This is a genomic window from Actinoplanes sp. NPDC051405, assembly GCF_055586185.1.
The window spans coordinates 361,443-585,756 of sequence record NZ_JBVJIR010000002.1 but is presented as its reverse complement, the minus strand read 5'-3'; the positions used below and the strand labels follow the sequence as shown (position 1 = coordinate 585,756).

Sequence of the window (224,314 nt, the reverse complement as noted above, 5' to 3'; positions counted from 1 at the left end):
TCGCGAACGCCGACGCCTTGACCGCCTGCTTCGCCGAGAAGAAGCACTGGAACTTCTGGCGCCCGGTGACCGCGGTCCAGCTGGCCGACACCGACGGCAACCCGGCCACCACGGCCGACCCGGCCTGGACGCCGCTGGTGGTGACGCCGCCGTTCCCGGACCACACCTCCGGGCACACCTGCTCGACCTCGGCGGTCATGCTGGCGCTGCGCACCTTCTTCGGCCGCGACGACCTGGCGTTCAGCGCCTACAGCGCCGACTCGGGCACCACACGGTCGTTCAGCAGCTTCTCGCAGGCCCTGGCGGAGGTGGTGGAGGCGCGGATCTGGGCGGGCGTGCACTTCCGCAGCGCGGACGTGCAGGGAGCCCAGCTCGGCGCGCGGGTGGCCCGCGACGTCCTGACCCGCGAGTTCCGCCCCCGCCGCTAGTCCGGCGCCGAGGGTCATGCGAAGAGCATGCCCTCCACGGTGGCCGTCACCGGTCCCCGGCGCAGGGTGCCGTCGTTCAGCGGGGTGCAGCGGATGCCGCCCTTCTTGCGCAACGCCCGCCACGCTCCCGGGCCGATCGTGGTGTCCAGCCACGCGCACGGGTTGGCCCGGCGGCGTACCCGCAGCGCCACCGGGCCGTCGCCGGAGTCCAGAATCAGCACCGCGCCGACCAGGTCCTCGACCGCGATGCCGCGGACCAGGATGTTGCGGCGGACCTGGACCAGGTCGACGCCCGCGGGCAGCGACTCGGCCGCGATGACGGTGATGCTCGCGTCGCGGTGCGCCTGCTTGCCGAAGTAGCGGTCGCCGACAATGCCCAGGCCGGCCCGGATGCGGACCTCGTCCACGAGCTCGCCGGCGGGCGCGGGCGACGGGCCGTCCGCCGGGCGTCCCTCGAAGCGATGAACGGGGGAGGCGAGCAGCTGGACGATCTCCGGCGGGGTCGGCACCCCGGAAGCTTAGGACGTCCGATCGGTCGGAAACCTCATGGCGGCGGCGCGAGCCGCCCGCGCTCAGTGCGCCATGACCGGCTCGGCGTCCGGGTCCGGCACCTGCCGGCGCGGCAGCGACCGGGCGATGCGCGAGCGGCTCTTCACCGCCTCCGGGCAGCGGCCCGATTTCACCCGGATCCGCGAGGAGCTGGTGCCGCTCGCCGACGAGCTGGTCGCCCGGGCGCAACGCGACGGCCATCTGCGCGCCGATCTCAAGGGCACCGTCCCTGACCCCGTACCCCGGGATGGTTTTCTCTCATTCGCGGGCACGGATGGTCGATGGGTCAGGCATGCTCCGTCGCCTGGTCTCCGCTCTCGGCGCCGCCGTGATGGCCGGCGCCCTCGCCGTCGCGCCGGCGACGCCGGCCGCGGCCGCGACGACGCCGTGCCTGCCGACCGCTCCGAGCCCGGCCTGCCTGGTGTGGACCGGCAAAGTCATACGCGTCAACGACGGCGACACCCTGTCGGTGGACGTGGCCGGCGACGGCACCACCACACCGCGCTCGATCCGCCTCATCAACGCGCAGGCGATGGAACAGACCGTCTACTCCGCCGTGGTGCAACGCCGCCGCGGTGAGTGCCACAGCCTCGCCGCCACCGCCCGCTTGGAGCAGCTCGTGAAGGCCGGCGGGGGAGTGGTCCGCCTGACCGCCCAGCAGGCCTCCAGCAGCAGCCGGTCCCGTCCGCTGCGCAGCGTCGCCGTGCGGATCAACGGCAGCTGGCACGACCTCGGCCTGGACCTGATGCGCCGCGGACTGGCGCTGTGGCAGCCGTTCGGCGCCGAGTGGGCGTGGAACTCACGCTACCGGCTGGCGCAGGCCCAGGCGGCCCGCGACGGAATCAACCTCTTCGACACCGACGCGTGCGGGAGCGGACCGGCCCAGACCAGCCCGCTCAGCGTGGTGGTCAACTACGACGCCGACGGCACCGACGACCGCAACCTCAACGGCGAATGGGTCCGGGTGGAGAACGGGTCGGCCGCGCCGGTCCCGGTCGCGGGCTGGTGGGTACGCGACTCGGCCCTGCGCCGCTACACCTTCCCGGCGGGCACGGTCCTGCCCGCGCGGGGCGCGGTCTACGTCCACGTCGGATCCGGTACGCCCACAGCAACGCACAAGTACTGGGGCCAGGCGGCCCCCGTCTTCGACAACCCGACCTCCGACCAGCAGGCCCACGGCGACGGCGCCTACCTCTTCGACCCGCGCGGCGACCTGCGGGCGTGGATGCAGTACCCGTGCGTACTGTCCTGCCCTGTGACACCGACCCGCCGCTGACCCGCTCGGCCGCCCGGCCTGCTCGGCCTGCTGGCTCGCCCGGCCGGTCCGCTGGTCAGCGGCGCTCGAACAGGACCAGGTTGGCCTTGGTGGCGCGCCAGACGCCCGCCACCCTGTATCGGCTGGTGAGCACGGGACCGACAGCGCCGGCACCCGACAGCGGAGCCTCAGCGGTCAGCTGCCGGCCGGCCGGTTGCCAGCGGAACAGCCACACCCGCCGCGCCGAGCCGAGGCACGCCACCTGATCGGCGCACTGCACGGCGTCCAGCTCGCCCACCTCGGCCGCCGGGGTGCGCAGCAGCACGTCCCGGGGCTTCTCCCGGCCGCGCAGCTGATAGTCGATGCCCGCGCGCAGCGACCAGGTGCCCGAGGTGCCGTACACGATCACGTCGCCGGGCTGCTGGTGCTGCTCCAGCTGGCGTGCCACGGTGCGGAAGTCCGGGCCCATGTGGCTGGTCTGGGTGCGCAGCCGCTGCTGGGCCGGCGCACCGACCGCGGCCAGCAGCACGAGAGCCGCGACGGCCCGCAGCGGCACGACCCGCAACGAGACGGCCGCGCAGAGGCAGACCGCCGGGACGACGACGAGCACGTAGCGCGGGACCCACAGCGACGAGGTGACGAACGAGACGGCCATCAGCACCGCCGGTGGCGCGACCGCCAGCACGGCGAACTCGCGCAGCAGGCGGGAGTCGCGGTGCCGGGCCACCAGGGCCAGACCGATCAGCAGCAGGCCGACAGCCGCGGCCCCGAAGATGTCTCCCGGCGCGTCGAGCACCTGGCGCACGGTCATCGGCGGCAGCCAGTCGAGCTGCGAGCCGCGCTGGGTGAGCCCGAGATAGACGAACGGCAGCACGGGCAGCACGGCGACGGCGGTCACCACGAACCAGCGCACCGGCCGGACCGCGGCCGGGTCCCGGCGGGCCCGGCTCACCACCGCGTACGCGTGCCCGATCAGCACCAGCAGCGCCAGGATGTGCGAGAGGCCGAGCAGCGTGACGGTGACGCCGTACCCGATCCAGCGCGCCCACGACGGCTGCCGCAGCGCGCGGTGCAGCAGCAGGGTCGCGAGGGTGGCGAAGAGGAAGGCCAGGCCGTACGCCCGGGCGTCCTGGGCGTACCGGGAGAGCTGGGGCACGGTGACCAGCAGCAGCCCGGCGAGCAGGCCGGTCGCCGGGCCGAACAGCCGGCGGCCCAGCTCGGCCGAGATGCCCACGCCGAGCGCCACCGCGAGCAGCGACGGCGCGCGCAGCCAGAACTCCGAGTCGCCGAAGACACCCGTCCAGAAGTGCATGAACAGGTAGTACGGGGAGATCACGCCGTCGAAGTGCCGGGCCAGGTCGACGATCTGGGCGGGGGTGCGCTGGCTGGCCAGCCAGGTCGCGTTCTCGTCCCAGCCGACGGCGGGCCGGCGCAGGCCGATGCGGCCGATGACCAGCATGAGCAGCGCGGGGAGCACGGCCGGACCCCAGACGAGCAGCGGTCGCGGGATCCGGATGCGGGCACCGGGCACCCGCGCGACGTCGTCGCCGTCCTCCCGGGGTGGTGCCCCGGGAGCGGCGTCCGTGGTCGCCGGTGCCACCAGGGTCACGTCACTCCTCGTCCGCGGAGACGGAATCGAGCCGGATCGAACTGCCCCGGATCGATCTGTCACTGTAGAGGGCACGACGACCGGCGGCGAAGTGTGCACCTGGTCACTTTCCGGGCGTTCGGCCATCGGACTCAGACGACCGAGAACTTCTCCGGCAGACCGGCCCGGCCGGTGAGGGCGCGCAGCACCAGCTCGCCGTCGCCGACCGCGGCGGCGACCCGGGCGGCCAGCGCGACGGCCTCGGCCACGGCGTCCGGCGGCGCGTCGAAGGTCACCCCGGTGGCGGCGGCGATGTCGGTGCCGTGCACGACCAGCTCGAAGGTGCGCGTGGGCAGCCAGTCCCGGACCCGCATGCCGCCGGCCGGCGTGGTCACCACGTCGTCGTCGTGGGCGGCGGCCAGCGCCGCGGTGGCCTGCCCGGCGAGCTCGCTGACCCGGGTGGCCCCGTCGTCGCCGAGCCATGCCCCGGTCTCTCGGGCGTCGGCCGTCGAGGCTGCCGTCGCCGCCGCGTACAGCTCCGGCGGCGCGGACCGGGCGAACGCCCAGTAGTCCTCCGGTGCGTGCAGCGTCACCACGCCGCCGGTGACGGTGAGCACCGGCGGCACCTGCCGCAGGGCAGAGCCGACCGTGTGGCCGACCACCTCGCGCAGACTCCAGTCACCGGTGCCGGGGCCGTCCCAGCGGTCGGCCGGCAGCCGGGACACGAGGTCGGCGAAGGAGACGGCGGCGGCCCGGTAGTTGCGGCGATAATCCATGGCCCTCACTCAGTCGTGGCGGGCAGGCCGAAGACGTGACTGAGGCCGGTCACCTGGATCGCCTTGCGGACCGGTTGCGACGGGTTGGTCAGGGTCAGCGACACCCCGTTGCTCGCCGCGGTGTTGCGCGCGCTCACCAGCGCACCCAGCGCGTACGAGTCGATGAAGGTGACCTCGCTGACGTCCACGTTCAGATACCGGCACTCACCGCTCGCGGCGGCGGCCGCCAGGCTGTCGCGGACCGCGTCCGCGCGGTCCAGGTCCATCTCCCCGGCGAGGGCGGCGACCACCAGACCATCGGCGTCCACCTGCTGATACGTGACCACGGCGTCGTTCGGCATTCACCACACGATAGTCGCCGTTACAAGATTGTCGATCCGAGGACCGCCCGTTCGTGTAACCGGTGCAGGCCCGCGCCGGGCGGGCCCGGAGGAAGGAGAACACCATGGGCGAGATCGTGGTCGTCGAGCAGCTGAGCCTGGACGGCGTCATGCAGGCACCGGGCAGTCCGGACGAGGACACCAGGGGCGATTTCCGGTACGGCGGCTGGGCCCGTCCCTACGCCGATCACGTCGCGGCCGCCACCATGGGCAAGGGGATGGGCGAGGACGGCGCGATGCTGTTCGGGCGGCGGACCTACGTCAGCTTCCACGGGTTCTGGGCCGGGCAGACCGACGGCAACCCGTACACCGAGGTGCTCAACCGTAAGACCAAGTACGTGGTCTCGCGCACCCTGACCGAGCCGCTGCCGTGGCAGAGCTCGGTGCTGGTGACCGGCGAGGTCGCCGACGCCGTGGCCAAGCTCAAGACCGAGGTCGACGGGGCCCTGGTGGTGCTGGGCAGCGGCATGCTCGTCCGGGCCCTGGCCGCCGCCGGCCTCGTCGACGAGTACGTCCTGTCGATCCACCCGCTCGCCCTGGGCGCCGGGACGAAGCTGTTCGGTGAGGGGGCCGCGGCGCACCGGGCGATGACCCTGGCCGACACCGTGACCACCACCACCGGGGTGATCATCGCCCGCTACCGCCCGGCGGTCACCGGGTAGGCCGGCCGTAGGTCTCCAGCAGCCGCAGCCAGATCTCGCTGACCGTGGGGTACGCCGGCACCGCGTGCCACAGCCGGGCCAGCGGCACCTCACCGACAACCGCGATCGTCGCCGACTGCAGCAGCTCGGCGACGTCCGGTCCGGCGAAGGTCACGCCGAGCACCACCTCGCGCTGCTCGTCGACCACCATCCGCGCGGTGCCGGCGTACCCGTCCGCGTGCAGGCTCGCCCCGGCGACCCGGCCGATCTCGTAGTCGACCACGCGGACCTGGTACCCGGCATCGCGCGCGGCCGCCGCGGTGAGCCCGACCGAGGCCACCTGCGGGTCGGTGAAGACGACCTGGGGGACCGCGCGGTGGTCGGCGGTCGCGACGTGGGTGCCCCACGGCGCGTCCGAGACGGGGCCGCCCGCCGCCCGGGCCGCGATGACGTCGCCGGCCGCCCGGGCCTGGTACTTGCCCTGGTGGGTGAGCAGCGCGCGGTGCGTCACGTCGCCGGCGGCGTAGAGCCAGTCGGACCCGGGCACCCGCATGGTGTCGTCGGTGGTGATCCAGTCACCCGGCGTGAGCCCCACGGTCTCCAGACCGATCCCACCGGTACGCGGTGTGCGCCCGGCCGCCACCAGCACCTCTTCGGCGGTGATCGTGGCGCCGTCGCCGGTCCGGATCTCGACACCGTCAGCGGTCCGGGTGACCCGCGTGGTGGCGGTGTCCAGCAGGACTGTGGCGCCCCGCTCGCGCAACGCCGCGGCGACGAGCTCACCGGCGAACGGCTCCATGCCACCCAGCAGGCCGCTGCGGGCGATCACGGTCACCTTGGCGCCGAAGCCCGCGTACGCCGTGGCCATCTCCGTCGCGACCACCCCGCCGCCGATGATCGCCAGGCTGCCCGGCACCTTGCGGGCGCTGGTCGCCTCCCGGCTGGTCCAGGGTCGCGCCGCGCGCAGCCCGTCGATGTCCGGCACAGCCGCGTCGGTGCCGGTGGCGACCGCGACGGCGTGGCGGGCGGTGAGCACGGTGGTGCCGCCGCCGGCCGCGGTGACCGTGACCTCGCGGACGCCGGTCAATGCGCCGTGACCGCGGATCAGGGAGATGCCCGCGCCCTCGACCCACTCCACCTGACCGGCGTCGGACCAGTCGTTGGTGAAGGAGTCGCGCCGGGCGAGCACCGCCGGCACGTCCAGGGCGCCGGTCACGGCCTGGGACGCCCCACCGACCTGCCGGGCGGCGCGAACCGCCTCCGCCGGGCGCAGCAGTGCTTTGGACGGCATGCAGGCCCAGTACGAGCACTCGCCGCCGACGAGCTCGTGTTCGACCAGGACGGCGGTCAGCCCGCCCCGCACGGCGCGGTCGGCGATGTTCTCCCCGACCGGACCGGCGCCCAGCACGATGACGTCGTAGGCGTTCTCGGTGCTCTGTGTCATGCGCTCTGCGTACCACTCGGGCCGGAGCGGCGCGGGCCCGGGGGCGGATCCGTACCCCGCGGGTTCGATGATCGTGCAGAAGGTTGCGCATCTTCCATGGACACTGCACGGTTGTATGCACGTGCAGCGGGGCACAAAGGTGAGCAGGGAGGAGACAATGACTTCGACGGATCAGGACTCCCGCAGTGCTCCCACGGCCCTGCGCATCCAGCTCGGCGTGCGGCTGCGGCGCCTGCGTCAGGCGCGGGGGATCTCGCGCGAGGCGGCGGGCTGGGAGATCCGCGGGTCGGAGTCGAAGATCAGCCGGATGGAGCTCGGCCGCGTCCCCTTCAAGGAACGCGACGTGGCTGACCTGCTCACCCTGTACGGCGTCGGCGAGCCGGAGAGCAGTGCGCTGCTGAGCCTGGCCCGGCGCGCGAGCGCCCCGGCCTGGTGGCGGCAGTTCGGCGAGGTCGTGCCACCGTGGTACCTGTCCTATCTGGGCCTGGAGGAGGCGGCTTCGCTGATCCGGGCGTACGAGGCGCACTACGTGCCGGGTCTGTTGCAGACCGCCGACTATGCCCGGGCCGTGCTGCGGCGCGAGCACGCGACCGCGCCGGCCGCGGAGATCGAGCGGCGCGTCGAGCTGCGGTGCAGCCGGCAGCGGGTGCTCACCCGGCCGGACCCGCCGCAGTTCTGGGCCGTGCTCGACGAGGCGGTGCTGCGGCGTGAGATCGGCGGCCGCGACGTCATGCGGGCCCAGGTGCGGGCCCTGCTGGAGGCGGCCCGGCGGCCGAACGTACGGCTGCAGATCGTGCCGTTCCATCAGGGAGCCGCCGGGCCGGCCGACTTCCCGTTCGCCATCATGCGGTTCTCGGAGCCGGAGCTGCCCGACGTGGTCTACGTCGAGCAGCTGACCGGGGCAATCTATCTGGACAAGCCCGGCGATGTGGAGCATTACCTGATCGCGATGGAGCGGGCCTGTCTCGAGGCTGAGCCTCCGGAGCGCACGGCCGCCATCCTTGGCGACGCGCTGCATCAGATCGCGCGCTGACAGTCACGCCGACACGCCGGGCATCGTCCGAACGGCGGTGCAGCCCGGCGGATCTTCCACTTTTGGTCCAGTGTGCATATGCACGTGCATCTGGCCTTGCGTCGGTCCGCGCATATGACGATGCTTGGGCACGTGCACGGTTACCGGACGAGGAGTGAAGTCATGGACGCCAATCGCGGCCCGAACCGGCCGGTGAGCCACTTCGCGGAGACGGACTACTGCTTCGGCACCGGCTCCCTGGATCTGCGTGTCGAACGCGTCGACTGGAACAGGCCGATCCAGCGCGACGGCGAGAACTGGTACGAGGTCGAGGGCGTCGAGTTCACTCCGGACGGCCGCGAGATCGGCCGCCGGCAGGCCCTGATCCGGGGCCGCCGGCTGTCCGCCCTGCCGCGCAACACCCGATCCTGAGCCTGCGTCAGCTGCCCGCGTTGATGGACGACGTGGCCAGCGCGCCGTTCGTCAGGCCCCAGCGCTGCAGCAGCTCGGTGTAGCGACCGGAGCGGATGAGCGAGTCCAGCGCGGCGCGCAGCGCGTCCCGCAGCCCGGTGTTGTCCTTGGCCACGGCCAGTCCCATCAGGCCCGGCTCGTACTGCACGGTCGAGGCGAGCTGGTAGTACGAGCGGGTCCGGGCGTCGGTGGCGAGGTGGGCGGCCGGCGGATAGTCGTTCAGGATGGCGACCGCCCGCCCGGTGCGGACCTGCAGCAGGGCGTCCGCATTGGTCTTGAAGTTCTTGATGATGATCTTGTTCGCCCCGCAGCTGGGCTGGGAGCGGCGCAGCAGGTCGGCCTGCACGGTGGACTTCTCCACCGCCACGACCTGGCCGCACAGGTCCTTGAGATCCGAGATGCCGCGCGGGTTGCCCCGCTGCACGACGATCGCGGTGCCGGCGGAGAAGTAGTCGACGAAGTCCACCAGCTTCTCGCGTTCCGTGGTGTCGGTCATCGAGGAGAGCACGCCGTCGTAGGTGCCCTTGACGGTCTCGTCGATGGCCGAGCTGAAGTCGGCCGCCACCATCTCCACCCGGATCCCGGTGATCGAGCCGAGCGCCGCGGCCAGATCCGCGTCGAAGCCGATGATCGTGCGGCCGTCGGGCGCGTAGGACTCCATCGGCGCGTAGCTGGGGTCGGTGGCCAGCTGGATGCTGCCGCGATCGCGCACAGCGTCCGGCAGCATGGCGCGGATCTGCTCGTCCACGGCGACTTCGCCGGTCGCCATGGCGTCCGTGCCGGCGGAGGCCGAACCGCAGCCGCCGGCGGCCAGGGTCAGCGCGATGCCGGCGGCGGCCAGGCGGGCGCGGCGGCGGGTGGTGTGCTTCATCGGAGACCTCCGGTGCTCAGTGGTGCAGGTTCGGCGGGCGTGGCTTCGGCAACCGTGGTGAGTTCGGCGCGGGCGTGCCGGCCGCTGCCACGCGGGTTGAGGTAGAGGTCGAGCAGGTGCGGCCAGGCCGTGGGCCGGGCGAAGAGGTAGCCCTGGGCGTCGTCGCAGCCGGCGTCCGCGAGCCAGTCGCTCACCGCCGGTGTCTCCACGCCCTCGGCCGTGACCCGCAGGCCGAGCCCGTGGGCCAGAGCGATCACCGAGCGGACGATCGCCTGGTTCGGCCCGTCGGTGTCCAGGTCGGTGACGAAGCTGCGGTCGATCTTGACCTCGGCGACCGGCACGGACCGCAGCTGCGACAGGCTCGTGTAACCGATGCCGAAGTCGTCGACCGAGACCCCGATGCCGAGCGCGGTCAGCTCGACGACCGCGTCGGCGGCCGTCGCGGCGTCCCCGGCCAGCGCGGTCTCGGTGACCTCCAGCAGCAGCCGCCCGGCCGGCGTGCCGTGCTCGGCCAGCAACGCCGCCACGAGCCGCGGGAAACCGGGGGCCTCGAGGTTGCGGGCGGAGACGTTGACGGCCACCGGCCACTGCTGGCCGAGCGCCGTCCACCCGGCCTGGTCCTCCAGGGCCCGGCGCAGCACCCAGGCGGTCAGCGGCTCGATGAGCCCGGACTGTTCGGCCGCGGGCAGGAACTCGGCCGGCGACAGCAGCCCACGCCGCGGGTGCTGCCAGCGCACCAGGGCCTCCAGGCCGTTGATCCCGTCGTCGGCCAGGCGCACCTTGGGCTGGTAGTGCAGGACGAGCTCGTCGCGCTCCAGCGCGTGGCGCAGCTCGGTCTGCACCATCAGCCAGTGCGCGGGCTGCGCGACCTGGGTGCGGTCGTACAGGACGATGTCGGTGGTGCCGCGCTTGCCCTGGTACATCGCGGCGTCGGCGTGCTGGAGCAGTTCCTCGACGTCGGTGCCGTGCTCCGGGTACAACGCCACGCCGAAGCTGGCCTCGATGCGCAGTGCGACCCCGTCGAGCAGGGTCTCCTGCACGAGCTCGCCGCGGGCCGTCTCGAGCAGGTCCAGCACCGCGTCGCGGGGGAGCGCCGGCAGGATCAGACCGAACTCGTCGCCGCCCAGCCGGGCGACGGTGCCGGTGCCGCCGAGCGCGCCGGACAGCCGGGACGCGACCACTCTGAGCAACTCGTCCCCGGCGTGGTGACCCAGCGTGTCGTTGACCTCCTTGAAGCGGTTGAGGTCGACCAGCACGATGGCGCCGCCGGGGCCGTCGGCGGCGACGGTTTCCCGGGCGCGCGAGCGGAAGGCGGCGCGGTTGGGCAGGCCGGTCAGCGCGTCGTGCAGCGCCTCGTGCTCCTGCCGGGAGGCGTAGCGGCGCAGCGACCGCGAGGTGGACCACGCGATGAGGGCGAGCACCAGGTACAACCCGGCCAGGGCCGAGCCGAGCCGCCAGTAGGTGACGTACATCTGCCGGTGCAGGTGCGCGGCGATCGCGTCGTACGGCAGGTAGAGCTCCAGCACGCCCACCGCCTGCCCGGAGGCACCGACGATGACCGGCTGGAGCACCCGGATGACCATGCCGGAGCTGCGCCGGGAGTCGGCGACCACCGCGACGTCGGTACGGCCCGCGGCCGCCTCGCGGAAGGCCGGGGCGGACACCGGGATGCCGCCGGCGGTGGAGCCGTCGTCGGAGAAGGCGACCTGCCCGGCGAAGCTGCGCAGCCGCATGCTGAGCACCGAGCCGTGGAAGATCGCGAGGTCGGTGGCCTCCTGCAGGCGCTGCCGCTGGTCCGTGGTGAGCCCGGCCGCGAGGTCGGCGCCGTCCAGGGCGGGGGCGACGGCCATCTCCTCGATGACCGAGGCCTGGGCGCGGCCCTGGTCCGCGCTCTGCCGGGCGGCGTCGTCGCGGTAACCCTGCACGAGCAGGACGCCCAGCAGGCCGACGAGCACCAGGCTGGCGGCGGCATAGGCGAGGAACACGCGCGAACCCGCGCTGGTGCCCCGGCCGTTCCCGCTCCGCCTCATGGTCCCTCTATCGACCCCGGCGGGGTCGACTGAAGCGTTGGAGAGCCGGCGGGACTGTCGTAACGACGCGGAAACATTGACGCGCTGCAGGATGCATTCTACGTTGTGAGGCAGGTCACTTGACCGCACAGATTTTCCGTCCGCGCTGCCCCCAGCGCGCGTTCCGCACCGCCGGCCGCGCCGCGATGACGCACGCACTGCAGGGTGTGCGCCCGCCGCCGGCACCGGCACCTCGTACGCAGCCGTACCCCGGGAGGCATGATGTCCGCTTCCGAATCCCAGCCCACCCCACGGTCCGTCGACGCCGTCGTCGTCGGGGCCGGTTTCTCCGGCATGTACCTGTTGCACCAGCTCCGCGAGCAGGGCCTGTCCGTCGTCGTCTTCGAGGCCGGCACCGACGTCGGCGGCACCTGGTACTGGAACCGCTATCCCGGTGCCCGGGTCGACGTGGAGAGCCTCGCCTACTCGTACTCCTTCTCCCCGGACCTGGAGCAGGAGTACCAGTGGGAGGAGCGTTACCCGACCCAGCCCGAGATCCTCAAGTACGCCCGGCACGTCGCCGACCGCTTCGACCTGCGCCGCGACATCGTCTTCCGGACCCGGGTGACCGCCGCGACCTGGGACGAGGACGCCGGCACCTGGCTCGTACGCACCGAGCACGGCGACGCCGTCAGCGCCCGGTTCTTCGTGATGGCCACCGGCTGCCTGTCCGCGTCCAAGATGCCGGAGATCCCCGGGCTGGAGACGTTCAAGGGCGCGACCTACCACACCGCGCACTGGCCGCACGAGGGCGTGGACTTCACCGGCAAGCGGGTCGCGCTCATCGGCACCGGCTCCTCGGGGGTGCAGTCGATCCCGGTCATCGCCGAGCAGGCCGCGGACCTGACCGTCTTCCAGCGCACCCCGGCGTACTCGCTGCCGGCGCGCAACCGGCCGCTGCGGCCGGAGGAGATCGCCGAGCGCAAGGCCGGCTACCGGGCGTACCGGCAGGCGCAGCGCGAGTCCGCCGCCGGTATCCCGGTCACCGTGCCGACGAAGTCCGCGCTGGAGGTCTCCGACGCGGAACGCGACGCGATCTACGAGGCGGCCTGGGAGAGCGGCAGCCTGGTGAACCTGCTCTCCACCTTCACCGATCTGGCGACCGACCAGGCGGCCAACGACACGGCGAAACGGTGGATCCACCGCAAGATCCACGAGCTCGTCAAGGACCCGGAGGTCGCCGACGACCTGTGCCCGGACTACCCGGTCGGCACCAAGCGGCCGTGCCTGGACACCGGCTACTACGAGACCTACAACCGTCCCGACGTGCACCTGGTCAACCTGCGGCGCACCCCGCTGGTGGAGATCACCGAGAAGGGCGTACGGACCGCCGAGCGGGAGTACGAGGCCGACATCATCGTCTACGCCACCGGCTTCGACGCGATGACGGGCGCGCTGACCAACGTCGACATCCGCGGCCGCGACGGCGTCTCGCTCAAGGAGACCTGGCAGGCCGGGCCGCGGACGTACCTGGGTATCGGGTCGGCCGGCTTCCCGAACATGTTCATGATCACCGGACCGGGCAGCCCGTCGGTGCTGTCCAACATGGTGGTCTCGATCGAGCAGCACGTCGACTGGGTGGCCGGGGTCATCCGGCACCTGGACACCGAGGGCCTGCGCACCATCGAGGCCACCCCGCAGGCCCAGGACGACTGGGTCGCGCACGTCAACGAGATCGCCGGCTACACGCTCTACCCCAAGGCGAACTCCTGGTACATGGGCGCCAACGTGCCCGGCAAGCCGCGTGTGTTCATGCCGTACGCCGGTGGGGTGGGCGCGTACCGCAAGCGTTGCGACGAGGTCGCCGCGAAGGGTTACGAGGGTTTCGCCCTCACCGTCTGACGATCCGCGAAGGAGAGCACCCATGTCCCGACGTCATCTGATCGACCCTGAGGCCGCCGTACCGCTGGAGGGTCTGCTCGAGGCCCTGCCCGGTGGTTTCAACGCCATCCCGGACATCGTCCAGCGCCGCGCCACCGTCGAGGCGATGCTCGGCGCCATCGAGGTGCCGGAGAACCCGAACGTGGTCAAGGAGGACCGGACGGTGCCCGGGCCGGTCGGCGACCCCGACATCACCGTACGGATCTACCGGCCGCGCGACGCCACCGGCACCCTGCCCGGCATCTACTTCATCCACGGCGGCGGGATGATCCTCGGCACCATCGCCGGTGAGGACCCGACCGCCACCCTGCTCTGCGACGAGGTCGGCGCGGTCGTGGTCTCGGTCGAGTACCGGCTGGCCCCGGAGAACCCGCACCCCGCCCCGGCCGAGGACTGCTACGCCGGTCTGGTGTGGACCGCGGCGCACGCGGACGAGCTCGGTATCGACCCCGACCGGCTGGCCCTCTACGGCGGTAGTGCCGGCGGTGGCCTGGTCATCGCCACCGCGCTGATGGCCCGCGACCGGGGTGGCCCGGCGCTGCGGTTCATGATGCCGATCTACCCGATGATCGACGACCGTAACGAGACGGCGTCCAGCCACGAGATCACCGACATCGGCATCTGGGACCGGGCCGGCAACATCGAGGCCTGGGCCTGGTACCTGGGCGGCAAGGAGGCCGACCAGTACGCCGCCCCGGCCCGCGCGGAGGACCTCACCGGGCTGCCACCGGCCTTCATCGATGTCGGCACGGTGGACATGTTCCGGGACGAGGACATCGCCTTCGCCCAACGGCTCATGGCGGCCGGGGTGCCCACCGAGCTGCACGTGCACCCGGGGAGCTATCACGCGGCCGAGACCTTCGCGGCTGATGCGGCGCTCTCCCGGCGTACGTGGGCACTGCGGACGGACGCGTTGCGCCGAGCCCTGGCCTGATCCTCCTCGGCGGACGGCGCTGAATCGTGGTGGATTTTCCTAAAAGGTGCGAAACACCTCAAAGGGGCCGCTAGCTTGATCTCAGTACCTGTCCGCAAGAGAAGGGTTCGTCATGAAACTGGTTCGAGGCTTCGCGTTGATCGTGGGAGTGGCCACCGCCGCCCTGGCGTTCTCGGCCCCCGCGAGCGCGCACGGCTACGACGACGACTACGACTACAACCACCACAACAAGGGTCACCACGGCAGTCAGCACAGCAGTGGCAACGTCGGACTGCTGAACGGCAACCAGGCGTACTTCCCGGTGCACATCCCGCTGAACGTCTGCGGCAACAGCATCGCGATCCTCGGCCTCGCGAACAGCAACGCCGGCTGCGTCAACAACTGATCACCCGACCCGGGTAGGTGCCGGCCGTCGCCCACGGACGGCACCTACCACCTCGGGCCCAGCCGGCTCAGCCCCGGCCCACCCGCAACGTGCCGACCCCGGCCACGGCGTCCAGGTCGATCCGGTTCTTGCTGTCGGCCCAGTGCGGCGACAGGAACGAGGCGCCCCGGGCGACCCCGTCGTCGGTGCGCCCGTCCAGCTTCACCTGACCGGCGCCGCCGCGAGCCCGTACCCGTACCGGCACGCCCTGGTCCGTGGAGACCTCGAAGCGGTTCACCCCGCCGGACAACCGGATCGGCAGCGTGCCGTCAGGCCGCGGCAGCGTCAGATCGATCCGCGCCGCGTCGCCGGCGAAGTCCACCGCGTCCACCTTGGCCTCGCCGAGATCGAAGACCCCGGCCTTGATCCCGCCGGTGATCCGCATGCTCCACCGCACGTCGGCGTTGAGCAGCACGGTGACCGCCGCGTCGGGTCGCTTGGCCTTCTCGTCCAGGAACAGCCGCACGCCCTTGGTGTTCACCTGCGCGCGTGGCACCACGCTGCCGTCCTGCGGCGTGGTGATCCGGTACAGGTCGCCGCCGATGTCCCCGGTCCGCAGGTCGATCACCGCGGTGTTGCTGACCAGTTCGAACGCGGCTTCGGCGCGGCCCCGCGCGGGCGCGGAGATCACGTTGGCCGGTGCCGGCGCCGAGGACGGCGGGTCCGTCTGCGGCTCGATCGTCTGCGGCTCGATGGGCTGCGGCGGTGCGGTCGCCGGCGGTGGTGCCTCGGTATCGGGCTGCGGGGCCTGGGCGGCCCGGGGTGAGTCCTGGCCGACGAGGACGAATCCGGCGAAGCCGGCCCCGGCCACGAGTACGGTGGCCAGCGCGACGACCGCCGGCAAGGACCGCTTCGACCTGCGGAGCGGGGCGAACGTGAGGTGGTTGGTGCTGGTCCGGGGCCCGGTGCTGTCGCCTTCGCGGGTGCCGGATCGCAGCAGTGCGTCGACCGCCGCTTCCGTGGGTTCGTCGGTGTAGTGGTCGGCGGGCGGGCCGATGCGGTGCGGCGCGTCGGGCCAGTAGTCCGAGATCGACGGCAGCGTGGGCGGCGTCGGGTCGGCGGGACGCCGGTACGGGGCGTACGGATCTGCCGGTACGGGGTTGTCCACTGCGCGTTGCTCCCTCGAGGGCGAGCACCGCCGGCCGCGGGTTCGCCGCGGGCGTCGGCGCGTGGTGATTCCCTCGTGACTACGGATGGGAGTGCGGTTCGGATCGATCACGGACGGTGAACCGGGGATTGCCTCTTGCCACGGGCCGCTTTTGCCCCGAATATTGCTGCTGCACCCGCCCCCGCGCGGCGTCCCGCACCATGTGCCCAGTGAACGGATCCGGATGTCGCCAGAGGACGGCCCGCTCGATGAGTGGGTACCACCGCCCCAGCACTTCGCCCCGCCCCCGCCCACGTCGGCGAGCGTCCCGATGGCCGCCGTCACGGCGCCTGCGCCGCACCGGGCCACGGCACCGGGTCGGATGCGTACGGTCGTGGTCGCCGCCGCCGTGATCACCCTGCTCGCCGCGGTCGGACTGGCCGTCACGTCCCGCGACGAGAAGCGCCCCGGACCACTCTTCGTCGCCCTGCCGACCGTGCCGCCGGTGACTGTCGAGCCGAGCGCGCCGTCGCCGGCCGCCTCGCCGGAGGACCGCCCCGCACCACCGGCGACCAGCCGGGTCCGCGATGTGGTGCCGCCGCCTCGCACCCCGGCCGGCAGCCCGGTCCGGACGACATCGGCCGCGCCGACCGTGGCCCTGCCGGTGGTGGGCCGGGAACTCGGGCTGGAGCCGGTGGGGGAGCCCGGCCGGCGGGTCCGGCACCGCAACTTCGTGGCCCGCATCGACCCGGTCGGACCGGGCAGCCGCGACCTGGACCGGGCCGACTCCCGCTTCACGGCGCGTGCGGGCCGGGGTGACGCTGCCTGCCTGTCGTTCGAGTCGTTCAACTACCCGGGCTATTTCCTGCGTTCGCGGGAGTCGGCGCTGCGGCTGGAACGGGCGGACGGCAGCCGCGGGTACGACGCCGAGGCGACGTTCTGCGCGGTGCCGGCGGGGAACGGCGGGTTCGTGCTGCGCGGCCGGAGTGCCCCGGATCGCTACGTGACAGAGAGTAACGCGGTGTTGTCACTGAATCGGGTGACGCCGGCCGCGGCGAAGGCTTTCGTCACCCGACCGCCCCTCTGAGCCGCGCGGCCAGCCGGCGGCTCGGCGGCCTGGCGGCGGCTCGGCGGCGGCTTGGCGGCCTGGCGGCGGCCGCGGCGGCGTGCGCGGCCTGCGGCCGGGTCAGGCTGAGCCGCGCCAGACGATCGGGGTCGGGAGCAGCACGTTGCCCGGTGCCGGCTCCTCGCCGCGGAGCTGCCGCAGCACCAGATCCGCCGCGTTCCGTCCGATCTCCCGCGCCGGCTGGTGCACCGTCGACAGTGGTGGCTGCGTGCGCGACGCCCAGGAGCTGTCGTCGAAACCGACCACCCCGATGTCCGCCGGCGCGCTACGACCCGCGTCGCGCAGCACCTCCAGCGCCCCCGCCGCCAGGGCGTCCGAGGCCGCGAAGAGCCCGTCGATGCGAGGCTCGCGGGCCAGCAGCTCTCGCATGCCCTTGACCCCGGATGCGTAGTCGTACAGCGGCACCTCCGCGACCAGGCGCGGGTCGAAGCGGTCACCCAGCGCCGCCCGGAAGCCGGTCAGGCGGTCGGCCCCGGAGTCGCGGTCCAGCGCCGCCGCGATCATCGCGATGTGCCGGCGGCCGGTGGCGGCCAGCCGTTCGGTGATCGCGCGGGCCGAGCCGACGTTGTCGATGCCCACGTACGGGATGCTGTCGTGCAGGTCCGGCGGGTGGCCCACGAAGGTCGCGGGCAGGCGGAGCTCCGCGATGACCCGGGTGATCGGGTCGTGGCTGCGGGCCGAGACGATGATCGCCCCGTCGACGAAGCCGCCGCTGAGGTAGCGGGCCACCCGTTCGGTGTCGCGGGCCGAGTCGACGACCAGGTTGACCATCTGGTGGTCGGCGACCGAGAGGACCTCGTTGGCCCCCAGCATGATGGCGCCGATGTTGGGGTCGTCGAGCAGCAGCGAGTGCGGTTCCAGAGCCAGGAAGCCGACCGCCTGGGAGCGGCGCATCACCAAGTTGCGGGCGGCGGTGTTGGGCACGTAGCCGACCTCGGCGATCGCGGCCTCGATGGCGGCGCGGGCCTCGGCCGAGACATAGCCGCCGTTCAGGACGCGGCTGACCGTGCCACGCGAGATCCCGGCCGCCGCGGCGACGTCGTGGACCGTGGCGCGTCTGGGCTTGCTCGGCGGGGCCACGTCAGCAGTGTAGGGCCGGACTATTGACCTGGTCCGCGGGCCGTGCCTAGTGTGTGCACGTTCACACATCCGACACGGTCCCGTTTCCGCGGCGCAATGTGTGCACGTGCACAGACGTGGCGTGGGAAGGAGATCCGATGGCGGGCATCAGCCTCGGTTGCGACTACAACTTCGAGCAGTGGTCGCCGGAGGTGTGGGCCGAGGACGTCGCGCTGATGCGTACGGCGGGCGTCGACCTCGTGGCCGTCAACATCTTCGGCTGGGCGAGCATCGAGCCCCGGCCCGGCGAGTACGACTTCAGCACCCTCGACACCATCATCGCCCTGTTGCACGACAACGGGATCCGCATCAACCTCGGCACCGGTACCTCGTCACCGCCGCCCTGGCTCACCACCCGGCACCCGGAGATCCTGCCCGTGGTCGCCGACGGCACGACCCGCCACCCGGGCGGCCGGCAGGCCTGGTGCCCCAGCTCGCCGGTGTTCCGCGAGCACGCCCTGGCCCTGGTCGAGCAGGTCGCCCGCCGGTACGGCGACCACCCGGCGATCGCCCTCTGGCACGTCTCCAACGAGCTGGGCTGCCACAACGCGCTCTGCTACGACGAGCCCAGCGCCGCGGCGTTCCGGGCCTGGCTGGTCCGCCGCTACGGCAGCATCGACGCCCTCAACCAGGCCTGGGGCACCTCGTTCTGGAGCCAGCGCTACGCCGGCTTCGCCGAGGTCCAGCCGCCGCGGCTCGCGCTGTCGCTGCGCAACCCCGGTCAGCTCGTGGACTTCCAGCGGTTCAGTTCCGACGCGCTGCTCGACCACTACCGGGCCGAGGCGGCCGTGCTGCGCCGGCACAGCGGCGCGCCGGTCACCACCAACTTCATGGTCACCGCGCACATCCGCGCGCTCGACTACTGGAGCTGGGCGCCGGAGATGGACGTCGTCGCCAACGACCACTACCTCGACCACCGTCTCGGCGACCCGGACGCGGAGCTGTCCTTCGCGGCCGACCTCACCCGGGGGCTGGCCGGCGGACGGCCCTGGATGCTCATGGAGCAGTCCACCGGCGCGGTCAACTGGCAGCCGTACAACCTGGCCAAGGTGCCCGGGCAGATGCTGCGCAACTCGCTGACCCACGTGGCCCGCGGCGCCGACTCGGTCTGCTTCTTCCAGTGGCGGGCCTCGGCCCAGGGTGCGGAGAAGTTCCACTCGGCGCTGGTGCCGCACGCCGGCACCGACACGGCCGGCTGGCGCGAGGTGCTGGAGCTGTCCGCGACGCTGGACGCGCTCGCCGAGGTGGCCGGCACGACGGTGCGGGCCGAGGTGGCGATCCTGTTCAGCTGGGAGTCCTGGTGGGCCACCGACACCGAGGCCCGCCCGTCGCAGGACGTGCGGTACCTCGACCAGGTGCACGCGGCCTACCGGGCGGTGCGCCGGCTCGGCGTGACCGCCGACGTGGTGGCTCCCGGTACGGACCTCAGCCGGTACCGCCTGGTCATCGTGCCGTGCCTGCACATGGTCTCGGACGAGGACGCCGCCGCGATCAACACGTACGTGGCCGATGGCGGGCACGCGATGGTGACGTTCTACAGCGGCATCGTCGACCTCGCCGACCGGGTCCGGCTCGGCGGCTACCCGGGCGCGTTCCGGGAGATGCTCGGCGTCGTCGCCGAGGAGTTCTTCCCACTGCTGCCCGGCCACCAGGTCGCCCTCACCGGGGGAGCGACCGCCACGCTCTGGACCGAGCACCTGCGGGCCACCACCGCCGAGATCGTCGACAGCTACGCCGACGGGCCGCTGCCGGGCGTCCCGGCGGTCACCCGCAACAGCTACGGCCAGGGCACTTCCTGGTACGTGGCCACCGCGCTGGACGACGACGGCCTGCGGGATCTCCTGCGCGCCGCCGTCCGGGGGGCCGGGGTCCGGGCCACCGGTCCGGAGAGCGACGGCTCCGTCGAGGTGGTCCGCCGCACCGGCGGCGACCGCAGTTACGTCTTCGTCATCAACCACGGCCGGCAGGACATCGAGCACACCGTCACCGGACGCGACCTGGTCACCGGGGAGGCCGTACCCGGGTTGCTCAAGGTCGGTGCCGGTGCCGTCCGTGTCGTCAGAGAGGAACCGGTCGGATGACCGTGACCGAAAACCGGATCGCCGGGGCTGCTCCGCCCGCGGCCGGGCTTGCGCGCCCGCGCCGCTCCCGGCACACCCGGGCAGTGTTGTTCTTCGTGGTGCCCTTCGGGGTCCTGTTCGTCCTCTTCTACCTGGTGCCCATCGGGTACGCGATCGTGCAGTCGCTCTACAAGCTGGAGCGCACCGGCACCTTCGGCCCGGCCCGCGAGGTCTTCGGCGGGCTCGCGCAGTACGAGCGGGTCTTCGCCGACGGCCCGTTCTGGGCGTCGGTCGGCCGGGTGCTGCTGTTCGGTGCCGTCCAGGTGCCGGTGATGCTGGGCCTGGCGCTGCTGCTGGCCCTGCTGCTCGACTCCGGCCTGGTCAAGGGCCGGCGCTTCTTCCGGCTCGCGTTCTTCGTGCCGTACGCGGTGCCCGGGGTGGTCGCCGCGATCATGTGGGGCTACCTGTACTCGCCCAACCTGTCGCCTTTCACCGCGCTCACCAGCAACGTCGACCTCCTCAGCGCCGACCTCGTGCTGTGGGCCATGGCCAACGTCGTGACCTGGGTGTACGTCGGCTACAACATGCTGATCATCTACTCGTCGCTGCTGTCGATCCCCACCGAGATCTACGAGGCGGCGCGCATCGACGGGGCGGGGCAGTTCCGGATCGCCTGGTCGGTGAAGATCCCGCTGGTGCTGCCGGCCATCGTGCTGACCACCGTCTTCTCGATCATCGGCACGTTGCAGCTGATCGCCGAGCCGCAGGTGTTCCGCAGCTTCAGTTCCGCGGTGTCGAGCACCTACACGCCGAACCTCACTGTCTACTCCACCTCGTCGATCCCGAACTTCAACCTGGCGGCGGCGTTCTCCGTGGTGCTGGCGCTGGCCACGTTCGCGCTCTCGTTCACCTTCCTCAAGGCCACCCAGCGCCGGAGCGAGCGGTGAGCGCCCCCGGTCTGAAGGTCCGCGAGAGCCTGCTCTCCCGGACCGCGGCGATGATCGTCATGGGGGTCTGCACCGTCTACTTCCTGGTGCCGATCTGGTGGCTGCTCGTGGGTTCGTCCAAGAGCCGGGAGCAGATCACCGGCACCAACCCGCTGTGGTTCGCCGACTTCGACCTCGGCGCGAACGTCCGCGAACTGCTCGCCTACGGCGACGGGGTGTTCCTGCGCTGGATGGTCAACAGCCTGCTCTACACCGGCGGTGCCGCGCTGCTGGGCACTCTGCTCGCCGCGATGTGCGGCTACGCCATCGCCAAGTACCGCTTCCCCGGCCGCGAGACGCTGTTCAACGTCGTCCTGGGCGGTGTGCTCGTGCCGGCCAGTGCCCTGGCTCTGCCGCTGTTCCTGATCTTCAGCAAGGTCGAGGCGACGAACACCTTCTGGTCGGTGTTCCTGCCCAGCGTGGTCAACCCGTTCGGGGTCTACCTGGCCCGGATCTACGCGACCGCCAGTGTGCCCGAGGAACTGCTCGAGGCCGCCCGGCTCGACGGCTCCGGTGAGGTCCGCAGTTTCTTCACCGTGTCGGTCCGGCTGATGTTCCCGGCCCTGGTGACGATCTTCCTCTTCCAGTTCGTGGCCGTCTGGAACAACTTCCTGCTGCCGCTGGTGATGCTCAGCGACGAACGGCTCTTCCCGGTGACGCTCGGCCTCTACTCCTGGAACAGCCAGGTGAGCGCCATCCCGGAACTGCGCGGCCTGGTGATCGTCGGCGCGCTGCTCTCGATCATGCCCCTGGTGGTCGCCTTCCTCTTCCTCCAACGCTACTGGCGCAGCGGTATCGGCGCCGGAGCAGTCAAGTGATCCGCCTCCATCCCGTCCATCACAAAGGAAATGCCATGCGCGCATCCCTCCGGTCGGCCGGCGTGCTGCTGACCTCCGCCTTGCTGCTGGCCGCCTGCTCGTCCGGCGGCGGTGACGACTCCGGCACGGACACCGCCGCGGCGTCGTGCCAGCCGTCGTCGGGCCCGGTCACCCTCACCTACACCTCGTGGATCCCCAACCTCGAAGAGGTCGTCAAGGTCTGGAACGCCAAGAACCCCGACATCCAGGTGAAGGTGCAGACCGGCCCGAACGGCAACGGCGGCACCTACCAGAACTTCTTCAACCAGCTCAAGGCCGGCAACGCCCCCGACCTCGGACACATCGAGTACGACGCGCTGCCCAGCTTCCGGGTGCAGGACGGCCTGGCCGACCTCGGCGGCTGCGACATCGTGGCGAAGGCCAAGGACCAGTTCGTGGACTGGACCTGGAACCAGGTCACCTTCGGCGAGCAGGGCAAGGTGTTCGGCATCCCGCAGGACTCCGGCCCGATGGCCATGTTCTACCGCGCGGACCTGTTCGCCGAGGCCGGCATCGAACCGCCGGCCACATGGGACGAGTACGCCGCGGCTGCCGAGAAGGTCAAGGCCGCCGGTGGCTACATCACCAACTTCTCGCAGAGCGACATCAACCAGTTCGCCGGGCTCGCGTGGCAGGCCGGCGGCCGCTGGTTCGGCAACGACGGCAACCAGTGGACGGTCACGCTGGACGACCCGAACACCAAGAAGGTCGCCGACTACTGGCAGGGCCTGATCGACAAGAAGCTGGTCTCGGCGGTGCCGCCGTGGACCCCGGAGTGGGACAACGCCTACAACACCGACAAGGCCTGGACCTGGGTTTCCGCGGTCTGGGGAGCAAACTCCATCGCCACCGGCGCGCCGAAGACCGCGGGCAAGTGGAAGGTCGCCCCGATGCCGCAGTGGGCCGCCGGGGACAAGAAGGCCGGCAACTGGGGCGGTTCGTCCACCGCGGTCTTCAAGGGTTCCGAGCACCCGTACGAGGCGGCGCAGTTCGCGTTGTGGCTGAACACCTCCGAGGAGGCGCTGACGCTGCTCAACGAGAAGGCGCAGCTGTACCCGGCCACCAAGGCGGGTGCCTCGCTGCCGGCGCTGAAGAAGGGCGTCAAGTTCTACGGCGACCAGCCCATCTACGACGTCTTCGCCGAGGCCTCCGGCCAGGTCACCCCGGACTTCACCTGGGGACCGACGATGACCGCCACGTACGCCAACGCCTCCGACGGGTTCAAGGCCGCGGTCTCCGGCAAGGGCACCCTGAACGACGCGCTCACCGCCGCGCAGGCGTCCACGATCCAGACCCTCAAGTCGCAGGCGATCCCGGTCAAGGAGTGACCTGCTGATCATCCATCTGCGGGCCGCGGGCACCAGCTTCGCGCTGGACGCCCTCGGCCCGCAGGCTGCTGCCGGTCAGTACTTGAAGTGGCTGACCAGGGACTGCAGATGGTGGGCCATGCTGCTGAGCTCGACGACGGCCTGCCGGGACTGCCCGATGCCCTCGGTGCTGACCTGGGTGGCGTCGGCCAGCCCGGTGATGTTCGTGGCGATGTCACCCGCACCGGCGGCCGCGGCCGCGACACTGCGGCTCATCTCCTCGGTGGTCGCGGTCTGCTCCTCGACCGCGCTGGCGATCGTGGCCTGGTAGTCGTTGATCTCCGCGATGACCGAGCTGATCTCGCCGATCGCGGTCACCGCGCCGGTGGTGTCCGTCTGGATGGCCTGGACCCGGCGGGAGATGTCCTCGGTCGCGCGGGCCGTCTCCTGGGCCAGGTCCTTGACCTCGGAGGCGACCACGGCGAAGCCCTTGCCCATCTCCCCGGCCCGGGCGGCCTCGATGGTGGCGTTCAGCGCGAGCAGGTTGGTCTGCTCGGCGATCGCCGTGATGACCTTGATGACGTTGCCGATCTCGGCCGAGGACTCGCCCAGCTTGCCGACCTGGGCGGTGGTGGCCTCCGCGACGGATACGGCCTTGCCGGCCACCTCGGCCGCGGCGGTGGCGTTCTGCGCGATCTCGCGGATCGACTGGCCCATCTCCTGGGTGCCCTTGGCGACGCTCGACACGTTCTCGGAGACGCCGGCCGCGGCCCGGGACACCGTGTGCGCCTGGCCGGCCGACCGTTCGGCCGAGTTGGCGATGGTGGTCGAGGTCGCGGACATCTCCTCGGCGGCCGCGGCGACCGAGTCGGCGGAACCGGCGACCGACGAGACCACCCGGCGCATGTTGGCCTGGGCCTGGTCCAGGGCCTGGGCCATCTGCCCGACCTCGTCCTTGCCGGTGACGTCCGCGCCGACGGTGAGGTCGCCGTCGGCCATGGCGCGCAGCGCGGTCCGGACCCGCTGCAACGGCTGGGTGATCGACTGCACCACCACGTACGCGAGCAGGCAGACGACCAGCGCGGCCAGCGCGACCGCGATCCACAGGATGCGCTCGGCCCGTTCCCGGCTCGCGGCGGCGGACCGCTGCGAACGGTCGACGGTGTCGAGGAACAGCGCCCGCTCGTTGGCCAGCACGGCGCTGATCAGGTAGTTGTCGACCCCGATCTGCTCCCAGGAGAGGCGGGCGGCACCCTGGTCGACCCCGGCGCCGGCCACGAAGCGGGTCAACGTGGCGGTGTAGTCGGCGGCGACCGTCTTGATGCGTTCCACGGCGGCGGCCAGCCCACCGGGCAGTGACACCGCCTCCAGCTTGGTCACCAGCGCGTTCGTGGCATCGACCTGCTCCTTGAGCAGTGCGGCCTGGGCCTTGGCGTCGGCCCGGATGACCGACTGCAGGCCGTTGACCTTGAGCTCGCTGGCCGCCCGGTCGAGCTGCAGCACCAGGGCGCTGGCCGTGGTCAGCGTCTCCAGCCGGTCGGCGGTCCGCTCGGCGTTGCGGTCGTTGACCACCGTCACCACCAGGCAGCCGGCCAGGGCCACCAGGCTCGCGGCGACCAGCACGGTCAGCTTGACCCGGACGGAAAGATCCAGGAACCACCGGGTGGCGGGAACGCGGGTCATCGACGACTCTCCTCGCGGGTGCGGCGGCATCAGGCGGTGACCTCGGCGGCGGTGTAGTAACCGCTGTCGACCAGGACGCGCCGGTAGTTGGACTTGTCGACGTTGACCGGCTGCAGCAGGAACGTGGGGATGACCTTGACCCCGTTGTTGTACTGCTCGGTGTCGTTGACCTCCGGGCGCCCGCCGGTGAGCAGCGAGTTGGTCATCTGCACCGTTACCTTGGCCAGCTCCCGGGTGTCCTTGTAGACAGTCTCGGTCTGCTTGCCGGTGGCGATCAGCTTCACGGAGTCGAGCTCGGCGTCCTGCCCCGTGATGACCGGCACCTTCTTCGCGCCGCCGTACCCCGCGGCCCCGAGCGCGTCGAGAATGCCCCGGCTCAGCCCGTCGTACGGCGAGAGCACGGCATCGACCCGCGCGGACCGGTAGTGCTCGCCGAGCAGCCGGGCCATCCGCTTCTTGGCGACCGCACCGTCCCAGCGCAGCGTGGCGACCTTGGCGAAAGCAGTCTCGCCGCTGCGCACCACCAGCCGGCCGGAGTCGATCTGTGGTCGCAGCACACTCATGGCGCCGTTGAAGAAGAACGTGGCGTTGTTGTCGTCCGCGGACCCGGCGAACAGCTCGACGTTGAACGGCCCCTTGCCCTTGAGCCCGTCGAGGATCGCGGTGCCCTGCAGCACCCCGACCTTGAAGTTGTCGAAGGTCGCGTAGTAGCTGAGGTCGGCGCTGTCCCGGATCAGCCGGTCGTAGGCGATCACCGGGATCTTCGCGGCCGCGGCCCGCCCGAGCACATCCTTGAGCGCGGTGCCGTCGATGGCGGCGATGACCAGTGCCTTGTCACCCCGCGCGACCATCGCCTCCAGCTGGGCGACCTGGGCCTTGACGTCGTCGTCGGCGTACTGCACGTCGGGCCGGTAGCCGAGCAGCGTGAACTGGCGCGCGAGGTTGTCCCCGTCGGCGATCCACCGCTCACTCTTCTTGGTCGGCATGGCGATACCGACACTGCCCCGGTCCGGCGCGGCGGCGATGTCGTCCCCGTCGTCCCCTCCGCACCCGGAAACCGCCAGCACCAGCAGCACGGCGACGAGCGCCCGTCTCCCCAGCATCAACCGGCCCTCTCGGTGCGACAAATCAGTCCGACGCGAAACACGAGAAGCCTATGCCCGGCAATCCCCCGATAAGTGGTATTTCCCGGAAACGCCGACGTGGCACCGGATCGCTACCGTGACCCATCGACACGGGTCGACACGGGGGTGGCCATGAACGCCGAAGCGTGGGACAACGATCCCATCCTGGAACCGGGTGCGGCCCTGGACCGGCTGGCAGCCTGGAAGGACCGGATCGACCAGCTCGCCACGGACACCAGGGCGATGAGCGCGCAGCTCGACCGGCTCCGGGTCACCGCCACCGACGACAGCGGGACGGTCGAGGTGACCGTCGACGCCCAGGGTGCGCTGGTGGATCTGCGGCTGAACCGGGGGATCCAGCAGCTGGAGCCGGAACGGGTCGCCGAAGCGATCATGACCACGGTCCGGCAGGCCAAGGGCCGGATCGCCGGCCGGGCCCAGGAGATCGTCGCGGAAACCATCGGCACGGAATCGCCGGCCGCCCGGGCGATCGCCGCCCAGATCGGCGAACGGCTGAGCACGCCGTGACCGACGAGCTCACCGTCGACGCGGCCCAGCTCCGCCGGCACATCGCCCACCTCGAAGCGGTGCGGTCCCGGTTCGAGGCGGTCAGGTCCGCCAGCGCCGCTATCGCCCAGGACGGCGCGGCCTACGGCCTGCTCTGCGGCTGGCTGCCGCCGGTGCTGGAAGGACGCCACCAGCGGCAGGACGGCCTGGTCGCGTACGTGGCGGAGAACCTCGCGCTGGCCGCCGACGCGCTCGCCGAGGTCGCCGCGGCCTACGAGGACACCGACGCGTCCGCCGCTGAGACGGTCCGCAAGGCCGCCGAACGGCCGGGACGATGAGCGACCACTCGCTGATCGCCGATGTGTCCTCGACCCGTCAGCCGTGGACCGGGATGTCGCTGGCGGAGAACGTCGAAGGCCTGGTCGCCGCGATCCGCAGCGACGGCTGGGTCGACGACCTGCTGGCCGGCGCGGCGTTCGGGACCGAGGTGGTGGCCACCGCGATCGACCCGTTCAGCGCGCTGCTCGCCACCGGCCTGGGCTGGGCGATGGAATACTTCGAGCCGCTGCAGGACATGCTCGACCAGCTCGCCGGCATGCCGGACGTGGTCGCCGCGCACGCCGCCACCTGGGACAACATCGCGGCCGAGCTCAGCGACACGGCGGCGGAGCTCAGCTCGTACCTCAAGGGCGACCTGCCCGACTGGAACGGCCGGGCCGCCACCGCGTACGCGGGCATGATGGGCCACAACGTGGCCGCCATCGGCGGACTGAGCGCGGTGGCCGCCGCGATGGCGGCGGCGACCGAAGCTGCCGGCAACCTGGTCCGCCTCACCCGCGACATCGTCCGGGACCTGATCGCCGATCTGGTGGCCCGGGTCATCGTGTGGGCGGCCGAAGCCATCTTCGTGGTGACCATCCCGGTGATCGCCGCCCAGATCACCGCCGCGGTGGTCAAATGGGCCGGCCGCATCCTCAGCTACACGACGGCGCTGGTGACCAGCCTGACCAACCTGACCCGCCTGGTGCAGGGGTAGGCGGGACGGCGTGGCGCGCGGGGGAAGGAACGGGGACGGCGATGACGGTTCGCCGCCGGGTGGGCGGCCGGGGCGTCGGCATGGGGGCGGGAACGAGAGCATCGCCGCGGCTCAGGAGACGGTCTCGGCGGAGGCGCAGTTGGGCCGCCCGAGCGGCGGCACCGGTCGGGGCCCGGGATCGGGAACGGGGCCGCGCGATCCGATCACGTCCCCGTCCGGCAGCCCGGGTGGCACCCCGCAGGGAGAGCCGACGCGCATCCGGCCGAACGAGGACGACGAAGTGCGCCGTTCCTTGGAACGGGAGAACTCGGGCGCCGTGATCCTGGCCGACCGGGGCCACCAGATCCAGCAGAATCCCACTGCCGACGAGGTGGCCCGGGCCCGGCAGGACACCGGCGACTCGGGCCGGCTCACGTCGAAACCCGATTACCTGCTCGAGGGCCGCGTCTTCGACTGCTACTCGCCGTCGCAGCACAAGGGCGTGCGCGGAATCTGGAGCGAGGTCGAGACGAAGATCAAGGATGAGCAGACACAGCGCGTGGTGGTGAACCTGGAAGACTGGCGGGGCAACGTCGCCGACCTCCGGCGGCAGTTCCAGGACTGGCCGATCGAGAACCTCAAAGAGGTCAAGGTCATCACGCCCGAGGGAGACATTGTCCAGATCACCCCGAACCCGGAAGACGGCTGAGAGCGTGAAACATGGCGACTGAATACCGGCTGACCCTGGCCGGGACCACGCCCCCGGTGCTGATCGCGCAGCGGGCGCTGCCCGGGCAGGACGAGCGGCCGACCGGAACGCCGCAGTTGCTGGCGGCGGACCTCTCTGAGCGGTACGGGTTCGAGGTCACCGTCCGGGCCGGGCAGAACGGCTACTTCGACGCCGAAACGGACACCGGCATGTGGGAGTGGGAGCCCGCCGCGTACGTCGCGGTGACGTTCCGCCTGGACAAGGACGCCGACCCCGACCGCGCGGTGGGCGCCATGATGCTGATCGTCCGGCGGCTGCTGCAGACCGGCCCGGAGGACGCGGCCTTCGTCCTGAACGGCAACTGGCTGCTGATGTCCCGCTTCGGTGGCGTGCTGGTCAAGCACCGCCGCGACAAGTGGTGGAAGACCTACGCGGCGGCCGAGGATCTGATCGAGGAGCGCGGATCTAGCGCTTACCGGCCAGCTTCCGATAGTCGGCCCACGGGATGACCGGCCGCGCCAATCCACGCCGGTCCAGGTAGCGCTTGGTCGCGGCCCGGCAGCTCTGCACCGTCCGCACCATGTCACGCGGCCCCCGCCCGACCGGCTCGATCACCCTCTCCGGTGCCAGTACCCACCCCACCCCGGTACGCGCCAATCGCCCCCGGACCACAGCATTGTGCAGCCCAGCCAGCTTCTCGTCGTGCCGGTGCACCAGCAGGCTCGCCGGCCCCGCCGTCGCCCCCGCGTCCTCGTCCAGCGCCACCCCGTACCCGTCCGCCGTGCTGGTGATCGTGGTTCGGCGCAGCACCGGCGCCCCCTCGCTGTCCGTCGCGGCCAGCACCGCGGTGCCGTACCCCTTCAGCGCGTGAGCGCCCAGCAGCGGGCCGTCGGTGATGCCCGGCCCGGCCGCCGGGCGGGGTGCCGTCGTGATCTGCGTCGGTGTCACCGTGATCAGCAGCCGCATGAAGTACCAGTCGGTGAACCGGCGGGCCGCCACGTTCAAATAGGCGCGCGCTCCCGGCTGCCGTTCGAACAGCAACTCCCACAGCCGGCCGAGTTCGCCCTCCGGGACCGTGTGGATCTTTTCCGGGCAGGTTGCCGTGCCGCGGATCAGGATCTGCGGCGGGTCCGTCAGGCCGCTGCCGGTCGGGTCCGAGAGCAGCAGCGCCACCCGGCCGTCGCGGCGTACGTTCAGTGCCTTCTGCGGGAAGGCCAGTGACGTGGTCACCAGCAGGGTGCCGTCGTCGCCGCGCAGGACGGCGGTGGGCCAGGCGATCGGGGTGCCGCCGGGGGTCAGGGTGGCGAACTCGGCCGTCCGGTACGCGTCGACGGTGCGGGCCAGGGCGTGGTCGCTGCGCAACATGGCGGTGATCGTACTGATCGTGTCCACTCGTCCCGTTGCTTCCGTGAACGCCCCTCTAAAAGCCGCATATGCCGCGCGCCCCGCGTTTTCCGGACCGCCTTGCCCCCTTAAACGGATTGTCTCGGCCATATCCGTGCCATCCAGGCCTAGCGGCAGAAGGTGTTCTTGTCGATGATGGCTACGTGACAGGCCGCCATCGACGACGTTTGCGACTCCGCGCGGGTACAGCCGTGCTCACCATCCTGGCTGTGGTGGCGGTGGTGGCGGGCGCGCGGATCGCCGTGGGCCAGTTCGGGGGCGGGGAGTGCAGCGGTCAGGTGCGGTTGTCCGTGTCCGCCGCGCCGGAGATCGCCGCCGCCGTGCAGCAGTCCGCGGCGAGCTGGGTCGCCGGTCAGGCTGACGTCGAGGGGACCTGTGTGGTCGTCGACGTCCGCGCCGCGGATCCGGCCGATGTCGCCGCCGTGATCGGCGCGCAGCAGAAGGTCTCGCTCACCGGTGCCGGGGCGCCGCGGGCCGGCGTGACCCCGCCGGACGTCTGGATCGCCGACTCGCGCACCTGGTTGCAGCGGCTGCGTGCGGCCGCGCCGCGGTTCGCCTTCACCGAGGAGGGCTCGCTCGCGATGAGCCCCGTGGTCATGGCGATGCCGGAGCCGGTCGCCAAGGGCCTCGGCTGGCCGGGCAAGAAGCTCAGCTACGCCGATCTGGTCGGGCAGATCACCACCAGTACCAACTTCCGGGCCGGCACGGTCGACCCGGCCCGGGACGCCGCCGCGCTGTCCGGCCTGCTCGTGCTGAGCAGCACCGCGACGACGCTGGACCAGCGCCGCCCGGGCACCTCCAACGGCCTGCTCCGCGCGCTGGCGACCGACACCTCGGTGCTGCGTGACGACCTGATGGCCCAGCTGCCCCAGGGCGACGACGAGGGTTCGCTGGCCGGTGGGCTGGGACTGGCTGCCATGTCGGAGAGTGACGTCGTCACGTACAACGCCGGTAAGCCGCCGGTCGACCTGACCGCGCTGTATCTCGAACCGGCGGCGGCGCCGCTGGACTATCCGTTCACGGTCATGCCGGAGCTGGACCAGTCCCGGGCCGAGGCCGCGCACCAGCTCTACGAGACCCTGAGCAAGAGCTCCGGCTTCCGCGACGCTCTCGCCGTGGCGGGCCTGCGCCTGCCGGACGGCAGCACCCCGGGCGGTTTCGTCAGCCCGGACGGCGCGCCCAAGCGGATCGGCCCGTCCCCGGCGCCCGGCAGCGGTGAGGCCGCGGCGTCGACCATCGACGGCGCGACCATCGACCGCGCGCTGGCCGGCTGGTCGGCCGTGGTGGCGCCGGCCCGGATACTGGCCATCGTGGATGCCTCGGACAGCATGCGTACCCCGGTGCCCACCGCCCGCAACGCCAGCCGGATGCAGGTGACCCTCGCGGCCGCCCGCGGCGGCCTGGGTCTGTTCAGCGACGACTGGCAGGTCGGGCTCTGGCTGTTCGCCGCCGGTGCGGGCCCCGGCAACCACCGTGAGCTGGAGCCGATCGGACCGCTGACCGACAACCGCGACGACGTCGCCGCGGCGCTGAGTGGCATCAAGCCCGCCGGCGGCGACGCCGGGCTCTACCGCACGATCCTCGACGGCTACCGCGAGGTGCAGAACGGCTGGCAGGCCGGCCGGGTCAACTCCGTGCTGGTGATGACCGACGGCGCCGACCCGGGGCAGAAGGCCGGCGACATCAAGCTCGAGCAGTTGCTCACCCAGCTGGACGAGGCGAAGAGTGCGGACAAGCCGGTCCAGGTCATCGTGGTCGGGGTCGGCGACGCGGTGGACGAGGCGCCGCTGGAGCGGATCACCCAGGTGACCGGCGGGGGTGTCTTCGTCGCCGAGGACCCGGCCCAGATCGGCGCGGTCTTTCTCCAGGCCCTCTCGCTGCGCACCGCCACCACCCGCTGAGTCGACTTTGCACGGACGCACCGGCGGGCCCGGTGCGGACGGGCGCTGTCGGACATCCGTACGCGTGCGGGGTTCACCCGGCGGGAGCCGGCCGCTAGGTTGGCCGGATGCGACGGACGAGATCGATCTTTGTCGGTGCCCTGCTCGCTCCCGTGGCCGCGCTGAGCCTGCTGCTGAGCACCGGCGGCGCCGCGACCGCGATCGCCAACGGCGAGCCTGTGCCGGACGGCAAGTACCGGTTCTCGGTCAAGCTGACCATGACCGGCATCCCCACCGCGAGCGGCGGACGTCGCAACAGCGCCTGCTCCGGTGCCCTCATCGCGCCGCAATGGGTGATCACCGCCGGGCACTGCTTCCGGGACGCCAACAACGTGCGGGTCAACTACCCGGTCGCCGACCTGACCACCGCGACGGTGGGCCGCACGGACCTGACCGGCACCGGCGGCCATGAGCTCAAGGTCGTCGCGGTGATCCAGTCACCGACCGCGGACGTCTCGCTGGCCCGGCTGGAGAAGCCGGTCCGCGACGTGCGGCCGCTGCGCATCGGGCACCGGGCCCCGGAGATCGGCGCCGTCGTCCGGGTCACCGGCTACGGCTCCACCACGAGCGTGAGCCCGGCGCCGGTGACCCGGCTCCGGACCGGGCAGATGACGGTGGTCTCGCTGAGCGATTCGGTGACCGGCCTGCAGGGGTACGCCCCCCAGCCCGACACCACACCGTGCCCGTACGACTCCGGGGCCCCGTTCTTCCTGGAGCGTGGCAAGGCCCGCCCGGTGCTGGTCTCGGTGGTCAGCAACGGCCCGAGCTGCCCGCACACCGCGGTGGAGAACAGCGCCCGGACCGACAACATCGCCGGCTGGATCCGCGCGAGCATCCGCTCGGGCGGCGCCTCCTGACGACGTCCCGCGCGGCGGGGTGGATCGGGCGCCGGCGCCGCGAGGTTCTGCGATACCGTTTGGCGGTCGGCCGCCGCGTCGCCCGGGTCGGTGCCGATCCACGCGGCCGCCGTCAGCTCAGGGAGTCACGATGTCCGAGTCGAACGCCGATTCAGCCTTCAGTCCTGCAAAGGGTGGCGGCGGGGTGGTCGGACGGGAGGAAGCCACCACCGGCGAGTCCGCCGAGCAGGAGCCCGAGGTGGAGGTCTTCGCCAACCGGGCCGAGCGCCGGGCCAAGGGCAAGAAGGGCTCCGGCGGCGGTGGCGAGGTCTTCAGCAAGGGTCAGCAGCCGGTCGGCCGCGGCTCGGTGCAGAGCCCCCGCCAGTACGGCAACCGCCGCAGCGGCTGATCCGCCCCGTCACGCCACGGCGGTGACCGTGGCGTCCGCACCACCGCGCCAGAGCAGTCCGGCCTCGGTGAAGCCCGCCGTCCGCAGCGCCGTCAGGTGCCAGCCGGCCGGCGGGGTCCATTCCGAACTGCCGTGCGCGGTGGGATAGACCTTCTCCCGTTCGGCGTGCAGCGGGGCCAGCCGCGGGTCGGCTGCCACACGCAGCCACCAGTCCCGCCAGGACAGCGCCGCACCGGTCGCATAGCGGACCTCGCGGCGGCTGTCCGCCCTGGTGAGCAGCTGCTTCGTCAGCTCCGGCAGCCCTTCGTCGGGCATGTGGTCGGCGTTGGCGAAGATGCCGCCGGCGCGCAGCACGTCGTGCACCTCGGCGTAGAGCACGGTCAGCCGGTCCGGCGTGAGCCAGTGCAGCGCCGTCGCGGTGAGCACAGCGTCGTAGTGCCGATGCGGCAGTGCCTCGGTCCAGGACGGCTGATTGAGATCCGCGGCGATGATCTGGGCCTGGCCGTCGAGGGATGCCTCGGCCAGGGCCAGCAGCACGGGGTCCTGATCCACCACGGTGACCCGCGCCTGCGGGAAGCGGGCGAGGGTGCGCAGCGCGATCGTGCCCGTGCCGCCGGCCAGGTCGAGGACCTCGGGCCGGCCGTGCGGGGTCACCGCCTCGACGGCGTCGAGCATCACCGTGATCCGGTGTTCCCGGTCCGGCAGGTACGCCTCCTGCTGCCGGTCCCAGCTCTCCTGCCACGCGTCCGCCACCTCGGTGAGGTAATGAGTCATGCCCGTCACGCTACTTACCGAGGAGCCCTCGGTCCAGACTTGTTGCCAAGAATGTGCAACAGTGCCGACTGTGGCAGCCGGGTCACCGCGACCCCGGCCAGGCACAGCGCTCCGCCGAGGAACGCCAGCGGGGCGGGCACCTCGCCGAGGAACAGCCAGGACAGCAGCACCGCGATGCCCGGGACCAGGTAGGACGACGAGCTCAGCCCGCCCGCGCTCATCCGGTTGAGCGCGTACGCCCAGGTCGCGAAGGCGATCGCGGTGGGGAACAGGCCGAGATAGACGACGCCGAGCGTGGCGTTGCGCGGCGCGTCCCCGAGCTGGGTGAGCAGGTCTCCGGCGAACGGCAGACAGGCCACGGTGCCCGCCAGGCAGCCGAGCCAGGTCGCGGTGAACGGGTCCACGTCGCGCAGGGACTGCTTCTGCAGCAGGACTCCGACGGCGTACAGGGCAGCGGCGCCGAGAGCCGGCAGGACGCCGATCGCGTCGTGCCGGCCGGTCGAGGTGGCGACGGCGATCGTGACGACGCCGGAGAAGGCGATCACCAGGCCGGTGACCAGGCCGCGGGGGAAGCCCTCCTTGAGGTAGACGCCGGCCAGCACGGCGATCAGGATCGGGCCGACGTTGACCACCAGGGCCGTCGTGCCGGCGTCGAGGTGGTGCTCGGCCGCGTTCAGCACCACCGCGTACAGGCCGAACCACAGCACGCCGTACCCGATGACCAGCAGCAGCGGACGCCCGCGGGGGAGGCGCCGGGGCCGCATCGCGGCGACCAGGCTCAGCGCCGCGGAGCCGGCGGCGAGCCGGCCCAGCGCCATCGCGCCCGGAGTGTAGTGACCGCCGACGGAACGGATGACGATGAAGGCCGAGGCCCAGAGGATCATCGTGACGGCGGTGGCGAGCAGAGGCAGGCTGGGAGTGCGCATCACCCCAATCTGGCCGGGCCACCCGATTAAGCACAAGCAAGTGTTCCTACCGCACCGTTAAGCTCTGCTGTACGGTGACCACCATGCTGGACCTGCACCGACTGCGCATCTTCCGGGCCGTGGTGGCGAGCGGCTCGGTCAACGCCGCCGCGGCGAATCTCGGCTACACCCCGTCGGCGGTGAGTCAGCACGTCACCGCCCTGCAGCGGGAGACCGGCCTGGTCCTGCTGGCCCGCAGCGGCCGGGGGATCGAGCCCACCTCGGTCGGACTCGCGCTGGCCGAGCAGATCGACGGGGCGCTGAGCCGGCTCGGCGACGTCGAGGCCTTCGTGGCCGATCTGCGCGACGGGCGCACCGGCTCGCTGTCCGTGGCCTACTTCCCGTCGGTCGGTGCCGCCTGGCTGCCCGCCGTGGCCCGTACGCTGCTGCGCCGCTTCCCGGACATCCGGCTCGATCTGGAGCTGCGCGACGACTTCGCCGCCGGGGCCGCCAAGCGCGTCGACATCCAGCTGCTGGTGGCGCCGCCGGACTTCGCGGGCAGCCGGGACACCCGCGTGCATCACCTGCTGGACGACCCGTACGTGGTGGTCGTGCCGCCGGGGCACCCACTGGCCGGCGCCGAGGCGGTGGAGCTGGCGCGGCTGGCGGGGGAGCGCTGGATCGACAACGACTTCGCCCGCGGCTGGTGCCGGGAGAACCTCATCGACGCCTGCCGGTCGGCCGGTTTCACCCCGCCGTTCCGGGTGGAGGCGCACGACTATCCGACCGCGCTGGCCTTCGTCGCGGCCGGCATCGGCGTCACGGTGCTGCCGCGCCTCGGCGCCGCCAACCTGCCGGCCGGCCTGGTCGCGGTGCCGGTCACCGCGCCGGCGGTACGACGCTCGATCCACGCCGTGGTCCAGACGTCGGTCGAGTCGACCCCGGCGGCGCAATGCGTGCTCGAGGAGTTGCGCCGCTGCGCCCGCTCGGCGGCGGACTGACCTCATCTGCCGGAAACAGCCGGGACACCTTGACGGCGCAGTTTGTTACCGTTCACACTGCGACACGGCATCGATTGATGTCATTGTCTGATCAGGGAGGTCCCATGCCCGGGAATCCGTTCGGCGATCTTCCTGGCGACCAGCACCACCGAGGCGTCCGGGTCGTGGACGAACCAGGGCCTGATGATCGAGGCCAGCAGCGGCAACGACCACAACGCGATCGACAGTGACGTGCTGGTCTGTCACTACTACGCGGACAACGGCGCGTCCCGGCTCGGCGGGCCGGCCGTACGTGTACTGAGCCGAATGTCTGCAAACAACCTGCAAACACCTATGCCTTCACATTGACGTTCGTCTGTGTTGTTCTGGTACAGGTAAGCGCTTGCTTCGGGCAAAGCGGGCGCGGGAGCCAGTATCAGCTGCAGCAGTGTGAGGCCCCGGCGATCCGGCCGGCGGCCCGCTCGTGCCGTTCCGGACGGCACCTCATCCGTTCCTCACTCGCCGCGATCCATCGCGCGGCACCTCACCGAGCGTCAAGGAGAAACCATGCGCAGCAACGTGCGCCAGCTCGTGCTCGGCTCAACCGCCGGCGCAGCCGCTCTCGCCCTCGTCACCGCCGGTATCACCATGACCGGCGCCGCCTCCGCCGCGGAGAACACCGCGGCCACCGCCCCGCCGAGCACCCTGGCCGCCATCACCGACCTGGTCGGCTGGGCCACCCAGAACGGCGGCACCACCGGCGGTGGCAGCGCCGCGACCACCACGGTGACCAGCGCCTCGGCGCTGACCACGGCGCTGGGCTCCAGCTCGGCCGCGGTCATCCGCGTCTCCGGGACGATCTCGTGCTCCGGCATGCTGCGGGTGCGGTCCAACAAGACCATCATCGGCAACGCCGGCGCCACGATCGCGGGCTGCGGCCTGAACATCAACGGCGATCGCAACGTGATCATCCGCAACATCACGTTCCGGGACTGGGACGACGACGCGATCAACGTGCAGACCTCGGCCACCAACATCTGGGTCGACCACAACACCTTCACCAACGGCTACGACGGTGCGGTCGACATCAAGCGCGGCTCCGACTTCGTCACGGTGTCGTGGAACCGGGTCCACAACCACGACAAGTCGATGCTGCTGGGCCACAGCGACGACAACGCCTCGCAGGACACCGGCCACCTGCGGGTGACCTACCACCACAACTGGTTCGACGCGTCGACCCAGCGGCACCCCCGGGTGCGCTTCGGCAACCCGGTGCACGTCTACAACAACTACTACCGCAACAACAGCGGCTACGGCGTGGCCTCGACCGAGGGTGCCGGCGTGCTGGTCGAGAACAACTCCTTCGAGGGTGTCTCGGACCCGTTCCACCTGGGTGAGGGCGACTCCGGTCCGGGCACGCTGGTCGCCCGGGGCAACCTGCTCGTCTCGTCGGGCTCCGGCCAGACCGGCGGCAGCGTCAAGGCCATCCCGTACGGCTACACGGCCGACGCCGCCAGCAGTGTGAAGTCCATCGTGACCGGCAACGCCGGCGCGGGTCGCATCTCGCTCTGACCCGGTGCGTGCCCGGCCTCCCGCTTCCGGGGAGGCCGGGCACTCCGGTGTCCACCCCCGACAGGAGCTCCCATGATCCCTCGCAAGCTGCTCGCGACCGGCCTGGCCGGGCTGGCCACGCTGACCGGCACCCTGGCCGGCGTCATGAGTGCGCAGGCCGCTCTGGCGATCACCGTGGCGGCCGACGGCTCCGGCACGGTGCGCACTGTGCAGGCCGCCGTCGACCTGGTCCCGGCCGGCAACTCGAGCACCGCCACGATCACCATCAAGAAGGGCACCTACGCCGGCCGGGTGGTGGTGCCGTCGAACAAGCCGAACATCGTCTTCACCGGTGCCACGGGCGTCGCCACCGATGTCGTCATCACGGCCAGCCGGCCGCAGAACACCGACGGGACCGAGGGCAGCGCCACGGTGCTGCTCGGGGCCAAGGACATCGAGATGCGCCACCTGACGGTCCGCAACGACTACAACGAGAGTGCCAACGGTGCCTCCCAGGCACTGGCGCTCTACGTCAAGGCCGACCGGGCGAAGTTCCGCAACCTGCGGCTGATCGGTGATCAGGACACCCTGCTGGTGCACGGCGCGGTGCGGGCGTACTTCTTCAAGAGCTATGTCGAGGGTGACGTCGATTTCATCTACGGCAGCGGCACTTCGGTCTTCGACAACTGCGAGATCTTCTCGTCGACGCGCAATCAGTCGAACAACGGCTATGTGACCGCCTCGGCGACGCCGGGTGCGCGTACCTACGGCATATTGATCGTCAATTCCCGGCTGACGAGTGACGCGGCCGCCGGCACGGTGTATCTCGGCCGGCCCTGGCATCCCGGTGGTGACACCTCGGCCGATCCGCAGGTGCTGATCCGGAATTCGTCGCTGGGCGCGCACATCCGGACGGCCCAGCCGTGGACCGACATGAGCGGCTTCTCGTGGCGGGACGCGCGCCTGTCGGAGTACCGCAACACCGGCGCCGGCGCGACGGTGAACAGCAACCGGCCGCAGCTCAGTGACGCCGCCGCAGCGAACTACACGGCCCAGAAGTACCTGGCCGGAACCGACGGGTGGAACCCGGTGGTCACCGGCTGAGGACTGCGGCCGGACAAGCACGAGGGCCCGCGGCGGAAGGGACGCCGGCGCGGGCCTTCGTCGTGCGGAAAATAAGCGGGACAACGCGAAACGGGGGATGAGGAGGGCGCCTCATCCCCCGTCCAGTTTCGCTTTCGGACGGTTCATGTTCGGTGCGGGAGCCGGGCCAGTGAATGGTCTTGCCGGGTCACCTCCAGGGGGACGGGAGGATAGGGTTGGGAGCGCTCCCATCGATTACTGTAACTGTCTTCCGGGTCGGGTGGAAGAACCTTAAGGAATTGCTCAGACTGTGGCGCGACAAGTTGCCGCCGGGACGGCACTGGACCCCGAGGCGATGAATCCGAAGGTCGTACTCGCGCCGGCCGCCAATGCGCCGTTGTATCCGGCATTCGTGGCGGTCACCGTGCTGCCACTGGCCGAGACGGTGGCATTCCAACCCTGCTGGATCGTCTGGGCACCGGGGTACGCCAGCGTGACGGTCCAGCCCTTGACGGCCGCGGTGCCGGCGGTCACCTTGACCTCGCCCTGGTAGCCGCCCTGCCACGAGGAGCTCACGGCGTACGTGGCCGAGCAGGCACCGGTCGCCGGCGGGGCCGGGGTGGTGGGCGCCGCCGTGGCCGACGGGGAGACGGGCGGGGTGCTGGCCGGCGGGGTGGTCGGCGGCGGCGTGCTGGTGCCGCCGAAGGCCACGTCACTGCAGAAGTAGTACGACTGGTCCGCGTGGCTCGCCTGCCAGATGGTGTAGACCATGGCCCGCCCGGTGCGCCCGGACAGCGCCACCGGCAGGTCGATCTGCACGCCGCCGGTGACCGCGTTCCACCGGGCGGCCGGGGTGTTGCCGATCTGGCTGACCAGCTCCAGATCGGACCATTTCAGTGCGGTGGTGACCGGGTTGAAACCGGGCTTGGTGACGTACACCCGGATGTAGTCGGCGCCGTGGCTGGCGCCGTCGAGCAGCCGTACGTTGAAGTTGTTGCCGACCGAGGTGGGCGTCCAGTCACCGACGACGTCCAGCGAGTTGTAGCGGCCGCCCTGGGTGCGCCCGCCGCTGCACAGCTGACCGTCGGGGATGGCGGCCTGGTGGTTGCCGGCGACACCCTCGCGGAAGAGGCCGTTCCAGTTCCACATGGTGTTCGGGTCGGCCTGCCAGGCCTGCCAGCACATCGGGTCGGCGGTGGCCATGGCCGGGTCCTGGAACTTGCTGCCCCAGCGTTCGTAACAGCCGTAGTTGCGGGACGCCGGCCCGGTGACGTTGCCGTGCGCGGCGGCGGGCCCGGCCGGGAGGACGACCGCGGCCATGGTGGCCACGACGATCCCGACGAGACCGCTGATCAGGATGCGGATTCGTAGCGAAGAGGACATGAGGGCTCAGCACTCCGTGAGAAAAAGGCCCGGGGAAAAGGGCATGGGTCTTCAGGGGTACGGCGGGAGCTGCCCACGGCTCCCGCCCGCCACCGGCCCGGTGGGGTGCGGGCCCAGCCTCGCCGACCGATCGGGACGTGTCAATGCATCCCTTCGCTGAAGAAAGTTGGCCGAACGCGGCAACCTTCCCGGTCAGGTCCGCCACTGTGCAGATGGGCGCGGCGTCCGCTGCCGTCCAGGGCTGTCGAATGGATGGGTGATGACTCGACCTAGTGCGCCGTACGCCGGCCGGCCGTCCCGGCGGACCCGGGACACGTCGGTGGTCGGGCGGCGACCCGTCGGCGGCCGGGTCCACCCGTGCCGGCCGCGACGGCTCCCGGTGCCGCGGCAGTGCAGCGTGCAGGTGGTCTCCGATCTCTGCGGGCCCGCGTCCCGGCTGGACCGGCCCTGGACCGCGGTGCAGGCCGCGATGATCGCCGCCGCGGCCACCGCCGACACGATGCGGGCCGTGCGCGCGATGCCGGGCTGGCCGATCGAGATCGGACCGCTCGCCTACGCCTTCGCGCCCCGAGCCGATCAGCCCGGTACCGGGGCGCTGCTCGTGGCGCCCCAGGTGCCCCAGCTCAGCGTCGCTCTGCTGGCCGACGCCGCCGAGCTGCTGAGCGAGTTCGACGCGGTGCTCGGTCCCACCACCGCGGCCGGCTGGTGGGCGTTCGGGCTGCGCGAGCCCGCCCACGGCGCCGCCCTGCGGACCATGCCCGGCGCGCTGAGCAGCGCGGGCGCTTTGACGGTCGCGGCCCTGCGCCTCGGCCTGCGCGTCGCGATGCTGCCCACGCTGCGGGAGCTGGGCAGCGGCGCCGACGTGCCGGTGGTCGCCGGGCACTGCCCGGCCGGCAGCGAGTTCGCCGTGACCGTCGCCCACCTGAGCCGGGGACGCGGCTGAGCCGCCCTCAAGATCGGGTACGTTGCCGGTATGAGCGTGCGTTTCGGAGTGTTCGTCCCGCAGGGCTGGAAGATGGACCTGGTCGAGATCGCCGACCCGGTCGAGCAGTACGAGGCGATGACCGCGGTGGCCAAGGCGGCCGACGCCGGCCCGTGGGACTCGGTGTGGGTGTACGACCACTTCCACACCGTGCCCGAGCCGACCATCAACACGACGTTCGAGTGCTGGACGGTCACCTCGACGCTGGCCCGCGACACCAGCCGGATCAACATCGGCCAGATGGTCGGCTGCAACGGCTACCGCCAGCCCTCCCTCTACGCCAAGATCGCCTCCACCGTGGACGTGGCCAGCCACGGCCGGCTCTACGCCGGGCTCGGCGCCGGCTGGTACGAGCACGAGTGGAAGGCGTACGGCTACCCGTGGCGCGAGGTGCCGCAGCGGATGGGCGAGTTCCGCGAGGCCGTCGAGATCGTGCACAAGATGTGGACCGAGGAGCGGCCCGTCTTCACCGGCCGGCACTACTCGATCGACCAGCCGATCAACGAGCCCAAGGGGGTCCGCAAGCCGCACCCGTCGTTCTGGCTGGGCGGCGGTGGCGAGAAGGTCACGCTCAAGCTGGTCGCCCAGTACGCCGACGCCTGCAACGTGGGCGGCGGCGACCCGGAGCTCATCCGGCACAAGCTCGGCGTGCTGCGCGGGCACTGCGACGACCTGGGCCGCGACTACGATCGGATCATCAAGTCGACCGGCTTCGAGCTCAAGCTCGACGAGCCCGTCGCCGAGACGATCGGCCGGCTGGAACGGATCGCCGAGGCCGGCGCCGACTACGTGATCGTCTACGTGCCCCGGGTGGCGTACGACCACGAGCCGATGCTGCGTTTCGCGAGCGAGGTCATCGGTCAGTTCAGCTGAGTACGCGTACGGATTTCCCGGACGGCCGCAGCCGGAAAGACTGACGGGCATGCGGAAGACATTGACGGTCCTGATGCTCGCCACCACCCTGTCGGCCGGGGGCTGCACGTTCGCGGACGCGATCTGCGGCTCCGGCGACTATCCCGTCAAGGCTGTGGGCACGACCACCGGCCAGGACTGTGTGCCCGAGGGCCAGGAGCCGCCGGCGGGCTACGTGCGTTACCCGGAGGGCAAGGTGCCCGAGCACGTCGGCGACAAGTGGGACGAGTACTGGAGCAAGGTGGTGGTCGACGAGCGGGGCACCGTCGTGTCCGGCTGACGGCGCGCCCGCTCAGCGCACGGTGTCGGCCAGGAACTGCTCCCACGTGCGCAGGCCCACGGCCCGGTCCGGGGCGAGGTTGGCGCCGGCCCGGATCGCCCGGTACGCCCCGCCGACCGCCGGCACCGCCACGATGGGCCGGCGCCGGCCGGTCGCCCGCAGGTAACCGCGGACCAGGTCGGCCATCGGGTGGATCCGGGGCCCGGCCAGGTCCGGCACCAGCCCGGCCGGCTCGCCCAGGGCCAGCTCGACGAGCCGGGCCGCCACCTCACCGGCGTCCACCGGCTGGAAGCGGACGCCGGCCGGCACCGGGACCAGGGGGAGCCGGGCCAGTTGCCGGGCCGCCAGCAGGGTCAGGTCGTGGAACGGGGTCGCCCGCAGTGTGGTCCAGCGCAACCCCGAGCCGCCCACGACCTCCTCAGCCGCGCGCTTGGCCGCGAAGTAGCCGAACATCGCCCCCGGTCGGCCGCGCTGACCACCGGCACCCGGTCGGCCCGACGACCGAGATGAAGACCAGGTGCGGTGCGCCGGCCCGTCGCGCCGCGCGTACCAGGGTCCAGGCCTTCTGCTCGTCGCCCTTGGCGCTGCCCGCGCAGTGCAGGATCGTGGTGACCCCGTCCACGGCGGCGTCGACGCCCGCGCCGGTGGCCAGGTCGCCGAGGCGGTATTCGGTGCCCGCGGTGGTCTCCCGCGGGTGCCGGCTCAGTACCCGCACGGAGTGCCCGGCCTTGTGCAGCAGCGGCAGGACGAGGCGGCCCAGCGTGCCGGTGCCGCCGGTGAGCAGAATGGGCGCGGACATGGTTTCTCGCGACCCGGTCCTGAGCCGGGCCGACGTCGCCGACCCCGAGCACCAGGCGCTGCTGGCGGACGCGGTCGGGCTGGCGTTGCAGGTGGTGCTCGACACGCTGACCCCGGCCGAACGGCTCGCCTACGTCCTGCACGACATGTTCGCCGTGCCGTTCGAGGACGTGGCCACGATCATCGACCGGTCCCCGGCGGACACCAGGCAGCTCGCCAGCCGCGCCCGGCGCCGGCTGCGCGGTGAGGCCCCGGCGCCGGATCCGGACCCGGCCCGGCAGCGTCAGGTGGTGGACGCGTTCTTCGCCGCTTCCCGGGCCGGCGACTTCGAGGCGCTCGTCGCGGTCCTCGCTCCGGACGTGGTGCTGCGCTCCGACGCCGGTCCCACCCGTCCGCGGCTCAACGTGGTGCTGCGCGGCGCCTCGACCGTGGCGGGCCAGGCCTTCACCGCCCGCCGGCTCGCGCCGTTCGTGCGCCCGGCCCTGGTCAACGGCGCGGCCGGGGTGGTGGTCGTGGTGAACGGCCGGCTGTTCTCGGTCATGGCCTTCACCGTGGCGGCCGGCCGGGTGCTGGCGATCGATGTCCTGGGCGATCCCGACCGGCTGGCTAAGCTCGATCCGACCGCCCTCGACCTGCCACCGGAGCCGTCATGAAGCCACCGGACGCCACCGACCGCCTGGAGTTCCACCCGATGACTCCCGGCGACCTCGACGACATGGCCGCCCTGCTCGGCGACCCGGTCGTCATGCAGTACTACCCACAGGCCCGCGACCGCGACGGCGCCCGGGACTGGATCACCTGGAACCAGCGCCTCTACGGGACCGAGGGTTTCGGCATGTGGGTGGTCCGGCTGCGGGCCACCGGGGAGTTCGTCGGTGACTGCGGCCTGACGCCGCAGGAGATCGACGGCGTGACGGACGTCGAGGTCGGCTACCACGTGCGGGCGGAGCTGCAGGGCCACGGGTACGCGACCGAGGCGGCCGCCGCCTGTCACGCGTACGCCCGCGACGTGCTGGGGGTGCAGCGGCTGATCGCGATCATCCACCCCGGCAACGTGCCGTCCCAGCGCGTCGCGGAGAAGATCGGCCTCGCCTTCGAGCGCGACACGCTCTCCCGTGACGGTGACCCGGTCCGGGTCTACGCGACGGCGTTCTGACCCCGGCGGCGGTAGGCGCCCGGAGACATGCCGACCTCCCGCTTGAAGGCGGCGGCGAAGGCCACGTCCGAGCCGTAGCCGACCTGACCGGCGACCGCTGCCACAGTGGCCCGTTCGTCGCCCAGCAGTGTGCGGGCCCGTTGCATCCGCAGCGCCAGCAGGTACCGCATGGCGGGCCGGCCCACCCGCTCGGTGAACCGGGCCGCGAAGGCCGCGCGGGACAGCCCGGCCGTGGCAGCCAGCGAGGGCAGGGTCCACGGGTGCGCGAGGTCACTGTGGATGGCTTCCAGGGCCGCCGCGACGCACGGATCGCCCAGCCCGGCCAGCCACCCCTGCTGGCCGACGGTGCCGCTGTGGTGCCGCAGGGCCCGGATCAGCAGCGCGTCGGAGAGCCGGGCCATGACCAGCTCGCTGCCCGGCCCGCCGTCGAAGGCCTCGGCCTGCAACGCCTCCACGAGCGCCGCGACCCACGCCGGCGGGCGGCCGTCGCTGCCCGGCAGCTGGATGACGGCGGGCAGGCCGCGCAGCGCGGGGTGGTCCGGTTCGCCGATGACGAACGCCCCGCAGACCACGACGGTCCGCTCGCCCGTGCCGCCGAGCGTCAGCCGTGGCTCCGGGGAGCGGACGGCCACGTCGTAGCCGGAGACGGCCACGGTGGACGGCGCCGAGCGCAGCAGGTGGGAGTCACCGCGGGGCAGGATCACGACATCGCCGGCGGTCAGCCCTCGGACGGTGCCGTCCCGCAGCACCAGCTCGCACCGGCCCTCGGCGATGATGTGCACGCCGCGCAGGCCGGCCCGGTCGAAGTCCACGCTGAACGGGGTGCCGAGCTCCAGCCACCGGTACGCGGCGCTGGAGAACCGCAGCTCCCGCAGCACCGAACTGAGCAGATCCATCGACCCGGCCCCCTCGGACGAACACTGTGGTCCGGCGGACTTCCACACATGGATTGTCCGGCAAGGAGCTCCTAGCGTCGAGCCATGACTGTTACCACCGAACCGGCCCTGCGGGGCATCACCGGACTCGACCGGATCACCCAGGTGAAACTGCCCGTCACCGACCTGGCCCGCAGCGTCGCCTGGTACTGCCGGCTGCTCGACCTGCGGCTGTTCTCCGAGTTCGTGGAGGACGGCGTGCTGCGCGGCGCCGGGCTGATCGACCCGCGGGAGCGCTTCTGCATCGCGCTGCGGGACCGGACCGTCTGCGCCGGCACACCGAGCCTGGACGGCTTCGACGTGTTCGCGTTCACCCCGGCGACGCGGGCGGTCCTCGACGAGATCATCGCCCGGTGCGAGCGGTACGGCATCCGCCACGCCGAGCCGTACGACACCCCGGCGGGCACCATCCTGGACGTGCCCGACCCGGACGGCACGGTGCTGCGGTTCTACCACTTCACCGCCGGCACCACGGGCTTCACCGGGATCGAGTCCCGCGACGGGGCGATCGTCGGCTCCTACTCCCGGCCGCGGCTGCCGGCCGGCTGACAGCTGCCGGCCCGCCGTCTCCTGGGGGAGCGGCGGGCTCGCGACGTCGGCTAGCTCGCGACCGGCAGTTCGGCGTCCTTGGTCGGCATCACGTCGACCGGGGTGACCAGCCGGCGGTCGGCGCCGACCACCCGCAGCGGGCCGGTCAGCCGGACCGTGCCCCGGCACGGCAGGTCCTCGGCGGACGTGCCCACCATGACCTCGATGTCGCCCGGCTCCACGATGCGCCGCAGGTCGCGGCCCGTGAACGCGGTCCGGTCGGCGTGCACCTGGAAACGGACCAGGGCGTCGGTGTGCGGCTCCAGTGACACCCGGGCGAAGCCGGTGAGCTGCTTGACCGGACGGGTCACCTGGGCCACGGTGTCGTGCAGGTAGAGCTGGACGACCTCCTCGCCGGTGCGCTCGCCGGTGTTGCAGACCCGGACCGTCACGGTGAACTCCCCGTCGGTGGGCACCTCGCTCGCGCTGATCCGCAGGTCGTCCAGCTCGAAGGTGGTGTACGACGAGCCGTAGCCGAACGGGAACAGCGGCGTCGGGTCGAGGTTGCTGATGTTGGTCCGGTCGGCGCCGAGCGGCGGCTGCAGGTAGGTGCCGGGCTGGCCGCCCGGGTGCCGGGGGATCTGCACCGGCAGCTTGCCGCCGGGCTGGATCCGGCCGCTGAGGATGCCGGCGATGGCCCCGCCCGCCTCCTGGCCCGGCATGAACGCCTGCACCAGGCCGGCGGCGCGACCGTGCACGTCGCCCAGCGCGTACGGGCGGCCGGAGACCACGACCACGACGACCGGCGTACCGGTGTCCAGCAGCTCGGCCAGCAGGTCGGCCTGCACGCCGGGCAGGCGCAGGTCCTCGGCGTCGCAGCCCTCGCCCGACGAGCCGTTGCCGAACAGGCCGGCGAGGTCTCCGACGACGGCCACGCACAGGTCCGAGTCGCGGGCGGTGGCGACGGCGGCGGCGAAGCCGGACCGGTCGGTGCCCTGCACCTGGCTGCCGCGCTCGTGGACGATCTCGGTGCCGGGCAGCTCGGCGCGCAGCGCGTCCACCACCGTCGGCACGTCGATGCCCAGGCCCAGCTCCGGGTGGCGGGGCAGCACGTGGTTGGGGAACGCGTAGCAGCCCATGAAGGTGCGCGGGTCGTCGGCGCAGGGCCCGACCACGGCGATCCGGGTCGGAGCGGCCCGGTTGCCGTCGAGCAGCGGCAGCGCGGTGCCGGCGTCCAGCAGCACGATCGAGCGCTCGGCCACCTCCCGGGCCAGCGCCCGGTTGGCCGGGGAGTCCAGGTCGGTGCCGGCCGCGCGGGCCACCGAGGCCTCGGGCGTCCAGTCCGGGTCGAGCAGGCCGAGCTCGACCTTGTGGGTCAGCAGACGCCGGGCGGCCCGGTCCACCAGTTCCTCGGGCACCTCGCCGGCGCGCACCCGCTCGACCAGATCGGCGCCGAAGCCGAGGGTGTCGGGCAGCTCGACGTCGATGCCCGCGGCGAGGGCCTGGGCGCCGGCCTCGCCGGTGTCGGCGGCGACCTTGTGCATGGTGGCGAGGAACGGTACGGCCCAGTAGTCGGAGACCACCGTGCCGGTGAAGCCCCACTCGTCCCGCAGCAGGTCGGTGAGCAGCCAGGAGTCCGCAGCGGCCGGTACGCCGTCCACGTCGGAGTACGAGTTCATCACCGAGCCGGCCCGGCCCACCCGGATGGCCGTCTCGAAGCTGGGCAGGATCACGTCCATCAGCTCGCGCCGGCCCATCGGCACCGGCCCGTGGTTGCGGGCGGCCCGCGCGGCCGAGTAGCCGGCGAAGTGCTTGAGGGTGGCGATGATCCCGGCGCTCTGCAGGCCCCGCACATACCCGGCGCCGAGCATCGAGACCAGGTACGGGTCCTCGCCCATGGTCTCCTCGACGCGGCCCCAGCGGTAGTCGCGGACGACGTCGAGCACGGGGGACAGCCCCTGGTGCACGCCGACCGCGGCCATGTCCCGGCCGATCGCCGCGGCCATCCGCTCCACCAGGTCCGGGTCGAAGGTCGCGCCCCAGGCGATCGCGGCGGGGTAGACCGTCGCGCCGTAGGTGGTGAAGCCGGTCAGGCACTCCTCGTGCACCAGCGCGGGGATGCCCAGGCGGCTGTCCTCGATCACGATGCGCTGCTGGCGGACGACCTCGGCCGCGCCCTCGGTCACGGTGAGCGGGATACCGCCGTAGACCCGGGTGAGGTGACCCAGGCCGTGCTTGCTGGCGTCCTCCAGGGAAACCGAGCCGGAGGCGGCGAACACGTCCTGCATGGGGGCTACGTTGAGGTTGGTCCCCGTCCCGGTCTCGTCGGCCGGCTCCTCGTCGTGCTCCATGTCGTTGCTGACCCACCGGCTGCCCAGCTGCGCGACCTTCTCCTCGAGGGTCATGTGCGCCAGCAGCGAGCTGACCCGGTCAGCCACGCCACGGGTCTGGTCGTGCCAGTCAGGTGTCGTCACGATGGTTCTCCTTACGAGCAGGACGGGGGTGCAGGCGTGCCGAAACTTTCGGACTGTCGACGAGACCGGACCGCGACCTTACCGTGACCTTCGACGGGGGGAGATCGGGCCTGACAGTGCTGCAGTGGGTCCACTCTCGCGCCTAAAGCACGAGTCTTTCAAGGGCCTTGACACGCCAATCATGAAATCCTACGTTAACGAAATCTCTCGGTAACTTGCGGTTGTCGATCGAAAGTTCCAGAACCTGGATCCGAGTTCGGCGGCCTCTCCCTCAGATGTTCGACTCGCCGCGAGCCTGCGGCTCACGAGTACGGAGACCAGCGTGGAACGCAGTCCGATATCCCGTCGCACCTTCCTCAGCCTGACGGCCGCCGCCGGCGCCGGCGCCGCCCTGGCCGCCTGCGGCAGTTCCGGCCCGGGCACCAGCTCCGGGAGCAAGGCCGGCTCGGCCAGCTACTGGTTCCTCACCGGCCAGCCCGGCGAGGGCATCCGGCAGGCCGCCGCGGAACGCTTCAACAAGGCCAACCCGGACAGCCAGATCCAGTTCACCGCGTTCGAGAACGACGCTTACAAGCAGAAGATCAAGACGGCCATCGGCGCCGGCCAGGCGCCCACGCTGATCTGGGGCTGGGGCGGTGGCGGCCTGAAGAGCTACGTGGACGCCGGCCAGGTCGAGGACCTGACCCCGTGGTTCGAGCAGAACGCCGCGATCAAGGACAAGCTGTTCCCGTCCTCGTTCGGCCCGGCCACGGTCAACGGCAAGATCTACGCCATGCCGTGCGAGACGGTCGCGCCGATCATCCTGTTCTACAACAAGAAGGTTTTCAACGACGTCGGGGTGCAGCCGCCGAAGACCTGGAGCGAGGTCATGGCGCTCGTTCCGAAGTTCAACGAGAAGAAGATCGCGCCCTTCTCGCTGGCCGGCAAGTCCCGGTGGACCAACATGATGTGGCTGGAGTTCCTGCTCGACCGCATCGGCGGCTCGCAGGTCTTCCAGAGCGTCTTCGAGGGCAAGAAGGACGCCTGGTCCGACCCGGCGGTGCTGGACATGCTGACCAAGCTCCAGGACCTGGTGAAGGCCAACGGCTTCAACAAGGGCTTCTCCTCGGTCGACGCGGGCGCCAACGCCGACCAGGCCCTGCTCTACACCGGCAAGGCCGCCATGATGCTGCACGGCGCGTGGACCTACGGCAGCATGAAGAACGACGGCGGTGACTTCGTCTCCAAGGGCAACCTGGGCTGGATGAACTTCCCGATCGTCGAGGGCGGCAAGGGCGACCCGAGCGACACGGTCGGCAACCCGGGTCAGTACCTCTCGATCTCCAGCAAGGCCACCGCCGAGCAGAAGGAGATCGCGAAGAAGTTCTTCACCAGCGGCGTGCTCGACGAGGCCGAGACCAAGGCGTGGATCAACGACGGCGGTTCGGTGCCGGTGGTCAAGGGCACGGAGGCCACCCTGGCCGCGTCCCCGGACGCCGAGTTCCTCAAGTTCGTCTACGACACCTCGGTCAACGCCAAGGTCTTCGCCCAGTCCTGGGACCAGGCGCTGAGCCCGACCGCGGCCGAGGCCCTGCTGGACAACATCGCCAAGCTGTTCCAGCTCCAGGTCACCCCCCAGCAGTGGGTCACCAACATGAACGGGGTCATCGGTAAATGACCGCTCTTGCTCCGCCCCCGGTGGCGGTACCTTCCTCCAAGACCGGCGGGCGGAGCAGGTCCGTCTCCTGGATGGTGTGGCCGGCGCTGCTGATGTTCACGGCGTTCGGTGTGGTGCCGCTGCTCGGTGTGCTCATCCTCAGCTTCACCCAGTGGGACGGCATCGGTGCGATCAACCCGGCCGGCCTGAGCAACTGGCAGTCGGTGCTCAGCGGTCCCGGCCTGCTGCACTCGATCTGGGTGACGTTCCTCGTGATGGCGCTGTCCTGGGCCTTCCAGACGCCGATGAGCCTGCTGCTCGGCGTCTTCCTGGCTGCCCGGAAGCGCTACCGCGGGTTCCTTGCCGTGCTGTACTTCATCCCGTTGCTGCTCAGCTCGGCGGCCATCGCGATCACCTTCAGCGCACTGCTGAACCCGAACTTCGGGCTCGGCACGGGCCTGGGCTTCGAGTGGCTCAACCAGGACTGGCTGGGCCAGGGCAACCTCGCCCTGGGTGTGCTGGTCTTCGTCGTGTCCTGGCAGTTCATCCCGTTCCACTCGCTGATCTACCAGGGCGCCGTGCGGCAGATCCCGACCGCCATGTACGAGGCGGCCGAGATCGACGGCGCCGGCCGGGTGCGCAAGTTCTTCAGCATCACCCTGCCCCAGCTCAAGTACACGATCATCACCTCGTCGACGCTGATGGTGGTGGGATCGCTGACGTTCTTCGACCTGATCTTCGTCCTCACCGCGGGCGGGCCCGGCGACGCCACCAACGTGCTCGCGCTCGAGATGTACAAGACCGGGTTCATGGCCAACCTCATGGGTCCCGCCAGCGTGATCGCGGTGATCCTGGTGCTGTTCGGCCTCGGCCTGGCGCTGCTGCTGCGCAAGCTCGGTGGCGGCGGCGCGTCCGACAGCCAACTGGAAGGTGCCTGATGGCTATCTCGACCCGGCCGGCACCGCCGCGACACGGCGTGTCGGTGACTTCGTCCGGCGGCGGACGGCGCCGTTCCCCGCTGCGATTGAACTGGTTCGGCGGCAGTTTCAGCTGGCTCTGGCTGATCGTGGTGATGCTGCCGATCTACTGGATCGTCATCACCAGCTTCAAGACCCGGGCCAACTACTACGCCCAGAACCCGCTGGTCCCGCCGTCGGCACCGACACTGGACAACTACCGTCTGGTGATCGAGGCCGAGTTCACGCGGTACTTCATCAACAGCGTCATCGTGACGGCCGGGGCGGTGCTGCCGGCGACCTTGATCTCCTTCATGGCGGCGTACGGGATCGTCCGCGGGAGTGCGGGCAGCCGCTTCCTGCGCTCGGTCAACGGCCTGTTCCTGATGGGCCTGGCGATTCCGCTGCAGGCGGTGATCATCCCGATCTACCTGATCATCATCCGGCTGCAGATGTACGACACGCTGCTGGCGATCATCCTGCCCTCGATCGCCTTCGCCATCCCGTTGTCGGTGCTGGTGCTGGCCAACTTCATCCGGGACGTGCCCAAGGAGCTGTTCGAGTCGATGCGCCTGGACGGCGCGACCGAATGGGGCACGTTGTGGCGGCTGGCGTTCCCGCTGGTCCGTCCGGCCCTGGTGACCGTGGTGATCTACCAGGGGCTCGGCGTCTGGAACGGCTTCATCCTGCCGCTGATCCTCACCCAGAGCCCCGATCAGCGGACCCTGCCGCTGGGGCTGTGGAGCTTCCAGGGCCAGTACGGCGTCAACGTGCCGGCCGTGCTCGCCTCGGTCGTGCTGACCACGCTGCCGATCCTGATCCTGTACGCGATCGGCCGGCGGCAGCTGCTCAGCGGTTTGACCGCGGGCTTCGGGAAGTAGCGACGGGGGCGGTGCTGTCCCGCACCATGAGCTCGGTGGCGAGCTCGACCCGGGGAGCCTGAAGGGCCTCGCCGCGCGCCAGTCGCAGGACTGTGTGCGCGGCGAGCCCGCCCATCTCGGCCAGCGGCTGGCGCACGGTGGTCAGCGGCGGTGAGGACCAGCGGGCCTCGGGCAGGTCGTCGAAGCCGGTCACGCTCAGGTCGGCGGGCACCCGCAGGCCGCGGCGGCGGGCGGCTTCGTAGACACCCAGCGCCATCTGGTCACTGGTGGCGAACACGGCGGTCGGCGGCTCGGCGAGATCGAGCAGCCGGCCGCCGGCGGTGTATCCGGACTCGTGGCGGAAGTCGCCCTGCACGACCAGGGCCGGGTCGGTGCCGATGCCGGCCGCGGCCAGGGCGGCCCGGTAGCCGTCCAGCCGGGCTCGGCTGCACGAGAGCCCGCGCGGGCCCGCGATCAGCCCGATCCGCCGGTGGCCCAGGGCGAGCAGGTGCTCGGTGGCGCTGAGCCCGCCGGCCCAGTTGGTGGCGCCGACCGTGGCCACCTCGGAGGCCGAGCCGCCGGCCGGGTCGATGACGACCACCGGGATGTGCAGCCGGCGCAGCTGGATCTGGACCGGCGCGGCGACCTGGGACAGCACGAAGACGACCCCGTCGCAGGTGCGCGTGCGCAGGTTGCGCAGCCACTGCCGGGTCGCCGTGTCGTCCTGGTGCACGGCCGAGACGACCGTGCCCGCGCCGGCGGCGTGCGCCACGTCGGCCACCCCGCGGATGATCTCGACGGCCCACGGGCTGTCGAGCTCGTCGAAGACCACGTCGAGGACCTGCGCGCGGCCCGGCGCGCGGGAGTTGCGCCGCCGGTAGCCCCGGTCGCGCAGGAGCTGCTCGACCCGTTCCCGGGTGGCCGCGGAGACGTCCGCGCGGCCGTTGAGCACGCGGGAGACGGTCGGCACGGAGACCCCGGCCGCGTCCGCGATGGCGGAGATGGTCACCCGGCGCTCGTCCGCGCTCATCGCGCTCCTCCTCGCTTGCGGGGCCAGTAGCGGCGGGCCCGCCCCTGCCGGAGCGGGCCCGCCGTGCCGAGCAGGATCAGCGCCCGGCGAGCGCCAGGGTGTCGCGCAGCGCGGCGTAGGCCGGCTTGGGGTTCAGGTTCTCGTCGTACGGGGTGGCGGAGCCCTCGCCGTCGAAGACGCCGGGCACCCACGAGTAGCGGTCGGTGAAGCCCCACAGCGTGTACGAGACGCACTTGTCGGCGAGCAGGCACGCCTGCAGCAGGGCGGTGAAGCCCTGCGCCTGGGCCTGCACCTTGATCGGGTCGGCCGGCAGCGGCATCCGCACGTCGACCTCGGTGAAGGCGGTCTGCAGACCGAGCTTCTCGAAGCGGCGCAGGTTGGCCAGCACGTCACCGGGTACGCCGTACTGCACCGCGAGGTGGCCCTGGATGCCGTACCCCTGCACCGGGACGCCCTGGGCCTTGAGCTGCTTGACCAGCGCGTAGTACGCGTCGCTCTTGGCGCTGAGGCCCTCGTTGTTGTAGTCGTTGAGGAACAGCTTGGCCCCGGGGTCGGCCTGGTGCGCCCAGCGGAACGCGTCGGCGACGTAGCCGGGTCCGAGGTTGCGCAGCCAGATGCTGTCCCGCCAGGTGCCGTCGTCGTTGAAGATCTCGTTGACCACGTCCCAGTGCCACACCTTGCCGCGGAAGTGCGTGACCTCGTCGATGATGTGCCGGCGCAGGACCTCGCGCAGCTGCGTGGGCGTGAAGGCCTCCTCGGTCACCCAGGCCGGGTTCTGGTTGTGCCAGACCAGGGTGTGCCCGCGGACCTTCTGCCGGTGGGCGCGGGCGAAGTCGACCAGCCGGTCGGCCGCGGCCCAGTCGTGCACGCCCTGCCGCGGCTCGGTGGCCTCCCACTTCATCACGTTCTCGGCCGTCACGGTGGAGAACTCGCGGCCCACGGCGGCGCGGTAGGCCTCGTCGTCGGCCAGGGCCGCCATGTCGACGGCGGTGCCGATCCGCAGGTCGGCGCGGTCGGCCAGGGCCCGCAGCCCGGTGGGGGCCGGTTGGTGGGGCTTGGCCGGGGAGGCGGTGGCGGCGGGACCGCCGGTCAGGGTGAGGGTCGTCAGGAGAACGACGCCGGCGAGAACGCGAACTCTCATCGTCTGTCCATTCTGTTCCGGCCTTCCGCGGACGGCCGAGAGGTTCCGAGAACTTCCGTTACGTGACCGGAACATATGCCGATACTGTTCACCGGTCAACAGGTAACAACGTGGACAGATAACGGCGAAGATCAATGAGGTGAGCGCGTGATCTGGGGCGCAGCGCCTTCTTGACGCGACTTCGACCGGGTTCTATGTTACGGACGTTCGGCCGCGCGGTTTCCGAAAGTTTCGGAGCAACGGGTCCCCGGAATCGATCGTGAGGATGCCATGTCTCATCGTCCGAAGTGGTGGCGCCGGCTGGCGGTGCCGATGTCCGCTCTGCTGCTGGCCGGAGGCCTGGCCGGCCCTGCCGAGGCCGGCGGCCCGACCGCCGTGGTGGTCGACACCGCCCGCGGGCAGGGCGACGTCGTCAGCTTCACCTTCGACGACGGCCCCAACCCGCCCGACACCCTGCGCCTGCTCGACGTGCTGCGCCGGCGGCACGTGCGCGCGGTGTTCTGCCTGTGGGGCGACCACGTCGTCGAGCATCCCGAGGTGGCGCGGCGCATCGCCGCCGCCGGGCACGTGCTGTGCAACCACTCGATGCACCACGACGACTTCGGCCCCTGGACCCCGGAACAGATCAGGGCGGACCTGATCGAGACCAGCGCGGCGATCCGCCGGGCGGTCCCGCACGCCCGCATCCCGTACTTCCGGGCGCCGTACGGCAGCTGGGGGCAGAGCCCGCAGGTCGCGGCCGAGCTGGGCATGCAGCCGCTGGGCTGGCGGGTCGACATCGCCGACTGGGAGCCGCCGGGCACCGACGTTCTCGTGCAGCGGCTGCGCGAGCGCATCACCCCGGGCGCGGTGGTGCTCATGCACGACGGCGGCGGCGACCGCAGCCAGACCGTCGAGGCCGTCGACCGGATCATTCCCGAGCTGCGCGCCCAGGGCTGGCGCTTCACCCTGCCGCGGCGTCGTGGCTGACCGGGGAGGATCCGTGTCGACCAGACGCGAACTGCTGGCGCTCGCCTCGGGCGCCGCCGTGGCCGCGAGCCTGCCGGGCGCACCGGCCCAGGCAGCCGGCCGGACCGGCGATACTCCACACTGGACCGGCACCTGGGCCGCGGCGCCGACCACCGTCCCGCCCACCCCGCCGACCGTGCTGGAGAACCAGACCGTGCGCCACGTCGTGCACGTCAGCACCGGCGGCGACCGGCTGCGGATCCGGCTGACCAACGAGTTCGGCGAGCAGCCGCTGGTCATCGGCGAGGTGCGGGTCGCCCGGCGCGCCGGGACCGGGGCGAGCACCGACAGCCGGCCCGGCACCGACCGGGCGGTCACCTTCGGCGGGCGCACGGCGGCGACCGTCCCGGCGGGCGCGCCGCTGGTCAGCGACCCGGTGCACCTACGGGTCCCGGCCGGCACCGAGCTGACCGTCAGCGTGTACCTGCCGCGGCGCACCCCGGTCACGACGCTGGCCGCCTTCGCGTACCAGGACAACGTGATCGCCGCCGGGAACGTCACCGCGGCCCGTACGGTCACGCCGACCGCCGTGGTCGGCCAGAACCTCTTCCTGTCCGGGGTCAGCGTCGCCTCCGGGGCCGGCGCGATCGTCACCCTCGGCGACTCCATCACCAACGGCGCCAACGCGGCGGCGAACCTCAACCACCGCTGGCCCGACCTGCTGGCCGCCCGGCTGCGGGCCGCCCGCATCGACCGTGGCGTGGTCAACGTCGGCGTCTCCGGCAACCGGCTGCTGCACGATCCCAACCCGCCGGCCGGCAGCGACGCGGTGGCGTATGCCGCGTACTTCGCGCAGAGCGCGCTGCGCCGCTTCGACCGCGACGTGGTCGCCCAGCCCGGGGCGGAGTTCCTGATCGTGCTGCTCGGCGTCAACGACCTCGGCCACCCCGGCACCACCGCACCGGCGTCCGAGGTGGTCTCCGCCGACGACCTCATCGCCGGGCACCGCCAGCTCATCGCCCGGGCCCACCAGGCCGGGCTGAGGGCCTACGGCGCCACCGTGCTGCCGTTCAAGGACGACACCCTCGGGTTCTACTCGGCGGAGAACGAGCGTAAGCGGTCCGCGCTGAACCACTGGATCCGCACCAGCGGGGACTACGACGCGGTCATCGACTTCGACGCCGCCGTCCGCGACCGCACCGATCCGCTCCGGCTGGCCCCGGCCTACGACAGCGGTGACCACCTGCACCCCAACGACGCCGGGATGGCCGCGCTCGCCGCGGCCGTACCCCTGCGACTCTTCCGATAGGGAAGGCGTACCCATGAGGCTCCTGCTCGCTCTCGCGGCCCTGGCCGCACCCTTCTTCGTCGCCGGGCCGGCACCGGCCGCGGCGGTATCGCGTGACGCGCTGGCCACGGGGCAGCGCGACTCGTACGTCTCCGCCCTGCCCGGCCGCGGCCGCTTCCCGCTGGTGGCCGGCGGTCGCGCCGCGCCGCTGGTGGTCAGCGCGGGCGACCACGCCGGGGTGATCCGGGTGGTGGACGACCTGAGCGCGGACATCGCCGCGGTCACCGGGGTGACGCCGGTGGTGGCTCACGACCGGGTGCCCGGCGGGCGTGACCCGGTGCTGGTCGGCACCATCGGCAAGAGCCCGCTGATCGACCGGCTGGTCGCCGCGGGCAAGCTCGACGTGCGCGGCATCGCCGGCAAGTGGGAGACCACGGTCGAGCAGATCGTGGAGAACCCGCTGCCCGGGGTCCGGCGCGCGTTCGTGATCGCCGGTAGCGACCAGCGCGGCAGCATCTACGGCGCCTACGACCTGTCCAAGCGCATCGGCGTCTCGCCCTGGCGCTTCTTCGACGACGTCCCGGTCCGCCATCAGGACGCGGTGTACCTGCTGCCCGGGCGGCACACCCAGGGCACGCCCGCGGTGAAGTACCGCGGCTTCTTCATCAACGACGAGAACCCGGCCACCGGCACCTGGGCCCCGCGCTACTTCGGGCCCGGCAAGGCGCCCGGCTTCCCGAACGGGCTCAACGCGGCCTACTACGCCAAGGTCTTCGAGACGATGCTGCGGCTGAAGGCCAACTACCTGTGGCCGGCCGTCTGGGGCCGGGCGTTCGCCGAGGACGATCCGCAGAACCACGCCACCGCGTCGTTCTACGGCGTGGTGATGGGCACCTCGCACGAAGCGCCGATGATGCGCGGCATCGAGGAGTGGAACCGGCACCCCGCCGGAACGGGCGAGTGGAGCTTCCGCCGCAACCCCGACGCGATCAAGGCGTACTGGCGGGACGGGGCCGAGCGGATGGCCCGCGAGAAGATCGAGGGTGTCGTCACCCTCGGCATGCGCGGCAACGGCGACGTCAGCCTGCCCGACGGCGACGGCATCGAGCTGATGAGCTCCATCATCGACACCCAGCGGGAGATCCTGCGCGAGAACGGGCTGATCGGCGCCCCCCAGGTGCAGACCCTCTACAAGGAGGTCCAGCGCTACTGGGACCGCGGCTACCGGCCACCGGACGACGTCACCGTGGTCTTCTGCGACGACAACTGGGGCAACATGCGCAAGCTCCCGGACGCCTCGCTGCCGGCCCGCAGCGGCGGCTATGGCATGTACTACCACTTCGACTACGTCGGCGGCGGCCGCAACTACAAGTGGGTCGACACGGTCAACCTGACCAACACCTGGGAGCAGCTCAACCTCTCGTACCGCTCGGGGGTCGACCGGCTCTGGATGGTCAACGTCGGCGACCTGAAGAACGAGGAGCAGCCCACCCAGTTCTTCCTCGACTACGCCTGGAACCCCGACGCGCTGCCGCTGCACAAGCTGGGGGAGTGGGAGCGGCAGTACGCCGCCCAGAACTTCGGCCCCGCCCTGGCCGGTGACATCGCCGAGGTGCTCAGCGACTACGGCCACCTGCAGTCGCGCCGCAAGCCCGAGCTGCTCAACCGGCGCATCACCATCGACCCGGTCACCCAGGTGATCACCTACGACGACGAGGGCAACCCGTTCAGCCTCACCGACTACCGGGAGATGGACCGGGTCACCGCCGAGTGGCAGGCGCTCGGTGCCCGGGCCGAACGGATCAAGGCCAGGGTGCCCGCGGCCTGGCAGGACGCCTACTTCCAGCTCGTGTACTACCAGGTCAAGGCCACCGCGAACCTGTACGCGCTGCGCCGGGCCGAGTTCACCAACATCCGGTACGCCGGCCAGGGCCGCGCCGCCACCAACGACCTGGCCGACCTCGCCGAGGCCCGGTTCGCCGAGGACCAGGCGCTGAACGCGTACTACAACAACGAGCTGGCCGGCGGGAAGTGGAAGGACTGGCAGCTCCAGCCCAAGATCGGTTACGGCAACGTGGCCCGGTACGGCCCCAACGCGCCCTGGCAGCAGCCGGAGAAGGACAACGTGGCGCTGCCGGACGAGATCTACCCGTATCTCAAGCGCATCGAGGTGCCCGCGGCGGCCGCGATGGGCGTGGACCTCGACGGCGGCGACCCGGTGACGCTGCCCGCGTTCAGCCCGTACCAGTCGCAGCCGCAGCAGTACATCGAGGTCTACAACAAGGGCACGACGCCGTTCGCGTACCGGATCACCCCGGCCGTCCCGTGGGTGCAGGTCACGCCGGCCGCCGGCCGGGTCGGCAAGCAGGTCCGGGCCACCGTACGGGTGGACTGGCGGCGCGCGCCGAAGGGCACCACCACCGTGCCGATCACGGTGACCGGCGCGAACGGTGCGCAGGTCGTCGTGCAGGCGCCGATCGACAACCGGGTGCGCCACCCGAAGGGCTTCGTCGAGGCGAACGGCTACGTCGCGATGGAGGCCGACCACTACACCCGCAAGGTGGGGGACTGGCGCCTGCTGCCCGGCATCGGCAAGACCGGCAACGGCCTGACCCCGCTCGGCGGCACCGACGCCCGGCTGGAGTACGCGATGACCCTCACCACCACCGGCCCGGTCAAGGTCACCGCGGTGCTGTCGCCGCGCAACAACGTCCACCCGACCGACGGCCTCAAATACGCGATCTCGCTGGACGACCAGGCGCCGCAGACGGTCAACATCACCAAGGCCACCGGCGCCGACGACACCACCATGAACCGCCAGTGGGAGCGCAACACCTCCGACAACGTCAACCGCACCACCACGACGCACGAGGTCACGACGGCCGGCCCGCACACCCTCAAGTTCTGGATGGTGGACCCGACGGTGATCGTGCAGCGGCTCGAGGTCGACACCGGCGGGGTCAAGTACAGCTACCTCGGCCCACCCGAGAGCAAGCGGGTGACCCGATGAACCGCCGGTCGCTGCTGGGCCTGGGCGGCGCCGCGGCGGTCTCCGTGGCCACCGCCGTCCAGACCCGCGGCCACCGTCCCCGCCGGGACTGGCTGCACACCTGGGTGTCGATGCCGCAGCTCACCGAGCCGCACAACCTGCCGCCGGCCCCGTTCACCGGCACCGACTCGGTGCTCGTGGACACCACCCTGCGCCAGACCGTGCACACGTCGATCGCCGGGAGCTCCGTACGGTTGCGGTTCTCCAACGCCTTCGGCGGCGCGGTCCTGCCGATCACGGCCGTCTCGATCGCCCGGCCCGCCGGGGGCCGGGCCGGCTCGGCCGCGATCGAGCCGGGCTCCCTGCGGCCGGTCACCTTCTCGGGGCGGACGTACGCGTCCGTCCCGGTGGGGGCGCAGGTCGTCTCCGATCCCGTCGACCTCGACGTGCCGGCCCGCAGCGAGCTCACCGTCACGCTCCACCTGGCCACCGGCCAGGCGAGCACCGCGGTGACCTCGCACCCCGGCTCCCGCACCACCTCGCACCTGCTGCGCGGCGACCACCACGACGCCGTGGACCTGCCCGGCGCCACCCCCGTCGTGCACTGGTACTTCCTCAGCGGGGTCGAGGTGCTCGCGCCGGGCGACAGCACGGCCACCGTGGTGCTCGGCGACTCCCTGACCGACGGCCGCGGCTCCACCACCGACGGCAACGACCGCTGGCCGGACCAGCTCTCCGCCCGGCTGCGCGGCGCCCACGCGGTGCTCAACCAGGCGGCCGGCGGCAACCGGGTGCTCCAGGACGGCCTCGGGCCGAGCGCCCTCGCCCGGCTGGACCGCGACGTGCTCGCGCTGGCCGGGGTGGCCTCGCTGATCGTCTTCGAGGGCGTCAACGACATCGGTACGGCGGCAGCCACCCCCGAGGCGCAACAGCGGGTGGGCGAGGATCTGCGGGCCGCGTACGACCAGATCGTCACCCGCGCCCACGCCCGCGACATCCAGGTGTACGGGGCCACGATCACGCCGTTCGGCGGCAACGAGGGCTACGACGACCCGGGCGGGTTGCGTGAGCAGACCCGTACCGGGGTCAACGAGTGGATCCGGCGCAGCGGGCGCTTCGACGGGGTCGTCGACTTCGACGCCGTGGTCCGCGACCCGGCCGCCCCGCGCCGGTTGCTGCCCGCCTACGACACCGGTGACCACCTGCACTTCAATCCGGCCGGCTACCGGGCGCTGGCCGAGGCCGTCCCGCTGCGGTGGTTGCGATGACCAACATGACCAATGTGGCGGTGCTGCTGCCGCCACCGGAGGCGTTGCCGGCCCGGCTGTCCACGTACCGGGAGGTCTTCGCCGGTCCGGTGTTCGATTTGGCCTTCGCCGCGGCGGGCACCTTCGACCTGCTCGCCTCGGCGGACATCCTGGCCATCGCGCCGCCGGTGCGGCGGGGGCCCGACACGATCACCGCCGAGGAGGCCGCCGCCCTGCGCGAGGCGGTACGCCGCAACTGCCGGATCCTGGCGATCGGTGAGGCCGTCTTCACCGTGGCGGCCGCCGGGCTGCTCGACGGCCGGGCGGTGTCCACCTGCCCGGCCCACGCCGAGGAGCTGCGGCGCCGCTATCCGCGGGTCCGGCTGGCGCCGGGCGTGCGGTACGTCGACGACGACCCGATCTTCACGGCCGCCGCCGGAGCCCCCGGCGTGGAGTTGTGCCTGCATCTGGTCCGTAAGTACCACGGCGCGGCCACCGCCGCCGGCATCGCCCGTTCCCTGCCGCGGCACCGCGCGGCGGAATAACAATTACCCCGGTCTATTCCCTCGGGAGTGAGACCGGCTCAAAATGGGAGCGCTCCCACATGTCATCCCCATCCCCGAACCGGAAGGCATCCACCGTGTCCGACCGACCCGTCCCCCGCCGACCCCGACTCCGGGTCACCCTGACCCTGCTGGCCGCGAGCATCACCGCGGGTGGTGTCGCCCTGGCCGTGGCGCCGTCCGCCGAGGCCGCGACCACCCTCGGCGCCTCGGCCGCGGCCACCGGCCGCTACTTCGGCACCGCCGTCGCGGCCAACAAGCTCAGCGACAGCACCTACGTCGGGATCCTGAACCGCGAGTTCAACTCGGTCACCGCCGAGAACGAGATGAAGATCGACGCGACCGAGCCGCAGCAGAACCAGTTCTCCTTCACCAACGCGGACCGCATCGTCAACCACGCCGTCGCCCAGGGCATGAAGGTCCGCGGGCACACTCTGGCCTGGCACTCGCAGCAGCCCGGCTGGATGCAGAGCATGGAGGGCACGGCGCTGCGCTCCGCCATGCTCAACCACGTCACCCGGGTCGCCACGAACTACCGCGGCAAGATCGACACCTGGGACGTGGTGAACGAGGCGTTCGCGGACAGCGGTGGCGGCCGGCGCGACTCCAACCTGCAGCGCACCGGCAACGACTGGATCGAAGCCGCGTTCCGGGCCGCGCGCGCCGCCGACCCGGGCGCCAAGCTCTGCTACAACGACTACAACATCGACAACTGGACGTGGGCCAAGACGCAGGCCGCGTACACCATGGTCCGCGACTTCAAGGCCCGCGGCGTGCCGATCGACTGCATCGGGCTGCAGTCGCACTTCAACAGCGGGTCGCCGTACCCGAGCAACTACCGCACCACGCTGGAGAGCTTCGCGGCGCTCGGCGTGGACGTGCAGATCACCGAGCTGGACATCGAGGGCTCGGGGCAGACCCAGGCGGCCACGTACGCCAACGTCGTCCGCGACTGCCTGGCCGTGCCCCGGTGCAACGGCATCACCGTCTGGGGCATCCGGGACACCGACTCGTGGCGGGCCAGCGGCACCCCGCTGCTCTTCGACGGCAGCGGTAACAAGAAGGCGGCGTACAACTCGACGCTGGAGGCGCTCAACGCCGGCGGGACCACCAACCCGACCACGCCTCCGGTCTCCCCGACCGTCTCTCCGACCGTCTCGCCGACGCCGCCGACCGGCACCACACCGCCGCCGTCCGGGGCCGGCTGCACGGCCAGCTTCACCGTGAACGCGTGGACCGGTGGCTTCACCGCGACGGTCCGGGTCGCCGCAGGCTCCGCTGCGGTCAACGGCTGGGCGGCCACGCTCACCCTGCCGTCGGGCTCCGCGGTCACCAACGCCTGGAACGCGCAGGCCACCGGCAGCACCGGCGCGGTCCGCTTCGCCAACGTCTCCTACAACGGCCGGATCGCCGCCGGATCCAGCACCGAGTTCGGCTTCCAGGGCACCGGCACCCCGCCCACCGGCACCCCCGCCTGCGCCGCGTCCTGATCGCGACGTCCGGCGCGGCGTGGACCACCCTTCCGCGCCGCGCCGGACCCATCCCCCGGAGCGAGGAACGATGAAACGACTGACCCAGGCCCTGCTGGCCCTCACCGCCGCGGTGAGCGCGATCGGCGCCTCCGTGCTGCTGCCGGCGGCCCCCGCGGCGGCGGCGACCCTGCAGGAGGTCACCGGCTTCGGTGCCAACCCGACCAACCTGCGCATGCACCTGTACGTCCCCGACCGGCTCCCGCCGAACCCGGCCCTGCTCGTGGCCGTGCACTACTGCACCGGCTCCGGACCGGCGTTCTACTCCGGCACCTCGTTCGCCTCCCTGGCCGACCGGTACGGCTACATCGTGATCTACCCGTCGGCGACCCGCTCCGGCAACTGCTTCGACGTGTCCTCGCCGGGGGCGCTGCGCCACGACGGCAACAGCGACCCGGCCGGCATCGTCTCGATGGTCCGCTACGTGCAGCAGCGTTACAGCACCGATCCGGCCCGTACGGTCGTCACCGGTGCCTCCTCCGGCGCCATGATGACCAACGTGCTGCTGGGTGACTACCCGGACGTGTTCCGCGCCGGGGCGGCGTTCATGGGTGTGCCGTTCGGCTGCTTCGCCACCACCGACGGCTCCGGCTGGAACAGCGCGTGCGCCAACGGCCAGATCACCAAGACCCCGCAGGCGTGGGGAGACCTGGTCCGTAACGCGTACCCGGGATACACCGGCGCGCGGCCGCGGATGCAGGTGTGGCACGGGGTCAACGACGACACGTTGCGGTACCCGAACTTCGCCGAAGAGATCAAGCAGTGGACCAACGTGCACGGCGTCTCGCAGACCCCGGTGCTGACCGACTCGCCGCAGTCGGGCTGGACCCGTACCCGCTACGGCTCGACCTCGGCGCAGCCGCCGGTCGAGGCGATCAGCGTGGCGAACACCGGGCACAACCTGCCGCAGGCCGGCATGGCCGAGCGTGCGGTGACGTTCCTGGGGCTGGACAGCACCACCGTCCCGCCGTCGAGCACCCCGCCGAGCACCCCGCCGTCCAGCACACCGCCGAGCAGCACCCCGCCGTCCAGCCCGCCCCCGGGCACGGGCGGTTGCCGGGTCGGATACGTGGTCAACGCCTGGAACAGCGGCCTGACCGCGGCGATCTCGATCACCAACTCCGGACCGGCCGTGACCAACTGGACGCTCGGCTTCACCCTGCCGGCGGGCCAGACCATCACCTCCGGCTGGAACGCGACGTGGACGGGCTCCAGCGGAGCGGTCACCGCCCGCAACGTCTCCTACAACGGCAGCCTGGCCACGGGTGCGTCGACCAGCATCGGCCTGCAAGCCACGCACACCGGCGACAGCAGCCGCCCGACAGCGTTCACGCTGAACGGGACCGCCTGCACAGTCGCCTGATGAGACCGCCTGCTGCCCCGGACCGGGTGAGCCGGGGCAGCAGGTGCACCAATTGCCGAGACCACCGCGCGTAGCCGGGCGATCCAGCACACCGCGGTCGGCCGCCACCCGATGAACCGTTCCGCGTACCCCCACACTGGCCACCGGCCCGGCCTGGTGGTTCGCACCACCAGGCCGCGCTCACCCTAGGCTCCGGTACGGGTCGCGATCGCCTGCAGGAAGATCTCGTTGATCTTCGCCGGGTCCTCCGCGATGAAGACACCGCTGGACGGCCCGCTGGCGTCCGAGATCGCCTTCAGCTCGCCGCGGTCGACCTCCGGCCCGATCCCGATGATCACCATGCGCACCGGCTTCCGCGGGTCCCGCGCCTTCCTCAGTTCGGCGACCAGCCTGTCGCGGGTCAGGCCGTCGGGGTTCTCGTTCACCCCGTCGGTGAAGAGGATGACCGAGTTGACCCGGCCCTGCTGCCACCCCTGCTGCACGTTCTTGTACGCCGCCAGCGCGGTGTCGTACAGCCCGGTGTCGCCGGTCTTCTTGGGTTTCATGTCGTTGAGGGCGTCGTTGAGCTTGTTGCGCGCCGTGGACAGCGGGCTGATCGCCACCTTCGGCTGCCACGCCTGCTTGCCCACCAGCTCCGTGGAGAAGAACCAGGTGCCGACGGACCAGCGGTCGTCGAACAGCTGCAACCCCTGCGCCGCGGCCCGCTTGGTGACCTCGTTGCGGGTCAGGCCGCCCGCCGTGGGCACCTCGGTCAGCATCGAACCGGAGATGTCGAAGACGGCGAGCACCCGGCCCGGCTGCGTGATCGCGGCCCAGCTGCCCAGCACCTGACTGATGGCCGTGGAGGCCTGAGCCGACGCGGCGGCACCCTGACTCGCCGTGCCGCCCGGGGCGATCACCGGGGTGGCCACCGGCGGCGCGCCGGTCGGAGCGATGAAGCCCGCCCCTGCCTTGCCGTCGGGCCCGCGCAGACCGGCGGCGGCCAGCGCGTCACGGAACGTCGTCCCGCGCAGCTCCTCGTGCAGCGCCGCGGCGGCGGCCGCCTTCTGCGGGTCGACCTCCGGCATGACCGCGAACGGGTAGTTCAGCGCGGTGGGCGCCGGATCGAGGTAGAGGGCGGCGAGCTGGATGGGTGGCTTGCCCCCGTTGTACGAGACCACGTCCTCCTCGGACAGCGGTGCCGCGCTCAGGCCGGTGGTGACTTCTGCGGCCGTACGCGGGAACTTCTCCAGCAGGTCCTGCCGGATGCTCGAGGTGTTCCCCGCGAGCTTGCGCAGCGCGGCGACCTTGCGCTGGGCACCCGCGATGTCGTTGCCGGCGGCCGCGCCCAGGGCGAGCAGGCCGGTGAGTCCGGCCGCGTCGCGGGTCGGGTCGACGATGCCCGGCAGCAGGCTCTTGCTGGTGGTCAGCTGACCGAGCAGCTCCTGCCACTTGAGCTTCTTGGTGGGCCAGCCCAGCTTCTGCGCCATCGGCGCGGGCATGGCCAGCACCACGGGGCTCTCGGCGATAGGGGCGTTGTCGGTGGGCACGAAGCCGGGTGCCTCGCCGCCGACCCGCAGCAGCCAGGTCGAGGAGTCCGGGACCCACACGTCCGGCACGACCGGCTTGCCGGGCGCCGCCTTCAGACCGGAGAGACCGACGCCGTGCTTGGCCGCGATGGTGGCGGCCGCGGTGGCGGGATCGGCGGCAGCGACGGCGACCTTGATGCAGACGCCGCCGACCTGAGCGTTCTCACCCTGGGCCCACTTGTCCGCGGTGGTCTGGATGGCGCCGGCGATCTCGGCGGCGGCGGTGACCGCGACCTTCACCTCCCCGGCACAGTCTCCGGCGGAGAGACGCTGGTAGCCCAGCCAGGATCCGGCACCGATGACGACGAGCGAGGCCGTGGCCGCGCTGACGACGATGCCGGTAAGACTCAAGGTTCTTCGATGGCGTCCGGGCACGCGGTCCATGCTCCGCAAGCAAAGATCGGAATGCCATGGACGTTCGGACGGAATTCTCACATCAACTGCAAAATGCGGCCCACATCCACCCCAACCGACTGCTTTCCGTGTACGGCGTGACGACACTCAGTGAGGTTCAGCGTTTCTGTCGGACCCGTGCGGTATCAAGACATCGTCTCCCGCACACAGGAAGCGAGCACCGCATGTCGAGCACGGGACCGTCCGCCGGCCTCAGCACCACCGACCACGAGGTGGCCCCGGTCGTCGACGCGGCCCATGCCGAGGTGTTCGGCACCCGGGAGGAATACCGGGCGGCGATCGAGCGGATGCGCGCCGCCGCGACCGCCTACTACACGGGCGGCGACCTCGTCATGGACGACGCCACCTACGACGCGCTGCTGGCCCGCACGGCGGCGACCGAGCAGGCCGAGCCGGGCTGGGCCGAGAGCGACTCGCCGACCGTGACGGTGGGCGCCGGCGTGGCGGCCGGCGACGTGGAGCACAGCACCCCGATGCTCAGCCTCGACAACGTCTTCGACGCCGACGAGCTGCGCGCCTGGGCGACCCGGCTGGAACGGGTCCTCGGCCGGCCCGCCCTCGGCTACACGGTCGAGCCCAAGATCGACGGCATGGCGATCGCGGCCCGCTACGTCGACGGCCGGCTGCGCCAGGTCGCCACTCGCGGTGACGGCCGGGCCGGCGAGGACGTCACCACCCAGGCCCGGCTCGTCGCCGGCCTGCCCGCCGAGCTGCGCCGGCCGGTGACGGTCGAGGTCCGCGGCGAGGTCTTCATGACCGACGCCGACTTCGCCCGCGCCAACGAGCTGCGCACGGCCCACGGCGGCCAGGCGTTCGCCAACCCGCGCAGTGCGGCCGCCGGCACCCTGCGCGCCCAGGACCGGGCGTACGACGCGCCGCTGTCCTTCCTGGCGTACGCGGTGCACGACCTGCCCGGCGGCGAGGGCCTGACCCACAGCGCCGCGATGGCCGCCATCGCCGAGCTGGGTGTGGCCACGACGGCCGGCTCGCCCGCGGGCATGCCCCGCTGCGCCACGATCGACGAGCTGTCCGACGCCATCGCCGCCATGGGCGCGGCCCGCGGCACGCTCGGCTTCGACATCGACGGCGCCGTGGTCAAGGCCGACGACCCGGCCGACCGCGACCTGGCCGGCTCGTCGAGCCGCGCACCCCGCTGGGCGATCGCGCACAAGTTCCCGGCCGACACCCGCACCAGCAAGCTCGCCGCGATCGAGGTGCAGGTCGGCCGCACCGGCGTGATCACCCCGGTCGCCGTCCTGGAGCCGGTCCAGGTCGGCGGCGTGGTCGTCACCTCGGCCACCCTGCACAACTTCGGCGACCTGGTCCGCCGCGACGTCCGCGTGGGCGACACGGTCTTCGTGCGCCGCGCGGGCGAGGTGATCCCCGAGATCACCGGCGCCAAGCTCGACGAACGCCCCGCGGACGCCGAGCCCTTCACCCCGCCGGAGGTCTGCCCCCGCTGCGGCGGCGAGATCGACCGCACCCAGAAACGCTGGCGCTGCACCCAGGGCCGCGCCTGCGGAGCGGGGGAGTCCCTGTCGTACTTCGCCGCCCGCGACTCGATGGACATCGAAGGCCTGGGCGACAAGGTCATCGCCGGCGTGGTGGCAGCAGGCCTGGTGACCGACCCCGCCGACCTGTACGACCTGACCCCGGAAGCACTGGCCGAGCTGGACCGCCTGGGCCGCACCTCGGCGACAAAGCTGGTGGCGGCGATCCAGGCCTCCAAGGCCCAGCCACTGTCCCGCGTGCTGACCGGCCTCGGCGTCCGCATGACGGGCCGCTCGATGTCCCGCCGCCTGGCCCGCCACTTCGGCACCATGGAGGCCCTCCGCGCGGCCACGGTGGAGCAGCTGCAGGAGGTGGAGGCGGTCGGCCCGGAACGCGCGGCCACGATCGCGGCGGAACTGATCGACCTGGGCCCGGTCATCGACAAACTGACGGCCCGCGGCGTGACGATGACCGAGCCCGGCGTCCCGGGCCGCGAAGCAGTAACCGATCCCGAAGCTGTCGCCCTTCCGGTCCGTCAACCGCTGCGCAAGGAGGACGGCAAGCCGATGACCGTGGTCGTCACCGGCTCGGTCCCGGGCCTGAGCCGCAACGAAGGCAACGAAGCGGTGGAACACCTGGGCGGCAAGTCCTCCGGCTCGGTATCGGCGCGGACGGACCTGGTGGTGGTCGGGGCGGGCGCCGGGTCGAAAGCGGCGAAGGCGGAGGAGCTGGGGGTCCGAATCATGCCGGCGGAACGCTTCGCCGACCTGCTGGCCGCCCAGAACGCGGGCGACGAGCCGGCCCTCCAGGACTACCTCGACTGACCCCTCTGTGCTGGCCGCGTCTCGGCTCTGCTCGGTTCGGGACGGCCCTTCGCCGGTGGTTTGTGCCGGGCCGGGCTGGTGGGCGGTCTGCGGGATTGGCCACCGCGGATGCCTCGCGCAGGGATCGGCGTGCCGGGGATGCACTCAGTCGCGCCTGCACAGGTCAGGCCGGATCGGTTGTGGCCGGGCTGGTGGTGCGGAGCCGGCCATGGCCGGGATGTTTCGTGACCTCAGGCGTCGCTCGGGCCGGGCGACCAGCCGGTCTGCTGCGCCCAGTCGTCCGCCCGATGGATGATCCGCCAGCAGTGGTCGGCCTTCGCATCGGTGTAGGCAAGGCCGTCACGCGGATGCTCGGCGGCGAGCCGGCGCTTGACCTCCGCGTATTCCGCAGCATCAACCGGGTGCGCCCGCAGATAGTCGCGAAACAGCAGCGGAAACTGCTCCGAGAAGCTCCCGGCCCGACGCACGTGAACATGGGTCCGCGCCGCACCGGGCGGCTCCCGGAAGTACCGCTTCGTAAGCTCCGGATTGTCGGCGCGATGGACGAAACCCAGACCCACCAGCGGATCCCGGAACGGACCGACCGGCTCCAGCCGGGCCACCGAGATCTGGACGTCGACAACCGGCTTCGCCGCCAGCCCCGGCACCGAGGTGGACCCGATGTGGTCGATCCGCAGCGCAACGTCCCCCAGCGCGCCCCGCAGCCGCCGCCCGAGTTCAGCGAAGCGCGTCGCCCAACCGGAATCGTGATCGACGATGCGGATCACCCCGCACACCTTGCGCCTTGTCACCATCCATCGCCCGCATCGTAGGCGGCCCCTGCTTCACCGGCCGCCGACAACGGGCCGGCTCGCTACTCGGGGCAGGCGGCGGGCTCGCCGGGCTTGCGCGGCCCGCTGGGCTCGCCGGCCCGATGGCCCCCGCGCTTGCCGTGCTTGCCGGGCCCGCTGGGCTCGCCGGCCCGGTGGCCCCGCGCTTGCCGGGTTTGCTGGGCTTGCCGGGCCCGCTGGGCTCGCCCGCCCGGTGGCCCCGCGCTTGCCGCGCTTGCCGGGTTTGCTGGGCTTGCCGGGCCCGCTGGGCTCGCCCGCCCGATGGCCCCGCGCTTACCGGGCTCACTGGGCTTGCTGGGCTTGCCGCGCTTGCCGGGCCCGCTGGGCTCGCCCGCCCGATGGCTCCGCGCCTACCGGGCTTGCCGGGCCTGCTGGGCTCGCCGGCCCGATGCCCCCGCGCTTGCCGGGCTCGCCGGGCCTGCTGGGCTCGCCGGCCCAATAGCCCCTGGCCTCGCCGGCCTCGCCGGCCTCGCCGGCCTCGCCGGCCCGCTGGCCCGATGGCCCGATGGCCCGATGGCCCGATGGCCCTCCGAGCCTTGCCGGCTCTCCGAGCCGACGACCCCGAGGCCTTGCCGGCTCTCCGGGCCGACGACCCCGAGGCCTTGGCGGACGTGCCGGGCTTCCGAGGTCCGCCGGGCTTCCAGGTCCGCTGTGCTTCCAGCCGCCGGGCTTGCCAGGTTCGGTGGGTCGCGGCCCGCTCACCCGCCGCCCGCGCGACACCCCTTCGCCCGCCGTCCGTCCGGCGTCCGTCCGCCCTGGCCGAAACCCCGCCGTCCGCCCAGCCGACTCCCCGCCGAGCGCCCCACCACCATCGCCGGTACGGTCGCCGAAATCAGCTCCCACCAGATTCCCGGCTGATGTCGAGAATCCCCGCCGCAGCTTCGTCCATCGGTGACCGCGCCCCTCAAGTGCGGCACGAGGATAGGAATAAGGCATGACCAAGTACCTGCTCATCGTGGATTACCAGCCCGGCGTCATCGACAAGCCGATGGACGAGTGGGCCCCCGGCGACATCAAGGCGCACATGGACTACTACGGCGCGTTGCGGGCTGAGCTGTTGGCCAGCGGCGAGCTCGTCTTCCAGGAGGCGCTGACCGGCCCCGAGCTCGCCAAGGTCGTCACCAGCGACGGCGTCGCGGCGCCGGTGGTCACCGATGGGCCGTTCGCCGAGTCGAAGGAGATGCTGGCCGGGTTTCAGCTCGTCGACGTCGAGAGTGAGGAGCGGGCCCTCGAGATCGCGGCGAGGATCTCCGCGGTTCCGGGACCCGGCGGGGTGCCGCAGCAGCAGCCGATCGGCGTACGCCGGGTGCTCGGGCCTTCCGACTTCGCCCTGCTGACGCCCGAGCTGTGACCTCGGCGCCGCTGTGATCGAGGTACCGACCGTGGAGGACCTGCTGCGTGAGTTCGCGCCGCAGGTCCTCGGCGTTCTCGTGCGCCGCTTCGGAGATTTCGACGCCGCCGAGGATGCCGTGCAGGAGGCGTTGCTCGCCGCCGCGCTGCGGTGGCCCGTCGACGGCGTTCCGGACAATCCGCGTGGCTGGCTGATCCGGGCCGGCGCCAACAAGTTCGTTGATCAGGTCCGTAACGAGCTGGCCCGCCGGGAGCGGGAGCGGCGGGCTGCATTCGAGGAGCCGCCTATCGACGTACCGGATCGGGACGACACCCTCACGTTGCTCTTCCTGTGCTGTCACCCGGCGCTGACGCCGGCCTCCGCGATCGCGCTCACGCTGCGCGCGGTCGGCGGCCTGACCACCGCCGAGATCGCGCATGCCTTCCTGGTGCCGGAGGCCACGATGGCGCAGCGGATCAGCCGGGCCAAGCAGCGGATCAAGGCCTCCGCGATTCCGCTCCGGATGCCGGAGCCGGCCGAGCGGCGCGCCCGGCTGCGGTCGGTCCTGCACGTGCTCTACCTGATCTTCAATGAGGGGTACGCCGGCAGCACCGGCCCCGACGTGCACCGCACCGAACTCTCCGCCGAGGCGATCCGGTTGACCCGTACGGTGCACCGGATGCTCCCGGACGACGGTGAGGTCGCCGGTCTGCTGGCGTTGATGCTGCTCACCGACGCCCGCCGCCCCGCCCGGACCGGCACCGGCGGTGAGCTGATCCCCTTGGAGGAGCAGGACCGCGGCCGCTGGGACCGGCAGCTGATCAAGGAGGGGACCGCGCTGCTCGACGCGGCGATGGCCAGCGGCACCGTCGGCGAATACCGGTTGCAGGCGGCGATCGCGGCCCTGCACGACCGGGCCGCCCGGGTGCAGGACACCGACTGGCCGCAGATCCTCGCCCTGTACGGCCTGCTCGACCAGCTCACCGGCAACCCCATGGTCACGCTGAACCGGGCGGTCGCGGCGTCCATGGTGCACGGCCCGGCCGAAGGGCTGCGCCTGCTCGCGACCCTCGACGAACGGCTGCCCGGCCACTACCGCCTCGACGCCGTCCGGGCGCACCTGTACGAGCGGTCCGGTGACACCGGGGCCGCGATCGCGCACTATCGAACCGCCGCCGCCCGCACCACCAGCGCCCCGGAAAGGCAGTATCTGACCACTCGGGCGGCCCGCCTGAACGAATTGCGGGAAAACAACAAATGAACGGCAGTGACCGGCGCCCGGAGAATTGCGCGTGTGCATTACCGTGGCGTCGTGTCCGCAGTTGCCATGGCGACGAGAAAATTGTTCCGTCCCGAAACCCCCGTACGTCTGCGCTTGTGGGCCTCCCTGGTGATCGGCGTCGCCGTGGCCCTGCTCGCCGCCTCCGGCCTGCTGTTGTCGCAGCTGCGCGGGCAGGTCCGGATCATCGGTGGTGAGGCGGCGCCGCAGGCCGCCACGGCCGCGGATCTGTATTTCGCCCTCAGCGATCTCGATGCCCAGGTCGCCCGAATGGTGCTCGTCGGTGACGCCGCGGAATTGTCCGGCAGTCAGCTCGACGCGCTCGGCACCTATCAGCAACGCAGCCGGCAGATCGACGAGGATCTGCAACGGTCGCTGACCACCGTGACCGGGCAGGCCGACCGGGCCATTGTGCTGGATCTGATGCACGACCTCGCCGTCTACCGCCGGTGGGTGTGGCAGACCCTCACCGCGCAGTCGCAGGCGCCGCCGCAGCCCCCGGGCCGGTTGCCGCCCGACGCGCTCGGCTACTACACCCAGGCGACCAACGTGCTGCACCTGCGGTTGCTGCCGGCCGCCGACCGGCTGCGCGACGCCGGTGAGTTCCGCCTCGACCGGGCGTACGCGGCCAAGGCCACCACCGAGGCGTGGACGGTCGGACTGGCCGTGCTGCTCGGCGGGGGTCTCGTCGTGCTCCTCGTGATCCTCCAGGTGTTCCTGGCGCGGCGGTTCCGCCGGTTGCTCAATCCGGCCCTGGCCCTCGCCACGGTTCTCGCCCTGGGCCTGACCGTGGGGGTGTGCCTGGTCGTCGTCGGGCAGGGGCAGCGGCTCAGCGCCGCGCGCAACGATCACCTGACGCCCTACCTGGCGCTGTCGCAGGCCCGGGCGCTGAGCTACGACGCCGCCGCCGACACCAGCCGCTACCTGCTCAGCGGCAACCTGGCCCTCTACCGGCAGGACTTCACCGGCAAGTCGGCCCAGCTGATCGAGGTCGCCGGACAGCTCGACGCCGACGGCCAGGTGCGTGACCGGTGGCTGGGCTATCAGCGGGACCATCAGCGGGTCGTGGCGCTGGCCGGCTCCGGGCGTACCCGGGCGGCGGTCGACGTGGTCACCGGCATCCGCCGCGGCGACGCGGCTTTCGATTTCTCCTATTTCGATGCCGCGGTCGGCGCGGCGGCCACGGCCCGCAAGGCCGGTTTCGACACGGCGCTGCGGGACGGGGAACGGCTGCTGACCGGCTGGCCGCTGATCCCGCTGCCGGTCCTCGGGGTCGTGATGCTGCTCGTGCTGCTCGGGGTCCGCGCGCGGCTGGCGGAATACCGATGAGGGCGCCGCTGGGTCTCGTCGCCGCGCTGGTGCTCGCGGCCGGGGCCGCGGCGTGCGCTCCGGTCGTCACGGCGCCCGCGGCCGGCGACGCGATCCCGTGCGCGGCCGGATCTTTGCGGGCCCAGGGCTCGTCGGCGCAGACCAACGCGGTCAACACGTGGATCCGGAACTACCAGGTCGCCTGCTCCGGCGCCACGGTCGCGTACGGGAGCACCGGCTCGGGCGCCGGGGTCCGCGCGTTCCTGGCCGGCACCGGTGACTTCGCCGGCTCGGACTCGCCGCTCACCGCCCAGCAGCAGACGGCCGCCGACGCCCGGTGCGCCCGCGGCCCGGCCGTGCACCTGCCCATGGTGATCGGGCCGATCGCGCTGGCCCACAACGTCGCCGGGGTCGGCGACCTGCGGCTGGCCCCGGCCACCGTGGCCCGGATCTTCGCCGGGACGGTGACCACCTGGGACGACCCGGTGATCGCAGCGGACAACCCGGAGGCCGTCCTGCCGTCGACCGCGATCCGCACCGTGCACCGCGCGGACAGCTCCGGCACCACCGCGAACTTCACCGCGTTCCTGGCGGCGACAGCCCCGGCCGACTGGCGGTTCGGCGAGGACAGCACCTGGGCGGCCCCGGGCGGCAGCGCCCAGCGTGGCAGCAACGGTGTCGCGTCCACGATCGCCCGCACCGACGGGGCCATCGGTTACGTCGAGGCGTCGTACGCGCGGTTCCACAACCTGGCCGTGGCGCGGGTCCGCAACGGCGCGGGGGAGTTCACCGCGCTGACCGACGAGGCTGCCGGGCGTACCGTCGCGGCCGCCGCCGTCACCGGGACCGGCTCCGACCTGCGGCTCGCCGTCGATTACCGGACCACCGCCGCCGGGGCGTACCCGATCGTCCTGGTCACGTACGAGGTGGTCTGCCGGACCGGCACGCCCGCCCGCAGCCTGCCGCTGCTGCGCGGCTTCCTGACCTACACCGCCGGCCCGCAGGGCCAGGCCGCGGCCGCGCGGCTCGGCTACACGCCGCTGCCCGCGGCCCTGCAGGGCAAGGTGCTGGCGGCGGTGGGCGCGCTGAACTGACCACGGTGGATCTAGGCTGGCGGGATGGAATATCGCGCACTCGGCAAGTCCGGTCTCCGGGTCTCCGTGCTCACCATGGGGACGATGACCTTCGGCGGCAAAGGCGGCTTCGCCAGCGTCGGCTCGACCGATGTGGCCGAGGCCCGCCGCCAGGTCGACCAGTGCCTCGACGCCGGCGTCAACCTGATCGACACCGCCGACGTCTACTCCGGCGGGGTCTCCGAGGAGATCGTCGGTGAGGTGCTCGCCGGCCGCCGCGACGAGGTGCTGGTCGCGACCAAGGTCCGGATGCCGATGGGACCCGGCCCCAACGACGCCGGCCTGTCCCGCCACCACATCATCGCCGGTTGCGAGGCCAGCCTGCGCCGGCTGCGCACCGACCACATCGACCTCTACCAGGTGCACGAGTGGGACGGGCAGACCCCGCTGGAGGAGACCCTTGAGGCGCTGCGGCAGCTGGTCACCTCGGGCAAGGTCCGGTACGTCGGCGCGTCCAACTACACCGGCTGGCAGCTGATGAAGGCGCTCGGCACGGCGGACCGCACCGGGCTGCCGCGTTTCGTCAGCGAGCAGATCTACTACTCGCTGCAGGCCCGCGACGCCGAGTACGAGCTGATCCCGGCCGCGGTCGACCAGGGCCTGGGCGTGCTGGTGTGGAGCCCGCTCGCCGGTGGCCTGCTCTCCGGCAAGTACCGCCGGGGCGTGCAGGCGCCGGCCGGCTCCCGGCAGCTCACCGACTGGAACGAGCCGCCGGTGCACGACCAGGAGAAGCTCTACGACACGGTCGAGGTGCTGGTGCAGATCGGCACGGACCGTGGCGTGTCGGCGGCCCAGGTCGCGCTGGCGTACCTGCTGGGGCGGCCGGCGGTGACGTCGCTGGTGATCGGAGCGCGCACCGCCGCGCAGCTCGCCGACAACCTGGCGGCGGCCGAGCTCGTGCTCAGCGCCGAGGAGCGGGCCCGACTGGACGCGGTGAGCGCGCCGACGTTGCTGTACCCGTACTGGCATCAGGCGAAGACGGCGAGTGACCGGCTGTCTCCCGCGGACCTCACCCTGCTCGGGCCGCACGTGCAGGACTGAGCCGTCAGCCGCGGGCGCGCCGCACGATGGTCTCCTCGCGCAGCACCAGCGAGCTCACCCAGGCCTCGGCGAAGTGCAGCAGACCGCGCGCGCCCGCCTGCTCGAAGATGCGCCGCAGCAGCTCCGTGCGGCGCGCCGGCGGCAGGTGCTCCCCGTCGGTCGTGCCGCGCACCCGGTTGACCAGCTGCTCCACGGCCAGGAAGAGGAACGGCCCGGCCACCGCCAGGGCCCGCCAGCGGAACTCGGCGCCCTCGTCGACGCCGCGCAGGATCAGCATCGCGGCGAGCTCGTCCGCCTCGTACTCGCGGCGGGAGTTGCGGGGGTCGTCGTCCGGCGGGGTGTGGTGGTGGCCGGCGAGCAGGTGGCCGTACTCGTGGCCGAGGGCGAACCGTTCCGCCGACCGGGCCATGAAGAAGCCGAAGGTGTTCTGGGCCTCCGCCGGGGCGTCGGGTGCGTCGAGATCCCGCCGCAGGTAGGCGGTGACGGCGTCCGCGAACGCCGCGTCGGCCTCTTCGCGCTGCTGACGCTGTTGCAGGGCCGCGGCTGCGTACCGGCTCGCGCCCTGCTCGTCGCGGGCCGGGGTGAGCTGCGACGCGACCAGCGTGGCGGCCACCCGGTCCAGCAACGGGCGCAGGCCGGTGTCGAGCAGGATCAGCGTGCCACCCTCCACGCTGTGCGTCCGCGCGTGCAGGGCCCGGTGCGGGAACGCGCCGACATGGGTGCCGGCCGGCACGTCGATCCGGCTCACCGCGAGGGTACGGCGGATCCCGGCGTCGACCGCGTCGAACGGGTTGGCCAGCTCGTAACCGCCGTCGCGGATCGTGGCCAGCACGTCCTCGCCGACGTGTGCGCGCTCCCCGGGGCCGAGGCCCTCGACGTAGGCGCGGACCGCCGCGCGGGGCAGGGTGCCGTCGGGCATAGCTCGGCCTCCTGTAGTCGTGGTCGCGGCATGGTGGGGTAGGACAGGATATGGTCAGGCGTCGATGGTCAACGGCGGCGGGGGACACTGTGCGGCGTTTGTGGACGGCTTTGTCCGCGCTCATGATCATGGTGGCGCCGATGGTGGTGGCGCAACCCGCGGCGGCCGCGGATGAGGACATCCTCACCCGGTTGCGCGCTGTGCCCGGCCTGACCGTCGTCGAGGAGCGAGCCGCGCCGGCCCCGTACAGGTTCTTCGTCCTGACCATCACCCAGGCCGCCGACCACCGGCATCCCGCCGCGGGCAGCTTCCAGCAGCGCCTGACGCTGTTGCACCGCGGCACGGACCGGCCCACGGTCCTGCACACCACCGGGTACGGCGTCCCCGGCTCGATCTTCCGGGCCGAGCCGACCCGGCTCATCGACGGCAACCAGCTCTCGGTCGAGCAGCGGTTCTTCACCCCGTCGCGGCCCGAGCCGGCCGACTGGTCCGACCTGACCATCTGGCAGGCCGCGACCGACCACCACCGCATCGTGCGCGCGCTGACCCCGCTCTACCCAGCTAAGTGGATCTCCACCGGCGCCAGCAAGGGCGGCATGACCTCGGTCTACCACCGCCGCTTCTACCCGGCCGACGTGGCCGGCACGGTCGCCTACGTCGCCCCGCAGGACGTGGTCGACCGGGAGGACTCGGCGTACGACCGCTTCTTCACCACCGTCGGCGGCGATCCGGCCTGCCGGGCCGCCCTCGACGCCGTGCAGGTCGAAGCGCTGCGCCGGCGCTCGGTGCTGGTCGCCCGCTATCAGGCGTGGGCGGCCGAGAACGAGCGGACGTTCACCATCGTGCGCTCGGCCGACCGGGCCTTCGAGTTCCTGGTGAACGGCACGACGTGGGCCTTCTGGCAGTACAGCGGGCTCAGCCAGTGCGCCTCGGTGCCCGCCGCCACCGCCTCCGACGACGAGATCTTCGGCTGGCTGGACGCGGTCTACGGGCTGGACTCCAACACCGACCAGGGCATCATCGGTTACGTGCCGTACTACTACCAGGCCTCGGCCCAGCTCGGCTACCCGGTGATCAGGCTGCCGCACCTGGCGAAGCTCCAGCGCTACCGGGGCCAGGACCGCGCGGAGTCGTACCTGCCGCGCGGCCTGCGCCCCCGCTTCCACCCGCCGGCGATGGCCGACATCGAGCTCTGGGTCCGCGGCGCGGCAAGCCGGCTGCTGTTCGTCTACGGCGAGAACGACCCGTGGGGCGCCGAACCGTTCCGCCTCGGCCGCGGCACCCGGGACTCACTGTCCTACGTGGCCCCGGGCGCCAACCATGGCGCCAACATCTCCCTGCTGACCCCGGACGAGTCCGCCACCGCGACCGCCGCGGTTCAGCGCTGGGCGGGCCTCACCGCCACGGCGGCCCGGGCGGCAGCCCCGGCAGCGGCGCCGTACGACCCGCTGCTCGACGCCTACAACCCCGCCCTGGACCGCCGCTACAACCGCTGACTTCTCAGAACCGTTTGAACACCGACAGGGCCGGCAGGGCGCGTCCGTTGTAGTCGAACAGCGCCTGGTTCTCCCAGCCGTCACCGGAGGCCGGGTCGGCCGGGTCCCAGCCCGCGCCCTCGGCCGCCGTCCACGTCGGCTCCCAGTAGAAGACGCCGAGCGCGTTCGGCACCCCGGCGACCACGGTCAGGATGTCGCGCAGCGCGTCGGACTGCCCGCGTGGCGTGGCCGGGTAACCGCCGGCCTCGGCCAGGGCCGCGGTGAAGATGTTCGTCTCGTGGTCGTTCTCGGCGGTGGTGAAGCCGTACGCGGTCTCGGCCACCATCACCGGCTTGCCGTAGCGGCCCGCCAGGTCCAGCAGGTTGGCCTGCAGCGCGCCGAGTGAGCCGTGCCAGTAGACGTAGTGCGACACCGCGATCACGTCGAACGGCACGTTGCGGGCCGTCGCCTGGTCGAACCACCAACGGTGCCCGCCGTTGTTGCCGCCCTCGGCCAGGTGCAGCACGACCTTGGTGCCCGGGGACGCTGCCGTGACCGCGGTGCTGCCCGCCGTCAGCAGGGCGGCCAGGCCGTCCCAGTTGTCCCAGCGGCCGTCCGGCCACAGCAGGCCGCCGTTGATCTCGTTGCCCACCTGGGCCATCGCCGCCGGGGTGCCCTGCGCCCGCAGGTCGTGCAGCACCTCGTAGGTGTGGTCGTAGACGGCCTGCTTGAGCTGCTCGAAGCTGAGCGCCGCCCAGGCCGCCGGCTTGTTCTGCTTGCCCGGGTCGGCCCACGCGTCGGAGTAGTGGAAGTCGATCAGCAGCCGCTGTCCGGCCGCCCTGGCCCGGCGGGCCTGGGCCAGCACGTCGTCCTTGTCGTTGTAGCCGTCGGCCGGGTTCACCCAGACCTTGAGCCGGATGAAGTTCACGCCGTTGGCCGCGAGCAGACCGAACGGGTCGCGACGCTGCCCGGCGGCGGTGCGGTACACCGCGCCGTGGTCCTCGTTCTTGGTCACGTGCGAGACGTCCGCGCCGGTGATCGCCAGCGGGGTGCCCGGCGCGGAGTCCGACGGCCCGAAGGCGAGGTCGTCGAAGTTCGTGTACTGCCCGGCGGTGGCGTCGGAGTGCAGCACGATCGTGCAGCGCCCGCCGGTCACCTTGACGGTGACGGCGAGCCGGACCCATTCCTGTCCGGTACGGGGAATCGCGGCCCGTTCCTCCGCCGAGCCACAACTGTTCAGCCCCACGTACGCGGAGGGCTGGTTGCCGCCCGAGCGCACCCGCAGGCTCAGCGTGTACGTGCCGCGCCGGAGCCCGGTTACCGGCTGGCTCGTGGTGACCCGGTAGGCGGTGTCCGCGTAGTGCGTCAACTGATGACTGCCGGTGTAGCCGCCGGACTCGACGAAACTCGCGGCCCGGGAGCCGCTCTCCGACCAGCCGGTGATGCCGGCCTCGAAGCCCGGATTGCGTACGTCACCGGGAGCAGCGGCGTGCGCGGGAGAGGCCGCAACGACCAATGCGGTGGCTGCGGTCAGGACGAGGGGTGTGCGAAGCATGGGAGCTCCAAGGGGGAGAACGGACTGTTATCGGTGGCCGCGCCGCAGGACGCGGAAGCTTCCGGCGGGGACCGGTAGGCCGTCGGCCACCACGTCCCCGGTGAGCAGCTCGACGCCGGCGCCGGGCACGACGACCTCGCTGCTCCCGTGATTGATCGCGATCAGGTAGGCGCCGGTGTCGGAGTGCCGCTCGACGATCTCCAGGGACGGGGGCAGGTCCGGCGCCGGGGGCAGGCCGGCTGCCCCGGACACCGAGGCCAGCAGAGCTGCGGTGCCCTCGGGAGTCAATCTGGTCGAGACATAGAAGGCCTGACCCTTCCCGTACGCGTTCCGGGTGATCGCCGGCAGTCCGGCTGCCGGACCGTCGGCGTAGGACGCGAGCGCCGTCGCACCGTGCAGTTCCAGCCGCTCCGCCCACATGTCGGCGGTGCGGCCGTCGTCGAGCCGGACGCCGCGCCCGGCGGCCAGCGGCTCGAACTCCTCGACGCCCAGGCCGAGCAGGTCGCGCAGGGCGCCGGGATAGCCGCCGGGGTGCACGGCGTCGTGCCCGTCGACGATCCCGGAGAAGTACGACACCAGCAGCGTCCCGCCACCCGTCACGTAACGCCGCAGGTTGTCCGCCGCGCCCGGGCTGAGCAGATAACTGCTCGGCGCCACGACCAGCGGGTACGCCTCCAGCGCGCCCTCCGGGTGCGCGAAGTCGACCGTCCGGTGCGCCCGCCACAACGGCTCGTAGAACGCCTCCTGCCGTTCGCGGAAGCTCAGCTCCTGCGACGGGCGCCAGGGCAGCTCGAGCCCCCACCACGACTCCCAGTCCCAGAGCAGCGCCACCTGGGCGGTGATCCGGCTGTCGCGCAGCTCGGCCAGCTCGCCCAGCGCCGCGCCCAGCGCCACCACCTCCCGCCAGGTCCGGGTGCCGGTCCCGCCGTGCGGCAGCATCGCCGAGTGGAACTTCTCCGCGCCGAACCGCGAGGCCCGCCACTGGAAGAACAGGATGCCGTCGGCGCCCCGGGCCAGGTGCTGCATGCTGTTGCGGCCCAGCTCGCCCGGCGCCTTGGTGAGGTTGCGGGGCTGCCAGTTGACGGCGTTGGTGGAGTGTTCCATCAGCAGCCAGGACCGCCCGTGCGCGACCGAGCGGGTCAGGTCGGCGCACATGGCCAGCTCGATGTGGTTGTCGGCCCGTTCGGCCTGCAGGTAGTGGTCGTTGGCGACCACGTCGACCTCGGTGCCCCACTTCCAGTAGTCGATGTTCTTGCAGTTGGCCAGCATGAAGTTGGTGGTGACCGGGATGCCCGGGGCGAGGCGGTGCAGGATGTCGCGCTCGCGCCGGAAGTTGGCCAGGTGCGCGTCCGAGCTGAACCGGAAGAAGTCGAGCTCCTGCGCCGGGTTGACGGTCGTCGGCGCGACGATCGGCGGCTCGATCTCGGCCCAGTCACCGAAGCGCTGGCTCCAGAAGGTGGTGCCCCAGGCGTCGTTGAGCTTGCCCAGGTCGCCGTAGCGGTCGCGCAGCCAGTTGCGGAAGGCCGCGGCCGAGGTGGGGCAGTAGCAGTACGGGTTGGCGCCGCCGTACTCGTTGTGGGCGTGCCACAGCACCACCGCGGGGTGGCCGGCGTAGCGGCGGGCGAGCTGCTCGGTGATCCCGGCGGACGCCGCGGCGTAGGCCGGTGAGCTCGGGCAGAACGACTGCCGGGCGCCGCCGCCCAGCCGCGTGCCGTCGCGGGTGATCGGGGCGGCGTCGGGGTGGCGGTGCAGGAACCACGGTGGCGGGGCGGCCGTCGGGGTGGCCAGGTCGACCGCGATGCCGGCGTCGTGCAGCAGCTCGAGGCTGCGGTCGAGCCAGCCGAACTCGTACTCGCCGGGAGCCGGCTCCAGCATCGCCCAGGCGAAGATCCCGAGGCTGACCAGGTTGACGCCGGCCTCGCGCATCAGCGCCACGTCGGCGCTCCAGACCTCCTCCGGCCACTGCTCGGGGTTGTAGTCCCCGCCGTAGGCAATCCGGTCCATCCCCGGGATGAGCGGCATGTACGGCTCCTGTCTGTGAGCGCTCCCAACCGTGCACAGGCATGATTGCACAGCTTCCACCTGCATAGTTAACGCAACCGCAACTCTTGACACTGTGCTTTGGTGGGTTAAGGCTGTGAGCGCTCACAGCCACCATCCCCGGAGAGGCACGATGATGAGGAAGAAGTTCGGCGCCCTGCTCGCAGTGGTGCTCGCCGCCGGCCTGAGTGCCGCCTGCACCAGTGATTCCGGTGACGCCGACCAGAGCGCGCAGCCCGGCGGCAAGGTCGAGCTGTCGTTCTGGGCCTGGGCGCCGAACATCGACAAGACCGTCGACGCCTGGAACGCCGCCAACCCCGACATCCACGTGACGCTGAGCAAGCAGGCCGGCGGCGGCGACATCGTCACCAAGCTGCTGACCGCGGCCAAGGCGGGCAACCCGCCGGACCTGGCCCAGGTGGAGTACCAGTCGCTGCCCACGCTGGTCAGCAACGACGTGCTGGCCGACATCGCCCAGGAGGCGGCGCCGGTCAAGGACAAGTTCGCCGAGGGCGTCTGGCAGCAGGTCACCCTGGGCACCGACGCGGTGTACGCGATCCCGCAGGACTCCGGCCCGATGATGTTCTACTACCGGGCCGACGAGTTCGACAAGCTGGGCCTGACCGTGCCGAAGACCTGGGACGAGTTCGCGCAGACCGCCCGTACCGTCCGGCAGAAGGCCCCGAAGAAGTACCTGACCACCTTCTCGGCCAACGACCCGGGCTGGTTCACCGGCCTGGCGCAGCAGGCCGGCGCCTCCTGGTGGGGCATCGACGGTGAGACCTGGAAGGTCAGCGTCAACGACGCGGCCACCAAGAAGGTCGCCGACTACTGGGGTGGCCTGGTCGCCGAGGGCGCGATCGACAAGCAGCCGATGTACACCCCGGCCTGGAACAAGGCGCTCAACGACGGCACCCTGATCGCCTGGCCGAGCGCGATCTGGGCGCCCGGCGTGCTGGCCGGCAACGCGCCCGCGACCAAGGGCAAGTGGGCGATGGCGCCGATGCCCCAGTGGGCCGCCGGCGAGAACAAGACCGGCAGCTGGGGTGGCTCGTCCACCGGCGTCACCGCGGCCGGTAAGAACAAGGCCGCCGCGGTGAAGTTCGCCGCCTGGATGAACGCCGACCCGGCCGCCACCGAGCTGCTCATCAAGGAGAGCGCCATCTACCCGGCCGCCCGCGACGCGCAGTCCAGCCCGCTGCTGCAGGAGCCGCCGGCCTTCTTCGCCAACCAGAAGGACTTCTACACCTCCGCCAAGGCGATCGCCGAGACCGCGTCCGGCTTCGTCTGGGGGCCGAACGTCAACGTCGCGTACGACACGTACAAGGACGCCTTCGGCAAGGCGATCACCGGTAAGACACCGTTCGCCGGGGCCGTCGACACCATGCAGACGGCCACCGTGGCCGACATGCAGAAGAACGGCTTCAAGGTCGCGAGCTGAGAGGACCCGTCATGTCAACGGCCGTCACCGGCCGGCGGCGGCGAGGTGCGGCATCCCGCGGGGTGCCGTACCTCTTCCTCGCCCCGGCCATCGTGCTCTTCGTCCTCTTCCTGCTCGTGCCGATCGGCTACGCCGTCTACCTGAGCCTGCGCAAGGTCAAGGTCAGCGGCCTGGGCCTGGGCCGCAACGCGCGCACCGAGATCTTCGCCGGGCTGGAGAACTACCGCACCGCGCTGTCGGACTCCGAGCTGTGGGGCAGCGCGGGCCGGGTGCTGGCCTACGGCCTGACCCTGCTGCCCATCATGCTGGGCCTGGCCCTGCTCTTCGCGCTGCTGCTGGACCGGCCGGGGGTCCGGCTGGCGCGCTTCTCACGCCTGGCGATCTTTCTGCCGTACGCCGTCCCGGGCCTGATCGCCAGCATGCTGTGGGGCTTCCTCTACCTGCCGGCGGTCAGCCCGTTCACCGACCTGGCCGTGCGGCTGGGGCTGCCCGAGCCCGACCCGCTCACCGGCGGCTCGGTGTTCTTCGCCATCGTCAACATCGCGGTCTGGGGCGGCGTCGGCTTCAACATGATCGTGCTGTTCACCTCGCTGCGGGCCATCCCCTCGGAGATCTACGAGTCCGCCCGCCTCGACGGCTGCACCGAATTCCAGCTCGCCGTCCGGATCAAGATCCCGCTGCTGATGCCGTCGCTGATCATGACCACGGTCTTTTCGCTGATCGCCACCCTGCAGGTCTTCACCGAGCCGCTGACCGTGCGCTCGCTGACCAACTCCATCTCCTCGACGTGGACCCCGCTCATGAAGATCTACCGCGACGCGTTCGCGCAGAACGACATCTACTCGGCCGCCGCCAGCTCGGTGCTGATCGCCGGGATCACGCTCGTGGTCTCGTTCGGCTTCCTGCGGCTGGTGCAGCGGCAGGCCTTCGGAAGCGAGGAGCGATGACGGCGCTCGCCACGTCCGTACCGGTGCGGGACGACCGGGATCCGGCGGCGCCGCGCCGGCGGTCCGGGCGGCGCACCGCCTGGCTGCCGACCGCCGTGCTGCTGATCGGGGCGGTCTACTGCCTGCTGCCGGTGGCCTGGGTGGTCGCCGCGTCGACCAAGAGCGGGTCGTCGCTGTTCACCACCTTCACCTTCGCCCCGGGCGGCGACTTCCTCACCAACCTCGGCGACCTGTCGTCCGGCGGCGTCTACTGGAAGTGGATGCTCAACTCCCTGCTGTACGCCGGGGCCGGCGGGCTGCTGTCGGCGTTCGTGTCCGGGCTGTCCGGCTACACGCTGGCCAAGTACCGGTTCCCCGGGCGCGGCGTCATCTTCAACGTGCTGCTGGCCGGGGTGCTGGTGCCCGGGGTCACGCTGGCCATCCCGCAGTACCTGCTGCTGGCCAAGGTGGGGATGACCGACACGTACTGGGCAGTGCTGCTGCCGAACATCCTCAGCCCGTACGGGATCTATCTGGCCCGGATCTATGCCGCCGCGGCCGTGCCGGACACCGTGCTCGAGGCCGCCCGCACCGACGGGGCGTCCGAGGGCCGGATCTTCGGCCGGGTGGCCCTGCCGATGATGCTGCCCGGGCTGGTCACGGTCTTCCTGTTCCAGTTCGTGGCGATCTGGAACAACTTCCTGCTGCCGTTCGTGATGCTCTCCGACGACGACAAGTTCCCGGTGACCGTCGGCCTGTTCACCTTGCTGAACCAGGGCCAGACCGTGCCCGCCCTCTACAGCGTCGTGATCATCGGGGTATTGATCTCCATCGTGCCGCTGATCGCGCTGTTCCTGCTGCTGCAACGCTACTGGCGCCTGGACCTGGTCTCCGGGTCGGTGAAAGGCTGATGACCACCCGTCCAACCACCCCGCCGCCACCCTTGACCGGACTGAAGACTGGTCAACCCGGCTGCGCGGCGGTGGAGCCGGGCGGGAGAATGTGACCGTGACCGAGCCCAGCCGACTCCGCTCCCGCCCGACGATGGACGACGTCGCGGCGGTGGCCGGCGTCTCCCGCGGCACGGTCTCCCGGGTGCTCAACGGCGGTCACAACGTCAGCCGGCAGGCCCTGGCGGCGGTCGAGCGCGCGATCAGCAAGACCGGCTACGTGGTGAATCAGCACGCGCGCAGCCTGGTCACCCAGCGCTCCGGCTCGGTCGCGTTCATCCTTTCCGAGCCGCAGGACAAGCTCTTCGAGGACCCCAATTTCAACAACCTGTTGCGCGGCTGCACCCAGGTCCTGGCCGAGCACGACATCACCCTGCTGCTGACCGTGGCCGCCACCGGCGAGGACCGCCAGCGGATCGGCCGCTGGGTCACCGCCGGGCACGTCGACGGCGCGCTGCTGGTCTCCAACCACCTGGGCAGCCCGCTGATCGCCGAGCTCAAGGAGCGCGGGCTGCCGTTCGTGGTCTGCGGCCGGCCGCTGGGCCAGGAACGCGATGTCACGTACGTGGCCTCCGACGACCGCGACGGCGCCCGGCAGATGACCGAATACCTGCGCTCGGTCGGCCGCCGGCGGATCGCCATCATCACCGGCCCGCTGGACACCCCCGGTGGCGTCGACCGGCTGGCCGGCTACCGCGAGATCGTCGGGCACGGCGACCCCGAACTGATCGCGACCGGCGACTACACCCAGGCCTCGGGCGAGGCGGCGATGGCCCGACTGCTGGAGCAGGCCCCGGACCTGGACGCGGTCTTCGTCTGCTCCGACCTGATGGCGGCCGGCGCGATCACCACCCTGCAGCGGGCCGGCAAGCGGGTCCCGCAGGACGTGGCGGTCGGCGGCTTCGACGACAACAAGATCGCCACCACGACCAAGCCGCTGCTGACCACCATCCGCCAGCCGTGGGCCCGGCAGAGCGCGGAGATGGTCCGGCTGCTGCTGGCCCACATCGACGGCGAGGAACACTCGGCCGTGATCCTGCCGACCGACCTGGTGATCCGCGAGTCGGCCTAGGAGCCCCCGGCGCGCGGCGGCGCGTGGCCGCCGTCGCGACCATGCCGGCGCCAGCATCACCAGCCCGATCACCCCGCCCGCCGGGCCGGTGGCCGGCAGACTTCCCCGGCCGCCGACGACGCGGACCTCGCTGTGGCCGGTGATCGGCGCCAGACCCTCGGCGGAGAACGTGATGGTCACCGTGCCGGTGTCGCCGGCCGTCGCGCTCCGGGCAGCCTCACCCGCACAGGCAGATACTGCTCGATGGTCTCGCCCTCGAACGACAGCACCCGCGGATCCGAGCAGACGACCCCGATGGACGATGTCCGGGAAGGCGGCCGACACCGGATCGGCGCGGTGGATGTCCCCGGCGTGGGCCGGGGACGCCACGGTGAGCAAGAGGAGGACGGCGGCGGTCGCCACTTTCACGCGGACGTGAAGCTTGCCACCCGCCTCACTCCGCGTCCTCGAACAGCATCAGCCGGGTGCCCTGACCGGTGTGGCAGTTGACCGGCGGCTTGTCCCCGCCCCAGGCGAAGGTGCGCGGGACGAGGCCGAGGCCGGCGCAGCTCGGAAACGAATTGGTCCCGTGGCGCGTGCTGCCCCAGTGGCCCGTGACCGGGTTCAGCACGATCTGGTCCCCGCGGTCCATCCAGATCAGGATCCGGCCCCCGGTGTCGGTGGGCATCAACTGGAGTGAACGGTAGTCGGGCGTCGTCGGCAGCGCCCGGCGCCCGGACCCGTCCAGCTCCTGGACGAACCAGCCGGAGGCCTTACGCTGGAACGGCTGGGGAACCTCCGTCGTGCCGAGACAGAAGGTCGGAGCGCACCGCAGCGACACCGTGTCGGGCAGCGCGGTGACGGGGCGCTCTTCTCCGGTGACGAGATTACGGAGCAGTCGCGACACTGTGCCGCTGCTCCGGCCGGCGGGCCGGCCGGTCAGCTCGGCCCATGGGGTGCCGTGGGTGCCGAGGCGCTTGAACTCCGCCGGCTTCGTCATGACGCCGCCGGACAACGAGACGCGGGTGACTCCGCCGGTGCGGGCCGACCAGTACACCGCGTCGTCCGTGGCGTACCAGTCCCGGGCGAGCAGGTAGCTGGTCCGTACCGTGGTCACGAGCTGCCGCTCCCCGCCGGTCACCGGCGCGCGGTAGACCGAGAAGAACTCCTCGCCGTGATCGCGCACCTGCCAGACCAGCCAGTTCGGCGTGACGAGGACCTCGTTGGCGGTGTCGTTGCCACCGTATCCGGTGACGAGCGTCTTGAACGTCTTGTCGCGCACGTTGTAGGAGTAGAGCGACACCAAGTCCGCAACCAGCACGCGGTCGGCGTCCAGGCGCCCCACCACGCGGGCCTTCTTGCCCGCCGGGGAGGTGACCGGCGACTCGATGACGGCGCGTGGCCACACCGACGTGATCTGGGGCGCGTCGTCGAACGAGGCGGGCATCTGGAGCCCCGACTGCTCGACCGTCTGAACGGGGGCGGCGCGCCGCTCCGGCCACGGACCGATCGCGGCGCCCACCGCGACCGCCACGAGGACCAGCACGACCGCCGCGCTCCCGGCCCGGCGGCGGCGGCGTCGCCGGCGGTAGCCGGCCTCCACCCGCTCCAGCAGATCCGGCGGCGGGGCCGGTGCCGTGGCGGCATACGTCTCGAGCACCTCGCGCACGTTGACATCGCTCATCGCAGGGCCTCCGACAGGTCGCTGAACTTCGCGGCCCGCAGCTTGTCCAGGCCCCGTTTGGCCTGGCTGCGGATGGTCGCGCTGGACACGCCCAGCGTCGTGGCGATCTCCTGGTCGGTCAGCCGTTCGTAGAACCGCAGGACCAGGACCGCCCGCTGGCGGGGCGGCAGAGTCGCGAGGGCCGTCCAGACCTGCGCGGCGTGCCCGGCCACATCGACCTGCGCGAGACCCGGATCCGGGACGGCCTCCTCGGGAACGCGGGCGGTGAGCCACTCGCGGCGCCTGCGGCGCCACGCGCTGACATGCAGACGGGTCATCGTGGTACGGACGTAGCCGGTGGGATCGTCGCGTCGCACCACACTGGCCCAGTGACTACGCAGCCTGATCAGGGCGTCCTGGACCAGATCGTCGGCATCGTGGTGATTACCGCTGAGGATGTAGCCGTAGCGGTAGAGGGCGGGCGTGCGAAGGCGGACGAAGTCCGCGAATGCTTGTTCCTCTGTCATGCGTCCCCTTTCCCACCCCGGACGCTCGAGCGGGCGAAAGTGTTGCACGCCCGGCGAGCTACCTGTCGGCGGACGCCGGTTCGGCGGGCCGGGGCGTGAAGAAGCGGACGATGTCCCGCGCCGCGGTGGGGGAGAGCATCATCGCCTGGACCCGTGCGGACATCTCGGCGATCGGCTGCGTCCGGGCGAACATCGCCTCCTCGTACGCCCGGATCGCCGAGTCCGGGTCGGCGGCGAGCCGGCTCGCGAGTTCGGCGGCGTCGAGCATGGCCTGGTTGGCACCCTCGCCGACCGGCGGCATGAGATGCGCGGCATCGCCGATCAGGGTGAGGCCCGGCCGGCCGGCCCAGCGCGTCCCCGTGGGCATGGCCTCGATCAGGCGCGGCACCGGCGCGCTGTCGCCGGCTTCGATGAGGGCGGTGAGGCGTGCATCCCAGTCGCGCCGACGAGGATGTCGCAGCCCGTCACCTGACCGCCGGTGAAGGTCGGTTCCCAGCCTCCGCCGGGTCGCGGGGCCGCCGCGACGAGTCGGTGCCGCCAGACAACCGTGTCATCGGGGGAGGGAATCGAGCAGGAGGTCACGAAGTGCGCCCCGGTCGATCTCGGGACGTCCGGAGAACGAGCCGGACTGCGGGACGTGGTGGATCAGGATCCTTCCCGCCGGGTCGACGATGCGATGCTCCTCGCCCTCGGACCGCGCCTGCGCCCGGAAACGGCCGGCCAGACCCGCGTCGGCCAGTGCCCGCTGCCCGGACTCGGGGCGCAGGTCGAGCGAGCCGCCCTGCCCCCGCGCGGATCGGCTCGCCTCGCGCTCGTACACCACCGCGTCGAGGCCGTGCTGATGCAGAATCCGGGCCAGAGTCAGCCCGCCCGGTCCGCCACCCGCGATCGCGATGCGCCTGAAGATCGCCGGTGTGGCGATCCGGCTCGCCGACGCGCACGGCCTCGACGGCCTGTCGGTGCGCAAGATCGCCACCGAGCTCGGTGTCGGGCCGATGCGCCTCTACGACTATGTGAGCAACCGGTCCGAGCTGCTCGATCTGATGGTCGACGTCGTGTACGCCGGGATCGCCGAGGTCACCCCGCACTCCGAGTGGCGCGCCACGGTGCTGGCCGTTGCCCACGCGACCCGCAAGGCCGCCCTCGACCACGAGTGGTTCGCCGACCTGCTCGGCGGAAGGCCGCACCTGGGACCGCATGCTCTCGCTGTGGGGGAAGCGACCGCGGCGGCGCTGAGCCGGGCCCCCGGCGTGCGAAGCATCGACGACCTCCAGCGGGCTCTGGGTGCCCTCAACTCCTTCGTCATCGGAGCCGTCCGCCGGGAGGTCACCGAGCGGCGCACCGCCCGGGCCACCGGCACCGATGAGGCTGCCTGGCTGGCCGGTCTCGGCCCCTACCTCACCCGCATGCTGGAGACCGGCCGGTATCCCAGCGTCGCCCGGCTCGTCGTCGACGGCGCCCACCTCGAAGCCGAGGAGACCTTCGACCACAACCTGACCACGGTCCTGGACGGCATCACCGGCCTCAGAGCGGGCCCCGGTCGACGAAGCTGAACGTGGTGCCGGTCTCGGCGTCGCCCAGGAACTCCAGGTAGACCTGAGGCTTGCGGGTGCGCCACTGCAGCGTGCCGTGCGCGTCGTTGTAGATCGTGTACGTCGGGCGGCCCTTGTCGTCCTTGTTGCCCGTCTCCGAGATGTTGAACAGCGTCGCCTTGGTGGGCACGCACTCGGTGGCGACCAGCTCGGCGGAATCGCCCGGGATCACCTTGGCGCCGAGGCAGGGCGGCTCGCCGTCGGTCGGCTTCTGTGACTGGATCAGGTAGTCGACGCCCTTCGGGACCAGGGCGAACAGGGAGTCCTTACCGGTGCCGCCGGAGGTCACGACCTCGTCGGGGAAGGGCATGGCGAGGTCGCGGTCGATCTCCACGAAGTGGATCAGGATGCGCCGTTCGCCGGCCAGGATGGTGGCCGGGCCGGCCGGTGTCGGGCTGGGGGAGACCCTCGGCGGGGACGATGCCGGACCGCCGGCGGGCGAGGCGTCGGCTCCCGATGACCGCACCGCCTCGTTGTCCGGCGGGGTCGCGATCCAGTAAGCCAGGACGACGCCCCCGCCGACGAGCACGGCGAACGCGGCCAGGCCGGCGAGCACGGCCCGGCCGCGGCGGCGCGGCGGGCGGGTCGCGACGTCACCGCCGGGGCCGTACGGCTGCACCGCACCGCCCGGGCCGAAGAGCGTGCCGGACCGGGCCGGCGTCGATCCGGCCGGGCCGTGGTCCGGCCGCGGCTCGGCCCCGGCCATCGCCGTGACCACGTCGTCGTGGACCGGGCGGGCCGGCAGTGTCACAGCCGGCTGGCCGGTGGCCAGCAGCAGGTCGAGCAGCTCCCGGGCGGTCGGCCGGTCGGCCGGCTCCTTGGCCAGGGTCCGGGCGACGATCCCGCGCAGCGTCGGGGGCAGCCCGGTGAGGTCCGGCTGCTGGGTGAGGATGCGCATCGCGGTGGCCGGGGCCGAGTCGCCCTGGAAGGGCGTGCGGCCGGTGGCCGCGAAGGTGACCACCGCGCCCCAGGCGAAGATGTCGGCGGCCGGGCTCAGCCGCAGGCCGGGATGCTCGTCGAAGCGTTCCGGCGCCATGTAGGCGACGGTGCCGACCATCTGATCGGTACGCGTGTGCTGGCTGGTCGCCTCCAGCGGGCGGGCGATGCCGAAGTCGATCACCTTGAGCCCGCCCAGCGCGAACAGCACGTTGCCCGGCTTGAGGTCGCGGTGGATGACCCCGGCACCGTGGATGGCGGTCAGCGCGGTGGCGATGCCGACCGCGGCGCTGTGCAGGGCGGCCGGGGAGAGCGGGCCGTTCTCCCGGACGACATCGGTCAGCGCCGGCCCGTCGACGTACTCGACCACCAGATACGGCGGCTCGTGGTCGAGGTCGGCGCCGAGCACCTCGGCGGTGCAGAACGGCGGCACCTGCCGGGCCCGGTTGACCTCGCTGCGGAACCGGCCGAGGAACTCCTCGTCGCGGATGAACTCGGCCCGCACGACCTTGACGGCGACCAGCCGGCCCTGTGGTGAGCGCCCCAGGAAGACCGTGCCCATGCCGCCGGCGCCGAGACGGCCGAGCAGCTCGTACTCGCCGAGGTGGGCCGGGTCGCCCGGGCGCAGGGGCTGACTCGACAAAGGTCCTTCTCCCCACGCTTCATGACACGCCGCTTGGCACACTATCGCGCGGCCGCCGGCCGGACATCCCCGGCCGGGGCATCGGGGCCGGGCGTGCAGGACCGCTGCCCCGGCGGCCGCCCGGACCGGGAGCGCCGGGAACCTCAGGTCGGGCCCGGGCCGACCGATTGACGGGGAGTGCTGACGGGACGCGTCGACCGCTGGTGGTCGCTCTGGATGGGCGCGGGAACCCTCGTGTGCCTGGCTTATCCGTTGGTGCCCTCCGACGCCGTGCAGGGAGTGATCTCCTGGGCCGTCGGCCTCGCGGCGCTGCTGGTCACGATCATCGGGATCCGGCGCAACCGGCCCGCCGCGGCCCGCTGCTGGTACGTCGTGCTGGCCAGCCTGGTGCTGTGGGTGCTGGGTGACATCGCGTACTCGGTGAGCGGCCTGGTGCTGCCCGCGCTGCCGTACCCGTCATGGGCCGACGCGTTCTATCTCAGCGCGTACGTGCCGCTCATCGCCGGTCTCTACGGCCTGGCCCGCAGCCACCGCCAGCGCCCGCTGGCGGGCCTGGTCGACACGCTGATCATCGCGGCCGGCCTGGGCCTGGTCTACTGGATCTTCGTAATCGGCCCGATCCTGGCCGACCCGGCCACCCCGCTGCTCGCCCGTCTCGCCACGGTCGGCTACCCGACCGCCAGCGTGCTGATGATCGCCGTGGTGGCCCGGCTGGCGACCCGGGCCGCCCACCCCACGCCCAGCCACTGGCTGCTGATCATCGGCAGTGTGGCGACGCTGGCCTCCAACGTCATCTTCACGCTGCTGCCGGGAGCGCTGCCGGGCGCCGGCGACGTGATCTACGTCGGGTTCCTCATCGCCTACGTCTACTGGGCCGGCGCGGCGCTGCACCCGTCGGTGAGCGCGCCGCCGGTCCGCGAGCTCGCGGAACGTTTCGGCAAGGGCCGGCTCGCCGTGCTCACCTGCGCGACGCTGATCGTCCCGGCGGTGCTTTTCGTCCAGGGCAGCAGCGGGCACCGGCCGGTCAGCTGGCTGGCCATCGGTCTCGGCGCCGTGCTGCTGTTCCTGCTCGTGCTGCTGCGGATGTCGGGCTTCGTGGCCCAGGTGCAGAGCCAGGCCGCGCAGCTCGAGGTGCTGGCGATGCACGACGAGCTGACCGGGCTGGCCAACCGGCGCCTGTTCGAGCAGCGGGTCCGCGAGGCCCTGGCCACCGGTTCCCCGCAGGTGGCGATGCTGGACCTGACCGGCTTCAAGGCGGTCAACGACCGCCTCGGCCACACCGTCGGCGACCGGCTGCTGATCGCCGTGGCCGGCCGGCTGGTGGCCGGTCTGCACCCGGGTGACCTGGTGGCCCGGATGGGCGGGGACGAGTTCGCCGTGCTGGCGCCGGACGCCACGGACGCCGAGGGCGACGCGCTCGTGGAGCGGGTCTGCGCCGCGCTGCGGGTCCCGGTGCAGGCCGGCGAGCACGAGCTGCTGATCGGCGCCGGTGTCGGCGTCGCGGGCGCGGACGGCACCGGCGACCCGATGGAGCTGCTGCGCCGCGCCGACGTCGCGATGTACGCGGCCAAGGCCGACGGTGACCGGCAGCGCCGCTACGCCCCCTGCCTCGACGACGAGGCCGGTGCGGAGGCCCGGCTCGGGGCGGAGATGCGTACGGCGCTGGACACCGGCCAGTTCCGCCTCGTCTACCAGCCCATCGTCTCGCTGCCCGACGCCCGCGTCGTCGCCGTCGAAGCCCTCATCCGCTGGCACCACCCCGAGCGCGGCCTCGTCAACCCGGCCGACTTCATCCCCGTGGCCGAGCAGAACGGCCTGATCGTCGAGCTCGGCGCCTGGATCCTCACCACCGCCTGCGCCCAGGCCGTCACGTGGCAGCACACCCACGGCGCCGCCGCGCCCCGCCGGGTCAGCGTCAACGTCTCGGCCCGCCAGCTCGCCGAACCGGGCTTCGCCGACCTCGTCGCCCACACGCTGGCCGGTACCGGCCTTCCCGCTCACCACCTCGTCGTCGAGGTGACCGAGACGGCGGTCTTCGGCGGCGGGCAGAGCGTGCAGACCGTCAAGGACCTGCACCAGCTCGGCGTACGCATCGCCCTCGACGACTTCGGCACCGGCCACTCCTCGCTCGGCCTGCTGCAGACCGTGCCCGTCGACACCCTCAAAGTCGACAAGAGCTTCGTCGACACCATCACCATGGCCGGCCGGCACGCCGTCATCGCCACCGCCCTCATCCAGGTCGCCGACGGCCTCGGCCTCACCGCCGTCGCCGAAGGCGTCGAAACCGCCGAACAAGCCACCGAACTGCACCGCCTCGGCTACCGGCTGGCCCAGGGCTACCACTTCGGCCGGCCCGTGGCCCAGCCCGACTTCCACGGTTTGCCTACCGTGGTGGCCGGGTAGCAGCGGGGACCCACTTCATCCATCATCGTCAGTGCCCGGGTGCGTCCGCGCCGGGCCGCGACGAGAGGACCCCACCGTGCCCGACGTGCAGGCCAACGGCATCGAGCTGTACTACGAGACCCTCGGCGACCCGGCCGGCCCGGCCCTGCTGCTGGTCATGGGGCTGGGCGCGCAGCTGATCGACTGGCCGCAGGAGTTCTGCGAGCAGCTCGCCGGCCGGGGCTTCTTCGTGGTCCGCTTCGACAACCGTGACTCCGGGCTGTCGGCGAGCCGGCCCGAGTGGGGGGTGCCGGACGTGCGGGCGATCGTGGCGGGGGACCGCGCGACGGTGCCGTACCTGCTCGCGGACCTGGCCCGGGACGCGACCGGGCTGCTGGACGCCCTCGGTCTGCGGCGGGCGCACGTCGTCGGCGCCTCCATGACCGGCATGATCGCCCAGCAGGTCACGATCGACCATCCGGAGCGGGTGGCCAGCCTCTGCTCCATCATGTCGACGACCGGGGAGAGGTCGGTGGGCCGGGCCACGCCGGAGGCTGCGGCGGTCCTGGGCCGGGCGCCGGCGCCCGACCGGGCCACCGCGGTGGCCGCCGCCGTCTCGGCGGCACGCATCGTCGGGTCGCCGGGCTTCCCCGCGCCGGAGGACGAGTTGCTGCGCCGGGCGGAGGCCAAGTACGACCGGGCCTACAACCCGCTGGGCACGCTGCGGCAGTACGCCGCGATCATCGCCTCGCCGGACCGGACCGCCGGCCTGCGCGGGGTGACCGCACCCACTGTGGTCGTCCACGGTGCCGACGACCCGCTGATCACCGTCACCGGTGGCGAGGCGACCGCCGCCGCTGTGCCGGGGGCCGACCTGGTCGTCATCGAGGGCATGGGGCACGACCTGCCCCGCGCATTGTGGCCCCGCATCATCGACGCGATCGCGGCCAACGCTCTTCGGGCCGCGGTGCACTGAGGCCGCAGTGATTGACCAGCCGTCGTTCCATTAACGACCGTTGAGGCGCGGCGCATTCCGGAATGGCATCATGGGCGCACCGTGATCATGCCATTACCCGGTGGCGTCGAACGAGCGGTTCCGGGCCGAAGCGCGCCGGAAACATTTGCGTGGTCGACGGTTTGCCCGCGGTCGGGGCGCCGGTCCGGGGAAGGGCTGCCGCGGCCGTGGCGCGCACCGCTTGCGACCTGCCATTCTGGTCCGCGAATGGCTATTCGCGCGCGGCCCCGGAAAGCCATTCCTCACCCCTTGTTCAACTGACGTCCACCGGTGGCGGTCCCGAATGCTGGCACCGAGCCGCAGGTGGGAACGCTTCCAGTCAAACGAGACGCGGATCTCAGCAGTCCAGGAAACGGCCCACCCCGCTCGCCCGTTCGGTGGAGACGTGTAGTACCTTCGTCCTTCCGGCAGCGACGGACGTCTCCGCACGGCTGCTGTCGAGGGCCGATTCGGCTGATACCCTCGCGTATCCCGTCATGTCAGATCCCGGCTTGAAATCAGCACCGTGATCATGCCATTCCCGGGTCATTAATGAAGGCGATGTTTCGCGCACCCGCCATTTTCGGCAACGATCCGGATGCGGCTGTGAAAAAACTGTCCGGTGACTTGAAATCACCTTGGTGCCGCGGGCTATTGTTTGCCCGCTGGTGGGGGTGGGGCCCACCACATTCCGAAAGGCAACGGGTTTTGGCTGCCGCCGTCATGATTGTGGTTTCGTTGGTGCTCGCGGGCTTCGCCGCGGTGACTCTCTGGTGGACGATGCACGCCTGGCGTACGCCGGAGACGCTCGCATCGACCCGGTTCGCCGCGCCGGACGGGGAACACCGGCTGACGTTCAGCCTGCTGGTGCCCGCGCGGCACGAGCAGGCCGTGCTGGAGCACACCGTCCAGCGCCTGCTCGAGTCCACACACGAAGGCTTCGAGATCATCGTGATCGTCGGCCACGACGACCCGGAGACCGCCGAGGTGGCCCACCGGGTGGCCGCCACCGCGCCCGGGCGCATCCTCGTGGTGACCGACACCAACGAGCAGAAGAACAAGCCGCGCGCGCTCAACACCGCGCTGCCGTACTGCCGCGGCGACGTGGTCGGGGTCTTCGACGCCGAGGACCAGGTGCACCCGCAGCTGCTGGAGCACGTGGACCACGCGTTCCGGTCCACCGACGCCGACGTGGTGCAGGGCGGCGTTCAGCTGATCAACTTCCACTCCAGCTGGTACAGCCTGCACAACTGCCTGGAGTACTTCTTCTGGTTCCGCAGCCGGCTGCACCTGCACGCCCGCAAGGGCTTCATCCCGCTCGGCGGCAACACCGTCTTCGTCCGCACCGACGTGCTGCGCGCGGCCAACGGCTGGGACGGCACCTGCCTCGCCGAGGACTGCGACCTGGGTGTGCGGCTGTCCAGCCGGGGCGCCAAGGTCGTGGTCGCGTACGACTCGGCGATCGTGACCAAGGAGGAGACCCCGGGCACCCTGACGTCGCTGCTCAAGCAGCGCACCCGGTGGAACCAGGGCTTCCTGCAGGTCTACCGCAAGGGCGAGTGGCGGCGGCTGCCGGAGTTCGGCCAGCGGATGCTCGCGCGCTACACCCTCACCCAGCCGTTCCTGCAGGCCTTCTCGGGCATCGTCATCCCGATCGGCATCGCCATCGCGATCTGGGCCCAGCTGCCGGTCTTCGTCGCGCTGATCACCTTCGTGCCGGTCATCCCGATGGCCGCCAACCTCGTCTTCCAGACGGTCGGCCTGCGCGACTTCGGTCTCCAGTACGGCCTGCGCACCCGCTGGCACCACTACGCCCGGCTGATCCTCGGCGCCTTCCCGTACGCGCTGGTGCTCGCGGTGGCGGCACTGCGGGCGGTCTGGCGTGAGTACACCGGCAAGCGCAACTGGGAACTGACCGCGCACACCGGTGCGCACCTGACCAAGCAGCCCGTCAAGGCCGAGAGTGGTGTCGCCGCATGAGCATCGCCGAAGCGCCGACCCAGGTCATCATCCTGCCCGACGTACCGGTGCAGCCGGCGCCCAAGCCCGCGCCGGTCCGGCGCTCGCGCACCGACCTGTACGTGGTCGGCGGGCTGGCGGCCGTGGTCCTGTTCTTCATGGCCTGGAACATCACCGGCTTCCCGACCGCCACCGACGACGAGGGCACCTACCTCGCCCAGGCGTGGGCGGTGCAGAACGGCCAGGGCCTGGCCCACTACACCTACTGGTACGACCACCCGCCGCTGGCCTGGATCCAGCTCGCCGGGCTGGCCTGGCTGCCGGCCCTGCTCTTCCCGGACCTGATCGCCGTGGCCGCCGGCCGGATCGCCATGCTGCCGGTCGTCGCGGCCAGCCTGGTGCTGGTCTACGTGATCAGCCGGCGGCTGGACTTCTCCCGCTGGGCTGCCGCGCTCGCGCTGCTCACCTTCGGGCTGTCGCCGCTGTCCATCACCATGAACCGGCAGATCTACCTGGACAGCTTCGCCGTCGCCTGGATGCTCGCCGCGCTGGCCCTGGCCCTGTCGCCGCGCAAGCACCTGTGGCACTACGCGGCCGCCGGAGCCGCGACCGCGGTGTCGGTGCTGTCCAAGGAGACGATGCTGCTCACCGCCCCGGCGGTGCTGGTGGCGATGTGGCAGAACGCCGCCAAGACGTCCACCCGGCCGTGGGCCTTCGGCGGCTACACCAGCGGCATCGTGCTGGTCGGCGTCTTCTACCCGCTCTACGCCCTGCTGCGCGGTGAGCTGTTCCCGGGCGAGGGGCACGTGTCGCTCATCGGCGCCTGGCAGTTCCAGCTCATGTCGCGGTCGGGCTCGGGCACGGTTTTCGACGAGGGTTCCGGCTCGCACTCGCTGATCACCTCGTGGCTCTACTACGACACGGTGATCCTGGCCGCCGGGCTCGTGGCCACGGTGATCGCGCTGGCCGTCCGGCGGCTGCGGGCGCCCGCGATCGCCGCGACCATCCTGGCGCTGGTCGCCCTGCGCCCCGGCGGCTACCTGCCGGCCATGTACGTGGTGCAGATCCTGCCCTTCTTCGCCATCGTCATCGCCGGCGTGACCGACGAGGGCGTACGGCTGCTCAAGCCACAGCGGTCCTGGTGGCGCTGGGCGATCCTCGGCGTGGCGGCGGTGACGGCCCTGACCCTGGTGCTGCCCCGCTGGTACGACGGCAACCGCCGCGCCCTGACCACCGACGACAACGCCCAGTACGTGGCCGCGGCGACCTACCTGCGCAACGACCTGCCGGACCCGGAGCGGGCCACCATCGTGGTCGACGACGTGCTCTGGATCGACTGCGTGGACGCCGGTTTCCAGCGCGAGAAGGTCATCTGGTTCTACAAGCTCGACCTCGACACCGCGGTCGCCGAGACGCTGCCCGACGGCTGGCGCGACGTCGACTACATCGTGTCCACCCCGGCCCTGCGCCAGGACCCCGGCTCCCTGCCCACGGTGACCAAGCTGCTCACGAACTCCACGCCGATCGCGACGTTCGGTCCCGAGGACGGACGCATCGAGATCCGCCGGATCGACAAGGAGAAGCCATGACACTCACTGCCGGAGGACGTTCGACGGGCCGGGTCCGGATGATGCCGGGCGCGATCGGCGAGGTGCAGGTGGCGACGACGCTGCGGCAGACCGTCGTCATCCCCACCTTCAACGAGCGGGACAACATCGCGGCCCTGCTGGAACGGCTCGTCGCGGTGCTGCCGGAGAGCGACACCGAGATCGTCTTCGTGGACGACAGCACGGACGACACCCCCGACGTGATCCGGGCTGCCGCGCAGACCTGCCCGATCCCGGTCACGGTGCACCACCGCGAGCACAGCACCGGCGGTCTCGGCGGCGCGGTCGTCGAGGGCATGCGGCTGGCCCGGGGCGCCTGGATCGTGGTCATGGACGCCGATCTGCAGCACCCGCCGGAGATCGTGCCGGACCTGATCGCGGCGGGCCTGCGCGACGGCGCCGACCTGGTGATCGGCACCCGGTACGCGGGCGGCGGCACCACCGACGGCCTCTCCGACGGCTACCGCAAGTTCATCTCGGGCGGGTCCACCTTCGCCACCAAGATGATCTTCCGGAACTCGCTGCTGCAGGTGAGCGACCCGATGAGCGGGCTGTTCGCGGTGCGTACCAGCTCGCTGCAGGTCGACGAGCTGCGCCCGCTGGGCTACAAGGTGCTGCTGGAGCTGGTGGTCCGCAACCGGCCCGGCCGCATCGTCGAGGTGCCGTACACGTTCCAGCAGCGGCACGCGGGCGAGTCCAAGTCGACGATGGCCGAGGGTGTGCGCTTCCTCAAGCACCTGGCCATCCTGCGCTTCGGCGCGGAACGCACCCGGATGCTGGCCTTCGCCCTGATCGGGGTGTCCGGCCTGCTGCCCAACCAGCTCGCGCTGTGGTTCCTGGCCCACGTGGCCGGGGTGCACTACCTGGCGGCTGCCGTGCTGGCCAACATGATCGCGGTCGGTTGGAACTTCGCCCTGACCGACACCCTGCTCTACCGCAACCGCAGGCACCGCAGCCTGGCGAGCCGGCTCTCCCGTTTCTTCCTGATGGGCAACGCCGACCTGCTGCTGCGGATCCCGCTGCTGGCCCTGCTCGTCGACGGTGTGCACGTCGGCGTGCTGGTGGCCAACCTGATGACGCTCGTGACGTCCTTCGTCGTGCGCTTCCTCATCCTCGACAAGGTCATCTACCGGGCCAAGCCCAGGGCCACCGCTTTGGAGAACGCATGAACCGTCGTCCCCTGCCCCTGCTGAGCCGGCGTGACCGGGTCCGGATAGCCCAGGTCCTCATCGTGACGCTGGTGCTCGTGCTGGCCGTGCCCGGCAAGTCCTTCGCGGGTGCCAACCTGCTGAGCAACCCCGGCCTGGAGGTCGTCGACTCCACCGGCTTCCCGGTCTGCTGGGAGCAGTCCGGCTGGGGCGACAGCACCCACACGTACGAGGTGACCCACACCGCCCCGCACAGCGGGAAGAACGCCATGAAGGTCACCGTCTCGGCCATCACCAGCGGCGACCGCAAGGCGCTGATGCTGGAGAACCCGTCCTGCGCGCCGAACGTCACGCCGGGCCACCAGTACGACGTCTCCGCCTGGTACAAGACCACCACGCCGAACACGGTCATGACGATGTTCCGGCACGACGTGGCCCAGGGCTGGGTCTACTGGACCGACCTCGCCACCCTGACCACCAGCACCACCTGGAAGCAGAAGACGGTCCGTACCCCGCCGGTTCCCGCCAACACCGACCAGGTGGTCTGGGGCGTCACCATCTATGGCGTCGGCACGCTGCAGACCGACGACTACGCGATGGTGGACGCCACCCAGGCCGCGCCCGGCACCTCGTGCAGCGCGGGTCCCGCCTGCACGGCCGGCGCCTGGCAGGTCATGCCGTTCAACTCGCCGGTCCGCGGCATCCACGCCGTGGTGCTCAAGAACGGCAACGTGCTGCTGGTGGCCGGCTCCGGCAACGACCCGGCCGCCTTCGCCGCCGGCACCTTCAAGACCGCGGTCTACAACCCGCGCACCGGCACGTTCGCCAACGTGGCCACACCGGCCGACCTGTTCTGCGCCGGCCACGTCCAGCTGGCCGACGGCCGGGTGCTGATCATGGGCGGCAACAAGGACTACCCGGCCGCCGACGGCAGCCACGGCTACAAGGGCCTGAAGGACTCCTACATCTTCGACCCGGACACCATGGCGTACACCAGGGTCAACGACATGACGGCCGGGTCCTGGTACCCGTCGGCCACGGTCCTGGGCAACGGCGACGTCATCTCGCTCGGTGGTCTCGGCGAGGACTCCGGCGGCACCGTCGCGACGCAGTACTTCAAGAACAGCGAGCAGCGCTGGCTCGGGCTCAACGAGGCCAACCAGACCTGGAGCTTCTGGGGCCTGTACCCGTCGATGGTGCTGATGCAGGACGGCCGGCTGTTCTACACCGGCAGCCACGTCTTCGGCAACGGCCTGCCCGGCACCGGCTCCTCGATCTACGACTACAACGCCAACACCATCACCCCCGTCACCGGCCTGCAGAACAAGGACGAGCGGGACCAGTCGATGAGCGTGCTGCTGCCGCCGGCCCAGGACCAGCGGGTGCTGACCATCGGCGGCGGCAACATCGACAGCAACCCGGACGCCAACCGGCTCACCGACCTGATCGACCTCAAGCAGGCCACCCCGGTCTACAAGCCCGGTCCGCTGCTGCCCAGCGGCAAGCTGACCGGCGGGGTCGCGCAGACGGCCGCGCAGGGCAAGATGTACGTCTCCGCGGTGCTGCTGCCCGACGGCAAGGTCTTCGAGACCGGCGGCGCGCTGCACAACCGGGCCGACCCGGTGTACGAGGCGTCGATGTTCAACCCGGCCACCAACACCTTCACCCCGAACATGGCCGTCGACCCGGTGCCGCGTGGCTACCACTCCTCGGCGTTCCTGCTGCCGGACGGGCGCGTGATGTCCGTCGGTGACAACCCCGGCGACGGCACGTTCGACATGCGCATCTCGGTCTACTCCCCGCCGTACCTGTTCAAGGGCGGGCGCCCGCAGATCCTGAGCATGGCCGGGGCGCAGTGGCCGTACGGCACCACCAAGCAGATCACCGTGGACGGCCCGATCCTCAAGGCCTCGCTGATCCGCCCGGAGGCCGTGACCCACTCCAGCGACCCCAACCAGCGCTACGTCGACCTGCCGATGACCGTCACCGGCAACACGATCGGCCTCAACCTGACGAGCAACCCCAACCTGGCCCCGCCCGGCTGGTACATGCTCTACGTGGTCGGCACCAACGGCGTCCCGTCGGTCGCCCAGTGGGTGCAGGTCAAGTGAGCCGCGTCCGCCGTAGCGTGCTGGCGCTGGCCGTGCTCGCCGTGCTGGGCGTCGTGGCCGCCGGGATCTGGCTGGTCGCGGCCCCGGGGGAGCGCGATGCTGCCCCGGTGGCCGCGCCGGCCCCCCGGCCGACCGACAGCAGCTGGCCCGGCCTCGCCGCCGGACCGTCCGTCGCGGCGTCGGTGCCGCCGGCCGCGGACACCCCCGCGGTGCCGGCGTCTCCGGACGCGCCGGCCGGCGGCCCGGCCGAACCGGTGGCCGAGCCGTTCGTGCAGAACTACGCGGGCCAGCCGGGGGTGAAGCCGCTCAAGCCGCTGCCGTCCCCGACCAAGACGCATTACGTACGGCCGAACGTGGACGGCTGCGACCACAACTACGGCGAGGTCACCCAGTGCGTCCCGTGGACGTTCCCGCCGGGCACGACGGACAAGTGCGCCTGGCTGGCCGAGCACGGTTTCAAGAAGCTGAAGGTGGCTGCCGCGGACCGGCAGAAGCTGGACACCGACGGCAACAAGATCGCGTGCGACGACTGACCGGCCGCCATCCGGTCAGCCCGCCATCACCCGGCGGTGCACGGCGGTGACGGCAGCACGGGCCGAGACGAACGACCCGTGCTGCCAAGCCACCTCATGACTGAGCCCGGGCGTTCGCGCCGTGTTGTAGTAGCCGACGATCAGCCCCCGGGTCGGCGTGGAAGCCGTAGATCCGCAGATCGTTCCCCCACCAGCGGCCGCGGTACTCCAGCACCGTGCAGTCGTAGCCGGCCTTGCCCAGCTCGTACGCGGACGCCAGCCCGGCGATGCCCCCACCGAGAACCACGACCTTTTCGGCGCTGCGCCCGGTCAGTGTGAAGCCGGACCAGCGCGGGGCCTGGAAGGGCGGCGCGGGCGTGGACCATCGCTGCCTCCGAGGATCGGGTCACGGCCCGCCCGATTCTGTGACCGTCCGATCCATGTCGATACCAACCCCGGTCAGCGGTCGCGGAGGTTCGAAGAGCGTGAGTTCGAGCAGACCCGGCTCGATGGCCGGCCGGTGCGCGGTCTGGTGCATCCAGTGCAGATAGACGGCATAGCGGTACGGACTCCAGGCGCGGGGCCGGCCCTTCGAGGTGACCAGGAACGGCATCTTCGTCAGCCGATGCACGGCGGTGGCAGCCGGTGGTCCAGGATGAGGGCGCCCGGGGTGGTGAAGTAGAGGAACTCGGTGAAGAACGCCGGGCCGTACCCGCGCTGGCCGCTGCCCCAGACGAAGCTCGCGGTGAAGACATCGACCACCGATCCCCGGGCCGCGATGTCGAAGACCTCGCCGCGGGAGATCTTCCCTGCCTGGGCGACGGTGATGCCGTCGATCAGCCCGGCCCAGTTCGCGGGAGCGAACGGGATCGACTGGCCGCGCCAGCATCGGCGTCCGGGCGTGTCCGCTTGGCGGCGACCTGGGCAGCCAGCTGCCGCAGATCGGCTTCGCTCAGAGCGTGGTCGGCGGCCTCGCGGCGGGCTTCCTGATCGTGTTCGTAGGTCACCCGGGAACTCTGGCATCCCGGCGTGCGGTCCGGCACGAGGCGGTTCGGCCCGAAGATCGTGGCGGTTCACTACCGTGTCGAACCGATACACCGGGGTGACGAGCCGGCCCCCGGTGCCTGACCGAGAATCGGACGTGATCATGAGTACTCTGCAGGACCTCCGCGAGGCCGTGGGATGGGTGGCACCGCCCACCGAACTGGGGTGGACGGGGATCGAGCAGGCCATCGGTCTGCGCCACCCGGCGGAGTTCCGGGAGCTGTGCTCGCTGTTCCCGCCGGGTGTGTTCCAGAGCTTCCTCAAGGTCCTGCATCCGTCCGCCGAGGCGGATCCGGCCGCGTACGCCGCCGAGGTGCGCGGATACGCCGCCCTGCTTCGTGACGACGCCGAGGAGAAGGGTTTCCCGTATCCCCTCTTTCCCGCCCCGGGCGGGGTCGTTCCGTGGGCGACGATCGGATTCGACTACGTCATCTGCTGGCTGCCCGACGGCGACTCGCCGGACGCGTGGCCGGTCGTCGTCTGTGACAGCCGGCTCATCAAATGGCAGGTGACCGGCTTGAGCACCGCTGAGTTCATGCGTGCGATCACCACGGTCCCGTCCGAGGTGCCGATGCTGGCCTATGTCGCCGAGGCTCGCCAGCCACCGACGTTCGTCGCGTTCAAGCCCGCCGGTGACCCGTCCTCCCACGCTCCCGCCACCCGGGCGCGGCCGCGCGCCGGCTATTGGCTGGAGGGTGAGGTGCGCACCCCGCTGGCCGAGCCGGTGAACGCCGTCGCCGATCTCGCCGCGCTCATCGAGCCGGGGGCGAGGTCCACCGTCGACTGGGACGCCGTGGATGCTCGGCTCGGGAAAACAACACCGCCGGACTTCTTCCGTCTGATCGACACGCTGGGCGCGGTGTCGGTCGGGCCGGCGACGGTGTCCGCGCCGGACGGCTCCGCCACCGGCTTCTTCGCGCAGCTGAAGCAGCTCGGCGACCGGGTGGCCGAGCTACGCGCCGCCGGTGGCGGACCGATCGGCACCATCCATCCCGAGTCCGGCGGCTTGATCACCTGGGGCCGGCTGCGTGGCGGCGGCTACCTGTGCTGGCTGCCGGCATCCGGCACACCGAAGGAATGGCCGGTCGTGGTCCTCGACGAGAGTCTGCGTTTCTCGGTCACCTACCACATGTCCACGTCGCGTTTCCTGCTTGAACTGGCGACGCGTCCGGAACGGGTCGCGCTCCCCCCACACATCGATCAAAGGCGATAAGGTCGGTCCGGTATCTGGTTCCGAGTGCCGGAGGCGTGCGTCGATGCGATCCGTCCGATTCCTGGTGCGTGCCCTGGCCGCCGGCACCGCCCTGCTCACGGTGGTCGCCGGTGCCTCGGTCGCGCAGGCCGCGCCCGTCGTCGGCACCGAGCCGATCTACGACTACACCCAGGCCGTACGCGAGCGGGTGTGGGTGCAGACCACGGTGGACAGTGACGCCGACGGGCAGCCCGACCGGGTCGCCGTACGGATCATCCGGCCGCGGACCGAGCGCCGCGTGCCGGTCGTCTTCCAGGCCAGTCCGTACTACGCCGGGCTCAACGACGTACCGAATCATGACGACATCGACCGGGACGGTGCCGGCGCGCGCCGCAGCGGGGTGACCGGCGCCGACCGGGCGGCCGAGACCGTGACCTTCGCCGGCTACCTGGACAACTACTTCGTGCCCCGCGGTTACGCCGTCGTCTTCGCCGACAGCCTCGGCAGTGGCGGGTCGGACGGGTGCCCCACCTCCGGCGGCCGCAACGAGACACTCGGCATGAAGGCCGTCGTCGACTGGCTCAACGGGCGGGCCGCCGCCTTCGACGAGGCCGGCGCTCCCGTACGGGCCGGCTGGTCGACCGGGCGCACCGGCATGATCGGCGTGTCCTACAACGGCACGCTGCCCAACGCCGTCGCCGCCACCGGGGTGCGGGGGCTGGAGACGATCGTGCCCATCGCCGCCATCTCCAGCTGGTACGACTACTACCGGGCCAACGGTGGGGTCGTGGCTCCGGGCGGCTTCCAGGGTGAGGACACCGACGTGCTGGCCAAGGCGGTGCTCACCCGGGAGCACCCCGAGGTCTGCGCCGATGTCATGGCCGCCATCGAACGTGACCAGGACCGGGTCACCGGCGACTACAACCGTTTCTGGGCCGAGCGTGACTACCTGCGCGACGTGGACAAGGTGCGCGCCAGTGTGCTGCTGGTGCACGGGTTGCACGACAACAACGTGCGGACCTCGCAGGCCGGGCAGTGGTGGGACGCGCTCGCGAAGCGGCACGTGCCGCGCAAGATCTGGCTGCACCAGGCCGCGCACACCGACCCGTTCAACGTGCGGCGGGCCGAATGGCTCAGCACGCTGCACCGCTGGTTCGACTACTGGCTCTACCGGATCGACACCGGCATCATGCGGGAGCCGATGGCCGACGTCGAGGTCGCGCCGACCGTCTGGCGTACCGCCCGCTCCTGGCCCGTGCCGGGCACCCGGCCGACCGCCATGTTCCCCGGCGTGGGCGGCACGCTGAGCCGCACGCCGTCCGGCTTCGGCACCCGCGAGTCGTTCGTCGACGATCCGGCCCAGACCGCCGAGCAGCTGGCCGACGACGAGTTCGCCACCGACCCGAACAGGCTGGCCTACCTGTCCGAGCCGCTGGCCCGCGAGACCCGGCTCTCCGGCACGCCGAAGGTCACCATCCGGGCCGACGTGGACGGCCCGTCGCCGTACCTCACCGCGCTGCTGGTCGACTACGGTCCCGCCGACCGCTTCGCCGGGCTGCGGTCGCTGCCGGTGCAGGACTGCGTCGGGCCCGGCATCCCGGAGGATCCGGGCTGCTTCAACCGCCGGGAGTACGTGACCACGCGCACCGACTCGGAGATCGTCACCCGGGGCTGGCTCGACGTGCGCAACCGGCTCTCCGCCGCGCGCAGCACGCCGGTGCGCGCCGGCAGGACGTACACCTTCAGCTGGAATCTGCAGACCCAGGACCACGTGTTCGCGGCCGGGCACCGGATCGGCCTCGTGCTGATCTCCACCGAACGCGACCACACGCTGCGCTACCCGGCCGGCACCACGGTCGGCGTCCGACTCGGCGTGTCCCGGGTGGTGCTCCCGCTGTCCCGCTGATCCGGCCCGGGACAGGCCGGGAAAAAGTCATCCGATCGGGCCGAACGATTCGCCGATCCACTCCGTAGTCATGTCCGAGGCGTTACGTAACGCGTACGCACCGTCGATCGGACAGCGGGGGCTGTTATGACCAGTGTCATCGACCAGCATCACCTTCAGCCGAGTTCCTCCTGGTGGGAGCGCCAGGGCGACCTGATCATGCGGCGCCCGTTCAACGAGTGGACCTTCACCCACATGAACTGGCTGCTGCCCACCGAGCGCGTCGCCCGGGGCCCGGTGCACCGGCCGCTGCCGGGCCGGTCCCGCCCGCTCGACGTGACGTACAGCTTCGGCGGCGCCGAGCTGAGTCTGGCCGACCTGCACCGCCGGACCTTCACCACCGCCTTCGTCGTGCTGCACCGCGGCGCGCTCGTGCACGAGTCGTACCCCGGTGCCTTCGCCGGTCCGCGGGCCCGCTTCCAGCTCTTCTCCCTGTCCAAGTCGCTGACCTCGATGCTGGTCGGCATCGCCCTGGCCGACGGCGCGATCGGCGCCCTGACCGACCCGGTGATCGACTACCGGCCCGACTTCGCCGGTACGGCCTACGAGTCCGCCACCCTGGCCGACCTGCTCGCGATGAGCAGCGGCGTCGGCGACATCGAGCAGTGGGACGTGCCCGGCACGGACATCAAGCGCTTCGAGGAGGCCTGCCTGGGCCGCGGCAGCGTCGAGGACGTGCTGCGGTCGGCCCGGCGCTCCGGGGCGCCGGGGCAGCGGTTCAACTACTCCACCCTCGACGCGCAGCTCATCGGCTGGGTGCTCGAGGCCGCCACCGGCAGGTCCCTGGCCCGGTACGCCGCCGACCGCCTGTGGAGCAGGATCGGCGCCGACCGCGACGCCTACTACTGGCTCTCCCGCTCCCGGCCGCGTACGGCGATCGGTGGTGGCTCGTTCAACGCGACCGCGCGGGACGTGGCCCGGCTCGGGCTGCTGATGGCCCACGACGGTGTGCTGGACGGCGAGCAGATCGTCCCCCGCGACTGGGTGGCCCGCAGCGGGGTCCGCGACGTGGCGCACCTGGCGATCGGGGCGCTCGGCCCCAGCGGCTACGACCATTACGGCTACGCCAACCAGTGGTGGACGCTGGACGGTGGGGCCTTCACCGGGCTGGGCGTGCACGGGCAGTACCTGTTCGTCGACCCGGCGGCCGACGTGGTGATCGTCAAGTGCAGTGCCTGGCCGACCGAGGACGACGCGGAGCGGGACAGGGAGACCATCGCCGCGCTGCGCGCGATCACCGCCCGGCTGAGCGGGCGGTCAGCGAGCCTGGTCGCCTAGGGCGGCGAGGACCGCGGTGCGGGCCTGCTCGTCCGCGAGACCGGGCAGGCCCGACGCGTACGGCTTCAGTGCGGCGAGCAGGGCCACGCGGGGGTCCGGGTCCCGCACGCCTCGCAGGGCGGCGAGGAACCAGGGGAGCCCGGAGTCGCGCCCCGCTCGTCGGCCGGCGGCGAGCCAGTCGCGTACCTGCCGGCCCAGCGGGGAGTCCGGTGTCACGGGGTCGGCGGATGCGATGGCCGGCAGGAGGCCGGGGGTGTCCGCGAGGCCCAGGACTGTGGCCTGCCGGCGTACCTCCGCGACCGCGACGGATCGCTGCAGCTGCGGCGGGGCGGCCTCCGCGGCGGTGACCAGCTCCGCGGCGTACGGGGTCCGCCGGCCGGCGCGCAGCAGGTCTCCGGCGGTGGCGGGGGTGACGAACCAGGGCTCCAGCTCGGCCGACATCCGGGCGGCTGACAGTGGCTGGTCCGGGAGCCGGGCGCCGGTGATCCGCTGGGCCAGCACGATCGCCCGGGCCTCGGCGTCCGGCCAGGTGGGCTCGTACTCGTCGGTCGGCGCCCGCAGGCCCAGCGCGTCCATCAGGTGGCGCAGCATGCCCGGGTCGGCGCCCCACACCGTCTCCTCGGCCGGGTAGCCCGGGTCGAAGCCGATGATCGTGGTGCCGTCGACCGCGTAGCCGAAGTGCGCGGCAGCGTCGTCGTGGCGCAGCACCGAGACCGCGGCGCTGCCTCGCGAGGCCGCCTCCAGCAGGCCGTGGTCGGCACCGAGGATCCCGCCGGGCTCGATGACCACCGACCAGGCGCCGAGCTCCAGGGCCACGGCAACCTCGGGGAGCTCGGTTCCGGCGGGCTGCCGCTGCCCGGTCACCTCCGCGGGCATGCGTTCGCGGATGGTGTCCGGACATCCGCCCAGCCGGCGCAGGGCCGTCGCGGCGTCGGCGTCCTTGACGTAGGTCAGGCAGAACGTCGGCCCGAGCTGGTCGCGGAGCACCCGGGCGTGCGCGAGGTCATCCACAGCAGTGCAGCTTAGGCCCGGTCAAGGAACGTATCGTCGGGGGATGGACCGCGACGACACCCTGCGCCACCTGCGGGCCGAGGCCCGGGCCCAGGTGGAGCGGCTCGACCAGGAGCTGCTCGAGCTCTTCGCGGCCTCCCGCAGCTCGAACGCCGACGACGAGCACGACCCGGAGGGCAGCACCATCGCCTTCGAGCGGGCGCAGCTCACCGCCCTGCTCGCCGCGGGCCGGCGCCGCATCGCCGACCTGGACGACGCGCTGGACCGCTCGGCGGCCGGCACCTACGGCGGCTGTGCACGCTGCGGCCGGCCGATCCCGGCCGAGCGGCTCGCCGCCCGGCCGTTCGCCACCACCTGCGTGACCTGCGCGGATCAGTAGCGGAAGGTGGCGACCAGGCTGCTGAGCTCGGTCGACATCCGGGCCATCTCCGCGGTCGCCTGTTGCGTCTCGGAGACGCCCTGACTCGTCAGCCGGGCGGCTTCGGCGACGCCGGTGATGTTCTGGGCGATCTCGCCACTGCCGGTGGCGGCCTCGGCCACGCTGCGGTTCATCTCTGCGGTCGTGGCGGTCTGTTCCTCCACGGCCGAGGCGATGGTCGTCTGGAACTCACTGATCCGCGAGATCACCGCACTGATCTCCTCGATCGCCAGCACCGCACCGCTGGTGTCGGCCTGGATCGCCTGCACCCGCCGGGAGATGTCCTCGGTCGCCCGGGCCGTCTCCTGAGCCAGATCCTTGACCTCCGAGGCCACCACCGCGAAACCCTTACCCATCTCGCCCGCGCGGGCCGCTTCGATGGTGGCGTTGAGGGCGAGCAGGTTGGTCTGCTCGGCGATCGAGGTGATGACCTTGATGACGTTGCCGATCTCGGCCGACGACTCGCCCAGCTTGCCCATCGTGGCCGAGGTCGCCGCGGTGACGCTGACCGCTTCCTCGGCGACGCGGGCGGCCTCGGTGGCGTTCTGGGAGATCTCCCGGATCGACGCACCCATCTCCTCGCTGCCGGCCGACACCGTGTCGACACTGCGAGAGACCTCCTCGGCCGCGGCCGAGACCGCCTGGGCCTGGGTCGAGGTCTCCTCCGCCGAGGCGGCGATCTGCGTCGCTGTGCCGGTCATCTGCTCCGATGCGCTGGCCAGAGAGGCCGCGGAGCCGTCGATCGTGGTCACCGTCCGGCGCAGCCGGTCCACGGCGGCGTCGAGCGCCCGGCCCATCTGGCCCGGCTCGTCACGGGAGGTCAGGCCGGCGGTCCGGGTCAGATCCCCGGCGGCGAGAGCCTCACAGACACCCTTGACCTTGGTCAGTGCCTGCACGATGCGGCGGGCCACCAGCGCGCCCAGAGCCAGGGCGAGCAGCACCCCGACGATCAGCGTGAGGATCGCGGTCGTCCGGCTGGACTCGTAGCCCGACTTCGCCGCGGCGGCGTTGCGGGCCGCGTCGTTGACCTCCGCCTGGTCCAGCGTGCTCACGTCGGCGAGGATCGACATGAGCAACGGCAGAGTCTTGGTGTCGCGCAGCTTGGACCAGGTCACGAAGTCGTTCTTGGCCCCGGTCGGGAGCATCTCCTCCTGCGCGATCTTGGTGTACGCGTTCCACGTCGTCTGCACCTTGGCGATGACCGCGGGGTCCCCGGCCGGCCCGCTCGCCTGGTACGCCGCCATCGCGGTGGAGAACAGGTCCAGATCCTTCATGAACGCCTGGGTGAACTTGGTGACCGAGGCGGCGTCCGGCGACAGGGCCTGGTTGGCGAGGTCGGAGCGGGCCTGCGTCACCGCTGTCCGGAGGTCGCCCACGGCGTTGATGCTGGCCACGTTGCTGGTGTAGATGAGCTGCGCGGAGTGGCTGGCGTCGCTGAGCGAGCGGATGCCGTTGATGCCGACGATCACGGCCACCAGGGCGGCGACGGCCACGGCCGAGAGCACCTTCACGTTGACGCTGAGGTCGGCGAAGGACGGCCGTCCGCGGGCAGGCTGAGTCGGGGCGATCACCGTGGTCATGCCCTCACTATCACCACCGGAGGCCGGTGTGCGGGCCGACTTGGAGATTTTGCCGGGCAGTGGAGGATGCATCCCGTCGCCCGCCGGGGCCGGTCCCGCCCCCGGTGCTGCGGGGGCGGGACCGGCGGGTCAGCGGCGCAGGTGCCGGGGGATCGGGGCGGGAACGAACGCGGTCCGCGCCGAGCTCGCCGGGGGCGTCGCCAGCTCGGGCCGGGTCGGGCTGAACAGCCAGGCCTGGAACAGCGCGTCCAGGGACCGGCCGGAGATCCGCTCGGCCAGGGCGATGAACTCCGGCGTGGTGACGCTGTCCCCACGCCGGGTCGAGGCCCACGTCCGCAGGATGGTGAAGAAGGCCTGGTCGCCGACCTCCATGCGCAGCGCGTGCAGGGTCATGGCGCCGCGCAGGTAGACCTGGAAGTCGAACAGGTGATCCGGGCCGGGATCACCGATCGGCAGCGCCCAGAACTCCGGGTCCTCGATGCCCTGGTAGTTGGCGTCGAAGATCTCCTGCTCCGTGCCGTGCTTCTCGCGCGCGCTCCACAGCCACTCGGCGTACGTCGCGAAGCCCTCGTTGAGCCAGATGTCCTGCCACCTCGCCACCGCCAGGCTGTCGCCGTACCACTGGTGGGCCAGCTCGTGCACCACGACGGCGTCGCCGGACTCGGGGCTGCTGAAGAACGCCTGGGCATAGACCGGGCGGGTCTGGTTCTCCAGTGCGAAGCCGAACCTCTCCGAGCTGTCCACGATGCCGCCCGCGGCCGAGAACGGGTACGGCCCGAAGTTCTCGGCCAGGAAGGAGATGATCTCCGGCTCGCGGGCCAGCGACCCCGCGGCCCGGTCACCGACGGTCGGCGGGAACTGGTCCACCGTGCCGGCGATCCAGGTGTTCGGGTTGGCCGGGCTGCCGGGCGGGGGACCGCCGGGGACCCAGCCGTCCAGGGTGTCACCGTCGGCCTCGAAGGACGTCGTGCCCTGGCCGGTGGAGACCACCACGTCGTCGACGAAGGCGCCCGCCTCGGTCACGGCGACGTCGTTCACCGAGCTCAGCGACACCTCGATCTGCTTGCCCGCGTACCCGGAAAGGTCGATCGTCCACGCCTCGTAGCCGTCGCTCTTGCCGGTCGCCGCGTGCCAGGTGCCGGTGGTGCCCGGCGCCGCGCAGGTGTCGTCGGGGCCGGGGGTCAGGTAGTGGGTGAGGAACGGGTACAGCTGCGGCCCGTAGAAGCAGAGCGCCGCGGTCTCCGAGCTGGTGTGCCCGTTGGCGTCCGGCAGGGTGGTCCAGTCGTCCGCCCCGGCGGTGTGCGCCTCGACGAAGAAGTAGTCCCACTCCGGCTCGGTGTCACGGGTGACGTGGAAGCTCAGCGTCGCCCCGCCGGCGGGCACGTCGACGGTGTGGGTGAGCCGCTTGTACGCCGGCTCGCCGTCCTGCGTGAACGCCACCTGCGTGCCGGTGCGCGGTGCCGCGGCCGGCGTGAACAGCTTCGGGTCCAGCGCGTCCAGGTACTCAACGCCGGCCTTCTTGTACTTCTTCACCCGATACTCGCCGACCGTGGCGGTGGCCAGGTACGGCGCCATCGGCTCGCGGGCGTGCCAGGTGGTGGTGGTCCAGCCGTGCCGGGTGCTGGTGCCGGCCAGCACCCCGTTCGAGATGGACTCCAGGCCCCGCGGCGCGGTGATCCGGGTGGTGAAGGAGGCCTTGTCCAGGGGGTGGTCGTTGACCGGGAACCAGGTCGACGCGACCTCGGGCTGCCCGACGATGACCATGCCGTCGTCGGTGGTGAAGACCCCGGAAGAGCCCAGGTTGGGGTCGGCGATGATCTGCGGCACGCCGTCGTAGCGGGCCACCACGGTGAACGTGCGGCCCTTGCGCAGGCCCCGCTGCGGGGTGACGGTGAGCTCGCCGTTGGCCCGCTGCCAGGCCGCCGGACGACCGTCCACGGTCAGCGACCGCAGGGTCAGGCCGTCGAAGTCGAGGTTGAACGCCGACAGGTGCTGGGTGGCGCGGGCGGTGATCGTGGCGGTGCCGGCCAGCACGTCGGTGGCCGGCGTGTATCTGATGTCCAGGCCGTAGTGGCGTACGTCGTAACCGCCGTTGCCGGCCAGCGGGAAGTAGGGGTCACCGATGCCCGGCGCGCCAGGCCGGAACGGGCTGGGTTGCGCGCCGGCGGGCGCGACCGCGGCCAGCACCAGAGCGATGACGACAGATGAGATGAGGGCGACTCTGCGCATCCAGGACCTCCACGCGGCATTGCGGGCGATCCCCGGACGCTAACGCCGGCCCGGCCTGCCGGGCGACCCCGAGTACCTAAATCGGACAGTACTCAGTCGCCGAGCCGCCGCGCGGTGATCTCCATACCCGTGGCCCGCAGCCGCTTGACCAGCGCGTCACCGATCCCGGTGGCCGGCGTCAGCACGCCGCCCTCGGTCTCCGGCAGCTCCGCGCGGTCCAGCGCCAGGGCCAGCGCCGACTCGCCGAGCATGACCGCGGTGGCCTGATAGCCGGGGTCGCCCTTGGCCCGGAACCGGGCCGTGTAGCGCGCGCCGGTGCTGGTCGTGGTGAACAGGTCCATGGTGAAGTGCCCCCGCTTGCGGGTCCGCTCGTCCGGCCCGTCGCCGGGCTTGGGCAGGATCCGGTCCAGCAGGAACCGGGTCGGCGGCAGGGACAGGCCGACGACCAGCGCGCCGAGCCCGGCCTTGGTGCCCGCGGCGAGCACCGGCGACAGCGGCGAGGTGCCGGTGCTCATCGCCTCGCGGTAACGGAACGCCCGGCCGTACGCGTGGCCCCGCAGGGCGTTGGTGCGACGCACGACCCGCGAGTTGTAGGACGCCATCACGAACGGTCCCAGGCTGCCGCGCAGCGACGGGTCGACCTCCGAGCCCCGCAGCAGCACCATGTCCTCCTGCCGGCCCAGATCCGGCTCGTCGGCCGGTGCCGGGCTCAGCGAGTACGGGCTCGCGACCAGCCGCCGCAGCGCCCTGTCCCGGCGGACCACGTCCAGCTGGTGCCGCATGGAGTCGATCGTGCCGCCGCTGATCCCGGCGCGGATGCTGGTGACCACGAGCGTGGTGTCGGTGAGCTCGCCGGCGCCGTCGGCCCGCACCTGCTGCCACAGCACGTGCACCCCGAGGTCCGACGGGATCGAGTCGAAGCCGCAGGAGTGCACGATCCGGGCGCCGGTCGAGCGGGCCAGCTCGTGGTTCTCGTCGGCGCTGGCCCGGGCGAAGATCACCTCGCCGGTCAGGTCGACGTAGTCGGTGCCGGCCGCGGCGCAGGCGTGCGCGAGGGCGCGGCCGTACTTCGCGTACGGGCCGACGGTGGTGATCACGACGTGCGCGGCGGCGGCGAGCCGCTCGACGGCGGGGACGTCGCCCGAGTCGGCCACCAGCAGCGGCCAGTCCACCCGGAGGCGCGACCGGACGGCCTCCAGCCGCTCGGCGGACCGCCCGGCCAGGGCGATCCGGGTGCCGGCGGGCGCGTGCCCGGCCAGGTGGGCAGCCACCAGCTCCCCGACGAAGCCGGTGGCCCCGTAGACGACGATGTCGAGGTCGCGGACCCGGGCGGCGGCTTGATCACTCATGGTCGATGATTCTCCGGCACCGCGCCCGGGTCCGCTCGGCCGGGCGTCTGCTCACTCCGGCAGCTTGACCCCGGACAGCTCGGCGCAGGTGGCCAGCAGCTCCTCCTGCAGCTCCTCGCGGTACGCCGCCGGGTTGGCCCGCAGGTCACGGCGGCGCTTGAAGTAGCGGCCGGTGACCATGGCGGCCGGCGCGTCGCTGGTGGCCAACCAGATCTGCGTCTCGGCCCCGGCGGGCAGGTCGTCGGTCGCGCCGGGCCCGCCCATCCGGGTACGGATCCAGCCGGGGTCGACGGCGTTGCTCAGGGTCTGCGGCCGGCGCCGGGCCACTGCGAAGGCGAGCATGACGTCGTAGAGCTTGGAGTCGCTGTACGCCTGCATGCCGTCCCAGGCGCGACCCTGCCACTGCAGGTCGTCGAGGCGCGGCACACCGCCGGACTCCAGCCCGGAGGTCAGGTAGATCAGCCGCGTCGGCCAGGGGATCAGGGCGGTCAACACGTACGGCGCCAGCACGTTGACCTGGAAGATGCGTTCCAGGCCGTCACCGGTGCGCACCGGCGCGTCCTGGCCCCCGCCCACCCCGGCGTTGTGGATCACCACGTCGTACGGCCCGACCGCCGCCGCCTGCTCGGCCAGTTCCCTCGTCTCGGCCAGGGAGGTCAGGTCGCCGCGCACCACGGCAGCGGCCTGCGGCACCGAGGCCAGGGCCTGCGCGGCGCGTTCCTCGTTGCGGGCGTGCAGGACCACCCGGTGCCCGTCCGCCGCGAGCGTGCTCGCCGTCTGCCGTCCGATGCCGTCGCTGGATCCGGTCACCAAAATCGTCGCCATGTCCTCCTGCTTCCCTCGTTGCGCCGCGCTGAACATGACTGGGCCGTGCGGACATCACTGGGCCGCCGACCATCACCAGGTGATCCGGAGGTCGAGCCGGCTCGAGGCGGCGAGCGCGTCGTCGGCGTCGACGACCGCGACCAGCGCGGCCTCGCCCGGCCCGGCGGCGCGGACAGCCAGCCCCTCGATCTTGTACGGCCCGCCGGGCACCGCGGCCACCGCGAGCACCCGCTCGTCGTCGAGCAGGGCGATCGCGGCGCCGACCACCGGACCGTCGTCCACCGCGTTCGGCGTGTCCTCCGCGGCGGCGGACACCAGCAGCCGGCCGTCCGGCAGGGCCACCGCGTCGGTGACCGCCAGCGCCACCCCGCCGACCGTGCCCAGGTCGTAGCGGCAGGGCCGGCTCACCTCGGGCGGCTCCCCGGCGAGCAGGGCGGACAGGTCGACGTCGACCGCCGCGGACGGCACGCCCGCCGCCGAGTTGCCCCGCTGGAACCAGCGCAGCCGGTCGCCGATCCGCGCCGCGCCCTCCAGGTTGAGCTGGTCCACCGCCAGCCCGAGCGCCGCGGCGACCCGGTGGTACGCCGGGGTCAGGTCGACGGTGCTGAAAGCTTCCGGCTCGGTCACCAGGGAGGCGCGCATCCGGGCCGCGGTGGAGCCGGAGCCGAGCAGCAGCACGCCGCCGTCGACGGCCACCGCCGCCTCGAAGTCCGGCTTCAGGTGTTTGGTCCCCTCGGCCGAGCTGAAGGTCTCGTGGCCGTCGACCGCCGCGATCACCCGGACCGCGGTGATCCCGCCGGGCCGCAGCCAGGCGGCGTGGGTGGCGTCGTCCTGGGCAACGAGCCAGCCGTCGCCGAACGCCGCGATGGCCGACGCGGCCCGCACCGGCATCCCGGGGCCGAACCACAACCGGGTCTCACTCTCGATCTCGACACGCATCGTCACGTCCTCTCCGGGCGCATACCGAACAAGAACCGGGTGATCCGGGTACGCCGGACCAGGATGTCGTACGCCCCGAACGTCAGGATGAACGAGACAGCCACGACGACGGCGTACTCGACGATGATCGGGGCCCGCCACGGGACCACGAGACAGGCCACCGCCACCACGATCGGCTGGTGCAGGACGTAGAACGGCAGCGCCGCCTCGGCCAGACGGGTGCGCGTGGACGAGTTCTCCCGCGCCGGGCCCGCGCTGTCGGGACGGGGCCGGTCGAGCAGGCCCAGCAGGGCGACGAGGGCGCACCAGCCGGACACGCTGAACAGCACCCGCGACACCACGGCCAGCGGTGACATGCCGGTGAACAGGTCCGTGCCCTCGCTGATGAAGCCGGGTGCGCTCGCCCCGAACGCGACGACGGCGAGGACGGCGGCCGCCCGGGCGTGGCGGCGTAACGCGGCGGCGAACCGCTCGTCGGTGGCAAGCACGAAGCCGTACAGGAAAAAGAGGAGGTAGGCCCACCGGCTCCAGGCCCCCAGATCTTCCTCCAGGCCGAGCAATGCGCTGACCAGGGCGAGCGGGATCGCGGGCAGCAGCACGACGCCGGCCCGCCCGGCCGCACCGGCGGCCACCTCGACCGCCCGCCGCCGCGCCGTCGCGGGCAGCCGGGCGACTGCTGCCACGAGCAGCAGCGAGAAGGCCAGCAGCAGCACCACGAACCACAGATGCCCGGTCTCGAACTCCTCACCCTGCAGGACGAACGGGAACTCGGCCGGCGCGAACCGCACATCGAGGAACCGGGGAAGGAACTCCCAGTAGCTCTTGTCGTAGCCGGGCTCGGTCCTGAGCCGCAGCCACGGCGGCACCGGCACGATGGTCAGCGTGGCGAAGACCAGCGGCACACCCAGCCGCAGCAGCCGCTCGACGGCGAAGCCACCCGGCCCCCGCCTGCGCATCGAGTGCCGGGCGCCGATGCCGGCGACCAGGAAGAGCAGCGGCATCGCCCACACCACGGCCAGCCCGGCCAGCACGGTCGTGGCGCCGGTGGTCTGCTCGTTCTTGATGTAGTAGTCGTCGCTCGCGTCGAAGACCAGCGCCGCGTGGAAGAACACCAGGCCGTACACGACGACGATGCGCAGCGTGTCCAGCGCCGGGCGCCGTCCGGGTGTGGGCGGGCGGTGGCTGGGTACCGTCAATGCGTGTTCCTCATCTTCGGATTCAAGTCCTCGGACCGCCGGATCGCGGCCCCCACCCTGCTGCACGCCTACTGCGGTGCCACGGTGGCCCAGGTGCTGATCAAGCGCACGACCAAGTTCAGCCTCTTCTTCATCCCGCTGTTCCCGGTGCGCCCGGCCCGCTACTACATGCAGTGCACGAACTGCGGCGTCGTCGAGGACGTCGACGCTCGGCACGTGGCCCAACTGGCCGCCTAACGCGCGGGCGGCGCGGCGGTGCTGCCCCGCAGCACCAGCTTCGCCGCCGCGTGCTCCACCAGCGGGCCGTCGCGGTCGCGGTCGCGCAGGGCCAGCGACATCGCGCGGACGCCGATCTCCTCCAGCGGCAGCCGTACGGTGCTCAGCGGCGGCGTCACGTCGACCGAGATGGGCATGTCGTCGAAGCCGATCAGGCTCATCCGCCCGGGCACGTCGATGCCGCGTTCGCGCAGGCAGGACAGGGCGCCCACGGCCATCGAGTCGTTCAGCGCCGCGATGGCGGTCAGTCCTGGATTCTGCTCCAGCAGTGTGGCGGCCGCCGCGGCACCGCCGTTGCGGTCGAAGTCGGCGTAGATCACCTGCTTGGCGCTCAACCGGTGCCCGTGCTCCTTGGCGGCGCGGCGCAACCCGGCGAGGCGGTCGGTGGTCGTGGTCAGGTGCCGCGGCCCGGCGATGACGCCGATGGCGGTGTGGCCGAGCCGGTAGAGCGCGTCCCCGGCGAGATAGCCGCCCGGCTCGTTCTCCGGCACCACGGCGTCACCGGCGTGCTCGTGCCGGCCGATCACCGACACCCGGCCGCCGGTGCTCTGGTAGAGCCGCAGCTTGCCGTCCAGCCGGGCGGTGATCGGCGCGTCGACGTAACCCGAGCCGGCCAGCACGATCGCGGCGGTCTGGTGGGCGTGCAGCAGGTCGACGTAGGCGAGCTCGCGCTCCGGGTCGCGGTAGCTGTTGCAGATGATGACCAGCCGGCCGTGGTCGGTGGCGACCCGTTGCAGTCCCCGGGTGATCTCGGCGAAGTACGGGTCCGAGACGTCGTGCACGATCACGCCGACGGCGGTGCGGTCGGCCCGGGCCAGCTGCTGCGCGTTCGCGTTGGGGACGAACTGCAGCTCGGCGACGGCCGCGAGGACCCGCTCGCGCAGCGCCTCGGCGACCGGCTTGGGGCTGTTGTTGATGATGCGGGACACGGTCGCGGTCGAGACCCCCGCCCGCCGCGCGACGTCCGCGAGAGTCGCCACGCCGAGAACACTAGTCCATCAGCGTCCGGGAGCAACCGCTTGCCTGGAGTGTCCGCACGCCGGTAACCTGCCGGGAAAGCGCTTACCTGAGGGGGTCGGCCCATGTCCGCTCGCGTCCCGATCGGGATCGTCATGAACGGTGTCACCGGAAGGATGGGCTATCGCCAGCACCTGGTCCGCTCCCTGCTCGCCATCCGGGAGAGCGGCGGGCTGCCGCTGCGCGACGGCTCCGTGCTCTGGCCGGAGCTGCTGCTCGTCGGCCGCAGCGAGGCCAAACTGCGGGACGTGGCCACCCGCCACGGCCTGACCGAGTGGACCACCGATCTCGGCGCGGCCCTGACCCGCCCCGACATGCAGATCTACTTCGACGCCCAGGTGACCAGCGAGCGGGAGAAGGCCATCGGGCTGGCTATCGAGGCCGGCAAGCACATCTACACCGAGAAGCCGCTGGCCACCACGCTGCACGGCGCGATCGAGCTGGCCCGCTCGGCGGACGCGGCCGGGGTCAAGCACGGCGTGGTGCAGGACAAGCTGTTCCTGCCCGGCCTGCGCAAGCTGGAACGGCTGATCAGCGGCGGCTTCTTCGGCCGGATCCTGTCGATCCGCGGCGAGTTCGGCTACTGGGTCTTCGAGGGGGACTGGCAGGCCGCCCAGCGTCCGAGCTGGAACTACCGGGCCGCGGACGGCGGCGGCATCGTGGTGGACATGTTCCCGCACTGGCACTACGTGCTGGAGCAGCTGTTCGCCCCGGTCCGCGCGGTCACCGCCCACGTCACCACGCACATCCCCGAGCGCTGGGACGAGCGCGGCGAGCCGTACGAGGCCACCGCCGACGACTCCGCGTACGGGATCTTCGAGCTCGACGGGGGAGTGGTGGCCCAGATCAACTCCTCCTGGGCCGTCCGGGTCAACCGCGACGAGCTGGTCGAGTTCCAGGTGGACGGGACCGAGGGCAGCGCGGTGGCGGGCCTGCGCAACTGCCGGATCCAGCACCGGGCCACCACGCCCAAGCCGGTGTGGAACCCCGACCTGCCGCTGACCCACTCCTTCCGCGACCAGTGGCAGGAGGTGCCGGACAACGAGGACTTCGACAACGGTTTCAAGGCGCAGTGGGAGATGTTCCTGCGCCACGTCGCCGAGGACACCCCGTACACGTGGGATCTGTGGGCCGGGGCGCGCGGGGTGCAGCTGGCCGAGCTCGGTCTGCAGTCGGCCCGAGAGGGCCGCCGCATCGAGATCCCGGAGCTGGAGCAGTGAGCCGGATCCTGCACTTGCCGGACGGGCCGTTGACGCTTTCCGGTGCGGGTGCCGAGTGGGCCACGCCCGGGGCAGCGTTCACCAGCCGGGTCGCCTACGCCGCGGCCCACGTCGTGGCCGATCCCGGCGCCGAGAACGTGCCGGGCGCGCCGCCCGCGGTCGACTGGGACGCCACGCTGGCCTTCCGGCGCCACCTGTGGGCGCACGGCTTCGGCGTGGCCGAGGCGATGGACACCGCCCAGCGCGGCATGGGCCTGGACTATCCGGCGGCCCGCGAGCTGATCCGCCGCTCGGCGCGCGAGGCGGCGGCGGTGGGCGGCACGATCGTCGCCGGCGTGGCCACCGACCAGCTCCCACCCGGCCCGGCGACCCTGGACGAGATCCGCAAGGCGTACGGCGAACAGCTGGCCGACGTGCAGGAAGCCGGCGCCGTGCCGGTGCTGATGTGCAGCCGACACCTGGCGGCCGCGGCCCGGACGGCACAGGACTACCTGGACGTGTACGGGCAGCTGATCGACGACTCCGACCAGCCGGTGGTGCTGCACTGGCTCGGACCGGCCTTCGACCCCCTGCTCGCCGGCTACTGGGGAGCCGGCGAGCAGGGCCGGGCCGGCGAGTTGGGCCGGGCCGCCGACACCGTGGCCGAGCTCATCGCCGCGCACCCCGGCAAGGTCGACGGGATCAAGCTGTCGCTGCTGGACGAGGACTTCGAGGTGGCGATGCGGCGCCGGCTCCCGGCCGGGGTGCGGCTGTACACCGGCGACGATTTCAACTACCCGGTGCTGATCCGCGGCGACGAGCAGGGCCACTCCGAGGCGCTGCTGGGCATCTTCGCGGCGATCGCACCCCCGGCCGCGGCGGCGCTGCGGGCCCTGGACGCGGGCGACCTCGAGGCGTACGACCGCATCCTGGCCCCGACCGTGACCCTGTCCCGGCACCTGTTCGAGACACCGACCTGGTACTACAAGACGGGCATCGTGTTCCTGTCCTGGCTGGCCGGTCACCAGGACCACTTCACGATGGTCGGTGGCGTGCAGAGCGGTCGCTCCCCGCGGCACCTGGCGCAACTGCTGCGGCTGGCCGACGCCGCCGGGCTGCTGCCCGACGCGGACCTCGCCGCCCACCGCGCCCGGGCCTGGCTCACGACGGTGGGGGTGGCACAGCCGTGAAGCGCTTCTCCCTGAACCAGGCGACGACCAAGCACTGGCCGTTGCCCGACCTGGTCGCCGGCTGTGTCGAGGCCGGCGTGACCGGCGTCGGCCTGTGGCGCGAGGACGTCCAGGCGTACGGCGTCGAGAAGTCCGCGGCGCTGGTCCACGACGCGGGACTGGCCGTCACCTCGCTGTGCCGGGGCGGCTTCTTCCAGCAGGACGGCTGGCAGGACGAGAACAGACGCGCGATCGACGAGGCGGCGACCCTGGGTGCCCCGGCGCTGGTGCTGGTCTCCGGTGGCCTGCCCGAGGGCAGCCGGGACATCGACGCGGCCCGGGCCCACGTGGGCGAGGCGATCGGCACGCTGGTGCCGTACGCGCTGGACGCGGGCGTGCAGCTCGCGATCGAGCCGCTGCACCCGATGTACGCCTCCGACCGCTGCGTCGTGTCCACCCTCGGGCAGGCGCTGGACCTGGCGGCGCCGTACCCGGCCGAGGCGGTCGGGGTGGTGATCGACACCTACCACCTGTGGTGGGACGACGCGGTGTGGGAGCTGATCGCCCGGGCCGGTCGTGAGCATCGGATCGCCTGCTTCCAGGTCGCGGACTGGGTCACGCCGCTGCCGGCCGGGGTGCTGCTGGGCCGGGGTCTGCCGGGTACGGGTTGCGTGGAGCTGCGCCGCTTCCGGGAGGCGGTGGACGCGGCGGGCTACACCGGTCCGATCGAGGTGGAGGTCTTCAACGAGGCGGTCTGGGCCCGGGAAGGCCGCGAGGTCCTCGACGAAACCCTGAAACGCTGCCGCGAGCACGTCGGGTAGCGGGTGCTGTCGCCGGCGGGGCGGCCGGGACGCGCAGCTTCCGCTACTGTCCCGCCATGCGGCAGGCGTCGCGCGATCGATCGTGGAGACAAGGAACCGGCGCGTGATCAAGGGACTGAGCAAGATCGAGGTCATCACCGTGTTCGCCGAGGACCTCGCGGCCACGCGGGCGTTCTACGAGAACGTCTTCGGGCTCGAGGTCGTCTACGCGGACGAGGCCTCGGTCGTGGTCCGGCTGGACAATCTGATGATCAATGTCCTGCGCGCCGAGCGGGCCGGAACGCTGATCGAGCCGCAGCCGGTGGGCCCGCCGGAGAACGGCGCACGCCTGCTGATCACCATCCAGGTCGATGACGCCGACGCCGTGTGCGAGGAGCTCCGGCAGCACGGCGTCACCATCCTCAACGGCCCGGTCGACCGCCCGTGGGGCCGCCGGACAGCCGCGTTCGCGGACCCGGCGGGAAACATGTGGGAGATCGCGCAGCACCTGCCGCAGTCCTCCTGAACCGCGATGGTTCCCGTCGAGCTGCGTGAGTTGTCCGCGGCGGAACAACAATTGTGGGATGCGTTTCCGTACGGACGGGTGGCACTGCCGCAGAGCGGCGCCCGTACGGTCCGCGCCGCAGTGATCCGGTCGTTGCTGCTCGGCGCTCGACCGGCGGAGCCCGGCCACCAGGCGGCGTTGCGTCTGCACGGCGCCGAGGTGGTCGGGGTCCTCGACCTGCACCAGGCCGACGTCGACGTCGCCGTCGACCTCGTCGGCTGCACCTTCGACTCGGTGCCGTCGCTGGCCTTCGCCCGGTTGCGTGGCGTGTCCTTCGAGGGCAGCACCCTCCCCGGCCTGGACGCCTTCGCGGCGACCGTCGGAGGCACTCTCAGCTTCGTCAAGTGCATCCTCACCGGAGCCGTCGTGAGCTACGGCGTCCAGGTCAGCGGCGACCTGGATTTCGACTGGGCCCACCTGAACGGCGACGGCCGCGCCGAGGAGCTGTTCGGCGACCGCGTGGCGGCGGTGTTCGGCGACTCGATGCAGGTGGGCCGGCATGTGTACCTGCAGGGCACGACCGTGAGCGGAAACCTCGAGTTCTCCGGCATACGGGTCGGCGGCGCGGTCCACGCCCACCGGGGGCTGCGGGTCGAAGGCATGCTGCGGCTTCGCGGAGCCGACATCACGGGCGAGGTCGACCTGACCGACGCGGTGCTGCTGAACCCCGGCGACACGGCCCTGGATGCCTGGGGAATGCGCGCCGCGGAGCTGAGCCTGCGGCCGGAACGCGTCGACGGCACGGTCGACCTGCGCCACGCCCAGGTCCAGATACTCCGCGACGACCCGGCGAACTCGCCGGCCCGGCTACGGCTGGACGGAGCCCGGTACACCGCCCTGGAGCCTGCGGGCGTTGCCGCCGGCCGCCTGCAGTGGCTGAGCCAGGACCCGGAGGGCTACCGGCCGCAGCCGTACGAGCAACTCGCCACGCACTACCGCCAGATCGGGCACGAGGCTGACGCCCGTACGGTGCTGCTGGCCAAGCAACGCCGGCGCCGCCGGCAGCTGTCCCCACCCGCAATGGCCTGGGGTCTCCTGCAGGACCTGCTGGTCGGCTACGGCTACCGGCCCGGGCGCGCCGCCCTGTGGCTGCTCGGCCTCACAGCCCTCGGCAGCGTCGTGTTCCACTTCCACCCGCCGACCGGCGGACGCGGCGGCGTCGCGTTCCATCCGCTGATCTACACGCTCGACGTGCTCGTCCCGATCGTCAACTTCGGCCAGGAGACCGCCTTCGGCTTCACCGGAAACGCGCGGTGGCTGGCCTACCTGCTGACTATCCTCGGCTGGCTCCTGTTCACGGCCGTAGCAGCCGCCCTCACCCGAACCTTCAACCGGTCCTAGCGACTCACCAGCCGGTGCCTCGAGCAAGGCGGACAGGCCCCACCGCGGCAGCCACATCGACGTCCTTGCCGCGCTGACGAACGGCGATGATGCCCTCCTCGGCCAGCTCGCCGGCCACCTCCCGCGCTGTGCCCATCAGGTCACGCCACGCCGCGCCGCCGACGACCCGGGCCGCATCGCTGGGGCAGATGGTGGCATCGGGGCGACGGTGCCACAACAGGGCGCGCATCGCGGCAGCCAGCCGCACACGTTGGCCGGCGGGTGTCGGTTCCCACCAGGGATCGCCTCGTTCAGCCAGCGCCACCTCGGCATCCCACACCCGGGTCCGGGCCGCGTCCGGGTCGTCGTGGGCGAGTCGACGGGCTGCCGTCAACTCGGCCACCAGCTCCCGGCGCAGTAATTCCGGGATGGCGGGGTCGGCGGCCTGCCGACGGCGGCCGGACCCGATGATGTACCGGCCGTCCGCCGTCGTCGTCCCGTCCTCGGTGGGGTTCACGGAGCCATTGTCCTCGGCCCAGCCCTCCTCGTGCCGGCTTCACCCGCGGCCGGTCGGTGCTGGGAGCCGGCTGAGAAGGGCTCAGCCGGTCCACAGCCGGCCCGTCACAGGATCGGCGCATGTCGCTACGTCGTGCTCTTACGGTTGCCTGCGCGGTGTTCGTCGCCGGTGAGGTGGTGCTCAGGCTGTCCTGGATCGCCGGTGGTCGCTGGGGATACACCGCCTGCGACCGGACCGACCTCGGGGATCATCCGGCCGGCGGGTGCGGCGCCGACCAGGTTGCCACGGTGCCGTTCGTGCGCGGGTGGGGCGCGCTGGGGGTGTGCGTTGCCCTGGCGGTGCTGATCGCGTACGCGCATCGGTGGAAACCGGCCGTGACCTGGGTCGCGGCCGCGATTCTCCTGGTCGGGGCCTTTCCACTGCATCTGCTCTTCGAGATTCCGGCGGGGGTCGCCGGGCATCCCACGGATTGGCGGGACATCGGTGGCCGGATCGCGTTGCTGGCCGGTGGCCTCGCCTTCGCCGGGCTGGCGAGCGTGGTGGGGCCACCGCGCGGGCCGGCGCCGACCGGGGCCCAACCGGTGCCGGGGTGGGCCCGACGCTGGGCCAACGTGGCGGTGGCGCTGCCGATCGTGGGCTGGGCCGTGCCGCACGGGCTCTGGGTGCTCGGTGTGCCGTTCGGGATCTCCGAGCAAGAGCTGCGCGGCGCCGACGGCGGCCTGTCGACGGCGACCGGGGTGGCGATCACCGTGGTGCCGCCCTTGGCCGGGCTTCTCGTGCTCGGGCTGGTGCAGCGGTGGGGGCAGCAGTTCCCCCGGTGGGTGCCGGGGCTGGGCGGCCGGCGGGTTCCGCGGCTACTGGCGGTGCTGCCCGCCGGCACCGTGGCGGCTGCGCTGGTGACCTACGGCGTGTTGAGCTTCGGAGTGTTCGCCGAGCAGGTGCTGGACGGGCAGCGAGGCTGGGGCCAGGTTCGGCAGGGCTGGGCGACGGTCGCCACGCTGCTGGTCTTCCTCAGCTGGGGCGTGGCCGTCGGCGTGACCACGGCCGGATATGTCGTGGCCACCCGCGGGTCACTCGACAGAGCCGGCACGCGCTGAGAAGTCGCCCTCGCGAAAAGGGCGGTCAGCGAGTCGGAGCCGGCCCGGTGGAGTCGCGGACGATCAGCTGATGGCCGGTCGGGCGGCGGCGCGGCCGGGCCGACCGAGGCTTGAGGGCCAGATCCAGCGCCATCCGTCCCATGTCGGTCATCGGCAGCCGGACCGTGGTCAGGCTCGGGGCCAGGTCCGCCGCCACCGACACGTCGTCGAAGCCGACCACTGACATCCGGTCCGGCACCGCGATCCGGCGGGTGCGCAGAGCGGACAGCACGCCCATCGCCATAGCGTCGTTGAGGGCCACGATCGCCGTGGTGTCCGGGTGCTCGTCGATGATGCGGTCGGCCGCGGCCCGGCCGCCGTCGCGGGTGAAGTCGGTGTGCACGACCGGCAGGTCGTTCAGCGACAGGCCGTGGGCGCGCAGGCCCGCCGCCACCCCGGCGAGCCGGTCGGCCACCGTGGTCAGGCCCGGCGTGCCCGCGGCGACCGCGATCCGGCGGTGGCCGAGCTCGACCAGGTGGTCGCCGAGGGCCCGGCCGCCGGCCTCGTTGTCCGGCAGCACGGCGTCGACGCCCAGGGAGTGCCGGCCGATGACCGCGACCCGGCCGCCGAGGCTCTGGAACGCCGACAGGTCCGCTTTGGCCTCGGCTTCGATGCGGGGGTCGTCGTAGCCCGAGCCGGCCACGATGATGATGCCGACCCGCTGGGCGATCAGGTTGCGGATCTGGCGCAGCTCGTGGTCGGGGTCGCGGCCGGAGTGGCAGATCTGGACCAGCAGGCTCTGTTCGTCGGCGACCTGGATGACCCCGCCGGCGATCTCGGAGAAGTACGGGTCGTCCACCTGGTGCACGACCAGGCCCACGGTGGAGCTGGCTCCGCCGGCCAGGGTCCGCGCGTACGGGTTGGCCACGTAGCCCAGCTCACGGGAGATCTGCCGAATCCGGTTGGCCACCTCCTCGCTGACCCCGTCCCGGCCGGCGAGGGCGCGGGAGGCGGTGGCCAGCGAGACACCGGCACGTTCGGCGACGTCGACGAGGCGCAGCCTCGGACCGGGCTTGGGCATCCGTCCACTCTCCACGGAAACGGTCACGCCAGTTGATCACCGACGGTGAAGCTGGTGTTACGCCGCTATTGCCAGTGACGTGACACACACCCTAGGCTACGTAAGCGCTTTCGCAAGCGCTTACGTCCCGGGCAAAGGAGCTTGGTGGGGATGCGTTCATCACTACGGCGTACACGTTGGGCCACGGCCCTTGGCGCGACCACGATCCTCGCCCTCGGCGCGTGCAGCGGCGACGGCGACGGCGGTTCCACCGCCACCGACGACCCCATCCTGGTGGGCATCTCGCTGCCGCTGACCGGGGACTTCTCCGAACCCGGCCAGGGCGTGCAGCAGGGCTACGAGGCCTGGGCCAAGATCACCAACGACAAGGGCGGCCTGCTCGGGCGCCAGATCCAGCTGAAGATCCTGGACGACCAGTCCAACGCGGACCGGGTCGTCGCCGACTACGAGCAGCTGATCGGCAGCGACGAGGTCGACCTGGTGGTGGGCCCGTTCTCCACCCGGCTCGTGGTGCCCGCGGCCCGCGTCGCGGAGGAGTACGGCATGCTCTTCGTCGAGCCGGCCGGCGCCGCCAAGGAGGTCTTCTCCCAGGGGTTCAAGAACCTGTTCTACGCGGCCCCGGCGGTGGCCAACGACCACTACAACCACCTGGCGGAGTATCTGCTGGCGCTGCCGGCGGACAAGCGGCCGAAGACGGTGGCCTACGCGGCCATGGACGACCCGTTCGCGCAGGGCACGGCGTACGGCCTCAAGGACAAGCTGGAGGCGGCCGGGATCAAGACGGTCGTCAACGAGGTCTACCCGCCCAACACCACCGACTTCAGCAGCATCGCCGCCAAGATCGCCTCGTCCAAGGCGGACATGCTGGTGGGCGGCTCGCAGTACCAGGACGGCGTCAACCTCATCGTCGCCCTGCAACAGCTGAACTTCCAGCCCAAGCTCGCCGCGTTCTCCGGGGCGCCGACCAACCCCGAGTTCGCCAAGGCGATCGGCAACAAGACCGAGGGTGTGCTCTCGCCGACCGGCTACAGCCCGGACGCGCCGTACCCGAGCAACAAGGAGTTCGTCGAGAAGTTCACCGCGCAGTTCGGCAAGGCGCCCGACGAGGACCAGGCCAACGCGTACACGACCGGGCAGGTCGTCGCGGCCGCGGTGACCGCCGTGGGCTGCGCCGAGCAGGGTGACTGCCAGCAGAAGCTGGTCGACTGGGTCCACGGCAACAAGGTGGAGACCGTCGTCGGGCCGCTGAGCTGGGACCAGACCGGCAAGCCGCAGGGCGCGCACATGATCCAGCAGTGGGTCGGCGGCAAGATCAAGATCGTGCTGCCGGCGGCCGTCAAGGAAGCCGACTTCGTCTACCCCAAGCCGGCCTGGTGAGGCCCGCATGCCCTCCGGTGCACTGCTGTTCCAGAGCGTGATCCTCGGTCTGCTGCTGGGCGGGCTCTACGCCCTGCTGGCGGCCGGGCTCACCCTCTACTTCGGCATCATGCGGGTCGTCATGATCGCGCACTCGGCGTTCCTGATCCTGGCGGCGTACCTGGCCTGGTGGACACACACCCGGCTGGGCATCGACCCGCTGCTCTCGCTGATCGTCACCGTGCCGCTGTTCTTCGGCGCCGGGGTGCTGCTGCAACGGGGGCTGCTGTCCCGGCTGCGGGCGATCACGCTGACCATGATGTCGGTCCTGCTGACGTTCGCCGTCGCGCTGATCATCGAGGGGCTGCTCGGGTACGCGTTCACCGGCACCCAGCGCCGCATCCAGCTCGGCTACGGCTCGGCCAGCCTGCAGGTCTTCGGCGCGCGGATCGCCGTGGTCAAGCTCATCGCCTTCGGGCTGGCCGTGCTCGCGCTCGCCGCGCTGTACCTGCTGATGAAGAAGACCACCTTCGGCTGGGCGCTGCGGGCCACGATCCAGCACCGCGACGCGGCCCGGCTGGTCGGCATCGACACCGAGAAGGTGGCCGGCTACGGCTTCGGCCTGGGGCTGGCCACGGCCGCGATCGGCGGCACGGCGTTGGCACTGGACACCACCATCTACCCGTCGCTGCACTGGCACTGGATCGGCCCGCTGATGGCCATCATCGTGGTCGGCGGCCTGGGCAGTGTGCCCGGCGCGGCCGCCGCGGCGATGCTGCTCGGGCTGATCCAGAGTCTGCTGCAGATCCCGCTGGGCACCACCTGGGCGCAGACCATCTTCTACCTCGCGCTCTTCGCCACGCTGGCGTTCCGGCCGCAGGGATTCTTCGGAGGTCGTCTTGCGCAGCGTTTCTAGAGCAGTCGGGCTCCTCCTGCTCGCCGCCGCGGTCCTGTCTTTCCCCAGCCTGGCGCCCAATCCGTACATCCTGTCGGCCGGCATCGTGGTGCTGAACTACGCGGTGCTCTCCACCTCGTGGAACTTCGTCGGCGGCTTCACCGGCTACATCTCGCTCGGGCACGGCGCCCTGGCCGGCCTGGGTGGCTACGGCACCGCGCTGCTGGTCACCAAGGCGGGGCTGCCGAGCTTCGTGGCCCTGGCGGTGGCCGCGCTGGCGGTCGCGGCCCTGGCGGTGCCGATCGGGCTGGCCGCGCTACGGGTACGCGGCGCGTCGTTCGTCATCGTCTCGATCGCCCTGGTGCTGATCCTGCTGCTGGTGTTCCAGAGCTGGGCGTCGGTGACCGGCGGCTCGCGGGGACTCGTGGTGCCGCGGCCCTTCCCGGACCTGCGGCGCCCGGAACACCACCGGGTCTTCTTCTACCTGTTCGCCGGGCTGCTGGCGCTGGCCCTGCTGGCCTGGTGGCTGATCGACCGGTCCCGCTTCGGGCTGGGCCTCAAGGCGATCCGCGAGGACGAGGACAAGGCCGAGGCGCTGGGCACCTCGACGTTCGCGTACAAGTTGATCGTCTTCGTGGTGTCGGCCGGATTCACCGCGCTGGCCGGTGGCCTCTACGCGTTGTGGTTCGGCGACCTCGACCCGGTCTTCCAGTTCTCCATCCTCACCGGCTCCTACCTGGTGCTGATGGCGCTGCTGGGCGGGGTGCGCAACCTGTTCGGCCCGCTGGCCGGCGCGCTGATCGTGGGGACCGCGCTGGAGTACTTCAAGGGCCAGTTCGGCAACACCCCGCTGCACCTGGTCGCCACCGGCGTGCTGCTGGGCCTGGTCGTCATGTTCATGCCCGACGGCGTGCTGCCCGCGATCACCGGCCTGTGGCAGCGCCTGCGCCAGTCGCCACAGAGCTCGATCCGCGAGGTCAGCGCGGCCGACCTGCAGACCGAACGGCAACGGGCGGAGGTGAGCAAATGAGCCTCGCGACGGTGGAGCTGCGCAAGGCGTTCGGGGGAGTGGTGGCGCTCGACGGTGCCACGGTCACTTTCCGCGAGGGCCAGGTCAACGCGCTCATCGGACCCAATGGCTCCGGCAAGACGACCTTCTTCAACTGCGTCACCGGCATGATCCGGGCCGACAGCGGCACCGTCACGTACGGCGGCACCGACATCACCCGCAAAGCGCCGCACCTGATCGCCCGGGCCGGGGTCGGCCGCACGTTCCAGCTCTGCCGGGTGTTCCCCCGGATGACGGCGCTGGACAACGTGCTGGCCGCCGTACGCCCGGGCGGGGTGACCGGCGGGCTGCGCGGCGCGCGGCACCGCGCCGAGGTCGACCGGGCCCGCGGCTGGCTGACCCGGCTGGGCATCGAGCACCTGGCCGACATCGAGGCCCGCACCATGTCCTGGGGCCAGCAGAAGCTGCTGGAGCTGGCCGGGGTGCTGATGGGCGAGCCGGCCACCGTGCTGCTCGACGAGCCGGCCGGCGGCGTCAACCCGGCGCTGCTCGACCGGATCGGCACCCTGGTGCGCGACCTCAACGCCGAGGGCCGCACCTTCGTGATCGTCGAGCACAACATGGATCTGGTGATGAGCATCAGCGACCACATCGTGGTCTTCGACCGCGGCCGCCCGATCGCCGAGGGACCGCCGTCGCTGATCCGCACCGACGAGCGCGTGCTGGGGGCCTACCTTGGTGTCTGAGATCGAACTCGTCGATGTCCAGGCCGGCTACGGCCGCGCCGCCCCGGTGCTGCGCGGCTTCAGCGTCGCGGTCCCCGCCGGCTCGGTGGTCTGCCTGGTCGGGCCGAACGGCGCCGGCAAGTCCACCGTGCTCAAGGTGGCCAGCGGGCTGCTCAAGCCCCGGTCCGGGCGGATCCTGGTCGGCGGCAAGGATGTCACCGGCATCGGCCCGCAGCGGATGCTGGCCGCCGGCGTCGCCCTGGTGCTGCAGGGCCACAGCGTCTTCCGGGAGATGACCGTCGAGGAGAACGTCCTGCTCGGCGGCTACACCCTGAAGGACAAGGCGAAGGCCGCCGAGCGGGCCGCCTTCGTCAAGGAGCTCTTCCCGGTGGTCGCCGAGCGCTGGGGATCGCTCGCCGGCCTGCTCTCCGGCGGCCAGCAGAAGCAGGTCGAGTTCGCCCGCTCGCTGATGGTCGACCCGAAGGTGGTGCTGCTCGACGAGCCGTCGATGGGGCTCGACCCGAAGGCCACCAGCACCATCTTCGAGCAGGTCGTGCGGATGCGCGACGCCGGCACGGCCGTCCTGCTGGTCGAGCAGAACGCACGGCGGGCGCTGGAGACCGCCGACATCGGCTGCGTGCTCGACCTCGGCCGGGTGCACATCGCCGGCCCGGCCGACCAGCTGCTGGCCGATCCCCAGCTCGGTGAGCTCTACCTCGGCGGCCGTCCCGCCGAGCCGAAAGTCACTCCGAAGAGCTGAGAGGTGTTCCGATGAGGCGCGCACTCCTCGCCACCGCCGTGGTCGTCGCGATCGGCGCCGCCGCGGTCCCGGCGCAGGCGGGCTCCACCGGCCCGCGTGACGTCCATCCGTCCCTGCGATCGAGCCTGGTCGCCTTCTACGACTTCGACCACCCGATGCCGTCCGATCCCGGGCTGGAGGCCGACCTCGGCCGCTCCGGCACCGAGATCGAGCTGGTCAACGGCGGCGCGGCCATGCGCGTGCCGGACCGCGCCTACCCCGGGGGCCGCAAGGTCCTGCAGACCCGGCCGGTCGCCGCCGGCACCGCCGACGACTGGAAGGCCGGCATCTGGTCGGCCAGCGGCGTCCGTACGCTGCGCGCCTTCAACGCCACCGAGGGCACGACCGTGATGGGCTGGTTCAAGCGCTCGATGGACGGCCCGGCCGCCGGCTTCAACGCGATCGGCCTGACCGGGGTGCTGACCGGTGACTCCGACGGGCACGCCGTACGGGCGCTGCTCGAACTGATCGACGTCAACGGCACGCTGCGGCTGGTCGCGCTCGGCCGGCGCATCGACGGCGGCAACTCGCAGACGTTCGCCGCGAACGAGGACTGGCGCACCCTGCTGCCCAAGGACCAGTGGGTGCACCTGACCGCCACGTTCGACTTCACCGCGGGCACGATGGCGCTCTACCGCAACGGCAAGGCGGTCGAGGGTTTCTACACCCGTACCGACGACCCGTGGCTGATCAACGGCCCCGGACCGCACGTCACCACGGCCACCGATCCGCGCGGCATCAAGATCGGCGGCAGCTTCCCCTGGCAGGGTTCGCCGGACCGTAACCCGTGCGACTGCCGGATGGACGCGCTCATGCTCCTCGACCGCTCGCTCCCGGCGCGCGACGTCGCGAGCCAGTACCGCTTCATGACCCGGGGGTAATGATGTTCCGAAGAATCCTGCCCGTCGCCGCCCTGCTGTTGTCCACCCTGGTCGGTCTGCCCCAGGCGGCCCATGCCGCGGACGGCGCCGTCTACGACCCGGTGCCCACCGAACCGGTGACCTCCCGGCTGGGCCTGGTGCTCTCCGAGTACGCCAGCTTCCCGCAGTCGTCCACCGACCCGCCGCTGATCGACCAGCGGCTCAACCGGGTCGCCCGGATCAACACCATCATGGAGGTGCCGGACGGCTCGGGCCGGCGCGCGGTGCCCGACCTGAACGGCAACCTGTACTTCGTGGAGAACGGGGTGCCGCACGTCTACCTCGACGTGGCCGCCACCTTCCAGCCGGAGTTCTTCTCCGGCCGCGGCCTCGGCCAGGGCTTCGGGTACGTCGCGTTCCACCCGGACTTCAAGCGCAACGGCCTGTTCTACACGATCCACACCGAGGAAGGGGCGATCACCAGCGACGTCCCCGACTACCGGCAGACCAACGTGCTGTTCCACGGGGTCATCAACGAGTGGAAGGCCACCGACCCGGCGGCCGGCACCTTCTCCGGCACCCACCGCGAGGTGCTGCGGATCGGCTTCGGCGGTCAGATCCACGGCATCCAGGAGATCAACTTCAACCCGACCGCCCGGCCCGGCGACGCCGACTACGGGCTGCTCTACCTGGCCGTCGGTGACGGGGGCCAGGGCGCGAACAACACCGACCCGCAGAACCTGGCGCTGCCGCACGGCAAGCTGCTGCGCATCGACCCGCGCGGCACGAACGCGCCGAACGGCAAGTACGGCATCCCGGCGTCGAACCCGTACGTCGGGCAGGCCGGACGGCTGGGCGAGATCTACGCGTACGGCATGCGCGACCCGCACCGGTTCAGCTGGGACCGGGCCACCGGCCGGCTGTACCTGGGCCACATCGGCGAGCACGCGATCGAGGCCATCTACGAAGTGCGCGCCGGGGACAACCTGGGCTGGAGCGAGCGCGAGGGCGCGTACGTCTACGACAAGACCGCCACGAACCCGTGCGACCGGCTGCTGCCCCTGCCGGCCGACGACGCGGGTTACACGTACCCGGTGGCCGCGTACGACCACAACCCGCCACCGGGCTGGAACTGCACCTCCGACGTCGGTGTCGCCGTGGCCGGCGGCTTCGTCTACCGCGGCCGGGACCTGCCCGCCCTGCGCGGCAAGTACGTCTTCGGCGACCTGGTCGACGGCCGGGTGCTCTACACCGAGGCGAGCGAGATGCGGCGTGGTCGCACCCCGGCCACCATCCACCGGCTCAACCTGTTCGACGCGGCCGGCACCCCGGTGCGCATGCAGGACCTGTCGGCACCGGGCGCACCCGGCGACCCCAACCGGGTCGACCTGCGGTTCGGCACCGACGCCCGGGGCGAGCTCTACCTGCTGGCCAAGGCGAACGGCAAGGTCTGGAAGGTGACCGGCACCCGTACCTTCGCGGCCGGGCCGGTGGGCCACACCCGGGTCCGCCGCACGATGGACCCGGCCAGCTGGGCGCCGGTCACCCCGGCGAAGTGGCGCCTCACCGGCGACGAGGTGATCCTCGCGGAAGCGGGCGTGCAGCGCCCCGGCCCGCGGCGCCCGTTCGAGTACGCGGTCCTGACGGCGGGCCCGGCCCTGTCGTCGGTCGAGATCAAGGCGAAGGTACGCCTCGACGAACCGGTCGAGATCACCAACCGCGACGTGATCATCGTCTTCGGCTACCGCTCGGACACGGAGTTCTACTACGCCCACCTGTCCACGGACAACACGATCTACCCGCACAACGGTATCTTCAAGGTCAACAACGCCGACCGGGAACGCATCGACTACCAGTGGAACGGCCGCTCCCGCGGCGCCAACCCGGCCGTGGTCGACCGTGCCTGGCACGACGTGGTGGTCCGGCACCTGCCGGCGACCGGCGAGATCGCGGTCTACGTGGACGGATCCCGGGACCCGCTGATGACGGCCCGCGACACGACGTTCGGCTCGGGGCGGGTCGGTTTCGGCTCGTTCGACAACATCGGCCGGCTCGGCGCCCTCAAAGTCACCGGCACCCCGGCCACCTGAGAAGACCGCTCGGCGCGAGCCGGCACCGGGATCGCCGTCCCGGTGCCGGCTCCGCGGCGGGACAACGAGATCGGCCGGATCCCGTTAGGTTGACCGGCATGTCGCCGCACATCATCGACGAAGCGCTGGACCTGCTCTGCGCCAACTACATCTTCCCGGAGAAGGCCGCGACGGCGGCCGACGCGATCCGGCGGCGCCGGGCGGCCGGCGAGTACGACGGGCTGGACGAGGAGACCCTGGCGGCGCGGCTCACGGCCGACCTGGCCGAGGTCTGCGCGGACAAGCATCTGCGCGTCCGGACCCGGGAGGCGGCGCTGCACGACGTGCTGAGCCCGGACGAGCTGGAGGCGGCCTACCGGGAGGGCCTGCGGCACGCCAACTACGGCATCGCCCGCGTCGAGCGGCTCGACGGCAACGTCGGCTACCTCGACCTGCGGCAGATCGCCGAGGCCGCGGTGGGCGGCCGGGCCATCGCCGCGGCGATGGAGCTGATCGTGCACACCGAGGCCCTGATCATCGACCTGCGCAAGAACCGCGGCGGCGCGCCGAACGGCGTCACGTTCTGGCTCAGCTATCTGTTCCGCGACGACGAGACGCATCTGAACGACATCTACGACGGCCCGTCCGGGCGTACCCGGCAGTTCTGGAGCCTGGCCCACCTGCCCGGCGAGCGGTACCCGGACCGGCCCGTCTTCGTGCTGACCAGCGACGCCACGTTCTCGGCCGGCGAGGAGTTCTGCTACAACCTGCAGGCGCTGGGCCGCGCGACGCTGATCGGGGAGACCACGCGGGGCGGCGCCCACCCGACCGATGTCTTTCCCATCACCGCGACCATTGAGATCACCGTGCCGCTGGCCCGCTCGGTCAACCCGGTGACCGGCGGCAACTGGGAGGGCACGGGGGTGGTGCCGGACATCGCGGTGCCGGCCGCGGCGGCTTTCGATCTGGCGTACCGCAGGGCACTCGAACACGTGCTCACGACCCCGGCGCCGGCGTCGGTGCTGGCCGAGGCCAAGGCAGCCCTGGCGGAGGCTGCCTGAGCGGGGACGTCAGCGGCGACGGTGGCGTGGGGCGCCGCGTACGGTCACCGGCCGGCCGTTGAAGGTCAGCCGGAACCGGCTGTCGCGCACCCCCACCGGCACCGGCTCGACGGCGATCCGCGGACCGAACTTGGTCAAGGTGATGAGCGCGCCGCCGAGCACCGCCAGCGCGATGCCCAGCCAGAGCAGGTTGAGGACGCTCATGGTCACCCCGCCCAGGGTGAGGCCGATGCCGGTCTTCGGGAGCATGCCGGAATACACGTTTCAGTGCCTTTCGTCGATGGAAGGTGGCCGCCGGAGATCAGGTGGCGACCCAGGCGCCCTTGTCGCCGCGGACAAACTTGAGCAGGGCCTTGGCGTAGCTGAACGTCAGCAGCAGCGTGTAGAGCTGCTCCGGGAGGAACAGGGCGGCGTACAGGCGGGCGCGCGGGCCCATGGCCCAGACGCTCCAGACCCGTTCGGCCAGCAGGATCAGAGACGGCACGGTCCAGTACCACTGGAAGTCCACGCCGCCGAGCACCGCGAGCGACACCGCCAGCGCGACCAGGTAGAACGCGGCGACCAGGGCGGAAAGCAACAAGCCGGCCTGCTGACGCCAGTACGTCCAGCGCATGTGGAACGGCATCAGCCGCCCGTACTGGGCGATGTTGCGAAGCGCGCCCAGATACCAGCGTTCCCGCTGCCCGACCAGCTTGCCCACGGTCTCCATCACGTCGGTGGTGGCCCACATGCCCGCCGGGGACCGGACCGCGTAGCCGCAGGTCTGCAGGGCGAAGGTCAGCTCGTTGTCCTCGGTCAGCGAATGCGTGTCGTAGAAGCTCGGCCCGGCCGGCAGCAGGGTCGCGGTCCGCCGCTGCTCACGGACGTCGAGCAGGGCGCCGTAGCTGAACAGAGTGCCGGTGCCGGTGAGCACGAAGGCCCGTTCACCCATTCGCTTGGCGACCTGGCCGTACCGGTGGAACTCCATCCGTTGCAGGTAGCCCAGCACGCTCGCGCAGGGCCGGCCGGAGAAGGTCCCGCCCACGCCGCCGACCCCGGAGGTGAGGTTGCGTTCGGCCACCTCCAGGAACTCCGGCGACAGGGTGGTGTCGGCGTCCATGACCAGGACGGCCCAGTTCCACGGGTCGTCAAGGAACGGCTCGATCCGGTCCAGCGCGTAGTTGATCGCCCCGGCCTTCTTGTCCGGGTTGTGCCCCGGGTACGCCAGCACGTGCGCTCCGGCCCGCGCGGCGACCTCGGCGGTGGCGTCGGTGCAGTTGTTGGGCACCACCACGATGCGGTCCGGTGGCCGGGTCTGGCGCTGCAGGGACGCGATCGTGTCGGCGATCGCCGCCGCCTCGTTGTACGCGGGCACGACGGCCACCACGCGAAGCAGCCGCCGCCGCACGGTCACCCGCCGGGTCTGCTCACCGGCGAGCCGCGGCGCGGGGATCCGGGAGCTGCTGGCGCTGTGGCGGGGGCCTGCCGCAGCGGTCGTGCCGGGTCCGGGGGTCATCGGAGTTCCTTGATCAATTCAGTGGATGTGGTCGATGTGTGACCCCTGGAAACATAGGTGAACCAGTGCGGTCCGGTAATCACGCGACGGAGGTCATCCGTCCGTCGCCGGCCCGCCCCCGGACGTCGCGCAGGACCGGCATGCGCGGCGGGGCGGGGACGATCGCGAAGGCGGCGACCTGCCCGGACACGCGAAAGCCCACCCGCCCAAGGTCACGAGACCGGTGGGCGGATGGGCCGGAAAGCGCGGAACGCCTCTAGAGCCGCGGGCCCTCGCCGGGCCCGTTCGGGTCGTCGGTGACGTGGATCGCGGCCTCCTCGGCGCTGGCCGCGCCCGAGTCGATGCCCGCGTCGAAGGCGACCGCGTCGCGTTCCTCGTCCGGGCCCAGGCCCTCGTCCTCGGCGAACAGCCGGCCCGAGCGGGGGTCCTGCTCCGAGCCGCGGCGGGCGATGTCGTCCTCGTCGGCGTCCGGGTCCGGGTCCGCGTACGGGTCGACGTCCGGCTCCTCCTCGGCCAGCAGCTGGTCGAGCGACTCGCCCTGCCGCTGCTCGGCCGCGGTGGTGCCGAACCGGTCGGCGCCGGACCACCGGTCGGCGGCCTGGTAGCCGACGTCCAGGGGGTCACCGGCCGGGTCACCGTCGAGGGTGTCCGAGTTGTCCAGCACGCCGTCGTCCTCGACCGCGTCCCACTGGTCGTCGCTGCCGTCAGCTTGGGTCATCGTCTCTCCCGGGTGATCTCGCACAGGCACTGCCGCGAGGCTAGACCCTGCTCGCTTCGTAGAGCACCACCTGGTCCGGGTGCGTCCGGGGACTGGCCACCCCGGCCAGCTCCAGGGCCGCGCCCGTCAGGATGCGGCCCGAGCGGTCGGCGCCCCACCACCGCGGCGCGATCAGGCGCGGTTCCGGGCCGACCAGCACCGGGCGGATCCGGTAGCGGGCCTCGGGGTCCAGGCCGCGCAGGCGCAGCCGGGGGGCCGGGTCCGGGGTGATGCTGTCGGTGATCGCCATCGCGAACAGCGCCCGGGACCGGTCGTGGGCGACGACCCCGTGCACCAGGACGCGGTCGTCGTAGCCGTCCAGCCGGACGATGTCGCCGCCCAGCAGCAGGTCGCGTTCGCGCTGGAAGAACGCCACCCATTCGCGCAGCTCCGCCGCCTCCGCCTCGGTCGCCTCGGCGAGGTCCCATTCGATGCCCAGGTGGCCGAAGATCGCCGTGCCGGCCCGGAAGGCGAGGTCGTGGCGGCGGCCGGTGACGTGCGAGTGGCCCGAGGCGATGTGCGAGCCGAGGTATTCCGGCGGGACCAGCTGGGCGGTCCAGCGCATCATCCGCTGCCGGTCGTGCGGGTCGATGTTGTCCGAGACCCAGACCCGATCGGTACGCTCCAGCACCGCCAGGTCGACCCGGGCCCCGCCGGAGGAGCAGGATTCGATCTCCAGCCCCGGGTGCGCCGCCCGGATCTCGTCCAGCAGCCGGTAGAACGCCAGGGTCTGCGCGTGCACGCCGGGCCGTCCGCGGTGCGTCTGGTCACCGGCCTCGACCAGGTCGCGGTTGTGGTCCCACTTGACGTAGCCGATGTCGTACTCCCGCAGCACCGCCAGGATCTGCGTCTTGACGTGCTCGTACGCCTCCGGGATGCCCAGGTTGAGCACCTGCTGGGTGCGGGCCTCGATCGGCCAGGCGGCGCGGGCGGCCATGATCCATTCCGGGTGGGCCCGGGCCACGTCCGAGTCCGGGTTGACCATCTCCGGCTCGAACCACAGCCCGAACTGCATACCCAGCGCCCGGACCCGGTCCACCAGCGGGTGCAGCCCCCGGGGCCAGACGTCCGGCGAGACCGCCCAGTCGCCGAGTCCGGACGTGTCGTCGCGGCGGGAGCCGAACCAGCCGTCGTCCAGCACGTACCGCTCGACGCCGGCGGCGGCCGCGCGCTCGGCCAGGTCGATCAGGCGGTCGGCGTCGTGGTCGAAGTAGACGGCCTCCCAGACGTTGAGGGTCACCGGGCGCCGGGCGGACACCTTGGGCTCGCGGGCCCGCAGGTGCCGGTGTAAGCGGCGGGCGATCTCGTCGAGGCCGTCGCCGTACGCGGCGTACAGCCACGGGCTCTGGTAGCTCTCGCCCGTGGCCAGCCGGATCTCGCCGGGCAGTAGCAGCTCACCGCCGCCGAGCAGCCGTTCACCGGTGTGCACCTGCTCGGCGTAGTGCGTGTGGTTGCCGCTCCACGCCGTGTGCACCGCCCAGATCCGGCCGGTGGCGAAGCCGAACCCCGCTGTGCCGGCGTGCAGCAGGTACGCGCTGTCCGCCCCGGTCCGGCCCTTGCGGTTCTCCCGCAGGTGCGTGCCGGCCGGGAACGGCGTGCGTACCGGCACCCGTTCCTGGTTGTGCCGCCCGGTGAAGTCGAGCAGCTCGGTGGCCTCGGCCGGCACCGGCAGGGCCAGCACCAGGTCGTCCAGGGCGTACGGCTCGCCGGCCAGGTTGCGCACCGCCGCCCGGCACCGCAGCAGCCCGGCCGGCAGCAGCTCGAGGGTCAGCCGCAGCTCCAGCCGGGCGGCGTCGTCCACCGCCCGGACCTCGACCCGCCCGGCGCCACCGGCGTGGAAGGCGCCCACCGGCTCGCCGCCGACGGTGACCTCGGTGACCAGGAACGCGGCGGACCAGCCGGCGCCGGCGAACGAGCCGCGCAGGCCGGGCCGGCCGGTCCAGCCGGTCTCGTGCCCGGGCAGCACCGCGACCCGCGGCCGGACCTCCGGATCGTTCGACCCGGTCACCGGCTGGGTGGCGGCGACGAGCGATTCGGCCTGCTCGGCGTCGAGCCCGGGCAGCGCCGGCCCCCAGTAGGCGACGGCGGGCAGCCGCCCGGCGGTGGCGTCGATCAGCACGGTGACGCCGGCCGCGGTCAGGGCGATGATCATGTGCCCACCCTAACGACCCGGTCAGCCGGCCAGGCGGCTACGCAACCAGTCGTGGAAACCGGCGATGTGGTGCTCGCTGGGCACCAGCACCCCGCCGTCGGCGTACGCGCGCGACGCCATCCCCGGCTGGCAACGCTCGCAGGCGTCGAAGTCCTGCCGGTTGACCCGGTCGAAGAGCTCCACCGAGCGCGACAGGTCCCGGCCCTCGGCGACCACCTCGCTCAGATACAGCCAGTCGCACTCGACCACCGTGCGGTCGGCCGCCAGCGGGTACATCCGGTGCAGGATCACGTGGTCCGGCACCAGGTTGAGGAACACCTGCGGTTTGATGGTCACCGCGAAGTAGCGCCGGTCCTGGCTGGCGTCGATGCCGGCGATCGGGGTCACCCCGGCGCTGCCGTCGACGGTGAAGCCCTCGACGCCCGGCCCGAACTCGGCGCCGTGCCCGACGTAGTACTGCGCCGCGTAGCCGCCCGCGAACTCCGGCAGCACGTGCACCAGCTCGGGGTGGATCGTCGCGCAGTGGTAGCACTCCATGAAGTTCTCGATGATGAGCTTCCAGTTCGCCCTTACGTCGTAACGGATCCGCCGGCCGACCGTGAGGTCGTCGATGCCGTAACGGTTGACTGCCGCCAGGTCGCCCAGCCGTTCCTCGCAGGCGCCCTGCACGGTCTCGGCGAACGACGGCGGGGTCGCGGCCAGGCACACCCAGACGTAGCCGAGCCACTCGCGCACGTGCACCGCGCTCAGGCCGTACTCGACCCTGTCGATGTCGGGCATCTTCACCAGGTTGGGTGCCGCCACCAGCTTGCCGTCCAGGTCGTAGGCCCACGCGTGGTACGTGCACCGGAAGGTCCGCTTGACCGACCCGCTGTCGTCGGCGCACAGCTGCGCGCCGCGGTGCCGGCAGATGTTGAGGAACGCGCGCGCCTCACCGGCCGCGTTGCGGGTCACCAGCACGCTCTCCCGGCCCACCTGGACCGTACGGAACGCGCCCGGCGTGCCGACGTCCGAGCCGCGCACCGCGCAGAACCACATCTGCTCGAAGATCCGCTCCTGCTCGGCGGCGAAGATCGCGGGATCGGTGTAGTAGGTACCCGGCAGGGTCCGCAACAGGCTGGCGGGCAGCTCGGTCATGGTCATGTGGTCACCCCTGTGAGGCGGCGTGGGTGGAACAGATCGATCGGGTGCGCCGTCGCGCCCGTGGTGGCCAGGTCGGCCAGGATCTCGCCGACCACCGGCACGAACTTGAAGCCGTGCCCGGAGAACCCGCACGCGACGGTGACCGCCTCGTGCGCCGGGTGCCGGGCGATCACGAAATGTTCGTCCGGGGTGTTGCTGTACAGGCAGGTCTTGGCGCGCAGGAACGTGCCGGGCAGGTCGGGCAGGTTGCGCCGGGTCCGGTCGGCCATCGCCCGGATCTCGTCGGGGTGCACCTCGCGGTCGATGGTCTCGGGGGTGGTGACGACGCCGCGCCGGAAGAACGCCACCTTGGCGCCGCCGTCCGGCCCGTCGATGGCCGGGAACCCGTAGATCTGGCTGCCGGCGGGGTCCTCCCAGATGTAGATCGGATGCCGCTCGGGCGTGAACGGCGCCACCCCGCCGACCGGCTGGAACCAGTACTGCACCTGGCGTTCGATGGTGAACGGCACGCCCAGGTCGGCGAGCAGCTGCGGCGCCCACGGTCCGGGGGTGATGACCAGCTGCCCGGCCGTGTACGAGCCGGAGCCGGTCTCCACCCGTACGCCGCCGCCCGCCGCGGGCCCCCAGCTGGTCATCGGCTCGTCGAAGTGCAGCTCGGCCCCGGCCCGCGCGGCCAGCGTGAGCTGCGCCGACACGGTGGCCTCGGGGCGTACGAAGCCGGCCTTGGCCTCGTAGAGCGCCACCTCGTCGGGGCGCGGGCTCAGCGTGGGGAAGCGCCGGCGCAGCTCCTTCGCGTCCAGCATCTCGTGGTCGAGTCCCCAGCGTTCGGCGCTGAGCCGGCTGCCCGACACGGTGAGGCTCTCCGGCTGCCCGACCATCACCCCGCCGGTCAGGGTGATGACGTCGGTGCCGGAGTCGCGGGCCAGCGCGTCGTACAGCTCGTAGGCGCGCAGCAGCAGCGGCACGTAGTCCGGGCTCTCGAAATAGGACTGCCGGGTGATGCGCGAGCCGCCATGGCTGGCTCCCCGGTCGTGCGCCGGGCCGAACTTCTCCAGGCCCAGCACCCGGACCCCGCGCGCGGCGAGCTGGTGGACGGCCGCGCTGCCCATTCCACCGAGCCCGACAACGATGACGTCAAATGCGGCCACGCCGGCTCCTATCGCCGAATCCGTTCATGCTTCGGGTCGAACAGCGGCTCGGCGGCCACGCGGGCGCGCAGCAGCCGGTCGAAATAGCCGACCCGCACGGCCGTGCCGGGCACGGCGACCTCGGCGGGCAGCCAGGCGTACGCGATCGGGGCGCCCACGGTGTGCCCGTACGCCGCACTGGTCACGAACCCGGCCGGCTTGCCGTCGGCGTACACCGGTTCCCGGCCCATCGGCACGCAGCCCTCGTCCTCCAGCACCAGGCAGGTGAGCAGGCGCGCGGACTCACGCCTTTCCAGCAGCGCGGACCGCCCGACGAAGTCACCGCGGTCCAGCCGCACGGCGAAGCCCAGCCCCGCCTCGTACGGGTCGTCCTCGGCGGTCATGTCGGTGCCCCAGGCCCGGTAGCCCTTCTCCAGCCGCAGGCTGTTGAACGCCGCCCGCCCGCCCGCGACCACCCCGAGCGCGGCACCGGCCTCCCACAACGTGTCCCACAACCGCAGTCCCAGCTCGGCGGTGGTGTAGACCTCCCAGCCCAGCTCGCCCACATAGGAGAGCCGCAGCATGGTGACCGGCACCGGGCCGAGATGGGCCCGCCGGGCCTTGAAGTAGCCGAACGCGGTGTGCGAGACGTCGATGTCGGCCAGCGGCGCGATCAGCTCCCGGGCGAGCGGCCCCCACACGCCGACGCAGCAGGTGGCGCCGGTGATGTCCCGGATCACCACCCCGGCCGGGGCCCGCCGCAGCAGCCAGTCCAGGTCCAGCGGCCCGTTGACACCGACCTGGAACCGGTCCTCGGCGAGGCGGGCCACGGTCACGTCGCTGCGGATGCCGCCGTCGGTGTCGAGCAGCAGCGTGTAGACCACCGTGCCGACCGGCCGGTCGAGGTCGTTGCTGCTCAGCCCCTGCAGGAAGGAGAGCGGGCCGGTCACCTCCAGGCGGGTCAGCGGGGTCATGTCGTACAGGGCGACGCCCTCGCGGGTGGCCCGGGCCTCCGCCGCCGCGATCGGTGACCAGTGCCGGGCCGACCACTCGTCGCGCGGCACGGCGGTACGGGGCAGACCCGCGTTGGCCTCGTACCACAGTGGCCGCTCCCAGCCGGCGGCCTCGCCGAACACCGCACCGAGCTCGCGCTGCCGGGTGTGGAACGGGCTCACCCGTAGGTCCCGGACCGAGGGCGGGTCCAGCGGATGGATGATGTCGTACACCTCGACGAAGCTGCGCACCGAGCGCTCCCGCACGTACGCCGGGGACAGCTGGGACACGTCGAAGCGGTTCAGGTCGCATTCGTGCAGGTCGACGCCCGGCCGCCCGTCGACCAGCCACTCGGCCATCGCCCGGGCCACCCCCGCGGAGTGCGTCACCCAGACCGCCTCGGCCGTCCAGAATCCGCGTACCTCGCGGGACTCGCCGAGCAGCGGGAAGCCGTCCGCGGTGAACGAGAAGACGCCGTTGAAGCCCTCCTCGACCGCGCTGCCGGCCAGCGCGGGCAGCAGCTCGGTGGCGGCGGTCCACGACTCGGCGAAGTCATCGGGGGTGTAGGCCAGCATGGACGGCTGCGGTCCCTCGGCCAGCTCGGTCAGCTCGACGGGCATCGGCCGGTGCAGGTAGGAGCCGATGCCGAGGCGGTCGCCGTGCGAGCGGAAGTACAGGTCGCGGTCCTGGTGCCGCAGGATCGGGGTGGGCAGTGGGCCGGGCAGCGTCGCGGTCCGGGCGTACTGGTGGGCCATGGGCAGCAGCGGCACCGGCACTCCGGCGAGGGCGCCGACCGCGGGACCCCAGAAGCCGGCACAGCTGACCACGATGTCGGCCGGATAGGTGGCGTCGTCCGTGCGTACCCCGGTGACCCGGCCGCCGGTCCGCTCGATGGCCACGACCCGCTGGTGCGGCAGGAACCGGGCGCCGCGGGCGACGGCCCGGCGGGCCTGGGCCTCGCCGGCGTCGACTGCCCGGGCCAGTCCGTCGCTCGGCACGTGCAGCCCGCCCAGCACCTCGCCGAGCAGTGGATAGAGCTCCCGGCAGGCGTCCGGCGCGAGCACCTCCGCGGCGATGCCCCAGGCGGTCGCGAAGCCATGCCGCCGGTGCAGCTCGCGCAGCCGCTCCGGGGTGGTCGCCACCTCCAGGCTGCCCACCGCGTCGAAGCACCCCAGCTCGGTCAGCTTCTCCACGGTGTAGCGGGCCAGCCCGGCCATCGTCCGCGACGGGTTGGTCTGGAACACCAGGCCGGGCGCGTGCGAGCTGGATCCGCCCGTGCTGAACAGCGGGCCCTGCTCCAGCACCGTCACGTCGGTGCGGCCGCGCAGAGTGAGTTCGTCCGCCAGGGCGCACCCGACGATCCCCGCTCCGATGATGACGATCGCCATGCCCCGCGTCCCTTCGCCGAACGAACGTGCCGTGCCTAGGAGCGGGCCGTGTCTCCGTCGTCACAGGATCAGCAGGGGCGGTGGCGGCGGTCAATGGGCGATCGAGACTTTTACCGCGACGCAACAAACCGTGCCTGTGGTTTCCGCAGGGTCCGGCTGCGGTGGGCCGCAGGCAGGTCCGCGGTACGGCTCATGGTGCCCGCCGGGCCGGATTCTGGCGTCGACGTCATGACTTCCACCTGGGTGACGACGCCCACAATACGATACGAGTCTGTTCCGTATCGCGCCGGACAGGTCTACGGTCGGCCAGAGATACGGAACTGTTCCGTATCGGATCAGCCTCCACAGCTCAGGAGTGGCACCACATGGACGTTCCCACCGCAGAGAACACCGGGCATCCCCGGCGCTGGGCCATTCTCGCCGTACTCGTCATCAGCCTGCTGGTGGTCGTGCTGGACAACACCGTCCTGAACGTCGCCCTGCGGACCATCGCCGACCCGGACGCCGGGCTGGGCGCCAGCCAGAGCCAGCTCGAGTGGGCCATCAACTCGTACACCCTGGTCTTCGCCGGCCTGCTCTTCACCGCCGGCATCCTGGCCGACCGGCTCGGCCGCCGGATCACCCTGACCGTGGGCCTGGCGCTGTTCGGCATCGCCTCCCTGGTCTCGGCCTACGCCCAGACCGCCGACCAGCTGATCTGGGCCCGCGCGCTGATGGGCCTCGGCGCCGCCGCGATCATGCCGTCGACCCTGTCGATCATCTCCAACGTCTTCGACCCCCGCGAGCGCGGCCGGGCGATCGGCGTCTGGGCCGGCGCCGTCGGCCTCGGCGTCGCGATCGGCCCGATCGTCGGCGGCCTGCTGCTCGAGCACTTCTGGTGGGGCTCGGTCTTCCTGATCAACGTGCCGGTGGTCATCGCCGGTGTGGTGCTGGTCAGCGTGCTGGTCCCCGAGTCGCGGGACCCGCGGCCGGGCCGCATCGACATCGTCGGCGTGCTGCTCAGCATCGTCGGGCTCACCCTGCTCACCTACGGCGTCATCGAGGGCGGCGAGAAGGGCTTCGGCCAGCCCGAGGCCTGGGGCACGCTGGTCGCCGCGGTCGCGGTCCTGACCGGCTTCATCCTGTACGAGCGCCGCATCACCTTCCCCTCGCTGGACGTCAAGCTCTTCGCCATCCCGCAGTTCTCCGCCTCGGTCGGCGCCATCGGCCTGGTCTTCTTCGCGGCCATGGGCGCGATGTTCTTCAGCGCCTTCTACCTGCAGCTGGTCCGCGGCTACGGCCCGCTGGCCTCCGGCGCGCTGTTCGTGCCGTTCGCGGTGGCCCAGATGGTCTTCGCGCCGCGCAGCGCCGCGATGGTCAAGCGGTTCGGTCCGAAGCTGGTCAGCACCGTGGGCCTGCTGCTGGTCGCGGCCGGCCTGGCCGGCTGGCTGGTCGTCGGTGAGACCACGCCGATCTGGATCGTCGGGGCGCTGTTCTTCCTGATGGGCGTGGGCATGGCCAACGTGATGCCGCCGGCCACCGAGGCGATCATGTCCGTGCTGCCCCGCGAGAAGGCCGGCGTCGGCTCGGCGGTCAGCAACACCATCCGGCAGATCGGTGGCGCCCTGGGCGTGGCCGCGCTGGGTGCGGTCGTCTCCTCCTCGTACCGCGACGACGTCACAACGGCCACGGCCGGCCTGCCGGACGCCGCCCGCGAGGTGGCCCAGGAATCCATCTCCGGCGCGTACGGGGTGGCGGCCCAGGCCGGTCCGGGCGGAGCCGCACTGATCAGCTCGGCCAACGACGCCTTCATCACGGCGATGCACTACGCGTCCATCGGCAGCACGATCTTCGCGCTGCTGGGCGCGCTGGTGGCAGCCGTCTGGCTGCCGGGCAAGCCGCCGGCCGGCGTCCCCGCCCCGACGACAGCCGAGGGCCTGGCCGAGGAGCAGGGCATCGCACTGGTCGACGCGTCATGACAGGGGCAGGTGGCCACGACATGAAGGCTCGGTAACAATGGAGCCCATGACGACGGTCAGCGTGCAGGAACCGGCCGGCCAGGACCGCAAGGCTCCTGGCCGGCCGCGCAACGCGCAGGCCGACCAGGCCATCATCCAGGCGGTCTTCGACCTGCTCAGCGCGGGCCAGAGCGCCGACGCCGTCTCCATCGAGGCGGTGGCGGCCAAGGCGGGCGTGGGCAAGGCGACGATCTACCGGCGCTGGCCCAACAAAGAGGCGCTGCTCGTCGACGCGGTGGCCACCATGAAGGGCCCGCTGCCCGAGCCGGTGGGCGAGTCGGTCCGCGACGACCTTGTCATGCTGATCGCGGCCATGCGCAACAAGCGGATGGAGCACTACGGCAAGGTCACCATGTGCCTGCTGCCGGAGATCGCCAAGAGCCCCGAGATGCGGCGGATCTACCAGGGCGTCATCGAGCCGCGGCGTGACGTGATGCGCGGCGTGCTGCGCCGGGGCATCGCGAGCGGCGAGCTGCGCGCCGACCTGGACGTGGAGCTGACCCTGCTGATGCTCTCCGGCCCGACCGCGATGCAGAACATGATGCACTGGAACCCGCAGGTCCCCGAGGACAACTTCGCCGAGCACCTGGTGGACGCCATCCTGCGCGGTGCCGCCGCGTGAGTGTCTCGCTCGGCGATGTCTACGAGGCCGCAGTTCGGATTCAGGGTGTCGCGCACCGCACGCCCGTGCTGCGCTCGCGCACCCTGGACCGGCTGGCCGGCACCGAGGTGCACCTCAAGGCCGAGAACTTCCAGCGGATCGGCGCCTTCAAGTTCCGCGGGGCCTATAACGCCGTCTCCCGGCTCGACGCCGGGCAGCGGGCCCGGGGCATCACCGCGTACTCGTCGGGCAATCACGCGCAGGCGGTCGCGCTGGCCGCCCGGGAGTTCGGCACCACCGCGGTCATCCTGATGCCGGCGGACACCCCGGCGTCCAAGCAGGAGGCCACCGCGGGCTACGGCGCCGAGATCGTCACCTACGACCGCTACACCGGGGACCGGGTCGCTCTCGGTGCCGCGCTGGCGGCCGAGCGGGGGCTGGCGCTGATCCCGCCGTACGAGCACCCGCACGTGATCGCCGGGCAGGGCACCGCCGCGCTGGAGCTGCTCGACGAGGCCGGTGAGCTGGACGCCCTGCTGACCCCGGTGGGCGGCGGCGGGCTGATGGCCGGCAGCGCGACGGCGGCCAAGGGACTGTATCCGGCGATCCGGACGATCGGCGTGGAGCCGGAGGCCGGCGACGACACCCGGCGGTCGCTGGCAGCGGGGGAGCGGGTGGCCGTGCCGGTGCCCCGCACGATCGCCGACGGCCAGGCCGCGGACATCCCCGGCGAGCTGACCTTCTCGATCAACCGCCGGCTGCTCGACGAGGTCGTGCTGGTCAGCGACGACGAGATCCGCGACGCCATGCGCTTCGCCTTCGAGCGGCTGCGCATCGTGCTGGAGCCCAGCGGCGCCACCGGCCTCGCCGCGCTGCTGGCCGGGCGGGTCCGGCCGTTGCCGCGCCGGACCGGGGTCATTCTGTCCGGCGGCAACGTCGACGCCGTACGCTTCGCAGAGCTGGTCAATCCGGCATTTACTGTCGGGTAGCCGCCGGGACCCTGGTCAGCCGGGACCGTGTTCTCCATGGTGTACGGCGTGGAGGAATCGATGACAGTCACCTTCGACCGTGACGACGCCCAGCGCAGCGCCGGCGTGCTGCGCGACGAGCGCCTGCAGCTCACGCCCGCCGTGCCGCGGGGGCGCGGCTGGGCCCCCGCGCACATCGAGGTCGCGGACCTCTGCGGTGCCGAGTGCCCCGACATCAGCACGGTGCTCAAACACCTGACCACCGCGCAGCAGATCTTCGACCGCCTGCCACCGCCGGCGGAGAACAGGGTCGCCGCGTTCAACTCGCTCTACTTCACCATCACCGACCGGGTGGCCCAGGCCCTGCGCACCGCCGACGTGCGCAGCAAGGACTTCCTGGAGCTGCTCGACGTCGAGTTCGCCAAGCGCTACTTCTCCGCGCTGCGGCTGTGGGGCGACGACGACGCCGCCACCCCGGACGCGTGGGAGGTGCTCTTCCGCCGCGCCCAGGACGACCGGGTGACCCCGCTGGCCGCCGCCATGCTGGGGGTCAACGCGCACATCAACCACGACCTGGCACTCGCCCTGGTCAGCACGTGGGAGCAGCTGGGCCCGCCGGATCCGGACGAGATCCACCCGGACTACCTGCTGGTCAACAAGATCTTCTTCGAGGAGATCCCGGGGCTGCGCCGGCGCTACTCGACACCGTTCCAGCTCAAGATCGACCGCCTGGTCGGCAACCTGGACGACTGGAGCCAGCGGGTGCTGGTGTCGGTGACCCGGGCCCACGCCTGGGAGCAGGCCGAACGGCTGTGGTCGTTGCGCGAGGACCAGGAGGACCTGGACCGGGCGCTGCTGGTGATGGACCGCGCCTCCGCCTACGTCGGCGAGCTGCTGCTGGTCGGCGACGACCTGGTCAACCTCGGCGGCAAGCTGCTGCGCGGACAGCGCCCGGACCGCGGCGACGACGTCACGGGCCGCTGACCACCCGGTCCCGGCCCGCCCGCTTGGCGGCGTAGAGGTGTTCGTCGGCCCGCCGGACGACCGAGTGGACGTCGTCGTCCGGGCGTAGCGAGGTCAGCCCGATGCTGGTGGTCACCCGCAGACCGGGGGCGACGGCCTCCCAGTCGTACGCGGCGACGGCCGCCCGGGCTGCCTCGCAGGTCGCCGCCGCGTCCGGCAGCGCGGCGTCCAGCACGAGGATGAATTCCTCCCCGCCGTGCCGGCCGGCATGCCCGCCCAGCGACCGCAGGATGTCGGCGACCCGGCACAACACGACGTCCCCGACGGCATGCGTCCAGGTGTCGTTGATCAGCTTGAAGTGGTCGAGGTCGAGCAGGGCCACCCCCGCCGGGCGCCCGGCGGCGAGCACGGCGGAGAGCTGCGCGTCCGACCGGCGCCGGTTCCACAGCCCGGTGAGCGCGTCCCGCTCGGCCATCTCCCGGAACAGCTCGGTGTTGCGGTGCGCCTCGTCGACGGCGAACTGCGCGTGCGCGACCCGGGCCATGACCTCACTCTGCTCGCTGCGGCGCACGGTCCAGGCCTCATGAAAATCCACCATCTCCTGGTACGCGGCCTGGAAGTCACCGAGCTCGGCATGGCAACCGGCCAGCATCCGTAACGCCAGCGCGTCGACATCGGGCAACCGGTCCCGCTCGGCGATCTCCCGGCACCTGGCCAAGGTCTGCATGGCGGTGCCGACATTGCCGTCCCGCCGCTGGATATCGGCCAACGTGATCAAAGCAGCCGGAATCGCATCCGAATCGGTCGGCGCGGCGCTGGCGATGGCCTCCTCGATCACGAGAGTGGCCTCTCCGGGCCGCCCCGTCTCCAACAAGATCCGGGCGACGGTGTCGGCGCAGGAAGCATTCAACGGCTCCCCGGCCTGATCGCTGTGCGCCCGCATCCGCGCGACCAGCGCCGAAGCGCTGTCAAGATCACCATGGGTGTAGGAACACCAGGCCCAGTTGTTCAAGTTGGCCAGCATCAGCGCGGACCGGCCACAGGCATCGGCGAGCTGCTGGGCGGCCTCGAACTCCCCGTGCGAGATCCCGCCGATCCGCTGATCGTTGACCTGCAGAGCCAGAATGATCGCGTGATCCACCCGGAGCGTGAGCGGATCGCCGTCCCCGAGCATCCGGTTGGCCGGATACGCATGCCGCACGGCCTCGGCGTTGTCGCCCGCCCGCCACAGCCCGCCGGCGACAACCGCATGGGCGTGGGCGAGAACGACCCGGTCCTCGCTGCTGGTGAGCAGCTCCCGCGCCAGCCGGACCCCGTCAGCGACCCGCCCGCCACGATTGTCGAGCTCAGCCAGCACCAGCCGCCCCAGATCGGCATGCCGCTGATCACCGTCGGCGGTGGCCTGCCGAACCAGCTGCCGGGCCCGCCCGGCCAGCCCGTCATGACGTACATAGATATCCGCGATCAACGACTCGAACGCGGCGGCAACTGCGGGACGTACCTGCACGCCCGGGCCTATCGGCTCGCCACGGCGACTCCTGAGCGGTCCACACCCGCGCCGCACAGGGGCGCGGCGGAGTGACTCGCGGGGCGGAGCTCGACGGGGCTCATCATCCCGACCCTAGCCCTGCGGCCGCGCGCTTCGGAACCGAACCGCGCAGACCTGGCGGGCGGTTGTCCTTGTGGCTCCGGGCATGGGGTTCTGCGGTTGGTCGCCGCGTCACGCGCCGGACGGGTTGCGCTGTCGGCGCCGGCGCCGGCGGGCGTATCGCCCGCCGGCCTGTGATCACTTGCGTGGCGGTTTCGGACCCGCTCCTGCGGCGCCTCGCCTTGGACCTCCGCCGGTGGGCGCCTCGCCGCCGACGTAGGCCTCAGGCGGGGCGTAGGAGACACTACGGCCGCATCATCCGCCGGTGTCGCCGCGCTGCATGCCCGGTCTTCGCAGGTGCATCACCTGCCGGTCTTCCCTGCGGTCGGACCCGTCGCTCCGGTGGGCGCATCGCCGGCCGATGTGGGGCTTGTGCGCGGCGTGAATCGCCGCCGGGCGCATCGCCCGGCGCCGTCGCCTGCTGCTCTTGCGGGAGCATCGCCCGCTCGTGTTCCTGCGGTCGGACCTTCTCCCGGGGCAGGCGCATCGCCCGCTCGGCATCCCCGCGCTCAGACCTTCTCGCACGGCGAGCGCACCGCCCGCCGGCCGGAGTCTCGTGCGTGGCGGTTCCCTATCCGCTACGGGCGCACCGCCCGTCGGCTCGGCCTCAGCGTAAGCCTGCCCCGCGGACGCATCGTCCGCCAACCCGTCCCACGCTCGGACTCCCGCTGCCGGATGCACCTTCAGCCGTCTCGTCTCCACACAGCCGCCGCGGGCGCATCGCCCGCCTGCTCCTGGCGGGGCCGCATCTCATACTCGGCGGCGCATCGCTCGCCTGGCCCCACACGCAGCTTGCTGCTCGGCGGGGGCGCACTGCTCGTCCGGCCCCACACGCAGCTTGCTGCTCAGCGGGCGCACCGCCCGCCGGGCCCCACACGCAGCTTGCTGCTCAGCGGGCGCACCGCCCGCCGGGCCCCACACGCAGCTCGGTGCTCAGCAGGCGCACCGCCCGCCCGCAGATCGATGCCCGGCGAGCGCACCGCCCGCCCAGCCCCGACCTCAGCTTGGTGCCCGGCGGGCGTAACCGCCCGCCGGGCGTTCGGGAGGAGTGCGGTCAGGAGCTCGTGATCGCCTGCTGCGGCGCGGCCTCACTGGTCACGGCCGGCGTGCCGGTGGCGATCTCGATGCGGCGGGGCTTGGCGGCTTCGGCCACCGGGATGGTCAGGGTCAGGACGCCGTCCTGCCAGGTGGCGGCGATCTTGTCGAGGTCGAGACCGTCGCCGAGGGTGAGCCGGCGTTCGAAGGTGCCGGTTGCGCGTTCGCGGCGGACCCACTGCACGTCGGCGTCGGTGCGCGCGCTTCTTTCGGCGCGGATCGTCAGGACCCGGTTGTCCACGTCCACCTGGACGGACCCGGGGTCGACGCCGGCCAGGTCGCAGTGCAGGACGAAGTGGTCACCTGAGCGGTACAGGTCCATCGGCATCGCCAGGGTTGCCGTGCTGCCCGCCGCTCCGCCGAACATCTGCCCGGCCAGCCGGTCGAACTCGCGGAAAGGATCGAAAGTCAGCACCACGGGATCCACCTCCTCGACGTGGCCCGCCGGCCTGCCCGGCGGGCTCGTGGCGCTCGGCTCAGATCAAATCTGCCGAGGTCGCGCCGCGCATCGAGGTGCTTCATCACCGCGGTGAGCAGCAGCGACAAGTCATTTTTTAGCACTGTCCCCGGGGGAGTGCCAAGTCCTTCGGCAGAAAAAATCTGGCAAGATCGGTCCATGCTTGTGGACCGGGCCGGGCGCCGCTACCCGCTGGACGAGCCGCGCTGGCGCGGCGACGACGGATCGCCGCTGCTGGTCGAGCCGCTGCCCGGCATCACCCGGGACGACGTGGACACCACAGTACGGTCGCAGTGGCGTTACGCCGCCGCGCTGCCGCAGCCGCTCGGACGGCGGATCACCCTCGGCGAGGGGCTCACGCCGCTGCTGCCGTTCGACGTCGACGGGGTGCCGTTGTCGGTCAAGCCGGAGTGGTTCAACCCGACCGCCAGTTTCAAGGACCGCGGCACCACCGTGATGATGTCGGCCCTGGCCACGCAGGGTGTCACCGAGATGCTGGAGGACAGCAGCGGCAACGGCGGTTCCTCGGTGGCCGCGTACGCCGCGGCGGCCGGCATCCGGGCCACCATCCTCGCGCCCGAGTCGACCTCGCCGGCGAAGATCCAGCAGAGCCGGGTGCACGGTGCGTCCGTGGAGCTGGTGCCCGGCAGCCGGCAGGCCACCGCTGACGAGGCTGTGCGCCGATCGGCTTCGACCTTCTACGCCAGCCACAACTGGCACCCGTACTTTCTGCAGGGGACGAAGCTCCTCGCGTACGAGATCTGGGAGGACCTGGGCTTCCGCGCGCCGGATGCGATCGTCCTGCCGGCCGGTGCCGGCAGTCTGGTCCTGGGCTTTCACCTCGGTTTCGGTGAGTTGCTGCGGTCCGGCGCCATCGGGCGCCGTCCCCGGCTGCTGGTCGCGCAGCCGGAGCACTGCAGCCCGCTGGTCGCCGCTTTCGCGGCCGGGGCCCCGGCGGTGTCGCCCGGGCGGTGGAGCGCGACGGTCGCCGAGGGTACGGCGATCGCGGTCCCGGTCCGCGACCGCGAGGTGCTCGCGGCGATCCGCGAGTCGGAGGGCGACCTGGCGGCCGTACCCGAGGCGGCAATCGGCCCGGCGACGTTCGAGCTGGCCCGCCGCGGCCTGTACGCCGAGCCGACCAGCTCCATCGTGGTCCCGGCGATCCGCGAGTTCGTGCGGCGCGGCAGCCTGCGTCCCGGCGAGACGACCGTGGTCATCCTGACCGGCTCAGCCCTGAAGGCCTCGGACGCGGTCGGCCGCCTGCTGACCTCGGGTTGATCCCCGGGCCGCCTGCTGACCGCGGCGCCGTAAGGGACCGCGGGCCGATCCGGACCGCTGGCCGAGAAAGGATCGCGGCGCCGTAAGGGACCGCGGGCCGATCCGGACCGCTGGCCGAGAAAGGATCGCGGCGCCGTAAAGGACCGCGGGCCGATCCCGGGACCGCCCGCTGATCAGGGCTTGTCCGGCAGCACCGGCAGGATCGTGCGGCTCCGGCCCGGCCGTGGGTAGGCCTCGGCCGCCGCCGCGAGCCGGCTCGCGTGGTCCCGCTGCCGTTGCCAATGCCCGTACAACGCCCCCCGCTGCGAGAGCCGATCCACCTCCCGGATCGTCTCCGGGTCGACATCCCCGGCCGGCGCATCCCGCCAAGGTGTTCCCGGCAGCGGCATGAACGTGTGGGCGTGGATGCGGGCGCCCAGATCGGCCAGCTCACGGGCCAGCCCCAGCGACGCCTCCACATCGGCGCGGTCCTCGCCCGGCATGCCGAAGATCATGTCGACATTGATCTTGAAGCCTTCCTCGAGCCCGAGCCGGACGGCGCGGCGGACCTCCTCGACGCCGTGGCCGCGTTTTGCCGCCGTCAGCACCCGGTCCGAGCCGGACTGGGCGCCGACGATGATGTTGGTGTTGTCGCAGTAGCGCCGGACCAGGCGCAGAGCTTCGCGGCTCACGTGTTCCGGGCGGATCTCGCTCGGGAAGGAACCGAAGAACACCCGCCCTTGCGGCCCGATGCCCTCGCGGCACGACGCCAGCAACTCCTCCACCGCCGCCAGGTTGGGCTCGTCGGTCTGGGTGCCGTACGACAGAGCTGTCGGGGTGATGAAGCGGACGTCGCGCAGGCCGCGTTCGCGCATCCGGTCGACGTGCCAGCGTACGTTGGCGACGCTGCGGTGCCGGAACTTGGCCGAGAACATGAAGGGGGTCTGGCAGAACCGGCAGGCGTAGACACAGCCACGCGTGATCTCCAGGGCGTTGAAGCGGTTCCAGCGCAGCGAGAAGCCGCGGAACTCGTCCAGGGAGCCGGTCCGCGCCGCCCGGCCGGTCTTCACCACGGTGCCGCCGGCGTCGCGGTAGACCAGGCCGGGCACGCCCGTCGGGTCGCCACCGGCGTCGACCAGGCGCAGCAATGTGGCCTCGCCCTCGCCGACCGCCGCCACGTCCCAGCCGGCGTCGAGGGTCTGCACCGGCTCGGCGGTGGCGTGCACCCCGCCCGCCACGTGGGTGACGTGCGGGCCGTCGGCCAGCGCGCGGATCTCGGCCAGTTCCTCGGCCAGCGCGGCCGCGTCGGGGGAGTAGAACGACCAGAGCACCAGCACCCGCGAGCCGGCCGCCGCCCGGATCTCAGCCGCGGTGGCCTCGGCCGACTCGGCGAAGCGGACCTCGTACGAGGTCCCGGTCCGGTGCTCCTCGAGGGCGCCGAGCAGCACGTGGAACCCGTACGTGACCGCCTTGCGGTAGCGCAGGATCAGCACCACATCCATGCCGTCGCATCCTGCCAGGCGCGGGGACGGCCCGGTGCACGCCGGGCCGCCCCCGGACGGGTCAGCTGACGGTCACCGCCACCGAGGCCTCGGAGCCGTTGTCCGCGTCCGCCGAGCCCGGGAACGTCGCCGAGAACGAGTGCCGGCCTTTCTCGTCCACGGTCACGGTCAGGCTGAACGAGCCGTCCGCGGCCGTCCGCAGGTCGGTCACCTTGCCCTTGCCGGTACGGCTCGGGGAGTGCCACGCGACGTAGAGGAAACCGTCGCGCACGGGGGTGCCGTCGCCGTTGAGGACCTTGCCGGTGATGGTGACCTGGTCACCGACTCTCGCGGTGGCCCGGCTGGCCGAGATGGACGTCTTGGACCCGGTGGTGGGGCTGCCGGCGGTGGCGAGCGTCTTCTCGTACCGGATGATGTCGTCCTTGCCGTGGGCGACGCCCAGCTGGGGGACGACCAGCCGGGCCCCCGCGTTCAGGCCCGCCTTGAGCGTCCACTGTGGCGTGGCGTCGAGGCGGACGTACGCGCGGGTGCTCAGCTGCGGTCCGGCGACGCCGTAGATCAGGAAGCTGAACTTCGGTGCCACCCCGGCCTGCGCGGTCGCGTTCCTGCTGACCGTCGGCGGCTGGTACGTGAACTTGGTGCTGAAGTCGGCGACCGGGCTGACCGTACCGTCGCGGTAGGCCAGGCCCGCCTTGACCGACGCCGTCTGCCCGGCCGAGGTCTCCAGCGCGGCCTGCACCGAGCCGGTGGCGTCCAGGTAGAGCTGGAGCTCCGGGGTGATCACGACCGGCACCGGGCCGGCCGAGAAGGTGATCGGCTGGAACCGGATCGGCTTCGCCAGCAGCGGCGTCTCCTTGAGCGAGCAGGCCCCGCTGCCGCTGATCGAGGCCTTGAGCTGCGCGTCCTCGGTCAGCGTCCCGGTGAAGGACACGGCGGAGACCCCGCGCGGGCTCCACGACGCGTCGAAGTCGAAGCTCGGCGTGATGCTGATCGAACCGGTGATCTCCGCCTTCGCGGCGTTGGTGCAGGACACCGTACGCCTGATCGGCTGGACCACCGGCCCGCCGGCCGAGCGGGCGTTGATGTCGCCGGACCCGAGGGCGAACGTCTCGTCGATCGTGGCCTCCGCGATCGCCTCGGTGAGCTTCGCCGGCCCGGCCTCGACCGTCCGGCCGTCGACCGCCACCACCTTGACCAGCAGGCCGTTCGGGGTGACCGGGGTGCTGCCGGCCGCGAGGATCTCGCCCGGCTTGGGCAGCCGCGCGCCGGCGGCGAAGCGCAGCGTCTGCCGGCCGGCCGGGTCGCCGGTCACCGCGGTGAGCGCGGTCTCCGGCAGCACGGTGGTGCTGCTCGCCGCGACCAGGCGGAATTCGCTCCACCGGCCGGAGCGCAGGCTGCTCTGCACCGCACGTCCGTCGAGGCCCAGGGCGGCGATGTCCACCGCGCCGGACGCGCCGGACGCGGCGGCGATGCCCGAGCCCAGCCGGGCGTCGAGGCGGGTGGCCCGGCCCCAGGTGCGGGCGCCGTTGACCGAGACCCGGGCCGCGGGGGTCAGGTCGCGGTTGCGGGTGATCAGGTGCAGCCTGCCGGTGCCGGGCTCGACGGCCAGGCCGGGCGTGGCGGTGGAGATGATGCCGGTGTTGCGCCAGCCCGTGGACCGGTCGCCGGTGACCACGGTCGTGCGGACCTTGCGGTCGCGGCCCGCCGCGGCGATCACCAGGCTGCCCGATCGGCCCACCGCCGCCGGCGAGGTGCTGAACTTGCCCCCCAGCGACGTCCAGCCGCTCCACTTGCCGCCGCGCAGGTGACGGACTCGGACCGTACCCTCGTCATCGCGGACCACGACGGCGAACGCGCCGCCGCCGAGACCGGCGACGGCCGGCGCGCCGGTGGCGGAGCCGCCGAGGCCGGACCAGGCACCACCGGTTCCGGTACGCACCCAGACCTGCTCGTCGGCGACCGCCGCGGCCAGGACCTGGCCGGAAGCCGGGTCCGCGCCCAGCCCGACGCCGCTGGTGTCGTCCAGCGGCCGGGCGCCGGTGAACGCGGCCGGCTCGCCCCAGCGTCCGAGCGTCGAGACCTGCTCGTTGAGCCGGCGCGGTTCGGCACCACGCCAGACCAGGCGCATCGCGTCGGCGCCGGTGGCGACCAGGGCCGGTGTGGTGTCCGGCACGGCCGAGGCCGACGCGTTCGGCAGGACCAGCAGGGCGGCGCCACCGAGACCGGCCACGGCCAGCAGGGTGAAGGTACGTCTCAAAGCACTCACATCCACGAGGTTCGGGCGAATACTCCCGTCGAACGTCCCGCGGTCCATCGGCGACGCGCCTCTTGGCCGGGTGGTCAGCAATCTTGGCGAAACATTCGACCCCGAACGGCTGAGACGAGTGTCACGGCGTCAAGATCGGCGAAGTGAGTCATGGTTTTCACCGTCGTAACACGTCCTACCCCCGGAGGTAATGGCTGGTGGAGAGCCTGCTGCCATGGCCGACTCGACCGGGCCGGTGACGCCCGCGGGCGTCGGCGGGCCCCACACCTCCGCCGCCCCGCTGGCCGGCTTCACCATCGCCGTGACCGCCGAGCGGCGCCGCGAGGAACTGTCCGCCCTGTTCGAGCGGCGTGGCGCCAAGGTGCTGGTGGCGCCGGCGATCACGATCGTGCCGCTCGGCGACGACCAGGCGCTGCACGCCGCCACCGAGGCCTGCGTGGGCCTGGCCCCCGACATCGTGGTGGCCACCACCGGCATCGGTTTCCGCGGCTGGCTGGAGGCCGCCGAGGGCTGGGGGATGGGCGACACGCTCCGGGCCGCACTCAGCCGGGCCCGGCTCATCGCCCGCGGCGCCAAGCCGTGCGGCGCGATCCGGGCCGCTGACCTCACCGAGGACTGGTCGGCCGTGTCGGAGTCGTCCGAGGAGATCCTCGAGCGGCTGCTGGAGCAGGGCATCGCCGGCCGGCGCATCGCCGTGCAGTTGCACGGCGGCCCGCAGGCCGAGTTCACCGGCGCCCTGCGGGCTGCCGGGGCCGCGGTCGTGGAGGTCCCGGTCTACCGGTGGACGCTGCCGCCGGACGTGGCCCCGGTACGGCGTCTCGTCGCCCAGCTCGCCGCCGGCCAGGTCGACGCCGTGACGTTCACCAGCGCCCCCGCCGTGCAGGCTCTGCTGGAGATCGCCGGTGACAGCGCGGACGAGGTGCTCGACCGCTTCCGCGGCGCCACGATGGCCGCCTGCGTCGGGCCGGTCACCGCCGCGTCCCTGGTCGAGCAGGACGTACCCGTGGTCACCCCGCACCGGTCCCGGCTGGGCGCCCTGGTCAAGGTCGTCACCGACGAACTACCGCGCCGGGCCGTCCGGCTCGGCGTCGCCGGAACGGTCCTGGAGATCCGCGGCCACGCCGTCCTCATCGACGGCCGGCTGCAGGCCCTGCCCCCGGCGGCGATGGCCATCCTCACCGCCCTGGCCGGCCGCCCCGGCGCGGTGGTCTCGAAGGACCGCCTCGCCGCCGCCCTGCCCCGGGGCACCGACGGACACGCCGTCGACGTGGCGATCGCCCGGCTCCGGACGGCCCTGGGCCCGGCCGGGCACATCGAGACCATCATCAAACGCGGTTACCGGCTGCGCGTCGACGAGCAGGCCGGATGACCGCCCCGCCGCAGGACCGGCCGCCGGTCCTGCTCGCGGTCGCGCACGGTACGCGCTCAGCCGCCGGCCAGGCGCAGATCCGCGACCTGGTGGACCGCATCGCGTGCCGCCGCCCCGACCTGGACGTCCGGCTGGCCTATGTGGACGTGCAGCAGCCCCGGGTCGGCGAGGCGATCCAGGGCCTGCGGGCGGTGGTGGTGCCGCTGCTGCTCTCGGCCGGCTACCACGTCCGGGTGGACATCGCCGAGGCGGTCGCGGCCAACGACGCTGTGGCCACGGCCCCGCTCGGGCCGGATCCGCTGCTGACCCGCAGCCTGGAACGGGGGATCGCCGGGGCGGACGCGGACGCGGTCGTGCTGGCGGCCGCGGGGTCCAGCGACCCGGCGTGGCGGGCCGACATCGCCGGGGTCGCGGCGCGGCTGGGGGCGCATGTGGCTTACACCTCGGGAGCTGAGCTGCGGGTGGCTGATGTGGTGGCCGGGCTGCGGGAGCGGGGCGCCCGGCGGATCGCTGTGGCGGCCTATCTGCTGGCCGAGGGATTGTTCTACCGGTCGTTGCACCGGGCGGGCGCGGATCTGGTGACGCCGCCGCTGTGCGCGGACCCGGCGGTGGAGGACCTGGTGCTGGCCCGCTATCGCGATCTCACAATGGCGCCGAGTGCCTTGTAGGGTTTTTTGAACGCCGCGGCAATCGTGGCGGTCCGGTGAGGAAACGGTTACCGGCGAGCATCTTCGGTGTGACGGTGACCGAGACGCATTGCCCGTACTGCGCACTGCAGTGCGGCATCGCGCTGACGCCCGAGATTCCCCGGGTGCGGCTGGAGCCTACCGAGTTCCCGGTCAACCGGGGTGGCCTGTGCGCCAAGGGCTGGACCGCGGCCGAGCTGCTCGACCACAAGGATCGGCTGCTCACGCCGCTGGTGCGCAAGGATCCGGCGGACCGGGGCAGCCCGCTGCGGGAGGCGAGCTGGGATGAGGCGTACGAGCGCATCGTCGCCGGTATCGAGCGCTGTCAGCGGGAGTACGGCCTCGACAGCGTCGGCGCCTTCGGTGGCGGTGGTCTGACCAACGAGAAGGCGTACACGCTCGGCAAGTTCGTGCGGGTGGCGTTGCGGTCCGCCTCGATCGACTACAACGGGCGTTTCTGCATGTCGTCCGCCGCCACTGCCGCCAACCGTGCGCTCGGGATCGACCGGGGACTGCCGTTCCCGCTGGAAGACGTGGCCCAGGCACGCACGGTGCTGCTGGTCGGGGCCAATCCGGCCGACGCGATGCCGCCCTCGATGCAGTACCTCGACGCCGGGCGGGCCGAGGGGGCGCGGCACATCGTCGTCGACCCGCGGCGTACGCCGACCGCCGCGGGCGCGTACCGGCATCTGCAGCCGCTGCCCGGCACGGACCTGGCGCTGGCCAACGGCCTGTTGCACATCGCGGTCCGGGAGGGCCTGGTCGACGAGGACTACATCCGGGACCGCACCACCGGCTTCGACGGCGTGCGCGCCGCGGTCGCCGCCTACTGGCCGGAACGGGTCGAGCGGATGACCGGGATCAGCGAGGCCGACCTGCGCGAGACCGTCCGGCTGCTCGCCACCGAGAAACCGTCGATGATCCTCACGGCTCGCGGGGCCGAGCAGCACAGCAACGGCACCGACACCGCGCAGGCGTATCTGAACCTCGCCCTCGCGCTGGGCCTGGTCGGGCGGCCCTACTCCGGTTACGGCACCATCACCGGGCAGGGCAACGGGCAGGGCGGTCGCGAGCACGGGCAGAAGGCCGACCAGCTGCCCGGCTACCGGCGGCTGGACGACCCGGCCGCCCGGGCGCACGTCGCCGGCGTCTGGGGCATCGACCCGGACGAGCTTCCGCAGCCGGGCAGGTCCGCGTACGAGATGCTCGACCGCCTCGGCACCGACGGCGGGGTCCGCGCGCTGCTCGTGCTGGCCAGCAACATGGCCGTCTCCGCCCCGCACGCCGGGCACGTCATCGAGCGGCTGCGCGCGCTGGATCTGCTCGTCGTCTCCGACATCTTCCTCTCCGAGACCGCGGCGCTGGCCGACGTGGTGCTGCCCACGGCCCAGTTCGCCGAGGAGGAGGGCACGATGACCAACCTCGAGGGCCGGGTGATCCGCCGTCGGATGGCCCTCCCGCCGCCGCCGGACGTTCGTACCGACCTGCAGTTCCTCAGCGGGCTGGCGGACCGGCTGGGCCGCGGGCAGTTCTTCAGCGACGATCCGCGGACCGTCTTCGACGAGCTGCGCCGGGCCAGCGCCGGCGGGATCGCCGACTACGCCGGCATCACCTACGAGCGGATCGAGGCCGAGCAGGGCGTGTTCTGGCCGTGCCCGGCCGAGGACCACCCGGGTACGCCGCGACTGTTCGCCGAGGAGTTCCCGACGGCGGACGGGCGCGCGAAGTTCGTCCGCGTCGAGCACCGCGACCCGCACGAGATGCCCGACCGGGACTACCCGTACGTGCTCACCACCGGCCGCAACATGCAGCAGTACCAGAGCGGCAACCAGACCCGCCGGGTCTCCGCCCTGACCGTCTCGCTGCCCGAGCCCCGCGTCGAGCTGCACCCCGACCTGGCCCGCCGGCTCGGCATCGCCGACAGCGACATGGTCCAGCTGTCCAGCCGCCGTGGCCGGGCCGTGTTCCGGGCCCGGCTCAACCCCGGCATCCGGCCGGACACCGTCTTCGCGCCGTTCCACTGGGGCGGCGACCAGGCCGTCAACCTGCTCACCGACCCGGCCCTCGACCGGCACTCCAAGATGCCCGCTTTCAAGGCGTGCGCGGTCGCCATCACGAAAGGAACACCTAGGTGAACTCCACACCCCGCTTCCTGCAGGGCGTCCTTCCCTTCGAGGGCAAGGGCCTGGACCAGCCGGCCCCGATCGGCGTGCCGGGCTACGTCGTGCCCGCCGGCGTCGTCGCCCAGGCCGTCTACTTCCGTGGCGGCAACTCGGCCGACGAACTGATCTGCGTCGTGCTGATGCGCGACGGCAAGCAGATGCGCTACTTCCCGATCGGTGCCAAGTCCGACGTGCACGTCCCGCTGCGCGTCGTCGAGGACCTGGATTCCGGAACCGCCGTCGAGCTGTGGCTGGCCGCACCGGCCGGAGTGACCGGGACCGTGGTCCTCGATCTCGGGCTGGTGGAGGTCTGATGGCGCCGAGGTTGGTCGTCATCGGCAACGGCATGGCCGGCGCCCGCACGGTGGAGGAGATCCTCAGCCGCGGCGGCGACTTCGACATCACCATGTTCGGCGACGAGCCGTACGGCAACTACAACCGGATCATGCTGTCCAACGTCCTGGCCGGGGTCGAGGACGAGTCCGGCATCTTCCTCAACGACCTGAGCTGGTACGCCGACAACGGCATCACTCTGCACACCGGCCGCCGGATCAGCCGCATCGACCGGTTCGCCAAGCAGGTGTACGCCGAGGACGGCACCGCCACCCCGTACGACAAGCTCATCATCGCCACCGGCAGCCGGGCTTTCGTCCCGCCGATCCCCGGCATCCACCGCCCCGGCCGCGGCTACCACCAGGGCGTCTTCGCGTTCCGCACGCTGGATGACACCCGCAGCATGATCCGGTACGCCCGCGAGCACGAACGGGCCGTGGTCATCGGCGGCGGCCTGCTCGGTCTCGAGGCGGCCCGCGGCCTGCAGAACCACCTCTCCCACGTGACCCTGCTGCACGCCGCCGGGCACCTGATGAACACCCAGCTCGACGCCCAGGCCGGCGCGATCCTGCAGCGCAGCGTGGAGAAGCTGGGCATCGAGGTGGTCTGCGACGCGATGACCACCGAGATTCTCGGCAAGCACCAGGTCACCGGCGTCAAGCTCGCCGACGGCCGGGTCATCGAGTGCGACGTGGTCGTGGTCGCCGCCGGCATCCGGGCCAACACCGAGGTGGCCGCGGCCAGCGGGCTGGTGGTCGAGCGCGGCATCGTGGTCGACGACCAGATGCGCGCCCAGGACGAGCCGGACATCTACGTGGTGGGGGAGTGCGCCCAGCACCGCGGCGAGACGTACGGGCTGGTCGCCCCGCTCTGGGACCAGGCCAAGGTGCTCGCCGACCACCTCACCGGGCGGGACCCGCAGGCCGCGTACCACGGCTCCCGGATCGCCACCAAGCTCAAGGTGGCCGGGGTCGACGTCGCCTCGATGGGCCTGAAGGAGTCCGACCGCGAGGACGACGAGACGCTGGTCTTCAGCGAGCCCCGCAAGGGCATCTACAAGAGCGTGATCATCCGCGACGGCCGGCTGGTCGGCGCGACACTGGTCGGTGACGTCAAGAAGGTCGCGTTCCTGATGCAGGCCTTCGACCGCGGGCTGGCCCTGCCCGAGGACCGGGTCGAGCTGATGTTCGACCTGGGTGGCCCGCCCGCCGAGGTGAGCGCGGCCGAGCTGGCCGACGACGCCCAGGTCTGCAACTGCAACGGCGTCACCAAGGGCACGATCGCCGAGACCGTCCATAGCGGCTGCAAGACGGTCAGCGGCGTGATGGACAAGACCCGGGCCGGCAAGGGCTGCGGCACCTGCAAGAGCCTGGTCGCGCAGATCGTCGAGTGGGCCGCCGGCGGCGCCGTCGAGGAGGACCCCAAGGCCAGCTGGTACGTGCCCGGCGTCCCCATGCCCAAGGCCGAGCTGATGGCCGCGATCCGCACACACGAGCTGCGCTCGGTGTCGTCGGTCTTCGCCAAGCTCGTGCCCGGCGGCGAGGAGGACGCCAAGAGCAAGATGGGCCTGGCCTCGCTGCTCAAGATGATGTGGGGCGACCGCTACATCGACGAGCGCGACGCCCGGTTCATCAACGACCGGGTGCACGCCAACATCCAGCGCGACGGCACGTTCTCGGTGGTGCCGCAGATGAAGGGCGGCGTCACCACCCCGGCCCAGCTGCGGCGGATCGCCGAGGTGGCCGAGAAGCACGCCGTACCCATGGTCAAGCTGACCGGCGGGCAGCGCATCGACCTGCTGGGGATTCCCAAGGAGACGCTGCCCAAGATCTGGGCCGACCTGGACATGCCCTCGGGTTACGCCTACGGCAAGAGCTTCCGCACGGTGAAGACCTGTGTGGGCTCGGACTTCTGCCGCTTCGGCGTCGGTGACTCCACCGCCCTGGGCATCGCCCTCGAGGAGCGCTACCAGGGCATCGAGGGGCCCGGCAAGATGAAACTCGCGGTCACCGGGTGCCCGCGCAACTGCGCCGAGGCGTACGTGAAGGACCTCGGCGTGGTGGCCATCGACGGCGGCCGCTGGGAGATCTACGTCGGCGGTGCGGCCGGCGCCCACGTCCGCAAGGGGGACCTGCTGGCCACGGTCGAGTCGCCCGAGGAGGTCATCACGCTGACCGGGCGCTTCCTGCAGTACTACCGGGAGAGCGCCAACTGGCTGGAGCGCACGTACGCGTGGGTGCCCCGGCTCGGCATCGAGCACATCCGCGCGGTGGTGGTCGACGACGCCGAGGGCATCGCCGCCGACCTGGACGCCGCGATGGCCGCCTCGGTCGCCGCCTACCGCGATCCGTGGAAGGAACGCGCCGAACCGGCCACCCCCGGGCAGTTCCGCACGTCGCTGCCGCTGGTCGTGCTGCCGCAGGTGCCGGTCCGATGAGGATCCTGGGGCCCGTCACCGACATCCCGCTGGGCGAGGGACGCACCTACGAGGTCGACGGCGAGATGGTCGCGGTCTTCCGCCTGCGCGACGGCTCGGTGCGCGCGCTGTCCGCCGTCTGCCCGCACCGCGGCGGGCCGCTGGCCGACGGCCAGATCGACAACAAAGTGCTGGTCTGCCCGCTGCACCTCATGGCCTTCGACATCACCACCGGCTGCTCGCTGTCCGGGATCAGTGATCTCACCGTCTACCCCGTCACCGTCGACGCCGACGGTCACCTCGTCATCTCGTCGCTCACCGCCTCGGAGGTCCCGTCATGACCGCAACCCTGGAACGTCCCGCGGCGAGAACCGTCCGCGGGCACTGGATCGACGACTGGCGTCCCGAGGACCGGACCTTCTGGGACACCACCGGCGCCCCGATCGCCCGGCGCAACCTGATCTTCTCGATCTTCTCCGAGCACATCGGGTTCTCGGTGTGGACGCTCTGGTCGGTGCTGGTGCTGTTCCTCGGCCCCGCGTACGGCATCGACCCGGCCGGCAAGTTCCTGCTCACCGCCGTGCCCGCGCTGGTCGGCGGCGCGCTGCGGATCCCTTACACCTTCGCGGTGGCCCGGTTCGGCGGCCGCAACTGGACCATCATCAGTGCGTCCCTGCTGCTCATTCCGGCGGTGCTGGCCGCTTTCCTGATCGAGCCCGGCGTCTCCTACACGACGCTGATCGTGCTGGCCGCGATCGCCGGCGTCGGCGGCGGCAACTTCGCGTCGTCGATGGCCAACATCAACGCGTTCTACCCGGACCGGCTCAAGGGCTGGGCGCTGGGCATCAACGCCGGTGGCGGCAACCTGGGCGTCGCGGCCGTGCAGCTGGTCGGCCTGTTCGTGCTGGCCGTCTTCGGCGCCGGGCACCCGGGCATCGTCGCCGGTATCTACATCCCGCTGATCGTGGTGGCCGTGCTCGGCTCGGCGCTCAAGATGGACAACCTGACCCAGGCGCGCAACGAGAAGCGCGGCATGCGCGACGCCGCCCGCGAGGGTCACACCTGGATCATGGCACTGCTCTACATCGGCACCTTCGGCTCGTTCATCGGCTTCGGCTTCGCCTTCGGCCAGGTGCTGCAGGTGCAGTTCGCGCAGGACTTCAACACCCCGGTCAAGGCCGCCTACCTGACCTTCCTGGGCCCGCTGCTGGGCTCGCTGATCCGCCCGGTCGGCGGGGCGCTGGCCGACCGGCTCGGCGGCGCCCGGGTCACCTTCGCCAACTTCATCGCGATGGCGGCCGGCGCGAGCATTGTGCTGCTGGCCTCGCAACTGCGGTCGCTGCCGCTGTACCTGGTCGGCTTCATCGCCCTGTTCATCTTCAGCGGCATCGGCAACGGCTCGACGTACAAGATGATCCCGCGCATCTTCGCGCTGAAGAACCCGGGCGACGAGCATGAGGCCCGCCGGCTGTCCGGTGCGGTCATCGGCATCGCCGGGGCGATCGGCGCCTTCGGCGGGGTGCTGGTGAACCTGGCGTTCCGGCAGTCGTTCCTGACCTACAAGACAGCGGACGCGGCCTACATCGCGTTCATCGCCTTCTACGCGCTCTGTGTGCTGGTCACCTGGGCGGTCTACCTGCGCTCGTCGAGCCGCAAGCTCGCCGGCGTCTGATCGGGCCGTGTGGTCCGGCCCGGTCGTCCGTTGTGGACGGCCGGGCCGCCCTCATTCCGGGAGAGCGTGCAGGGCGCGGGGCAGTCCGGCTGCGCGTAACGCGTCGGCGGCCGCGGCGTCGTCGGTGACCACGGCGTACAGGTCGGTGACCGGCGCGACCAGGTACGGACTGATCGAGCCGAACTTCGTCCGGTCGGCCAGGACCACCGTGTGCCGGGCCGCGCCGGCCATGGCCCGCTTGACCTGTGCGTCGGTGTCGGGCTCCGCGGTCACCCCGACCTGCGGGTCGATCGAGCAGGCGCCCAGGAACGCCCAGTCGCCGCGGCGGGCCGCGAGGGCCGCCAGCGTGGCGGAGCCGGTCAGCAGGCGGCCCTCCGGCTGCCAGTCGCCACCGGTGAGGGCGAGCTGGACCTGATGGTCGTCGGCGAACACGGCCGCGATGTCCAGGGAATTGGTGATCACGGTCAGCGGGCGGGTGGTGAGCTGGCGGGCCAGCTCCGGCACGGTCGAGCCGGCGTCGAGGAAGATCGTCTCTGCATGCTAGGCCCGTGGCCGAGACTTTCGCACCGTCCCAGGCGCCGGCCCGTCCGCGTCCGCCGTCGCTCCGGGTCGCCATCGGCGGCGGTGCGGCGTTCTTCCTGATCGGGCTGCTCGTCGCGGTGTACGGCCCGCTCATCCCCGTCCTGCGCGCGACCTTCGGCGGCTCGGCGACCGCGGCCAGCCTGCTGGTCAGCGCCCACTTCGCCGGATCGGTCCTCGGCGTGCTGACGGCGGGCGTGGCGGATCGGCGCAGCACCTTCCGCGTCCGGTTTCTCGTCGAGCTGACCGTGGTCGCGGCCGGCGCTCTCGTGCTGATGGCCGCTCCCGCCTGGCCGGTTCTGCTGGGCGGGGCGTTCCTGCTCGGGCTCGGCTTCGGCGGGCTCGACCTCGACCTCAACGTCTACTTCGCGTCCGCGTACGGCGAGCGCGGCGCGGTGGTCCTCAACCTGCTCAGCGCCGCCTTCGGGGTCGGTGCCGTCGCCGGTCCGCTGCTGGTGGCGGCGACCGACGGGAACCGGCTCGCCATCGGGCTGACGTACCTGGTCATCGCCCTGGCGACGATGCCGCTGCTGGCCGGTGCCCCGGCCGTGCTGCCCACCGTCCCGGCCCGGGACCGGTCGACAGCCGGCGGCCGGCCCCTGGTCGTGGCCGCGTTCCTGGTGCTCTTCCTGCTCTACGTCGGCGCGGAGACCGGTGTGGCCAGCTGGGCCGCCACGTACCTCATCGAGGTCGTCGGCTCCAGCGCCGACACCGCCGCCGGGGCCACCGCGACGTTCTGGGTCGCCTTCACCGTCGGCCGGCTGCTCGCCGCCCCGCTCAGCCTGCGGCTGCCGCCGGCCCGGCTGGTGCCCTTGACCCTGCTCCTGGCCACCGCGAGCATGACCCTGGCCTGGTGGCCACCGGCCGCCGGCTACAGCTTCATCCTGACCGGCCTCTTCCTGGCCCCGGTGTTCCCCACCGCCCTGTCCTGGTTCGTCCAGGTCAACCCCGCGGCCGGCCCGTCCACGGCACTGGTGATCGCCGGGGCCAGCTTCGGACCGATCGTGATCTCACCGCTGATCGGCCTGACCCACGACGGGCTCGGGCCGGCCGCCATCGCGCCGGCCCTGGCCGCGGTCATCGTCCTCGACCTCGGGCTGGCCGTTGCGCTGCGCCGCGTCCGCCGGTGAGCCTCGTTACGCCGGGCCGGTCAGCGTCCCCGCCACGGCCGGCGCCAGCATCGGCGTCAGCGGCAGCCGGGCGGTCAGCGTCGCCTGGAGGCTGTGGTACAGATCCGGCTTGCCCGGCCACACCGTCTCGGTCGGCACGTTGTCCGCGTCGAGCTGGTGGAACCACGAGCCGTTCTCGTGGTCGAGCTGGTACGCCGCCGCGTAGTCCCACCAGGTGCGGTACCAGGTCGCGTACTGCTCGTCGCCGAAGCGCCGGTGCAGAGCCGCCGCGGCGCTGATCGCCTCGGTGGTCACCCAGTGCATCCGGTCGCGGACCACCGGCGTGCCGTTCCAGTCGGTGGTGTAGACGAAGCCCGGCCGCCCGTCGACCGACCAGCCGTCGCTCACCGCCCGGTCGAACAGGGACCGGGAGGCCTCGGCCAGCCACGACTCACGGTTTGTCGCCGGGCGGGCGGCCTCGGCGTGCAGGAACAGCCGCGACCACTCCAGGCCGTGACCGACCGTGGCCCCGTACGGCTTGAACGGGTGGTCCGGCTGCTCGCGGTGGAAGTCCGGCAGCGGCCGCCAGTGCTCGTCGTAGTGCTCCGGGATGCGCCAGTCGTGCGCCCGCGCGGTGTCGGCCACGAACCGGCAGACCCGCAACGCCCGGTCCAGCCACGCGTCGTCGCCGGTCACGCCGGCGACCGTCAGCATCGCCTCGACCGCGTGCATGTTGCCGTTGATGCCCCGGTAACCGTCGAGGACCGTGAAGTCGGCGTTCCAGGTGTCCACGCAGCGCCCGGCGGCGTCGTCCCAGAAGCGCTGGACGAACACCCCCTCGGCCGCGGCGAGCAGGGCCGGCCCGCCGGTCAGCCCGGCGCTGGTCGCGGAGGCTCCGGCGAGCAGCACGAAGGCGTGGTCGTAGCAGGCCTTGACCGTCCGGTCGCCGAGCGCGGGGAACCAGCCGCCGTGCTGCTCGTCGCAGAGCCGCTCGGTGAGCCCGCGCAGGGCCTGCTCGGCGATCGGGGCCGCGCCGGGCACGCCGAGGAGGGTGCCGACGGCGTACACGTGCGTCATCCGGGAGCTGAGCAGGGTGGACACCTGCTGCCCCGGGTCCGGGAGGCCGCGGGCGTCGAGCCAGCGGGCGCCGCCGGCCGGGTCGGCGGTCCGGCGCCCGAACGCCAGCAGCTCCCGGGTGTGCTGGTCGAGCCAGCGGTGATGGGCGGGGTTCGTCGGCCAGGGGGACATCTGGATCACTGTAGGGGGACCGCCGTCCTCATGCCGGGGCAATCCCCCGCGGTGCGGTGCTGCCGGGCCGGTCGACGCTCATGGCCATCAGGGCGACGTCGTCGTCGAGCTCGTCGAAGGTGTCGAGCAGTCCCGCGAACGCCGCCACGGCCCCGGGCGCGTCGGTGGGCGTCAGCGTGCCGGCGAACGCTTCGAGGGCCTCGCTGCCGTAGCTCTGACCGCCGGTCTTCGCGTCGGTGAGGCCGTCGCTGTAGAGCACCAGCGTGTCGCCCGGCTCCAGCCGCAGCGTCCGGCTGACCAGCCGGGGCGCCGCGATGATGCCGATCAGGGTGCCGCCGGTGGTGTGCTGGTGGCGGGCGGTGCCGTCGGGGCGCAGCAGCAGCGGGGGCGGATGCCCGCCGCCGGCGATGGTGGCCGTCCAGCCGGTCCCGTCCGGGGTCAGCAGGCCGAAGACGACCGTGCAGTGCCGGTGGGCCTGGCTGCGGTACTCCTGGTAGAGCACCGAGTTGAGGTTGCGCAGGACCGCTTCGGGTGTGGGGTCGTAGACGGCGGCGGCGCGCAGCGTGTAGCGGGCCGCGGCGGTCACGGCCGCCGCCTCGACGCCCTTGCCGCAGACGTCACCCAGGAAGAACCCCCAGCGGCCCTCGCTGAGCGGGAACAGGTCGTAGAAGTCGCCGCCGACCTCGTCGGGCGAGGCCATCCGGTAGTGCCCGGCCGTGCGCATGCCCGCCGGTGCGGGCAGGCTGACCGGCAGCAGGCTGCGCTGCAGGCCGGACACGAGCCCGCGGAGCCGTTCCCGGTCACCCTCGGCGTCGCGGCGGGCCCGCAGCAGCTCCTGCTCGTACGCACGGCGCTCGCGGGCGTCGAAGATCGTGATGCGCACCATCAGCGGCGTGCCGTCGGCGCCGGTCTTGACCGTGGCGGTGACCAGCACCGGCAGCCGGGTGCCGTCGGCCGCCCGCAGCTCCAGGGCGATGCCGTTGATCTCGCCGCGCATCCGCAGCAGCGGCGCCAGGTGGGTCTCGTGGAAGACCTGGCCGCCGACGGTGAGCAGGTCGACGAAGCGCCGCAGGCCGACCAGCTCCTCGCGGGTGTGCCCGAGCCAGCCCAGCAGCGTGGCGTTGACCCGTACGATCGTGCCGTCGGGCAGGGTGGCGAGATTGCCGCAGGGGGCGTTGTCGTAGAGCTCGTCGGTGTCGTCGCCCATCAGGGCAGCAAGCTCCGAGGGGATCCCGGCGGAGCGGGACGAGACCGCGTCCATCAGCACATTCTTTCATCCCGCCCGGCGGTGGGCGAGCGGAGGCGGGTCAGCGGCGGTGCCGGCGCACGCCGCTGCGCTGGTGGTCCCGCCGGCGCCGGCGGTTGCCCAGGACCAGGGCCGGCACCGCGCCGAAGCCGACGACCACGAAGGTGGCCAGCGCCGTCCGGACCACGGGATCGGCGGCCGGGCCCCGGACCGCGGCCGCCAGCGAGCTGTCGTCGGCCGGCGGGGTGCTCGGCTTCGCGGCCGGTGGCTTCTTCACCGGCGCCTTCGACGACGTCTTGGACGACGCCTTGGGCGTCTTCGTGTCCGGTGCCGGGCGGCCGATGATGCCGGTGATCCAGCCGGCGATGGTGTCGATGCGCCCGCTCAGGTCGACCTTCGCGTGCGGGCACGACGGTCCGTGGCTGACCACCGAGACCAGCACCGCGTCGCCGTCCTGCTGGGTGAAGTAGGGGCCGCCCGAGTCCTGCGAGCAGGGGCTCGTGGTGGCGCGGGGGGCGTGGCCACGCATGCCGACGTACGCGCGGCTGAGCGAGGCGACCTTGAACTGGCCGGTCTGCAGGTGGGTGGCCAGGCTCGACGGGTCGTCGTCGACCGTACGGCCGTAGCCGGCCAGCCGCACGATCGTGCCGACCTTCGGCGCCTTGCGGTTGAGCTTGACCGGAGCGATGTCGGTGATGGGCTCGGCCAGCCGGGCCAGCGCCACGTCGGTGGTCGAGGACTGGCGCACCGCGATCACCTTGACCTTGTGCCCCGCGGTGCCGGACAGGTCGGTGCGCCCGGCGGTGGCGGTGGTCAGCCGGGCCACCAGGCGCGAGACGTGGGTGCCCTTGATGTTCTTGAAGCAGTGCCCGGCCGTGATCACCCAGCGGGGTGCGACCAGCGCGCCCGTGCAGGAGCTGTCGCGGCGCCCGCCACCCGCTTCGGGGATGCCGGTCATGGTGAGCTTCACCGCGAAGCCGTACCGGCCCGGCACGGCGTCCTCGCCGTTGGCGATCGCCGGTGGTGCCGCGGCGGCCCGCGCCGGGGCGCCGGGGCCGAGCGCGAGCGCGGCGGCCATCGCCGGCAGCAGCAGGAGCACCAGCAACATCGTGGCGGAGCGGGGTCGCAAAGGGCGGTCCTTCCGGAGAGCAACTGTGCAACAAGACGTGGGAAACGTATCTTAAGTTGCAAGCGCCAATACAATTTCTCTCCGGAACGGCCCGCTGACTTTGCGCTAAACGCTGGAGGAATGGGCGGCCAGGAACACCCGGGCCAGGTCGGCGAAATCGTCGGCCCGCTCGATCTGCGGCATGTGCCCGGTGTCGGGGAACAAATGGGTCCGAGCGTGCGGAAAGGCCGCCCGGGCGGCGGCCAGGTGCGCCGCCGGCAGGATCAGGTCGCGGTCGCCCCAGACGATCAGCGCCGGCCGAGCATGGGCCGTGACCTGGCCCAACAGGGTTTCCCGCCAGGGTGCGCGGATGCCGCGCAGGGTGCCCAGCTCCCGGGCCGTCTCCAGGAAGACCCGGGCATTGTGCGGCCGGGCGGCGACCCGCAGGGCGAGCTCCACCCGCTCCTGGGTCACATGCGCGCGGTCATGGAACAGGCTGCGTTCGATCCGGTACGCGGAGCGAGCATCGATGCGCCGCAACAACGGTTTACCGAGGCCCGGAACGGCGAGAATGCGTAATGCCAGCGCCACTTCCTTGCCGAAGCCGGCGCTGTTGACCAGGGTCAGCGTGGCGATCCGCGCGGGTGCCGCGGTGAGCATCGTCATCGCCACCGCGCCGCCCAGTGAATTGCCCATCACGTGCAGTGGCCGGTCCTCGCCGAGCGCGTCGACGGTGGCCGCCACTCCCTCGGCCAGCCCGGCCAGGGTCACCCGCCCCGGCAGCGGCTCGGACAGCCCGAAGCCCGGCAGGTCGACGCTGATCAGCCGGTGGTCGCCGGCCAGCCGCTCGTGCTGCGGATCCCAGTCCTCCAGGCTGCGGCCGATGCCGTGCAGGAGCAGCACCGGCGGGTGGCCGGGGTCGCCGCTCTCGCGCACCCGGATCCGCGCGCCGCGGACGGTCAGCTCCCGGACCGCTCCCGGGCCGCTCACCGGGTCACCGCCGTACGGGCGCGGCGACCGGCCGCGGCGGTCAGCCGCCCGATCACCCGCATGTGGCTCACCGGCAGCAGCCGGGCCAGCACGTCGGGGATCTTCGCGCTCGCGGCGATCAGCACCCGGGCGCGGCGCCGCTCGACGGCGTCGAGGATCTCCCGGGCCGCCTTCTCCGGCGGATACGTCAGCAGGGCGGCGAAGACCCGCTGCTGCGGCCCGACCTCGGCGGCCGGCACTCCCGCGCCGATCAGCGCACTCTCAGCGATCCGGGTACGGATGCCACCCGGGTGCACCGTCGTCACGCCCACGCCCGACTCCAGCAGTTCGCCGCGCAGCACCTCGCTGAGCCCGCGCAGCGCGAACTTGCTGGCGCTGTAGGCCGACTGTCCCGGCGGTGCGATGAGCCCGTACAGGCTGGAGACGTTGACCAGGTGACTGCCCGGCTCGGCGGTCAGGGCCGGCAGCAGGTGGTGGATGAGCAGCATGGGCGCGGTGAAGTTGACCGCCATCACCTGCTCGAACTGCGCGACGTCGAGCTGGTCGAAGCGCCCGCCCAGCGCCATCCCGGCGTTGTTGACCAGCAGGCCGATCGCCGGGTGCCGCTCCCGGATGCCGGCCGCGGTGCTCAGCACGGCCGCCCGGTCGCCGAGGTCGGCGACCAGCGTCTCGACGGCGCGGGCGGGGTGCGTGGCCCGGATCCGCTCGGCGACCGCGTCGAGCCGCAACGCGTCGCGGTCGACGAGGACCAGGTCGCTGCCGCGGGCAGCGAGGCCGTGGGCCAGCTGCTCACCGATGCCGCTGGCGGCTCCGGTCAGCACGGCCGTCCGGCCCGGGAAACGGTACGGGCTCAGCCGCGTCATCGGATCTCCTCCAGCACGGGGGCGGTGGTTCGGGTGAAGGTCATGTCCCGGCGTACGTCGGCCCGCGGGGTGGTGAGCACGTCGAGCAGGTAGTTCTGCCGGACGGTCCACGGGTCCTTGTCGCCCTGCTGCGGGAAGCGGTCCAGCGCCCGTTGCACGTAGCCCGACGTCAGGTCGAGCAGCGGCCGCCGGTTGCCGGGCCCCTCCTTGGGCGTGGCCGTGACGTACCCGTTCTTGTCCAGGAAGGCCAGCAGGCGGCACACGTAGCGGTGCGACAGATCGGCGCGCAGGGTCCACGAGGCGTTGGTGTAGCCGATGCAGTAGGCGAAGTTCGGCACCCCGCTGAGCATCACGCCGCGGTACGCGACGCTCTTGCCCGGCTCCACCTCGCGGCCGTCGACGGTGAGGGTGACACCGCCGATCGGCAGCAAGGACAACCCGGTGGCCGACACCACGATGTCCGCCTCGAGCGTGCGGCCCGAGCGCAGCCGGATGCCCTCCGGCACGAACCGCTCGATGTGGTCGGTGACCATCGAGGCGGTGCCCTTCCTGATCGCCGCGAACAGGTCGCCGTCCGGGATCACGCACAGCCGCTGGTCCCAGGGCTGGTAGGCGGGGGTGAAGTGCTCGTCGACGTAGGCCGGGTCGGCCAGGTGCCGGACGGCGAAGCGGCGCAGGATGGCCTTGACGCGTTCCGGGCGGCGCCGGGCGAGCTGGTAGAAGCCCTGCGAGAGGACGATGTTCTTGGCCCGGGCCACCTTGTGGGCGACGCGGGCGGGCAGCCGCCGGCGCAACAGGTCGGCGACCACGTCCCGGCCGGGCAGCACGGTCAGGTACGACGGCGAGCGCTGGAGCATGGTGACGTGGGCGGCCGTCTCGGCCATGGCGGGCACGAGCGTCACCGCGGTCGCACCGCTGCCGATCACCACCACCCGTCTGCCGGCGTGGTCCAGGTCGTCCGGCCACGACTGCGGGTGCACGAACCGGCCGGTGAAGTCGTCGAGCCCGGCGAAGTCCGGCTGGTGGCCCCGGGCGTAGTCGTAGTAGCCGGCGCACGCGTACAGGAAACGGCAGGTCAGGGTCTCGCCCCCGGCCAGCCGGACGGTCCAGTGATCGGCGCTCCAGTCGGCGGCGACCACCCGGGCGGAGAAGCGGATGTGCGGCGTGATGCCGCCCTCGTCCGCCGTGTCCTGGATGTACTCGCGGATGCTCTCGCCCGAGGCCAGCGAACGGTCGCCCTGCCAGGGGCGGAACGGGTAGCTGAGGGTGAACATGTCGGAGTCCGAGCGCACGCCCGGGTAGCGGAACAGGTCCCAGGTCCCGCCGATGGCGTCGCGGGCCTCGAGGATGGCGTAGCTGGTGCCCGGCCGCTCCTGCTGCAGCCGCCACGCCGCCCCGATCCCGGACAGCCCGGCGCCGATGATGAGCACGTCGAAGTGTTCGGCCATGGCGCCAGTCTCGGTCACCGCGACGGGCGCCGACTTGTCTTCACGCGACACTCATTTACCTCTGCGCGACACCTTGGTTAGAGTTCGGCATGGACTCGATGGTGCGGGCGGCGTCCCTGCGCGGGCTGCCTGAGCTGGTGGACGGGCTGGGTGGCGACGGCGCGGCGCTGCTGGCCCGGTTCCGGGTGCCCGCGCCGGCGCTGGACTCCGACGACGCGGTGATCCCGTCTTTGGCCGCCGGGCGCATCCTCGAGACGGCCTCGGCCGAGCTGGACTGCCCCGACCTGGGGCTGCGGCTGGCCGGGCAGCAGAACGCCACCGTGCTCGGCCCGCTCGCCCTGGCCATCGAGAATTCCCCGACGTTCGGCGCCGCACTGCAGACCGCGAACCGCTTTCTGTTCGTGCACAGCCCGGCGCTGACCGTCTCGCAGATCCCGGACCCGGCCGGCCGGCCCGGCGTGGTGGGCCTGCTCTACCGCGGCACCGAGGTCGAGCCGCTGCCACCGCAGGTCGTCGACCTAGGGCTGGGCCTGTTCCACCGGATCATCGTGCTGCTGCACGGCGGCCCGTACGGCCTGCGCTCGGTGCACCTGCCGCACGCGCCGCTCGCGCCGGTCGGCAGCTACACCGCGTTCTTCGGCGCCGACGTGCGCTTCGACCGCCCGGACGCGGTGCTGCGGGTGCCCGGCGGGCTGGCCACCATGGCGGTGCCGGGCGGCAACCAGGTGCTGCGCGACATCGCGGTCGACTACATCACCAGCCACTTCCCGGCACCGGGCCGGTCCGTCTCCGACCGGGTGCACCTGCTGCTGTCCCAGGCGCTGGGCACCTCGCCGGTCGAGGTGGGCGCGATCGCCCGGTTGCTGCGGACCCACCCGCGGACCCTGCAGCGCCGTCTGGCGGCCGAGGGGGCCACCTTCGAGGCCATCCTGGACGATGTCCGGCGGGCCACCGCGGCCCGGCTGATCACCCAGACGGATCTGCCGCTGAGCCAGGTCACGGCCATGGTGGGGCTGGCCGAGCAGTCCGCGCTGAGCCGGGCGGCGCGGCGCTGGTTCGGGGTCAGCCCGCGGCAGCTGCGTGCCACGGCGGCCGGCCCGTCCCGGTGAGGCGCACCCCGCCCCAGGGGTCGGGCTCGCCGAGCCGGGCCCGGGCCGGCGCGCCGCCGATGCGTACGGTCGCCTCGCGCAGTCCGGCCCGCAGCTGCGCCGTCAGCGTGTCGTCGGGAGCGGCCCGCCCGGCCCAGCGGTAGCGGCCCTCGATCGGCTCGAAGTGCGCCGACAGCCGCACCGCGACGGTGACGCTGAGCTCGCCGGTCTCGATCGTCGCCTCGCCGCGGTAGTCCTCGTCCCGGCCGTCATCGCTCACGAGATCCGGGCCCGGCTGGCCCGCGCCCGCCAGGCCCGCGTTCGGCTGATCCGCGGTCATCGGCCGGTCACCGCCAGGCCGCCCGGAGTGTCGGCGGCCGCGCGGATACCCGCGATGCCGCCCCAGAGGAACGTCGTCAGATACTCCGCCAGGGCGGTCCGGCTGATCGGCTGCTGCTGCCGCAGCCACCAGTCGGCGACCGTCTGGACATAACCCACGATCCCGTACGCCCACGGCAGCGCCGGCCCGGAGTCCAGGCCCAGCGCCCGCAACCGGTCGCCCAGGATCCGGGCCAGCCCGCTGGCCACGGTGTCCATCGCGTCGGCGACCACGTCGGTGTCGCGGGCGATGCCACGCTGGTGCACCACGAACCGGTACACGTGCGGATCCGCCTCGATGAACGTCAGGTACGCGTCGATCGCGGCGGCGACCACGTCGCGTTCCTCCCGGACCGCGGCCACGGCCGGCGCGATGGCCTCGACCACCGCGGTCGCCGCCTGCCGGCCCACCGCCAGCCACAGCCCCGACTTGTCCTCGAAGTAGCGGTAGAGCACGGGCTTGCTGACCCCGGCGTGCGCGGCCACGGCGTCGATGCCGGGCTCGGGCCCGAGCTCGCGGATCGCCTCGATCACCGCCTCGACGAGCTCGGCGCGGCGGCGCTCGCGGTGATCGGCCCAGCGGCGGCTGCGCCCGTCGGGACGGTTGACGCCTTCATCGACAGAGTTCATAGTACGAGAAGTAGCTGTTACTTCCGGTAACGTCAACCCCCCTGGAGGTTCTCCATGGTCGTCTCCGACCGCGACCGGACCGCGACCCGGCTGCTGCGCTCGTCGGCCGAGCACTCGTACGACCCGGAAGTGGAGATCGACTGGGACGCGCCGCTGGCGAGCGACCGGTTCTACACCCCGGAGCACCGGTCCAGCCTCTACGGCACCGAGCTGTGGCAGGGGCTCAGCCAGGAGCAGCGGATCACCCTGACCCGGCACGAGGTGGCCAGCATCGCCGGGCTCGGCGTCTGGTTCGAGACCATCCTGATGCAGCTGCTGATCCGCGAGTACTACCGCGCCGACCCCACCGCCGCCCACTCCCAGTACGCCCTCACCGAGGTCGCCGACGAATGCCGGCACTCGGTCATGTTCGGCCGCATGATCGCCAAACTGGACTGCCCGGTCTACCGGGTCGGCGCGTTCGACGACGCGCTGGGCAAGTGGATCGCCGCCACCGCCACCGGCCCCCGGATGTACGCGGCCATCCTCATCGCCGAGGAGATCCTGGACGCCCTGCAACGCGAGGCGGCGGCCGACGAGACGGTGCAGCCGCTGGTCCGGATGGTGTCGCGGATCCACGTCATCGAGGAGGCCCGGCACGTGCGCTACGCCCGCGAGGAACTCGCCCGCCAGGTGCGCGCGGCGGGCACCCGGCGGCTCGCGTTCGACCGGGTGGTGATCGCGCGGGCGGCGTACCTGACCGGCACCCGGATCATCTCCCCGCAGGTCTACCGGTCCGTCGGCATCGAACCGGAGGTGGGACGGCGGGCGGCGCGGGCCAACCCGTACCACCGGGAGACGATGCGCTGGGCGGGCGAGCGGATCGTCGCGTACCTGCGGGAGCTGGACCTGATCGGCGGGCCCGGGATGGCCCTGTGGCGGCGCTCCGGCCTGCTGTGAGCCCGGCGGCCGGCCGCACGTCGACGGTCGGCCGCTCGGCGCGGCCGGGGCGCGCCGGTCCACGTCGGCGTGGCGCTTGGCAGGATGGCAGCGTCACGCAGCCGACCAGGGGAGACGACGTGCCGTTCGCCGACGAGCTCATCGGGGACCAGACCGCCCGCGCGCTGATCGCCGCGCTCGCTGCCGCGGCACCGGGCAACGGGTGGCCGTCGCTGCGTACCGCGGCCGGTGACCTGGCCGGACGCCCGCTGCGCGAACGCAGCGACCTGTTGCGCGACGGCCTGCTCGCCGACCTGCCGGGCGGCTACCCGGAGCTGGCCGCGACGGTCCGGGCCGCCGCGGCCGGCCCGCTGCCGTTCGAGGGCTGGCTGATCTGGCCGGTCACCGGCGCGGTCGCGGCCCGCGCGGTCACCGACGGCAGCGGTACGGCGTTCGACGACGCGATGGCGCTGCTGGCCGCCCTCACCGGCCGGCTGACCGCCGAGTTCGCCATCCGTACGCTGCTGGACCACGACCCGGGCCGGGCCCTGGCCATCGTGGCCACCTGGACCGGCTCGCCGGACGAGCACGTACGCCGGCTCGCCTCCGAGGGCACCCGGCCCTTCCTGCCCTGGGCGAAGCGGGTGCCCGCGCTGCTGGACCGCCCCGAGCACACCCTGGAGATCATCGGCGCGCTCTACCGCGACGACAGCGAGTACGTGCGCCGCTCGGTCGCCAACCACCTCAACGACCTGAGCCGCCACCACGGCGACCTGGTCGTCCGGACCGCGGCCGGGTGGCTCGCGGAGCCCGACCGGCACACAGCCCGGCTGGTCCGGCACGGCCTGCGCACCCTGGTCAAGCAGGGGCACCCGGGCGCGCTGGCCCTGCTCGGCTTCGCCCCGGCCACCGTCGAGATGGCCGGCCCGCTCATCGCGCCCGGCGAGGTGCCCTTCGGCGGTGAGCTGGCCTTCACCGCGACCGTGACGAACACCGGGTCCGCCGTGGCCACGCTGGCCATCGACTACGTCGTGCACCACCTGAAGGCCAACGGCACGCAGACCGGCAAGACGTTCAAGCTGACCACGGCGACGCTCGGACCCGGGGAGCGGCTGTCGCTGGAGCGCCGGCACTCGTTCCGGGAGATCACCACCCGCCGCTATCACCCCGGCGCGCACGCCGTCGAACTGCAGGTCAACGGCGTGCGCTCGGGCCGGGCGGACTTCGTGCTGGGCCGGCCCGCGGGCTGACTCAGCGGGCCGGCGCTGCCTCGTACGCGGTGCGCAGCGCCTGCAGGAACACGTCGGCGGACTGGGCCCCGGAGACGCCGTAGGCCCGGTTGAGCACGAAGAACGGCACGCCGGAGGCCCCGTACAGGCGGGCCTGGCGGATGTCGTCCTCGACGTCCGAGGTGTAGTCGTCGCCGGCCAGCACCCGCTCGGCCTCCGCCGCCGGGACACCGATCTCGGCACCCAGCCGCACCAGCGTCGCGGTGTCCAGCGTGGCGCCCTCGATCAGGTTGGCCCGCATCAGCCGCTCGTGCGCCTCCGCGCCCAGCCCGTGCGCCTTGGCCAGGTGGATCAGCCGGTGCGCGTCGAATGTGTTGATGCTCACCGCGCGGGCGAAGTCGTAGTGCAGACCCTCGGCCTCGGCGAGCTCGGCGACCTGTGCCGTCATGGCCTTGACCTGGTCCTTCGACCCGCCGAACTTCCTGGCCAGGGCGTCGTAGACCGGCTCGGCCGTGCCCCGGGGGATCGACGGGTCGAGCTGGAAGCTGCGCCACACCAGCTCGACGTCGTCGGCGTGCTCGAACGTGCGCAGCGCGGTCTCGAGCCGCCGCTTGCCGATGTAGCACCACGGGCAGACGATGTCCGACCAGATCTCCACCAGAACGCCGGCCACGTCAGCCACACATCCCGTCGGTGCAGGTCGCGGCATCCTCGGCAGCCAGCACGATCAGCGGCTGCGGGGTGCTCGCGGGCTGCGCCGGAGGCGGCGGGGGCGGGGGCGGGGACTGCTTCTGCACATCGGTCACCGATCCATCATGCGTCGGGAATCGGAGATCGTTAAGAAGGCACTTCCGGGTAAGTGCCTTCCAGGTGTGAGGCATTTGTCCGATAGGTCGGGCGGCCCCGTCGATCGACCGCCGGTCGGCTAGCGTCGACCTTTCGTGCCGAGCTGTCAGGGGGAGTCGTGGCCAAGGCCGGGGGAGTGTTCTGCGTCGAGGGGCAGTGGGAGGACGACCTGAACAGCCGCGGGTCGGTGCTGCCCACCCTCGAACTGCTGGAACGGCTCGGCAGCATCCGCTACATCCACCGGGACACGGCCACGACCGAGGAGCTGCACTACTACCTGGACACGTGGCTGTCCCGCAAGTACGCCGACTACAAGGTCGGCTTCTTCGCCCTGCACGGCCAGCCCACCCAGCTGTGCCTGACCAGCAAGCAGACGGTCGAGCTGGACGAGATCGCGGCCTGGATGTCGGGCCGGTGCGCGGGCCGCATCCTGTACTTCGGCAGCTGCCTGGTCCTGCGCGCCTCCGACCGCGTCCTGAAGGACTTCCTGCACGAGACGAAGGCGGCCATGCTCTGCGGCTTCACCAAGTCGATCGACTGGGTCGAATCGGCGGCCTTCGAAACCGTGGTCCTTAACACACTGGTCAACGGCGGCAAGATCGACAGCGCGGAACGCCTGATGCGCTCGTCCCGCTGGACGGCCCTGTCGGACCACCTCGGCTTCCGCGTCGTCTACGCCAACGGCCGGAGCTGAGCCAGGAGTCGTGAATTGGCCGCAGCCCAGGCGGCGGTCGGCGTTTTACCGTACGGCCATGGATCACAGCGAGAACGTCGGTTTTCTGGGGCTGGGCATCATGGGTGAGCCGATGGCCCGCAACCTCGCCGCGGCCGGGGTGCCGGTGGTCGGCTGGTCGCGTACCCCTCGGGCGGTCCCCGGGGTGAGTCTCGCGGCCAGGCCGGCCGACGTCTTCGCCCAGGCCCGGATCGTGCTGCTCATGCTCGCCGGCAGCGAGGCGATCGACGAGGTCCTGGGCCGCGGCGGCCCGGGCTTCGCCGAGCTGGTGCAGGGGCACACGATCGTGCACATGGGCACCACCGCGCCGGAGTATTCGGTCGCCTTGCGTGACGACGTCGTGGCGGCCGGCGGCCGCTATGTGGAGGCGCCCGTGTCCGGGTCGCGGACCCCGGCGGTGGCCGGCGAGCTGGTCGGGATGCTGGCCGGCGATCCGGATGCCGTCAAAGAGGTACGCCCGCTGGTGGCCCCGATGTGCCGCGAGGTCGTCGAGTGCGGCCCGGTCCCGCAGGCGCTGCTGATGAAGCTGTCGGTGAACCTGTTCCTGATCAGCCTGGTCACCGGCCTGGCCGAGGCCACGCATTTCGCCCAGCGGCACGGTCTCGACCTGGACCTGCTGCGGGGCGTGCTGGACGCCGGCCCGATGGCCAGTGGTGTCTCCCGGGTCAAGGTGGAGAAGCTGGTCAGCCGGGACTTCACGGTGCAGGCGTCGCTCCGGGACGTGCTGATGAACAACCAGCTGATCGCCGACGCGGCGCGGGCGGCCGGGATCGCGTCGCCGTTGCTGGACGAGTGCCACCGGTTGTTCGGGGAGGCGCTGGCGCTCGGCCACGGCGCGGAGGACATGGCGGCCGTGGTGCGCGCGATCGAGGCCCGGACCGACGCCTAGGCCGGTGGCCGATTCACCCCATTGTTGGCCCGGCGGGCCTCGCTGTCCGGGCTGCGTGCCGGTAAAAGGCCTGGTCAGGCAGGGTCTTGCGGGCGATCGGCCGACGTCTCGGCGGCATGACGCGGGCATCGTGGAGCCGGATGCGATTGCCGTGTCCGCGTACCGGTGAGAGGAAGCCCACCATGACCGCCGAATCCCTGGGCGGCCGCGGGCTGCCCCGGCGCCGGCTGCTCGCACTTGCGGCACTCGCGCTGCCGGCTGCCTGTTCGACTGCGCCGTCCGCGGCCCCGCCGCCCGCTTCGCCCACCACGGTTGCCCCCGCGGCGTCGTCCGGCTCACCCGTTGCCGGCGCCTCGCCGTCGCCGTCCCTGTCCCCGGCGCCATCACAAAAGCCTTCGCCGGCCCCCAAGAAAGCGGCGCCCCGGCGGGGCGGGCCGGTCCGGGCCGAGACCGGCAAGGCGATGTTCGGCTCCTACCTGGCGCTGAGCGGCATGTCGCTCAAGGAGAGCCTCGCGTTGCGCCGCCGGCAACTGGGCCGTGAGCAGCGCATCGTGCACGTCTTCTACCCGTGGGACGGCTACGTGCCCTCGTCCGAGCCGGCCGTGGCGTCCTCCAGCACGTTGATGGTGTCGTGGCACGGGGCGCCGTACCGGCGGATCGTCGACGGCTCGTCGGACCGGGTCATCGTCCGGGTGGCCCGCAAGCTGGCCGGGATGAAGCGGCCCATCCTGCTGCGCTGGGGCTGGGAGATGAACGGCGACTGGTTCGAGTGGGACGGCAGCCACAACGGCGACGACCCGGCCGGCTACGTCAAGGCCTGGCGGCGGCTGCACCGGATCTTCCGGGAGCAGGGCGCGGACAACGTCGCCTGGGTGTGGAGCCCGAACTGGAACTCGTCGCCGGACACGTCGTGGAACAGGTTCCAGCGGTACTACCCCGGCGACGACTACGTCGACTGGGTCGGGGTCTCCGGCTACGACTTCTTCTCCGAGTCGCCGCGCACGCTGTTCAGTGCCGTCGTCGCGGCGTACGGCGAACGCAAGCCCGTCATCCTCAGCGAGACCGCCGCGGTGGACCACGGCCGGGGCAGCAAGGCCGCGTGGATCAAGAAACTGTCCTCGTGGGTCGAGGACACTCCGGCCGTCGGCGCCGTGGTCTGGTTCGACACCGACACCCAGGACGACAGCCCGCACAACTTCCGGCCGGACACCGACAGCGCCGCGCTCGCCGCCTACCGGGCGATGGCGCGCAGATCCCGCTTCGCCGGCTGAGACCCGGCCGGGTCCGGCGGCCGGGCGTCGGAGCCCCACCGGGCGGTCATCCAGCGCGCGACCCGGCGACCGAACCGCTGCCCGGGCACCTCCACGAACCGGTACGTCAGCCACGAGATCCCGACCACCAGGCCCAGGTACGCGGCCGCGACCGGCACCTCGGCCACGGCGGGCAGCCGCTCACCGAGCGGGATCAGCAGGGGACGCAGCAGCACGATCAGCACGTAGTGCACCAGGTAGACGGAGTAGCTGATCAGGCCCAGGCGGGTCAGCGCTCGTGGTGTGCGCCGGCCCCGGGTGAGCCGGCCCAGCGCGAAGGCGCCGCCGATGACGAGCAGGGTGACGACCGAGCGGGTCACGTACCGGGGGGTAAGCCCGCCGAGGGACTCCAGTTCGGCGATCCAGTTCACCATGAGCGCGGCGGCCACCACCGCGGCCACCACGCCCGTCTGCCACCAGCGGATCCGGCCGTGGTCGGCGCGGTGGACCGCCGTACCGACCAGCATCACCGCGACGATCAGCAGACCGTCCCAGACGTGGGCGGGATCCTGGCCCGCGACCAGCAGCGTCACCGCGAGCCCGCCCAGCAGCAGCGCGCCGGCCACCACGACGGCGCGCCGCCCGGTCGCGACCGCACCCAGCCCGAGCACCAGCGCGACCGCCACGACCAGGGTCAGCTCCCGCGCGGCGCCGGGTGTCGCCGAGAGCAACCGCGGCGCCAGCGGAGCGGTGCCGACGGCGGCCACGGCCAGCACGACCGCCAGCACGGTGCCGGCCCGGTGCAGCCGCACCGCGAACAGCGCGCCGACCAGCAGGTAGAACGCCATCTCGAAGGTGAGCGTCCAGATCACCGGCGTGATCAGCGGTACGCCCAGCAGGTGCGGCAGCATCGTCACGTGCGCCACGGCCGCGGTCAGCGGATCGGCCCGCAGTGCGGGGTCGAGCGGCATCAGCCCCGCGCCGCCTAGCACGACCACCAGGGCGATCACCACCAGGTAGAGCGGCAGCAGACGGCAGAGCCGGCTCACCCAGAACGTGCGCAGGCTCCCGTGCCGTTCCAGCGACGCCGGGATGATGTAGCCGCTGACCAGGAAGAACAGCATGAACCCGGCGGTGCCGGCGTGCAGCCACTCGGCGGAGACCTCCCGCGCCCCGCGGAACAGCATGCGGCTGAGGTGGGCGTAGACGACCAGCAGGACCGCCACCGCCCGGAGCCCGTCGAGCCAGGCCAGCCGGTCCGCCGGCAGTACGGCGGGGGCGGTCGGCTCGGCGGGCATCCGCGAACGATAGCCGGAGGCGCGGGTTATCTCACCAGCGCGACCCGGCCGGTGTCGAGGTCGTAGCGGGCCCCCACGATGCGCAGCTCGCCGGCCCGGACGTGCTCGGCCAGCAGCTCACTGCGGGCGGTCAGCTGGGCGGCCTGGGCCCGGATGTTGGCGCGGACGGCGTTGTCCACCACGTCGCCGGGGCGGCTCAGCTCCGGCTCGACGATCGGCCGCAGCGCGTCGACGATCGTGCCGATGTGCCCGGGGGCGCCGGCGCCGCTCTCGATGGCGTCGATGGTGGCGGTCACCGCGCCGCACCGCTCGTGGCCGAGCACGACGACCAGCGGGCTGCCGAACTCCTCGACGGCGAACTCGATGCTGCCCAGCAGCAGGTCGTCGACGATGTTGCCGGCGACCCGGTTGTCGAACAGGTCACCCAGCCCCTGGTCGAAGAGGAACTCGGGGGAGACCCGGGAGTCGGCGCAGCCGATCGTGATCGCGAACGGGTGCTGACCCGCGGCGACCTCGTGCAGGTCGGCCAGGGTCTGGTGCGGGTGGCGGGCGTGCCCGGAGACGAAACGCCGGTTGCCGGCGAGCAGCCGGGCGAGGGCGGCGGCCGGGGTGACGGCGGGCTCCTCGGTGCGGGGCCGGGACGCGGACGCGGGGGCCGCGCCGGTGAGCAGGCCGGCGCCGAGGGCCGCGGCGCCACCGGTGAGCAGCAGCGAACGGCGGGACAGATCGGGCATGAGGGCTCCTGAGGGGTGCTCCCGGCGGTGCCGGGTCGGTCCATGAGGGACAGATGCCGTTCTATCAGCTCGCCCGGACCGCCCGGCAATGTGGTCTCAGGGCAGGGTCCAGGTCTGGTTCGCCGCGCCCGTGCAATCGGAGACGGTGACGGTGACAGTCAGCGCACCGGGATCGGTCAGGCACCGGCCGGTCTGCGGATTGACCAGCGAGCCGTTGGGTCCGGCCCGCCACTGGGCCGCGGGCCGGTCGTCGCAAGCGGCGATCCGTACGGCGGCGTCGGTGCCCACCGCGGCGCACCGGTTCGTGACCAGCAGGGTGCCGTCGGTGGCCAGCGTCCAGCGCTGATAACTCACGTCGGCGCAGCCGGAGGTCTGCACGGGAGCGCCCTCGAGACCGAGGAGGCTGCCGAGGGCCAGGCACCGTCCGCCGGCCGCTGTGATCGCACCGGTCCTGGCCGCGCCGGGAGGCGGTGACAGAGTCGGCGTCGGTGCGCCGGAGGCCGCTGTCGTGGTCGTCGCCGGCCCGGGCGCGCCCTGTGCCGCGCCCGTGCTGGCGGTGCTTCCCGTCGCAGTCGCGGACTGGTTGACAGTGCTGCTGCTGCCCGGGGAGGCGCTGATCGTGCCCGCACTAGCCACCGGCGCTGCCCCGGCGGACCGGGTCACGCCCGGCGCCGAGGGAGCAGGAAGCGCCGTCACGGCCTGGTCGCCGTCTTCGGACGGCAGGAGCAGGAACAGGCCGGCCCCGCCGAGCAGGGCGAGCACCCCGATCCCGGCCAGCAGCAGCAGCTTCTGGCGGCGCAGCGCGGTGGTCTTCGCGGCCGGGTCGGTGACGGTGACGGGGGCCGGAGCGGCAACGGGCACCTCGCCGGTGCCCTCCTCGGGCAGGTCCGCGGTCGCCGGCCAGGTGGGCGCCGGCCGGTCGGCGGACCCGGCCGGCTGGGTGGTGATGTACGGGCGGACCAGCACCGGGTCGTCGCGCTCGGAATCGTCAGCCATCTCGTCGTCCTGCCGTGGGAAAAGCCGGTGGCCACGGGGGTGCCGACCGGTACGTCAAGATACGCGAGGCCGCCCGCAAGAGATCACTTGATGTCCGCCCTTTCTGGACCTTCGGGGGGAAAGGCTGGTCAAGACGGGTAGACCTCCGTGTTCGGACGCCCCCGGAGGACCCGGCCGGGGCCTACGCTGAGCACACCCGTCACCGCTGAAGGTGAGCACACATGGATCTCGTGACCCGCGTCGCCGGCCGGACCGCCGATGTGTCCGCACCGGAGCCGCCGTCGTGAGCAGGGTGATCGTGGCGGCGATGGAGGCGGCCACGGCGGCCGCGCGGGCCGCGCGGGTGCTGGTCCGCCCGGTGAGCAGCCTGGCCGAGCTGACCACGCTGGACCGGATGCTGGCCGGGATCTGGCAGGACGACTCGAGCGGCCCGCTGCTGAGCACCGAGCTGCTGCGCGCGCTGGCGAAGTCGGGCAACTACGTGGCCGGCGCCTTCGACGGCGGCACCCTGGTCGGGGCCGCGGTGGCGTTCTTCGCCGCTCCCGGCGAGCGCGAGCTGCACAGCCACATCGCCGGGGTGTCCGCCACCGCGGCCGGGCGCAGCGTCGGCTTCGCGCTCAAGCAGCACCAGCGGGTCTGGGCGCTGCAGCGCGGCATCAGCACGATCAGCTGGACGTTCGACCCCCTGGTGGCCCGCAACGCCTACTTCAACCTGGCCAAGCTGGGCGCGGTGCCGACCGAGTACCTGGCGAACTTCTACGGCCCGATGCACGACCGGATCAACGGCGACGACGAGAGCGACCGGCTGATGGTGCGCTGGGATCTCGCCGCCCCGGCGGTCGTCTCCGCCGGTGCCGGCAAGCCGGTGCGCTGCGTGCGGCCGCCGACCGCCACCGTGGCGCTGCGCCGTTCGGGCACCGGTGGGCCGGTGCCGGGCTCGTTCCGCGGGCCGACCGTGGTGGTGGCCGTCCCGGAGGACATCGAGAGCCTGCGCCGCCGGGCTCCGGGCGCGGCCAAGGACTGGCGGGTCGCCGTCCGGGAGACGCTGAGCACCCTGCTCGCCGAGCGGTTGCGCTTCGCCGGCTTCGATCGCGACGGCTGGTACGTCCTCACCCGCGGTTCCGAGGAGTACAGCCGGTGATATTGAGGGATTCGCCCCGATCCTGGCCAAGATCAAAAGCGGGCAAAAGCTGAGAACAACGTCACGTTAGGCCCCTGGAGGTTGGCCCCGCGGCGGGGAACGTGGTTACCGTCGGCCGGTCCGCTGACGCGGGCCCCGCGGTCGGTAACGCCGAGTCCTGCCGCCGACCGGGCTGGGAACTCAACTCAAGGCATGGAGCGGGGGACCCACAGGTTCTCCGGCGCGCTCACCGCGCGCCTCGGGGTGAAGCCGCGGCACCACAGCGGCCGGGCAACCTCAGCCCGAACCCGACAGCTGACCTCGCAGGCGTGGAGGTTCACTCGATGGCACAGATCCACAAGCAGTCCCTGCGCGCCCTCGGCCTGGTCGTGGCCGGTGCCGCGGGCACCGTCGCGCTGCTGGGCCCGGCCTCCCCGGCCGCGGCACAGTCCAGTGTCAACTGGGACGCGATCGCACAGTGCGAGTCCGGTGGCAACTGGAGCATCAACACCGGCAACGGCTACTACGGTGGCCTGCAGTTCAGCCGCAGCACGTGGAAGGCGTACGGCGGCGGCAAGTACGCCGGCACCGCCAACAAGGCGAGCCGCGCAGAGCAGATCCGCATCGCCGAGAAGGTGCTCGACGGCCAGGGCATCGGCGCGTGGCCGGTGTGCGGCAAGAAGGCCGGCTCGACGAAGTCCTACAAGGCGAAGAACACCGGCGGTTCCTCGTCGAGCGCCAAGAAGGCCACGGCGTCGCGCAGCACCACGCACAAGAAGTCGGCGGCGACCAAGCGCACCTCGGTCAAGGCCACCGGCAAGCACTACACGGTGAAGTCCGGTGACACGCTCGCCAAGATCGCGGCGGCCCAGCACGTCAAGGGCGGCTGGCGGGCGCTGTACCAGCTCAACCGCGCGCAGCTCGGCGGGAACCCCAACCTGATCTTCCCCGGTCAGCGCCTGTCGCTGTGATGAGCCGGCCCGGCTGCCTTGCCCCCGTGGGGCAGCCGGGCCCCCACCGGCGCTCAGGGCTTGCGGCCCACCGCGACGAACTCCGACACGACCTCGGTGATGCCGGGGTGCCGCGGGTCCGGCCGCCACGCCGTGCAGGTCACGACGCCGGGGTCGAGCAGCTCCAGCCCCTCGAAGAAGCCGCGGATCTCCTCGACGGTGCGGGTCCTGATCGGCGCCGCCCCGCTCTCGTTCCACTGCCGCATCGACTCCTCGACGGCCTTGCCGTTGACCTCCGTGGTCGGATGCGAGATCAGCAGGTAGCTGCCGGCGGGCACCGCGGCCATGAACTGCTCGACCACCGACCGGGCCTCGGCGTCGTCCATGACGAAGTTGAGGATGCCGGACAGCACCACGGCGGTGGGCCGGCCGAGGTCCAGTGTGGTGGCGGCGGCCCGCAGGATGGCCTGCGGATCGCGGACGTCGGCCGCGAGGTAGTCGGTGGCCCCCTCGGGGCTGCTGGTCAGCAACGCGCGGGCGTGCGTCAGGACCAGCGGGTCGTTGTCGACGTAGACGACGCGGGCGTCCGGAGCGACGGCCTGGGCCACCTCGTGGGTGTTGTCGGCCGTGGGCAACCCGGTGCCGACGTCCAGGAACTGGCGGATCCGGCCCTCGCCGGCCAGGAACCGCACCGCCCGGCCGAGGAACTGCCGGTTGGCCCGGGCCGACAGCACGAGCTCGGGCATGAGCCTGACGGCGTAGTCGGCCGCCTCCCGGTCCGCCGCGAAGTTGTCCTTGCCGCCGAGCAGGTAGTTCCAGACCCGCGCCGAGTGCGGCACGTCCGTGTTGAGCTGCGCGGGATCAGTCATCGGGTTCGTCCTTCCGCTGCCGGCGGCATCGATCGGTGGCGGGAACCCTATCGCGCGGTGCGGCGGGGTGGGCGCACAGCGGCGCCCACCCCGCTGTCAGCGGGACCGGAAGGTGATCGCCAGCGGCGTCGCCAAGAACACCGACGAGTACGTGCCCACCACGATCCCCACCAGCAGCGCCACGGCGAAGTCCACCAGCGAGGCCCCGCCCAGGACGGCCAGGGCGGTCAGGATGAACACCGCCCCCAGACCGGTGTTGACCGTACGCGGGACCGTCTGCAGGCACGCCGTGTTGGCCAGCCGCGCGAACGGCACCCGCAGCCTGGGGCTGATCTTGCGCTGGCCGTGCACCAGTTCCCGGATCCGGTCGAAGACCACCACCGAGTCGTTGACCGAGTAGCCGACCACGGTGAGCACCGCCGCCAGGAACACCCCGTCGACGGGTTTGCCGAGCCAGGCGAACACCCCGATCAGGATGACCACGTCGTGGACCATCGCCAGCACCGCCGCCGCACTCCAGCGCCACTGGAACCGCACCGACAGGTACGCCAGTTGCGCGCCCAGAGCGATCGCCACCGCGAGCAGCGCCTTGTCTCTCAGCTCGGCGCCGAGGCTGGGCCCGACCTTGTCGTCCCGCAACTGCTGGACGTCCCCGCCGCCGGCCGTGCCGAGCGAGGCGCGTACCCGTTGCTCGGTGGCGTCGTCGAAGGCGCCCGCCCGCACCGAGACGTTGCCCTGGCCGACCTGGGTGACCACGGCCCGATCGACACCCGCGGCCTCCACGGCCGCCCGGGCCGAGTCGGTCGACAGCGGCCGGCTGGTGGCGTACTCGACCATGCGGCCGCCGGTGAACTCGACGCCGAGGTTCAGCCCGCGGGTGGCGACGCCGCCGATCGAGAGCAGCACCGCCGCCGCCGAGACGGCCAGCCACAGTCGCCGGCGGCGCATCAGGTCGGGGCCGCGGGACTCGATCGCCTGGCGGACCCGGCCGGCGTGGGCGATGCCGCTCCACCGTGGGCGCACGACCAGCCACCGGCGACGCAACAGGGCCTCGGCCGGCAGCCGGGTGAGTACCAGCGCGGTGAACATGGACGCCAGCACCCCGATGCCCAGGGTGACGCCGAAGCCGCGTACCGGGCCGGAGGCGAGCAGGAACAGCAGGGCGGCGGCGACCAGGGTGGTCACGTTGGAGTCGATGATCGCGGACCAGGCCCGGGCGAAGCCACCGCGGATCGCGCTGCGCAGGGTGGGCCGGCCGGCGTACTCCTCCCGGGCCCGTTCGAAGACGAGCACGTTGGCGTCGACCGCCATCCCGATGGCCAGCACGAACCCGGCCAGGCCGGGCAGGGTCAGGGTGGCGCCGACCGCCAGCAGCGCGGCGTAGGAGATCAACCCGTACGCCATCAGCGCCACCGCCGCCAGCGCACCGACCACGCGGTACACCGCCACGATGAACGCGATGGTCAGGAGCGCCCCGAGGAGTGCCGCCTGCGCCGACGCCTCGATCGCCTGCCGGCCCAGGGTGGGCCCGACCACCTGCTGCTGGATGATGTCCACCGGTGCGGGCAGCGCGCCCGCCCTGATCAGCAGGGCGAGATCGCGTGCCTCGGCCGCGGTGAAGGAGCCGGTGATCCGCATGGCTTCCCCGGCGAAGCCGACCTCGCAGGTCGCCTCCGGGCTCACCTCGGGCGAGCTGATCACCTCGTCGTCGAGCAGGATGGCGACCCGTCGGGCCGGGTGGCCCACGGGGGAGCAGGCGGCCTCGGCGGTCAGCCGTTGCCAGTCCCGGGCGCCGTCTCCGGCGAAGTCGACGGCCACCTCCCAGCCGCCCGGCGGCTGAACACCGGCCTGCGCGCCGTCGATCTGCCGGCCGGACAGCGCCGCCGGCCCCAGCCGCAGCGGGTTGCCGCGCTCGTCGGGCCGGACCAGCTCGCCGGTCGCGGGAGCCGCGGCGGGCGAGGCGGCCGGTCCCAGGACCGGCCGGAAGGTCAATTGCGCGGTACGGCCGATGACCTCGGCCGCCTCCCGCGGGTCGGTGACGCCGGGCAGTTCGACGATGATCCGCCGGTCGCCGGAGCGGACCAGGCCCGGCTCGGCCACGCCGAGTTCGTCGACCCGCCGGCGCAGCACCTCCATGGCCTGGTCGGTGGTGGCGGCGTCGGCCTTGCTCTGTTCGCCGTCACGGGTCTGGAGCACGATCTGGGTTCCGCCGCGCAGGTCCAGCCCGAGCCGCGCCGGCCGGGTGGCGACGAGCCACCCGGACACGACGAGCACGACAAGGGCGAGAAATGCGCGCGCGGCATTGGCGCGCGTCACGATGGGGTTGTCTCCTCAGGCAGGGCGGCGCGCCATGTCGCGCGCCGGGGGTCAGGACGGGGCGTCTACCGCACGCCGTCCCGGGGGACCCCGGCCCTGATACGTCTCCCGGCGCGCCTGCGCCCGGTGCCCGTCGACGTCCTGCCGCCGGTGCCACCACGCCGCGATCCCGGCGCCGGCCCGGGCCGGCAGCCAGCCGAGGGCCTGGAGCAGCGGGACGGCAGTACCCAGCCCGCCGGCGGCGTCGACCCGGACGTCCGGGCGTTGACCAAGGGTCTGCTGCGCGGACGCGGTGACGGCCTGGATGGCCGGTGGCACGCGGCCGGGGCCGCTCGCGGCCGCTGTCTCGCTGGACGCGGCGACGGCCGTCGTGGCGAACAGCAGCGCCAGCAGGACCGGCAGGCTCGCCCACCGGCGCCACCACACCGGTGCGCCCTGTGCCGACATGGCTGCACCGTACCGTGGCCGTGCGCGGCTAGGGGGTGTCTCGTGGGTCATGGCGTCGCCGAGGCGAGGTCCAGGTTTCGCGTCGCAAGCGGGGCGGAAGGTCGGATACCGGGGTTGTATCCGGCCTTCTGGCCCGCGCCGCGAGGCGGAAGCTGGGCCCGCCGCAGGCCGTCATGACCCACGAGACACCCCCTAGAGTCATTCGCGGCGGGAGCTTGGGGGAGCGGTGCTGTCCCGCACCACCATGCGGGTCGGGACCAGCACCGTGCCCGGGCCTTCCGGCTCGTTGCGGATCTGCCGCAGCAGGCCCTGCACGCAGCGCCGGCCCACCTCGGCGAAGTCCTGGTGCACCGTGGTCAGGGGCGGGATGAAGGAGGACGAGTCCGGGATGTCGTCGAAGCCGACGATGCTCACGTCGCGCGGAACCGTCCGGCCGCGTTCGTGAAACGCCCGCAGCAGGCCCAGCGCCATCTGGTCGTTGGCGGCGAACACCGCGGTGCACTCCGCTTCGGCCGCCAGCACCAGCCCGGCGCGGTAACCCGAATCGGCCGTCCAGTCGCCGCGTTGCACCGGCGGCACCGTCCGGCCGGCCTCCAGCAGGGTGCGGCGCCACGCCTGGGTGCGGCGCTCGCTGGCGAACGACTCCGCCGGCCCGGTCACGTGCCATACCGTCTCGTGGCCCAGCTCCAGCAGGTGGCGTACGGCCTGCCGGGCGCCGTCGGCCTGGTCGGTGTCGACGACGGGGTAGCGGTCGCCGGCGTCGGAGTCCACCACCACGACCTGCACTCCCGGCGGCAGGTTGAGGTTGGCCGCGTCGAGCAGGTGCACTTCCATGATCACGATGATGCCGTCCACCGCCAGCTCACCGAGCCGGCTGAACGCGCCCAGCACGCCGTCCTGAGTGGGCGCCGCCACCGGGATGAGCGTGATCGCGTACCCCTCCTTGGCGGCGTAGCCGGCGATGGCCTCGACCGTGCGGCTGTTGCCGGTGGTCGCCAGGGTGAACAGGATGACGCCGATGGTGCGGAACTCGCCCCGTTTCAGCGCTCGCGCGGCGCTGTTGGGGCGGTAGCCGAGCTGCCGCATGGCCGCCAGCACCTGCTGGCGGGTGGACTCGACCACGCTGGGGTGGCCGGTGGACACCCGCGAGACCGTCTGCGACGAGACGCCGGCGAGCCGGGCGACGTCCGCCATCGAGACCCCTCGGGCCGGGCGGCGGGTTCGGCCAGCGGTCATCGTTGGCAACTCCTTCTTGACGAGCCGGAAACGCAGTGAAACTATCACCTCGATGTTTACGTAAACATCACTTCGCTCATCTCCACGAAACACCAGCAGGCGGAGCCCGCGCGGAGCGTGATGTTAACGCAAACATCCCGGAGCCGCCGCGGCAACGGCCGAGCGGCGGGAAGGATGACAACGCATGGCCGACACCCTCGTCGTGAGCAGAAAACGGCGTTCCTGGGCGGGCTGGAAGTTCGTCGGCCCGTTCATGGCCGTCTTCGCCCTGGTCTTCCTGGCCCCGATCGGCTACTCGATCTACCTGAGCCTGTACCGCAACCGGCTCATCGGCGGCAACTCGTTCGTGGGGCTCGACAACTACACCCAGGCGCTGCGGGACTCGCAGTTCTGGGCCGGGTTCGGCCGGGTCGCGCTCTTCCTGGTCGTCCAGGTGCCGATCATGCTGATCCTGGCCCTGCTGGTGGCGCTGGCCATCGACAGCGGACGGCTCTACGGCAAGGCGTTCTTCCGGGTCACCATCTTCCTGCCGTACGCGGTGCCCGCCGTGGTCGCCACGCTCATGTGGGGCTTCATGTACGGCCCCCAGTTCGGCCTGGTCGGCAACATCAACGACGCGCTGAACATCACGCTGCCCGACCCGCTGGGCGGCAGCCTCGCGCTGGCCTCCATCGGCAACATCGTGACGTGGGAGTTCGTCGGCTACAACATGCTGATCTTCTACTCGGCGCTGCGCGTGGTGCCGGCCTCGCTCTACGAGTCCGCGGAGATCGACGGCGCCGGGCAGTTCCGGATCATCACCGCGATCAAGCTGCCGGCCATCCGCGGCGCCCTGGTGATCGCCACCATCTTCTCGGTGATCGGCAGCTTCCAGCTCTTCAACGAGCCGGCCATCCTGCGCCCGCTGGCCAAGAACGTGCTCACCACCGGCTACACCCCCAACATGTACGCCTACCAGCTGTCCTTCTCCGGCCAGCAGTACAACTACGCGGCCACCGTGGCGATCATCATGGGTCTCATCACGATGGTCATCGCCTATGTCGTGCAGCTCCGCGGCACGAGGGAGATCTGATGACCACCACAGTGCAGTCGTCGTCCTCCTCCGGGCGGACAGCTGACGTCCCGCGCGCCAGGTTCCGGCCGTACCGCCGGGCGCCGCGCCGCAGCACCGTGCTGACGCTGCTCACCGGCCTGGTGGCCATCTACAGCCTGATCCCGCTGGTCTGGCTGGTGATCAACGCGACCAAGACGCAGCAGGGCCTGCTCTCCTCGTTCGGCCTGTGGTTCGACGACGGGGAGTTCGCCCTCTGGTCGAACCTGCGCCAGACGTTCACCTACGACGACGGCGTCTTCGTCCGCTGGCTGGGCAACACCGTCATGTACGTGGTGGTCGGTGCCGGCGGCGCCACGCTGCTGTCCACGCTGGCCGGGTACGGCCTGGCCAAGTTCAACTTCGTGGGCCGGCGCGCGGTCTTCGCCGTCGTGATCGGGGCCGTCGCCGTGCCCGGCACCGCGCTGGCCGTCCCGACGTTCCTCATGTTCAGCAAGATGGGCCTCACCAACACCCCGTGGTCGGTGATCATCCCGTCGCTGGTCTCGCCGTTCGGGCTCTACCTGATGTGGACCTTCTCCGCCCAGGCGGTGCCCGACGAGATGCTGGAGGCCGCGCGGGTGGACGGCGCGGGGGAGTTCCGCACCTTCTTCCGGATCTCCATGCCGTTGCTGGGCCCCGGCATCGTCACGGCGCTGCTCTTCAACATGGTCGTCACCTGGAACAACTACTTCCTTCCGCTGATCATGCTGAAGGACCCGGACTGGTACCCGCTCACCATCGGCCTGAACGCCTGGAACGAGCAGGCCCAGACGGCCGGCAGCGAGGCCGTGTTCAACCTGGTCATCACCGGATCGCTCCTCACGATCCTGCCGCTGCTGGCGGCGTTCCTCCTGCTGCAGCGCTACTGGCAGTCGGGCCTGGCGGCCGGCAGCGTCAAAGAATGAATTTCCCCCGAAAGGACACCAGATGACACGATTCCTGAAGGTGGTCGCCGCGGCGACCGCCGCGACGCTGGCCCTGGCGGCCTGCGGCGGCAACGACGACAGCTCCGACACCGGTACGTCCGGCGGCAGCACCTCCGCGGCCGACGTCGACGCCGCGCTGGCCAAGGGCGGCTCGCTGACCGTGTGGGCCTGGGACAACACGCTCAAGAACGTGGTCTCCACCTTCCAGACCAAGTACCCCGACGTGAAGGTCGAGCTGGTCAACGCCGGCACCGGCGACAAGCAGTACACGGCTCTCCAGAACGCGATCGCGGCCGGCAGCGGCATGCCCGACGTGGCGCAGATCGAGTACTACGCGCTGCCCCAGTTCGCCCTGGCCAAGTCGATCGCCGACGTCGGCGGGTACGGCGCGTCCGGCCTGAAGACCACCTTCACCCCCGGCCCGTGGAACTCGGTGACGCTCGGCAGTGACAAGGTCTACGCCCTGCCGATCGACTCGGGCCCGATGGCGCTGTTCTACAACAAGGAGGTCTTCGACAAGCACGGCATCACCGTGCCCGCCACCTGGGCGGAGTACGTCGAGGCCGCCCGCAAGTTGCACAAGGCCGACCCGAAGGTCTACATCACCGGCGACAGCGGGGACGCCGGCTTCACTACCAGCATGATCTGGCAGGCCGGCGGCAAGCCGTTCCAGACCTCGGGCACCGATGTCACCATCAACCTCGCGGACCCGGGCGCGGCGAAGTTCGCCCAGACCTGGCAGCCGATGATCACCGAGAAGCTGGTCGCGTCGATCCCGCCGTGGTCCGACGAGTGGTTCAAGGCGCTCGGCGACGGCACCATCGCCAGCCTGCCCACCGGGGCCTGGATGCCGGGCAACCTGGTCACCGGCGCGGCTGCCGCGTCCGGCAAGTGGCGCGTCGCCCCGATGCCGCAGTGGGAGGCCGGCGGCAAGGCCAGCGCGGAGAACGGCGGCAGCTCGCTCGCCGTGCCGGAGAAGTCCGCGAACAAGGCGCTGGCGTACGCGTTCCTGAAGTACGCGGCGGTCGACGCGGGCAAGGACTCCCGGATCAAGGAGGGCGCGTTCCCGGCCACCTCGGCCGACATCGCCAAGCCCGAGTTCCTCAACGCCGAGTTCAAGTACTTCGGCGGCCAGAAGGCCAACGAGATCTTCGCCCAGTCCGCGCAGAACGTGGTGCCGGGCTGGTCGTACCTGCCCTTCCAGGTGTACGCGAACAGCATTTTCAACGACACCGTGGGCAAGGCCTACGTGTCCGCGACGCCGCTGGCCGACGGCCTGAAGGCGTGGCAGGACCAGACCGCGAAGTACGGCAACGAGCAGGGCTTCACCGTCAAGTGACGTCCCCCCGAGGAGATCGCGTGCAAACCCCCTACCGCTGGCTGCGCCTGCACGACCGGGCACCCGCCCTGGCCTACGGCGCCGACTACAACCCGGAGCAGTGGCCGCGCTCCACGTGGGACGCCGACGTTCGGGCCATGCGGGCCGCGGGCGTCACCATCGTCTCGCTCGCGATCTTCTCGTGGGCACGGCTGGAGCCCGCCGAGGGCGAGTACGACTTCGGCTGGCTCGACGAGGTCATGGACCTGCTGCACGCGGGTGGCATCGCGGTCGACCTGGCCACGGCGACGGCGTCCCCGCCGCCGTGGCTGACCGCGAAGCACCCGGAGATCCTGCCGGTCGACGCGCACGGCGCGACGATCTGGCCGGGCGGGCGCCAGCACTGGCGGCCGACCTCGCCGATCTTCCGCGAGCACGCGCTGCGGCTGGTCCGTACCATGGCCGGGCGCTACGGCGACCACCCGGCGCTGGCCGCCTGGCACATCTCCAACGAGCTGGGCTGCCACAACGTCTACGACTACTCCGACGACGCGGCCGCGGCGTTCCGCACCTGGCTGATCGAGCGCTACGGCCACCTGGACGCGCTGAACGCCGCCTGGGGTACGGCGTTCTGGTCGCAGCACTACAGCGACTGGGCGCAGATCCTGCCGCCGCGCCAGGCGGCGACCCACCCGAACCCGACCCAGCAGCTGGACTTCAAGCGGTTCTCCTCCGACGCGCTCAAGGACTACCTGCGCGCCGAACGCGACGTGCTGCGCGAGCTGACCCCGCAGATCCCGGCCACCACCAACTTCATGGTGATGGGCGAGCAGAAGCCGATGGACTACGCCGACTGGGCGGCCGAGGTCGACTTCGTCTCCAACGACCACTACGTGCAGCGCGGCCCCCGGGCCCAGGACGAGCTGTCGTTCTCGGCCAACCTGACCGGGCACATCGCCGGCGGCCGGCCCTGGTTCCTGATGGAACACTCGACCAGCGCGGTCAACTGGCAGCCGATCAACGTGCCGAAGAAGCCGGGCGAGCTGGCCCGCGACTCACTGACGCACGTGGCCCACGGCGCCGACGCGGTCTGTTTCTTCCAGTGGCGCCAGTCCCGGGCCGGCGCGGAGAAGTACCACTCGGCGATGCTGCCGCACGCCGGGACCGACAGCGAGATCTACCGGTCGGTGGTCCGGCTGGGCGAGACGCTGCGGCAGCTGGCCCCGGTCGCGGGTACGGCGCAGACCCCGGCCCGCGCCGCGATCCTGTTCGACTGGACCTCCTGGTGGGCCAGCGAGCAGGACTCCCACCCGACGGACCGGCTGCGCTACCGCCAGGAGGCGCTGGACTGGTACTCGGCGTTCCTCGACCTGGGCGTACGGGCGGACGTGGTGCCGGTGGACACGGACCTGTCCGGCTACGACCTCGTGGTGGCGCCGGTGCTGCACGTTGTCCCGGCCGCACTGGGCGAGCGCCTGCAGTCGTACGTGTCGGCCGGCGGTCACCTGGTCACCACGTACTTCTCGGGCATCGTCGACGAGCACGACCACGTGTGGCTCGGCGGCTACCCGGGACCGCTGCGCGACCTGCTGGGCCTCCGGATCGAGGAGTTCGCCCCGCTGGGCGACGACGAGCGGGCCGAGCTGGACAACGGCCTGACCGGCACGGTGTGGACCGACGGCATCACGGTCACCGGGCCGGACGTGGAGGTGCTGGCGTCGTACAAGGGCGGCGCCCCGGCGATCACCCGGCGCACGGTGGGAACGGGCTCGGCGGCGTACGTGTCGACCCGCCTGGGCCCGGACGGTCTGGCGCCGGTGCTGCGCGACCTGCTCAGCCGGGCCGGCGTGCCGAGCGACCTACCGGCGGAGCTGCGCGGCCGGGTGGAACTGGCGGTCCGCGGCGACTTCCACTTCCTGATCAATCGCACGGCCGAACCGGTCGAACTGACCGGCCTGCCCGGCGAACTCCTGCACGGCACCCCGAACCTGCTGGAACCCCGCGGCGTGACGGTCCTGCACCGGCCGTCCTGAGCCGCCCGTCCTGAGCGTGGGCCGGCCCCGGCGAAAAAACTTCGCCGGGGCCGGCAACCTTTTGCCGCCGGGGGACCACTAGGGGGCAAGTGACCTGCGAGGAGGCCGTTCCATCAGGACCTCACCCGGCCTCCTCGCGGGTTTCTTGACGTCGTCCCCCATACCTCGGAGTATTTCGTGTCGATCCACTGAACCCCGGCTGCTCCGGTTCCGTTTACCCCCACAGCCGGGGCAGCCGGCCTCCACCCGTACCGATGACCGGAGAGGAACGTGTGACGGACCCGGACGAGGAGCGTGCCTTCCGGCGCTTCTTCGAGCAGCACCACGCGGACCTCTCACGGCTGGCATACCTCGTGACGGGGGAGTCCGGCGTGGCCGACGACCTGGCCGCGGACGCGTTCGTCGAGGTGTGGCGGCACTGGGAGCGGGTCCAGGCGGCGGACAGCCCGATCGCGTACGCCCGGGGCATCCTCGCCAACCTGGCCCGGCAGTGGATCAAGCGGCAGAGCCGGGAGCGGCTCGGGCTGCTCGGGCTGGGCCTGCTGCGCCGGGACCGGGCGGAACCGGACACCCCGGCCGTGCTCGACGTGCGGGCGGCCCTGCGGCACCTGCCGCTGCGCCGGCGTGAGTGCGTCGTCCTGCGGTACGCGTTCGACGTGCCGGAGCGCGAGGTCGCCGAGATCCTGGGTATCTCGGTCGGCGCGGTCAAGAGCCTGACGTCGCGAGGAGCGGCCCAGCTCAGCCAGTACCTGAAGGATCTGCCAGTGACGACGGGAGGACTGAGTGCGTCAGCATGACGAGCGTGACCTCCGCACGGCGCTGCGCGAGGAGGCCGACCGGCACCGGCCGGACCGGCAGGCGATGCTGGACCGGATAGCCCAGGGCCGGGCGGCGTACGCCCGCCGCCCGATCGACCGGCTCTTCGCCCTGGTCCGGCCGGCCGCAGCCGCGCTGGCCGTGGCGGTCGTACTGGTGCTGGCCGTCGCGGGAGTGCGGCTCAGCAATCGGGAGCCGGACGTGGACGACACTCCGGTGGCGGCCCCGTCGGCCGTACCGGCCACGACGCCGGCGCCGGCCACCACGAACGCGCCCCGGCCGACCACCCCGGCCACGACCGCCACGGACCCGAAGCCACCCCGCACCACCACCGGCACGTCGTCGTCCCCGGCGGTGACCACGCCGTCCAGCGCCGCGCCGCGGACCGACCGCGACGGTTACCTCAGTTCGACCGGCAAGATCGATCCGAACACCAGCGACGGCTGGACGCAGGACAGCGTGGTGCTGAAGTCGACCCGCAAGATCACCGCCCTGGACGTCACCGTGGAAGTCGCGCTGACCCCGGGGGTCGTCGAGACCGGCCGGTGGAGCACGGTGTCCAACGACCTGCTCACCGTCAGCAGCAGCCGGACCAGCAAGATGCTGGTCTTCCGCTTCACGCTGCGGCCGGGCGCGACTCTCGCACCGGGCGAGTACACGTTCGCGGCGCAGTTCAACCACACCGTGGGCAAGCACTCCCCGGCTGCCGACAGCTACGAGGCCAGGATCACCGGGGAGGGCAAGGACGCGAAGGTGAGCGGCACCTTCATGCCGCAGCAGTGACCGCGTCGTCACAGACCCGGTCGCGGCCGGCGCGTTTCGCGGCGTAGAGGTTGCGGTCGGCGGCGGCCAGTGCCGCCGCCGGAGTCGCCGCGGCGCCGGTCACGGTGGTGACGCCGATGCTGCAGGTCACCGGCAGGCCGCCGGTGAGCGCGGCCCAGTCCTCGCCGGCCACCGCCGACCGGATCCGTTCGCAGGCCCGCCGGGCCCGTGCGGCGTCGGTCGCCGGCAGCAGGACGACGAACTCCTCGCCGCCGATCCGGGCGATCATCGCGTCCGGCGGTGCGGCCCCGGTGAGCACCCCGGCCAGGCGCCGCAGCACCAGGTCCCCGGTCGCGTGCGACCGCGTGTCGTTGACCCGCTTGAAGTGGTCCAGGTCGAGCAGCGCGACCGACACCGGCGTGGCGTCGGCGGCGGTGGCCAGCACCGCGGGCAGCTCCTCGTCGGCGTGGCGCCGGTTGTGCAGACCGGTCAGAGCGTCGCGGTGGGCCAGCTCGCGGAACGCGTCCGTGGCCCGGCGGGCCTCCTCGGCCTGGTAGACCGCCTGCAGGGCCCGGGACCGGGCGTCCTGCTGGGCCGAGGTGAGCACCCGGGTCTCCACGTGGAAGCGGCGGTACTCCTCGAACGCTTCCTGGTAACGGCCGGTGGCGGCGTGCAGCAGCGCCTGCTGTTCCCGGCCGCGAGCCTGCAGCCCGGCCAGGTCGTGCTCGGCGCACAACCGGAACAGCCGGTCGAGCAGCGTCTGGGCGCGCTCGGCGGCCCCCAGCACCCGGTACGCCTCGGCCGCGGTGAGCAGGGCCTCCTCCAGCGCGTTGCCCTCGTCGATGAGGTGCCGGGGCGCGTCGTCGGCCAGCAGCGGCGCGAGGATCTGTTCGACCTCCCGGTGCTGCCCGCCTAGCATCGCCACCCGGGCCAGGGTGTCCAGGCAGGTGGCGCTCAGCCGGATCCCGGCGCGCTCGGCGGTCGCCCGCATCCGCCGTACGAGGTCCTCGGCGGCCGGCAGGTCACCGCGCTCGTACGCGGTGTACGTCATGTTGTTGAGCAGGTGCAGGGCCAGCTCGCTGTCGTGGTGGGCGGTGGCCAGCGCGAGCGCCTCGGTGAACGCTCGCAGCGCCTCCTGCGGTGAGCCGGTCTCGTCCAGCAGCACGGCCAGGCACATCAGGTGCCGGCTGCGGATGGCCGGCGGCACGTCGGCGGCGGTGTGCGACATGCACTGCACAGCGTGGGCCAGCGCGGTGGCGTTGTCGCCCAGCTGCCGGAAGAAGATCGACAGCGCCCGGTGGCAGCGGGCCAGCAGGTAGTCGTCGCCCAGCTCCACGGCTTCCGGGTAGACCCGGTGGGTCAGGCGCCCACCCTCCACGGTCTCGCCCTCGCGGAGCATGACCACGGCCCGGGCCAGGCGGGCCCGCAGCACCAGGTCCGGGTGGCCGGATCCGGCGGCGGCGCGTTCGATGCGCTCGGCCACGGCCGCGTCGTCGTGGAAGGAGGCGGTGAAGCCGATCTCCAACCTCAGCAGGTCATCGGCCAGGCGGCCGGCGTCGACCGGCGCGTGTGTCGTGGTCACGATGCTCCCAGGGCTGGATGGCTCCCCAGACTGGCGGTCCGGGGGTGCAGCACGGGTGCGCGGCGGTGGCGATCGGGGAGCGGCCCGGCCCGGGGGTGACGGACCGGGCCGCTGTGGGAACCCCGGTTGGCACGGGGCGTCAGGCGGCCGCGCAGGCGGCGGTGGTGACAGGTGCGGTGCGGGGAACGGGGGTGCCGACCGGGGTCAGGCAGCCGCGCAGGTCACGGCCGGCGCGGTGTTGGTGCCGGTCGAGCTCGCGGTGAAGCCCCAGGTGGTGCTCGCGCCGGCCGCCAGCGAGCCGTTGTACGGCGCGTTGCGGGCGGTCACCGCGTCACCGGAGCTGGTGACCGTGGCGTTCCAGGTGTTGGTGAAGCGCTGGCCGCTGGGCCAGGTCCACGTCACGGTCCACGAGGTGATCGCCGCGTTGCCGGCCTTGACGGTGACCGCGCCCTGGAAGCCGCCGCCCCACTGGCCGCCGACGGCGTAGGTGGCCGTGCACGCCTTGCCCGCGGGCGGCGGGGTGGACGCGCTGGGCGTCGGCGAGACCGGCGGTGAGGTCGGCGGTGAGGTCGGCGGTGTGGTCGACGGGGTCGTGGGCTGCACGCCACCGAAGACCGACGCCTCCCGGGAGGTCGCCTTGATGCCGTTGGCGCCGTTGAACAGCCGCTGGCCCCACGAGGTCAGCGCGGCGCCGTTGAAGTTGGTGACCAGGTCCAGGTATTCCACGCCGCTGCCGTTGCCGCTCCACGACCAGCCCAGGTAGCCGATGCCGCGGGCCTGGGCGGTGGCCAGGATGGTGTCCTCGTCCGGGTCGCCGTCGGAGTGGTTGTGGCCGAACTCGCCGACCACGATGGGCAGCCCGGCGGTGATGAACCGGCCCAGGTAGTCGTTGATCTCGGCGGCGGTGTCGAACACGCCGTACATGTGGATCGAGAAGATGGTGTTGCGCTGGGGGTCGGCGGCGAACACCGAGGCCGCGTTGTCGCGCATGGTGAAGGACCAGTCCTGGCCCCAGTTCGGGGCGTCCACCATGATCGAGTGCTCGAAGCCGGCGGCGCGCAGCCGGGTGATCGCGTTCTTGGTGTCCGCGACCCAGCCCGCGGCGTTGGTGTTGCCGTACGGCTCGTTGCCGATGTTGAGGATGACGTAGCGCTCCTGGCCGGCGAGCGCGCTCTTGACGCTGATCCAGTAGTCGACCGCCTGCGCGAGGCTCGCGGCCGCACCCTCCTCGCCGTACCCGGTGGTGTCGTGCACCTCCAGGACGCAGATCAGGCGGTTCGCCTTGCACTGGCTGATCACGGCGGAGACGTTGGCAGCGTTGTCAGGACCCCAGCGTTGCCCGCTGCCGAGCACGATCCGCACCGTGTTGGCACCGAGCGCCTTGATGTCGGCCAGCGCCTGCGGAGTGCGGTCCTGGTACCAGGTGTGGGCGTGGTTGACGCCGCGCATGACGAAGGCGTTGCCGTTCGCGTCCAGGATGCGGCTGCCGCTGACGGTGAAGCCCACCGCCGCCTGTGCGGGCTGGGCCGCCACGGTGACCAGGCCGGTCACCGTGACGAGGAAGGCGGCCAGGCCGCCGAGAAGTCTGCGTCGCGTAGGTCTCATGTGGTCCTCCATCGATGTCGGAAGCGCTCCCACAATCGATTGACCGCCACCTTCCTACCTACTCGGTTCAGTCCTTGTCAACACGGCAGAAACCTCGGCGTGACCGATGGGTCATTTGTTTCCGGCTCTTGACAACGAAATGTCAACGGCCCACATTCATGGGAGCGCTCCCATGTTCATGACCGTCGATGGCGCATCCGCGGCTTCGCAGCCGTGCCCGGAGAGGAACCCCTTTGCGACGACCAAGATTCACCACGGTGGCCGTTGCCGCGCTGCTCATCGGCGCGACGACCTTCGTCGCCACCGCGGCCGACCGTCCCCGGCCGGCCACCGCGGCCGTCGCTGTCGACGCGTACAACTGGAAGAACGTCCGGATCGACGGCGGCGGCTTCGTGCCGGGCCTGATCTTCAACCGGACCGAGAAGAACCTGATCTATGCCCGCACCGACATCGGCGGCGCGTACCGGTGGAACCAGGCCGGGCAGAACTGGGTGCCGCTCCTGGACTGGGTGGGCCAGGAGAACTGGGGCTACAACGGCGTCACCAGCATCGCGACGGACCCGGTTGATCCCGACCGGGTCTACGCGGCGGTGGGCATGTACACCAACAGCTGGGATCCCAACAACGGCGCGATCCTGCGCTCGGCCGACCGCGGCGCGACCTGGCAGATCACCACGCTGCCGTTCAAGAACGGCGGCAACATGCCGGGCCGCGGTATGGGGGAGCGGCTGGCCATCGACCCGCACGACCACAGCCACGTGTTCTACGCCGCCGAGGGCGGCAACGGCCTCTGGCGCAGCACCGACTACGGCGCGACCTGGGCGAAGGTCACCGCCTTCCCGAACGCCGGCAACTACGTGCAGGATCCGGCCGACACCAACGGCTACCTGAGCCAGAACCAGGGCCTGACCTGGGTCACCTTCGACGACGTCAGCCGCGATGTCTACGTCGGCGTGGCCGACAAGGCCAATCCGGTCTACCGCTCCACCGACGGCGGCAGCACCTGGGCCCGGGTCCCCGGTCAGCCCACCGGCTACCTGCCGCACAAGGGCGTCCTGGACTCGGTCAACCACTACCTCTACGTGGCCACCAGCGACACCGGCGGCCCGTACGACGGGGGCAAGGGACAAGTCTCGCGGCTCAACACGGTGACGGGGGAGTGGACCGACGTCAGCCCGGTCAAGCTCAGCGCCGGTGCCGACCTCTACTTCGGCTACTCCGGCCTGACCGTGGACCGGCAGCGGCCCGGCACGCTGATGGTCGCCACCCAGATCTCCTGGTGGCCGGACGCGATCTTCTTCCGCAGCACCGACAGCGGCGCCACCTGGACCCGGATCTGGGACTTCACCAGCTATCCGAGCCAGTCCAAGCGCTACACCATGGACATCTCGGCCAACCCGTGGCTGGACTTCAACTCCAACCCGCAGCCGCCCGAGGCCACGCCCAAGCTCGGCTGGATGAACGAGTCGGTCGAGATCGACCCGCTGGACTCCGACCGGCTGCTCTACGGCACCGGCGCGACCGTCTACGGCACCACCCAGCTGACCAACTGGGACAAGGACACGACGTTCACCATCCGGCCGATGGCCAAGGGTCTCGAGGAGACCGCGGTGCTCGACCTGGCCAGCCCGCCGTCCGGGGCGCCGCTGGTCAGCGCGCTCGGTGACATCGGCGGGTTCCATCACGCCGACCTGGACACCGTGCCGGCGAGCTTCCACGACACCCCGAGCCTGGCCAGCAACACCAGCCTGGACTTCGCCGAGCTGAGCCCGGCCTTCTTCGTCCGGGTCGGCAACGCCGACGCGGCCCCGCACATCGGCGTCTCCAACGACGGCGGCAAGAACTGGTACAACGGCCAGGAACCGGCGGGCGTCACCGGCGGTGGCAAGGTGGCCGTGGGGGCCGACGCCAACGCCGTGCTCTGGGCCCCGGCCGGCGTGGGCGTGCACCACTCGACCACCCGGGGCAGCTCCTGGACGGCGTCCACCGGCATCCCGGCCGGCGCCGAGATCGTCAGCGACCGGGTCGACCCGAAGACCTTCTACGGGTACGCGGCCGGCAAGGTCTACGTCAGCAAGGACGGCGGCGCCAGCTTCACCGCCTCGGCGGCGACCGTGCCGGCGACCGGGAACGTCAAGCTGCACACCGTCGCCGGCCGTACCGGGGACGTGTGGCTGGCCGGCGAGACCGGGCTGCTGCACTCCACCGACGCCGGTGCGACGTTCACGGCGGTCGCGGGCGTCAGCAAGGCGATCAACGTCTCCACCGGCAAGGCCGCGCCAGGGGCCGCGTATCCCGCGGTCTTCACGATCGGGACGGTCGACGGCGTGGCCGGGGTCTTCCGCTCCGACAACGGCGGCGCGGGCTGGGTCCGGATCAACGACGACGCCCACCGGTACGGCAACGCGGGCGAGGCGCTGGCCGGTGACCCCCGGGTGTACGGCCGCGTCTACCTCGGCACCAACGGCCGCGGCATCCTCTACGCCGACCGCACCGGCGGATCCACGCCGCCGCCGGTGACCCCGTCCGCCTCGGCCTCGGCCTCCCCGCCGCCGGTGACCCCGTCCACGTCGGCGTCGGCCTCCCCGCCGCCGGCGGCGACCGGTTGCACCGCGACCTACAAGATCACCGGTTCCTGGGGCGGTGGCTTCCAGGGTGAGGTGACCGTCCGCAACACCGGCACAGCCCCCACGAAGACCTGGTCCGCCGGCTGGACCTTCGGCGCCGGCCAGGTCGTGTCGCAGGTCTGGGGCGGCACCGGTGGTCAGACCGGCACGGCCGTGACCGTGCGCGACGCCGGCTGGAACGGCGTGCTGGCCGCGAACGCGACCACCACGTTCGGCTTCCTCGCCACCACCACCGGCACCAACCCCCTTCCGTCGCCGATCACCTGTGCGGCCACGTCATGACCCGCCCCACCCCCAGGAAGGACCCGCGATGAGATCCCCCCTGTCCACCCGATCGCGTTATCGACGCGGTCTAGCGGCCTCGGCTGCGGTGTTACTCGCCGCCGGTCTGGTCGTCGCCGGCTCGTCGCCCGCGCAAGCGGCCGCCGGCTGCACGGTCGTCTACCGTGTGCAGAGCCAATGGAGCGGCGGCTTCACCGGTGACATCGCCATCACCAACTCCGGTGACCCGCTGAGCAGCTGGAAGCTGGAGTACGACTTCCCGGACGCGGCGCAGAAGGTCACCCAGGGCTGGAGTGCCACGTACGCGCAGACGGGTCAGCACGTCACCGTCTCCAACGCGGCGTGGAACGGCACCCTCGGCACCGGAGCCACGATCAGCACGGGCTTCAACGGCACCTTCGGCTCGGCCAACCCCGTGCCGACCGCGTTCACCCTCAACGGCACCGCCTGCAACCAGACCGCCGCCGTACCGACGGTGTCGATCAGCAGCCCGGCGGCCAACACCCGGTTCAACGCGCCCGCCTCGATCCCGATCGCGGCGACGGCCACGGCGACGAGCGGCCGGACCATCAGCAAGGTCGAGTTCTACCACGACGGCCTGCTGCTGGGCACCGACACCGCGGCGCCGTACGCCTACACCTGGGAGAGCGTCCCGGCCCAGACCGCGGCGTACCGCCTGCAGGCCATCGCGTACGACTCGACGAACGCGAAGAGCGCGACCGCCGACGTACCGGTGTTCGTCGACGCCGCCACCAACCCGGCGGTCGTCACCGACCCCACCTCGCTGACCGTCGCTCCCGGCGAGTCCGCGACCTTCAAGGTGGCGCTGTCCAAGGCGCCCACCGCGAACACCACCGTGGCGATCGCCCGCACCGCCGGGGCCACCACGGTGTCGGCGACGCCCGCGTCGCTGACGTTCACGCCCGCCAACTGGAACACGGCGCAGACGGTCACCGTTGCCGCGACTGCCGCGGCGGCACTGAACTCCACCGCCACCTTCAGCGCCACGGCCACCGGGCACACCGCGGCCGGCGTGACCGCTACGGTGCTGGCCAAGGGCAGTGCCGACGCCCGGTTCACCCAGCTCTACAACGACATCAAGAACCCGGCCAACGGCTACTTCAGCCCCGACGGCGTGCCGTACCACTCGATCGAGACGCTGATCGACGAGGCGCCCGACCACGGCCACGAGACGACCTCCGAGGCGTTCAGCTACTGGCTGTGGCTGGAGGCCGAGCACGGCCAGGTGACCGGGGAGTGGGCGCCGTTCAACGCGGCGTGGACGACGATGGAGAAGTACATCATCCCGTCGCACGCCGACCAGCCCACCAACGACAAGTACGACCCGAGCAAGCCGGCGACCTACGCGGCGGAGTACCCGCTGCCGTCGCAGTACCCGTCGCAGCTGGATCCCGGCGTGTCGGTGGGCACTGATCCGCTGGCCAACGAGCTGAAGAGCGCGTACGGCACCTCGGACATCTACGGCATGCACTGGCTGCTGGACGTCGACAACGTGTACGGCTTCGGCCGCTGCGGCGACGGCACCAGCAAGAACGTGTACATCAACACCTTCCAGCGCGGCCCGCAGGAGTCGACCTTCGAGACCGTGCCGCAGCCGTCCTGCGACACGTTCAAGCACGGCGGCCCCAACGGCTACCTCGACCTGTTCACCAAGGACGCGTCGTACGCCAAGCAGTGGAAGTACACCAACGCCCCCGACGCCGACTCGCGGGCCGTGCAGGCCGCCTACTGGGCGCTGACCTGGGCGACCGCGCAGGGCAAGCAGTCCCAGCTGTCCACCGCGGTGGCCAACGCCGCCAAGATGGGCGACTACCTGCGCTACTCCTTCTACGACAAGTACTTCAAGAACCCGGGCTGCACCTCGACGTCCTGCGCCGCGGGCTCCGGCAAGAGCAGCTCGAACAACCTGATGTCCTGGTACTACGCCTGGGGTGGCGCCACCGACACGCAGGCCGGCTGGGCCTGGCGGATCGGCTCCAGCACCAGCCACTTCGGCTACCAGAACCCGATGGCGGCGTACGTGCTGTCCAACGTCTCGGCGTTCGCGCCCAAGTCACCGACGGCCAAGGCCGACTGGCAGGCCAGCCTCAACCGGCAGCTGGAGTTCTACCAGTGGCTGCAGTCGAGTGAGGGCGGCATCGCCGGTGGCGCGACCAACAGCTGGCAGGGTGCGTACAAGGCCCCGCCGGCCGGTACCCCGACGTTCTACGGCCTGTCCTACGTCGAGGCGCCGGTCTACGAGGACCCGCCGTCCAACCGGTGGTTCGGCATGCAGACCTGGTCGTTGGAGCGGCTCGCCGAGTACTACTACCTGACCAACGACGCCAAGGCGAAGTCCGTCCTGGACAAGTGGGTCACCTGGGCCCTGGACAACACCGAGATCGGCACGTCGAGCTTCGCCATCCCGTCGGACCTGGCGTGGACCGGCAAGCCGACCACCTGGAACCCGTCGAGCCCGGCCGCCAACACCGGCCTGCACGTCGAGGTCACCAGCAAGGGCCAGGACCTCGGGGTCGCCGGCTCGTACGCCAAGCTGCTCACCTACTACGCCGCCAAGTCGGGCAACGCCCGGGCCAAGACGGCTGCCAAGGGCCTGTTGGACGCCATCTGGGCGTACAAGGACCCGAAGGGCGTGTCGGTCACCGAGACCCGCGCCGACTACAACCGGATGGACGACCGCTACGACGCGGCCACCGGCCAGGGCATCTACATCCCGCCGGGCTGGAGCGGCAAGATGCCCAACGGCGACGAGATCAAGCCGGGCGTGTCCTTCCTGGACATCCGTTCCTTCTACAAGAACGACCCGGACTACCCGAAGGTCGAGAACTACCTCAACGGTGGTGCGGCCCCGACCTTCAACTACCACCGATTCTGGGCCCAGGTCGACGTCGCCACCGGCTACGCGGACTTCGCCCGCCTCTTCCCGAACGGCTGAGAGGACCGAGATGAAGAGAAAACTCCTTTACGCGGCCGCGGTACTGCTCGCCACCGGCGTCGGCGTGACCGTGGTGCAGTCGCAGGCGCAGGCGCACGGGGCCATGATGGTCCCGGGTAGCCGGACCTACTTCTGCTGGAAGGACGGCCTCTCCGGGACCAACGGAGGGATCGTGCCGAAGAACCCGGCCTGCGCCGCCGCGGTGGCCCAGGGCGGCACCACCCCGCTCTACAACTGGTTCGCCGTGCTGCGTTCGGACGGGGGCGGCCGGACGGCCGGCTTCATCCCGGACGGCCAGCTGTGCAGTGGTGGCACCGGGGGCCCGTACAACTTCACCGCCTACAACGCCGCCCGCAACGACTGGCCGCAGACCCACCTCACGGCGGGCGCCAGCATGCGTTTCGACTACAACAACTGGGCCAAGCACCCGGGCACGTTCTCGCTGTACGTCACCAAGGACAGCTGGAGCCCAACCCGTCCGCTGGCCTGGAGCGACCTGGAGTCGCAGCCGTTCTCCCAGGTGGTCAACCCCGAGTCGATCGGTGGCCCGGGCACCAACGACGGCCGGTACTCGTGGACCGGGCGCCTGCCCTCGGGCAAGAGCGGCAAGCACATCATCTACTCGGTGTGGTCCCGCTCGGACAGCCAGGAGACCTTCTACGGCTGCTCGGACGTGACCTTCGACGGTGGCAACGGTGAGGTGACCGGCGTCGGTGACGGGTCCACCCCGACGACCCCGCCGCCTGGTCCGACGACCCCGCCGCCCGGTCCGACGACCCCGCCGCCCGGCCCGACGACCCCGCCGCCCGGCCCGACCACCCCGCCGCCGGGTACCAACAGCGGCTGCTCCGCGATGTACAACGTCACGGGGTCCTGGGGCGGTGGCTTCCAGGGCGAGGTCATGGTGCATGCGGCCAGCACGCCGGTGAGCAAGTGGAAGGTGTCGTGGACGTTCCCCGGCGGGCAGACGGTCAGTCAGCTGTGGAGCGGCAAGTACACCGGTAGCGGATCCATGGCCACGGTGACGAACGAGTCGTGGAACGGCTCGATCGCGGCCAACAGCTACACCACGTTCGGCTTCACCGGCACCGGATCGGTGCCGCTCACGGTGCAGAACCTGACCTGCACCACCGCGTGAGATCAAGGGGGCCCGGGGCGCGGAAGCGCTCCGGGCCTCCGCACGTCCGGGGAACGCTAGCGGCGGGCCCGGCGCTTGGGCGGGGCCGCGGTGCTGGCCCGCACGACCAGCTCGGGCGTGACGACGACGTGGGCCGGGGACTCGGGACCGGCCATGTGCTCCAGCAGCAGCGCCAGGCTGAGCCGGCCGAGCTCGGCGAAGTCCTGGCGCACCGTGGTCAGCGGGGGCAGGAAGTATCCCGAGTCGGGCATGTCGTCGAAGCCGACGACGCTGACCTCCTCGGGCACCTTGCGGCCGGCCTCGTGCAGGGCGCGCAGCACGCCCAGGGCGATCCGGTCGTTGGCGCAGAAGATCGCCGTGACCGCCGGGTCCCGGGCCAGCGCCTGGCCCTGGACGTAGCCGGTCTCGGCGTTCCAGGACTGCGGCAGGATCGGCGGCACCTCGGCGCCGGCCGCGGTCAGGGTGTCGCGCCAGCCGGCGATGCGCTCCTGCGCCTCCGGCCAGTCGCCCGGGCCGGCGACGTGGTGCACCGTGCGGTGGCCCAGGTCGAGCAGGTGGCGGGTGGCGAGCTGGGCGCCGCCGGCGTTGTCCACGCGTACGGTCGGGACCCCGTCGGCGCCACCGGCCCCGCCGACCGCCACACAGGACAGGCCGGCCGGGGCCTGCGTCAGGGCGTCGGTGACCGCGTGTTTGGGGGCGATGGCGATGATGCCGTCCACCGCGTGCTGGCGCAGCCGGTCGACGGCCTCCAGCACCGGCCGGCGTTCCAGGTTGCGGAAGGTGGCGATGCTGACCAGGTATCCGGCGGTGCGGGCGGCGTCCTCGATGCCGTACAGCATGGAGGCCGGGCCGAACAGAGTGGTCTCGAAGCCGATGATGCCCAGGGTGTGCGACTGCCGGGTGACGAGCGTACGGGCGGCGAGGTTGCGGCGGTAGTCCAGCGACTCCATCGCCTCGAGGACCCGGGCGCGGGTCTCCTGCCGGACGTTCGGGTGCTCGTTGAGGACCCGCGACACCGTCTGGTGAGAGACGCCCGCGAGCTTGGCGACGTCACGCATGACCGCCGCCGGCTTCTTCGATGGCACGCAGTTCCCCTTGTCGCTCCCGCACCGGTGTCGGCCACAGTGTAGTTCTTTCAAGTTTCCGAACAGTGCCCTTGACCTCGGTGTCGGCGCTCTGTCGGCGCTTGCTAGGTCACGATACGGAACGATCTCTTGACGCCGGGATTGGGAACGGTAACACTCCTGAAACGCACCGTGTGACGGGAGCCACTGCATCGAGCGGTTTGGCTGTCGTCTGGCTGCTCCGCGCGTTCCCACCCCCGGACGCCGTGGGACTGCCGCTCTCCTTCCTGTCAATTGAACACCGGCTTCGCGAAGTTCAGATTGTGAACGCTAACAAATGAGATATCTGGAGGACGTTGTGCTCAAGAAATGGTCCGCTGCGGTCCTGGCCGGCGCGCTCGCGGTCGGCGCCCTCGCGGGATGCGGTGGCGGTGACGACGCCGGCAGCGGCGACAGCGGCGGCGGCGGTGGCAAGATCACCATGGGCTTCTCTCAGGTCGGCGCCGAGAGCGGCTGGCGTACGGCGAACACCAAGTCGATCCAGGAGTCGGCCGCCACGGCCGGCATCGACCTGAAGTTCTCCGACGCCCAGGGCAAGCAGGAGAACCAGATCAAGGCGATCCGGTCCTTCATCGCCCAGCGCGTCGACGTGATCGCCTTCTCGCCGGTCGTGGAGTCCGGCTGGGACACCGTGCTCAAGGAGGCCAAGGACGCGAACATCCCGGTGATCCTCACCGACCGTTCGGTGGACTCGCAGGACAAGTCGCTGTACAAGACCTTCATCGGCTCCGACTTCGTGCTCGAGGGCAAGAAGGCCGGCGAGTGGCTGGTCAAGGAGTACGAGGGCAAGACCGGCGACGTCAACATCGTCGAGCTGCAGGGCTCGCCCGGCGCGGCCCCGGCCAACGACCGCAAGGCCGGCTTCGCCGACGTCATCAAGGCCGACCCCAAGTTCAAGGTCATCGCCTCGCAGACCGGTCAGTTCACCCGGACCGACGGCAAGGAGGTCATGGAGGCCTTCCTCAAGGCCCACCCGAAGATCGACGTGCTCTACGCGCACAACGACGACATGGGTCTGGGTGCCATCGAGGCGATCGAGGCGGCCGGCAAGAAGCCCGGCACCGACATCAAGATCATCACGGTCGACGCGGTCAAGGACGGCATGACGGCGCTGGCCGCGGGCAAGATCAACTACATCGTGGAGTGCAGCCCGCTGCTCGGCCCACAGCTGATGGACCTGGCCAAGAAGGTCAAGGCCGGCGAGACGGTGGAGCAGCGCGTGCTCACCGAGGAGACCACGTTCACCCAGGAGCAGGCCAAGGCCGCTCTGCCGGACCGCAAGTACTGAGGGCTGTTCGGGACCGGCCCCTCCGGTGCCCTGAACAATCTTCACCGATCACGCACGAGCGGCACCGCCCCGGCCGGCAAGCCGGGGCGGTCCGCCGCCGACAAGGAGCAAAACGATGGGTGACCCGCCGATCCTGCAGATGACCGGCATCCGCAAGACCTTCCCGGGCGTGGTCGCGCTCGACGGCGTCGACTTCTCGCTGCGTCCGGGCGAGGTCCATGCCCTGATGGGCGAGAACGGTGCCGGCAAGTCGACTCTGATCAAGGTCCTGACCGGGGTGTACGGCATCGACGCCGGCGACATCCGGCTCAACGGCACCCCGGTGCGCTTCGGCGGGCCGCTGCAGGCCCAGCAGGCCGGCATCAGCACGGTCTACCAGGAGGTGAACCTCTGCGCGAACCTCTCCGTGGCCGAGAACATCTTCATCGGCCGCGAGCCCCGGCGCCTCGGCAAGATCCGCTGGTCGGAGATGCGCCGCCGCTCGGCCGCTCTGCTCGCCGGGCTGGACCTGCACCTGGACGTGGCCGCGCCGCTGAGCACGTACTCGCTGGCCATCCAGCAGATGGTCGCGATCGCCCGGGCGATCGACATCTCGGCCAAGGTGCTGATCCTGGACGAGCCCACCTCCAGCCTCGACGCCTCCGAGGTGGAGCGCCTGTTCGAGGTCATGCGCCGGCTCAAGCGCGACGGCGTGGCCATCCTGTTCATCTCGCACTTCCTGGACCAGGTCTACGCCGTGGCGGACCGGATGACCGTGCTGCGCAACGGCACCCTCATCGGTGAGTACGCCACCGCCGAGCTGACCCAGATGCAGCTGGTCACCAAGATGATCGGCAAGGAACTGACGGTCCTGGAACGCCTCGAGGAGGAGCCGCGCACGGTCACGGCCGACGCGCCGCGGGAGCCCATCATCGAGGCGCACGAGCTGGGCCGCACGGGCGCCATCGCGCCGTTCGACCTGACCATCCGCGGCGGGGAGATCGTCGGGCTGGCCGGGCTGCTCGGCTCGGGCCGCACCGAACTGGCCCGGCTGCTGTTCGGCGCGGACCGCCCCGACGAGGGCACCATCAAGATCGACGGCAAGCCGGTCGCCCTGCGGACCCCGCGGGTGGCGATGAACCACGGCATCGCGTTCTCCTCGGAGAACCGCCGTACCGAGGGCGTCGTCGGCGAGCTCAGCGTGCGGGAGAACATCGTGCTGGCGCTGCAGGCGTCCCGCGGCTGGTCCCGGCCGATCCCGCGGCGCAAGCAGGACGAGCTGGTCGAGCGCTACATCAAGACCCTGGGCATCCGCCCGGCCGACCCGGACGTGGCCGTGCGCAACCTCAGCGGCGGCAACCAGCAGAAGGTGCTGCTGGCCCGCTGGCTCATCACCGAGCCCCGGCTGCTCATCGTGGACGAGCCGACCCGCGGCATCGACGTCGGCGCCAAGGCCGAGATCCAGCGGCTGCTGGTCGAGCTGGCCGACGGCGGGATGGCCGTGCTCTTCGTCAGCGCCGAGCTCGAGGAGGTGCTGCGGCTCAGCCACAAGATCGAGGTGCTGCGCGAGCGGCACCTGGTCGAGGAACTCGACAACACCGGCGGCGGCGTCGACGCCGACCGCGTCATGCAGGCCATCGCGAGTGGAGCTCTCCCGTGACCGCCATCGTCAAGCACCGGCTCTTCTGGCCCGCCGTCGTGCTCGTCCTGCTGCTGGTCAGCAACGTCTTCTTCGCCCCGCGCTTCTTCACGATCACCCTGCAGGACGGCCACCTGTACGGCTCGCTGATCGACGTGCTGCGCTCGGCCACCCCGCTGGCGCTGGTCGCCCTCGGCATGACCATGGTCATCGCCACCGGCGGCATCGACCTGTCGGTCGGCTCGGTGATGGCGATCTCCGGCGCCGTGGCCTGCCTGTTCATCGGGGACCTGAGCGATCAGGGCAGCGTCGGCGGCGTGCTGCTGGCGGTCGGCCTGGCCCTGGTCCTGTCGCTGGTGGCGGGCATCTGGAACGGCGTACTGGTCTCGGTGATCGGCATCCAGCCCATCATCGCCACGCTGATCCTCATGGTGGCCGGGCGGGGCATCGCCCAGCTGCTCACCGGCGGCCAGATCATCAACGTCTCCTCACCGCCGTTCCGGGTGATCGGCGCCGGCTACGCGCTGGCCATCCCGGTCTCGGTGATCATCGTCGCGGTCGTGGTGGCCGCGGCCGTGCTGCTCATCCGCCGCTCCGCGCTGGGCGTGCTGGTCGAGGCCGTGGGCGCCAGCCCGACCGCGAGCCGGCTGGCCGGCATCCGGGCCCGCGGGCTGACCATCATGGCGTACATGTTCGCCGCCGTCTGCGCCGGCATCGCGGGCCTGATCTTCAGCTCCAATGTGGCCAGCGCCGACAGCAACGCGGCCGGCAACCTCATCGAGCTGGACGCCATCCTCGCGGTGGTGATCGGCGGTACGGCGCTGACCGGCGGCCGCTTCTCGATCGCGGGCAGCGTGCTCGGTGCGGTGCTGATCTCGGCGCTGGACATCACGACGTACACGATCGGCGTGCCGGCCGAGACCACCCTGTTGTTCAAAGCGGTCGTGGTCGTCATTCTGTGTCTGAGCCAGTCCGCCGCCTTCCGCGCCGCGGTGTTCCGCCGCCGGCGTACCCCCGCCGTCACTCCCGCAGCCGAGGTGCCCGCATGACCGACGTGAAGGCTCCGCCCCAGCCGGAGGTCACCGTGGCCGCGCCGCACAAGCGGCGCCGGGCCGACCGGCGGCACATCCCGGTGCTGGCCACCCTGGCCCTGCTCGCCCTGATGTACGGCCTCGGCGTGGCCAACTACGACAACTTCTCCGACACCCAGGTCCTGCTCAACGTCTTCGTCGACAACGCCTTCCTGCTCGTCGTCGCGGCGGGGATGACCTTCGTGATCCTCACCGGCGGCATCGACCTGTCGGTGGGCGCGGTGGTCGCCCTCACCACCGTGGTCGCCGCGACGCTGCTCAACGACGGCTGGCCGGCGGCGCTCGTGCTGCCGCTGGTGCTGCTGATCGGCACGACGCTGGGCCTGGGCATGGGCGCGGTCATCCACTACTTCAAGGTGGAGCCGTTCATCGCCACGCTGGCCGGCATGTTCCTGGCCCGCGGCCTGTCGCTGCTGATCAACCGCAACTCCATCCCGATCACCGACCCGTTCTGGACCTCGATGGCCCAGGAGCGGATCCGGTTCGGCCCGGGCATCTTCATCTCCACCAGCGTGGTCATCGCCCTGGTGGTGGTGCTGGCCGGGGCGTTCGTGCTGGCGTACACCCGGTTCGGCCGCACGGTCTACGCGATCGGCGGCAACGCGGACTCGGCCCTGCTGATGGGTCTGCCGGTGGGCCGGACCCGGATCGCGGTCTACACGATCAGCGGGTTCCTGTCGGCGCTGGGCGGCGTGCTGCTCAGCTTCTACATGCTGTCCGGCTACAGCCTGCACGCGCAGGGCATGGAGCTCGACGCGATCGCCGCGGTGGTGATCGGCGGCGTGATCCTGACCGGCGGCTCGGGCTACCTGTTCGGCACCGTGCTGGGCGTGCTGGTGCTGGGCCTGATCCAGACGATCCTCACCTTCCAGGGCACGCTCAGCTCCTGGTGGACCCGGATCGTGGTGGGCATCCTGCTGTTCGCGTTCATCGTGCTGCAGCGCCTGGTCACCAGACGGGCCCGTTAGCGGCACCACGTGAACTGCCCGGCGGACCGCCATCCGCCGGGCAGTTCTCGTTTCCGGTCAGTCTCCGCGCACGCGGGCGTGCAGGTGCATGTCGTGCCGGCCGTCGGCATGCACGGCGGCGCTGCGCTTGGTGCCCTCCAGCCGGAAGCCGGAACCGGTGGCGACCCGGCAGGACGCCTGGTTGCCGGTCGAGTGGTCCAGCTCCAGGCGGTGGAACCCGGCCGGGCCGAGAGCCCAGTCGCTCACGGCGGTGAGCGCCCGCGAGGCCACGCCCGCGCCCCGGGCGGCCGGAAGCACCCAGTACGCGCACACAGCGACGCCGTCGCTGAGGTCGAAGCCGCGCAGGGCGATGCGTCCCAGCACGACTCCGCCGGCCCGGGTCACCGCCCAGTGCCCGCCCCGCTCCTGCGCCCAGTCCCGCCGGTACTGGACGAACCACTCGTCGACCTGCTCCGCCGACGAGGGGCGGCGGGTGTGCCAGCGCCGGATCTCCGGGTCGCCGTAGGCGTCGAGGAAGACCCCGGCGTCAGCCGCCTCCCACGGCCGCAGCAGCAGGTCACCGGGGGCGGCCAGCACGGGTTGCGGGCCGGCGGCGAGGGTGCCGGCGACGATGGTGGGCGGCGTCGAGTAAGCGGTCACAGCAGCCAGCTTCGCAGCCCGGCTGCCCGGGATGGCACACAGGTCATCTTCCCGGGTGCGGTCCGGCGGGGGAGAATCGACCGAGGTCACGCTGCTCGCACCCGGAGGCGGACATGAACGAAGCGGTCATCCGCCGACGTCAGCGGGGCCTGCCGGCCTGGCTCGGCTCCGCGATCGAGGCGCTGTCCTCCCGATCACCCGCGGCGCCCGCCCCGCCACCGCATCCGGCCCCCGGCAGCCACCGCCACCAGGACGCCCTGGCCGTGCTGACGGCCGCCCGGGCCGTCGTCGGGCGCGGCTGGACCCAGCACACCTGGTACGTCATGGAGACGCCGGCCGGCCGCCGCCGCACCATGTCGTCGATCTTTCCCAGCCGCCTGGACCGCACCCGGGTCGTCGAGGCCTGCCTGGTCGGCGCCGTGATGCACGCGGCCTGGCAGCAGAGTCCCCGGCCGGAGCACGCCTACCCCGCGGTGGACGCGCTCTGGTGCACCCTGCTCGGCGGCGGCACCCCGGGCACCGATCCGGTCGGGCCGCTCTCCGCGCCGCCGGTGCGTGTCGCCCGCGTCCGTGACCTGACCACCTGGAACGACCGGCCCTACCGGACCCGGGCCGAAGTGCTCGACCTGCTGGACCGCACCATGGCCCGGATCGCCGACGCGGACCGGCGGCTCACCCCCCGATGACCCGGGCCCGGTGGTCCTTGGCGAGGCCGTGCCGCGGGCAGGGCTCCCGCGGCTCCCGGGGACACAGCACCCACATGTCCGACACTCTCACCCGGTAGAGGCGGTACGAGGAAGCCCCGGTCACGTCCTCCCGGGTCACCGCCGCGGCCCCGCCGCCGTCGGCCCGGGGATAACTGCGCAACGCGTGCTCGAGGTCCGCACCGGACACCTCCCGCGCCTCCCCGACCGCGTAGACGGCCCGGCCGTGATACGGCGCCACGGTCGAATCGAAGACGACCATGCTGACCCGCGGATGCGCGACCAGGTGACCGGAGTGGACGGCGTCCCGCTCGGACACCCACCAGAAGTCCCGGTCGCCGGACGGGGCGAAGTAGACCGGGGCGGTCCACGGATGCCCGTCCGGCCCGGTCGTGCCGAGCACGAGGTAGTGGTTGCTCGCGATGATGCCCCGCGCGTGGGCCAGGAGATCGTCGTCGGTCATGCGAGCACTCTGCCGCACCTGCACGTCAATGGCAGCGCCACACCACGGCCTGGATCGTGCCGGATGCGTCGTCCGACTGGCCGCCGATGGTCCGTCCGTCGTCGCTGAGGGTGGTGGCGATGTTGGCCAGGCCGCCCGGCTCGTGCGTGGCCAGGTCCGGCAGCACGACCGTCTTGCCGTCGGCCACCAGCACCGCGCGTCCCTGCTTGTCCGTGCCGACCTGCCAGCCGTGGGCGTTCGCCGTGTTCGCGCCGATCTCCAGGCCGTCGATCAGCATGACCTCGCCGGTGCGGACGTTCCAGCGGACGGCCGTCACGCGGGCCGGTGCCTTCTTGTCGCTTTCCTCGGCCCCGGGGGAGGGGTTGCCGCCGTCGCGGCCGGTGCCGTCGGTGGCCACCCCGGTCGCCCAGCCGTTGCGGATGCTGAAGGCCCGGGCGGTGGCGGCCGGCTTTCCGCCGACGGCCGGCATCGGCAGCTCGCGGTGGGTGCCGTCCGGGAACCAGACGTACGGCCGTTCGTCGTCGAGGGTGCCGACCGCGGTGCCGTCCTCGTCGATGTCGGTCGCCTGGGCCCGGGACGTGCCGGCGGGCACCGGCAGGCGGATCGGCTCGGCGGTCGCCGAGCGCCACAGCAGCGCGGCGTTGCCGGTGTCGTCGTCGCCGACGATCGCGCCGGCCTCGTTGATCGCCAGCGCCGAGCCGCGGCGCACGCCCGGCAGTTTCGTCACTCTGCCGTCGCGGTAGACGTACGGCACCGGGCCGCTGCCGGCGTAGCTCCAGCCCACCGCGGTGCCGGCCGAGTTGACGTCGCGCAGGGACTCCTCCAGCTCGCCAGGGAGCATCACCTTGCGGGCCCTGCCGTCGTGCCAGATGACCGCCTGGTAGCCGCCGGCCTTCGGGTACGAGCGGCCGACGATGTACCGGCCGCTCGGGTCCGCCCCGGAGACCAGGGCCATCGGTGCGTTGTCGGGCGCGGGCAGCCGGTCCAGCGTGCAGCTGCTCGGCGGGGTGGCGGCGGGCGCGGCCCACCCGGGGGTGCCCGGGATCGTGGAGAGCGGGGGCTTGACCGACGCGGTCGTGGGCGCGGCGACCTTCGGCTGGGGTTCGGCGACCGAGCCGGCCGCGACCGAAGCGCCGGCCACGGCGAGCGCGGTCACCGCGGCGGCGCCGGTGTAGCCCGCGGCGCGGCGGGTGCGGTGCCGGCGGCGCCCGTCGGCGATCGCGCGACCGATGTCCACCGTGGACGGGGTACGCGGCTGGTCGTCGAGCGACCGCAGCAGGTCGAAATCGGACGGCATCATCGGCTCCTCAGTTCCTGGGTGGAAAAGCCCGTCAGTTCCCGCTCGCCCAGCAGGCGTCGCAGGGTGGTGAGGCCGCGGGAGGTGTGGCTCTTGACCGTGCCGGCCGAGCAGCCGAGCATCGCGGCCACCTCGTCGACCGGCAGGTCGTAGAAGAAGCGCAGCACCAGCACGGCCTGTTGCCGGCGCGGCAGCCGGGCCAGCGCGACCCGGACGACCTGGCGGTCCTCGATGCCGCTGCCGTCGGCCGGCGGCACCGGCTCCGGTGTCTCGCGCAGCAGCCGGACCCGGGCCCAGGCCAGCCGCCGCTCGTCGACGAACGTGCGGACCAGCATGGTGCGCACGTACCCGTCGAGGTGGGTGGCCGTGGCCGCCCGCTGCCACTTCACGTACAGCGTGGTGATGGTCTGTTGCACCAGGTCGTCGGCGCGGTGCTCGTCGCCCGCCAGCAGGAACGCCAGCCGCCGCAGCGCGGGTATCCGCGCCGTGACGTAGTCGACGTACTCCGCTTCGGAACCGTCCCGCATCGTGCCGCCCTCCGTCGGGTCATCACTTCTCAGACGGGTGCGGACGACCACCCGGTTGTCCGGTCGCCGGGCCCGATCGCGGTCCGGGCACAATCGCTGGCGTGGATGTGCCCGGACTCCTGCGCCAGGCGGCGGGCGAGCTGCCCGCCCGGCTGCCCCGGGCCGACGTCGACGAGTACCTGGCCCAGCACGAGTGGGAGCTCGCCCTGGACGTGCTGCTCGACCGGGGCGACGACCATCCGGTCACCACGTCGTACTTCCAGATCCTCGAGGAAGCCGCGCACCGGATGGGCCTGGAGCGCAGCGCCGCCTGGTGCGCGTGGCGCCGCCGCGAGGTGCTGCACGGCGTCATCCGTGCCGAGCTGCGGCTGATCCCCGGCACGCGCAGCACGGCGATCCCCGGTGCCGGGACGGTACGCCCGCTGTGGGACACCGGTCTGCTCACCCCGGCCGGCGCGCCGGACCTGGCGGTCGCGCTGATCTGGGTCGAGTACGCCCAGGAGCTGCCACCGGGCGGCGCCGGTCCGGTCCGGCTGGCCCCGTTGACCGCCGTCCGCTGGCATCATCTCGAGCCCGGTGACCGGATCACCATGCATGAGCGGGGCGCGACGACCGGCACGGCGACGATCACCGAGGTGGTGTTCCCGGGTTCTAGGCTCAGCGGATGACCACCGTTGATGTCAATGCGCTGATCGGCGTCCCGCTCGACGAGGGGGCGGCGCTGGCCCGTACCGTCGAACTGGCTCTGCACCAGGCCGCCACCGGCCGGCTGCCCTTCGCGGCGCTGGTCGTGCGCGACGGCGTCGTGCTCGGTGGCGGCGCCAACACCGTCGTGGACGACCACGACCCGTCCGGGCACGGCGAGGTCGTCGCCGTCCGCGACGCCACCCGCCGGCTCGGCACGGCCGACCTGTCCGGCGCCGTCGTCTACTCCAGCTGCGAGCCGTGCGCGATCTGCCGGCTGGTCGCCGCGGCGGCCGGGATCGGCGAGATCGTGTACGCGGCGGACAAGTCCCTGGTCCCGGCGGCGATCGACGGCGACGCGGCGACCACGGCCCGGCTCATCGACGCCGTCACGGCGGTCCTGCCCGGCATCGCCCGCCCCGGGCACACCGACGCCGATGCCGCCGCCCCCTTCCGGCGCTACGAGCAGGTGGTCGCCCGATGATCCGGTTCGGCGTGAACGTGCCCAACTTCGGGCCCGAGTCCAGCTACGACGCGCTGCTCGGCTGGGCCCGCTTCGCCGAGGACGGCGGCTTCGACACCCTGGTGGTCTCCGACCACGTCGTGCTGACCCCGGAGGTCGCCGCGATCTATCCCGAGCCGTTCCACGACCCGTTCGTGCTGCTCGCCTGGCTGGCCGGGCAGACCTCGACCGTGCGGCTGGGCACCTCGGTGGTGCTGCTGCCGTACCGGCACCCGCTGCACACCGCCCGGATGAGCGCGATGCTGCACCTGATGAGCGGCGGCCGGTTCGTGCTCGGCGTGGGGGCCGGCTGGTCGGCCACCGAGTTCGCCGCGCTGGGCGCCGACCACGCCCGGCGCGGCCCGGTCACGGACGAATACCTGGAGATCATCACGGGCGCGTGGGCCGCGGACCGGGTGGACGGGCCCGGATATCAGGGCGTGCAGACCGGGCCGCGGCCGCCCGAGGGCCGGGTGCCGGTCTGGGTCGGCGGAGCGTCCCGCCGGGCCATCCGGCGCGCGGTCCGCTCGGGCACCGCCTGGCATCCCATCAACCCCGACCTGGACTGGCTCCGGGACAAGGGGCTGCCGGCGTTGCGCCAGGAGGCGGCGGAACAGGACAGGCCGGTGCCGGAGCTGGTCGTCCGGGTGAAGGCCCGGCTGCAGTCCGAGCCGGCCGGCCCGGAGCGCCCGGCCGGGGTCGGCACGCTGGACCAGGTCGTGGGGGACGTGCACGCGCTCGCCGAGCTGGGCGCGAGCGAGGTGATCCTCGACCCCAACCCGGACGAGCCCCGCCCGCGGGACTACGCCGCCGAGCAGCGGCAGCTGGCCGAGATCCGGCAGGCGTACGGGGCCGGACAAGCGAAACCGGCGGCCACCCGGTGAGGGGTGCCGCCGGTTGCGCGGTGACGGCTTACTTTCCGCCGCGGGCGCGGGCGTACTTGGCGCGGAACTTCTCGACCCGGCCGGCGGTGTCGAGCAGACGCTGCTTGCCGGTCCAGAACGGGTGGCTGCCGCTGGAGATGTCGACGTCGAGCACCGGGTAGGTCTGCCCGTCGCTCCACTCGACCGTCTTGTCACTGGTCGCCGTGGACCGGGTCAGGAACGAGTAGTCGGCGCTGCGGTCGCGGTAGACGACGTAACCGTACGCGGGGTGGATTCCGGTCTTCATATCTCAGTCCTCCAAGTGGATCCAGGGGGTAGAACGCAGGAGGAGGCCGGTTATTCCACGTACCCCGGGCTATCGGTAGACGCTGGCGATCGCCCGGACATCGGCGTGCGGCACCTGCTCCGGCTGCCCCGCGAGCAGCTCCGCCGCCTTGCGCCGCTGCCGGCGCGGCACCCCGCCGTTGAGTCCCAGGTACGCCAGCGTCGGATGCCCCTGCACCGCCGCCACCAGCCGCCGGGCGCCGCGCCCGCCGATCTCCGTCCGCCGCAGGTCCAGCCGCTGCAGCCGGGCCCCGCCGAGCGCGTCGGCCAGCGCGTACGCGCCCTCGTCGCCGACCACGTTGCCGTGCGCGCCCAGCGACCGCTCCGACGGCGGCCGGGCCAGGTCCAGCGCCGTCCACGCGCCCAGGTGCCGGGCCAGCGCCACGGCCCCGGCCGGGCTCAGGCCGTTGCCGCCCAGCCCGAGGGTCAGCGCCACCCCGTCCGCGAGCTCGGCCAGCGCCGCCGCCCCGGCGTCACCGAGGTGGTTCGCGGCCAGGTAGATCTCGTGCACCCCGGCCTCGTGGATCAGCGTGCCCAGCACCGGCACGACGTCCGGCCCGAAGCCGTTGCCGCCCAGGTAGAGCCGCTGCAACCGGGCCGGGCGGGTGGCGAGCGCGGCGGCCAGCGCCCGCAGGCCGTGGCCGGTCATGCCGACGTTGACCAGGTCGAGCGTACGGATCGCCCGGTTGCCGGCCAGTGCGGCGGCCAGCCTGGCCACCCCGTCGTCGCCGACCGGGTTGCGTTTGAGCCAGAGCGCCCGCACGGTGTCGTCCTGAGCCAGCCGGGCGGCGATCGCGTCCACGCCGTCCGGGTCGATCCGGTTGCAGCCGAGGTAGAGCGTCTCGACGTGGTGGCCGGGCCGCAGCGCGCCGACGACCGCCCGGGCGCCGTCGGCACCCAGGCCGTTCGTGCCGAGCAGCAGATGACGCACCAGCGGCGAGTCGACGGCCGCCGCGACGATCCGGGCCGCCTGCGCGGGGCCCAGGCCCTGTTTGCAGAGGTCGAGCCGGCCGTCGGGCTGGACCGTCCCGCGCGGGAACTCCTCGGGCTGCGCGACCGTGCCCCCGGACGCGAGCCGGGTCAGCAGGGGAGTGAAGTCCGCGGGGTCGGCCAGTACGGCGCCGGGGTCGGTGATGGCCGGGCAGCGCACCGGGGTCGCGTCGCTCACCAGGGCACGCTCCGGTAGTCCTTGAGGAACTGGCCGCTCACCGGGTCGCCGCGCAGCCCGCGCACGATCGGATCGTACACCCGGGCGGCGCCGTCCACGACGTCGAGCGGTGGCCGGAAGCCGGCCTCCCGCACAGCCGTCTTGGCCGGGTGCGGGCGCTCGTCGGTGACCCAGCCGGTGTCCACGCTGTTCATGTGGATGCCGTCCCGCGCGTAGTCCGCGGCCACCGTGCGGACCAGCATGTTCAGCGACGCCTTGGCCATGTTGGTGTGCGGGTGGCGCACGGTCTTGCCCCGCCGCGAGAAGCTGCCCTCCATCGCCGACACCTGCACGACGTGCCGCTGCGGGTGCCGGCTGGCGGCCAGCAGCGGGCGCAGGCGGGAGGTCAGCAGGAACGGCGCGAACGCGTTCACGACGTGCACCTGGAGCCACTCGTGCGGGCTGACGTCGCCGTCGTGCAGCACCCACGAGTTGACCGCGCGCAGGTCCAGCTGCTGGCCGGTCTCGTCGCGGTGCCCGGCGGGGAACAGCGGGTCGCCGGTGGCCACCGGCACGCTCGGGTGGCCGGCGGTGATCGCGATGCGGGCGGCCGGTCCGGACAGTGCCGCGGTCTCGGCCTCGCGCACCGCACGGTGGTACGCCTCGGGCCGGTACAGCGTCTGCGCGGCGTTGTTGACCAGGATGTCCAGCCCGGCGAAGCGCCGCCCGGCCAGCGCGACGAACTCCAGGGTGGCGTGCAGGTCCAGCAGGTCCAGCTCGTGCACGGACAGCCGGTGCCCCCAGGCGGCGAAGTCGGGCACGGCCGCGTACCGGCGGGCGGCGTCGCGGGGGAATCGGGTCGTCACGATGACCTCGGCGCCGTCGCGCAGCAGCTTCAGCGCGGTATGGAAGCCGATCTTGACCCGGCCGCCGGTGACGACAGCGGTACGCCCGGACAAGTCGCACCGGGCGTGCCGGCGCACCCTGTTCTCCTCCGCGCACGGCGGGCAGAGCAGGTGATAGTCGGCGTCGACCTCCCGGTACGCCGTCTTGCACACGTAGCACCGGCGCTCCCGCCGCAGTGTGCCGACGGGGGCAGGCTCGGCCGGAGAGGGGCCGGGCAGCTCCGGCGGGATCTCGGTGTGGAAGCGGGTGGCCGCCGCCAGCACGGCCCGGTCCGCGGCCCGGGTCTCCCCGTCGCGGCGCACCTTGGCGCGGCGCTTCACATCGCGGGCGGCCGAGGTCACGGCTCGTTCCAGCGTCAGCCGGGTGGCGTCGTCGAGGTCCGGGTCGCCGAGCCGCGCCAGCACGGAAAGGCACACGGCCAGCTCCGTACGGTCGACCGACACTGCGCCCTCCTCCGGCCCGGGGGCGAGACCGACCGGAATCGAACCGGCGTCCCCCCGCTTGCGTGGCGGGTGCGTCGACCTCTGCGCTACGGCCTCGCCGCGCGGAAGCATAACCAACCGCCGCTACGGGCCGCGTACCTCGTCGAGCACCCGTGCCGGGGTCCGTCCCTGCTGGTCGCGGGCGCCCGGGTCGGCGCCCGCCGCGATCAGGGCCGCCATCGTGGCCTCGGCGCACGACTCGGCCGCGGCGTGCAGCGCCGTACGCCCCTCGTGGTCGCGGTCCTCGAGCGACAGCCCCGCGCCCAGCAGCACCGGCAGCAGCCGATCGTGGTCCAGGTGGGCGAGCCAGTGCAGCAGGGTGCCGCCGCCCGGGCCGCGCAGGCCGAGGTCGAGCCCGTCCGCCAGGCGCGCGAGCAGCCCGTCGGTGTCGCCGTGCAGGGCCAGGGCGAACAACGCCTGCCGGTCCTTGCGGACGTCCTTGGGCATCGGCCGGACGCCGGTGCGCCAGCCCCGCACCGCGGCCGCGCAGCCGCTCATCGGCCCGCCCGCGTCGGCGTCGCCGTGGTGCGGGGTGCGCAGGTGCCCGCCGGTGGCGACGACCGTGTGCCACTCGGTGCCGCAGCGGACCCGGATCGGCTCCGGCACGTGCGGGACCTGCGCCCGCCACTGCTGGACGCGGTCCGGGAACAGCGCCTCGTGCACCAGCGGATGCAGCTCGTCCGGGCCGATGTCACCGAAGCGCAGCAGGCTCACCTCGGCCGGGGCCGGCACCTCGAACAACCACGGGCCGGAGTCGGCGCGGGAGTAGGCCTGCCGGCGGACGGTGAACCGGGAGACGCCGATCAGGCCGTACTGCGCCTGGAAGCGCTCCTGCTCGTACCGGCGGGCGAGCCGGAGCAGCTCGGCGCGGGCGACCGGCAGCGCGGGGCCCATCCGGGTCAGCAGCTTGGGCAGCTCCGGGCCGTAGTGGCGGGTCGGGGCCAGGTCGACTTCGAACCCCGCCACCTCGAAGGCCTCGACCGGCCGCCCGGCGGCCAGCGCCGCGGCGATCCGCTCGATCTCACCGGTGCGGTCCGCCGCCTGCTCCGGGGGCGTCACGGTGCCCTGGGGGTACGGGGACCCGTCGGCGAAATGCCACGGCAGGCGGTCGGGGCCGGCGCCGTACACCCAGCGCCGGTCGGCCACGGCGTCGGCGCGCCACGTCCATTCCGGCAGGTCGTAGAAGTGGGTGGGCAACTTGTGCACCACCTGCAACGTGACGGCCTGCCGGACGACCTGCCAGCTGCGCGGGTGGTTGGCGACCAGCACCGGCCCGTGCCGGCGGGTGCCTTCCCGGGCGCCGCGGCACGGCTCGTCGAAGCGGGACAGCACCACGGTGGCCCGCGGCACCAGCCGGCCCTCCGACCGGGGCAGGAACCGGCGCAGCAGCTCGGGGGCGAAACCGGTCAGCTCGGCCTCGATCCGCTCGGCGTGCGCGGCGCCGTAGGACGACGCCACCGCCCGCAGGTCGAGATCCACCTCGACGAGCGCGGCCGCGCAGGCCCCTCGCCAGTCGCCGGCGAGCCGCCGCTCGGTGGCCGCGGCGATCATCGCGGGCGGCGCGCACAGGTTCAGCTCACGCCGGTACCGCAGGCGTTCCCGTCGCCGCTCCACGCCGAACCCTCCCGTCGCCGGACCTCCCCGCCGGAGGCGGCGGACCGGCCGGAATCGAACCGGCGTCCTCCGCATTTGCAGTGCGGCGCGACGACCTCTGCGCTACGGCCCGCCGCCGCAGGACTCTAGCGGCACCCGGACCGCGCTGTGCGCCCGCGTCGGATCGGTTTGCTGGCAAAGGGGCGGCGCGACACCCACCTGGACGACACCCCCGAGTCGGCGGCCCGGACCGCAGCCGTCATGGACCACCTGAACGCGCTGCCCGGGCCGGTGGACGCCATCCTGATCACCGGCGACATCGCCGACAACGGGCGCGA

At 72.0% G+C, this 224,314-nt stretch carries 203 protein-coding genes, 2 tRNA genes, 2 pseudogenes and 1 riboswitch (2 of these 208 only partly in view); of the genes and pseudogenes, 118 read left to right on the top strand and 89 right to left on the bottom strand.

The features are described 5' to 3' along the window. A protein-coding gene (locus ACZ6S4_RS07155) for a vanadium-dependent haloperoxidase (RefSeq protein ID WP_465474030.1) crosses the window boundary here: on the top strand, nucleotides 1-428 show its 3' end. The gene continues 832 nt to the left of window position 1, outside the view; only the last 428 of its 1,260 coding nucleotides appear in the window; the start codon falls outside the window, past its left edge; the stop codon is at nucleotides 426-428. Between the two features lie 14 nt (nucleotides 429-442). Here ACZ6S4_RS07155 and ACZ6S4_RS07150 read toward each other — a convergent pair whose 3' ends face one another. Next, complete coding sequence (locus ACZ6S4_RS07150; protein WP_465474029.1) at nucleotides 443-937, bottom strand: molybdenum cofactor biosysynthesis protein; 495 nt, start codon at nucleotides 935-937, stop codon at nucleotides 443-445. A gap of 332 nt (nucleotides 938-1,269) precedes the next feature. Here ACZ6S4_RS07150 and ACZ6S4_RS07145 point away from each other — a divergent pair, with 332 nt between their 5' ends. Beyond that, on the top strand, nucleotides 1,270-2,253 hold the full coding sequence (locus ACZ6S4_RS07145; RefSeq protein WP_465474028.1) for a lamin tail domain-containing protein: 984 nt from the start codon (nucleotides 1,270-1,272) through the stop codon (nucleotides 2,251-2,253). Between the two features lie 55 nt (nucleotides 2,254-2,308). Here ACZ6S4_RS07145 and ACZ6S4_RS07140 read toward each other — a convergent pair whose 3' ends face one another. The 3 genes from ACZ6S4_RS07140 to ACZ6S4_RS07130 all read right to left on the bottom strand — a co-directional run bounded on the left by ACZ6S4_RS07140 (nucleotide 2,309) and on the right by ACZ6S4_RS07130 (nucleotide 4,937). Further along, nucleotides 2,309-3,841, bottom strand: a complete 1,533-nt coding sequence (locus ACZ6S4_RS07140) for a glycosyltransferase family 39 protein (RefSeq protein ID WP_465474027.1) — start codon at nucleotides 3,839-3,841, stop codon at nucleotides 2,309-2,311. Nucleotides 3,842-3,972: 131 nt separating this feature from the next. Then, a complete protein-coding gene (locus tag ACZ6S4_RS07135; RefSeq protein ID WP_465474026.1) occupies nucleotides 3,973-4,596 on the bottom strand; it encodes a maleylpyruvate isomerase N-terminal domain-containing protein in 624 nt (207 codons plus the stop codon). Nucleotides 4,597-4,601: 5 nt separating this feature from the next. Next, complete coding sequence (locus ACZ6S4_RS07130; RefSeq protein ID WP_360543157.1) at nucleotides 4,602-4,937, bottom strand: STAS domain-containing protein; 336 nt, start codon at nucleotides 4,935-4,937, stop codon at nucleotides 4,602-4,604. 104 nt (nucleotides 4,938-5,041) lie between these two features. Between ACZ6S4_RS07130 and ACZ6S4_RS07125 the strand changes: the two genes are divergently transcribed. Next, complete coding sequence (locus tag ACZ6S4_RS07125) at nucleotides 5,042-5,638, top strand: dihydrofolate reductase family protein (RefSeq protein WP_465474025.1); 597 nt, start codon at nucleotides 5,042-5,044, stop codon at nucleotides 5,636-5,638. On the opposite strand, the gene ACZ6S4_RS07120 is transcribed toward ACZ6S4_RS07125, so the two are convergent. Continuing rightward, nucleotides 5,628-7,061: a dihydrolipoyl dehydrogenase family protein gene (locus tag ACZ6S4_RS07120; RefSeq protein WP_465474024.1), complete on the bottom strand. Its 1,434-nt coding sequence runs from the start codon at nucleotides 7,059-7,061 to the stop codon at nucleotides 5,628-5,630. The two genes, ACZ6S4_RS07125 and ACZ6S4_RS07120, sit on opposite strands and share 11 nt — an antisense overlap. A gap of 157 nt (nucleotides 7,062-7,218) precedes the next feature. Between ACZ6S4_RS07120 and ACZ6S4_RS07115 the strand changes: the two genes are divergently transcribed. Further along, nucleotides 7,219-8,094: a helix-turn-helix domain-containing protein gene (locus tag ACZ6S4_RS07115; protein ID WP_465474023.1), complete on the top strand. Its 876-nt coding sequence runs from the start codon at nucleotides 7,219-7,221 to the stop codon at nucleotides 8,092-8,094. Between the two features lie 162 nt (nucleotides 8,095-8,256). Further along, nucleotides 8,257-8,505: a hypothetical protein gene (locus ACZ6S4_RS07110; protein WP_465474022.1), complete on the top strand. Its 249-nt coding sequence runs from the start codon at nucleotides 8,257-8,259 to the stop codon at nucleotides 8,503-8,505. A 7-nt stretch (nucleotides 8,506-8,512) separates the two neighbouring features. On the opposite strand, the gene ACZ6S4_RS07105 is transcribed toward ACZ6S4_RS07110, so the two are convergent. Then, nucleotides 8,513-9,415 (bottom strand): ABC transporter substrate-binding protein, encoded by a 903-nt coding sequence (locus ACZ6S4_RS07105; protein ID WP_465474021.1) that lies wholly within the window; start codon nucleotides 9,413-9,415, stop codon nucleotides 8,513-8,515. Next, on the bottom strand, nucleotides 9,412-11,445 hold the full coding sequence (locus ACZ6S4_RS07100; RefSeq protein ID WP_465474020.1) for a putative bifunctional diguanylate cyclase/phosphodiesterase: 2,034 nt from the start codon (nucleotides 11,443-11,445) through the stop codon (nucleotides 9,412-9,414). Before ACZ6S4_RS07100 ends, ACZ6S4_RS07105 begins: the two co-directional genes overlap by 4 nt. A 261-nt stretch (nucleotides 11,446-11,706) precedes the next feature. On the opposite strand from ACZ6S4_RS07100, the gene ACZ6S4_RS07095 reads away from it, so the two are divergent. From ACZ6S4_RS07095 to ACZ6S4_RS07085, 3 genes are all read left to right on the top strand, one after another. After that, nucleotides 11,707-13,326 (top strand): flavin-containing monooxygenase, encoded by a 1,620-nt coding sequence (locus ACZ6S4_RS07095; protein WP_465474019.1) that lies wholly within the window; start codon nucleotides 11,707-11,709, stop codon nucleotides 13,324-13,326. 22 nt (nucleotides 13,327-13,348) lie between these two features. Next, on the top strand, nucleotides 13,349-14,299 hold the full coding sequence (locus ACZ6S4_RS07090) for an alpha/beta hydrolase (protein ID WP_465474018.1): 951 nt from the start codon (nucleotides 13,349-13,351) through the stop codon (nucleotides 14,297-14,299). A gap of 112 nt (nucleotides 14,300-14,411) precedes the next feature. Next, complete coding sequence (locus ACZ6S4_RS07085) at nucleotides 14,412-14,684, top strand: chaplin (protein ID WP_465474017.1); 273 nt, start codon at nucleotides 14,412-14,414, stop codon at nucleotides 14,682-14,684. A gap of 67 nt (nucleotides 14,685-14,751) precedes the next feature. Here the strand turns inward: ACZ6S4_RS07085 and ACZ6S4_RS07080 are convergent, their stop codons facing one another. Next, nucleotides 14,752-15,831 (bottom strand): hypothetical protein, encoded by a 1,080-nt coding sequence (locus ACZ6S4_RS07080; RefSeq protein WP_465474016.1) that lies wholly within the window; start codon nucleotides 15,829-15,831, stop codon nucleotides 14,752-14,754. Between the two features lie 310 nt (nucleotides 15,832-16,141). Between ACZ6S4_RS07080 and ACZ6S4_RS07075 the strand changes: the two genes are divergently transcribed. Further along, nucleotides 16,142-16,897: an AbfB domain-containing protein gene (locus ACZ6S4_RS07075; RefSeq protein WP_465474015.1), complete on the top strand. Its 756-nt coding sequence runs from the start codon at nucleotides 16,142-16,144 to the stop codon at nucleotides 16,895-16,897. Nucleotides 16,898-16,996: 99 nt separating this feature from the next. Here the strand turns inward: ACZ6S4_RS07075 and ACZ6S4_RS07070 are convergent, their stop codons facing one another. Continuing rightward, the gene (locus ACZ6S4_RS07070) at nucleotides 16,997-18,016 is read right to left on the bottom strand and encodes a LacI family DNA-binding transcriptional regulator (RefSeq protein WP_465474014.1); all 1,020 of its coding nucleotides are present in this window, start codon (nucleotides 18,014-18,016) and stop codon (nucleotides 16,997-16,999) included. A 137-nt stretch (nucleotides 18,017-18,153) separates the two neighbouring features. Here ACZ6S4_RS07070 and ACZ6S4_RS07065 point away from each other — a divergent pair, with 137 nt between their 5' ends. The 4 genes from ACZ6S4_RS07065 to ACZ6S4_RS07050 are packed head-to-tail and all read left to right on the top strand — an operon-like array spanning nucleotide 18,154 to nucleotide 23,286. Next, nucleotides 18,154-20,136, top strand: coding sequence for a beta-galactosidase (locus ACZ6S4_RS07065; RefSeq protein ID WP_465474013.1), 1,983 nt, complete (start codon nucleotides 18,154-18,156; stop codon nucleotides 20,134-20,136). Continuing rightward, nucleotides 20,133-21,062: a carbohydrate ABC transporter permease gene (locus ACZ6S4_RS07060; RefSeq protein WP_465474012.1), complete on the top strand. Its 930-nt coding sequence runs from the start codon at nucleotides 20,133-20,135 to the stop codon at nucleotides 21,060-21,062. Before ACZ6S4_RS07065 ends, ACZ6S4_RS07060 begins: the two co-directional genes overlap by 4 nt. Then, complete coding sequence (locus ACZ6S4_RS07055) at nucleotides 21,059-21,919, top strand: carbohydrate ABC transporter permease (RefSeq protein ID WP_465474011.1); 861 nt, start codon at nucleotides 21,059-21,061, stop codon at nucleotides 21,917-21,919. The genes ACZ6S4_RS07060 and ACZ6S4_RS07055 overlap by 4 nt, the downstream gene beginning before the upstream one ends. A 35-nt stretch (nucleotides 21,920-21,954) precedes the next feature. After that, a complete protein-coding gene (locus tag ACZ6S4_RS07050; protein WP_465474010.1) occupies nucleotides 21,955-23,286 on the top strand; it encodes an ABC transporter substrate-binding protein in 1,332 nt (443 codons plus the stop codon). Between the two features lie 75 nt (nucleotides 23,287-23,361). On the opposite strand, the gene ACZ6S4_RS07045 is transcribed toward ACZ6S4_RS07050, so the two are convergent. Next, the gene (locus ACZ6S4_RS07045) at nucleotides 23,362-24,948 is read right to left on the bottom strand and encodes a methyl-accepting chemotaxis protein (protein WP_465474009.1); all 1,587 of its coding nucleotides are present in this window, start codon (nucleotides 24,946-24,948) and stop codon (nucleotides 23,362-23,364) included. Between the two features lie 29 nt (nucleotides 24,949-24,977). Beyond that, complete coding sequence (gene chvE, locus ACZ6S4_RS07040; protein WP_465474008.1) at nucleotides 24,978-26,051, bottom strand: multiple monosaccharide ABC transporter substrate-binding protein; 1,074 nt, start codon at nucleotides 26,049-26,051, stop codon at nucleotides 24,978-24,980. Between the two features lie 153 nt (nucleotides 26,052-26,204). Here chvE and ACZ6S4_RS07035 point away from each other — a divergent pair, with 153 nt between their 5' ends. From ACZ6S4_RS07035 to ACZ6S4_RS07015, 5 genes are all read left to right on the top strand, one after another. After that, the gene (locus tag ACZ6S4_RS07035) at nucleotides 26,205-26,600 is read left to right on the top strand and encodes a YbaB/EbfC family nucleoid-associated protein (RefSeq protein ID WP_465474007.1); all 396 of its coding nucleotides are present in this window, start codon (nucleotides 26,205-26,207) and stop codon (nucleotides 26,598-26,600) included. Next, nucleotides 26,597-26,917 (top strand): type VII secretion target, encoded by a 321-nt coding sequence (locus tag ACZ6S4_RS07030; protein WP_465474006.1) that lies wholly within the window; start codon nucleotides 26,597-26,599, stop codon nucleotides 26,915-26,917. Before ACZ6S4_RS07035 ends, ACZ6S4_RS07030 begins: the two co-directional genes overlap by 4 nt. Next, nucleotides 26,914-27,615, top strand: a complete 702-nt coding sequence (locus ACZ6S4_RS07025) for a hypothetical protein (protein ID WP_465474005.1) — start codon at nucleotides 26,914-26,916, stop codon at nucleotides 27,613-27,615. The genes ACZ6S4_RS07030 and ACZ6S4_RS07025 overlap by 4 nt, the downstream gene beginning before the upstream one ends. A 139-nt stretch (nucleotides 27,616-27,754) precedes the next feature. Next, nucleotides 27,755-28,303 (top strand): CdiA C-terminal domain-containing protein, encoded by a 549-nt coding sequence (locus tag ACZ6S4_RS07020; protein ID WP_465474004.1) that lies wholly within the window; start codon nucleotides 27,755-27,757, stop codon nucleotides 28,301-28,303. A gap of 11 nt (nucleotides 28,304-28,314) precedes the next feature. Further along, a complete protein-coding gene (locus tag ACZ6S4_RS07015; RefSeq protein ID WP_465474003.1) occupies nucleotides 28,315-28,812 on the top strand; it encodes a SitI3 family protein in 498 nt (165 codons plus the stop codon). On the opposite strand, the gene ACZ6S4_RS07010 is transcribed toward ACZ6S4_RS07015, so the two are convergent. Continuing rightward, a complete protein-coding gene (locus ACZ6S4_RS07010; RefSeq protein WP_465474002.1) occupies nucleotides 28,769-29,668 on the bottom strand; it encodes a pyridoxamine 5'-phosphate oxidase family protein in 900 nt (299 codons plus the stop codon). The genes ACZ6S4_RS07015 and ACZ6S4_RS07010 overlap by 44 nt on opposite strands. Nucleotides 29,669-29,898: 230 nt before the next feature. Here ACZ6S4_RS07010 and ACZ6S4_RS07005 point away from each other — a divergent pair, with 230 nt between their 5' ends. From ACZ6S4_RS07005 to ACZ6S4_RS06995, 3 genes are all read left to right on the top strand, one after another. Next, nucleotides 29,899-31,608 (top strand): substrate-binding domain-containing protein, encoded by a 1,710-nt coding sequence (locus ACZ6S4_RS07005; protein ID WP_465474001.1) that lies wholly within the window; start codon nucleotides 29,899-29,901, stop codon nucleotides 31,606-31,608. A 107-nt stretch (nucleotides 31,609-31,715) separates the two neighbouring features. Beyond that, on the top strand, nucleotides 31,716-32,504 hold the full coding sequence (locus ACZ6S4_RS07000) for a S1 family peptidase (protein ID WP_465474000.1): 789 nt from the start codon (nucleotides 31,716-31,718) through the stop codon (nucleotides 32,502-32,504). Between the two features lie 130 nt (nucleotides 32,505-32,634). Further along, nucleotides 32,635-32,892 (top strand): hypothetical protein, encoded by a 258-nt coding sequence (locus tag ACZ6S4_RS06995; protein ID WP_465473999.1) that lies wholly within the window; start codon nucleotides 32,635-32,637, stop codon nucleotides 32,890-32,892. 9 nt (nucleotides 32,893-32,901) lie between these two features. Here the strand turns inward: ACZ6S4_RS06995 and ACZ6S4_RS06990 are convergent, their stop codons facing one another. Both ACZ6S4_RS06990 and ACZ6S4_RS06985 read right to left on the bottom strand, forming a co-directional pair. Next, nucleotides 32,902-33,666 (bottom strand): class I SAM-dependent methyltransferase, encoded by a 765-nt coding sequence (locus ACZ6S4_RS06990; RefSeq protein WP_465473998.1) that lies wholly within the window; start codon nucleotides 33,664-33,666, stop codon nucleotides 32,902-32,904. 14 nt (nucleotides 33,667-33,680) lie between these two features. After that, nucleotides 33,681-34,592 carry a DMT family transporter gene (locus ACZ6S4_RS06985; RefSeq protein ID WP_465473997.1) on the bottom strand — a complete coding sequence of 304 codons (912 nt, stop codon included), beginning with the start codon at nucleotides 34,590-34,592 and terminating at the stop codon, nucleotides 33,681-33,683. 83 nt (nucleotides 34,593-34,675) lie between these two features. On the opposite strand from ACZ6S4_RS06985, the gene ACZ6S4_RS06980 reads away from it, so the two are divergent. The 4 genes from ACZ6S4_RS06980 (at nucleotide 34,676) to ACZ6S4_RS06965 (ending at nucleotide 38,206) form a co-directional block, all read left to right on the top strand. After that, a complete protein-coding gene (locus ACZ6S4_RS06980; protein ID WP_465473996.1) occupies nucleotides 34,676-35,572 on the top strand; it encodes a LysR family transcriptional regulator in 897 nt (298 codons plus the stop codon). 183 nt (nucleotides 35,573-35,755) lie between these two features. Then, on the top strand, nucleotides 35,756-35,920 hold the full coding sequence (locus tag ACZ6S4_RS06975) for a hypothetical protein (RefSeq protein ID WP_465473995.1): 165 nt from the start codon (nucleotides 35,756-35,758) through the stop codon (nucleotides 35,918-35,920). A gap of 198 nt (nucleotides 35,921-36,118) precedes the next feature. Further along, nucleotides 36,119-37,123 (top strand): pectate lyase family protein, encoded by a 1,005-nt coding sequence (locus ACZ6S4_RS06970; protein ID WP_465473994.1) that lies wholly within the window; start codon nucleotides 36,119-36,121, stop codon nucleotides 37,121-37,123. 72 nt (nucleotides 37,124-37,195) lie between these two features. Then, nucleotides 37,196-38,206: a pectinesterase family protein gene (locus ACZ6S4_RS06965; protein WP_465473993.1), complete on the top strand. Its 1,011-nt coding sequence runs from the start codon at nucleotides 37,196-37,198 to the stop codon at nucleotides 38,204-38,206. 282 nt (nucleotides 38,207-38,488) lie between these two features. Here the strand turns inward: ACZ6S4_RS06965 and ACZ6S4_RS06960 are convergent, their stop codons facing one another. Further along, nucleotides 38,489-39,568, bottom strand: coding sequence for a lytic polysaccharide monooxygenase auxiliary activity family 9 protein (locus ACZ6S4_RS06960; protein WP_465473992.1), 1,080 nt, complete (start codon nucleotides 39,566-39,568; stop codon nucleotides 38,489-38,491). Nucleotides 39,569-39,827: 259 nt separating this feature from the next. On the opposite strand from ACZ6S4_RS06960, the gene ACZ6S4_RS06955 reads away from it, so the two are divergent. The 3 genes from ACZ6S4_RS06955 to ACZ6S4_RS06945 are packed head-to-tail and all read left to right on the top strand — an operon-like array spanning nucleotide 39,828 to nucleotide 41,742. After that, nucleotides 39,828-40,511: a DUF2064 domain-containing protein gene (locus tag ACZ6S4_RS06955; protein ID WP_465473991.1), complete on the top strand. Its 684-nt coding sequence runs from the start codon at nucleotides 39,828-39,830 to the stop codon at nucleotides 40,509-40,511. Nucleotides 40,512-40,541: 30 nt separating this feature from the next. Further along, complete coding sequence (locus ACZ6S4_RS06950; protein ID WP_465473990.1) at nucleotides 40,542-41,423, top strand: LLM class F420-dependent oxidoreductase; 882 nt, start codon at nucleotides 40,542-40,544, stop codon at nucleotides 41,421-41,423. Between the two features lie 49 nt (nucleotides 41,424-41,472). Continuing rightward, nucleotides 41,473-41,742: an SCO0607 family lipoprotein gene (locus ACZ6S4_RS06945; protein ID WP_465473989.1), complete on the top strand. Its 270-nt coding sequence runs from the start codon at nucleotides 41,473-41,475 to the stop codon at nucleotides 41,740-41,742. Nucleotides 41,743-41,754: 12 nt separating this feature from the next. Here the strand turns inward: ACZ6S4_RS06945 and ACZ6S4_RS06940 are convergent, their stop codons facing one another. Further along, complete coding sequence (locus ACZ6S4_RS06940; protein ID WP_465473988.1) at nucleotides 41,755-42,195, bottom strand: SDR family oxidoreductase; 441 nt, start codon at nucleotides 42,193-42,195, stop codon at nucleotides 41,755-41,757. Then, nucleotides 42,161-42,541 (bottom strand): SDR family oxidoreductase, encoded by a 381-nt coding sequence (locus ACZ6S4_RS06935; protein ID WP_465473987.1) that lies wholly within the window; start codon nucleotides 42,539-42,541, stop codon nucleotides 42,161-42,163. The genes ACZ6S4_RS06940 and ACZ6S4_RS06935 overlap by 35 nt, the downstream gene beginning before the upstream one ends. On the opposite strand from ACZ6S4_RS06935, the gene ACZ6S4_RS06930 reads away from it, so the two are divergent. Together ACZ6S4_RS06930 and ACZ6S4_RS06925 are read left to right on the top strand one after the other, a co-directional pair. After that, complete coding sequence (locus ACZ6S4_RS06930) at nucleotides 42,540-43,193, top strand: sigma factor-like helix-turn-helix DNA-binding protein (RefSeq protein WP_465473986.1); 654 nt, start codon at nucleotides 42,540-42,542, stop codon at nucleotides 43,191-43,193. The genes ACZ6S4_RS06935 and ACZ6S4_RS06930 overlap by 2 nt on opposite strands. Next, complete coding sequence (locus ACZ6S4_RS06925) at nucleotides 43,190-43,696, top strand: GNAT family N-acetyltransferase (RefSeq protein ID WP_465473985.1); 507 nt, start codon at nucleotides 43,190-43,192, stop codon at nucleotides 43,694-43,696. The genes ACZ6S4_RS06930 and ACZ6S4_RS06925 overlap by 4 nt, the downstream gene beginning before the upstream one ends. On the opposite strand, the gene ACZ6S4_RS06920 is transcribed toward ACZ6S4_RS06925, so the two are convergent. After that, on the bottom strand, nucleotides 43,678-44,592 hold the full coding sequence (locus ACZ6S4_RS06920; RefSeq protein WP_465473984.1) for a cupin domain-containing protein: 915 nt from the start codon (nucleotides 44,590-44,592) through the stop codon (nucleotides 43,678-43,680). The two genes, ACZ6S4_RS06925 and ACZ6S4_RS06920, sit on opposite strands and share 19 nt — an antisense overlap. 84 nt (nucleotides 44,593-44,676) lie before the next feature. Between ACZ6S4_RS06920 and ACZ6S4_RS06915 the strand changes: the two genes are divergently transcribed. Continuing rightward, nucleotides 44,677-45,180 carry a VOC family protein gene (locus tag ACZ6S4_RS06915; RefSeq protein WP_465473983.1) on the top strand — a complete coding sequence of 168 codons (504 nt, stop codon included), beginning with the start codon at nucleotides 44,677-44,679 and terminating at the stop codon, nucleotides 45,178-45,180. Nucleotides 45,181-45,230: 50 nt separating this feature from the next. Here ACZ6S4_RS06915 and ACZ6S4_RS06910 read toward each other — a convergent pair whose 3' ends face one another. Next, nucleotides 45,231-47,633, bottom strand: a complete 2,403-nt coding sequence (locus ACZ6S4_RS06910) for a glycoside hydrolase family 3 N-terminal domain-containing protein (RefSeq protein WP_465473982.1) — start codon at nucleotides 47,631-47,633, stop codon at nucleotides 45,231-45,233. A 322-nt stretch (nucleotides 47,634-47,955) separates the two neighbouring features. Here ACZ6S4_RS06910 and ACZ6S4_RS06905 point away from each other — a divergent pair, with 322 nt between their 5' ends. The 3 genes from ACZ6S4_RS06905 to ACZ6S4_RS06895 all read left to right on the top strand — a co-directional run bounded on the left by ACZ6S4_RS06905 (nucleotide 47,956) and on the right by ACZ6S4_RS06895 (nucleotide 51,106). Continuing rightward, nucleotides 47,956-49,290 carry an extracellular solute-binding protein gene (locus tag ACZ6S4_RS06905; protein WP_465473981.1) on the top strand — a complete coding sequence of 445 codons (1,335 nt, stop codon included), beginning with the start codon at nucleotides 47,956-47,958 and terminating at the stop codon, nucleotides 49,288-49,290. 71 nt (nucleotides 49,291-49,361) lie between these two features. Continuing rightward, nucleotides 49,362-50,207 (top strand): carbohydrate ABC transporter permease, encoded by an 846-nt coding sequence (locus tag ACZ6S4_RS06900; protein WP_465473980.1) that lies wholly within the window; start codon nucleotides 49,362-49,364, stop codon nucleotides 50,205-50,207. Continuing rightward, nucleotides 50,207-51,106, top strand: coding sequence for a carbohydrate ABC transporter permease (locus tag ACZ6S4_RS06895; protein ID WP_465473979.1), 900 nt, complete (start codon nucleotides 50,207-50,209; stop codon nucleotides 51,104-51,106). The genes ACZ6S4_RS06900 and ACZ6S4_RS06895 overlap by 1 nt, the downstream gene beginning before the upstream one ends. Here ACZ6S4_RS06895 and ACZ6S4_RS06890 read toward each other — a convergent pair. Both ACZ6S4_RS06890 and ACZ6S4_RS06885 read right to left on the bottom strand, forming a co-directional pair. Beyond that, a complete protein-coding gene (locus ACZ6S4_RS06890; RefSeq protein ID WP_465473978.1) occupies nucleotides 51,075-52,115 on the bottom strand; it encodes a LacI family DNA-binding transcriptional regulator in 1,041 nt (346 codons plus the stop codon). The genes ACZ6S4_RS06895 and ACZ6S4_RS06890 overlap by 32 nt on opposite strands. Nucleotides 52,116-52,191: 76 nt before the next feature. After that, the gene (locus ACZ6S4_RS06885) at nucleotides 52,192-53,256 is read right to left on the bottom strand and encodes an endo-1,4-beta-xylanase (RefSeq protein ID WP_465473977.1); all 1,065 of its coding nucleotides are present in this window, start codon (nucleotides 53,254-53,256) and stop codon (nucleotides 52,192-52,194) included. 270 nt (nucleotides 53,257-53,526) lie between these two features. Here ACZ6S4_RS06885 and ACZ6S4_RS06880 point away from each other — a divergent pair, with 270 nt between their 5' ends. The 7 genes from ACZ6S4_RS06880 (at nucleotide 53,527) to ACZ6S4_RS06850 (ending at nucleotide 63,183) form a co-directional block, all read left to right on the top strand. Then, nucleotides 53,527-54,225: a polysaccharide deacetylase family protein gene (locus ACZ6S4_RS06880; RefSeq protein WP_465473976.1), complete on the top strand. Its 699-nt coding sequence runs from the start codon at nucleotides 53,527-53,529 to the stop codon at nucleotides 54,223-54,225. A 13-nt stretch (nucleotides 54,226-54,238) separates the two neighbouring features. Continuing rightward, nucleotides 54,239-55,513, top strand: coding sequence for a GDSL-type esterase/lipase family protein (locus ACZ6S4_RS06875; protein ID WP_465473975.1), 1,275 nt, complete (start codon nucleotides 54,239-54,241; stop codon nucleotides 55,511-55,513). A 13-nt stretch (nucleotides 55,514-55,526) separates the two neighbouring features. Continuing rightward, the gene (locus tag ACZ6S4_RS06870) at nucleotides 55,527-58,502 is read left to right on the top strand and encodes a glycosyl hydrolase 115 family protein (protein WP_465473974.1); all 2,976 of its coding nucleotides are present in this window, start codon (nucleotides 55,527-55,529) and stop codon (nucleotides 58,500-58,502) included. After that, on the top strand, nucleotides 58,499-59,749 hold the full coding sequence (locus ACZ6S4_RS06865; RefSeq protein WP_465473973.1) for an SGNH/GDSL hydrolase family protein: 1,251 nt from the start codon (nucleotides 58,499-58,501) through the stop codon (nucleotides 59,747-59,749). The genes ACZ6S4_RS06870 and ACZ6S4_RS06865 overlap by 4 nt, the downstream gene beginning before the upstream one ends. After that, complete coding sequence (locus tag ACZ6S4_RS06860) at nucleotides 59,746-60,273, top strand: helix-turn-helix domain-containing protein (protein WP_465473972.1); 528 nt, start codon at nucleotides 59,746-59,748, stop codon at nucleotides 60,271-60,273. Before ACZ6S4_RS06865 ends, ACZ6S4_RS06860 begins: the two co-directional genes overlap by 4 nt. 95 nt (nucleotides 60,274-60,368) lie before the next feature. Next, a complete protein-coding gene (locus ACZ6S4_RS06855; protein ID WP_465473971.1) occupies nucleotides 60,369-61,781 on the top strand; it encodes an endo-1,4-beta-xylanase in 1,413 nt (470 codons plus the stop codon). A 70-nt stretch (nucleotides 61,782-61,851) separates the two neighbouring features. Further along, nucleotides 61,852-63,183 (top strand): extracellular catalytic domain type 1 short-chain-length polyhydroxyalkanoate depolymerase, encoded by a 1,332-nt coding sequence (locus ACZ6S4_RS06850; RefSeq protein ID WP_465473970.1) that lies wholly within the window; start codon nucleotides 61,852-61,854, stop codon nucleotides 63,181-63,183. Nucleotides 63,184-63,368: 185 nt separating this feature from the next. On the opposite strand, the gene ACZ6S4_RS06845 is transcribed toward ACZ6S4_RS06850, so the two are convergent. Further along, the gene (locus ACZ6S4_RS06845) at nucleotides 63,369-65,102 is read right to left on the bottom strand and encodes a VWA domain-containing protein (protein ID WP_465473969.1); all 1,734 of its coding nucleotides are present in this window, start codon (nucleotides 65,100-65,102) and stop codon (nucleotides 63,369-63,371) included. 227 nt (nucleotides 65,103-65,329) lie between these two features. Here ACZ6S4_RS06845 and ligA point away from each other — a divergent pair, with 227 nt between their 5' ends. Further along, nucleotides 65,330-67,480: an NAD-dependent DNA ligase LigA gene (ligA, locus tag ACZ6S4_RS06840; RefSeq protein WP_465473968.1), complete on the top strand. Its 2,151-nt coding sequence runs from the start codon at nucleotides 65,330-65,332 to the stop codon at nucleotides 67,478-67,480. A 230-nt stretch (nucleotides 67,481-67,710) separates the two neighbouring features. Here the strand turns inward: ligA and ACZ6S4_RS06835 are convergent, their stop codons facing one another. Continuing rightward, nucleotides 67,711-68,247, bottom strand: a complete 537-nt coding sequence (locus tag ACZ6S4_RS06835) for a GrpB family protein (RefSeq protein ID WP_465473967.1) — start codon at nucleotides 68,245-68,247, stop codon at nucleotides 67,711-67,713. 997 nt (nucleotides 68,248-69,244) lie between these two features. Between ACZ6S4_RS06835 and ACZ6S4_RS06830 the strand changes: the two genes are divergently transcribed. The 5 genes from ACZ6S4_RS06830 to ACZ6S4_RS06810 are packed head-to-tail and all read left to right on the top strand — an operon-like array spanning nucleotide 69,245 to nucleotide 74,401. Beyond that, complete coding sequence (locus ACZ6S4_RS06830) at nucleotides 69,245-69,661, top strand: YciI family protein (RefSeq protein WP_465473966.1); 417 nt, start codon at nucleotides 69,245-69,247, stop codon at nucleotides 69,659-69,661. A gap of 16 nt (nucleotides 69,662-69,677) precedes the next feature. Continuing rightward, a complete protein-coding gene (locus ACZ6S4_RS06825) occupies nucleotides 69,678-70,901 on the top strand; it encodes an RNA polymerase sigma factor (protein ID WP_465474146.1) in 1,224 nt (407 codons plus the stop codon). Nucleotides 70,902-70,952: 51 nt separating this feature from the next. After that, complete coding sequence (locus ACZ6S4_RS06820) at nucleotides 70,953-72,248, top strand: hypothetical protein (protein WP_465473965.1); 1,296 nt, start codon at nucleotides 70,953-70,955, stop codon at nucleotides 72,246-72,248. Next, nucleotides 72,245-73,321, top strand: a complete 1,077-nt coding sequence (gene pstS, locus ACZ6S4_RS06815; protein WP_465473964.1) for a phosphate ABC transporter substrate-binding protein PstS — start codon at nucleotides 72,245-72,247, stop codon at nucleotides 73,319-73,321. The genes ACZ6S4_RS06820 and pstS overlap by 4 nt, the downstream gene beginning before the upstream one ends. A gap of 24 nt (nucleotides 73,322-73,345) precedes the next feature. Then, nucleotides 73,346-74,401, top strand: a complete 1,056-nt coding sequence (locus ACZ6S4_RS06810; RefSeq protein WP_465473963.1) for an aldo/keto reductase — start codon at nucleotides 73,346-73,348, stop codon at nucleotides 74,399-74,401. 4 nt (nucleotides 74,402-74,405) lie between these two features. Here the strand turns inward: ACZ6S4_RS06810 and ACZ6S4_RS06805 are convergent, their stop codons facing one another. Continuing rightward, nucleotides 74,406-75,320, bottom strand: a complete 915-nt coding sequence (locus tag ACZ6S4_RS06805; protein ID WP_465473962.1) for an ImmA/IrrE family metallo-endopeptidase — start codon at nucleotides 75,318-75,320, stop codon at nucleotides 74,406-74,408. A gap of 140 nt (nucleotides 75,321-75,460) precedes the next feature. Between ACZ6S4_RS06805 and ACZ6S4_RS06800 the strand changes: the two genes are divergently transcribed. Further along, nucleotides 75,461-76,816: a S28 family serine protease gene (locus tag ACZ6S4_RS06800; RefSeq protein ID WP_465473961.1), complete on the top strand. Its 1,356-nt coding sequence runs from the start codon at nucleotides 75,461-75,463 to the stop codon at nucleotides 76,814-76,816. Nucleotides 76,817-76,820: 4 nt separating this feature from the next. On the opposite strand, the gene ACZ6S4_RS06795 is transcribed toward ACZ6S4_RS06800, so the two are convergent. Both ACZ6S4_RS06795 and ACZ6S4_RS06790 read right to left on the bottom strand, forming a co-directional pair. After that, on the bottom strand, nucleotides 76,821-78,350 hold the full coding sequence (locus tag ACZ6S4_RS06795) for a glycoside hydrolase family 53 protein (protein ID WP_465473960.1): 1,530 nt from the start codon (nucleotides 78,348-78,350) through the stop codon (nucleotides 76,821-76,823). A gap of 27 nt (nucleotides 78,351-78,377) precedes the next feature. Continuing rightward, a complete protein-coding gene (locus ACZ6S4_RS06790; protein WP_465473959.1) occupies nucleotides 78,378-80,372 on the bottom strand; it encodes a beta-galactosidase in 1,995 nt (664 codons plus the stop codon). Nucleotides 80,373-80,523: 151 nt separating this feature from the next. Here ACZ6S4_RS06790 and ACZ6S4_RS06785 point away from each other — a divergent pair, with 151 nt between their 5' ends. From ACZ6S4_RS06785 to ACZ6S4_RS06770, 4 genes are all read left to right on the top strand, one after another. Then, the gene (locus ACZ6S4_RS06785; RefSeq protein WP_465473958.1) at nucleotides 80,524-81,831 is read left to right on the top strand and encodes an ABC transporter substrate-binding protein; all 1,308 of its coding nucleotides are present in this window, start codon (nucleotides 80,524-80,526) and stop codon (nucleotides 81,829-81,831) included. Nucleotides 81,832-81,842: 11 nt separating this feature from the next. Then, nucleotides 81,843-82,778: a carbohydrate ABC transporter permease gene (locus ACZ6S4_RS06780; protein ID WP_465473957.1), complete on the top strand. Its 936-nt coding sequence runs from the start codon at nucleotides 81,843-81,845 to the stop codon at nucleotides 82,776-82,778. Continuing rightward, nucleotides 82,775-83,668: a carbohydrate ABC transporter permease gene (locus tag ACZ6S4_RS06775; protein ID WP_465473956.1), complete on the top strand. Its 894-nt coding sequence runs from the start codon at nucleotides 82,775-82,777 to the stop codon at nucleotides 83,666-83,668. The genes ACZ6S4_RS06780 and ACZ6S4_RS06775 overlap by 4 nt, the downstream gene beginning before the upstream one ends. Nucleotides 83,669-83,765: 97 nt before the next feature. Further along, the gene (locus ACZ6S4_RS06770) at nucleotides 83,766-84,779 is read left to right on the top strand and encodes a LacI family DNA-binding transcriptional regulator (protein WP_465473955.1); all 1,014 of its coding nucleotides are present in this window, start codon (nucleotides 83,766-83,768) and stop codon (nucleotides 84,777-84,779) included. Between the two features lie 433 nt (nucleotides 84,780-85,212). Here the strand turns inward: ACZ6S4_RS06770 and ACZ6S4_RS06765 are convergent, their stop codons facing one another. From ACZ6S4_RS06765 to ACZ6S4_RS06750, 4 genes are all read right to left on the bottom strand, one after another. Then, entirely contained in the window at nucleotides 85,213-86,442 is a 1,230-nt protein-coding gene (locus tag ACZ6S4_RS06765; RefSeq protein WP_465473954.1) for a hypothetical protein, read from the bottom strand. Beyond that, the gene (locus ACZ6S4_RS06760; protein ID WP_465473953.1) at nucleotides 86,439-86,948 is read right to left on the bottom strand and encodes a SigE family RNA polymerase sigma factor; all 510 of its coding nucleotides are present in this window, start codon (nucleotides 86,946-86,948) and stop codon (nucleotides 86,439-86,441) included. Before ACZ6S4_RS06760 ends, ACZ6S4_RS06765 begins: the two co-directional genes overlap by 4 nt. Before the next feature lie 58 nt (nucleotides 86,949-87,006). Next, nucleotides 87,007-87,315: an FAD-dependent oxidoreductase gene (locus ACZ6S4_RS06755; protein ID WP_465473952.1), complete on the bottom strand. Its 309-nt coding sequence runs from the start codon at nucleotides 87,313-87,315 to the stop codon at nucleotides 87,007-87,009. Nucleotides 87,316-87,498: 183 nt separating this feature from the next. Then, complete coding sequence (locus ACZ6S4_RS06750) at nucleotides 87,499-87,924, bottom strand: FAD-dependent oxidoreductase (protein WP_465473951.1); 426 nt, start codon at nucleotides 87,922-87,924, stop codon at nucleotides 87,499-87,501. Here ACZ6S4_RS06750 and ACZ6S4_RS06745 point away from each other — a divergent pair. Next, on the top strand, nucleotides 87,842-88,501 hold the full coding sequence (locus ACZ6S4_RS06745; RefSeq protein WP_465473950.1) for a TetR/AcrR family transcriptional regulator C-terminal domain-containing protein: 660 nt from the start codon (nucleotides 87,842-87,844) through the stop codon (nucleotides 88,499-88,501). The two genes, ACZ6S4_RS06750 and ACZ6S4_RS06745, sit on opposite strands and share 83 nt — an antisense overlap. Here the strand turns inward: ACZ6S4_RS06745 and ACZ6S4_RS06740 are convergent. Further along, nucleotides 88,473-90,119 carry a serine/threonine protein kinase gene (locus tag ACZ6S4_RS06740; RefSeq protein WP_465473949.1) on the bottom strand — a complete coding sequence of 549 codons (1,647 nt, stop codon included), beginning with the start codon at nucleotides 90,117-90,119 and terminating at the stop codon, nucleotides 88,473-88,475. The two genes, ACZ6S4_RS06745 and ACZ6S4_RS06740, sit on opposite strands and share 29 nt — an antisense overlap. A gap of 177 nt (nucleotides 90,120-90,296) precedes the next feature. Here ACZ6S4_RS06740 and ACZ6S4_RS06735 point away from each other — a divergent pair, with 177 nt between their 5' ends. From ACZ6S4_RS06735 to ACZ6S4_RS06705, 7 genes are all read left to right on the top strand, one after another. Beyond that, nucleotides 90,297-92,522 (top strand): putative bifunctional diguanylate cyclase/phosphodiesterase, encoded by a 2,226-nt coding sequence (locus ACZ6S4_RS06735; protein WP_465473948.1) that lies wholly within the window; start codon nucleotides 90,297-90,299, stop codon nucleotides 92,520-92,522. Nucleotides 92,523-92,598: 76 nt separating this feature from the next. Further along, entirely contained in the window at nucleotides 92,599-93,477 is an 879-nt protein-coding gene (locus ACZ6S4_RS06730; RefSeq protein WP_465473947.1) for an alpha/beta fold hydrolase, read from the top strand. A gap of 741 nt (nucleotides 93,478-94,218) precedes the next feature. Then, the gene (locus ACZ6S4_RS06725; RefSeq protein WP_360543001.1) at nucleotides 94,219-95,475 is read left to right on the top strand and encodes a glycosyltransferase; all 1,257 of its coding nucleotides are present in this window, start codon (nucleotides 94,219-94,221) and stop codon (nucleotides 95,473-95,475) included. After that, nucleotides 95,472-97,043 carry an ArnT family glycosyltransferase gene (locus ACZ6S4_RS06720; protein WP_465473946.1) on the top strand — a complete coding sequence of 524 codons (1,572 nt, stop codon included), beginning with the start codon at nucleotides 95,472-95,474 and terminating at the stop codon, nucleotides 97,041-97,043. Before ACZ6S4_RS06725 ends, ACZ6S4_RS06720 begins: the two co-directional genes overlap by 4 nt. Next, nucleotides 97,040-98,230, top strand: a complete 1,191-nt coding sequence (locus ACZ6S4_RS06715; RefSeq protein ID WP_465473945.1) for a glycosyltransferase — start codon at nucleotides 97,040-97,042, stop codon at nucleotides 98,228-98,230. The genes ACZ6S4_RS06720 and ACZ6S4_RS06715 overlap by 4 nt, the downstream gene beginning before the upstream one ends. Further along, nucleotides 98,227-100,320 (top strand): galactose oxidase-like domain-containing protein, encoded by a 2,094-nt coding sequence (locus tag ACZ6S4_RS06710; protein WP_465473944.1) that lies wholly within the window; start codon nucleotides 98,227-98,229, stop codon nucleotides 100,318-100,320. Before ACZ6S4_RS06715 ends, ACZ6S4_RS06710 begins: the two co-directional genes overlap by 4 nt. Continuing rightward, nucleotides 100,317-100,853: a hypothetical protein gene (locus tag ACZ6S4_RS06705; protein ID WP_465473943.1), complete on the top strand. Its 537-nt coding sequence runs from the start codon at nucleotides 100,317-100,319 to the stop codon at nucleotides 100,851-100,853. The genes ACZ6S4_RS06710 and ACZ6S4_RS06705 overlap by 4 nt, the downstream gene beginning before the upstream one ends. A gap of 94 nt (nucleotides 100,854-100,947) precedes the next feature. Here the strand turns inward: ACZ6S4_RS06705 and ACZ6S4_RS06700 are convergent, their stop codons facing one another. The 5 genes and pseudogenes from ACZ6S4_RS06700 to ACZ6S4_RS06680 form a co-directional block, all read right to left on the bottom strand. After that, nucleotides 100,948-101,139, bottom strand: a complete 192-nt coding sequence (locus ACZ6S4_RS06700; RefSeq protein ID WP_465473942.1) for an FAD-dependent oxidoreductase — start codon at nucleotides 101,137-101,139, stop codon at nucleotides 100,948-100,950. 99 nt (nucleotides 101,140-101,238) lie between these two features. Continuing rightward, nucleotides 101,239-101,445 (bottom strand): hypothetical protein, encoded by a 207-nt coding sequence (locus ACZ6S4_RS06695; protein ID WP_465473941.1) that lies wholly within the window; start codon nucleotides 101,443-101,445, stop codon nucleotides 101,239-101,241. Nucleotides 101,446-101,450: 5 nt separating this feature from the next. Beyond that, nucleotides 101,451-101,594, bottom strand: a complete 144-nt coding sequence (locus ACZ6S4_RS06690; protein ID WP_465474155.1) for a hypothetical protein — start codon at nucleotides 101,592-101,594, stop codon at nucleotides 101,451-101,453. Continuing rightward, nucleotides 101,595-101,660: pseudogene (locus ACZ6S4_RS06685) on the bottom strand (hypothetical protein); the annotation flags it as partial. It lies immediately after the preceding gene. 8 nt (nucleotides 101,661-101,668) lie between these two features. Further along, complete coding sequence (locus ACZ6S4_RS06680) at nucleotides 101,669-101,839, bottom strand: hypothetical protein (protein WP_465474154.1); 171 nt, start codon at nucleotides 101,837-101,839, stop codon at nucleotides 101,669-101,671. 140 nt (nucleotides 101,840-101,979) lie between these two features. Here ACZ6S4_RS06680 and ACZ6S4_RS06675 point away from each other — a divergent pair, with 140 nt between their 5' ends. From ACZ6S4_RS06675 to ACZ6S4_RS06665, 3 genes are all read left to right on the top strand, one after another. After that, complete coding sequence (locus tag ACZ6S4_RS06675) at nucleotides 101,980-103,089, top strand: hypothetical protein (RefSeq protein WP_465473940.1); 1,110 nt, start codon at nucleotides 101,980-101,982, stop codon at nucleotides 103,087-103,089. Nucleotides 103,090-103,132: 43 nt separating this feature from the next. Further along, on the top strand, nucleotides 103,133-104,974 hold the full coding sequence (locus ACZ6S4_RS06670) for a Xaa-Pro dipeptidyl-peptidase (protein ID WP_465473939.1): 1,842 nt from the start codon (nucleotides 103,133-103,135) through the stop codon (nucleotides 104,972-104,974). A 126-nt stretch (nucleotides 104,975-105,100) separates the two neighbouring features. Then, nucleotides 105,101-106,291, top strand: a complete 1,191-nt coding sequence (locus tag ACZ6S4_RS06665) for a serine hydrolase domain-containing protein (RefSeq protein WP_465473938.1) — start codon at nucleotides 105,101-105,103, stop codon at nucleotides 106,289-106,291. On the opposite strand, the gene ACZ6S4_RS06660 is transcribed toward ACZ6S4_RS06665, so the two are convergent. Further along, nucleotides 106,271-107,302, bottom strand: a complete 1,032-nt coding sequence (locus tag ACZ6S4_RS06660) for a DUF6461 domain-containing protein (protein WP_465473937.1) — start codon at nucleotides 107,300-107,302, stop codon at nucleotides 106,271-106,273. The genes ACZ6S4_RS06665 and ACZ6S4_RS06660 overlap by 21 nt on opposite strands. Before the next feature lie 43 nt (nucleotides 107,303-107,345). Here ACZ6S4_RS06660 and ACZ6S4_RS06655 point away from each other — a divergent pair, with 43 nt between their 5' ends. After that, nucleotides 107,346-107,681 (top strand): TraR/DksA family transcriptional regulator, encoded by a 336-nt coding sequence (locus ACZ6S4_RS06655; RefSeq protein WP_465473936.1) that lies wholly within the window; start codon nucleotides 107,346-107,348, stop codon nucleotides 107,679-107,681. On the opposite strand, the gene ACZ6S4_RS06650 is transcribed toward ACZ6S4_RS06655, so the two are convergent. From ACZ6S4_RS06650 to ACZ6S4_RS06625, 6 genes are all read right to left on the bottom strand, one after another. Beyond that, entirely contained in the window at nucleotides 107,675-109,300 is a 1,626-nt protein-coding gene (locus tag ACZ6S4_RS06650; protein WP_465473935.1) for a methyl-accepting chemotaxis protein, read from the bottom strand. The genes ACZ6S4_RS06655 and ACZ6S4_RS06650 overlap by 7 nt on opposite strands. A gap of 129 nt (nucleotides 109,301-109,429) precedes the next feature. Beyond that, nucleotides 109,430-111,529 carry a M1 family metallopeptidase gene (locus tag ACZ6S4_RS06645; RefSeq protein WP_465473934.1) on the bottom strand — a complete coding sequence of 700 codons (2,100 nt, stop codon included), beginning with the start codon at nucleotides 111,527-111,529 and terminating at the stop codon, nucleotides 109,430-109,432. Between the two features lie 92 nt (nucleotides 111,530-111,621). After that, nucleotides 111,622-112,878 (bottom strand): saccharopine dehydrogenase family protein, encoded by a 1,257-nt coding sequence (locus tag ACZ6S4_RS06640; RefSeq protein ID WP_465473933.1) that lies wholly within the window; start codon nucleotides 112,876-112,878, stop codon nucleotides 111,622-111,624. Nucleotides 112,879-112,929: 51 nt separating this feature from the next. Then, nucleotides 112,930-113,703, bottom strand: coding sequence for an SDR family NAD(P)-dependent oxidoreductase (locus tag ACZ6S4_RS06635; protein WP_465473932.1), 774 nt, complete (start codon nucleotides 113,701-113,703; stop codon nucleotides 112,930-112,932). Between the two features lie 72 nt (nucleotides 113,704-113,775). After that, nucleotides 113,776-114,642 carry a DUF6910 family protein gene (locus ACZ6S4_RS06630; protein ID WP_465473931.1) on the bottom strand — a complete coding sequence of 289 codons (867 nt, stop codon included), beginning with the start codon at nucleotides 114,640-114,642 and terminating at the stop codon, nucleotides 113,776-113,778. A 2-nt stretch (nucleotides 114,643-114,644) separates the two neighbouring features. After that, nucleotides 114,645-115,838 carry an acyltransferase family protein gene (locus ACZ6S4_RS06625; RefSeq protein ID WP_465473930.1) on the bottom strand — a complete coding sequence of 398 codons (1,194 nt, stop codon included), beginning with the start codon at nucleotides 115,836-115,838 and terminating at the stop codon, nucleotides 114,645-114,647. Between the two features lie 3 nt (nucleotides 115,839-115,841). Here ACZ6S4_RS06625 and ACZ6S4_RS06620 point away from each other — a divergent pair, with 3 nt between their 5' ends. Continuing rightward, nucleotides 115,842-116,075, top strand: a complete 234-nt coding sequence (locus ACZ6S4_RS06620; RefSeq protein ID WP_465473929.1) for a zinc ribbon domain-containing protein — start codon at nucleotides 115,842-115,844, stop codon at nucleotides 116,073-116,075. Here ACZ6S4_RS06620 and ACZ6S4_RS06615 read toward each other — a convergent pair. Then, nucleotides 116,072-117,094 (bottom strand): LacI family DNA-binding transcriptional regulator, encoded by a 1,023-nt coding sequence (locus tag ACZ6S4_RS06615; protein ID WP_465473928.1) that lies wholly within the window; start codon nucleotides 117,092-117,094, stop codon nucleotides 116,072-116,074. The genes ACZ6S4_RS06620 and ACZ6S4_RS06615 overlap by 4 nt on opposite strands. Before the next feature lie 102 nt (nucleotides 117,095-117,196). On the opposite strand from ACZ6S4_RS06615, the gene ACZ6S4_RS06610 reads away from it, so the two are divergent. The 5 genes from ACZ6S4_RS06610 to ACZ6S4_RS06590 all read left to right on the top strand — a co-directional run bounded on the left by ACZ6S4_RS06610 (nucleotide 117,197) and on the right by ACZ6S4_RS06590 (nucleotide 122,205). Beyond that, entirely contained in the window at nucleotides 117,197-118,351 is a 1,155-nt protein-coding gene (locus tag ACZ6S4_RS06610) for a Gfo/Idh/MocA family protein (protein ID WP_465473927.1), read from the top strand. Nucleotides 118,352-118,356: 5 nt separating this feature from the next. Then, nucleotides 118,357-119,520, top strand: coding sequence for a dihydrodipicolinate synthase family protein (locus ACZ6S4_RS06605; protein ID WP_465474145.1), 1,164 nt, complete (start codon nucleotides 118,357-118,359; stop codon nucleotides 119,518-119,520). Next, nucleotides 119,517-120,320, top strand: a complete 804-nt coding sequence (locus ACZ6S4_RS06600; RefSeq protein WP_465473926.1) for a sugar phosphate isomerase/epimerase family protein — start codon at nucleotides 119,517-119,519, stop codon at nucleotides 120,318-120,320. Before ACZ6S4_RS06605 ends, ACZ6S4_RS06600 begins: the two co-directional genes overlap by 4 nt. Before the next feature lie 103 nt (nucleotides 120,321-120,423). Continuing rightward, a complete protein-coding gene (locus tag ACZ6S4_RS06595; RefSeq protein WP_465473925.1) occupies nucleotides 120,424-120,825 on the top strand; it encodes a VOC family protein in 402 nt (133 codons plus the stop codon). A gap of 6 nt (nucleotides 120,826-120,831) precedes the next feature. Then, entirely contained in the window at nucleotides 120,832-122,205 is a 1,374-nt protein-coding gene (locus tag ACZ6S4_RS06590; protein ID WP_465473924.1) for a hypothetical protein, read from the top strand. A gap of 4 nt (nucleotides 122,206-122,209) precedes the next feature. On the opposite strand, the gene ACZ6S4_RS06585 is transcribed toward ACZ6S4_RS06590, so the two are convergent. Then, nucleotides 122,210-122,701, bottom strand: coding sequence for a DUF3253 domain-containing protein (locus ACZ6S4_RS06585; RefSeq protein ID WP_465473923.1), 492 nt, complete (start codon nucleotides 122,699-122,701; stop codon nucleotides 122,210-122,212). Between the two features lie 119 nt (nucleotides 122,702-122,820). On the opposite strand from ACZ6S4_RS06585, the gene ACZ6S4_RS06580 reads away from it, so the two are divergent. Next, entirely contained in the window at nucleotides 122,821-123,798 is a 978-nt protein-coding gene (locus ACZ6S4_RS06580) for a hypothetical protein (protein WP_465473922.1), read from the top strand. 25 nt (nucleotides 123,799-123,823) lie between these two features. Here the strand turns inward: ACZ6S4_RS06580 and ACZ6S4_RS06575 are convergent, their stop codons facing one another. Further along, nucleotides 123,824-124,858 (bottom strand): LacI family DNA-binding transcriptional regulator, encoded by a 1,035-nt coding sequence (locus ACZ6S4_RS06575; protein WP_465473921.1) that lies wholly within the window; start codon nucleotides 124,856-124,858, stop codon nucleotides 123,824-123,826. A gap of 150 nt (nucleotides 124,859-125,008) precedes the next feature. Here ACZ6S4_RS06575 and ACZ6S4_RS06570 point away from each other — a divergent pair, with 150 nt between their 5' ends. The 8 genes from ACZ6S4_RS06570 (at nucleotide 125,009) to ACZ6S4_RS06535 (ending at nucleotide 133,632) form a co-directional block, all read left to right on the top strand. Next, nucleotides 125,009-126,235: an amino acid ABC transporter substrate-binding protein gene (locus ACZ6S4_RS06570; RefSeq protein ID WP_465473920.1), complete on the top strand. Its 1,227-nt coding sequence runs from the start codon at nucleotides 125,009-125,011 to the stop codon at nucleotides 126,233-126,235. Between the two features lie 7 nt (nucleotides 126,236-126,242). After that, nucleotides 126,243-127,130, top strand: a complete 888-nt coding sequence (locus tag ACZ6S4_RS06565; RefSeq protein WP_465473919.1) for a branched-chain amino acid ABC transporter permease — start codon at nucleotides 126,243-126,245, stop codon at nucleotides 127,128-127,130. Further along, nucleotides 127,114-128,139: a branched-chain amino acid ABC transporter permease gene (locus tag ACZ6S4_RS06560; protein ID WP_465473918.1), complete on the top strand. Its 1,026-nt coding sequence runs from the start codon at nucleotides 127,114-127,116 to the stop codon at nucleotides 128,137-128,139. The genes ACZ6S4_RS06565 and ACZ6S4_RS06560 overlap by 17 nt, the downstream gene beginning before the upstream one ends. Then, on the top strand, nucleotides 128,136-128,864 hold the full coding sequence (locus ACZ6S4_RS06555; protein ID WP_465473917.1) for an ABC transporter ATP-binding protein: 729 nt from the start codon (nucleotides 128,136-128,138) through the stop codon (nucleotides 128,862-128,864). The genes ACZ6S4_RS06560 and ACZ6S4_RS06555 overlap by 4 nt, the downstream gene beginning before the upstream one ends. After that, nucleotides 128,857-129,603, top strand: coding sequence for an ABC transporter ATP-binding protein (locus ACZ6S4_RS06550; RefSeq protein WP_465473916.1), 747 nt, complete (start codon nucleotides 128,857-128,859; stop codon nucleotides 129,601-129,603). Before ACZ6S4_RS06555 ends, ACZ6S4_RS06550 begins: the two co-directional genes overlap by 8 nt. An 11-nt stretch (nucleotides 129,604-129,614) precedes the next feature. Next, the gene (locus tag ACZ6S4_RS06545) at nucleotides 129,615-130,523 is read left to right on the top strand and encodes a LamG-like jellyroll fold domain-containing protein (protein WP_465473915.1); all 909 of its coding nucleotides are present in this window, start codon (nucleotides 129,615-129,617) and stop codon (nucleotides 130,521-130,523) included. Between the two features lie 2 nt (nucleotides 130,524-130,525). Next, entirely contained in the window at nucleotides 130,526-132,592 is a 2,067-nt protein-coding gene (locus ACZ6S4_RS06540) for a PQQ-dependent sugar dehydrogenase (RefSeq protein ID WP_465473914.1), read from the top strand. A gap of 98 nt (nucleotides 132,593-132,690) precedes the next feature. Further along, complete coding sequence (locus tag ACZ6S4_RS06535) at nucleotides 132,691-133,632, top strand: S41 family peptidase (RefSeq protein WP_465473913.1); 942 nt, start codon at nucleotides 132,691-132,693, stop codon at nucleotides 133,630-133,632. 9 nt (nucleotides 133,633-133,641) lie between these two features. Here ACZ6S4_RS06535 and ACZ6S4_RS06530 read toward each other — a convergent pair whose 3' ends face one another. The 8 genes from ACZ6S4_RS06530 to ACZ6S4_RS06495 all read right to left on the bottom strand — a co-directional run bounded on the left by ACZ6S4_RS06530 (nucleotide 133,642) and on the right by ACZ6S4_RS06495 (nucleotide 142,687). Further along, complete coding sequence (locus tag ACZ6S4_RS06530; RefSeq protein WP_465473912.1) at nucleotides 133,642-133,881, bottom strand: hypothetical protein; 240 nt, start codon at nucleotides 133,879-133,881, stop codon at nucleotides 133,642-133,644. A 52-nt stretch (nucleotides 133,882-133,933) separates the two neighbouring features. After that, nucleotides 133,934-135,127 carry a glycosyltransferase family 2 protein gene (locus ACZ6S4_RS06525; RefSeq protein WP_465473911.1) on the bottom strand — a complete coding sequence of 398 codons (1,194 nt, stop codon included), beginning with the start codon at nucleotides 135,125-135,127 and terminating at the stop codon, nucleotides 133,934-133,936. Between the two features lie 79 nt (nucleotides 135,128-135,206). Beyond that, nucleotides 135,207-135,329, bottom strand: coding sequence for a hypothetical protein (locus tag ACZ6S4_RS06520; protein ID WP_465473910.1), 123 nt, complete (start codon nucleotides 135,327-135,329; stop codon nucleotides 135,207-135,209). A 54-nt stretch (nucleotides 135,330-135,383) separates the two neighbouring features. Next, entirely contained in the window at nucleotides 135,384-135,845 is a 462-nt protein-coding gene (locus ACZ6S4_RS06515; protein WP_360832683.1) for a DUF5709 domain-containing protein, read from the bottom strand. A gap of 40 nt (nucleotides 135,846-135,885) precedes the next feature. Beyond that, nucleotides 135,886-138,036 (bottom strand): alpha-galactosidase, encoded by a 2,151-nt coding sequence (locus tag ACZ6S4_RS06510; protein WP_465473909.1) that lies wholly within the window; start codon nucleotides 138,034-138,036, stop codon nucleotides 135,886-135,888. A gap of 21 nt (nucleotides 138,037-138,057) precedes the next feature. Then, nucleotides 138,058-139,179: an aromatic ring-hydroxylating oxygenase subunit alpha gene (locus ACZ6S4_RS06505; protein WP_465473908.1), complete on the bottom strand. Its 1,122-nt coding sequence runs from the start codon at nucleotides 139,177-139,179 to the stop codon at nucleotides 138,058-138,060. After that, entirely contained in the window at nucleotides 139,176-140,327 is a 1,152-nt protein-coding gene (solA, locus tag ACZ6S4_RS06500) for an N-methyl-L-tryptophan oxidase (protein ID WP_465473907.1), read from the bottom strand. Before solA ends, ACZ6S4_RS06505 begins: the two co-directional genes overlap by 4 nt. A gap of 8 nt (nucleotides 140,328-140,335) precedes the next feature. Next, entirely contained in the window at nucleotides 140,336-142,687 is a 2,352-nt protein-coding gene (locus tag ACZ6S4_RS06495) for a GcvT family protein (protein WP_465473906.1), read from the bottom strand. 365 nt (nucleotides 142,688-143,052) lie between these two features. On the opposite strand from ACZ6S4_RS06495, the gene ACZ6S4_RS06490 reads away from it, so the two are divergent. From ACZ6S4_RS06490 to ACZ6S4_RS06475, 4 genes are read left to right on the top strand one after another with little or no spacing between them, the layout of a single operon-like run. After that, nucleotides 143,053-144,645, top strand: a complete 1,593-nt coding sequence (locus tag ACZ6S4_RS06490; RefSeq protein WP_465473905.1) for an MFS transporter — start codon at nucleotides 143,053-143,055, stop codon at nucleotides 144,643-144,645. A gap of 46 nt (nucleotides 144,646-144,691) precedes the next feature. Then, nucleotides 144,692-145,306, top strand: a complete 615-nt coding sequence (locus ACZ6S4_RS06485) for a TetR/AcrR family transcriptional regulator (protein WP_465473904.1) — start codon at nucleotides 144,692-144,694, stop codon at nucleotides 145,304-145,306. After that, on the top strand, nucleotides 145,303-146,274 hold the full coding sequence (locus ACZ6S4_RS06480; protein ID WP_465473903.1) for a pyridoxal-phosphate dependent enzyme: 972 nt from the start codon (nucleotides 145,303-145,305) through the stop codon (nucleotides 146,272-146,274). Before ACZ6S4_RS06485 ends, ACZ6S4_RS06480 begins: the two co-directional genes overlap by 4 nt. A gap of 60 nt (nucleotides 146,275-146,334) precedes the next feature. Next, a complete protein-coding gene (locus ACZ6S4_RS06475) occupies nucleotides 146,335-147,237 on the top strand; it encodes a DUF5995 family protein (RefSeq protein WP_465473902.1) in 903 nt (300 codons plus the stop codon). Here ACZ6S4_RS06475 and ACZ6S4_RS06470 read toward each other — a convergent pair. Both ACZ6S4_RS06470 and ACZ6S4_RS06465 read right to left on the bottom strand, forming a co-directional pair. Then, nucleotides 147,224-148,723: a tetratricopeptide repeat-containing diguanylate cyclase gene (locus tag ACZ6S4_RS06470; protein WP_465473901.1), complete on the bottom strand. Its 1,500-nt coding sequence runs from the start codon at nucleotides 148,721-148,723 to the stop codon at nucleotides 147,224-147,226. The two genes, ACZ6S4_RS06475 and ACZ6S4_RS06470, sit on opposite strands and share 14 nt — an antisense overlap. Nucleotides 148,724-149,918: 1,195 nt before the next feature. Beyond that, nucleotides 149,919-150,377, bottom strand: a complete 459-nt coding sequence (locus tag ACZ6S4_RS06465; protein ID WP_465473900.1) for an Hsp20/alpha crystallin family protein — start codon at nucleotides 150,375-150,377, stop codon at nucleotides 149,919-149,921. Nucleotides 150,378-150,575: 198 nt separating this feature from the next. Between ACZ6S4_RS06465 and ACZ6S4_RS06460 the strand changes: the two genes are divergently transcribed. Then, entirely contained in the window at nucleotides 150,576-151,694 is a 1,119-nt protein-coding gene (locus tag ACZ6S4_RS06460) for a threonine synthase (protein ID WP_465473899.1), read from the top strand. A 173-nt stretch (nucleotides 151,695-151,867) separates the two neighbouring features. Here the strand turns inward: ACZ6S4_RS06460 and ACZ6S4_RS06455 are convergent, their stop codons facing one another. Both ACZ6S4_RS06455 and ACZ6S4_RS06450 read right to left on the bottom strand, forming a co-directional pair. Then, nucleotides 151,868-153,175, bottom strand: a complete 1,308-nt coding sequence (locus ACZ6S4_RS06455) for a TIGR04013 family B12-binding domain/radical SAM domain-containing protein (protein WP_465473898.1) — start codon at nucleotides 153,173-153,175, stop codon at nucleotides 151,868-151,870. Between the two features lie 61 nt (nucleotides 153,176-153,236). Next, nucleotides 153,237-155,441, bottom strand: a complete 2,205-nt coding sequence (locus tag ACZ6S4_RS06450; RefSeq protein ID WP_465473897.1) for a DUF8189 domain-containing protein — start codon at nucleotides 155,439-155,441, stop codon at nucleotides 153,237-153,239. Nucleotides 155,442-155,655: 214 nt separating this feature from the next. Here ACZ6S4_RS06450 and ACZ6S4_RS06445 point away from each other — a divergent pair, with 214 nt between their 5' ends. The 7 genes from ACZ6S4_RS06445 (at nucleotide 155,656) to ACZ6S4_RS06415 (ending at nucleotide 164,079) form a co-directional block, all read left to right on the top strand. Beyond that, on the top strand, nucleotides 155,656-156,810 hold the full coding sequence (locus ACZ6S4_RS06445; protein WP_465473896.1) for a uroporphyrinogen-III synthase: 1,155 nt from the start codon (nucleotides 155,656-155,658) through the stop codon (nucleotides 156,808-156,810). Next, nucleotides 156,807-157,478: a sirohydrochlorin chelatase gene (locus ACZ6S4_RS06440; protein ID WP_465473895.1), complete on the top strand. Its 672-nt coding sequence runs from the start codon at nucleotides 156,807-156,809 to the stop codon at nucleotides 157,476-157,478. Before ACZ6S4_RS06445 ends, ACZ6S4_RS06440 begins: the two co-directional genes overlap by 4 nt. A gap of 68 nt (nucleotides 157,479-157,546) precedes the next feature. After that, on the top strand, nucleotides 157,547-159,631 hold the full coding sequence (locus ACZ6S4_RS06435) for a molybdopterin oxidoreductase family protein (RefSeq protein WP_465473894.1): 2,085 nt from the start codon (nucleotides 157,547-157,549) through the stop codon (nucleotides 159,629-159,631). After that, nucleotides 159,628-159,972, top strand: a complete 345-nt coding sequence (locus tag ACZ6S4_RS06430) for a molybdopterin oxidoreductase (protein ID WP_212989017.1) — start codon at nucleotides 159,628-159,630, stop codon at nucleotides 159,970-159,972. Before ACZ6S4_RS06435 ends, ACZ6S4_RS06430 begins: the two co-directional genes overlap by 4 nt. Next, nucleotides 159,972-162,428, top strand: coding sequence for a nitrite reductase large subunit NirB (gene nirB / locus ACZ6S4_RS06425; RefSeq protein ID WP_465473893.1), 2,457 nt, complete (start codon nucleotides 159,972-159,974; stop codon nucleotides 162,426-162,428). The genes ACZ6S4_RS06430 and nirB overlap by 1 nt, the downstream gene beginning before the upstream one ends. Next, entirely contained in the window at nucleotides 162,425-162,748 is a 324-nt protein-coding gene (locus ACZ6S4_RS06420; RefSeq protein ID WP_212989015.1) for a Rieske (2Fe-2S) protein, read from the top strand. Before nirB ends, ACZ6S4_RS06420 begins: the two co-directional genes overlap by 4 nt. After that, nucleotides 162,745-164,079, top strand: a complete 1,335-nt coding sequence (locus tag ACZ6S4_RS06415; protein WP_465473892.1) for a nitrate/nitrite transporter — start codon at nucleotides 162,745-162,747, stop codon at nucleotides 164,077-164,079. Before ACZ6S4_RS06420 ends, ACZ6S4_RS06415 begins: the two co-directional genes overlap by 4 nt. A gap of 51 nt (nucleotides 164,080-164,130) precedes the next feature. On the opposite strand, the gene ACZ6S4_RS06410 is transcribed toward ACZ6S4_RS06415, so the two are convergent. Further along, complete coding sequence (locus tag ACZ6S4_RS06410) at nucleotides 164,131-164,607, bottom strand: sugar phosphate isomerase family (protein WP_465474144.1); 477 nt, start codon at nucleotides 164,605-164,607, stop codon at nucleotides 164,131-164,133. Between the two features lie 20 nt (nucleotides 164,608-164,627). Here ACZ6S4_RS06410 and ACZ6S4_RS06405 point away from each other — a divergent pair, with 20 nt between their 5' ends. Continuing rightward, on the top strand, nucleotides 164,628-165,788 hold the full coding sequence (locus tag ACZ6S4_RS06405; protein WP_465473891.1) for an MFS transporter: 1,161 nt from the start codon (nucleotides 164,628-164,630) through the stop codon (nucleotides 165,786-165,788). Nucleotides 165,789-165,794: 6 nt separating this feature from the next. Here the strand turns inward: ACZ6S4_RS06405 and ACZ6S4_RS06400 are convergent, their stop codons facing one another. From ACZ6S4_RS06400 to ACZ6S4_RS06375, 6 genes are all read right to left on the bottom strand, one after another. After that, a complete protein-coding gene (locus ACZ6S4_RS06400) occupies nucleotides 165,795-167,015 on the bottom strand; it encodes an AGE family epimerase/isomerase (protein WP_465473890.1) in 1,221 nt (406 codons plus the stop codon). A 28-nt stretch (nucleotides 167,016-167,043) separates the two neighbouring features. Beyond that, a complete protein-coding gene (locus tag ACZ6S4_RS06395) occupies nucleotides 167,044-168,276 on the bottom strand; it encodes a PP2C family protein-serine/threonine phosphatase (RefSeq protein ID WP_465473889.1) in 1,233 nt (410 codons plus the stop codon). Nucleotides 168,277-168,322: 46 nt separating this feature from the next. Beyond that, nucleotides 168,323-169,390, bottom strand: a complete 1,068-nt coding sequence (locus ACZ6S4_RS06390) for a S1 family peptidase (RefSeq protein ID WP_465473888.1) — start codon at nucleotides 169,388-169,390, stop codon at nucleotides 168,323-168,325. Between the two features lie 105 nt (nucleotides 169,391-169,495). Then, on the bottom strand, nucleotides 169,496-170,359 hold the full coding sequence (locus ACZ6S4_RS06385; RefSeq protein ID WP_465473887.1) for an alpha/beta fold hydrolase: 864 nt from the start codon (nucleotides 170,357-170,359) through the stop codon (nucleotides 169,496-169,498). Continuing rightward, the gene (locus ACZ6S4_RS06380) at nucleotides 170,356-171,222 is read right to left on the bottom strand and encodes an SDR family NAD(P)-dependent oxidoreductase (protein WP_465473886.1); all 867 of its coding nucleotides are present in this window, start codon (nucleotides 171,220-171,222) and stop codon (nucleotides 170,356-170,358) included. Before ACZ6S4_RS06380 ends, ACZ6S4_RS06385 begins: the two co-directional genes overlap by 4 nt. Next, nucleotides 171,219-172,670 (bottom strand): flavin-containing monooxygenase, encoded by a 1,452-nt coding sequence (locus ACZ6S4_RS06375; protein WP_465473885.1) that lies wholly within the window; start codon nucleotides 172,668-172,670, stop codon nucleotides 171,219-171,221. The genes ACZ6S4_RS06380 and ACZ6S4_RS06375 overlap by 4 nt, the downstream gene beginning before the upstream one ends. A gap of 89 nt (nucleotides 172,671-172,759) precedes the next feature. Here ACZ6S4_RS06375 and ACZ6S4_RS06370 point away from each other — a divergent pair, with 89 nt between their 5' ends. Continuing rightward, complete coding sequence (locus ACZ6S4_RS06370) at nucleotides 172,760-173,779, top strand: AraC family transcriptional regulator (protein ID WP_465473884.1); 1,020 nt, start codon at nucleotides 172,760-172,762, stop codon at nucleotides 173,777-173,779. Here the strand turns inward: ACZ6S4_RS06370 and ACZ6S4_RS06365 are convergent. Then, nucleotides 173,733-174,098 (bottom strand): DUF4873 domain-containing protein, encoded by a 366-nt coding sequence (locus ACZ6S4_RS06365; protein WP_465473883.1) that lies wholly within the window; start codon nucleotides 174,096-174,098, stop codon nucleotides 173,733-173,735. The genes ACZ6S4_RS06370 and ACZ6S4_RS06365 overlap by 47 nt on opposite strands. Beyond that, nucleotides 174,095-174,766, bottom strand: coding sequence for a TetR family transcriptional regulator (locus ACZ6S4_RS06360; protein WP_465473882.1), 672 nt, complete (start codon nucleotides 174,764-174,766; stop codon nucleotides 174,095-174,097). Before ACZ6S4_RS06360 ends, ACZ6S4_RS06365 begins: the two co-directional genes overlap by 4 nt. Before the next feature lie 54 nt (nucleotides 174,767-174,820). On the opposite strand from ACZ6S4_RS06360, the gene ACZ6S4_RS06355 reads away from it, so the two are divergent. Then, a complete protein-coding gene (locus tag ACZ6S4_RS06355; RefSeq protein WP_360542850.1) occupies nucleotides 174,821-175,705 on the top strand; it encodes an AurF N-oxygenase family protein in 885 nt (294 codons plus the stop codon). 119 nt (nucleotides 175,706-175,824) lie between these two features. Continuing rightward, nucleotides 175,825-176,934, top strand: coding sequence for a DNA alkylation repair protein (locus ACZ6S4_RS06350; protein ID WP_465473881.1), 1,110 nt, complete (start codon nucleotides 175,825-175,827; stop codon nucleotides 176,932-176,934). A gap of 1 nt (nucleotide 176,935) precedes the next feature. Here ACZ6S4_RS06350 and ACZ6S4_RS06345 read toward each other — a convergent pair whose 3' ends face one another. Both ACZ6S4_RS06345 and ACZ6S4_RS06340 read right to left on the bottom strand, forming a co-directional pair. Further along, the gene (locus ACZ6S4_RS06345; RefSeq protein WP_465473880.1) at nucleotides 176,936-177,586 is read right to left on the bottom strand and encodes a DsbA family oxidoreductase; all 651 of its coding nucleotides are present in this window, start codon (nucleotides 177,584-177,586) and stop codon (nucleotides 176,936-176,938) included. Nucleotide 177,587: 1 nt separating this feature from the next. Continuing rightward, the gene (locus ACZ6S4_RS06340) at nucleotides 177,588-177,719 is read right to left on the bottom strand and encodes a hypothetical protein (protein ID WP_465473879.1); all 132 of its coding nucleotides are present in this window, start codon (nucleotides 177,717-177,719) and stop codon (nucleotides 177,588-177,590) included. Nucleotides 177,720-177,877: 158 nt separating this feature from the next. Here ACZ6S4_RS06340 and ACZ6S4_RS06335 point away from each other — a divergent pair, with 158 nt between their 5' ends. The 3 genes from ACZ6S4_RS06335 to ACZ6S4_RS06325 all read left to right on the top strand — a co-directional run bounded on the left by ACZ6S4_RS06335 (nucleotide 177,878) and on the right by ACZ6S4_RS06325 (nucleotide 180,652). Continuing rightward, nucleotides 177,878-178,453, top strand: a complete 576-nt coding sequence (locus ACZ6S4_RS06335; RefSeq protein WP_360831319.1) for a DUF6642 family protein — start codon at nucleotides 177,878-177,880, stop codon at nucleotides 178,451-178,453. Nucleotides 178,454-178,511: 58 nt separating this feature from the next. Next, complete coding sequence (locus ACZ6S4_RS06330) at nucleotides 178,512-179,381, top strand: NAD(P)-dependent oxidoreductase (protein ID WP_465473878.1); 870 nt, start codon at nucleotides 178,512-178,514, stop codon at nucleotides 179,379-179,381. Between the two features lie 182 nt (nucleotides 179,382-179,563). Then, nucleotides 179,564-180,652, top strand: a complete 1,089-nt coding sequence (locus ACZ6S4_RS06325; protein ID WP_465473877.1) for a glycoside hydrolase family 26 protein — start codon at nucleotides 179,564-179,566, stop codon at nucleotides 180,650-180,652. Here the strand turns inward: ACZ6S4_RS06325 and ACZ6S4_RS06320 are convergent. The 3 genes from ACZ6S4_RS06320 to ACZ6S4_RS06310 form a co-directional block, all read right to left on the bottom strand. After that, nucleotides 180,613-181,929: an acyltransferase family protein gene (locus ACZ6S4_RS06320; RefSeq protein ID WP_465473876.1), complete on the bottom strand. Its 1,317-nt coding sequence runs from the start codon at nucleotides 181,927-181,929 to the stop codon at nucleotides 180,613-180,615. The genes ACZ6S4_RS06325 and ACZ6S4_RS06320 overlap by 40 nt on opposite strands. 26 nt (nucleotides 181,930-181,955) lie before the next feature. Next, a complete protein-coding gene (locus tag ACZ6S4_RS06315) occupies nucleotides 181,956-182,663 on the bottom strand; it encodes a carbonic anhydrase (protein ID WP_465473875.1) in 708 nt (235 codons plus the stop codon). A gap of 96 nt (nucleotides 182,664-182,759) precedes the next feature. Continuing rightward, entirely contained in the window at nucleotides 182,760-183,659 is a 900-nt protein-coding gene (locus tag ACZ6S4_RS06310; RefSeq protein WP_465473874.1) for a ricin-type beta-trefoil lectin domain protein, read from the bottom strand. Nucleotides 183,660-183,942: 283 nt separating this feature from the next. Between ACZ6S4_RS06310 and ACZ6S4_RS06305 the strand changes: the two genes are divergently transcribed. After that, nucleotides 183,943-184,800, top strand: a complete 858-nt coding sequence (locus tag ACZ6S4_RS06305) for a GNAT family N-acetyltransferase (RefSeq protein WP_465473873.1) — start codon at nucleotides 183,943-183,945, stop codon at nucleotides 184,798-184,800. A 173-nt stretch (nucleotides 184,801-184,973) separates the two neighbouring features. After that, nucleotides 184,974-185,119, top strand: a riboswitch (cyclic di-AMP (ydaO/yuaA leader). 4 nt (nucleotides 185,120-185,123) lie between these two features. Next, nucleotides 185,124-185,750: a transglycosylase family protein gene (locus ACZ6S4_RS06300; RefSeq protein WP_465473872.1), complete on the top strand. Its 627-nt coding sequence runs from the start codon at nucleotides 185,124-185,126 to the stop codon at nucleotides 185,748-185,750. Nucleotides 185,751-185,803: 53 nt separating this feature from the next. Here the strand turns inward: ACZ6S4_RS06300 and ACZ6S4_RS06295 are convergent, their stop codons facing one another. The 4 genes from ACZ6S4_RS06295 to ACZ6S4_RS06280 all read right to left on the bottom strand — a co-directional run bounded on the left by ACZ6S4_RS06295 (nucleotide 185,804) and on the right by ACZ6S4_RS06280 (nucleotide 190,597). Continuing rightward, complete coding sequence (locus ACZ6S4_RS06295; protein WP_465473871.1) at nucleotides 185,804-186,598, bottom strand: SAM-dependent methyltransferase; 795 nt, start codon at nucleotides 186,596-186,598, stop codon at nucleotides 185,804-185,806. 96 nt (nucleotides 186,599-186,694) lie between these two features. Further along, complete coding sequence (secD, locus tag ACZ6S4_RS06290) at nucleotides 186,695-188,914, bottom strand: protein translocase subunit SecD (RefSeq protein WP_465473870.1); 2,220 nt, start codon at nucleotides 188,912-188,914, stop codon at nucleotides 186,695-186,697. A gap of 51 nt (nucleotides 188,915-188,965) precedes the next feature. After that, nucleotides 188,966-189,361 (bottom strand): hypothetical protein, encoded by a 396-nt coding sequence (locus ACZ6S4_RS06285; RefSeq protein ID WP_465473869.1) that lies wholly within the window; start codon nucleotides 189,359-189,361, stop codon nucleotides 188,966-188,968. Between the two features lie 198 nt (nucleotides 189,362-189,559). Further along, the gene (locus ACZ6S4_RS06280) at nucleotides 189,560-190,597 is read right to left on the bottom strand and encodes a LacI family DNA-binding transcriptional regulator (protein ID WP_465473868.1); all 1,038 of its coding nucleotides are present in this window, start codon (nucleotides 190,595-190,597) and stop codon (nucleotides 189,560-189,562) included. A gap of 184 nt (nucleotides 190,598-190,781) precedes the next feature. On the opposite strand from ACZ6S4_RS06280, the gene ACZ6S4_RS06275 reads away from it, so the two are divergent. The 6 genes from ACZ6S4_RS06275 to ACZ6S4_RS06250 all read left to right on the top strand — a co-directional run bounded on the left by ACZ6S4_RS06275 (nucleotide 190,782) and on the right by ACZ6S4_RS06250 (nucleotide 197,566). Continuing rightward, the gene (locus ACZ6S4_RS06275) at nucleotides 190,782-191,669 is read left to right on the top strand and encodes a carbohydrate ABC transporter permease (protein WP_465473867.1); all 888 of its coding nucleotides are present in this window, start codon (nucleotides 190,782-190,784) and stop codon (nucleotides 191,667-191,669) included. Further along, complete coding sequence (locus ACZ6S4_RS06270; RefSeq protein ID WP_465473866.1) at nucleotides 191,669-192,595, top strand: carbohydrate ABC transporter permease; 927 nt, start codon at nucleotides 191,669-191,671, stop codon at nucleotides 192,593-192,595. The genes ACZ6S4_RS06275 and ACZ6S4_RS06270 overlap by 1 nt, the downstream gene beginning before the upstream one ends. 22 nt (nucleotides 192,596-192,617) lie before the next feature. Then, nucleotides 192,618-193,955 carry an ABC transporter substrate-binding protein gene (locus tag ACZ6S4_RS06265; protein WP_465473865.1) on the top strand — a complete coding sequence of 446 codons (1,338 nt, stop codon included), beginning with the start codon at nucleotides 192,618-192,620 and terminating at the stop codon, nucleotides 193,953-193,955. Between the two features lie 20 nt (nucleotides 193,956-193,975). After that, on the top strand, nucleotides 193,976-195,967 hold the full coding sequence (locus ACZ6S4_RS06260) for a beta-galactosidase (protein ID WP_465473864.1): 1,992 nt from the start codon (nucleotides 193,976-193,978) through the stop codon (nucleotides 195,965-195,967). Nucleotides 195,968-196,221: 254 nt separating this feature from the next. Further along, the gene (locus ACZ6S4_RS06255) at nucleotides 196,222-196,764 is read left to right on the top strand and encodes a SigE family RNA polymerase sigma factor (protein WP_465473863.1); all 543 of its coding nucleotides are present in this window, start codon (nucleotides 196,222-196,224) and stop codon (nucleotides 196,762-196,764) included. After that, the gene (locus tag ACZ6S4_RS06250) at nucleotides 196,751-197,566 is read left to right on the top strand and encodes a hypothetical protein (RefSeq protein WP_465473862.1); all 816 of its coding nucleotides are present in this window, start codon (nucleotides 196,751-196,753) and stop codon (nucleotides 197,564-197,566) included. The genes ACZ6S4_RS06255 and ACZ6S4_RS06250 overlap by 14 nt, the downstream gene beginning before the upstream one ends. Here ACZ6S4_RS06250 and ACZ6S4_RS06245 read toward each other — a convergent pair. Beyond that, nucleotides 197,550-199,127 carry a diguanylate cyclase domain-containing protein gene (locus ACZ6S4_RS06245; RefSeq protein WP_465473861.1) on the bottom strand — a complete coding sequence of 526 codons (1,578 nt, stop codon included), beginning with the start codon at nucleotides 199,125-199,127 and terminating at the stop codon, nucleotides 197,550-197,552. The two genes, ACZ6S4_RS06250 and ACZ6S4_RS06245, sit on opposite strands and share 17 nt — an antisense overlap. A 204-nt stretch (nucleotides 199,128-199,331) precedes the next feature. After that, a complete protein-coding gene (locus ACZ6S4_RS06240) occupies nucleotides 199,332-200,732 on the bottom strand; it encodes a cellulase family glycosylhydrolase (protein ID WP_465473860.1) in 1,401 nt (466 codons plus the stop codon). Nucleotides 200,733-200,965: 233 nt separating this feature from the next. Here ACZ6S4_RS06240 and ACZ6S4_RS06235 point away from each other — a divergent pair, with 233 nt between their 5' ends. From ACZ6S4_RS06235 to ACZ6S4_RS06225, 3 genes are read left to right on the top strand one after another with little or no spacing between them, the layout of a single operon-like run. Continuing rightward, on the top strand, nucleotides 200,966-203,641 hold the full coding sequence (locus ACZ6S4_RS06235; RefSeq protein ID WP_465473859.1) for a cellulose binding domain-containing protein: 2,676 nt from the start codon (nucleotides 200,966-200,968) through the stop codon (nucleotides 203,639-203,641). Nucleotides 203,642-203,669: 28 nt separating this feature from the next. After that, nucleotides 203,670-206,597 (top strand): glycoside hydrolase family 48 protein, encoded by a 2,928-nt coding sequence (locus ACZ6S4_RS06230; protein ID WP_465473858.1) that lies wholly within the window; start codon nucleotides 203,670-203,672, stop codon nucleotides 206,595-206,597. A 10-nt stretch (nucleotides 206,598-206,607) separates the two neighbouring features. Next, nucleotides 206,608-207,735, top strand: a complete 1,128-nt coding sequence (locus tag ACZ6S4_RS06225; protein WP_465473857.1) for a lytic polysaccharide monooxygenase — start codon at nucleotides 206,608-206,610, stop codon at nucleotides 207,733-207,735. Between the two features lie 56 nt (nucleotides 207,736-207,791). Here ACZ6S4_RS06225 and ACZ6S4_RS06220 read toward each other — a convergent pair whose 3' ends face one another. Next, on the bottom strand, nucleotides 207,792-208,793 hold the full coding sequence (locus ACZ6S4_RS06220; protein ID WP_465474143.1) for a LacI family DNA-binding transcriptional regulator: 1,002 nt from the start codon (nucleotides 208,791-208,793) through the stop codon (nucleotides 207,792-207,794). 343 nt (nucleotides 208,794-209,136) lie between these two features. Between ACZ6S4_RS06220 and ACZ6S4_RS06215 the strand changes: the two genes are divergently transcribed. The 4 genes from ACZ6S4_RS06215 (at nucleotide 209,137) to yjfF (ending at nucleotide 213,824) form a co-directional block, all read left to right on the top strand. Next, on the top strand, nucleotides 209,137-210,147 hold the full coding sequence (locus ACZ6S4_RS06215) for an ABC transporter substrate-binding protein (protein ID WP_465473856.1): 1,011 nt from the start codon (nucleotides 209,137-209,139) through the stop codon (nucleotides 210,145-210,147). A gap of 115 nt (nucleotides 210,148-210,262) precedes the next feature. Further along, nucleotides 210,263-211,786: a sugar ABC transporter ATP-binding protein gene (locus ACZ6S4_RS06210; RefSeq protein ID WP_465473855.1), complete on the top strand. Its 1,524-nt coding sequence runs from the start codon at nucleotides 210,263-210,265 to the stop codon at nucleotides 211,784-211,786. Continuing rightward, complete coding sequence (locus ACZ6S4_RS06205; protein WP_465473854.1) at nucleotides 211,783-212,814, top strand: ABC transporter permease; 1,032 nt, start codon at nucleotides 211,783-211,785, stop codon at nucleotides 212,812-212,814. The genes ACZ6S4_RS06210 and ACZ6S4_RS06205 overlap by 4 nt, the downstream gene beginning before the upstream one ends. Further along, nucleotides 212,811-213,824: a galactofuranose ABC transporter, permease protein YjfF gene (gene yjfF / locus ACZ6S4_RS06200; protein WP_465473853.1), complete on the top strand. Its 1,014-nt coding sequence runs from the start codon at nucleotides 212,811-212,813 to the stop codon at nucleotides 213,822-213,824. Before ACZ6S4_RS06205 ends, yjfF begins: the two co-directional genes overlap by 4 nt. Nucleotides 213,825-213,881: 57 nt before the next feature. On the opposite strand, the gene ACZ6S4_RS06195 is transcribed toward yjfF, so the two are convergent. Further along, nucleotides 213,882-214,463 (bottom strand): GNAT family N-acetyltransferase, encoded by a 582-nt coding sequence (locus ACZ6S4_RS06195; protein ID WP_465473852.1) that lies wholly within the window; start codon nucleotides 214,461-214,463, stop codon nucleotides 213,882-213,884. 113 nt (nucleotides 214,464-214,576) lie between these two features. Here ACZ6S4_RS06195 and ACZ6S4_RS06190 point away from each other — a divergent pair, with 113 nt between their 5' ends. Then, nucleotides 214,577-215,149, top strand: coding sequence for a DUF6197 family protein (locus ACZ6S4_RS06190; protein ID WP_465473851.1), 573 nt, complete (start codon nucleotides 214,577-214,579; stop codon nucleotides 215,147-215,149). Here the strand turns inward: ACZ6S4_RS06190 and ACZ6S4_RS06185 are convergent. Genes ACZ6S4_RS06185 through ACZ6S4_RS06175 form a run of 3 tightly spaced genes read right to left on the bottom strand, consistent with a single transcriptional unit; the run spans nucleotide 215,136 to nucleotide 217,454 of the window. Continuing rightward, complete coding sequence (locus ACZ6S4_RS06185) at nucleotides 215,136-215,630, bottom strand: pyridoxamine 5'-phosphate oxidase family protein (protein WP_465473850.1); 495 nt, start codon at nucleotides 215,628-215,630, stop codon at nucleotides 215,136-215,138. The genes ACZ6S4_RS06190 and ACZ6S4_RS06185 overlap by 14 nt on opposite strands. 25 nt (nucleotides 215,631-215,655) lie before the next feature. Then, the gene (locus ACZ6S4_RS06180; protein WP_465473849.1) at nucleotides 215,656-216,927 is read right to left on the bottom strand and encodes a hypothetical protein; all 1,272 of its coding nucleotides are present in this window, start codon (nucleotides 216,925-216,927) and stop codon (nucleotides 215,656-215,658) included. Then, nucleotides 216,927-217,454, bottom strand: coding sequence for a SigE family RNA polymerase sigma factor (locus tag ACZ6S4_RS06175; RefSeq protein WP_465473848.1), 528 nt, complete (start codon nucleotides 217,452-217,454; stop codon nucleotides 216,927-216,929). The genes ACZ6S4_RS06180 and ACZ6S4_RS06175 overlap by 1 nt, the downstream gene beginning before the upstream one ends. A gap of 101 nt (nucleotides 217,455-217,555) precedes the next feature. Between ACZ6S4_RS06175 and ACZ6S4_RS06170 the strand changes: the two genes are divergently transcribed. The 3 genes from ACZ6S4_RS06170 to ACZ6S4_RS06160 are packed head-to-tail and all read left to right on the top strand — an operon-like array spanning nucleotide 217,556 to nucleotide 219,524. Further along, nucleotides 217,556-218,122: a hypothetical protein gene (locus ACZ6S4_RS06170; protein ID WP_465473847.1), complete on the top strand. Its 567-nt coding sequence runs from the start codon at nucleotides 217,556-217,558 to the stop codon at nucleotides 218,120-218,122. Beyond that, nucleotides 218,119-218,622 carry a nucleoside deaminase gene (locus ACZ6S4_RS06165; protein ID WP_465473846.1) on the top strand — a complete coding sequence of 168 codons (504 nt, stop codon included), beginning with the start codon at nucleotides 218,119-218,121 and terminating at the stop codon, nucleotides 218,620-218,622. Before ACZ6S4_RS06170 ends, ACZ6S4_RS06165 begins: the two co-directional genes overlap by 4 nt. Next, the gene (locus ACZ6S4_RS06160; RefSeq protein ID WP_465473845.1) at nucleotides 218,619-219,524 is read left to right on the top strand and encodes a TIGR03619 family F420-dependent LLM class oxidoreductase; all 906 of its coding nucleotides are present in this window, start codon (nucleotides 218,619-218,621) and stop codon (nucleotides 219,522-219,524) included. The genes ACZ6S4_RS06165 and ACZ6S4_RS06160 overlap by 4 nt, the downstream gene beginning before the upstream one ends. 28 nt (nucleotides 219,525-219,552) lie before the next feature. Here ACZ6S4_RS06160 and ACZ6S4_RS06155 read toward each other — a convergent pair whose 3' ends face one another. The 6 genes from ACZ6S4_RS06155 to ACZ6S4_RS06130 all read right to left on the bottom strand — a co-directional run bounded on the left by ACZ6S4_RS06155 (nucleotide 219,553) and on the right by ACZ6S4_RS06130 (nucleotide 224,109). Next, nucleotides 219,553-219,810 carry a type B 50S ribosomal protein L31 gene (locus ACZ6S4_RS06155; RefSeq protein ID WP_360542768.1) on the bottom strand — a complete coding sequence of 86 codons (258 nt, stop codon included), beginning with the start codon at nucleotides 219,808-219,810 and terminating at the stop codon, nucleotides 219,553-219,555. A gap of 69 nt (nucleotides 219,811-219,879) precedes the next feature. Beyond that, nucleotides 219,880-221,016, bottom strand: a complete 1,137-nt coding sequence (locus ACZ6S4_RS06150) for a leucine-rich repeat domain-containing protein (RefSeq protein WP_465473844.1) — start codon at nucleotides 221,014-221,016, stop codon at nucleotides 219,880-219,882. After that, nucleotides 221,013-222,344 carry an SDR family NAD(P)-dependent oxidoreductase gene (locus tag ACZ6S4_RS06145; protein WP_465473843.1) on the bottom strand — a complete coding sequence of 444 codons (1,332 nt, stop codon included), beginning with the start codon at nucleotides 222,342-222,344 and terminating at the stop codon, nucleotides 221,013-221,015. The genes ACZ6S4_RS06150 and ACZ6S4_RS06145 overlap by 4 nt, the downstream gene beginning before the upstream one ends. 23 nt (nucleotides 222,345-222,367) lie before the next feature. Continuing rightward, nucleotides 222,368-222,440: transfer RNA gene (locus tag ACZ6S4_RS06140), tRNA-Ala, on the bottom strand. Nucleotides 222,441-222,467: 27 nt separating this feature from the next. After that, the gene (locus ACZ6S4_RS06135) at nucleotides 222,468-223,997 is read right to left on the bottom strand and encodes an ankyrin repeat domain-containing protein (protein ID WP_465473842.1); all 1,530 of its coding nucleotides are present in this window, start codon (nucleotides 223,995-223,997) and stop codon (nucleotides 222,468-222,470) included. 39 nt (nucleotides 223,998-224,036) lie between these two features. Further along, nucleotides 224,037-224,109: transfer RNA gene (locus tag ACZ6S4_RS06130), tRNA-Cys, on the bottom strand. 128 nt (nucleotides 224,110-224,237) lie between these two features. On the opposite strand from ACZ6S4_RS06130, the pseudogene ACZ6S4_RS06125 reads away from it, so the two are divergent. After that, nucleotides 224,238-224,314 (top strand): annotated as a pseudogene (locus tag ACZ6S4_RS06125) (metallophosphoesterase); its annotated part runs 355 nt beyond the window's last position; the annotation flags it as partial.

Bases quoted from the DNA above. Each gene is read 5' to 3' on its own strand.
- ACZ6S4_RS07145 (WP_465474028.1), top strand. From the start codon at position 1,270: ATGCTCCGTCGCCTGGTCTCCGCTCTCGGCGCCGCCGTGATGGCCGGC.
- ACZ6S4_RS07135 (WP_465474026.1), bottom strand. From the start codon at position 4,596: ATGGATTATCGCCGCAACTACCGGGCCGCCGCCGTCTCCTTCGCCGAC.
- ACZ6S4_RS07130 (WP_360543157.1), bottom strand. From the start codon at position 4,937: ATGCCGAACGACGCCGTGGTCACGTATCAGCAGGTGGACGCCGATGGT.
- ACZ6S4_RS07125 (WP_465474025.1), top strand. From the start codon at position 5,042: ATGGGCGAGATCGTGGTCGTCGAGCAGCTGAGCCTGGACGGCGTCATG.
- ACZ6S4_RS07120 (WP_465474024.1), bottom strand. From the start codon at position 7,061: ATGACACAGAGCACCGAGAACGCCTACGACGTCATCGTGCTGGGCGCC.
- ACZ6S4_RS07115 (WP_465474023.1), top strand. From the start codon at position 7,219: ATGACTTCGACGGATCAGGACTCCCGCAGTGCTCCCACGGCCCTGCGC.
- ACZ6S4_RS07110 (WP_465474022.1), top strand. From the start codon at position 8,257: ATGGACGCCAATCGCGGCCCGAACCGGCCGGTGAGCCACTTCGCGGAG.
- ACZ6S4_RS07105 (WP_465474021.1), bottom strand. From the start codon at position 9,415: ATGAAGCACACCACCCGCCGCCGCGCCCGCCTGGCCGCCGCCGGCATC.
- ACZ6S4_RS07100 (WP_465474020.1), bottom strand. From the start codon at position 11,445: ATGAGGCGGAGCGGGAACGGCCGGGGCACCAGCGCGGGTTCGCGCGTG.
- ACZ6S4_RS07095 (WP_465474019.1), top strand. From the start codon at position 11,707: ATGTCCGCTTCCGAATCCCAGCCCACCCCACGGTCCGTCGACGCCGTC.
- ACZ6S4_RS07090 (WP_465474018.1), top strand. From the start codon at position 13,349: ATGTCCCGACGTCATCTGATCGACCCTGAGGCCGCCGTACCGCTGGAG.
- ACZ6S4_RS07085 (WP_465474017.1), top strand. From the start codon at position 14,412: ATGAAACTGGTTCGAGGCTTCGCGTTGATCGTGGGAGTGGCCACCGCC.
- ACZ6S4_RS07075 (WP_465474015.1), top strand. From the start codon at position 16,142: ATGGCCGCCGTCACGGCGCCTGCGCCGCACCGGGCCACGGCACCGGGT.
- ACZ6S4_RS07065 (WP_465474013.1), top strand. From the start codon at position 18,154: ATGGCGGGCATCAGCCTCGGTTGCGACTACAACTTCGAGCAGTGGTCG.
- ACZ6S4_RS07060 (WP_465474012.1), top strand. From the start codon at position 20,133: ATGACCGTGACCGAAAACCGGATCGCCGGGGCTGCTCCGCCCGCGGCC.
- ACZ6S4_RS07050 (WP_465474010.1), top strand. From the start codon at position 21,955: ATGCGCGCATCCCTCCGGTCGGCCGGCGTGCTGCTGACCTCCGCCTTG.
- ACZ6S4_RS07045 (WP_465474009.1), bottom strand. From the start codon at position 24,948: ATGACCCGCGTTCCCGCCACCCGGTGGTTCCTGGATCTTTCCGTCCGG.
- chvE (WP_465474008.1), bottom strand. From the start codon at position 26,051: ATGCTGGGGAGACGGGCGCTCGTCGCCGTGCTGCTGGTGCTGGCGGTT.
- ACZ6S4_RS07035 (WP_465474007.1), top strand. From the start codon at position 26,205: ATGAACGCCGAAGCGTGGGACAACGATCCCATCCTGGAACCGGGTGCG.
- ACZ6S4_RS07025 (WP_465474005.1), top strand. From the start codon at position 26,914: ATGAGCGACCACTCGCTGATCGCCGATGTGTCCTCGACCCGTCAGCCG.
- ACZ6S4_RS07015 (WP_465474003.1), top strand. From the start codon at position 28,315: ATGGCGACTGAATACCGGCTGACCCTGGCCGGGACCACGCCCCCGGTG.
- ACZ6S4_RS07010 (WP_465474002.1), bottom strand. From the start codon at position 29,668: ATGTTGCGCAGCGACCACGCCCTGGCCCGCACCGTCGACGCGTACCGG.
- ACZ6S4_RS07000 (WP_465474000.1), top strand. From the start codon at position 31,716: ATGCGACGGACGAGATCGATCTTTGTCGGTGCCCTGCTCGCTCCCGTG.
- ACZ6S4_RS06995 (WP_465473999.1), top strand. From the start codon at position 32,635: ATGTCCGAGTCGAACGCCGATTCAGCCTTCAGTCCTGCAAAGGGTGGC.
- ACZ6S4_RS06990 (WP_465473998.1), bottom strand. From the start codon at position 33,666: ATGACTCATTACCTCACCGAGGTGGCGGACGCGTGGCAGGAGAGCTGG.
- ACZ6S4_RS06985 (WP_465473997.1), bottom strand. From the start codon at position 34,592: ATGCGCACTCCCAGCCTGCCTCTGCTCGCCACCGCCGTCACGATGATC.
- ACZ6S4_RS06980 (WP_465473996.1), top strand. From the start codon at position 34,676: ATGCTGGACCTGCACCGACTGCGCATCTTCCGGGCCGTGGTGGCGAGC.
- ACZ6S4_RS06975 (WP_465473995.1), top strand. From the start codon at position 35,756: ATGATCGAGGCCAGCAGCGGCAACGACCACAACGCGATCGACAGTGAC.
- ACZ6S4_RS06970 (WP_465473994.1), top strand. From the start codon at position 36,119: ATGCGCAGCAACGTGCGCCAGCTCGTGCTCGGCTCAACCGCCGGCGCA.
- ACZ6S4_RS06965 (WP_465473993.1), top strand. From the start codon at position 37,196: ATGATCCCTCGCAAGCTGCTCGCGACCGGCCTGGCCGGGCTGGCCACG.
- ACZ6S4_RS06960 (WP_465473992.1), bottom strand. From the start codon at position 39,568: ATGTCCTCTTCGCTACGAATCCGCATCCTGATCAGCGGTCTCGTCGGG.
- ACZ6S4_RS06955 (WP_465473991.1), top strand. From the start codon at position 39,828: ATGACTCGACCTAGTGCGCCGTACGCCGGCCGGCCGTCCCGGCGGACC.
- ACZ6S4_RS06950 (WP_465473990.1), top strand. From the start codon at position 40,542: ATGAGCGTGCGTTTCGGAGTGTTCGTCCCGCAGGGCTGGAAGATGGAC.
- ACZ6S4_RS06945 (WP_465473989.1), top strand. From the start codon at position 41,473: ATGCGGAAGACATTGACGGTCCTGATGCTCGCCACCACCCTGTCGGCC.
- ACZ6S4_RS06940 (WP_465473988.1), bottom strand. From the start codon at position 42,195: ATGTTCGGCTACTTCGCGGCCAAGCGCGCGGCTGAGGAGGTCGTGGGC.
- ACZ6S4_RS06930 (WP_465473986.1), top strand. From the start codon at position 42,540: ATGGTTTCTCGCGACCCGGTCCTGAGCCGGGCCGACGTCGCCGACCCC.
- ACZ6S4_RS06935 (WP_465473987.1), bottom strand. From the start codon at position 42,541: ATGTCCGCGCCCATTCTGCTCACCGGCGGCACCGGCACGCTGGGCCGC.
- ACZ6S4_RS06925 (WP_465473985.1), top strand. From the start codon at position 43,190: ATGAAGCCACCGGACGCCACCGACCGCCTGGAGTTCCACCCGATGACT.
- ACZ6S4_RS06920 (WP_465473984.1), bottom strand. From the start codon at position 44,592: ATGGATCTGCTCAGTTCGGTGCTGCGGGAGCTGCGGTTCTCCAGCGCC.
- ACZ6S4_RS06915 (WP_465473983.1), top strand. From the start codon at position 44,677: ATGACTGTTACCACCGAACCGGCCCTGCGGGGCATCACCGGACTCGAC.
- ACZ6S4_RS06900 (WP_465473980.1), top strand. From the start codon at position 49,362: ATGGTGTGGCCGGCGCTGCTGATGTTCACGGCGTTCGGTGTGGTGCCG.
- ACZ6S4_RS06895 (WP_465473979.1), top strand. From the start codon at position 50,207: ATGGCTATCTCGACCCGGCCGGCACCGCCGCGACACGGCGTGTCGGTG.
- ACZ6S4_RS06890 (WP_465473978.1), bottom strand. From the start codon at position 52,115: ATGAGCGCGGACGAGCGCCGGGTGACCATCTCCGCCATCGCGGACGCG.
- ACZ6S4_RS06885 (WP_465473977.1), bottom strand. From the start codon at position 53,256: ATGAGAGTTCGCGTTCTCGCCGGCGTCGTTCTCCTGACGACCCTCACC.
- ACZ6S4_RS06880 (WP_465473976.1), top strand. From the start codon at position 53,527: ATGTCTCATCGTCCGAAGTGGTGGCGCCGGCTGGCGGTGCCGATGTCC.
- ACZ6S4_RS06870 (WP_465473974.1), top strand. From the start codon at position 55,527: ATGAGGCTCCTGCTCGCTCTCGCGGCCCTGGCCGCACCCTTCTTCGTC.
- ACZ6S4_RS06865 (WP_465473973.1), top strand. From the start codon at position 58,499: ATGAACCGCCGGTCGCTGCTGGGCCTGGGCGGCGCCGCGGCGGTCTCC.
- ACZ6S4_RS06860 (WP_465473972.1), top strand. From the start codon at position 59,746: ATGACCAACATGACCAATGTGGCGGTGCTGCTGCCGCCACCGGAGGCG.
- ACZ6S4_RS06850 (WP_465473970.1), top strand. From the start codon at position 61,852: ATGAAACGACTGACCCAGGCCCTGCTGGCCCTCACCGCCGCGGTGAGC.
- ligA (WP_465473968.1), top strand. From the start codon at position 65,330: ATGTCGAGCACGGGACCGTCCGCCGGCCTCAGCACCACCGACCACGAG.
- ACZ6S4_RS06830 (WP_465473966.1), top strand. From the start codon at position 69,245: ATGACCAAGTACCTGCTCATCGTGGATTACCAGCCCGGCGTCATCGAC.
- pstS (WP_465473964.1), top strand. From the start codon at position 72,245: ATGAGGGCGCCGCTGGGTCTCGTCGCCGCGCTGGTGCTCGCGGCCGGG.
- ACZ6S4_RS06810 (WP_465473963.1), top strand. From the start codon at position 73,346: ATGGAATATCGCGCACTCGGCAAGTCCGGTCTCCGGGTCTCCGTGCTC.
- ACZ6S4_RS06805 (WP_465473962.1), bottom strand. From the start codon at position 75,320: ATGCCCGACGGCACCCTGCCCCGCGCGGCGGTCCGCGCCTACGTCGAG.
- ACZ6S4_RS06800 (WP_465473961.1), top strand. From the start codon at position 75,461: ATGGTGGTGGCGCAACCCGCGGCGGCCGCGGATGAGGACATCCTCACC.
- ACZ6S4_RS06795 (WP_465473960.1), bottom strand. From the start codon at position 78,350: ATGCTTCGCACACCCCTCGTCCTGACCGCAGCCACCGCATTGGTCGTT.
- ACZ6S4_RS06790 (WP_465473959.1), bottom strand. From the start codon at position 80,372: ATGCCGCTCATCCCGGGGATGGACCGGATTGCCTACGGCGGGGACTAC.
- ACZ6S4_RS06785 (WP_465473958.1), top strand. From the start codon at position 80,524: ATGATGAGGAAGAAGTTCGGCGCCCTGCTCGCAGTGGTGCTCGCCGCC.
- ACZ6S4_RS06780 (WP_465473957.1), top strand. From the start codon at position 81,843: ATGTCAACGGCCGTCACCGGCCGGCGGCGGCGAGGTGCGGCATCCCGC.
- ACZ6S4_RS06775 (WP_465473956.1), top strand. From the start codon at position 82,775: ATGACGGCGCTCGCCACGTCCGTACCGGTGCGGGACGACCGGGATCCG.
- ACZ6S4_RS06765 (WP_465473954.1), bottom strand. From the start codon at position 86,442: ATGAGCGATGTCAACGTGCGCGAGGTGCTCGAGACGTATGCCGCCACG.
- ACZ6S4_RS06760 (WP_465473953.1), bottom strand. From the start codon at position 86,948: ATGACAGAGGAACAAGCATTCGCGGACTTCGTCCGCCTTCGCACGCCC.
- ACZ6S4_RS06755 (WP_465473952.1), bottom strand. From the start codon at position 87,315: ATGCCCACGGGGACGCGCTGGGCCGGCCGGCCGGGCCTCACCCTGATC.
- ACZ6S4_RS06745 (WP_465473950.1), top strand. From the start codon at position 87,842: ATGCGCCTGAAGATCGCCGGTGTGGCGATCCGGCTCGCCGACGCGCAC.
- ACZ6S4_RS06725 (WP_360543001.1), top strand. From the start codon at position 94,219: ATGATTGTGGTTTCGTTGGTGCTCGCGGGCTTCGCCGCGGTGACTCTC.
- ACZ6S4_RS06720 (WP_465473946.1), top strand. From the start codon at position 95,472: ATGAGCATCGCCGAAGCGCCGACCCAGGTCATCATCCTGCCCGACGTA.
- ACZ6S4_RS06715 (WP_465473945.1), top strand. From the start codon at position 97,040: ATGACACTCACTGCCGGAGGACGTTCGACGGGCCGGGTCCGGATGATG.
- ACZ6S4_RS06710 (WP_465473944.1), top strand. From the start codon at position 98,227: ATGAACCGTCGTCCCCTGCCCCTGCTGAGCCGGCGTGACCGGGTCCGG.
- ACZ6S4_RS06695 (WP_465473941.1), bottom strand. From the start codon at position 101,445: ATGCCGTTCCTGGTCACCTCGAAGGGCCGGCCCCGCGCCTGGAGTCCG.
- ACZ6S4_RS06675 (WP_465473940.1), top strand. From the start codon at position 101,980: ATGAGTACTCTGCAGGACCTCCGCGAGGCCGTGGGATGGGTGGCACCG.
- ACZ6S4_RS06670 (WP_465473939.1), top strand. From the start codon at position 103,133: ATGCGATCCGTCCGATTCCTGGTGCGTGCCCTGGCCGCCGGCACCGCC.
- ACZ6S4_RS06665 (WP_465473938.1), top strand. From the start codon at position 105,101: ATGACCAGTGTCATCGACCAGCATCACCTTCAGCCGAGTTCCTCCTGG.
- ACZ6S4_RS06655 (WP_465473936.1), top strand. From the start codon at position 107,346: ATGGACCGCGACGACACCCTGCGCCACCTGCGGGCCGAGGCCCGGGCC.
- ACZ6S4_RS06650 (WP_465473935.1), bottom strand. From the start codon at position 109,300: ATGACCACGGTGATCGCCCCGACTCAGCCTGCCCGCGGACGGCCGTCC.
- ACZ6S4_RS06645 (WP_465473934.1), bottom strand. From the start codon at position 111,529: ATGCGCAGAGTCGCCCTCATCTCATCTGTCGTCATCGCTCTGGTGCTG.
- ACZ6S4_RS06640 (WP_465473933.1), bottom strand. From the start codon at position 112,878: ATGAGTGATCAAGCCGCCGCCCGGGTCCGCGACCTCGACATCGTCGTC.
- ACZ6S4_RS06635 (WP_465473932.1), bottom strand. From the start codon at position 113,703: ATGGCGACGATTTTGGTGACCGGATCCAGCGACGGCATCGGACGGCAG.
- ACZ6S4_RS06630 (WP_465473931.1), bottom strand. From the start codon at position 114,642: ATGCGTGTCGAGATCGAGAGTGAGACCCGGTTGTGGTTCGGCCCCGGG.
- ACZ6S4_RS06610 (WP_465473927.1), top strand. From the start codon at position 117,197: ATGTCCGCTCGCGTCCCGATCGGGATCGTCATGAACGGTGTCACCGGA.
- ACZ6S4_RS06590 (WP_465473924.1), top strand. From the start codon at position 120,832: ATGGTTCCCGTCGAGCTGCGTGAGTTGTCCGCGGCGGAACAACAATTG.
- ACZ6S4_RS06580 (WP_465473922.1), top strand. From the start codon at position 122,821: ATGTCGCTACGTCGTGCTCTTACGGTTGCCTGCGCGGTGTTCGTCGCC.
- ACZ6S4_RS06575 (WP_465473921.1), bottom strand. From the start codon at position 124,858: ATGCCCAAGCCCGGTCCGAGGCTGCGCCTCGTCGACGTCGCCGAACGT.
- ACZ6S4_RS06570 (WP_465473920.1), top strand. From the start codon at position 125,009: ATGCGTTCATCACTACGGCGTACACGTTGGGCCACGGCCCTTGGCGCG.
- ACZ6S4_RS06565 (WP_465473919.1), top strand. From the start codon at position 126,243: ATGCCCTCCGGTGCACTGCTGTTCCAGAGCGTGATCCTCGGTCTGCTG.
- ACZ6S4_RS06555 (WP_465473917.1), top strand. From the start codon at position 128,136: ATGAGCCTCGCGACGGTGGAGCTGCGCAAGGCGTTCGGGGGAGTGGTG.
- ACZ6S4_RS06545 (WP_465473915.1), top strand. From the start codon at position 129,615: ATGAGGCGCGCACTCCTCGCCACCGCCGTGGTCGTCGCGATCGGCGCC.
- ACZ6S4_RS06540 (WP_465473914.1), top strand. From the start codon at position 130,526: ATGTTCCGAAGAATCCTGCCCGTCGCCGCCCTGCTGTTGTCCACCCTG.
- ACZ6S4_RS06535 (WP_465473913.1), top strand. From the start codon at position 132,691: ATGTCGCCGCACATCATCGACGAAGCGCTGGACCTGCTCTGCGCCAAC.
- ACZ6S4_RS06530 (WP_465473912.1), bottom strand. From the start codon at position 133,881: ATGCTCCCGAAGACCGGCATCGGCCTCACCCTGGGCGGGGTGACCATG.
- ACZ6S4_RS06525 (WP_465473911.1), bottom strand. From the start codon at position 135,127: ATGACCCCCGGACCCGGCACGACCGCTGCGGCAGGCCCCCGCCACAGC.
- ACZ6S4_RS06515 (WP_360832683.1), bottom strand. From the start codon at position 135,845: ATGACCCAAGCTGACGGCAGCGACGACCAGTGGGACGCGGTCGAGGAC.
- ACZ6S4_RS06510 (WP_465473909.1), bottom strand. From the start codon at position 138,036: ATGATCATCGCCCTGACCGCGGCCGGCGTCACCGTGCTGATCGACGCC.
- ACZ6S4_RS06505 (WP_465473908.1), bottom strand. From the start codon at position 139,179: ATGACCATGACCGAGCTGCCCGCCAGCCTGTTGCGGACCCTGCCGGGT.
- ACZ6S4_RS06495 (WP_465473906.1), bottom strand. From the start codon at position 142,687: ATGGCGATCGTCATCATCGGAGCGGGGATCGTCGGGTGCGCCCTGGCG.
- ACZ6S4_RS06490 (WP_465473905.1), top strand. From the start codon at position 143,053: ATGGACGTTCCCACCGCAGAGAACACCGGGCATCCCCGGCGCTGGGCC.
- ACZ6S4_RS06485 (WP_465473904.1), top strand. From the start codon at position 144,692: ATGACGACGGTCAGCGTGCAGGAACCGGCCGGCCAGGACCGCAAGGCT.
- ACZ6S4_RS06475 (WP_465473902.1), top strand. From the start codon at position 146,335: ATGACAGTCACCTTCGACCGTGACGACGCCCAGCGCAGCGCCGGCGTG.
- ACZ6S4_RS06460 (WP_465473899.1), top strand. From the start codon at position 150,576: ATGCTTGTGGACCGGGCCGGGCGCCGCTACCCGCTGGACGAGCCGCGC.
- ACZ6S4_RS06455 (WP_465473898.1), bottom strand. From the start codon at position 153,175: ATGGATGTGGTGCTGATCCTGCGCTACCGCAAGGCGGTCACGTACGGG.
- ACZ6S4_RS06445 (WP_465473896.1), top strand. From the start codon at position 155,656: ATGGCCGACTCGACCGGGCCGGTGACGCCCGCGGGCGTCGGCGGGCCC.
- ACZ6S4_RS06440 (WP_465473895.1), top strand. From the start codon at position 156,807: ATGACCGCCCCGCCGCAGGACCGGCCGCCGGTCCTGCTCGCGGTCGCG.
- nirB (WP_465473893.1), top strand. From the start codon at position 159,972: ATGGCGCCGAGGTTGGTCGTCATCGGCAACGGCATGGCCGGCGCCCGC.
- ACZ6S4_RS06420 (WP_212989015.1), top strand. From the start codon at position 162,425: ATGAGGATCCTGGGGCCCGTCACCGACATCCCGCTGGGCGAGGGACGC.
- ACZ6S4_RS06415 (WP_465473892.1), top strand. From the start codon at position 162,745: ATGACCGCAACCCTGGAACGTCCCGCGGCGAGAACCGTCCGCGGGCAC.
- ACZ6S4_RS06400 (WP_465473890.1), bottom strand. From the start codon at position 167,015: ATGTCCCCCTGGCCGACGAACCCCGCCCATCACCGCTGGCTCGACCAG.
- ACZ6S4_RS06395 (WP_465473889.1), bottom strand. From the start codon at position 168,276: ATGGACGCGGTCTCGTCCCGCTCCGCCGGGATCCCCTCGGAGCTTGCT.
- ACZ6S4_RS06380 (WP_465473886.1), bottom strand. From the start codon at position 171,222: ATGACGCGGCTGAGCCCGTACCGTTTCCCGGGCCGGACGGCCGTGCTG.
- ACZ6S4_RS06375 (WP_465473885.1), bottom strand. From the start codon at position 172,670: ATGGCCGAACACTTCGACGTGCTCATCATCGGCGCCGGGCTGTCCGGG.
- ACZ6S4_RS06370 (WP_465473884.1), top strand. From the start codon at position 172,760: ATGGACTCGATGGTGCGGGCGGCGTCCCTGCGCGGGCTGCCTGAGCTG.
- ACZ6S4_RS06365 (WP_465473883.1), bottom strand. From the start codon at position 174,098: ATGACCGCGGATCAGCCGAACGCGGGCCTGGCGGGCGCGGGCCAGCCG.
- ACZ6S4_RS06360 (WP_465473882.1), bottom strand. From the start codon at position 174,766: ATGAACTCTGTCGATGAAGGCGTCAACCGTCCCGACGGGCGCAGCCGC.
- ACZ6S4_RS06355 (WP_360542850.1), top strand. From the start codon at position 174,821: ATGGTCGTCTCCGACCGCGACCGGACCGCGACCCGGCTGCTGCGCTCG.
- ACZ6S4_RS06330 (WP_465473878.1), top strand. From the start codon at position 178,512: ATGGATCACAGCGAGAACGTCGGTTTTCTGGGGCTGGGCATCATGGGT.
- ACZ6S4_RS06325 (WP_465473877.1), top strand. From the start codon at position 179,564: ATGACCGCCGAATCCCTGGGCGGCCGCGGGCTGCCCCGGCGCCGGCTG.
- ACZ6S4_RS06320 (WP_465473876.1), bottom strand. From the start codon at position 181,929: ATGCCCGCCGAGCCGACCGCCCCCGCCGTACTGCCGGCGGACCGGCTG.
- ACZ6S4_RS06315 (WP_465473875.1), bottom strand. From the start codon at position 182,663: ATGCCCGATCTGTCCCGCCGTTCGCTGCTGCTCACCGGTGGCGCCGCG.
- ACZ6S4_RS06310 (WP_465473874.1), bottom strand. From the start codon at position 183,659: ATGGCTGACGATTCCGAGCGCGACGACCCGGTGCTGGTCCGCCCGTAC.
- ACZ6S4_RS06300 (WP_465473872.1), top strand. From the start codon at position 185,124: ATGGCACAGATCCACAAGCAGTCCCTGCGCGCCCTCGGCCTGGTCGTG.
- ACZ6S4_RS06295 (WP_465473871.1), bottom strand. From the start codon at position 186,598: ATGACTGATCCCGCGCAGCTCAACACGGACGTGCCGCACTCGGCGCGG.
- ACZ6S4_RS06285 (WP_465473869.1), bottom strand. From the start codon at position 189,361: ATGTCGGCACAGGGCGCACCGGTGTGGTGGCGCCGGTGGGCGAGCCTG.
- ACZ6S4_RS06280 (WP_465473868.1), bottom strand. From the start codon at position 190,597: ATGACCGCTGGCCGAACCCGCCGCCCGGCCCGAGGGGTCTCGATGGCG.
- ACZ6S4_RS06275 (WP_465473867.1), top strand. From the start codon at position 190,782: ATGGCCGACACCCTCGTCGTGAGCAGAAAACGGCGTTCCTGGGCGGGC.
- ACZ6S4_RS06270 (WP_465473866.1), top strand. From the start codon at position 191,669: ATGACCACCACAGTGCAGTCGTCGTCCTCCTCCGGGCGGACAGCTGAC.
- ACZ6S4_RS06265 (WP_465473865.1), top strand. From the start codon at position 192,618: ATGACACGATTCCTGAAGGTGGTCGCCGCGGCGACCGCCGCGACGCTG.
- ACZ6S4_RS06255 (WP_465473863.1), top strand. From the start codon at position 196,222: ATGACCGGAGAGGAACGTGTGACGGACCCGGACGAGGAGCGTGCCTTC.
- ACZ6S4_RS06240 (WP_465473860.1), bottom strand. From the start codon at position 200,732: ATGAGACCTACGCGACGCAGACTTCTCGGCGGCCTGGCCGCCTTCCTC.
- ACZ6S4_RS06230 (WP_465473858.1), top strand. From the start codon at position 203,670: ATGAGATCCCCCCTGTCCACCCGATCGCGTTATCGACGCGGTCTAGCG.
- ACZ6S4_RS06225 (WP_465473857.1), top strand. From the start codon at position 206,608: ATGAAGAGAAAACTCCTTTACGCGGCCGCGGTACTGCTCGCCACCGGC.
- ACZ6S4_RS06220 (WP_465474143.1), bottom strand. From the start codon at position 208,793: ATGCGTGACGTCGCCAAGCTCGCGGGCGTCTCTCACCAGACGGTGTCG.
- ACZ6S4_RS06215 (WP_465473856.1), top strand. From the start codon at position 209,137: ATGAGATATCTGGAGGACGTTGTGCTCAAGAAATGGTCCGCTGCGGTC.
- ACZ6S4_RS06210 (WP_465473855.1), top strand. From the start codon at position 210,263: ATGGGTGACCCGCCGATCCTGCAGATGACCGGCATCCGCAAGACCTTC.
- yjfF (WP_465473853.1), top strand. From the start codon at position 212,811: ATGACCGACGTGAAGGCTCCGCCCCAGCCGGAGGTCACCGTGGCCGCG.
- ACZ6S4_RS06190 (WP_465473851.1), top strand. From the start codon at position 214,577: ATGAACGAAGCGGTCATCCGCCGACGTCAGCGGGGCCTGCCGGCCTGG.
- ACZ6S4_RS06185 (WP_465473850.1), bottom strand. From the start codon at position 215,630: ATGACCGACGACGATCTCCTGGCCCACGCGCGGGGCATCATCGCGAGC.
- ACZ6S4_RS06180 (WP_465473849.1), bottom strand. From the start codon at position 216,927: ATGCCGTCCGATTTCGACCTGCTGCGGTCGCTCGACGACCAGCCGCGT.
- ACZ6S4_RS06175 (WP_465473848.1), bottom strand. From the start codon at position 217,454: ATGCGGGACGGTTCCGAAGCGGAGTACGTCGACTACGTCACGGCGCGG.
- ACZ6S4_RS06165 (WP_465473846.1), top strand. From the start codon at position 218,119: ATGACCACCGTTGATGTCAATGCGCTGATCGGCGTCCCGCTCGACGAG.
- ACZ6S4_RS06160 (WP_465473845.1), top strand. From the start codon at position 218,619: ATGATCCGGTTCGGCGTGAACGTGCCCAACTTCGGGCCCGAGTCCAGC.
- ACZ6S4_RS06155 (WP_360542768.1), bottom strand. From the start codon at position 219,810: ATGAAGACCGGAATCCACCCCGCGTACGGTTACGTCGTCTACCGCGAC.